Here is a 230,686-nt window from a genome sequence, read left to right on the forward strand (position 1 = left end):
CTTTCTTGGTCATACCGATCATCCCCCCAGTTAGTTAAAATAATTTTAACAAGAAAAAAACTAAACTGCGAAGTAAAAGTCGTACGCTCTTTTACTTACACAGTTTAGTTTACAAGACCCCGAACCAAATTTCCGAACCAAAAATTTAGATATTTCTCTTAAAAAAACAGCATTTTTTCTTCCTTATGTCCTCAAAGACCTGGATAAGCCCGAATCTCCTAAAAACAACAAAAACCATCCCTGAATCGGAATGGTTCACTTAACAACTTAATCCTACATTTATTTTTTCTTAACTTGTTTCTTTAAACCGGGCTTTTTCGGCTTAGCCTTTCCTCCACCTTTGGAAGAACCACTAGCAACTTCAGCTTTAGCACCGGTCTTTTGTTGCCCGAAAGATCCCTTCGAACTACCAGCCTTTTTCTTCCCAACAAATGAACCTTTCGTTCCACGTCCGCCACCAGAACCAGGCTTTCCAGACTTCAGCTCATCTTCACTAACAAGCTTCCCGCCGAACACAACTCGCTTCTCCAGTTTCAAGCCAAGTTCACGCGCAAATTGCTTCAGTTTACGTTCTTCCCGTTCACTTACAATGGAAATGACAGTACCTTCCGCTCCTTGGCGGCCTGTTCTGCCAGAACGATGCACATAGCTTTCCACTTCTTCAGGTAAGTCGTAATGGATAACATGACTCAACTCTTTAATGTCGAGACCACGTGCTGCCACATCTGTAGCAAGAAGGACCGGATATTCATCTTTTCTAAAGTTTTTCATGGCATTCTCGCGTTCCTGTTTGGAGGATTCGGAATGCAAAAATCCAACATTTAATTGTTTATATAGTAGTTTTTCCGTCAGTACGGCAAGGTTTCCAATATCACGGACAAATGCCAGTGCTTTGATTCCAGGCTCACGGAGCAAATTAGCCAGGACATTCGCTTTGTCTCGCTGATCGACCACTGCGTACAAATGCTCTACACGTGCTGGTGGCAAGTCTTCTTTGGTGACCTTAATAACTAAAGGCTCCTTCAGCAAGTTAACTGCCTGTTTCTCCGTTTCTTCCTTCAAGGTAGCAGAGAACAATAGTAGTTGTCTTTCCTGCATAGAAGATTTAATGATGTTTTCAATGGTCTTTTTATGTTCTGGGACAAAAAGCTGATCTGCTTCATCCATAACAATGGTCTGTACTTCATGCATTTTTATTTTTTTCATCTGAATTAACTCTTGCAGGCGGCCAGGTGTCCCAACTAAAATATGCGGTTTCTTTTTCAGTTTTTCAAGTTGGCGTTTCACATTCGCTCCACCAATGAAAGACGCACCAGAGATATCGCTGCCTTCTGTCCACTTCTGGATCTGTTCAAAGATCTGCATGGCTAATTCTTTTGAGGGCGCTACAATTAACGCTTGTGGATGTTGTTTAGACAAGTCAATGCGTTCAATGATTGGCAACAAATAAGCCAACGTTTTCCCTGTTCCTGTTGGTGACTCGACAAGTACATCTTTCCCATCTAAAATAACCGGGATTGCCTTTTCTTGAACTGGAGTTGCAGCGGCAAATTCACTATTTTCCCAAAGCTTTTGTATAAAAGGTTGTAATGTATTTATAAAAGTTGTAGACATCGTTTTCTCCTTTATGACCCTCATACGGGGTTTTACGCTATTCTCCATTCTACCCTTTTTCCCTAGAGGTTCCAATAGAAATATCGTTGTCATTTTCGCTAAAAAGATACATGTTTTCCTCGCTTTTGGAAAAATTATGTATATATTTGTGCAACAGAGGAGGAAAAACTAATGGATCAATCAAATTTTAACGATCTTCCAAAAGGACCGGAAGCTTATTGGAGGGACTCTGCACCTCTTCCCTCTTTTCCTACATTAAATGAAAACAAAAAAACGGATGTATGTGTAGTCGGTGGCGGTATTACCGGAATAACGACTGCGTATCAACTTGCTAATGAAGGACTTAAGGTCATCCTTATTGATGCAGATCAAATTCTTAATGGCACTACAGGACATACAACAGCCAAAGTGACCGCTCAACACGGCCTAATTTACGATGAGTTCATTCAACATATAGGGCAGGAAAAGGCTAAACTCTATTACCAAGCAAACCAAGAAGGGCTTCATTTCATCAGAGACCTTGTGGACCTTAAGCGGATTCAATGTGATTTTAGTGAACAGAATGCCTATATTTACTCTCAAACAGAGCAGGATGACCAAAAGGTAATGAAAGAATTCGAGGCCTATCAAAAACTAGGAATCGATGGGGACTTAACGTATGACATACCTTTTACGCTGGAGACGAAATCTGTTGTCGTCATGAAAAACCAGGCTCAATTTCATCCGCTGCTATATTTGAAGGTATTAGTAGATGGTATTGTTGAAAAAGGCGGTGAAATTTATGAGCACACCGTTGCGACTGATGTGGAGGAGTCACGTGGATTATCGGTAGTGACGAAGAACGGAGCAAAGATTGAGTGCGAGTATATTGTTGCAGGCTCTCATTTTCCTTTTTACGATGGCAAGGGTTTCTTTTTTACAAGAATGCATGCGGAGCGATCTTATGTGCTTGCGGTAAAAACAGAAAAAGAACCGCCAGAGGGTATGTATTATAGTGCAGGCCAGCCTTCAAGGTCCTTGCGTTATGTGACGATTGACGGGGAAAAAGTTGCCTTGATTGGAGGAGACGGGCACCGGACAGGTCAAGGGAAAGATACCTTGAAACACTACGAAGCGTTGAAAAGTTTTGGCGAAGAAGTGCTTGGGATCAAGGAAATTCTGTATCGTTGGTCCGCTCAAGACTTATATACGCTAGACAATGTCCCTTATATAGGACGCATCACATCTGGGCATCCTAATATTTTCGTTGCGACAGGCTATCGGAAGTGGGGAATGACGAACGGCACAGCTGCAGCACTGCTCTTACAGGATTTAATTCTTGGCAGGAAGAACACATATGAAGACCTGTTTTCACCTTCCCGCTTTGTTGCGGACCCTAGTCTGAAAAAATTCATCAGCTCTAATATGAATGTAGCGGGACATCTCATTGAAGGCAAACTTGATCGACCTTCGAAAAAACCTGAAGACCTTGGTCTGGATGAAGGCGGAGTCGTGATGATTAACGGTCGACGTGCAGGAGCCTACAAGAATGACAAGGGAGAAGTCTACTGCGTGGACACGACCTGTACGCATCTTGGTTGTGAAGTCGAATGGAACCACGGTGATCGAAGCTGGGATTGTCCTTGCCACGGCTCACGCTTCTCCATCCATGGCGATGTGTTGGAAGGGCCAGCAGATAAACCGTTAGAGAAATTGTAAAAGAAATAACATAAGAAAGAGACTGCCAAAATTTATTGACAGTCTCTTTTCTTTTATTACCCCACAACCGATTCCTTCCTCACTTGTTCCTCCTGCCTCACTGGCGGAAATGAAATCTTCACTTCAGTTCCTTTTCCAAGTTCACTCGAGTAAACTACCTTTCCATTCATTGAATCGATAATCCTCATTGAAACCGTCGTGCCAAGACCTGTCCCCTTATCCTTAGTCGTATAGAATAAAGTACCAATGCGAGACACCTGCTCCTTGGTCATTCCTTTTCCGGTATCTTTAATGAGAATCTGAATGCCAGATGCGTTGGAAAACAATTTTATGTAGACTCTGCCATCTTGAGGAGTCGCTTCAATGGCATTTTTTAAAATGTTGATAAGTGCTTGTTTGAATTGATTTTTATCGGTTTCCATAAACACGTTTTTCTCAAGATAACTTTCAAGATGAATGCCTTCTTTGACTGCTAATGGATTTAACAGCATTTTTACATCACTCAATAGTTCTCCAAGATCCACTTTTTCAATTTTTTTGAACTCTGGTTTTGCAAAATTGAGATAATCATTGATGATGGACTCTGCTCTTGCCAGTTCACTTAGAACGAGCCCGAAATACTGAAAATTTTTCCCTTTGTCTTCTCTGTGCATGAGTTGAAGAAATCCCTTTACAACAGTTAGCGGGTTTCTGACTTCATGAGCAATGGACGCCGCAAGTTCACCTAATGTGTTTAGCTTTTCTGCACGCCTGATTTCCTGCTTCATGAGCTCCCTTTCAAGGACCGCTTCATGTAAGGTAGAGGCGAAACCGACACCTACTACTTGAATTAATCCAAACAGCAAAATGTATAATAGTAGATTTGGTCCTTCATTCGCAGCGGGCGAACTGATAAGATAAGCAATTAAGATTGCGAGCATGACAAAGTTCGGCCATAACCCTACAAGCACTGCAAAACCAATCCTTTTCTTCTTCGTTTGAATTTTACTAAACCGTCTTAACATTAAGAACGGAATGGCTGCTGCTACAAGTCCGCTAACATAGCCAAATGCCAAAGCATCGCCACCAAGATAGGTTCTTGTTCCAAGAATGGCAGCGAGCACAATTAACCCGGCCTTTGGTCCGCCATAAAGGATGGCAAGAACTAATGGTATGTATCGCAAGTCCCAATAAAGACCATAATCATAGAATGCAAACAGTAAACACAGGCTTGCAGAAAGCCCTTGCAGGATTCCAATAAAATATGGTGATTGACCAAACCTCTTATTTTCGGAAACAACATAATAAATCAGCACCGGTGCTAAAATAATCAATACATGTAAAAGTAGTTTTTCCGCCAACATTCAAGCCCCGCCCCTAACCATAACTTCTAATTTCTATCGTATAGTTATGTTTCGACAACATTAGAGAAAACCCTTGTACAATCCGTCAAAAAATGTATCTATTCTACTATTTCCCTTCTGTTCGAACCTATTTTTCAACATTTCACGCTAAAAACTTCTTCCGACAATAAATTAATAGTAAAATTATCCTATCTATTAAATGAGGTGATTTCATTGCACTGTACGGATTGTGGAATACCGGACCATATTGGACGTTTTGGTAAACTTTTTATTAAAAGAGAACAAATGCATGAGGAATTTGAATATCAATCGTTTGAAGAATTAGAGCAGTTACTGATCAACATTGATAGCTCTGATATTTTGGTGAAAACATCTTCTCAACGAGGCTTTTATTCACCAAATCAATTGTTGAACCTGATGAAAAATCATGATTTGTTAGAATTGATTACATCCAACTCCTTTTCAACTCACTTTCAGCCAATTATAGACTTACAGAAAAATGATGAAATTTTTGCCTACGAGTGCTTGTTACGCCCTCATTTCAATGGTCAATCTGTTCCACCTTTTAAACTATTCGAATTCGCCCGTGAAACAAATCTACATAACTATTTAGATCAAAAGGCTCGCGAAAGCTCTATCGTTTCCGGAAGTAACCAACAGATTCCTTCCCACATAAAATTATTTATCAATTTCTTACCATCTTCCATTTACAATCCGGAATATTGTTTGCAACATACATTCAAGATAGTGCGTGAAAATAACATCTCACCCGATCAGCTCGTATTTGAAGTGGTGGAATCAGAAAAAATTCACGATATCGATCATCTTGAATCCATTTTCAAAACATACAAGAAATCTGGGATGCAAGTGGCACTCGATGATGTCGGAGCAGGATATTCAACCTTGGCAGTCCTCGAAAAGCTACAACCCGATTTTGTTAAAATAGACCGGGACTATATATCTCACTGTGATACGGTACTAGAAAAACAACTTTTCTTAAAAAGTGTCCTAAATGTCGCCACCAAATTAAACATTAAAGTGCTTGCAGAAGGAATTGAAAGAATAGAAGAACTTCAATTTTGCCGAGACATCGGAATACATTATGGCCAAGGTTATTATATTGGAAAACCAAGTCCGAAAGTTTTGACACCAATCATGTCAGTCTAGGAGTGACAAAAAGCCCTCACCATAAAAATATTGGTGAGGGCTTTTTGATTTCTGTTATCAGGATGCTTTTTCATCATCCTTCTTATATTCTTTTGTCCAGAACTCCGCATTTTTAATACCCAATTTCTCAGGATTAAAGGTCGGATCTAATCCTTGCTTTCTTTGCTCATCATAGTCTTTTAATACTGCCAGTGCAGGTTTCGCCAACAATAACAGCGCAATCAAATTGAGCCATACCATTAAACCAAGTCCAATATCTCCTAAATTCCATGCTACTTGTGTTGTTCTGACAACCCCAAAGTAAGTTGCACCTAAAAGAACGACCTTCAAGATGAACATTGGAATCTTATTGCTTCTTCCACGAACCAAATATGCAACATTCGTTTCCGCAATATAGTAATAAGCCATTATAGTTGTAAAAGCGAAGAATAATAAAGCAATTCCTACAAAACCTGCACCAAACCCAGGCAAGACTGACTCAACGGCAGCCTGTGTATATTCCGCTCCTGCCTCTACTCCTGCACCAAGGTTGTTGACAAGGAATTGTCCCTCGTTTGCTGGATCTACCACATTAAACGATCCTGTGAATAGAATCATGAATGCAGTTGCAGAGCAAACAAGAAGGGTATCAATATAGATGGAGAATGCTTGAACTAACCCTTGCTTTGCAGGATGCGAAACCTCAGCAGCCGCTGCTGCGTGTGGCCCAGTACCTTGACCTGCTTCATTGGAAAAGATACCACGTTTAACACCCCATGCGATAGCTGCCCCAATGATTCCACCAAATGCGGAATCAAAACCAAAAGCACTGGAGAAAATCAAACTGAATACTGCCGGTAACTCTGTAATATTCATAGCAATGATTCCTAAAGCTACTAACATATATGCTACTGCCATGAAAGGAACGACAAGTTGAGCAACAGAGGCAATACGTTTAACTCCACCAAAAATGATTAATCCGATAACAATAACCAATCCAATAGCAATTACTTGCTTATTAATTCCAAAAGCATTATTCAATCCTGTCCCAATCGCATTAGCCTGCAAGCCTGGCATTAATAAGCTCATCGCTAACAGTGCTGCAGATGCGAATACAATTCCATACCATTTCCAGCCAATACCTTTTTCTATGTAATAAGCCGGACCGCCTCGGTATTCTCCATCTTGTTTTGATTTGTATACCTGAGCCAGCGCTGATTCAACAAATGCACTCGCCGCTCCAATAAATGCGATCGTCCACATCCAAAAAACCGCTCCTGGGCCTCCCATCGCAATAGCAGTTGCTGTACCAGCGATATTACCGGTTCCTACACGTCCAGATAATGAAATGGATAATGCCTGAAAAGAAGAAACCCCTGCCTTCGACGATTTTCCGGAGAATATTTGCTTTACCATATCCCCAAATAATCTTACTTGTACAAACTTTGTCAAAATGGTAAATAACAATCCGACTCCCAAACAGAAAACAATCATAGGTGTGCTCCAAAGAAGACTTACTAAACCACCAATCGGATCTTGCATAAATGCATCCAAATTGTAATCCCCCTTTAACTTATTTGTAATATTTAGAATTTTCATTCTGTACTGCATTATAAATCATATTCGGGAAATAGACAATACATGTCTCCATCATCATGTGCTCTAATTTGACAAGAACCTTTATATAGCGACGTATTTCCTGGGAAAAAATAAATGATTTTTTCAATATAGTGCAGAAATATTGCAAAAAAGCACCTGACCATTCATGGTAGCTTGCCATGAATGGCCAGGTGCTTAGCTCATTTCCTTATCACACTACTTCTTTTTTCAACTGACTCGTAAACAATTCATAATAGAAGCCTTGTTCTGTCAGCAGTTCATCGTGAGACCCTTTTTCGATAATTTCTCCTTCTTTCAGGACAAGAATCTGATCGGCATTTTGAATGGTATTTAATCGGTGGGCAATGACAAAGCTAGTTCTGCCCTCCATTAATCGTTGAAGCGCTTCTTGAATTTTCATCTCCGTGATGGTATCAATACTACTAGTTGCTTCATCAAGAACCAAGATGGTTGGGTTTGCTAAGACCGCACGTGCAATGGACAGTAACTGCTTCTGCCCCTGACTGATCCCGCTTCCGTCCTGCTTCAAATAAAAATCATAGCCTCCCGGTAATTTTCTAATAAAAGAATGTGCATTGGCCATCTTTGCCGCTTCCTCCACTTCCGTGTCCGTAGCGTTCAGCCTTCCATAGCGGATATTCTCGCGAACCGTACCTTCAAAAAGAAACGAGTCCTGTAAAACAAATGCCATATGTTTTCGTAAATTCGAACGTTTAATCCTATTTATAGGGTGGCCATCTAATAGAATACTGCCACAATCTAGGTCATAAAAACGCGAAATCAGATTAATGACTGTTGTCTTACCTGCACCCGTTGGACCAACGAACGCAACTGTTTCCCCGGCATCAACATGGAAGCTAATATTCCGAATGGTCGTGTCATCGTCTTCATAAGAGAAGGAAGCATCCCTAAATTCCACTTCTCCTCTTACCGTTTCCAGTTCTATTGCTTCTGTTTCATCACTTTCTTCCTCTTCTTCATCCAACACATCAAACACACGTTCGGCACCTGCTACAGCAGATAATAAAGTATTAAACTGGTTGGCAAGATCGTTTAACGGGCGCGTGAATTGTCTGGAGTATTCAGCAAAAATGACTATTACTCCAATTGTAATTCCAGATTGCGTGTTCAATGCCAATATCCCTCCAACACCTGCGATGATGGCAAAACTTAAGTTATTCAACATATTCATAAGCTTTGGAATAAACCCTGAATATGTCTGAGCCCAGTATGCGGACTTCTTCAGTTTTAAACTCTTTTCGGTAAACTCCTCCATCACCTTGTCTTCTTGGGAGAATGTTTTCACTATTCTTTGACCAGAAATGGTCTCTTCAATATAGCCATTTAACTCACCCAAGTTCTTTTGGGTTTGCTTGAACAAGGGACCTGTCCGGTTGGTGATCCACCTTAAACCAAAGAACATGACCGGTACGATGATTAGCGTAATGCCTGTCAGCAAAGGACTTAGATAAAGCATGACAGATACAGTCCCAACTAAGGTCAAGATACTGGAGAAAATCTGAATGACGGAACTGTTTAATGTGGAACTGACATTTTCCATATCATTGGTCACACGGCTCATCAACTCCCCGTGCTGCCTTTTATCAAAATAAGGGATCGGCAACTTGTGTAAATGCTCAAACAGCTGTGTCCTCATCTTCAAGACGGTATTTTGAGCTATCCCCACCATCCAGTAGTTTTGCAGCCACATGGAAAGCGAGTAGAAAATATAGATGAAAACCAACCCTATTAAAACGTTTAAAAGTCCAGATGTATTTTGCTCCACGACATAGTTATCAATTGCCATTCCGACAATAAAAGGTCCCAATAGTCCTAAGGCGGAGCTGACAACGACCATTAGCATGACGAGCATTAACAAACCTTTATTTTCACCTAAGTATCGCCAAACTCGTTTAATCGTCCCTTTCCAGTCCTTGGCTTTCGGCTTGGGGCTGGCTTTACTTGCGACGGCGGCACTGCTACTTATACGCTTGGACATGTTCTGCCACCTCCGTTCCAAATTGCGACTGATAGATTTTCTGGTAAAGTTCCGAGGTTGCCAGCAGCTTCTCATGGCTTCCCTCTTCTAGTAGCCTTCCGTCTTCAATCAATAAGATTTTATCTGCTTCCATCGCCGTACTTACCTTCTGCGTCACAATGAACATGGTACATTGGTATTTTTTAATGCCCGAAAGCAACTTCGCTTCTGTCTTTAGATCAAGTGCGCTTGTACTGTCATCCAGCATGAGAATCTTCGGTTTCCTTACGAGCGCGCGAGCAATGGATAGACGTTGTTTTTGCCCTCCGGAGAGATTGACACCTTTTTGCCCGAGAACTGTTTCGTATTTTTTCGGCAAGCGATCGATGGTGTCGTGAATTTGTGCATCCTTCGCTACCTGAATGATTTCTTCTAAAGTTGCATCTTCTTTCCCCCAGGCGATATTCTCTTTTACCGTTCCAGAAAAGAGAAGCGCTTCCTGTGGCACATAGCCAATTTGTTTTCTTAGCTTTTTTAGAGACAAATCGGTCAGATCTTTCCCGTCTACACGGATGACTCCCTTATCCACATCGTAAAGTCTAGGTATCAATTGAAACAAGGATGATTTCCCAGCACCTGTAGCTCCCATAATGGCAACAGTCGTTCCTGCTTCGGCACGAAAGCTGATGTCCTCCAGAACCGGAATGTCTGTATTCGGATAACGGAAAGATACACTGTCAAATTCGATTCCTCCTTGAAGGAATGTTGCTTCTTTATCCACATCTACCTTATCCACCAAATCAATTTCCTCATCGAGCACATCCGTTATCCTGTGAGCTGAAGCTTTCGCACGGGCAAATGCCATGATGATAAAGGAAAAGATAGAAAGTGCTCCGGTGATTCTTGTTGCATAGTTCACGATTGCGACAACTTCCCCAACCTGCGCTCCCCCATTTGAGACACCTATCGTACCAAACCAAAGGACTGCAAGGATACTTCCGTTCATGATTAATAGAAGGATCGGCATGGTGATTTCCATTAGGCGAAGTGCAGAAACCGTTTGGTCCTTCAACTCCTCGCTTGCATGACCGAACCGTTCTATTTCATGTTTTTTGCGCAGAAAAGCTTTAATTAAGCGAATGCCACCAAGGTTTTCCCTCATGACATTGTTTACACCATCAAGCTTTTCCTGAACAGTTTTGAAAAGCGCTCCACCCTTTTTCATTACCCATACAAGAAATAGAAAAAGGACCGGCACGCCAATAACAAGAAATAGAGCAAGCTGCCAATTTACAATCAACGCCATGATTACCCCTCCTACCACCAGAAGCGGTGCGCGGAGCATAATGCGTAAACTCATAAAGACAGTATTTTGAATTTGTGTGACATCATTGGTCATTCTAGTGATGAGAGAGGAAGTTGGAAACAGACTGAAGTTCGCAAAGGAAAACGACTGTATTTTTCCGAATAACCCTCTTCTAATGTCGAATCCAAAACTTTGACTGACATGAGCAGCAAAAAAGGAGTTGGTAACCCCTGCAGCAAATGCGATAAAGGAGAACAGCACCATGATGCCTCCCCATTTTATGACCGCATCCAAGTCTCCTGTCAGGATTCCCTCATCAATTACTTTAGCCATCAGCAACGGATGCAAAAGCTCCACAACGAGCTCTGTCAGCATAAGGAGTAAGGCAATTGTGACGGCCAGCTTATACGGTTTTAAGTATGAAAAAATTCTCCCCATTATACGTGATCCTCCAAACCTTTCACTATGTTTAGTCTGCGTTGAAACGAGAAAATCTATTTTGAACGCATATGATATTTCGTTTGGCGAAACGAATATCTTGAAATTTATATATTATCTTATTATCATACCTTTATTACTATGTTTTTTAAATAGTTTGAATTATTATTATTGGTAGGATGTTGAAAAAGTTTGTTTTAACTTCCTGCAGATTTGCGCTCCAGGTGTTCGCTTATCCAGAGGGACGATGCTTGAGCATCCTCGGCTTTGCCATGGCCAATGAAAAAGTCTTTGACTTTAGATTTTGATAAGATACCGCTGTTGATTTCCGCAAACGGCTCCGCTTTCCACGGGGCGACCTTGAGCCTCCTCGGGCTATGCCCTGCGGGGTCTCAACATTGTCGCTACTCCCCCGTAGGAGTCTCCGCCTATTGCTCCAATCAACAGCTATAAATTATCCAAAAGATAGGTTATTGGGTTTTTCAGTGGCCTCGGCTTTGCCTGTGGGGTCTCAACCTATCGTTGCTCCCCCTCTGGAGTCTCACACCTTGCACTTCAATCTACAGGAGATACTACTTTATCATAAAATTATATAGGAGGTTTTTTGGATGAACCACCCGAAACTCTCTGGGCTTGTGGATGATTGGTTGCCGAATGCGACGATTGAGGAGCTGCAAGCGGCGATGGAAAATGGCGAAGTTACTTCAAAAGAATTAGTTCTCATGTATCTTCACCGCATAAGTAAGTATGATAAAAACGGTCCAAAATTAAATGCAGTTCTTGAGGTTAATCCTGATGCCGTATTTATTGCCGAAGCCCTTGATCTAGAAAGAGACCAGTCCGGTGCACGCGGGCCTCTTCATGGCATTCCCATCCTTTTAAAAGATAATATCGATACAGGCGATATGATGCATACAAGCGCAGGATCTCTTGCTTTGGAACATCATGTGGCAGCAGAAGATTCCGCCGTGGCAAGTCAGCTTAGGAAAGCTGGTGCGGTCATCCTCGGCAAAACCAATATGACGGAATGGGCTAATTTCATGACGGAAAAGATGCCAAATGGTTACAGCTCCAGAGGTGGACAAGTTCTTAACCCATATGGTCCAGGACAATTTGATGTTGGTGGGTCAAGCAGTGGTTCCGGCACTGCGGTTGCAGCTGGCCTCGCAGCTGCGGCTATCGGTACGGAGACTTCCGGGTCCATTTTAAGTCCTGCAAGTTCCAATTCCATTGTGGGGATCAAGCCAACTGTTGGCCTCATCAGTCGCAGGGGCATCATCCCAATCTCATTCAGTCAAGATACAGCCGGACCTATGACAAAATCAGTCACAGATGCCGCTATCCTTCTAAGCGCAATGACCGAGACAGATGAAAAGGATATTGCCACCAAAACAAATCCAACCCCAGGTATATCCTACACTTCCTTCCTATTAAAAGAAGGACTTAACGGGATGAGGATTGGAGTGGCCCGTGATCCTTATTTCACATATTTTTCTGATGAGGAAGCCCTTCTGATGGAAGAAGCAATTGCCAGCCTCAGAGAACAAGGAGCAGAAGTAATCGGATCCATTGACATTCCTTTTGCAAAAGAAGAATGGGATTATCACACGTTGTTTTATGAATTTAAACCAAGTCTGAACACCTACTTAAGGAATACCTCTTCAACTGTACCGATTAAGAGCTTGCAAGATTTAATTGCTTTTAACAAGAAAGACTCATCCACTATGCTCAAGCATAATCAGACTGTCCTTGAAGAAAGTGACAAACACAGTGGAACATTAACGGAAGAAGAATATCTATCAAGTCGTGAAAAAGATCTCTACCGTTCTCGGGAAGGGGGATTGGATGCCGTAATGGAAGAACACACCCTTGATGCAATTCTGACACCTAACAACTTTGGTGCCGGCATTCCAGCCAAAGCAGGTTATCCTTCCATCACTGTTCCTGCCGGCTATACGGAACAGGGCAAACCAGTTGGGGTGACATTTACTGCCAGAGCGTTTGAAGAAAGCACCCTCATCCAGATCGCTTATGGATATGAACAAGCAACAAAACTTCGGAAAGCACCAACACTTCAAAAGACGGAGGTAAAATCATGACAACTGCAACCATTACTTCTTATCTAACAGAGCATCGAGAAAAACATCTAGAGGAATTAAAAGATCTTTTGGCGATTCCAAGTGTGAGCGCCTTACCAGCACACAATGCAGATACGTTACAGGCTGCGGAATGGATGTCAGAGTCTTTGCGAAAGCTTGGCATGGAAAATGTGGCCCTACACCCGACAAAAGGGCACCCCATTGTATATGGTGATTGGCTTCACGCCGGTGAGGACAAGCCCACCGTTTTAATTTATGGACATTATGATGTTCAACCAGTTGATCCCCTTCATTTATGGGATACCCCGCCTTTTGAACCGGCAATCCGTGATGAGCGCATTTATGCACGCGGTGCTAGTGATGACAAGGGGCAGACGTTTATGCACATTAAAGCGTTGGAGGCGGTTCTTGCAACAACTGGCACATTGCCCTTTAACTTTAAATTCTGTATTGAAGGCGAGGAAGAAGTCGGCAGTCCCAATTTGCCGGCATTTATTGAGAAAAATAAAGAATTGCTTGCTGCGGATGTGGTTGTTGTGTCAGACACATCTATGATTGAAGAAGACAAACCGACCATTTGCTATGGGCTACGCGGAATGTGTGGTTTCCAGCTGGATATTAAAGGACCAAAACGTGATCTTCACTCCGGGCTTTACGGTGGTGCTGTTGCAAATCCGATTCACGCGGTCGTAGAGTTGCTGGCTTCTTTTCACGATGGGGATGGTGTGGTGACAGTCGATGGGTTTTACGACAAGGTTGTCCCTTTAACTGCGGAAGAGAAAGCAGCTTTTGAAGCGATTGGTTTTGATGAAGCTGTAGTAAAAGAAGAAGTCGGGGTTCAAGAGTTTTATGGAGAAAAAGGATATAGCTTTTATGAGCGCACATGGGTCCGTCCGACACTTGAAATAAACGGCGTGTACGGCGGGTTCCAAGGAGATGGAATCAAAACAGTTCTTCCATCTGAAGTACATGCAAAAATTACATGCCGCCTCGTACCAGATCAGGACCCTGATGAAATTCTGGCCTTATTGCAGGAGCATGTTACGATGCATAAACCTACTGGAGTTGAAGTTACTGTTTCCCTTTTCGACAAAGGAGCTCCATTTGTGACTCCATTCAATCACCCTGCTATCCAAGCAGCAAGTCGTGCCTTTGAAAAAGTATGGGAAGTTCCGACCACATTTACACGTGGAGGTGGTTCCTTGCCAATCGTTTCAACATTGGATGAAGTCCTGCAAGCTCCTATCGTTTTAATGGGCTTTGGGTTGCCTTCTGACAATGTGCATGCACCGAATGAAAACTTCAAGTTGAAGAATTTTGATAAAGGGCTGTTGACGCTTTGTGCGTATTGGGAGGAGTTAGCAGCGGCGTTGGATGTGGAGTGACGGTCAAGGCCACAATAGATTAGGTGTACCATGTTGAATTTTGAGTCTCTTTGTTGGCTTTAGCTAAATGTCCGAAGTTTTCGGGAAATTGACCGAAGTTTTTTCAAAGTTGACCAAAGATTTTGCGAAGTTGACCGAAGTTTTCCTAAAGTTGACCAAACGAAAATTTAAAATGACCGAACAGCTCTCCTTTCTTGTCCGAAGGGAGAGCTTTTTTGACCGAACCTATTAAAAAGAAGCAGTTTAAATGTCCGAAGTACACCCAAAAGTGTCCGAAACATTTTAAACCGCAACCCCAAAAACATCTATTTTCCTTAAAAACTAGCATATTTTAGACCTAAATACCGTCCACACCAAACATCCTACGATCATAAACCGCCACCTATTTCCGCATCCCCCGCGCATCCACCTTCCATCTATCCACAACCTGCTCGCCTTCTACAACCACATACTCATCAAACATATTAGCCACTGTACAAGCATGATTGGGAATAATGCGCACTTTATCATTCAAGCTCAAACCACAATCACTTTCAAAGACCGCCACTCCGTGCTCCTCCGACAGCCTCTCTATTGTCAATTCTGGATGATCTACCACAAAGCCAAACCCTTTCACTGAGTCCAAGCCATGTGCACCTTTATCCAAACACAACGTTTTACTCCCTGTATCCAAAACAACTCTCCCATCATACACCCCCACGACAGATGCCAAAACAGTTAATGCACACTCTGTCTTGTCTGCAACGCCCAGACCAACTTGAATGCTGTCAAAGAAGACCGCGTTTCCGGGACGAACTTCTGTAATTCCATCCACTTGACCTGAAATCTGATAAGTCGGGGTAGACCCAACGCTTCTTACCAGGATCGGAATGCCCGCTTTTTCACACGCTTCTGCACTTTTAATTACCGCATCTGCTTCAGCAAAAGCGCTGCGCTCAAGCTCTTCTTGCCCCTTTGCACCATAGGAGTGGCCTGCATGGGTGAAGATACCCCCAACGCGAAGCCGGGATAACAAAAGGATGGCTTGTGCTAGCTTAACAGCATCCTCGCCAGGCTCCACCCCACAACGGTTCAGACCAGAATTCACTTTAATCCAGACTTCCAACGTGTGCCTTGTTTTTTCTAGTGCCTTTTGAAGCAGCTTCACTTGTTCCAAGTTGTCCACCGTTACTTTCAAATCCACCCCTTGATCTAAAAGACCAATGATTCGCTCTATTTTTGCAGGATTTGAAACCGGATATGCCACTAGAATATCTTTGATACCTGCGGCGGCCATCACTTCTGCCTCTTCCAGCTTTGCAGTCGTAATGCCAAGTGCGCCATGCTCTAACTGAAGTTTGGCAATCTCGACGGATTTATGGGTTTTAATATGCGGCCGCAAATTCACATTATTTCTTTTAGCGAATTCGCTCATCTGAAGGATATTTTTCAGTAAAATCCCTTTGTCCAAAAGTAATGTAGGCGTATCAAGTTCCTTCCAGTCCTGCTTCATTTTTTCTCCCTCCAGACCATCTTTTCCTCACTATACCACGCCATGAGTGCCGTTCAAAATTTGATGAAGCCTGATAGTAAATCAGACAATCCTATATGCATACATTGAAAGAAGTAATCTGGGCAAAGGGTGAGAAGCATGGGAATAATAAACGGCAAACAGTATCTCGACCGGATCAACTCGCTTCATGCAAATGTTTGGCATAACGGACAGCAGGTCACAGGGAATATTTCGGAGCACCCAGCTTTCTCTGGTGTAATGAGAAGTCAAGCTGCGCTGTTTGATATGCAAAACGAAGAAAAACACAAAGACATAATGACATTCAAATCCGATACAACAGGAAGCTTGATCGGGACCTCTTATCTTCGGCCGACAACTAAAGAAGATTTAGAGAAAAGAAGAAAGATGGTTCAGGTTTGGGCAAAATCGACTTTTGGAATGATGGGGCGTTCCCCTGACTATAAAAATTCTACCTTGATGGCACTTGCCTCCTCTGCAGATCTATTGGAGGAACAAGGTCCACAGTTTCCACAGAACCTTAAAAATTTTTACGAGTATGCCAGGGAAAATGATCTTTCTTTTACTCATACATTCATTTCTCCACAAGTAAATCGCTCTTCTTTTCATTATGAAGACGATGAGAACATTGTGGCAGCACGGATGGTAGATAAGACATCAGAAGGAATTATCATAAAAGGTGCACGGCTATTAGCTACCCAAGGGGGGATTACCGATGAGATCATCATCTCATCTTCTGGACTAAAAATGTTTGAAGAGCCATTCGCCTATGCTTTCAGTATCCCAAGTAATACAGATGGATTGAAATTTATCTGCCGGGAATCGTTTTCCTATGACTCTTCCTCTTTTAACCATCCTCTTGGGTCAAGGTTTGAAGAGATGGACGCGATTGTAGTGCTCGATAACGTTTTGGTGCCGTGGGAGAGAGTATTTGTTTCGGAGAATATTGATGTCGCCAATAAACTGTATTCGATCAGTAACTTCAAACCACTTGTCACCCATCAGGTGGTGTCGAGGCAAGTAATGAAAGCTGAATTCATTTTAGGAATTGCACAACTTTTGGTCAACACCATTTCGATAGGTGAGTATGGGCATGTAAAAGAAAAAATCAGCGAGATCATCATTGCTGTTGAAAATCACAAAGCCTTACTCCTCGCTTCTGAATTGAACGCCAAACTGGATAAGCACGGTACCATGGTTCCAGATGTTACACCTCTTTCTGTTGCTATCGTACAATTTCCTAAAGTGTATCCAAGATTCATCGAGATTCTGCAGTTGCTCGGCGCTAGCGGCCTGGTCTCTATCCCAACGGAGGCTGACCTCGAGTCACCAATAAGAGCTGACATTGACCAATACCTACAGTCAGCAACGACTGATGCAAAAAGCCGCATCCAGCTGTTCCGTTTAGCATGGGATATAAGCATGAGCGCCTTCGGATCCCGCCAAACGCTTTACGAACGCTTCTTCTTTGGCTGTCCAACGCGCTTGGCCATGGGACTCTACCAAGAGTACAACAGAAAAGAATTAGTAGATGACGTTGCGCGGGAATTAGGGTTCTTAAAATAGAAAGGTAGCCGAAAAATTATGGCTACCCTCTTTTTTTATTTTCTAACTATTCTATAATTTAATTATGAGTAGATGACAAGAGAAAGAGGGTACGTTCACAAATGGCGGAGATTATCATCCCTTCAAAAAAGAAAACCCGGAAGAAAAGGAAAGTTTGGATAGCCCTTGGCACTATTGCCGGTACGCTTGGCACGTTAGGCCTCATCTTCACTTTTTCCCCCATTAACAAACAAGCAACAAAACCTTTTTTCGAAAATGAAGGCGTTCCGCTAGTCATTGCCCACCAAGGCGGAGAGCATCTCGCACCTTCCAATACGATGATAGCTTTTGAGCAAGCAGCGGAAATGGGGGTTGATGTACTGGAAACAGATATACATATTACAAAAGACGGGCACATCGTTGCCATCCATGACCCCACTGTCGATCGCACAACAAACGGACAAGGTGCCGTTGCAGAGCTGACCTTAGAGGAAATAAAAGAATTAGATGCAGGCTATCATTTCATTGATCTTGAAGGCAAAAACAGTTTTCGCGGAAAGGGAGTCATCATCCCTACGGTAGAAGAAATGTTTCAAGCCTTCCCAAATACGAGAATTGAAATAGAGATTAAAGACACCAATCCTCCTGAAAGGTACGAGGAGATTGCAAGAAAGCTTTGGGAGTTAACGGTGGAGTATAACAGAGAAGACACCCTGCTTGTCGCTTCTTTCGACCAGGAAATTCTCGAGACATTTAATAGCTTTACAGATGGCAAGGTAGCGCTTGTTGGTGGCAGACAGGAGATTACTAGATTTGTCCTTCTTCACAAGTTATTTGTCCGCAACCTCTATAAGCCTGAAGTAGATGCATTTCAAGTACCATTACAAGAAAGTATTTTTGATTTGACGAATCAGAGGCTGATCCTGGATGCGCAAAGAAGCGGCGTACAGATGCACTACTGGACCATTGATGATAAGGAGACCATGCGATATTTGCTAGAAAGAGGGGCAGATGGAATTCTGACAAACCGCCCGGATCTATTGCTTGAAGTGAGAAAGGATATGGGGTACTAGGAATGAGGGAGCTTGGTTATGTTATAATAAAATACTAGTATAAATAGAAACGTGAGGCTTTAAAAAATGAACGGACAAAAACGATCCGATATCACTATCGGTCAAGCTGTAAAGATTGTACTCAAACAAGATCAACGCACAGGCAAACTAACAAGCGGGATCGTCAAAGACATCCTAACCAAATCCCCCAACCACCCCCACGGCATCAAAGTCCGCCTCCAAGACGGACAAGTCGGCAGGGTCAAAGAAATAGAAAAAGCGTAACCTTCCATTGACGGACGGTTACGCTTTTTCTTTATCCATTTAAAGGAGTGAGGGTCAGACCCCTCTTCACCTCTCTACCACTTTAACGCACAGCGGGTCAGACCCCTTATTTATGCCCCTTCCCTCATTTCTTCAAGCACTGTTCGTTTTCTGCGTTTGCCTTCGGTCCAGGCGAAGAGCATGGCGAGGAGCATAAAGGTGCTGGAGATTTGGAAGAGGGCGGCGGTTTGCACGAATTGTGCTAGGAGTCCAAAGATGATTCCACTTAGTCCAATCCCTAGGTCGATGGAAGAGAAGAACATGCCGTTTGCCACTCCACGACGGTTTTCAGGCGTCATAGATAAGGTCCATGACTGTAAGGTCGGAATTAAGGAACCGAAACCTACCCCAAACAGCGCACCAGCTATCACGATAAACAAGTTGGAGTGTGCAAAGGAAAGGACCCACATACCGACAAAGGACAAGAACATGCACATTAAAACCAAGCCCCTCGGGCCATGGTTATCAAACCATTTCCCTGCAACCGGACGAGATAATGACGCCATGATCGCATTGACAAGATAGAAAAGAAAGATCTGGTCTATCCCGCGTTCTTCGCCAAATATCACGATAAACGTCACAATCGATCCGTAGCCAAACGTCGCAATCAATGTGATAAATGCAGGATACCAGCTGCTCTTTTCTACTAGCGAACCGAAATAGGAAAACTTGAGGTCCTCTTTCTTCGTCTTTTCCACGATAGCAGGCGTCTGATAATGAACCATACCTAATAGCACAAGCGCTATAACTCCAAGTACCGCACTTACCATAATCAAGTTAGAGAACTCTGTTACTTGATAAAGATAGATCCCTAAGCTTGGTGCGATAATCATTCCGATTGTAATGGATAATCCGTAATATCCCATCCCTTCACCAAGACGGGAACGGGGAATAACATCTACCGCTGCGGTTCCATTCACCGTAGTCGACCAGCCCCATGCAAGACCATGGACAAGGCGGAACAACAGAAATACCAGCACGATCTGCGACAATGGGTAGATGATCGTCACAGCAAGCAACGCAACCGCACCGATCAACACAAGCGGTTTACGTGCCCGGTACTCTAACATAAAACCGATAAATGGCCTACTCAACACAGCACCAATGGAGAACAAGGCAGTTACCAATCCAATTTCGAACCCCGTTGCTCCCAGCGACTTAACGTATGGAGGCAATGTTGGGATCAGCATCTGAAACGACATGAACACAAACAAGTTTCCTACCATCAACATGATGAACGATTTCGTCCATAGCACTTCTTTTTTTTGAATCGGTACCATTCTTACACTCTCCCACTATAAAAAGACGCCCTTTAAGATATAAGTCCACATAAATAAGAAAATGAATCTCCACGACCGAAGATTCATTTCCCTAAAAAGGCTGCGTCTGCTATATATATTTCGTCTATCTAAATATTAACACAGACGACGTATAAAAGAAATGTAAAGAACTTCCTCACCATCAAAAATTCAAGCTCTTATTTCATAAATTTTTTCAGCATCTTAATGCTTTTATCGGAATACGGCGGGTAAAGAAAACTTAAGTTGAACTTAGTACTCTTTTTCATCACACTTTTTTTATGGGAAAAAGTATCAAAGCTGTCTTTCCCATGATAAGAACCGATTCCTGATGTTCCTACTCCACCAAATGGCAGGTATGGATTGGTCAAATGCGTGACCGTATCATTCACACATCCCCCGCCAAAAGAAGTGCTTCCGATAACCTCTTCTGCCACCTCATCATCCTCTGTAAACACATACAATGCGAGCGGCTTTGGATAGTTATTAACCTGCTTTACGGCATCCTTTATGTCTTTAAAAGAAAGAACGGGTAAAATTGGACCAAATATCTCATCTTGCATCACGTTATCTTCCCAAGTTACCCCATCCATCACTGTCGGTTCCATATATAACGATTCCCGATCGTAGCGTCCTCCAGCGACCACTTTTTCCTGCTCTAATAAAGAAACAAGGCGATCAAATTGACGTTCATTCACCACACGCCCGTAATCCTTGCTTTCTTGTGGATTGTCTCCATAAAAATCATGAATCGTTTTTTTCAATGCTTTTACCAGCTTCTCTCGAACATCTTCATGCACAAGAATATAATCAGGTGCCACACACGTTTGGCCGGCATTCATGAATTTCCCCCAAGCGATTCGTTGTGCCGCCACCTCAATATTGGCATCTTTATGGACGATACAAGGACTTTTGCCTCCAAGCTCGAGTGTTACCGGAACAAGCCGCTTAGCCGCAGCCTGCATCACGATTTTGCCGACCTGTACGCTTCCCGTAAAAAAGATATAATCAAATGGCGCATGGATAAGGGCGGATGTTTCCTCTTTCGCTCCCTCCACCACACTGATGTATTCTTCGTTGAAAAATTCCCGTATCATTTTTGTAAGCACACCAGAGACTGTCGGCGTGAATTCCGAAGGCTTGATCACAGCGCAGTTTCCTGCAGAAATAGCACCGATTAGAGGCTCTAATACTAACTGAGCAGGGTAATTGAAAGGCCCGACAATCAATACAGTCCCGTAAGGCTGTGAATAGATTAGACTTTTGGAACCAGTATGAACGAGCGGTGTTTTCACCTTTTTCACTTTAGCCCAGTTCTTTAAATTTTTCATGAAAAATCCGATGCTATCAAGAATATACCCAACCTCTGAACCGTATGCCTCGAAGATGGATTTCCCAAGGTCTTTTTTCAAAGCATCTGTAAGTTCCTCTTCATATTTTTGAACTGCCTTCTTTAAGGTCGCCAGCTGTTCCAAACGAAAATCAATGTTCTTTGTTTCTCCTTTTTCGAAATAACTTCTATGATTCGCAAGTAGTTTTTCTACCTTTTCGTTTATATCAGTCGTTGTGAATGTCATACAAGATCCCTCCTGTTTTCCCATTTTCAAATTATGTTATTTCTATTGTCTTACAAATAGAATGAATTAGACAAGTTTTTAACTGCTATTACGTTTAAAAGTTTAAACACTTAATAATAAACAGTCAAGTAATATAGAAAAAGCACCCTTACCAGGTGCTTTCTCCTCCATTAATCCTCATCTTTAATATCAATATCCTCAGGAATCGGTTCACTTCTTACTTCTTCTATCAACTCTTTATATTTCTCCATCTGTTTCATGTGCGTCGTAAATTGTTCTTTGTTGATCATATAGTCGGTTCCATCATATAATGCTCTAATTTTCTTTTCTTGAATAAGTTGTTTTATATAAGACTCTGAACAGGATAAATATTCGGCTGTCTCTTTTACGGATAAGTACATCTTGACACTTCCTTTTAATATATCTGTTTTTAATTGTATGTGAATTTCTCGTGTAAAACAACAAAGCTCTATATTCCGACATGAAAACGGTCTATTTTACAAAAAAATTATTTTTTTCAGAATAATCTGTTGTTTTTCCGCTTAAACGTGATAAAATGTTTGAAATTGTAATTTTCACACAACAGGAGGAGAGCAACATGATCACTTTTTTCGGTGCACTTATTTTTCTAGTTCTAGGTTATGTTTTTTATTCTAAATTCGTTGAACGGGTTTTCGTTATTAATGATCAGACCCCAACTCCTGCCTATACGAAAAGGGATGATTTCGACTTTGTTCCGATGCCTTGGTGGAAGGGGAATTTAATTCAACTATTAAATATTGCTGGATTGGGTCCAATCTACGGTGCCATCCTTGGGGCACTATATGGGCCTGTTGCTTTTATTTGGATTGTGGTAGGAAGTATTTTTGCCGGAGCAGTCCATGATTATTTTTCCGGTATGTTATCCCTACGTCATAACGGTGCGCAATATCCGACCATCGTTGGAAAATATCTTGGCAATGTAGTGAAGTCTTGTATTTATGTGGTATCTCTAGTATTAATGGTCTTAGTCGCTGCAGCCTTTACCGCGGGACCTGCCCAATTAATCGCCCAATTAACACCACTTAGCTTCATGATGGCCTTACTCTTAATTTTCGGGTATTTTTTATTGGCTACTCTATTACCAGTCAATCGAGTAATCGGTAAAATATATCCATTACTTGGGGCAATCCTGCTTTTCATGGCAGTTGCCATTGCCGTTGCACTTTTATTTACGGACAAACAAATTCCGAACCTGACATTTGCAAACTTACACCCTCAGGAACTGCCAATCTGGCCATTATTGATGGTTACGATCTCTTGCGGAGCCATTTCCGGCTTTCATTGTACACAAAGTCCTATTGTTGCTTGCACGATGAAAAAGGAATCTCATGGTCGCAAAATTTTCTATGGTGCCATGATTACAGAGGGAATGATCGCACTCGTTTGGGCAGCTGCCGGGATGACCTTCTTCAATGGTACTGGGGGACTGCAAGAAGCACTTGCCCTAGGCGGCCCATCTTATGTTGTGAATGAAATCTCCATTTCTTTACTAGGTACACTAGGTGGAATTCTTGCTATCTTAGGCGTTATCATTCTTCCGATTACAACAGGAGATACCGCACTTCGCTCTTCCAGAATGATTTTAACGGAAGTATTCTCGAAGTTTTTCAATATGGAAGGAAAGGTAAAAGTTCTACTAGTAACCTTGTTGCTGGCTGCACCTGCCCTTTACCTTGCTACCATCGACTATACATTCCTTTGGAGATATGTCGGATGGACAAATCAACTTGTTGCCACTGTAATGCTATGGACAGCGGCTATGTATCTTCTAAAAGAAAATAAATTTCACTGGATTGCAAGCGTTCCGGCGTTATTCATGTCAGGAGTTGTCTGTACGTATATCTTCTACGCACCAGAAGGTTTTGGATTGGAGTATAACACTTCTTTACTTATAGGTTCCGTCTTAACCTTCGTGGTACTTGGATGGTTTGTCAGTCAAATGTGGAAACATCGTAACATCAAGTCTAGCAGTGAAGAAAAGCGTGTAGCTTAATACTGGAACAGGCAGCCTATGAGTGGGCTGCCTGTTTTTTATCTTCTATTCTACTCCAACCGAACTTTTTTCCCAGTTTACGATTAAGTCAAAGTAATGAAGCTTCTTATTTTTTGTATCATACCACGTGTCCGATTCCTTCCAGGTCGTTTGCATGAATAGTTCGGCCTTCGCCTTTTCACGGTCATCACCTGAATTAGCCCCGTCCAATGCAACGACACTTTCAAATATCTTAACCATCAGGCTAGCAATCTTTTTGGAATAGACGGTCTGTATCTCTGGTGTACAACTGCTCGTATAATGGCATAACTCCTGAAGTTTCACTAGCGCGTCCTCTACCGGTTCTTTCATAGAACTGTCGACTTGAAGTGACGCCACTCTCTCTCTCATGGACTCTATAAAAATACGTTCTACTTTAAAACGGCCCATCAGCCTGAGCACTTCCATCCCAAGAATATTTGCGGTTCCTTCCCAGACCGTTAACACCTGGGCATCCCGGAGCAATCTTGGCGTAACAAAGTCCTCAATAAAACCATTTCCCCCATGCATTTCAATTGCTTCATGGGAAAAGTGTACGGCCTGTTCTGCCGTTTCTTTTTTTAACAATGCAATAAGCAATCGATTCAATGCAATATCTTCTTCCGATACCTGTTCTCCTTCGTTTCGCATCACTCGATCAAACAGTGACACAAGCTCAAAACTAGCACTCAATTCCACCTCAAGTTTTACAGCCATATTTACCAAAGATTCGCGGATCATAGGAAAATTAATCAGCCTGTCGCCAAATGTCACTCTGCTTTTCGCATAATCACGCGCTTCGGTATATGCCCTTTGCATGATTCCAAGAGACGCAATCGCATTACAAACACGCGACAAGTTCAATGCCTCCATCATATAGTGGATGCCCTTGCTAGGTTCCCCTACAAGGTATCCTTCTGCATCGTTGAACAGAACCTCTGCGGAAGGAACCGCCCTGACACCAAGTTTGTCCTTCAACCGTCGGATTTCAATACCATTCAAATTACCACTGCCATCTTCCTTTTTCCAAGGAACAGCAAAAAGACTGAGCCCCTTCGTTCCTTTAGGTGCACCCGTCATCCTCGCCAACACCATCGCAACACCACACTGTCCCGCATTGGAGGCAAAGTATTTTTCACCGGTCAAAAGATACGTATCCTTATTGGGATGTGGCACCGCCTGCGTCTCGTTCGCCCCGACATCAGACCCACCTTGTCTTTCCGTCAAAAATGTCGCTCCCTCGAAAAGTTTCATCTCGCCAGTCGAAATGACATGCGGAAGAAATTTTTTCTTAACGTGTTCATTGGCGTAATGCTCAAGTAAATAAGCAGTTGCCATGGTCAGCGTAACCGGACAGTAAAATCCCGGCTCTGACTGGGACAGCAAATAGCCTTGCGCATATGAATACAGGTAGTTGCCCTTTTGACCGAGCTCTGGAATTTCCTTATGCACATATCCAACAATTCCTCTATTATAGGTTTCCTGCACCGTTTTCTTATACCCTTCATTTACCCAAACTTGCGAAATGTCCTCGCCCATCTTATTATATTTGATGAGTCTCGGCTGCCCTTCCCGATCGGTATGCACCGCACGCTCCTCTATTTCATTTGCACAACTCTCTCCGAACTCCGTGAGCTCTTTTTCCGCCCATTCGTACAATTTTGGCTCCATGTGTTGCTTTAGAACATGTTGCAGATGCTGATCCTCTGTGAAAAAATTACGTTTCATCGTCATCCGTTTCTCCTCCTAACCTTTTTTGAAAATCTGTGAGAAGTTCATTCATTTCATTTTTTAGTTCGGTGAGCTCCCGTATCCTCTCTTCGACTTCTGCTACTTTTTTGGTCCCATATTCAATGGTTTTTTGAAGTTGCTTTGTACCAGTGCGGTCTTTATCAAACAAGGTGACCATCTCTTTAATTTCATCAAGCTGAAAGCCATACCGCTTGCCCCTTGTTATTAGCTTTAAGCGAGCATACTCCCTTTTAGAAAAGACTCGCTGGTTTCCATCAGAACGGGAAGGTTCCAGTAGCCCCAACTCCTCATAATAGCGGACAGTCCTCGTGGAAATATGAAATTCATTGGCCAGTTGCGAGATCGTGTACATACAGAACCCCTCCCTTTTTCTGAAAATATAGATAGTTATAGTTTACCATTGACGTTAACGTGAAGTTCAATGGAATTTTGCATAAAAAAAAGACCTACCTCTAAAGGTAAGTCCATTCAAACTCAATCCGTTTCCCGTCTATTCTTCCCGCGCACACGTACAAATCGGTAGGCAAGAAATGCGATATACAATGGAATTGCTATATAGATCAAATAAGGATATTGTGCATATGTTCCTTTATAAACAATAAATAAAGACGCTCCTAAAAACAACGTAACAATAGTTCCATATTTTGGTAGCGGGACATCCTTAAAGCTTGGAATCTTTATTTTGCTAACCATAAGAAAACAAAACGCTGTGAAAATGACCGTTGTTACAATTTGTGGGATTAAATCCCCGAATAAAGTCAACAGTGCCAAGATTCCGCCTGCAGCTGTGATAGGAACTCCCGTGAAGTATTTTCCGGAAGCTTTGCTTGTACTTATATTGAAACGCGCCAATCTGTATGCACCAAACAGTGGAAATAATCCTGCAATGGCCATGCCAAGTATGCCAAACTGATAAAAGTATGTGTAATAAACTAAAAAAGAAGGTGCTACACCGAATGTAACGACGTCGGCTAAAGAATCGAGTTCTTTGCCAAGCTCCCCATCCGCATTCAACATCCTCGCCAGGCGACCGTCCATACTGTCGAGCATCATACCGATTAAAATTAATATTGCTGCGTTACTGTATTCTCCACTTGCGGCAAAACCAATTGATAAGAATCCGCAAAATAAATTCCCCAGTGTGAACATATTGGGGATGCTCTTAATAAGACGCGTCCGCATTCGCATAAATAATCATCACTCCGTCTGTTGATAAGTCATTAGTCATATGTAAAGGGTCATACCCCTATAGAAAATAAAAAAACCTAAACAAAGGAACATGCTTAGGCTCACCTTTCTTTAATTATACCATTCTGGAAGTGGACGAGTAAAAATTATTTTGAGGAAGTGTTCGCTTGTTGCTGGTATGTTCGTTTTGATGAGCTTAAAGCGCTTCTATTTGACCGAACTACACGTTTCAGACAAGCTTCGGGCGTATAGAACGCTGCTTTATTTTTCTATCGGACATATGATATCTCCTACCGAGAAGATCTTAATATCATTTATTATAATCCGTTACTGTTGGATCTTTTAAATTCCCGCACTACTTTTCATTTGAACTCCAAAGTAATCTATGTTTTAATAAATCGTAACGATTACTATTTTCAACAAAAGGAGAGAAGTTTATTATGGCTAAGAAATCTAAAGTAGCAAAAGAAAGAAAGCGTCAGCAACTTGTTGAACAATATGCAGAGATCCGCAGAGAGCTAAAAGCAAAAGGTGATATCGAAGGTCTCCGCAAATTGCCGCGCGACTCTTCCCCTACCCGCCTGAAGAATCGTTGTGAGGTAACCGGCAGACCACGAGGCTATATCCGCAAATTCAAAATGTCCCGTATTGCATTCCGTGAGTTTGCTCATAAAGGACAGGTTCCTGGTGTGAAGAAAGCTAGTTGGTAAAATAGCATCTTCCAGTGCATATTATGCATATACTACTAGAAACTCTTAACAGGGAATGAGGTGTTTTAGATGAAGGAAAGCTTATATAGATACCTTATTAAATGCAGTGTGGCGGAGCTCCCTCCTGAAAAGCAGCTCTTCTACAATTTTGTTCAAGACGTGGAATATGCTTATGAAGTACAAGCAGAAACCCCTGAGCAATACTATGATTTGCTTGTGAAACACCATCCATATGTAGAGGCTGCAAATCATTTTAATATGCCTGTTAGAACAGCCCGAAACCTCATGATTGAGATTGAGCAGAAGATAAGAAATGCCGCAAACAACAGAATGCAACAGGTATTCTGCGTTGATTACACCAAACAAGTTTCTGCTATCGAACATTCAAATAAGCAATACTTTTTTATTGGAATGTAACAAAAGCTTTCTCACAATGACGTTGTGAGAGAGCTTTTTTCAATTGTTTAAACTAACCAGTTGCAATCCTTCTCAGAAAGTGGCACCCTTAATAGGTCAGGAAATTTTTCGGAAACGTGTAGGTGATGACCATGATTGAAGTAAAAAGTTCTCCAGTAAGTGACGGGGAATTCAATAGAGGCGTATTTGCAACAGAGGATATCAAAGAAGGGACACTGTTCCATTCCGCACCGGTAATATCCTATCCCAATGAACAGCACGAACATATTGAAAAGACGTTATTAGCAGATTATGCATTTGAATACGGCATTAATCATTCTGCCATCTTGCTCGGTTACGGCATGCTTTTCAACCATTCTTATGAGCCAAATGCAAGATATGAAATCAACTTTGATGAACATGTCTTTGACTTTTTTGCCTATAAGGATATTAAAGCCGGTGAAGAGATTCTCATCAACTATAATGGCGATGTGGATGAAATGGATCCGCTTTGGTTCAATATGGACGAAAGTGAGAAAGAAGAATAGAAAAATGGTGTCCTAATTTTAGGGACACCATTTTTTTGTTTAATTCGTTATTCATAGACTCGTTTCAACTCTACTCTATGGCCTTCTTCATTGGAACGACGGGCTGCATCATTTATCAAGGTGAGCAAGTATGCGTCTTGGTGGCTGATGTCGGGTTTTTTACCTGATGAGATTTCTGTGACCCATTGCATCATAGCAGATGGTGCGTTCTCAGGTAGTTCATATTCAGATGGTATATGCCAGCCTTCTTCAAGCTTTACACTTTTAATTCGGATGGTATCGTCTTCTATCATTAAGGTACCATCTGTTCCATAAACCTCTAATTGGAATGGACTACCAGAAGAAACAAACCCTGTTTCTAAGATCCCTAGTGCACCAGATTCATACTCCACAATGGCGACAGCATTATCATCTACCTCATAATTAAACGTTTCTTTAAACCTTGCTGTTACTGCTTTTGCTTGTCCGCCTAGTCGGTTTGTCAAATATATTGGATGTGCGCCAAGATCGATGAATGCACCGCCACCGCAAAGTTCCTTATCGTAAAAATGCTGTGGCAGCCAACCATTAGGATGCTCTTCTGTTGGAACGGATCCATTGTGTGCAACACGGCAGCGGATGGTTGTAAGCCTCCCCAATAATCCTTTGTCCACAACTTGTTGTGTGTATAAATAATAGTCCGCTGTTAAACGAGGCAGAGAAACCATCAGTTTAACCCCGTGCCTCTCTACCTCTTCGAGAATAGCCGCTGCATCTGCTTCCGTTTCTGCAAGCACTTTTTCCGTGAAAACATGCTTGCCGTGCTTCGCAGCTTTGGTGATGATTTCTGTATGCATGCTTGTTGGCGAAGCGACAATGACCGCATCAATCTCTGAGTTCCTAAAAATGTTGTCTAACTCTTCTTCAAAGGTGAGACCGAGCTCATCTGCCCAATCTTGGCCTCTTTCTTTTTGCTCATCCCAGACGTGTGTAAGGGTTATGTGCTCATTTTGAATCGCTTCTTCTGCATATTCTTGTGCATGCACATGCCATTTGCTAAGTAGTGCCGTCCTAATCATAAGTGATGCCTCCATTTATATAATAGTTAATAAAGTAAAAGAACAATATCTCTAACGCGACCTAAGACCTTAATCTATTGGGACGTTTTCTCGCTTTTTGTATAGCTTTGAAGTATTAGGCTTGGCCGGATCAATTCTATACTACTTTACTCTCATCTATTACTTTTTCAACGAAATCCCTTGTCACCAAGGTCTTCATAACAGCGATGAGGACCTCTCTCCTCCTGGTTTCTCCTCACCGAGGTCTTCATAACGGCCATGAGGACCTCTCTCCTCCTGATTTCTCCTCACCGAGGTCTTCATAACGGCCATGAGGACCTCTCTCCTCCTGGTTTCTCCTCGCTGAGGTCTTCATAACGGCCATGAGGACCTCTCTCCTCCTGGTTTCTCCTCACCGAGGTCTTCATAATGGCCATGAGGACCTCTCTCTTCCTGATTTCTTCTCGCTGAGGTCTTCATAACAGCGATGAGGATCTCTCTCTTCCTGATTTCTTCTCGCTGAGGTCTTCATAACAGCGATGAGGACCTCTCTCCTCCTGATTTCTCCTCACCGAGGTCTTCATAACGGCCATGAGGACCTCTCTCCTCCTGATTTCTCCTCGCTGAGGTCTTCATAACGGCCATGAGGACCTCTCTCCTCCTGGTTTCTCCTCACCGAGGTCTTCATAACGGCCATGAGGACCTCTCTCTTCCTGATTTCTTCTCGCTGAGGTCTTCATAACGGCCATGAGGACCTCTCTCCTCCTGATTTCTCCTCACTGAGGTCTTCATAATGGCCATGAGGACCTCTCTCCTCCTGATTTCTCCTCACTGAGGTCTTCATAATGGCGATCAATAATTATTCTGAAGACTATCCACAATTCGATTATTTTATTATTTACTAAACAAAAAAGACAGAGTCGCCCCTGCCTTTCAGTCTAACGACAAAATTATAGCTTTACTTTAATCTTGATATCTTCCCCAACTTTTTTGTTATTCTCATCTACAGGTGCTTTCATATTAATCTGCACCCATTCCACATCTTCGGCTTTTGTTTCTTCTAATAAGAAGAAAATAGCCCCTTGCTTCTTTTCTCCGCCAGTGAACTTTTCATTAAGTTCACCAGTGTCTTCACTCTTTGTCGTCAAACGAGAATCAGGTGCAGCGACCTCTTCCCCTGTATTTGTCACGATACTTGCTTGGTACGCTTCAAAATTTAATGAGTTTGAAGTTTTATTTTCCACTTCCAAATCAAACTGAATATATTTGATTTCATCCTGGCCCATGTATTCTTTGAATCCGCCAGCAAGCTTACCACTCATTACGGATACTTTGTCCACATTAATGTTGAACGAGTCTGTTTCAATTGGTTTTAAGCGGTTGTTTCGAGCGTGATACGTAAAGCTACCACCCTCTGTCTCTGCCGTTTCACCAACTGGAATCAAACTTTCTTCATCTTGTCTTTCTTCTGTTTCTTCTGCAAATCCTTCTTCATTTGCTTTCTTATCATCTGATGTGCATGCCGCAAGCACCACAACTAGTAGCCCTATTAAAAATAAAGATAGAACTTTCTTCATCTTATGTTTCCCCCTTGTGTGACTGAATCTCTTTTTTGTATATATGGATGATTATACTGCATGTTTTCGCAGAATTGCTAGTATTCCGACAATATTCCCCACAAAAATATACTTCCATTTTCAGGAACTACTCAAAAAAAAGAGAGCCTATCCTAGTGATAAGCCCTCCCCATACTATCAACCTTCCAACAATAAGTCTTCCGGATCTTCAAGCAATTGCTTTACTCTTACCAAGAACTGTACCGCATCTTTTCCGTCGACAATACGGTGGTCATAAGATAATGCGATGTACATCATTGGTCTTACTTCTACTGTATCGTTATCATCTACAACGACTGGTCGGCGTTGGATTGTGTGCATTCCAAGGATACCAACTTGTGGTGTGTTCAAAATTGGAGTGGAATACAGAGAACCAAAGATTCCACCGTTTGTAATCGTAAACGTTCCACCTTGAAGATCTTTTAGTCCTAAAGAGTTGTCACGAGCCTTTTTGCCAAGGTCACCGATTTCTTTTTCAATACCGGCAAAGCTTAGTTTGTCTGCGTCACGTACAACTGGCACGACTAAACCTTCTTCTGTTGATACAGCAACTCCGATGTCATAAAACTTCTTCAACAGGATTTCGTCGCCTTGGATTTCCGCATTTAATAATGGGAAAGATTTAAGCGCGCCGATTACCGCTTTTGTGAAGAAGGACATGAACCCAAGTTTAACGCCATTCTTTTTGAAGAAAGCATCTTTGCGACGGTTACGAACATCCATTACTGCCGTCATATCCACTTCGTTAAACGTTGTTAACATTGCTGCTGTATGCTGTGCTTCTACTAAACGTTTTGCGATGGTTTGACGTCTTCTGCTCATTTTGATGCGTTCTACGCGAGCATCATCCTGAGTTGGTGCTGCTACAGCTGGTTTAGATGGTGCAGCTGCCGGTTTGGATGTGGCTTCAGCCTTTGGTGCATTTTTAGCTTGGCTGTGTGCTTCCACATCTTCTACACGAACGCGTCCCATTGGATCACGGAAGGAAACTTCATCAAGATCGATGCCAAGCTCTCTTGCTTTTTTACGTGCTGCGGGAGAAGCAACTGTTCTTGACTTGCTTACTTTTTTCTCTTCCGCAACTGGAGCTGGTGTAGCTTCTTTAGCAGGCTCAGCTTTAGGAGCCTCTTCTGCTTTCGGTGCTTCCTCTTTTGGAGCCGCTTCCGTAGCTGCGCTAGTGCCTTCTTCTCCAAGCTTCGCAATGACTTGTCCAACAACAACATTGTCCCCTGGTTCAGCTAAAAGCTCTTGGATTACCCCACTGAAGTCACTTTTAATTTCTACGTTTACCTTATCTGTTTCAAGCTCTGCAATTGTTTCTCCCTTTTCAATCGCGTCACCTGTTTTTACTGTCCATTCTGCAATCGTACCTTCTGTAATTGATTCTGCTAGTTCTGGCACTTTAATTTCGATCATTTGTTTTCCCCTCCAAGCCCTTTGTGTACGTTCACTGTATCTTCCACGATCCATGCTTGTTCTTGTTTATGAATATGCGGCTCACCTGTTGCAGGACTTGAGCGTTTCGGACGCCCGATGTAGTCCACTGCAATGCCGTCTGTTGCAATTTCATGAAGATTTGCTTTCACAACCGGCCATGCTCCCATGTTCTTCGGTTCTTCCTGAACCCAAACAATTTCTTCTAGGTTAGGGAATTGTGCAGCAAGCTCTTCCACTTCCTTATGAGGGAATGGGTATAACTGCTCCACGCGTGCAATGTGAAGGGATTCTACTTCTTCGCTGCCCATCTCATCTACTTTGGAAGCCAGATCAATCGCCACTTTACCTGTACATAATGCCAAACGTTTTACTTTATCTTTGTTATGTCCCGTACGCTTTTCTTCTACCAACAGCTTGAAGCTTCCTTCTGTCAACTCAGACACATCGGAAACAGTCATGGCGTTACGCAATAAGCTCTTCGGCGTCATAACGATAAGCGGTCTTGCATCTTCTTTTGTTGTCAGCTTCGCCTGTCTTCTTAAAAGATGGAAGTACTGTGCAGCACTCGTCACGTTCGCCACAATCCAGTTGTTCTCTGCAGCAGAGTTCAAGAAACGCTCTACGCGGCCGCTGGAATGCTCAGGTCCTTGTCCTTCATAACCATGGGGCAGTAGCATAACTAGGCTTGATTTTTGGCCCCACTTCGCTCTTCCGGATGCGATGAACTGGTCAATGATTACTTGTGCTACGTTTACGAAATCCCCAAACTGTGCTTCCCAAATAACAAGGGATTCTGGCGATTGTACGCTGTATCCATAATCAAAACCAAGAACTGCCGTCTCCGATAAAGGACTGTTGTAAAGGGAAAGAGACGCTTTTGCTTCCGGTAATTCATGCAACGGAATGAAGCGCTCGCCCGTTTTGTTGTCATGCAACACAAGATGACGATGTGAGAACGTTCCGCGCTCACTATCTTGACCTGTAAGGCGAATTGGCGTGCCATCAGCAAGAATTGATGCAAACGCAAGTGTCTCCCCTAAGGACCAGTCCACTTTGTTGTCATTAGCAAGCAGGCTTTCACGCTTTTTCAAAATACGGCCAAGTTTCGGGTAAACAGTAAAAGTTTCCGGGAACTTCACCAGGTTACTGTTGATGGATTTCAATAAGTCTTCCGGCACTGCCGTTTCCAGCTCAGGAACCTGATCACTAATAGGTTTTGGCACCTGCTTAATTTTCACATTGCCTTCGTCCTCTTTACGAAGCTCATCGAAAATACCTTGCAGCTTCTGCATGAATTCCGTTTTCTTGCCAGTAAATTCTTCTTCTGAAAGGATGCCTCTGTTCACAAGCTCTTTTCCGTACTTTTCAGCAATAACCGGATGATTGTTAATTTTTTCATATAAAAGTGGTTGTGTCACATTGGCATCATCCATTTCGTTATGACCGAAACGACGGTAACCAATTAGATCAATCACGAAATCTTTCTTAAACTTCTTGCGGTATTCGTATGCAAATACCATAACAGCCAAACAGCTTTCCGGATCGTCAGCATTCACATGGATGACCGGGATTTCATATCCTTTTGCAAGGTCACTTGCATACTTCGTTGAACGGGAATCACCATAGTTTGTTGTGAATCCAAGCAGGTTGTTTGCGATGATATGAATCGTACCACCTGTTGCGTACCCTTTTAATTTTGTCAGGTTCAACGTTTCAGCAACCACCCCTTCACCAGGGAATGCTGCATCTCCGTGTACAAGGACACTGAAGGATGACTGCTTGTTCTGTTTTGGATAGCCTTTTTCTGATCGGTCTTCCTGGGAAGCACGCGCCACCCCTTGGACGACAGGATTAACAAATTCTAAGTGACTCGGGTTGTGAGCAAGATTGATGCGCACTACTTGTTCCTTTTCACCAGTTACTTGACGGTCAGCACCCATATGATACTTTACATCCCCAGACCAGCCAAAGTTGATTCCGCGGGAACCTTCAGAAGGAACAAGTTCCTTGTTCGGAGAGTGGTGGAATTCAGAGAAAATCAGCTCATATGGCTTGCCAAGAACATGCGCAAGTACATTTAGACGACCGCGGTGCGCCATCCCGATGCTGATATTCTTTGTTCCATCTTCACAGCCGGACTGAATCAGCTTGTCGAACATCGGTACAAGCATGTCCAACCCTTCGATGGAGAAACGCTTCTGGCCAACGAATGTTTTATGTAAAAACTTTTCGAAGCCATCAACTGAAATTAATCTTTCAAGTAATTCAACTCGTTGTTCTTTAGTGAACGGTCGCTCAATTCTTGTATTCTCAATATACGAGTTTAGCCACGTTTGCTCTTCCTCATCATGGATATGACCAAACTCATACGCAATTGTTCCTGTATAAATACGCTTAAGGTGCTCGTAAGCCTCCCAAGCATTCGAAATCGCCTCAGGTGCAGCTTCCCACACAAGGTCAATTGGTATTTGCACAAGATCCTGTTTGCTTAATCCGTATGTTTCTACATCAAGAAATCCAACATCATCTTGTGGCTCCTTGTGGAGGGGATTAATATTAGCCGCAAGATGTCCAAGCTCACGAATATTACGCAGAAGCTTGTTTGCGGAGATTACTTTTTTGATCGCCATTTGTGGTGCAGTTTGAAGGCTGGTTGCCCCGCTAGCTGCATCATTGTTAGAAATGGAAATGGAATCCATTCCAGGCGGTGGACCTAGTTCCTCAAAAAGCGCACGAATAGATCCGTCTACTGATTCCGGATCTTGTTGGTACTTTTCATACATGTCATACACATAACCCATATTCGGGCCATAAAAGCGCTCCCAAATTTGTTCAACTTCTACCTTACTCATTATTACATGCCCCCATCTTAGGCTGTGACGTTTTTAAAATGCCTCTGAAATAGTTACTATATAAAGGTTTCAGGTACTTAATTGACTCATTTACAAATCCTATACCCTCACCTATTACTTTCACACCTAAATTATACAGAAAAAACTTTCTATTTACCATAAAAACGTTTTCATATTTTGGACAAATTTTCTTTTCTATTGGAAATAAAGGTTTTTTCAGAATATTATAAATAAACAAAGGAGTATTTGGGGTTCGGGTGAGGTTGAAAATATTATAGTGGGTGAGAGCTATTCCTATTTGGATGCAGGGCTAGAATAAGCAAACGGCCTGCCTAAAACCTAGGCAGACCTAACTACTAACTTGCTTTTTTAACTGCTTTATCTTTACCTTTTTCAAGCTTCCATTCTTTGTCCAGCTCTTTTAACAAACCATAGCACATAACCAAAATGATGAAAGTTAACGGCAAGGCACTAACTATAATTGCGGTCTGTAAACCAGCCAACCCACCTGATGCCATCAGCACTAATGTTGCTGCGACTAAAATGATTCCCCAAACAATTTTCACGTTGTTTGGAGGATTTAATTTCCCTCCAGTTGTCTGCATTCCTAAGACAAAGGTAGCTGAATCAGCAGAAGTAACAAAGAATGTAGTGATTAACATAACAGTCAATAAGGATAAAAACGCACCTAAAGGCAATTGTTCATACACATAAAAGAGTGCGGTCTCAAGGCTTTGATCTGACACGTTCAGACCTTGTACAAATTCTAGATGTATCCCTGTTCCTCCGAAGACTGTAAACCAAAGCGCACAAACCAAGCTTGGAACAAGTAGAACGGCGATTGTAAACTCCCTGATTGTTCTCCCCTTGGATACACGTGCAATGAACATACCAACAAAAGGTGTCCAAGATATCCACCAAGCCCAGTAGAATACGGTCCATCCCTGTGTCCATGCAGCTTCTGTGGCATCAAAAGGTGACAGGCGCAAGCCCATCAATGCTACATTCTGTACATAGCTTCCTAGTGTAGTAGTAAACATATTTAATAGGAAAAGTGTTGGCCCAAGAATAAGTAACGCAAAGAACAAAATAACAGCAAGTGACATATTAATGTTACTTAAGTATTTGATACCCTTTGAAATTCCTGTAGTTGCTGAAACGATGAAAAGTACGGTAATCACAGCCATAATAATGAACTGTACAGTGAAATTATTCGGAATACCTACTAAATACTCCAGCCCAGCATTGATTTGTTGCGATCCTAATCCCAATGATGCCGCTACACCGAACAATGTAGCAAATACCGCAACAACATCAACCGTTGTTCCAATAGGTCCTTTCACCTTTTCACCAAGTACAGGACGAAGTGTAGCACTCATCAACCCTGGTGCGTTGTTTTTGAATTTCTGATAAGCAAGTGCCATCGCTACTATTGCGTAAATGGCCCATGCATGAAGACCCCAATGCAACCACGTATATCTCATACCTAGTATGGCAGACTGCTCTGTGCTTCCTTCACCAAGTGGTGGAGAAGCAAAGTGAGAGATTGGCTCTGATACGCCATAGAAAAGTAATCCTATTCCCATTCCCGCTGAAAAAAGCATCGCAAACCATGTTGCTCGATTGTATTCAGGCTTATCATCTTTTTTTCCGAGTTTAATTTTTCCGTATTTACTGAAGATCATGAAGGCGGCAAATAAGAGGAAGAACGTGGCAACTAATTGATAGAACCAACCAAACGTTTCCAAAACAAAATCTTGCGCAATTCCCATCGCATTTCCAAGCTGATCTGGAATCAAAACCCCTACTAATACAAATAATGCGGCAATCCCTACCGAAATTTTAAAAACTGACCTGTCCATAAGCATCAACATCCCTTTTTCACAATTTTTTATTCTATTCCCTGCAATGCCTATTAATTAAACCATATTACTAATAAATTAGAAAAAGGGAGGAGGAATGATATTCCAGTAAATTCACCAATATATTCCTCCATGGCTCATTCACCTTTCGTAGAGGGAGAATTGCGACCGAATAGTTAAAGATGCTTCTGTTTGCGAACTTTACTATAGTAGAGAAAGGGTGTCATCCTCACACTCGCTTCTCCAAATCTTTCGCCGTCTTGCTTGTTTCCACGTCCTTTTCATTTTTCAGCGTTCCAAATAGTACATCTACAAAAGGTGTGGATACTCCATACCAAAAATTTTCGTTCTTAAAATGATGAAGAATATGCGTCTTTTTCACCCATTTACCAAATTTCGTCCGAGGTTTGATTGGTCGGTGCGCAACGTAGTGTTTCCACTCGTAAAGAAAGAGCATCATCATCAACCCGCTTGCAAATCCGAGCGTTAACCCCGAGCTTCCTGCGATTAAGTAGAATATTATTGCGAGCACAGACAGATTCGGCAAGCTATACCAAAGCGGTAAAAACAGCAAATGCAAATCATTTGGATTCGTATGGTGGTCATAATGAAGACGTTTTAACATTTTTAGAAAAAATGAATTTTTCGGAGGCTTCAGGTGAAACACAAATCGGTGTGTCAGGTACTCGCTGAACATAAATGTCAGCATTCCGAATGCAAACACCGCCAACAAACCCCACGTCAATCCACTCCAAACTTGGAAACCGATACTTCCCACAATCAGCATTAGTAAAATAGTGATGTCCGGAAACAAAAAGAACTCCCTGTAATACCCCTTCATCTCTCTTCCCCCTTGTTTTATTTATTTTACAGCGGTTTGATCCTGCCACATTCTGATACTTTGTTCCATCATGTTGTGCACAAGCTGTTCCGCTTTGTCACCGTCTTTTTTCAAAGCTGCTTCCATCAACTTCATGTAGTAACTCTTGGAGGCATTCCGGTAGGAGGCTTCTGTGAAATAGTAGGTTGCCATTTTAAGATAAAGATTTCCAAAACTATTGAGAATGAGCAGATAAATAGGATTCGGTGCAGCTGCTGCAAGTCTCCGTTGTAGATGCCAGTCATATTCTGCAAAAGAGACAGGGTCGTCTGCGACACTTTCACTTTCTCTCAACAAAGAAATAACCTCCAACGGTTTATGTAAGACCGCTCCTTTTACATAGGAAGGGGAAAGGTTTTTCCTAAGCTCGAGGAGGTGGATGATAAATTCGTTTGGAATACTCTCCTCTTCATTTAGAATGTGAGCGATTGTCATGAGATTGCCCTCTTTCCAATAGTCATTCACTGTAGCACGTTGATTATGGCGAATTGTGAGCCAGCCATCCCGTTCAAGACGTTGCAACACTTCACGAATAACTGGCCGGCCAACTTCAAATACCGTTGCAAGTTCACGTTCCGAGGGAATTTGTGTACCTGACGCAAACTCAGCATTGAGGATTTTTTGAATAAATAGCTTTTCTATCTTATCGCTAGCTCGCATGATAGTTTTAGTCCTCCTTTTTCCCAATAAAAATAAAACTGGTAATACCAAATCTATGTGTGGTATTACCAGTTTATATTCTACTCTAATTAATTTCAATAATTTTCTGTTAATTATGCATACCACTTATGCCACATTTTCTTGTTGTTACCTCTTACAAAGGTATCAATTCTGCCCATGCCCCATGAAACGGCCGCTGGATGGGATTGCACTCCACCACGAGGTGCACCAAGATTGCCCCACTCACTCCAACGTTGGCCATTCCAATATTTTTGCCACATGCGGTTGTCATCGCCTTTTACAAAAACATCAATCCGATTCGGTGCCCAAGACGCTGCGGCTGGTGCTCCTTCAAACCCGCCTCGTGGGGTGCCTAGATTCTCCCAACGACTCCAACTTCTTCCGTCCCACCATTTGTGCCACATGCGCTCATTCAATCCTCTGACAAAACAATCGATCCGGTTTGGCCCCCATGACACGGCACCCGGGGAACCGGTCAAGCCGCCACGTGGGGAACCAAGATTTTCCCACTGACTCCAGCTGGATCCGTCCCACCACTTGTGCCACATGTTATTGTCCATGCCTTGAACGAAGCAGTCCAAGCGATTAGCTGACCAAGAAGATACAGATGGCGTACCTTTAAAGCCGCCACGCGGGGAACCTAAATCCTCCCACTGACTCCAACGCTGTCCATCCCACCACTTGTGCCACATCGCTTCATTGGCACCGCGAGCGAATGTATCGATACGATTTTGTCCCCATGATACAGCTGCCGGAGAACTTCTCAAGCCGCCTCGTGGTGCACCAAGATCATTCCAGCGACTCCAGCGTCTGCCGTTCCAGAACTTTTGCCATAATCGATTGTCTTCCCCACGAACAAACGTGTCGAGACGATTATTAGACCAAGAAGCAACAGCCGGTGCCCCTTTCATACCAAGTAACGGCGATCCAAGGTCCTCCCACTCTCGCCAGCTTGCACGCATTTCGTTTTCATTGTCGTCCGTTCTGTAATACGGATACGGGAACGGGCGTGGACGAGGATAGTAGTAAGGATAATAATATGGCGCCGGATAATATGGATAATAATAAGGATAAAATGGCCTTGGACGAGGATAGACATAAATCAAGCGCTCATCATTCGGCGTTTGCCGATATGCATAAGGATTCTGCCCATAATGTTGATAGGAATACATAAAAAAACCTCCCCTAACTAGACTTCTGCCTAATAGCTTATGCAGAAAGCGTGTGGGGAGGTGCATGTTCTATCTGGTTAATGGTTGGAGGGGATTATAAGATTTGCTCAGCAATTAAACGATCCAGCTTGCGGATATCCACTTTCTTGTTAATATTCAGCTTGAATGTACCAGCCTTTGTCCAAAGCTCAAGCTCTGCGTTGGTATCAAATGTACCTCCGTTTTCCGAAGAATACATCACAATGGATTTGAAAGGAATGGTATACATCTCTACTTTTTTGCCAGTGAGGCCTTGACGATCCGCAATAATAATTCGTTTATTGGTGACAACGGCTATATCGCGGATAGTTTTATACGCAATTTCCGCTCTTTCCCCTTCTATTAATATATCCTCAATGTCTCGGGTTACAGCTGTTTCTGACATAAAAGTCCAGGTCATTAATGTGTTAACTGCCATGTCTTTCATCCTCCTTTATTTCACTTATATTGATAGTATTATATAAAAATCGGATGAATCCTGCATGGAAGAGGGTATTTTTGGAGAATTGGTAGGCAGCGATCTAGCAGAAACCACCAACATATGGTCTTATCCATTGTAAAAATGATTTATCCATTGTAAGTGGGGACATATCCATTGTAAAAATGATTTATCCATTGTAAAAATCATATATCCATTGTAAATCCAATATATCCATTTTAACTTTCCAGCTCCCCTTTCCGCACTCTCAAACAAAAAACAAAGCTCCCATAAAAACGGGAGCTTTGCCACCAAATCCACTTTCCGTGCCAGCATCGAGGGTCAGACCCCTCTTTACCTCTTTACCTCTTTACTACTTCACCGTACAGCGGGTCAGACCCCTTTTTAAGACCCCTTTTTAAGCCCCCTTCTCCTTAGTTCATCACCCATTTATCCTTCAAAAACATGATTCTAGCAATCACAAAAGCGATAATAATGCAGATTAGGTTGCTTCCTACCATGATGGCAAGGTGTTCGTAGTTGATGATGCCGAAGCTTAGTTCCTTCAAGATTGTGAAGATGTTCATGATTGGAATGGCAAAGTGTTGGAAGGAAAGCTCATTAACCCCAATGCCAGATATAATCATGATTGGGAACATCCCCATCATCATGATAGGTGAACTGTAGCTTTGTGATTCCTTTAATGTTTTTCCCATGATGCTTGTAACCATTAGCAAAGTAGCCGTGAACATCGCATAAACAAACGACACCAAGATGGAAACGATGATTACCATGTAGGCGTCCTCCCCAAACGCTATTGCTTTTTTAAGATTCTCTGTTAAAAAATTTATCTCAAGTGCCACGACAATTAACGTTATAACACCTGTAATAGAACCTATTGAGGTGATGGTTAACCATTTCGCCATAAGCAGTGTCATCCTGTTTACTGGCGTCATCAATAATGCTTCCATCGTCTTCTTTTCTTTTTCACCTGCGAACATGTCAGACGCAGCTGGTCCTGCACCAATACCTATAGCCATCCCTAAAATCAACGGCACCAACAAAGCCACAAGGTTGACACCCATGTTATCTTCCGTCAGCTCTTTTTGTTCTAAAGTAAATGGCGCAATCAAATCTTGGGAGGTCCCTTGCGCTTCCAAACGTTCCGCAATGACCCCCTTTTCAAAGTTTACAAGCGCCGCTCTCACCTGATCCATTAATACGGAAGAGTTCTGGCTGAACGAATCTCCGATAAGAGTTGCATTTGCAGCCGCTCCACTCTCCACATTTTCTAAAAAATCAGCTCCCAACACCAAGGCAGCCTGTGCGTCTCCCGCATCCAATGCTGCTTCCGGATCAGCAGATTTTACAAATTCAATTCTCTCAATAGTTGAAAACAATGCTTCCTCCTGTTCACCAAATGTCTCATTCACTGCCAGGGTAAACGTTTCCCCTTCTCCATCTGACATCATGTTTTCATAAAACAACACAAGTCCTGTCATCATCACTATCGGTAAAAAAACAGTCAATAAAAGCGTACGTCTGTCTCGGAAAGAGTCTTTCATTTCTTTAAAATAGATTTTACGAAGCATAATGTTCGTTCCCCCTTACAAGTTTGCTCATGAAAATATAGTTAAGGTCACGTGACCCTTCAGTTTTATATAACGCTTCCAAAGAGCCATGATGGACGAGCTCCCCTTTGTGCATCATCGCCACCGAATCACATAGCATACTCACTTCTTCCATGATGTGACTAGAAAAAATGATCGTTTTCCCCTCACGCTTCAACTGATGGACGAGCTGCCTGAACACATTCGAAGACGTTATATCCAACCCAGTGGTCGGCTCGTCAAACAGGATGATATCCGGATTGTGGATCAACGTTCGGGAAATTGCCACTTTTTGACGCATCCCCTTTGAAAACCCTCCAACCTTACGATTCAAGTAATCTCTCATTCCGAACATTTTTGCCAGTTCCTCGATACGCACCTTTGTCTCATGCTTACTCAATCCATAAAGTGCAGCAAAATACTCCAAATTTTCCCGAGCAGTCAGGCGGTCATACAAACCAGTTTCCCCTCCAAACAACACGCCTATATTCCTTTTGATGGCATCTGGATTCTTCACGGTATCAAATCCAGCAACACTGATAGTCCCCTCTGTAGGCGTTAAAAGGGTTGCAACTGCCCGTAACAACGTGGTTTTCCCCGCACCGTTCTCCCCAAGCAGTCCCACTACCTGCCCTTTGTTTACCGTAAATGTTACATGCTTAAGCGCCGTCACATAAGCCTTTTTATCTTGAAACTTCTTTGTTACTTGATTAATTTCGATCATGTTTCTTTCACCTCGTCTGTTTGATTTCTTGTTTTCATCATACAAACTAATTGCCGATGAATCTCTAGTTATGTCGCGAATATTCCATTTGATGTCGCGAAAATGACCATTCCATCCATTTTGATGGTAAAATAAAGATAATTACCATGAATATGGAATGCAATAATAACATCAAGGTGAGGGTTAAACCATGCGAGTTGGTCTTGTAGATGACAGATACATAGATTTGGACAAACTAAATGGAATTGTGGCAGCCGTACCGAATGTAGAGATCGTCTTCTCTACTCAATCAGCGGAAGAAGCCTATGAATATATAAAAAAAGAAGCAGTGGACCTTTTGATTGCAGACATTGAAATGCCGAACCTTTCCGGCTATGAACTAGCAGACATCATCCACTCACACGCATTGAATATCGCAGTCATATTTGTGACCGGCAGCAGTGGATATGCCGTCCACGCCTTCGAGTTAAACGTGCACGACTACATCATGAAGCCCTATCCAAAAGACCGTCTGTTGAAAAGCATAGAAAGATTATTGGAAAAATCCAAGTCTGCTGAAATTGCCGGCAGACTCTATCTTAAACAAAAAAACGACATCCACATCGTTCAAAAAAAGGACATCGTTTTTATTGAACGATCTGGCCGTTCCACCACCATCTACACAAAAAGCGGCCCAATCAAAACCTACCAGACATTAAATGAACTGGAAGGAGAACTGCGTGAGCGTGACTTTCTCCGCTCCCACCGTTCCTTCATCATCAACATTCATCATGTGAAAAACTTCTCCCTCTACGCGAAGAACTCGTACATCGTAACGTTTGAAGGTATGGAGGAACAGGCGATGATCACAAAAGATAAGGTGGACTTTCTGCAAGAGAACTATTTCTAAAAAAGGATTGATTAGCGTTGAGGACTTCCTTTATTTACTGGGGGGCGCTTGGGGCGCTCTTATTTTTACATATGCATGCACTTTTAGGCGAATGGATTATGTTCTATATCAGTCTATTGGTTGCCGCAGCACTCACGTTTTATTTTTATAGAAAAATAAATGTACAGATTGCAAGTTTAGATTGGAAAGTCAATAGTGTGCTCGGAATTGCACAGCTGCTGGTCGTGTCTATTGCCTTATTTGCTCCTCTACCACCTTGGTTGACTTTTGCACCCATATTAGTATTTGCAGCTGGAGAATATGTGAGGATAACGACCTCTCTCCATTTCACTAGATTACACCGGGACCTAGATCAACACGAGGAACAACGAGCTCACATCAATGAAACGTTCCGGATTGTCCGCAGCGAGCGACATGATTTCCTCAAACATGTTTCAGCCGTCCACTTTATGCTAGAGGACAGAGAGGCAGAAGAAGCCAAACGATATCTCGATGAGCTTGTGGAAAACTATGAAGAAACCAACTACTCTATTAGAGGAGAGCGCGGGGTGGTCGCTGGGGTGTTACATCAAATGTACCGACGCGGAAAAGCTGCCGGAGTCAGTGTGGTTTATGATTTAGACTTACCTTTGTCTACATTACCTATTGGCGACCAGAAAATCGTTGCTCTACTTGGGAATATGTTAAGCAATGGTTTAGACGCATGCGAGGAGTGGCAAACGGAACGCGGTCAGCAAGCCATATTGACTTTACAGTTTTATAAACGCAGCGGTCTGTATATGCTGATCTGCAAAAATAACACCTTGCCTGTACCGGTTAATGTACTTGACTCCCTGTTCGCTACATATGGACATACAACTAAGGGCGGCGAGCACGAGGGGTTAGGGACGAAAATAATCAAGGATATCGTGGAGGAGCACCAAGGATTTTTGGATTTTGTGTGTAAAAACGAGGAGTTTACCGTGAAAATTAAAGTTCCGGCGATACGGTAGGTGATGCGGGTGGATAGGTGACGGTGTAATTGTGGATATCCATTTTAAAAATGATATATCCATTGTAAGTGGGAACATATCCATTGTAAAACTGATATATCCATTGTAAATTCCAAATATCCATTTTAGCCCTCTCAAACAAAAAACAAAGCTCCCATAAAACGGGAGCTTTGCCAATATATCTGTCAGCCTATCTTATCCCTTCCTCCTCCGCCTCCAACAACATTTCCGCCACAAGCCATCGCAATGTCTCTTGGAAAACGGTCTGATCCTCAGCAGGCGTCAATGGCACAAGACTGATACTTTTCCCTGCCAGCTCCTCCACTTCAATCCCGCCATGCTTTTCCGGATAGAGCACAAGTACCTGATGAACAGGACGATACTTCTGCCAACGCTTTTTTCCATAGATATAGGGAGATCTCACGTTATCGGCATAGCTAGTCAGCTGCCTCATCGAATCTGTCAGCGCATGACGTTTGCGATACTTCATGTCAATCATAATGGTGCCAATATAGACTTCCCGCAAGAATAGATCCATCCGTACATCCGGGTTATTATTGGTCCCAGTCGTATACACTGGCACCGTCCATTTATCCGTTGCTTCCGGATGGCTCGGGATGGTTCCGTCATAGGTAATATGCAAAGAGATATCCCCAAACCTATATTGAATCATATTATCCTTTGCAACAGGCATACTAGTTATCTCAAAACTGCCACGCCCCCCATGCTCTCCACTGCCCCGCTTACCAAACACATCCACCACCTGCAGCCAACCCCAAATCTCGTATAACTGATCTGTCCGTTTCCACTGCTGACCAAGCCCTGTGTGCACGGGAAGCTCATCTCCTTGAAGTGCCTGGTCAATTTGATAGAGCTTTCGGTACCTTACATCCACAAACATCACTGTCGGAACAGCAAGCGCCTTCCTGTAAGAAACTTCCTGATACCAGTGACTGGATTTGACCAGACTTAACGCACCACTCATGCGCATTGCTTTCCCGCGATATTCCTTTAATTCCTCCACAAGGCGCCGTTTTCTCTCCAATGGAAGGGAAATGGAGAACGAATAATCCTTACGGCTCGATAACCCTTTGATGGTCGTATCCATACAAGCCACAAACTCATGCAACAATCGATTCCATTTTTCCAAAATTGCCTTTAACATCTGATTTTCCGGCAGGTCATAATTGATCCGCTTTTGCACGGATTTCACCAGATTCATCGTATCAGGACGTTTCAGCCGATGCTGAATGGACACAACGTCCACATGCGCAGGCATTTCAGCGGGTTGCATCTGGTATTCCTTCGCAACCGATGACCGCACCTTTTGGGCAAGGTCTGAAACAATGGCGTAAATATCGGTAAAATAATGCTGCAACACCTGGTACTGGCGAAACAATACCGGATCAATCCGCAAAGCTGCTAAACTCTTTGGGCTATGCTGTTTGCGGATGACGTCAAGCGCCACACCCTTTAATTTCCCATCCACATCAGAACGCATCGTTGCAAGCTGATCGTCAAATAACCTATTCGAAATAACTTTCACGAGCGTGTAAAACGTCCTCCCATCCGACGCTTCCACCCTCAAGCTATACAACCCGGGAATATAAGGATAATAATTATCGGATGTTGAATGCCTGAAAAGCGTTACATGACCATTGCAACCAAGATAATTTTCCTCTGAATCAGAATCCACCAGCAATCTGTCATCCCCAAGCCCATCAAATCCGTCCATATAACATCTAGCACCCTGATCCTCGCATCGAAACCGCAGCTCAAGATTCACGTTTTCGCGAATCTCCGTATACACATGAACAGATTCATCCCAGTCTGAAAGGTGCTCGACAAAGCTTTGAACCTCTGTATCCTCCCGAGATCCGTTTTGAAAAACATGTGTGAAAATAACCGAAAAGGGCTGTGTGCTACATGGTGTATCCATTATATTTCAGCTCTTTCGCTTTTTGTTTAATGACATTTCTGCTTTCCTTAAAAATCGATACATTTGTATACCGATCAAATAACCGGATAATCAAACTGCCTTCCACGGTATCTTTTTCACGGTTGTAGCGACCAAGCAGTTCCCTTAGCTGATCTTCAGACCCTCTCACCTTCGTCAGGATACGCTGGACAACTTGAAGATCAAAGGCATCCTCCCGTAAAATGTAGTCCTGCACCGGAAGATTCCCCAAATACTGATCAATCTGCTTCACAATTCGCGGACCTACCCCAACCTGCTTGTTCACATTTTGCATCATTTGGTGAACCTCCCACAATAATGCAAGTTCATCATCATGAAGACTTAAACTTCTATTTTTATATTGAAAAGATTCAAACGTGTCATAATCGACTTCATCTGCCCGAGCGACCATCCCTTTTTTCTTTTCCGGAAGCTGTTTCATCTCCGTGAACGGCATCACATCTAGTGACAATACATTTGCCCGGTCCAACACTTTATCTGAAAAATGATACGTCGACTCATCCATATTGACGGTTCCGACAAACAAAACGTTTTCACGGATTACGATAGTCGGCGGGTATTGAGCAGAATTGTATAACCTGCTCTCTAAATCATCGTTATACAGTCTCAACACACGCTTCCCATGATCCATTTCCAAAATCGATAAGAATTGAGAAAAATAATGCTCCACTCTTGCCAAGTTCATCTCATCAAAACAGATAATGTACAGTCTGTCCTTGTCATCTTCTGCCTTTCGAAGAGCATTGATCAGCCCCGAATCGCCTGGACGGTACACCATGTTCAGCGTATCCGCATAACCAATCAGATCTGAATCCGATGTCCAGGACGGACTTACCGGAATGACCGTCAGCTGCTCTCCTTTTAACCCAAGAGACTGACTATACAACTCCACCAATTTCGTTTTCCCCGTTCCGCTCATCCCAGACAAAATGACAAGAGAGGACGACTTCATGGAGGTGTGAAAATTGATCAGATTCTCTTTCCGATAAATGAGTCCGGCATCCTGCGTATGGCTGTATAGAAGCTCCAAAAACTCTTGTTCCTTTTCATTTCCTTTTGGGGCAGAAACGTTGATTTCACTTGAAGGCTTTTCCATAACCGATACGGCAACCTCTTGCCTGCTGCTTTGAATTTCCGGGGAGGTTTGCGGTTCTATGGAAGGTGGCCCACTCCCCGTATCTTGAAGATAGTTTTCTCGAGCAGACTCGCTAGCTGGGACCTTTACCGCCTCTTGTTCTTCTATACGATGCAATAATTCTTCATAAATCCCAATCGGCACAAATGCAACATTTGGACTCTCATCCGTAAGGTAGCACTCATCCAGCCACTCTTCTTCCAAGTCAGCCTTCTTCAACTCATCCCTCAATTCAAAGTTGAAACCACCATGTGCGTACTGATGTTTTTCAAACACGCCGTACACAGAGAAATGTTCGTCCTCGTCCGTTTCTTCTTTCCAAAGCACAATAGGTGGCGTGTCATTTGTCTCATGTGACACTTCAGCTATGCGCCCGACAAATTTCTTATCCACAAGCCTTGAAGTAAATTCCCTTTGATCCAGCCCACTTAATTTTTTGCTGAATATAGGAACAGGAATCAGCTTTAAGTCCTTTTCATAGCTTGGTAGCTTTGGCATCACCCTCACTCCGAACATGTTATACACTTCTTCATGATTGTAACGAATGCGTTTTTCCACTTTGAAAATTAACAGCCGATCATCCAGCCATTCGCGTAACTTTTCTTTACGGATAAATTCTGGCTGCGTATAATCATCCTCAAATCCCCATTTTTCCAAATCGGAATAAAACCCGGTCACCGCTTTGACATTCGGAAAACTTTCGGCAGGTTGCGAAATGATTCGGACAAAAAACTGGAGACTGTCCTGCTTATTTATTAAAATCGAGTCCCGGTACAGTAGCTCACTCTGATCAACATCTGCCAGCACACCAACTAAGTCATTCTCCCAAACCTTATTCATCTCTCTCAACCTTTCTCTATATAACGTTTCATTGTCGGGAAATCGCTAAATTCTTTAATATTTTTCTGTACCGTCCGTTTTATTTTCCTTCTCATCTGCGGCGGCACAAGATACGTCATCATCCAAACCTCATCGCATGTTTCAAGTAAATCCGACTCTAACGCTTTTGGAACGTCCTTTAGTTCCAACACATGAAAACTGTGTTTTGCTGAATTTTCTGTTAATTTATTTTTAGGGTCTCCCACCAAAACGATTTCCTTTTGGTCCGTTGCAGTAGATTGTTTTTCTTCCACCTTAGCTGTTGTTGCGGCCACTTCTTGTTGTTGATGAAGCAACATCGCGTTTAAGCGGGAAATTTCCCCCTTCAACTTTGCCACTTCCTCTTTCAACGCTTCATTTTCCTCTGCGGTTTTCTTGTTATTTTCAACCGTCTCCCTGTGTTGCGCCCGTTCTGTTCCAAGTTCCTGCTGCAGCTTTAACTTCTCGCTCAATGCTGATTGTTTCTCTTCCTTAGATTGCTGCTTTAACTGTGAGTACTTTTTTTCCCACTCCGCTATTTTCGCACGCAGATCCTTGTTCTTGTCTTCGGATTTATTCCACTTTTTCTCCCACTCCGATTGGGAGACGAATTCTGCTTTTTCAGGTGAAGTTTCTTCTTTCTCTTTTTCCTGCCTGTCTACAAGACTACTTAAATCATCCACATTATATTTTTCTAGCAACGTCTCTTCCAGCTCCAGCGCAAGCTTTTCAAACTTCTCCTCTTCGCTCGCATATAAGCCACCAAGAATTAAATGCAGCTCTTTACCTTCTTCATATATTTCAATCAATGCATCCAGCGTAATCTCTTCTCCTTTGTCCGCCGGTTCATCTGCTTCGTCATCGTTTATGGTGTAATAAGCTTTTATCATTTTTAGATTTCGCGGTTTCAAGGCCTCTGCGATAACCATCGCCCTTGCGTGTTTTATATTTTCTTGATTTATTTGGCGAAAGCCTTTTACCTGTATCGACCAAAAGTCCACTAACTCCACCAATTCCACATCCGGAATCGTACTAAATACCTTTTTCCATGTTTCCCTGCTCAATTGAATGACCCCCTCTTATTTCTTGTGAATCTCCTGTTTTCTTTGGTACTCTATTAAGTAATGACACTTCTAATTCTACATGAATACACGCGTTTTTGTAAGGTTTCGAAAATTTAAACATAGAACTATCTTCCTAGAGAGCTCTTTTCAAGTCGGCAATTGGACTTTTTACTTCTTACCTACTTTAGAAATCGCAAGTAGTATGCTTCATATGACAGAGAAAAGAGCACGACAGTAAGTTATATTACGGCTAATTTAACTATGCGAAACAACAACAAATTTTACGAAAACAGTCCGCTAGAGAGGTGATTGGTTATGAGTCTTTTAGAAAAAATCAAAGAAATCCCTGCAACACCAGGCGTTTATCTAATGAAAGACTCTCTAGGCCAAGTCATCTATGTTGGAAAATCAAAACGCCTTCGTCAACGGGTTCAGTCTTACTTTAGGGAGTCTTCCGCTCACTCAAACAAAGTCCGAAAACTTGTCAAACATATAAGAGATATAGAAATCATCGAAACAGACACGGAATTTGAAGCCCTTCTGCTCGAATGGCAGCTCATCCAAGAAATACGCCCACAATACAACCGGCAAATGAAAACACCAGAGGCTTTCCTCTATCTAACCATCCGAAAAGTCGGCAAGCTCTATCGCCTCCGCCCATCCACCCAACCCTTGCGTGGAGGCGATGGCTGGAGCTTTGGACCATATACAAGCAGAAAAACAGTCAGTTTTGCAATACAAGGATTGAAAGATGTGTACCGACTAAACTGCTCTAACCCCGCCATTAATGGTTCCCCCTGTCTAAACTACTCCCTTGGCCTATGCCGTGGCATCTGTCTTGGCGGCAAAGCGGTAGGTGAATACAATGCAATAGTGGAACAGCTCATCGCCTTGCTTAACGGGGAAAGTCCCGAGTTGCTGGAAGACATGCAGCGAGAGATGCAGCAGCTTGCTGCCAACTTGGATTTTGAGCGTGCAGCCAGATACCGCAACTGCATTCAATCCTTGCAGGCACTCCTGCAAAAAGAAGATGTGATGGACTTTACGGAAGGCAATCATTTAATGTTGGTGGCGGAAAAGCTGGATGAACAAAGGGTGAAGTGCTTTTTGATTAGGAGGACGGATGTATTGTTTAGTGAGGTTTATGGCGGTGAAAACGGAGTGGATGAGGAAGTCCTTCAGGATATTATCGCGAGGCTCTCGGATGAACTTTCTGACGCTCCCTCAGCTGCAGCGCGTGAAGTTAGCCGCTTTGAAATCGATAAAGCGCAAATTATCTATAGTTATTTGCGGAGTGGGAAATGTAAGTATAAAATGATCGGTCACGAGGATTTTGGTGCGTTGGAATCGATGATTTCTGAGATTTTTTCAAAGGAATAGTAGAGAAATCATCTCTGGCCAACCAATTTTCGCATGAAATGGTTGGCTTTCATTGTGTTTTTTCAGGTATACTCTCGAGTTGGTGCCGAAATTGGACAAGTTCGTGCGGAAATCACTCGAGTTCGTGCCAAATCGGGGCAAGTTCGTGCGGAAATCACTCGAGTTCGTGCCAAATCGGGGCAAGTTCGTGCGGAAATCACTCGAGTTCGTGCCAAATCGGGGCAAGTTCGTGCCAAAATGCCCCTAGTTCGTGCCAAACAAGCAAACACATCAAAAATAAAGAAGCATGGAAAGGGGCACTCGCCCTTCACATGCTTCCAACCTTCATCAACCTCACACACTCACTAACCTACTTCTCAAACTAATATTCACAAACGAATAGGCACTGGAAAACTCCTCAAAACCTACCGCAGAATCCAGCGTGTGTTTATCATGATTCCACACAAAGTTACTCAAGCCCTTAATCCGGTTATAGAACCCTTCCACCTGCTCTTCTGTCAACAGTTCAAACCCATGAACAAGACGGCTTTTATTCCGCAAGGTAATCATGTTATTCATATCTGCAAGTCCAATATCGCGAATCATTGGCTCTTGCAGTGCCCTTAGCAAAATCATCCCGCTCATCAGGGTTATTTTGTTTGGAAAATAATGCAGCGGCCGGTAATTCGGAAATACCTGCTCCCCTAGCACATTGTAATCCTTCAACAACTGTTTCTGATCCAAATGACTGAAGCTTGCATTGGTCGTATAAATACCATGCTTCAACAACAACCTCTGAACCGTCATCTCCAAACATCTATACGTCAAAAGGGCGGTAATATCATGTTTGTTATTGGATTTATAGTGCTTTGTCATCTCAAACAAATAAGCATAAAGATGCCAGTATAACTGATCATTGCTCAGTTTTTCACGGTCGGAGCGGTCATGTAATGTCATCAGCGGTTCGATCGCTTTCAACTGCTTACGCAATTCATCGGTAGGCACCTCTGATAACTCCATTCGTTCGGCCCATTCCACCGCTTTCCTTATGTAGTCATGTGCCTGATCAAACCGCATCGATTCCAGATGAGCATAACCAACAGCCAGATTTTCAAGCACCTCATACTTACGAGGATTGATCACCCGCTCCTTAATAGCCTTAAAAATCTCTGCCGCCGCTTCAAAATCCTCACTGTTGAACTTGGCAATGCCACGCTTATATTCATTCTGTCCAAACACCACAAGCGGGTCCTGCAGAATCATCGGCTCCTCTTTTCCAAGATAGCCGCTACCGGATTCCTCCTTATGAATATAAAGCAGGTCCATCCCAAGATGATTTGCCGTCAGCGTGCACCCGGTCACCATACTTTTCGTACCATCCGTAATGTCAATGGCCACCCTATTAAGCTTGTTCTCTTGCATAATTCTATTCTTTTCAATGAACTTGTTAATCATTTCATAAACATCTGTGCCATTCGTTTTCCGGATGACTTCATGATCGCACTGCGTATGAATTAACTCAGCCCTTTTACAAATCTCATCCACATACTGCTCCGTATCCTCTGAACATAGGAAGAAGACTCGCTTAGGTCTCAACGCCTTAATCCACATCACCAGTGGCTCGATGTTGTAGCCGACAGTCATGATCAGATAGTCGTACTCCTGTATTTCTCGGTTTGCCTGTTTTTCAGCTACCTTTTTCTGAAAATTAAAACAGACACTATCAAACAAGTGCTGAAAATAATATTCCCTGGCTACTTCTCTATTTTCGTGGAGTTTTTCGTAATAATTTGAAAGGTGTTGTCTCATCATAATCTCAAGCCTCCTTAATATGTTATTAGTATCCCATAGTGATAATAGTAAAAATATCCTATTAATATTATAAAAGAAACTATATCTTTAAACCATATAGTACCACCTAAAAACCCCTTTTCAATGAAAAGAGGCTTTCAAATTTAGAACTATCCGACTAAGATGAACTTTCTATCACATAAATCCCAAACGGCGACTCCAATCTCCCATCCTTCTCCATCATTTCCATCAAGTCACGGTATCCTTGCCCGTAGACGTCATTTCTTCTCATCAACGATCCATGAATTTTGTCTGCGTATTCTTTCTCGCCGATGGAGCGGGCGTAGTGAACTTCGATCCAGCTGGCGAAGCCTTCGATTTCTTGGATGGTCATGTATTGCATGTTCAGGTTGTCGAACTGCCAAACATGGGTGAGTTCGTGGGCCAGGGTGATGGCGGTTTGGACGCGCGGGGCGCCCATTTCGATATAGACGGAAATGTTTTTTTCCTTATCCATAACGGCACGGCCGACCATTCTTGGATTGTATTTGATTGTCGGGACGAACGGGATCCCGCTTAGTTCGTGCAGTTTTTTGGCGCTGTGCAGCTTCATGTGGATGTCGCGTCGCAGCTCAATTCCAAATGAGTTGACGAAGTATTGGCGGATTTCCGGGTAAATCGCTTCCACCTGTGACACTTCGGTGATGGCGGTTTGTGTGCAATAGGAGCACCGATGGATCCCTTCGTCCACTTCTTCAAAATCAGTAGAATAGTATTCTTTGGCACAAAAATCGCATTCTATTTTTTCCATGTCCTCGTCGTTCAGTTGCACAGGTTTATGATTGCCCTGGCGGAGCTCACGCAGACAACCAGCTGGCAGCAATGTTCGGATCAGGGACGATGTTTCTTCCAAAGCAAAGACTTGCGGAACATCAGCAGCACCCATTTTTAAGAAAGTCGCATGGTTAGCGCGGTCCTCCAGAAGCCATGCGAGATAGTCATCCACAATTTCAAGGATGTGTTCCCAGTTTTCCTGAATGGAGGCGAGCAGTCCGAGCTGAAGTGGAGAGTCTTCAATAAAATAGAGCTCCACGGCTTCTTCGCTCGTATGTTCCACCTTTAGTGTTGGAAACAGACCTTCAATGAGCTCCTCGTTCTCTTTGTAGGTTTCCTTGAACCCTTCAGACAGCTTTGTAGTCGCCGTTACATACATATGAGATGACGGGAACAGGCTGAAGAACGTTTCATTTAAAAGGAAGGTCAAAGTGAAGGCGATTTTCTCTTTATTTTCTAAGTCATATAAACCTTGGCGGTGACGAAGGGACACTTTGAGCACCTTTCCATTTGGGTAGATTCGTCTTGCCTGCTGTTTTTGCTTTTCCGTCAGAGTTTGATAGGATCGAAAAGCATCATCAAAATTAATATCATTTTGGAATTTGAAATAGCCATCCGTCACAACATCAACCACTGTTTCGCCTGTTTGAAACGCCTGCTCATAAGGACCGACCTGCTTGATGTCTGTTACACCAACCAGATCACCTATGGTGTAGGTCTGGTTCTGACGGTACATCGTTTTGCCAGTGAGAGACTGAAAGCTAACATCCACTTGCTTCATCTCTTCATTGAATTCATTCATTCTAAACAGCTGCCCATCTAGAGTTAATAGTTGTCCTGGCAAGTATTGCTGAAAAAGATGGCCGCCGAACACACTGCCGATAATTTTACCGGTATGGGTTTTGAATTCAAAAAAGTCATAGCTGTTTTTGGTTAGCATTTCTCTAACCCTTACTGCGAATTTGTAAGAGACGGTTTCTTCAAAACTCTTACTTTTCGGGTGAAAGCTCCGGTCCTTTTTTACTTCAATTGCATGGCGATAGTCCTCTTCCGCTCCAAAGTGTTGTTGAAAGAAACGGTTTATTCCTTCCATTACAATTGGCTCTTGAATATCCGCGTTTCGTAGAAAGCTTTTCACTTCCTGCTCCGGGATATAGGTATGGGACATTCTTTCTAGTAAAAATAAGGCAGCGCCCCAATTTCGTTTTAATAGTCGCGGTGCCAGTGGTGACACCTTTCTGTTGTTGTTGAGGTAAAATTCCGCAGTGCCAGCCAAGTAGTCACGGAGCAAATAAGGCGGGCTGGTGATGTGCACAAATAGCTCATCTTTGGCATTGGACCAACACTGTGAAAGCGTGTCAATCAGGTTGTAGTTCAAATCACGCACAAGAAACAAGCCCTGCTCCTCCCTCGGAACCTCCCAATAATTTTTGTAATAACGGGAGCGTTTCTGGAAAGAATCGATATAGTCATCGGAGATATACAATTCCCTCAGATGGTTACGGTTGTCGATTAGTTCGTCGACACTTTCTGAGACAGGGTTTTTGTCTTGATACAGATAGCTGATTTTTTCAATGTTATATTTCAATGCAATCGTTGCAAGCACCGCTTCAGGTTCAATCACACGATGAGTAAGCTTTGGAAACAACCGCTTCTGAAAATGCTCCTTCCCCTCCTGACGCCACACTATGTAATAGAAGTTTCTGCTTTTCGGAACGGTGGCGAGCGTGTCATGGATATTGGCCTTCGTGATTTTTCGCAAGGATGCCTCAAGCCCCTCTCCCCACTGGGAAAGAACAATAAATTGCGGCTCCTTCTTTAAATAATCCTCGAGTCTTAATGTAAACGTATGAACAAGCATGCCGTATTCCATAATGATACGTTCTGCCTCTATCATCAGCACCGCTTCAAATTCGGCCGTTCCATTGGCATGCTCGAAATAGTCGTACACGCCTCTTTCCATAAGGTTTTCCGGAGCAAGTACGAGAATATTCGTTTCCAGATTTTCTTCGATTGTCTGATTCAAAGTAGCTACCTTCCACAGAAAGTCGATCCCACTTGAACGTTTAATGCCCTCTTCTATCCAATCCACTGCAAGTTCGGCACTCTGTTTATCTTTTGTCAGCACAACGATTTTTTTATTTTTTACAAGCATGGACGTGATGGCAGGAAACAGAAACGGACTAATTTCCTCATAGACCGGGTCTTCCAAAAGAACGTCCTTTTCCTGAAGGATATTTTTCAACAATTCCATATGGCTTGCCCGCAAAGGAATGTTACGCTTTTGCAGGCGCTGTAGTATCTCCGTGAACTGCTTTTCCACTTCTCCGAGGGCTGGATCTGTGCCCATTAGAGCTAAACTTGGAGTGGAAACCGTCTGTGTTTCAATATGTCCTTGGGTAAGAACCCGCTCCGGCCACATATCTTGGTAGACATTGAACAGATCCTTGTATTTGGAATTGAGCTTCGATTTGCTGTTCTCCCCTTCGAATGTCTCTTGGCGCAGCTTTGGCTTCTTACCGCCAAGGAACCAGGCACATTCTAAAATGACGATTAGAGAAAGTGCCGGATAAGTTGGAAGGAACGGCTGGATCCCTTCTATTCTCCCAAAGACTACGCCTGCCATATACAAGAAGATGATGAGAGCTGGAAGAAAACCAATAAACACAAACACATTCCGTGGAAAGAACCATTCAGGCTTTAAAGTGATACTCCGTTTATCATCATAGTAGGCGATGGCTACAGTACGGGAATCGCCATTTTTTACAATCAAGCGATTTCGAATATTTACAGGCAACCGCTGAATCAGCTTAACAAATAAGGAGTTGCGAGAACCTCTGGAAAATCGGTTGATCCCTGATAACTTTGCTAGTATCCAAGAGCCTGTTACTTCTAATGTTTTTGCAGTCATTTTCAATCCTAAAAACAACAACAGGATAACCAGATTTAAAAAGAGCAGCACGGCCCCTTCTAAAAATGGAAATCTTTCATAGGCCATAGTGATATATGGGTTGGACAGCACATAATCAATTCGGAGGACCGCCAAGCTGAACAAGACGCCAATAAACGGAAACCATAGCTGTTTATGTCTTTTTTCTTCTTTATAATTGGTCACCCAAAGCAATCCGAGAATTCCAAGGAACACGACGATAGAAGTAAATAATAATAGCCATTGATTCATAGTTTATACACCTGATCTTTTACTAATCTTAGCTCCTGAATGACATGAAGATAGCCCGCATGTACGGAGCTTTTTTGTTTGCCAACCGAGATGGACAGTTTTTCAAGTTCCGTCTCCTTTTCGATCTGACAGTCAAATGGCGAATAGATGGGGCTTTGTGAAACATCCACATCTGATTTAAACTTTGTTTCAAAAAAATCATGGTATTCCTTGTTTAGTTTCGGTGAGAGTCCGAGGTTTTTAATCAGCCTTCCACACGTATCAAGAAACTCATCGACCCTGCTTTGATGATAGCGGAGCTGATGATTCTCCCGCTTAATCCGTTCATAATGAGCTTTGACGGTTTCATAATATTGTCTCGTCCGATAAAGCTCATACATTTTATTCAAGTAGTTGTTGTATTTCCGATGACTTTCCTGCTGGCTTTGCAAAAGCTCCTTGCGCTTGTCTTCTGATTTCTTGCTCAACCGTTCCACCGGCCTTAGCATATAAGACTTTACTAGAAAGCCAATCGCAAACACCCCAAACAGCAATCCTCCAGGTACGATAGAATAAGATAGCCAGTTGTTGCGAAAATCGATAGTACTCCAGTCAAGGGAAAACAACTGAGGGGCCAAAAGCATAAGTCCCGATACTCCCATTGCAATGGCTACCTGTTTTTTGGTTGGACAGGCTCTCGAGTAAATCTCCATATAGAAGTTAGCAACCTTTTCATGCTTTTCCCACTCTTTCGCCTCGACACTCTGACCTGGCTCATTTTCATCCAACTCCGCATATAACGTATCGACTTTATCTTTTAACTCTTCCAAGTACTCGGTGATTTCGACTTTTTCCTCATCAAGCACGGACTTCCTTCTTTTCAACTGTTGAATTTTTTTTGCACCTGCTCGCGCACCAGAAATCATATCCTTTTCCCTATTCTTCAGTTCTGCGCTTACCCCATTCATGTACCTTTCCCATTCAAGCATGTAAGTCTCTTGGTTACTAATTTTAAAGATGGGAGCGGAGAGATCCTCATTGTCCTTTAGTGGTTCTGTGGAATATGGCTGCACTTGCACCTCTTCAAAGCGATTATGCGTCAACTCTTGTCGGTCTAAGAGCTTGCTCTCAATCTTGGTCCTCGCGGCATGAAGAGAAGAATCATAACCAGATAGCATCTCCTCTAGTTTTCCGCTTCGCAATACCACTTCCAATTCAAAAATACCACCGGGGGAGATTTGTGAAAGGATGTGTTCCTTGAACGCGACGGCATTCAAGAATAAGGCGATATTGATAAGGGCTGTTGTTCTTTTTTCCACTGAGTAAATCGCCGAAGTCTGACGGATAATCCGGTAATCTCCAATCGCTGACTGAATAGATAGCCTTTCCTTTAACAGTTCCTTCAAGATAGCAGATGGGGCGAAATTGGCGAGTTCTTCCACAAGAGGCGGGATTTTTTTTCGTTGCAGCAATTGCAAAAAGGAAGCTTCCAAGCTTTCCAATTCTGCTAGCATCAGTTTTTCCCCATGGATGTTCTCCCGATATAACATCTCTTTCTTTTCTCTGATAATCTCAATGAATTTCCCCGAAACCCGGTTTATTTTTTCCACAAGAACAGAAATGAATGCTGGATCGGGGCGGTCAATCCGACCCGCTTCCGTCAGATTCAACTGATTGCCCCATGTGGCATCAAGTTCTTCTAGTTCCCTTTGTACAAACATATTCGCCGGATGAGACACTGGTATTTCATCAAAATAATACCCCTCATTGTCCAGCTGCCAATATGGATTGCTTTCTCCATCATCAGGAGCAAAATTTGCTGTCCTTTTAATAGGATCAAGCATCAAAAAGGCCACCGTGCGTGGCGGCAGTTCATGTTCAATGAACTGCCGGAAAAACTTCTCCCTCATTTCTTGTAAAAGACAGGTAAGACGCTTCGTGTTCAGCTTCGCACAGGGAACGGTTGTCAGCACGACCGCCTGCCATTTGGTCACCCTAAATTGGGACATATGGTGGGTGATTTCGTGATACAGCTTGTCGTAGGAATTCCCATCCTCCACCTGGTAGATAGAAAGCTGACCTGCGCTCTGAACCTTGTAAAAGAACGGTTCGATCAGATGCCAATCCTGCGGGACATCTTGTAATTGGATGACAATTGTATGCATGGTAAAACCGCCTTTACGAGTGCTGCTTTAAGGAATTCAGTGTTTTCTCGATCAAGTTCTTCCATTTTAAATACTCGGTGCTATTTTTTTCAGCCACATGGCGGAATTCTGAATCCTCCCACATACTTTCAATGAATTTGGCAGCATCGATTCGCGCTTGATTGGCACGATGGTTGCCATAGGCTCTTGAAAAGTAGCCTGTAATTTCTTCAAGTAATGTCATACGAAGGCGTTGCCCGATCTCCGGTAACGTCTCATCTCCCATCCCTTCTGTTTCATAGGCCAACACCGCATCTAAAATAGATGTGATACCATCTTTCGGAACGGTGGCAAGACGCTTGGAACCAGTAAGGAAAGTGTGTTCTTCGATATCTTTTACTCTACGAATATCATCAAGTTCCTTCGTAGCCGCTCTGTCCAAAATCTCTTCATAAATTGCCGGGTTATGGCTCAGTGCGTTATGAAGACTATAGAATTCCTCCGGTACGACTGTTCCACCTTTTAAAATGAGAGACGTTCCCGTCAATCCGTTATAAAGATACACATTGCGACCAGCCTCCGTTCCTAGGTATACATAGCCATGGATAAGGCCAAGCAGGAAAGCTCGATCATTCTTTTCTGTATCCAATTTTACCTGCTCTGGATTCAAGTCTGGCATAAAAGCTGGAAGGTGCCAGCGTTTATCTAAGTGTGGCGTAACCGTCGAAGCACCTTTGTTCAGGCGATCCACTCTGCGACGGTAAGACTCGTAATAAACACCAGGCTCTTGTGTATGGCTGGCCGATTTTTTCCCTGATGAGAACTTGCCAAAATCACTCACACTTAATCCATAGTGCGCTTTATAGGATACAATTTCGTACTTGGAGAAAGCATCATTCTTAATATCCTTGCCACCGAACACTTGAAGTGCAATTTGCTCCTTCAGATGTTGGGACGCTTCCGTATGAATTCCCCAGAACTTCAATTCGCGCGCGTTATCAATCCGTGGAATAAACGGACTGGACAATTGGTTGATGCTGCTGATGCGCTCTGTCAAATACTCATCCGCATCCACCTGCTTGAACTGCGCCTCTTTTCGTAACGCTTGAACAATACTAAGATCCAGGCGGTCATTGAACCGTGAACGAAGCTCCTCTCGGCAGTAGGCCAATACATTATCACGGAACAGTTCTTCGACTTTCAGCTCCTCCACATAATTACTGTAGGATGCTTCATTGCGGCTGCAATATTGGCGGTAGTGACTGAGATAGATCTGTCCGGAGATATCATCAGGAAGCATGCCCTGGTCAACAGATGGACGAATGCTTTGCCACATGTTTTCCTGTAATTCTTTTGTCGCAAGAACATACTCCTTAGTCGGATCTACTTCTTCTTCATATTGGACTGCCCTTTGGTTCGTCTCGACCAACAAGCTGTCACGCGTGTCCTTCAAGTTGTCAAAGAAACGCTCCCAGTCACGAATCATGCTTTGAATTGCCTGGTTGACGGAAGTGAGCACAAGCTCTAACAACATTCCTTCCTTGTAGGCATTAAGATTGCTCAGTTGACGATTGGACTTCGTTTTATAATCGCTGATAAATGATTTGAACTCATTGGAAATCAGGGAGCGCAGGAACTTTTGGTTCAGCGCTAAATCCACACGTTCAATGGCCGTTTCCTTACGATCGGTCTGACGGATATCAAAAACATCTTTATAATTATCGATGTTTTCCTTTAACTCCATGTTTTGATTTCTGATTTCTAAAATTTTGTCGTTGATTCGCTCACTGATTTGATACAGCATAAACCTTGTGGCAACAGGATGAAGTGGGGACGGTTTTTGAATAAACCATGTATTCAGGCGGTAATCTTGCCCTTCTGATCCATTTGGTGCATCACAATCCTGATCCAAAATTTGATGGGCGATAAAAGAACGATATTCATAGACTTTATTTTTGATTTGTTCGTAATAGAGTGTAAGATTTGCCTCCGTATCAGAAATCTCTTTGCGGGCATGATCACGCACATTTAGGCGAACATTACTTGGTTGGCAGTTGCTTTCAAATGTTTTCAGAACACTGTCGTTATGCAACACTTCCATAACTTTTCCTTCTACGGCCTTGAGGAAAAGAGAGGATTTATACTCCCCGTATTCACCCTTATCCAATTCAACCCGAACTTGATTGTGGGCGAGCTTGAAGAATGGGTTCGGTTTCTCCCCATTTGCCATCTGCTCTAAATGCCAAATATAGCGCTTCCCTTTTTCCGGACGCTCCCGGTTAATCCCGCTCCGAAGGTCCTTTTCATAACGGGTACGCTCTTCCTCAAACCGGCGATCCAAAGACAACCAAGACTCATCCAAACCGGAAGTTGCCCATTTCAGCGCACAATACTCCACCACATCCTCATACGGAAAGTTGATAGTAGAAGCTGCCGCCCCGCAATAGCGCCCCATGCCTTCTGAATCAATGATTTGGAGAATTTGGTTATCTTCCTGCGAGAAATGCTTATTAGACAATGGACTAAAAAGTTGCAGGTAAATAGTTTGTGACACCTGGTCCACGTACTGACTGATAGAATGCAAGTGCTTACCTTGCAGATTTTCATAGTCATAGAGGAAACAGAAATCATATGGACGCTGGCCCGCCTGGATCGCATGGGTGTTTCGCCCCTCAATATCTACCTGATTCGGGCGGTACTCGAGGTCTATCGTCACATCAGGCCGATTCGTCAGCTGGTTGGTCGCACTCATCATGATGGCATTTAACTCTTTTAAACTTGCATAGCCGTTAGCACGAACCGACTCATACTCTCGTTCATTAATCGTGCGTGTATTCACGAGAATATCAGGTAACAGGAATGCACCTCTTATCAATATGCTAGAATGGCCAAATTTCCTTTTTAACATTTCCCTGATGTTCATTGCCACCTGTAGAAAAATTCCAGAACCGGTCCCACCGGCAAGGGAACTGATGATAATTACACGGATACCATGCACCATTTTATCTGTGGTCACAGGGAAAATTTTATCAATATCATCCCAAAGTCCATTCATCTTCCCTTCTGCCATTGCAGCCCGAAACGCAAGTCTGGAAACGGAACGGACTTGCCCCGCTCCTGCCGTCATCGATTTGTCTTGAAGATGCGGACTATCCGGGAACCATGTCAATAAGGAAGGGTTTCCATGAAGATACTGCCCGACAGTTTTCAGCGTACTTGTCTGCGTGATGCTTCCTTCAAGATGCTCCATTCCGACAATCGTGTTCACATCTGTATCAAACGCATGAACAGCCACACTGTCTCGACGTTCCACCGGTATATTTCCATATATCGTATTTACGACTGTACAGCCTACTCCACCTAATCCCACTAATATTGTTGGTGCATTATTCGCCATTTTACTTCCTCCCTTATCACCTGTTTTTTATCTCGTAAAATGATAAACTTCTTTGCTCACTTGCGACTCTGTTGTAATCTTATCTCCTTCATAAATAATGATGTCCTCTACTCCGGCACCTTCTCCAAGGCGGGTATAGCCGATTCTCATATCTTTACTTTGACAATCTTTTACAAGCAAGATTTTATCTTTATCCCTTGTCGCTTTAAAAGTTAGGTTGCCAATCAATTTTTTTTCAGCTCTATAGGGGTAAAAGTACTTTAAAAAAAGATTTGTCTTAAAATCGTATTCTGTATCTCTGCCGGGAAGTTCCATCCCATTCACTTTCTGAATAGATTGCAGATTGATGATCGCGCCATGACGGTCGAACCGCGGCTTCCTTATGACTCCAATCAACCAATACAGAAATAAGAAAACAAGGGCGGAGATACCTAATAGTTTTCCGTACTTATCGAGAAAAGGGATGTCCTGGATGTTGGCTCCCACCTCAATTTGTGCACCCTCTCCCTCATACCGTCCCTTCAGCTCCACCAAGAAATGAATATCTCCTATGGAAGTGAATGCAGGTACGATATAGGCTTTAGGATAGAGTTCAATTTGGTTGCCATTTTGCTTTATTTCATATTGAACATTCTCTTCAGTCGTGACCTTGATGTTATCAAACAACTCGGTTAGTTCCGCTTCCGTCATTTCACGTTCATCCACATACGGCTGAATCGTAATTGGTGTAGTGTTTTGGAGTTGATCAAGCGGATGGCTCCAATCCGATGTCAGTGTTTGGAGGCTGAGTTGCCTGTCTTCTACTCCTTCGAGTGGGAGAGTTTTGGTGTCCTGGTAGAACCCTTTTACAATTGTCGTAACGGTCGCTTCCGTTGGTTCGGTTGGCATGGTGAACGGTCCCGTAAAGCTCTGCCGTTCTTCATTCCATGAGAGTGTGAAAGTTTCATCTTGAATTTTTGCTGTAACCTCGATTTCTTGGTCAGGATTCATCTGGTTGAAAGAGACCTTCCCTTGTGATCTATCACTTGGAAAAAGTTCCACTTCCATCATCATTTCCGCTTCGTAAAAAAAGGTTTCCGGCTCGTTATTCCAAGTTCCGTCGCTCTCAAGTTTATGTATCGTGATATCAAAATCTAGTGATGGTTCAGCAATAAACTGAAAGCTTTCTTGCTCTTGAGGGGTCAGAGGTTTGTTGAAGCTGATGGTATATTCCCCTGCTTGCAGACTTCCTTCTGGATTTTCTGGTGCAATATGGGATACGCCGCCGTAAATATCGCCTCTTAATTTGTTAGGATCATTGGGTGTCTTCATGTAGAAAGGTCCGTCAGTGGTAAGTTGGCTCGCTTCGCCGTTGTAGTTAACTTTATTAATCTCCCATTCCAACTGGCTGCCTGTAGTCTGATGTAGGACGGTGAGTCTTCTTAAGGGAAAAGGGGTCTGTATCGTTACTTCCTGCCCTTCATTGGAAAATGTCGGGTTCAGGTCAAATGTGCTATCTGTTTCAGTGGTATTTGGGTCACGGTTGGTAATCAGTGCCGCCACCTCGTTGATTCGTTCAATAATTTCCGATTCGTTATCAGCTGTCAATTGGATGCCGCCTGTTGCTTCTTGGAACATCCCTTTGAACTCTTCCATCTGTGAAATCTCATCCTCTGTAAGGAATGATTCAATGGTAACGAGGATACTATTAAACTTCACTTCTTTTTGTTTCATATAGTCTGCCAGGTCCTCAAGCGATTTTCTGGCAATCTCATAATTTTGGGAGAGTTTGGCGCTGTCCTCTTCAAAGGATGTGTCCAAGTCATTAAAAACTCCATCCATGATGATAATGAACCAAAAATCACTGGGCGGATTTTGTTCGACCGCTTTTTTCATGTTGTCAATAGAGGTCAGAACGGTTTGGAATGGTGTTCCCTTCTGTTCGTCCCAGCCTGGAATACGGTTGATTTCACGTTGTCTGCTAGAATAGCTAATGCCAATTTCATCAATATTTTGGGAGTTGCTCATCCGCACAACGGACAGCTCATCTTCTGGCCCAAGCAGTGAAATCAAACTTTGCAAAGAGTAGTTGGCAAACTTCCAGTTATCACTTGGTAACTCTTTACTCGTATCACCATCTTCATAAGTGAACCACATACTTCCAGAGTCATCATAAATCAATGTCACATTTCGATTTTTATGTATGGGGTCTTCTTCTGCAAATACAATTGAATTCACTGGAAAAAAACCACTCCAAAACAACAGTACACACAATAAAAGTATCGGTAGTCTAGTTCGCATCTCTCTCTCCTATGGTCGTAGTCATTAATACCTATAGTTAATTTCGACACAAATGGCTAAGAACCTTTAAAAATGGTGACATTTTTCCAATCATTCCATTTAAATGAAATTAGGAAAACACACAAGTAATACATACTCGCTTACAGTAGTAATTTAGAACCCAAAAATACACATGCTTGGTGAGCATGTGTATTTTTAAGTGGACTTCTTTTTTATTATTGAATAAATCCCTGCTATACCAATCCCCATCAACAAGCCGAATGCAAGATATAGATTTACCTTTACATTTATATGAACCCCAGAAAATATTATTTTCGTTGTTGGGAATATCGGCAAAATAAAGCCAGAGAAACAGCCTAGAATCATAAATAAAGTTACTTGAGAAGCCAGTTTTTTTAGTTTCAGGAAACGAATTAAATGAATACTAACAAAATAAACCATCCCACCAACCACTATGACAAACACCAGAATAAAAAAATAAAAGATGAAAAACGTTGCACCAGAGAACTCATTTAAGCTTTGATAACTAGAGGTGCTCATCTTTGGAAGGAAGGGATAAATTAGATGCAGCAATAGATTTAAGATAAATGCTATTGCCAAAAACCCGTATATGTATAAATGATAGTGTTCTTCCTTATGTGGATCCTCCGTCATTTTGTCCCCCTTTTGCTTTAACCAGTTTCATTACTTCCTTATTAAACTCCTCATCGGTAAGTTCACCAGATAGGTTGCGCCGAACCAAGTCGGTGTGCTGCTCATTAATATGAAAACCAGAAGCCTCCATGCTTGCTTTGGCTGACTTTAATGCTTTTTCTAATTGTTTTCTTGGCATTTCCTTTTCCCCTTGTTTTAAATTGTGCTTAATTCAAATTACTTAATTAGCTGAAAATGTTCCATATATATATCAGGTTTAAAATAATGGTCCATTTTCTTAACCCATTCTTTAAATAAGTCAGAGCCCACAAAACCTTTCATATGATCCTCAAGAGTTTCCCATTCCACTTGCACCATATACTTCCCTTCTGTCTCGACGCATTTATGTAAAGTGTGGGCGATATAGCCTTTTGATTGAGCGATTGTTTCTTTAGCTACTACTTCAAAATCTTTTTTAAAATCGGCTTCCATTCCTTCATTAATATTAAAAAATGCTACTTCGGTTATCATAGTTGTATCTTCCTCCCACTAGTAAAATTTCTCTTATATCCATTATGCGTGAAAACCGCTAAAAATAAAAACCAGACACGTAGAAAATGCCATTCGACACATTCCGCCATTAATCGATACATATCACCTCGACCCAACAACAAAAAATCCGCCCCCACCCAAAAGGCAGAAGCGGACGTCCCTCACACAAAATTTAATTATTCCCCACCAATTTTGTCTCTACCTTTCGCTTACCACCAGCACCGGCTAGCTCACCAATCGGCTCTGGCTCCACTTCTGCGTGTGGATCCTCCGCCTGTGTCGCCCGCTTAATAAAGAAAGACAACACAAGCGCAACCACCGCGATAAACGTCGACACGAAAAAGGCAAAGTTGATTCCTTCTAACATTCCTTGCATCATGACTTGCTGCTGGACACCTGCAATGGCCTCGGTGGATGGATTCGCACCCAACGCTGCCATGGCATCTCCTGAAAGTTCGCGACCAACACTCTCCGCCCGTGTAGACATCAATGTCACAAGCAACGCCGTTCCAATCGCTCCAGACACCTGTTGCAGCGTGTTGTTCATCGCGGTACCGTGCGGATAGAAACGAGTAGGAAGCTGATTCAACCCGTTTGTGGAAACAGGCATGAACACCATGGACATTCCGAACATCCTAACAGTATATAAAATCAACAGTTGCGTGTAAGTTGTTTCGAATGTCAACTGACTGAAGAAATACGTCGTTACAACGGTAATAGACAAACCGGTAATGGCAAGCGCGCGGCCACCGTACTTATCAAACAACTTCCCTGTGATCGGTGACATCAACGCCATCACAATTGCTCCCGGTAACATCAACAATCCTGCATCTAATGGTGAAATCCCTCGGATCGTCTGCACATAAATCGGCAGCAAGATCATCCCGGAAAACATCGCCATCGTGATAACCATCGATATGGCAGATGATAAAGCAAACATCGGATAACGATAGATTCGGAAGTTCAGCATCGGTTTTTCTTTTCCAAGCTGACGTAAAATGAACCAAACTAACGATATCGTCCCAATTGCAATCGTTCCGTAAACGAGCGGACTATCCCATCCCTTAGATCCAGCAGAACTGAATCCATACAATAATCCACCAAAACCTACACTCGATAAGACAACAGAAATTTGATCCAAACGAATATCCTGTTTTTCTTTTCTATCTTTTAATAGGACTACGCCTAAAAGCAAGACGGCAATCGCAATCGGAGAAACAAAGTGGAAAAGCATTCTCCAATCATAATGTTCAATTAACCAACCGGAAAGCGTCGGCCCGATGGCAGGTGCCCCCATCATGATCAGACCGAAAACCCCCATTGCAGTTCCGCGTTTTTCAATCGGGAAGCTGACCAACATGACATTCATCAATAGCGGCATTAAGATCGCCGACCCGGACGCCTGCATCATTCGCCCTGCTAAAAGAACCCCGAAAACCGGTGCAAAACCGGCCATCAGTGTCCCAACGGCAAAAAGACCCATGGCGACAATGAACAAGTTCCGAACAGAATACTTCTGAATAAGGAAGGCTGTGGTCGGGATTAATACCCCGTTGACCAACATGAAGCCGGTTGTTAGCCACTGAACCGTCGAAGGACCCACTTGAAGTTCCGTCATGATGGACGGCAGGGCAATATTCAATAATGTATTATTTAAAAAAGCAATAAACGCGCCGATCATCAAAATGGCCAAAATACCGTATGGTGGACGACTTATAGTGGTGTTTGGTACTGCTTGCTGCATTCTTTCTCCTCCATTTATACTAACAGTTCATTTTTTATACTACTATTACATCTACCCCAATTTTATACCATCAGTTCATATTTATCAATCTTGAAAACTTTGTTAATTTGCTATTTGTGTAAAGGGATATTTTCGTGTACTATTATTTTTGTACCACCAGTCTATTTTAGTTAGGTGATAAAATGAAGGATCGCAAACTGCATGTTCTCATGTGTGCTCATAAACTATTTATTGAAAAAGGCTTTCAGACGACTTCAATCCAGGACATTCTGGACGAAAGCGGAATTGCCAAGGGTACCTTATATAACTATTTTTCTTCCAAAAACGAACTTTTAATAGAGTTGTTTAAAACTTTATATAATAAAATGGAAAAAGAACGGAATGACCTCCTAATTGGTCAAGACCCGTCTGACATAAACATTTTCATCAAACAGTTTGAACTTCAAATGGAGACGAATAGGGCAAACAAATTGATTTCCCTTTTTGAAGAAGTCATCTTCATTAATGATTCAGAGTTAAAAGATTTCATTCAAAAGAGTCAGCTAAGGATGCTGAGATGGGTCCATCAACGATTCTTAGAGATTTTCGGCGAGGAAAAACGGGAATATCTGTGGGACTGTGCCATTATGTATCTTGGGATCCTGAACCACGGCATTCGATACTACACCATGACACACGACAAGAAGCTGGATATTCATAGAGTTGTGCAATACAGTGTCAATCGCTTGGTGAAAATTGTGGAAGATGTAGCGGAGTCGGGTGAGGTTCTAGTAGAAGCGGAGTCGATGGCGCGATGGGTGCCACAAGAAGGGGACAAAGAATTGCCGCTTCCACATGCTATTACTCATGCGGTGAGTGACTTAAAGAAAACTCTTTCTGGTGTGGCTGATTATGAACGTTTAGCCGAACTGTTGGATTTTATTCAACAGGAGTTAAACGGAAAAAATGGTATTGCGCCGAGGCGTTTCCTGGTGGAGAGTGCAATGGATAGCCTAAGAGGGAACGAGGATTTTGTTTCTAAAGGTGGGCCGGATTGGAGAAATCTTCAAGAACTTGTGGAGAGCTACTTGAAGTCGCATGACTAGTGAATTGCCGTAGAATTGGTTTGGAGATTGAAGTTAAATGGAGACAGGCGCGAGTGCATATTTTCACTCACGCCTGTCTTCTTTTTTGTCATGAAGACCATTTCAACTAACTTTCAGCCACGAAAGTGTCTTCATCACCACTATGAAGACACTTCCCTCCATTTTTTCTGACTAAAAATGTCTTCATACACTGCATGAAGACACTTCCAACCCAAATTCAGGCCCCAAAACGTCTTCATCTCCCTCCTTTGCCGAGATCCGAACGCACAGCGGGTCAGACCCCTTGTAAGACCCCTTTTTAACCTCTTTCTTCCCAAAACCCCAATTCCCCGCCTCTTATTCAGTACTTAGGAAACATTCCAGAGTAAATTCCGGTCCGTTTTTCCGCTTTTTTCGGCTTTTTACTGGTTCTCCAGACCTACTGAAAACACCATTTGTCAGCACACTCATACAGCATTTACAATTCAATTAACTTCGCATCATGAATCACCAACTACACTATAACTCTCCAAAGAATTTCAACTAGAGGCTTGTAACATTTAACCACACAAAACATCCCAGGAGGTGAATTCCCGCTCTATTCCACTCTACCAATCAATCAACTTCTTAGAATTACATACTCTTCAATAACAACTATCAGAACAGGAGAATGCACATGCGAAAGCCAACAATTAAAACTTTTTTTATAGCAATTATCGCCGTTTTCATGCTTGCCACTTCCCTTTTTCAAGGTCAGGCACTAGGAGCAAACACCCAATCAACGACAAACAATGAACCAACCATCATCAACGATCAACTGGGAACCGAGGACTCTAAAATCACCCTAATAACCGGTGATATCGTTCATGTAACTGCTCTGCCAACTGGAAAGAGTGTCATAAATGTAGAACCTGCCGAAAACAATGGTGATGGCATTCGTGTCATCACAGTCGGTGACGATACATATGTGTATCCGAATGCCGTGATGCCTTACTTGGCAGAAGGAAAGCTTGATCACAACCTTTTCAACATTACAAAACTAATAGAATACCAATTTGATGATAAAAACAGTTCTACTGTCCCTGTCATTGTCGAATACGAAGAAACGAAGGCAAGAGCCGCTTCCACAAAAACTGCTCCAAAAGGCGCAAAGAAACAACGTGATCTTAAGAGTATCAACGCTGCTGCTTTAGCAACCAACAAAGAGGAAGCCAAAACTTTCTGGAAAGATGTACAGTCAAAAAAGACGGACCCATCAAAACCAGAATCCATACAACTTAACTATGCAATTGAAAAGATTTGGTTAGATGCTCGTGTAGAAGCTACCCTTCACCAAAGTGTTCCACAGATTGGAACACACACTGCTTGGGAGTCAGGTTTAACTGGGGAAGGCATCAAGGTGGCCGTCCTTGATAGTGGAATTGATCCTACACATCCTGACATCGCTCCTCAACTGGATGAAGCAATAAGCTTTGTACCTGGAGAAGAAGTTTTAGATAAAAACGGACACGGCACACATGTTGCTTCTACTATCCTTGGAACAGGCGCTGCTTCTGGCGGCCAACATAAAGGTGTTGCACCAGATGCTAGATTGCTAGTAGGAAAAGTGCTTGCTGATTCCGGATCTGGTCTTGCATCATGGATCATCGAAGGAATGGAATGGGCAGCTCAAAATGCCGATGTAGTAAACATGAGTCTTGGTAGCCAATCCGGTAGTGACGGCACGGACCCTATGGCACAAGCAGTTAATACCCTAACAGAAGAGCATGGAACATTATTTGTTATTGCAGCAGGTAACAGCTACGGTGAAGGAACAGTTGGATCCCCTGGTGCAGCAGATGCCGCACTTACAATCGGTGCAGTGGACAAGTCAGACAGACTGGCCAGTTTCTCCTCCAAAGGTCCAAGACTTGGTGACATGGCATTAAAGCCTGATGTTTCCGCACCTGGAGTAGGAATCATGGCCGCGCGTTCTCAATACGCATCCAGCACAGGTTCTTACACTAGTAAAAACGGTACATCCATGGCTACACCTCACGTAGCAGGAGCAGTGGCTATTCTTTTACAACAAAATCCTGAAGCCACTCCTCAAGAACTAAAAGAAACAATTATGAACACAGCGAAAAAACTGCCTAACTACCAGCCATACCATATCGGGACTGGGCGCATTGATATCGTAAAAGCATTAAATACAGACATTAGAGCAACAGGTTCCATTTCATTCGGCTTCTTCCAATGGCCACATGATGAGGCCACTCCTGTAGAGAAAACAGTAACGTACACTAATGAAAGCGACCAAGACATCACCCTTGACCTTGAAGCTACTTTTGCAGATGCAAATGGCAATGCAGCTCCTGAGGGCATGCTGACACTGGCACAAACAACCGTTACTGTGCCAGCTAATGGGACGGCTGACGTCAAAGTAACAGTAGACCCTGCACATGGAGAAAGCGGTCAACGATACCAAGGTCACTTAACAGCCAGTGCCAACGGGCAAGAACTGGTGCACACGACAATGGCCACAGTCAAAGAAGATGAGCGATACACATTAACCTTGAATGCGACCGACCGTGACGGTTCACCTGCCCTTGCATATGTAGTCCTATTCACAGAAAACATGCGACCAGAATCGATTGCAGTCCCAGGAACAAGAGAACTTCGTTTGAAAAAGGGTACTTATTCTGTCATGTCCATGATGGACGTGGATGTAAATACAGACCATCAGGGCGTTGCTCTTGTAGGGGAGCCGGAAGTGGTACTTGATGGACCGAAGACAGTGGAATTGGATGCTAGAAAAGCCAATAAAATCACAGTGAAGGTCCCTAAGGAGACAGAACCGGTTCATCAGCGTATGGAATATTACCAGACAATCGGCCAAGGAACTGTCCATAGCGTCTATCTGATGCCTGTATGGGTTGATCACCTATATGCTGCACCAACCGAAAAAACAATGTTTGGTGAGTTTGAATTCTTAACGCGCTGGCGCTTGATAAAGCCTTACCTGACCATGGCATATAATGGTGTAGAGCTTGATGATATTGTGATGCCTGGAAGTACTCTTCTGGAAGGTAAGCATAACCTAGATACAATCTACGCAAAAGAAGGAACACAGGCTGATTATGAAGGCTTAGATGCACAAGGAAAAGCGGTGGTGGTTAATCGCAGCAAGACAATCAGCACTTCCGAACAGGCTGCTGCAGCTGTTGCTGCCGGTGCGAAGCTATTGATTATCGCCAACTACGAAGATGTGGAATATAACACTGTGGTTCGTATACCTGGATATACAGAGGTACCTATTACTGTAGCTGCGATTAGTATGTCAGAAGGTGAAAGGCTAATTAACACGATTAGTTCTGACAATGTACAACTTCATACAGAAGGCACTAAAGACACTCCTTATGTCTATGACCTAGATTATGTTCATCCAGATTTCGTTCCGACTTCATTAGCTTACGAGCCGAAAAACAATGAACTTGCTAAAGTCGAAACAAATTACAACTCTCATATTGAAACAGATGGTGGAGAATTCCGATTCGACATGAGACCATACACAGTTCGTGCTATTGGTTTCCTAAACAAGATTTCCTTCCCTACCACTAGAACCGAATATGTTTCTGCTACAAAAGATACGTATTGGTATCACCAGGCAAATATCCTAGATGCATCATGGGAAATCCGTCAACCTCTAGCAGAATATGAAAAGGGGCAAAAACTTGTAGAAAACTGGTTTTCACCTGTGGTTCGTCCTGCATTAGGAGTTGGGTACTGGACTCCAAATCGACAAAATAATTATTTGCAATTTAACATACCGGCATGGGGAGATGCAGGTATAGGGAACACTGGAGGAAAAGGTTATAGTCACTCTGTACAAAACCAAACAAATAAATTGTACCTAGGTGATACATTGGTAAAAGAAGGGAAAGGTCAATCTATCCCTGGCAGCATAATAGCTCCGGAAGAACCTACCCAGTACCGCCTAGTAACAGAAGCAAAACGAGATGCAGAACGCTGGAACACATCTGTTCGTACGCACACGGAATGGACTTTTTGGACAGAGAGCCAAGGAACATCGAACTCATTCCTTCCATTACGAACATTACTTCCATTCCTTACATTGAACTACCAAGTTGAGACAGATGTAAATGGAAATGCACAATTGAACCCACCTACGGAACTTGTCATCTCTGTAGCAAAGGTACAAGATGCCATTGGTTACGGAGAAGTAGACGGTGCAACACTTGAAGTGTCATTTGATGAAGGATCAACTTGGAAAGAAGTGAAATTGAACCGTAATGGCGACACTTTTACCGCTTCCATTACTAATCCAAAATCAGCTACAAGCGTCTCCCTTAAAGCTTCCGCATGGGATGACAAAGGCAACAAGATTACACAAGAAATTATAAAAGCATACGGACTACAATAACAAAATAGTGGAGCATGGAATCTTACTTAGATTCCATGCTCCACTAACTTTTATTAATAATAGCTTTCTCACACAAACTGATTATTTCGCCTAAACTTATTGATCACCGGCCCAGCAAAGCGGTTTGCTTTTTCCATATCATCCTTCTCCATATAATAATCAAAAAGAACGACCGTATAGTGCTCCACAAGCAGCATATAGCCTTTTTCCTTAAAGTATGGAAATGCTTCAACTTCCAAATATTCGTAATATTTCTCTGACTGGTTCGAAAGATAATAATAATGCATCTTGAATATGTGGATAAATATAGAAGCATTTGAAGACTGGGATAAATTCAACCCTTGATCCACGAGCAATAAAAGTTTTTCCTTAGACGTCTTTCCTTCTTTTGTCAAAGCATTCACGTAGCCTTCTAAAGAACTTAGGTAGTTAGGATGACTCATTTCTCTCGCATCCATTGATTTTTTATAAAATTCACTGGCTTTTAGGTAATCAGCATTTCTTAAATAGAGATAGGCAACATTATGATAGAGCATCGCTTTTTGATGTTCGAGCCCATAGTCTTCCGTCATATCTATCAATCTATGATATTCTTTACTCAAGGTAGGATGGTCTTCCGATTGTTCTAATTGAATGACCATGAGCATTTCTGCTTCAATGATACGGGAGAAACTGCGTATTTTTGTGAAATACTGAAGTGCTTTATTTGCATGAAAAAATGCCAAGACTCTAGAATTTAACGAATGGTAAGCAAGGGCCAAATCATAATAGTACTCTTGATTAGGATAGCCTTCAAGATTAATCTCCTTCAAGCATGCAAGTGCCTCCACGTAGTTGTTCTTCACGGATAAGTGGTAAACTCCCCTAACATGTAGCAACAAATTCTTTTCATAAGGTGTTAAATCTGTCCAAATCGACATTTCTTCTATTAAACCGTCCAAGGTTCCTCCTTCACCAACATATAAATAGTATCTTGCAAGGATTAATGTATACAGGCGATAAAAATCCTGCATGTGTAGAAGGTTGAAACCTTGGAGTTGTAGTTTGATAGATTCCACCCTCGGTTTTAGCTTTTTTACAATAGCATTATCCCACTCTTTCAACAGCTGTTCGATCTCCCTATAATTCTTTATTTCCGCTTCCATCTCGATTCCCAAACGCTTACATAAAAAATCAATGGTTTCATCGGAAACCTCCGTCAATCCCCGCTCTATCTTGCTTATATGGGTACTGGAACAAATTCCATCTCCTAACTCCTTTTGCTTTAACCCCTGAAATTCCCGATAAAATTTAATAATCTTACCTTCCAGCATGCTGTCATCCCCTGTGAAAATCATATAATTTTTTTATTATCCTACCACAGTTCGTTTACAGGGGACAGACAGCTTCTCCCAATTGAAACAAGTCAGACATATGACTTTGACAAAATGAAAAAGCCCGCATACCTCAGAATGCAGGCGATCTTATTTCTATAGATATAAAGATACTTCCGTCGCCTTTTCGTGTTTATTGCTTCCCACATAATGAAGAAACAATAGCTTCCCGTACCGTTTCATCAATGGGACATGTTTCCCGGAATAGAATTGCGGGAGCGCAACTTCTTCCATGAATGTATAATACGTTTCATAATCTTCTTCCACCCGATATCTCAATAATTTAAATAAAGTAATATGTAAAGTATTCCTACTTTCTTTTGCTTTGTTCGCACCATCCTTGATGAGTCGCTGAAGAACCCGTTTTTTAGCAAGTTTCCCTTCCATACAACTATCAATGAAGTTATACAGTCTAACCAAATAGCTGTTTGAGTTTTCGTCCGCAAGTGCCAGTGCTTCTTCAAAGTAAGACTTGGCCTCCTCAAATAATCCTCTGTTATAATATTCATACCCAAGATTATTCATTAAAAGGCCCTTATTTTCCTCCAACCCGTATTGCTCACAATTACTGATCAAATCCTTATATCTGCATACAATATAATGAAAATCACTATACAAATCCCCACTCAACTGTAATAACATTAACGCTTCGGCCCTATTCGCTTGCATATAATTGTTCGTTTCCTGAAAGTGCTGCAGTGCCTTGTCAACATAAAAGAAAGACATCACTTTGGAATCAATTAAAAAGTAGGCAGTTCCTAGGTGAAAATAATACTCCTTATTTCCATACTCTTTAATATCGATTTGATTTAACACACTAATAGCTTTCTGGTGGTCTTCGATATTAAATGAGGCTAAATAGTAGATCCCCTTCACATGAAGGTATAAATTATAATCAAATGCCAGCATATTAGGGTAATCTTTTTCTACTTTCCTAATAATCTCGTATGCTGGCTCCAATTCATTTCGAAATAGATGGTACCTTGCAATCAAAAGTTGATGGCGGGCAGCGTATTTAGAGGCTTGGACAATAGTTGACTCTTCAAGCCTTTCTTTCAACTTCTCAATCTCTTTTTTCTTCCGAAGAATAATCGCATTATGCCAATCTCTCAGAAATTTTTTAACCTGTTGCAGATAGGCCAACTCTTCGTGTATATCTATATTCAACCTTTCAGAAAATAAAGCAATAATCTCTTCAGAGAAAGCTGTCTTTCCACGTTCAATTTTACTCACGTGCGTCGTCGTACATATTCCTTCTCCTAACTGAGACTGTGTTAGTCCAGCTTTTTCTCGATAAAACCTGATAATTTCTCCCACGACCATGTTTATGTCCCCTTTTGGCTTCAATTAGCTAAAATTGTTGTATTTATAGAATTAAAGAAAACTTGCCAAATCCCTCTTGGGGTTATTTTTCGGGAAATAAGTCATGAAAATGACGAAAACCAACCTTTTTTGCCATTACTCTATGTCGAATTAATCCAAGCAATAGGAGAAAAGTCGGAAGTTAAGGGGTGAAAGTTGGGGGAATTTGCGAATACATCAAAAAAAAGAACCCAAAAACCTTGATTAAGGTTCCAGGATTCTATTAAACTTCCTGTGCAACGAATTCGATACTCATCCACATTCCCAATCAAAGGCAACACAGCAACCGTAGCACTAACAGGAATTATAGGTAAGTTAAATGCTCTACCCGTTTCCTTTGCGAACTGATTAGCTCGTCCTTAAAATGAGAATAGCTCAAAAAGAAGTTATTTAAGAAGTAATCGATATAAGGAAGTGTAGCTATCTTTGCCCACTCCCTTTTATCAATTTTATAATTAATTTGTTTAAATCTTAACTTCTTGCTTTTTTTATACCTTGATAAATATCGGCTATTGATGAAATCAAGAATATTAATACTGCCAACCTGAAAATCATATTTAGTTGGTACGTTAAACCAAACATTTCTTCAAAATAGTGAAAAAATGCTGGATTAAACACTGCAAGATTGTGAAACACGAGAATAAATACAGCAAGCGATACAGCATGAACAATGGCATTTGCTATAACAAGTTTCATGGTCCAATGACCAAGTCTCCATTTATACGCCACCAGTCCAACCTCCACCATCATCACTACAATCACCAGTGCCCAAAAGGAAATCAATTGGGATTGATTGAAAAGTGGCGTCACAAGTGTCAATCCTTCTTCCCCTTTTTCATAAATACCAAGAAGCTTATTGGCATTAAAATAACCAGCTACCCAAATAACCGTCCAAATTAAGCTGCCCAACAACTCTATTTTTCCAATAGCTTTCCTTTTTGGAATATAAGGAACATCTTTTAAATCATCAGGGGTCCATTCCTTCCACTTTGATGTGATTGGATTGGTATTATTGGAACTATCATATCTTTCCACCATTGCAAACGTCACCGTTATCCAGAAAAACGTCTGAACTCCTGCACTAAGACTGTTCCATACTCCCTCTCCAATCATCCCAAAAATAACAGGGAAAATTTCTCCTTCACCACTATAAGAAAGAATGCCAACGAAGGTCACCACGCAAAAAGAAATAATCATTGCGAGTGGAATAATGAGCTTCAACAAACTTACATACACATCAAAAAACCGCGGACCTATCAAATGCATAGGCTTATCTAAATAACCGCTGGCAAGCTTTGCTGGATGGCCAAGCTCTGATAGCACTGTTTTTACATCTTCTTCCTCATACCCCTCTGGAAGCATATCTTCAATGGTCGATCTCAGTTCAAGACCGATATCTTCCTGTTGACTCTCTGGCAGCCTGCGAATCACCTCCTGAACATACAACTCAATCAGATTCATTCTCCTCATTCCCCTCTTTTAGTAAAATTGCTAGTTCCTGAGACGTTTTCTCCCATTCTTTTCTTAACTTCTCGAGGATCTCGATTCCATAATCACTTAAAACATAATACCTCCGGGGCCTGCTTTCCGTTTTGTCCCAGCTGCTGGTCACAAGCTCCTGCTTCTCCAATCGCCTGAGTAACGGATATAGCGTACTCTGCTCAATAGTAATTCCACTTTTCTCAAGCAATTGCACAAGTGAATAACCATATTGCGGAGTTCTCAACTGACTTAACACCGCCAACGTCAACGTTCCCCTTCTTAATTCCGTTGTCATCGACTGCAACAATCCATCGCTCATTTGCTCACCTCTTTTAATACTATATGTCGTACAGTATCATTTATACTATGTATCATACAGTATGAAGGTGAGGATAGTAAAGCCACTCTTTAAAAATGTACGTTTACACCACTTTTTCTTAGGCGCATATACTGTGTAATTAATACATTTAGGAGGTTACACCATGTTTTATCCTTATTTTCACCGCCAAACCCCTGATACTTATGGAGCAAAAGGGGCCCTTAATGCTACTTCATTAACGCTACCTGACATACTTACCTATGCACTGCAAGACGAATATTTAGCTCAAGCACGCTACAACCGGATCCTTGGCACCTACGGTTATATCCGTACTTTTGCAAGAATCCAAGAGGCCGAGCTGCGCCACATTAGTGCCCTGCTGCCTTTATTCCAACAATATCAGGTCCCTGTTCCGCCAGACATCTCTCCACAGTTCGTCACCACACCGCCAACGATTAAAGATGCTTATGCAGCTGGCGTGGAAGGCGAAATCGAGAATATTGGTATGTATGAAAAATTCCTAGCTTTAGACATTCCAAATGATATGAGAATTGTATTTACCAGGTTACGCGACGCTTCTGTCAATCATTTGGCTGCTTTCGAGAGAGGGCTTGCGAGGTAACAGGAAAAGGGAATCAGCCATGACAACTGATTCCCTTTTTCCTAACCTATACTTTTTTCAACATATATCCTATTGTTTCTTCTATTCCTTTTTCGTATGAAGTACTTTTCCATTCTCCTAAAAACTTTGTTACCTTCTCCCCTGATAGAATGGTCGGCTCAGCGTTGATATACTGCATTTCCAAAGCTTCACGCATTCCCTTTCCGGCAACAATGGCATATAAAGCAAACATTGGCTTAGTGATGTAGTAAAGTTGCTTATCTTTTCCTAATTGTTTTCTTACCATCTTTTCAAAGTCCCGCCCGGTAATGGTCGACACTGCAGGGATATTCCAACTGTGCCCATAGGCATCATCCCTTAATGCTAACTCCACCATCCCCCTTGCTCCATCTTTTGTAAAAATAAATTCTCTTTCAATATCTTTGGGTCCAACATACCCTCCCTTTTTCTTTTTCAGGAGTTGTTCCAGTGTAAAATGAATATAGGTATTCGTAGCATTAGGACCGTAGAAATCTGGAAAATGGCAAATCAAAGACCGGATTGGAGCCTGTTGAATCATTTCCCCCATTTCTTTTCGAACCTTTCCTTTTTTAGTGTGAGGGGTTTTCTCTTTATCTTCCTTCAAGCGTTCACCACCACTTTTACCATATGCATAAATATTATCCACCACCGCAAGCTTTGCACCATTCTCTTCCGCTGCTTCTATGATGTTTTTAGTGATTGGCAAGAGATTCTCTTTCCACTCTTCATAGGGAAGGTTCAAGGCATGGAAAATGACATCAACTCCATTGGCAGCTTCGGATACTTGTTTCTTTTCACCTGCATCTCCAGGTCGGATAATCACATTTTCTATTTTCCCAAAAAGCACTTCGAGTCGCTCTTTCCCTCTCGCAAACGCCACCACTTCCACTCCACGACTAATAAGTTCCAGTACCAGTGCGTATCCCATCCCGCCTGAAGCCCCTATCACCATAGCTTTTTTCATAGTAAATACCCCCTGTTTAATATTATTTAACCACTGGTCAATTTCTGATAAAAAATTTTACCCTAAAGTAGTTAGGATAAAATTTACATGTGATTCTGCCAAGCCTTTTACTTCTTCATAGTCTGCATCACACCGGCAGTAGTGACTTACGAAACCGTGTAACGAAAGGAAAATAGACCATGCTTGCTGGATGCTGATAGATTGATTGCTCAGCTCCATTATTGCTTTAGCAAAGTTTTCATAAGATTCATTCGGCCCTTTGTTTACATAGCTTTTTACTTCCTCATCTGACAGCAAAAACATCATTTCATATTGACTCTTATGTGTAAGGCCAAAGCGGATGAATTCGAGCAGAACTTGCTTCAACTTTTCCTTATTATCTAGGTGCTTAATCATGACATTGTCCAGCCATTGATCTAGCTCTTTAAAATCCTTTTCGATCATGGCATAAAAAAGCTCTGCTTTATTTTTGAAATGATAATAAATAGCGCCATGACTGTAACCTAACTCTGTTGCAATCTGTCGCATCGAAACCTGTTGATACCCCTTCTTTCGGAACAACTCCCGTGCCGCGTTCATAACCATACTCTGTGTTAATTCATTTGCTACCGCTTTTCTAGGTGACATTTCCTTACTCATCCTTTTATTGACCACTGTTTAATTAAAATATAATCCTTTGGAGATACTGTTGTCAACTCAAAAATTGGCAACAAGTTCCTCAATCTGTCACAATGATAGAGGAACTTACTTGTCTTAAAAACGTACAATTATCAAACAAGCCTTTTAAAGGAGATCACAATAAATGGAACCAGTCAAAAATAAAAATTTGAAGAAATTCACCTCCCTCATCCTGTCGACCAATATTCCTAAAGTTGCTCTGACACTAGGGTTAGTCGGCAGTCTAATCACGACACTAGTTGGATTGACGATCCCATTGCTCACTCAACAACTAGTCGACGGCTTTTCGATGGAATCGCTCAGTGTGTGGCTGATTGTTGCCATTGCTGCCGTCTTTATTATCCAAGCGGTGATTGACGGACTATCCACCTACTCCCTCGCCTATGTCGGCCAAAGCATCGTGGCCGGCCTACGTGAGAGAATGTGGTTTAAATTAATTCGCCTGCCTGTCAGTTATTTTGATAAAAAAACAAGTGGGGAATCAGTTAGTCGGGTGGTTAATGACACCGGGATTGTGAAGGACCTGATTTCTCAGCACTTCCCGCAATTTATCACAGGTATCATCACTATTATCGGGGCCGTCACCATCCTTTTCATCATGGATTGGAAAATGACCTTGCTTATGCTGATTTCTGTTCCAGTAACGACGCTGGTCATGATTCCACTTGGTACGAAAATGGCGAAAATTTCTCGTGGCATGCAAGATGAGACGGCCAACTTTACCGGCAGCGTCCAGCAGACATTAAGTGAGATCCGGTTGATGAAAGCATCCAATGCGGAAACGGCTGAGGAAGCAAAGGGGCAGTCAGGCATCCGTACACTTTTGACGTTTGGTCTACGAGAAGCGCGCATCTTTGCCATCATCGGACCGCTTATGTATATGGTCGTCATGCTTGTAATTGTAGTAATAATCGGGTACGGCGGAATTCGTGTAGCAGAAGGAACCATGACAACCGGAGCACTTGTTGCATTCCTGCTTTACCTGTTCCAAATCATTTTTCCAATCACATCCTTTACGATGTTTTTCACCCAATTACAAAAAGCAAAGGGTGCGACGGAACGGATTATTGATATTTTGGAGATTGAGGATGAGCCCGGTCAAGAGGGCTTAGAGGCGGACATCACCAATCAGCCTGTCTTCGTTAAAGGTGTGTCCTTTGGATATAACGAAGACGAGCCTATCCTGCATAATGTTTCCTTTGATGTAGAGCCTGGTATGATGGTGGCTTTTGCAGGACCGAGCGGTGGCGGAAAAAGTACGCTTTTCGGTTTGCTTGAGCGTTTTTATGAGCCAACAGACGGGGAGATTTTCGTTGGGGCTTTGCCTATCCGTTCGTTATCCATGAAAGCTTGGCGCCAGCAGATCGGATATGTCTCCCAGGACAGCCCGATGATGGCCGGAACCATCCGGGATAACTTGACGTACGGCTTGGAAAATAAGGATTCATTAACCGATGATCGCTTATGGGAAGTGGCAAAGATGGCTTATGCCAATCAGTTCATTCAAGAGTTTCCAAAAGGACTTGATACCGAGGTTGGCGAACGCGGTGTCATGCTTTCAGGCGGACAGCGTCAGCGTATCGCGATTGCCCGTGCCTTTTTGCGAGATCCAAAAATCTTAATGATGGACGAAGCAACCGCGAGCCTTGACAGCCAATCAGAAGGAATTGTCCAGCAAGCCTTGACCAGACTGATGGAAGGCCGGACGACATTTGTGATCGCCCATCGACTGTCTACGATTGTAAATGCAGATAAGATTATTTTCATTGAAAAAGGTGAAATCACCGGGATGGGAACTCATCAGGAGTTAGTGGCGTCGCATAAGCTTTATCGCGAGTTTGCAGCACAGCAGCTTACTTAGGTGGTAATTAAGAGGGTCAAGGATGCGGAGTCCTTGACCTTTTGTCATTGGAAGATATGTTCTAGATCAAGATGAAACCCAATTAATAGCTTTGAGGTAATTATGCCCTCTCTACTACCGTTTCCCCTGTTTTCATTGCATTTTGGGCGGAGAGACCGCCTCTCTACTACCGTTTTCCCTGTTCACATTGCATTTCGGACAGAGAGATCACTTCTCTACTACCGTTTTCCCTGTTCACATTGCATTTCGGGCGGAGAAACCGCTTTTCTACTACCGTTTTTCCGGTCCCCATTGCATTTCGGGTGAAGAGACTGCTTCTCTACTACCGTTTTCCTTGTTTCCATTGCATTTCGGGTGAAGAGACTGCTTCTCTACTACCGTTTTCCCTGTTTCAATTGAATTTCGGGTGAAGAGACTGCTTCTCTACTACCGTTTTCCCTGTTTCAATTGAATTTCGGGCACTGAGATGGGTATTTTTAACACACCAAGTTAATTTACGATTGAGTTCGTGCGGAAATCAAGCAAGTTCGTGCCAAAACCACCCGAGTTCGTGCCGAAATCGGCCAAGTTCGTGCCAAAACCACCCAAGTTCGTGCCAAATCAAAAATCCACATCAAGTTCCACAATAAGTCCGGTACCCAGCCGTCACACTCGCACCCGGTGCCACACAATAATCTTCCTGCTCATCCGAATACGCATAAGGATCACGCAACACCCTCACCAAATTCTCCATCACACCATAATTCCCATGCTCCACCGCAGCCAACAAAGCTGCTTCGACCCGATGATTACGCGCAATTACCGCAGGATTACTCTTCTGCATCAACTCCCGCACACTTTCCGCACTCGCAGACTGTCTTCCCAATCGCTCCTGCCACACCGAATGCCACTCCAAAAATGCAGGCCTCAATTCCAAATCCAGCTCTCCCAATGTCAACTCACGAAACGTATTCGTAAAATCCGCCTTACTTTCCTTCATCACATCAAGCAGCCCCTGCACCAACGCTTCATCACCAGATTCTTCACCAAATAAACCTAGCTTCGCACGCATACCAGACAACCAAAACTCCTTATACAAGTCCGAAAACTTATACAGCTCCTCTTGCGCCAACTCAATCGCACGCTTTTGGTCCTCATCAAACAATGGCAGCAGAGCTTCCGCAAAACGAGCCAGATTCCAGCCACCAATCCGTGGTTGGTTTTCATATGAATACCGCCCTTGCGCATCGATGGAACTGAACACCGTCGCCGGGTCATACACATCCATGAACGCACACGGTCCATAATCAATTGTTTCCCCGCTGATTGTCATATTATCTGTGTTCATCACACCATGGATAAAGCCGACGAGCTGCCATTTTGCAATCAACTCAGCCTGCCGCTCCATCACTTTTCTAAAAAATCCTAGATAATCACCAGCTTCCAACTCAGGGTAGTGACGTTTCATTGCATAATTTGCCAAGGCATGTAACTTTTCCATGTCTCCCCACTGAGCAGCAAACTGAAATGTACCAAAACGAAGGTGACTGGATGCAACTCGTGTCATCACTGCTCCAGCCAGCAGGCCCTCACGCAACACCTCTTCTCCTGTCGTCACGACTGCCAAACTACGAGTCGTTGGTATTCCCAACCCGTGCATTGCTTCACTTATAATGTACTCGCGCAGCATTGGTCCTAACGTAGCGCGACCATCCCCACCTCGGGAATATGGAGTACGTCCTGATCCCTTCAACTGAATATCAAAGTGGCTACCCTCAGGCGTAATTTGCTCGCCAACCAGCAACGCCCGTCCGTCTCCTAGCATCGTAAAATTGCCAAACTGATGGCCAGCATAAGCCTGTGCAATTCCAGAACCACCTTCTGGAACCTTGTTGCCTGCTAAAATCCTTATACCATCCGCCCCCCTTAATGCATCTGCACTAAGCCCAAGCTCTTCTGCCACTGATTCATTAAGCACAATCAACTTAGGCGTTTCCACAGGATTTGGCTCTATTTTAGAAAAAAACAATTCAGGCAATGATTCATAGCTGTTATCAAACTTCCAACCCATTTCACTTACTTTGCTCATCATATCCCCTTCTTCTTATCTGTCTTGTCGTTGCATTTATTATACCCTTTAGGACCCAGAACTTAATAAAGAAAGCTCACCAAAAAAACAGTTCACATTTTCGCACAAAGGAAAAAAATGCTAAAATAACTTCAAGCCCAACAAATTGAAGGAGAATCCCAATGAACAAAACCTGCAAAGATACCCGTGTTATCCGAACCAGCCGAGTGTTTCCAAACGACATTAACAACCATAACACCCTTTTCGGAGGAAAACTGTTATCGGATGTGGACATGCTTGCCTCTATTTCTGCTGCCCGCATGTGCCGTTGCGAATGTGTAACAGCCTCCATGGACTCGGTGGATTTTCTATCTCCGATTAGACCGACAGATGCTGTTATTTTTGAATCGTTTGTGACTTGGACTGGCAAATCATCAATGGAGGTTTTTGTGAAAGTGACGGCAGAGGATTTAACAAAAGGCACCAAAAACATTGCAGCGACAGCTTTCTTAACATTTGTTGCACTAGATGATCAAGGAAAGCCTGCATCTGTTCCTTCCATTACACCAGAAACCGAAGAAGAAATATACCTGAATAAAACAGGGGAAGAACGAGCAAAAACTCGCCGCAATAGAAGGTCTGAAAGTAAAGCGCTGGCCTCCAAGCTTGCAAGTGGGTTTTTTGCAGAAAAATAAAGAAGAGAGTGCTCATCCTTTCAGCGCTCTCTTCTACTCGACCACATTTGCTGCAAGCTTCATTTCCGCTGCCCGAGCGTTTTGCTTTTCCAGTGTAATCCTTGCAACCGTTCCTTTATTCAATTCACTCTCATAAACAAGCGAGCCATGATGATTTTTAATGATTTTATTTGTAACAAGCAGGCCTAAGCCTGTTCCTTTTTCTTTCGTAGTAAAAAATGGTTTGCCGAGCTCCTGGATTTTTTCCGGAGAGATGCCAACACCTTGATCTTCAAATTCTACACAAACCGAATCGGCTGTTTCCCTTAGACGGATGGTTACCTTTCCGCCACGTGGCATCGCTTCAAAGGCATTTTTTAAAAGATTGATGAACACTTGCTTCATTTCACTTTCCACACAGACATGCATCAGTGATTCCACTATTTCCAGCTTGACTTCTATATTGAGAAACAGTGCCTGTGTGTCCAGCAAAAATACTACATTCTTCAAAATCTTAACCATGTCCACACTTTCCAAGAACTTCGCCTGCGGCTTTGCAAGTACCAACATTTCATTAGAAATAAGTTCAATCCGCTCCAACTCACTCGCCATAATTTCGTAGTATTGCGGGTTCACACCATTTTGAATGTTGATTAACTGTAAAAATCCCTTTAACGAAGTAAGCGGGTTTCGTATTTCATGAGCAACCCCGGCAGCCAACTGCCCTACTGCTGTTAATTTTTCAGAATTAACAAGCGCCTCCTCTGATTCCCGGCGCTCTGAAATGTCCCTCGTGGTACTAATTATCTGTGTCAAGTTCCCAGAGTCATCAAAGACGGGCTTAGCCACCGTTTCAAGCCAAACAACTCTGCCATCCTTTGACAATACACGAAATTCTTTACTTAATGATGATGGAGCCTTGTTGAGGTCTTCATTAAAACTTCGCACAGTGTCAAGATCATCGACTGGAATGAACTGAGAAAAATCTGCTCCAATCACATCTTCTTGACTATAACCAAGAATATCAGTAACCGCAGGATTGATGTATTGAACCGTCCCGTCCGGTGAAGCTAGCGTAATGATGTCTTTCGCATGTTCTGAAATGAGCTGATACATATTTTCAAATTCCTGTTTTCGCAAAAAAGTAAAGGCGGTCACCGCATGCTTACTCATCAAAATGGACAGACGAATATCCATTTCCGTCGGAGTATATGGATAACGATGATAGATCGCGAAAGTTCCATAAATTTTCTCTCGATAATAAATAGGGATGGACCAGACAGCACGGACTCCAGATAAGTCAGTAAGTTCCAAGAACGGCTCCCACACAGCATCGGTATGCATATCTTCACATATGACGATACGCTTCTCATTTGCTGCTATCCCGCATCCACCCACACCAAGTGGCAGATTTTTGGCCTTTTCGACATAAATTATCGGAAACCCATCGTAACCCGGTCCTGGATTAAGTGTTTGCGTCACATCATCAAAAATCATCGTCGTGACAATGGAATCTTCTGAAAGCATCTCTTGCAACTCTACCACCAAACGAGATAGTATCTTCTCCACCGTATCATCATGTTCAAAAGGATTTTTATGTAAAAGTTCATTCAGCATAGTATGCCCCTCAACGTTCCTCTAGTATTTTCCTACTATTCTAATAATAACTTTATCATATTAAAGTGTTTTTGGCTTTTTATTTCCACATAGCAGACTCCTAGATTGTGCAGAAATGACTGAATATTGGTGTGAACTGTCAGAAAATACGTATGAAATATTATCATTTGCTCTGGCACTTGTCCCTGTCAAAATCAAATCCTGCTTCGTAGTTGAATTTGAATTGATTCCAGACTTACCAGAATTCCGGTTTGGGCCACTTTGTGAACTTTGAACTTACAATGGATGTCGTGCAGACTGTAAATCAAGTAATCTAATATACTTGCCTACAGGAAAGTTACCAAGAGCGTTGCCTTGATACAGTTGGTTCATTAGCATTCGCACCAACTGTCACGACGGATAACTGTGGACGACAAGTGATAAGTTTGCGAGGGTTGTTTCTGAGATTTGTGGGCTGCGGGGAATGAGTAGGTAGATAAATAGACAGTTTGGAGAAAAGTAATGGGCAGTAGATCTTCATAAAATGTTATGAAGACCTTTTCCACGTGGAATCAGCCTCAAGATTGTCTTCATAAACGGTATGAAGACAATCTCAACAAGAAATCATCTTCAAAAGTGTCTTCATAAGCAACATGAAGACACTTTCGACAAGAAATCCCGTTCGAAACTGTCTTCATACCCACCTTCATAACCATGAAAACCCTACCTTAAATCTCCTTGCCCATTACTCCTCTATCTGCTTCAACGACTTCTCCACAAAAGTATACGCATAGCCCTCTGATACTCTTTCCGCATTAAAATAAAATGCATACACATCCTCATCCACGCGGAAACTTATTCTGAAAGTATCTGAAAAAGAATTTTTTCTATGCCTATAGTAGACTGTTTTTCCAGCAATAGTTTTTTCCTCACCAATAAGGTTGCTATTAATTAAATCAATATGACTCGTTTCTCCATTTAAAATGTTAAGCCCAACAATGTGTTTATCATTTAACAGAAACTCCCCATAAATCAAATCCGTAGATTTCGATAATTTTCTAAGCTCCTCTGACTCCCCTTCCTCATCACCCGCTTCTAGGGTACTATACACAAAAGCCGCCATTACCGGATCGCCTAAATACTCTTCCTCACCTTTAAGAAGGTACCCATCATGCATGATAAAAGCAGTCTGTAAAGGAACATCCGCATGAAACGGAATATGAACCTCCGTCCCAAGCTTAGCAGATACCGCTTTTTCTATACTGGTATACGGAGTCACCCCACCAGCCACAGCTTCAGTGTCATTCTCCTCCTCCACCGACAAACTTGTATTCTTATCATCTAAAAAAATCAACTCATTCGCAAGAAAATACCCACCGACCACCAACAAAAATCCAGCCAACATAAATGAAACGACCGGCCTCATATCCCATCTCCTTTGTTGTCTTTTATCTGGTTGCCTAACTGACCCCATCACTCTACTATGGAGTTCTTTCTTCCCTTCTTCATCCAGCCTGATTTCTTGGTACCCCTTCAATGTCCGATCCAAGCGACTTTCATCTTTTTCATGCGTCATGGTTATACCCCTCCTTCAGCATTTGTTTCTTCAAGGCTTCCAACGCTCTGTGCAAAGTGGTCTTCACCTTACCTTCATTCCATCCCAGGATTTCTGCGGACTCCCGCACCGTCAAATCCTTTATTTTTCGTAAAATAATAACCTCTCGATAAGACCTTTTCAATTGTTGCAAGGCATGATACAAATACGCCTCAAATTCCCCTTGCTGCGCTACCTGTTCTGGTAAATGATCTGTTGTCGACAGCATGGCAGTAACTCCCAAAGAATCAGCCACAAAACGAAAAGGCTTCCTCTTCCGAAACTCATCAATTGTCGCATTCCGAGCAATCCTATACAGCCAATTCCTTTCACTTGTCTCCCCTTTATAACGATCTAATGCTTGATATGCCTTGATATACGTATCATGCGTTAAGTCCTTCGCCATCTCTGGATCGCCGGTCATCATCAGAACATAACGAAAAACCTCGTCACTATAACGCTCATACCAATCATTCAGCTTTCGAATTGACCATTCTCCCTCCATGTATTTCACCTATCTCTCTATAGCTATCGCAAATTTGCTTACTTTAAGGACGTGAGGATTGTTCATTGGTTACAGTTTTTGAAAAAAAAGTTCCATCTGCTACTCTAGTTTACACTAGAAAGTAGATGGAACCTTTTTCGTTTAAAGTTAATTAGCTTGTTATAAAGACATCTTTTCTCTTATTTCCGCCTCACTCACGTCTTCATACATCGAATGAAGACATCTCTCCTCTTATTTCCACCTCACTCACGTCTTCATACCAGCCATTCAAACAACAAAAAACCGGAGACCCTCCCAAAAAGCAAGGTCTCCAGTTTCTATATATTTTCCACTTAAACCCTCAAATCCCATCGCTCTTGCTCCGTCTCTTTCAACTGCTTCTCCGTTTCTTCAGGATAAACGGTACGGAACTTATGGTCATCAACTGGAATGATTTCCACCATCTTTTGAATCATATCTTCAGGATGGAACTCCTTTAGCTGCTCTTCCTGCTCGATCATGTCTGCTTTTCTTGTAAAATGCTTTTCTTCATCAAACCACTTCCACTTTTCCTCAGCAGCACGTTTATTGAAGCCAGTTGCATATGGTCCTGGATTGATGGTCGCCACTTTCACTCCGAACTCTTCCAGCTCTGATTTCATTGTCTGCGCGATACCTTCCAAAGCATGCTTGGTGGCTGTATAAGGACCCACATAAGGTGTCGCGGAAATACCCGCCATGGAACTCATGAAGACTATCTTTCCGCTTCCCCTTTTCACCAGTTTCCTTGCAGCAATCTGCGCAGTTTCAAGAGTCGAGAAAACATTTACTTCAAAAAGTGCGCGGAATCTTTCCATCGGCACTTCCCCAAGCGGCCCTCCCTCGTTGATTGCAGCATTTGCCACAAACACGTCAAAATCGTATTTCTCTATTTGTTCCAAATCAATAGGGTTTGTAATATCAAGTTTAAAAACTTCCATCTCTAGCCCTCGGTCCTCGACTTCCCGCAAAAGGTCCGTTTTCTGGGATGTCAGTTCCGTTGTGGCGATCACTCTATGCCCCTTCTCGGCAAGTCCTAACGCAGCACCTCTTCCAAGCCCAGTACCCGCTCCTGTAATGAATATAGTTTTAGCCATTTGAAATCCTCCTGTAAAATAGGTTATCGTTTTGTGTTCCCTGTAGGAGTAATGGCAAAACAAGGAGTTGCTATCACGGGCCAGTTAAGTCAAGCCAAATTTTTTATTATCCCTTTTCCATCACCGCAAAATAATTCTCTTCTCCATCGGCAAAATTAAACACCTTACCAGAAGGCATATGGACCATCTCGCCAACTGTTACATTTCCTTCAGTCAATTTTCCATATAACCCTTCCAGATCCTCCGTGAAAAACATCAAAGAAGGTGTACCCAAGTTCAGCTCCGGTGACATTTTGGCAACAAACTCTTTATTGTGGAGGATGATGCTTGTTTCCGATTGTTTTGTGGGTGCTATTTCAATCCATCTCATCCCTTCTCCATTGTCCTCTTCTGAAATTACATGGAACCCTACTTTATCCGTCCAAAACTTTACCGCTTCATCCTGGTTATTAACGTAAAGCATGATTTGACCGAGTTTATTGATCATCGTTTCCTACCTCCTTCAAGGTTTATGTAGTAACAATTTCTAGTTACTTAGTAAAAATCCTTTAAGCTAATGGAACAAAAAGTCTTTTCATAATTCAAAAACTTATGTAAACTAAATTTATTATTAAGTTGACTAAAATGGAGGATTAACAGATGACGGCAAAAAACGAAAGATTAAGATGGCTAATAATATGCGCTATGTTCGCCGCGATCACAGCGGTTCTCGCACAAATGGAAATCCCTTTACCGCTTGTGCCAATCAGCGGACAAACACTCGCGGTGGGACTTGCTGCAACAATTCTTGGAAGTAGATACGGAGCAATGTCAATGGTGTGTTACGTCCTGCTGGGAGCTATTGGGTTACCCGTTTTTGCAGAAATGAAGGGCGGAGCTTCCGTACTCGTTGGCCATACAGGCGGTTACATATTCGGCTTTATTCTTGCCGCCTTTTTTACAGGCTACATTCTAGAGAAAACAGCATTCACATTAAAAATGGCCATGATTGCAAACACCGTTGGGATGATTATCACGCTTGTGGCAGGAATGATTCAGCTTAAGATTGTGTTGGACATGACTTGGGCAACTGCATTTAAAATTGGTGTGTTCCCTTTCATCATTGTCGGTCTCATCAAAGCATTCTTAGCAAGCTGGATAGGAATCACAGTGAGAAGACGTTTAAAGCAAGCTAACTTACTGCAAGTCAAAGGGGATGTAGCTGCGTAATACTCTGGTGTATAATAAAAAAGAGAGTAGTGCGCCAACACCACTCTCAACGATTTATCTTAGTATGAAAGCCACCTTTTTCTTTTACCGAAGCAGAAGGTGGTTTTCTTTTGCCCACATTCCTTGCGATATCACTATCACGCCACCATCTTTCTTCGATCGGTTCCTGTAAATAAAAGTCCTAACCATAAACCAATTCCCACTAAGAAAAAAATCATGAAAGAACTGATCGCAATATACACCTCACCAGTCGCAAACCCTGTTGTAAAAGCAACAAATAGACTAAATGCGACCAACCCGATCGCCACTGCATATAAAATGGCCCGAACCCTATTCATCGCATACTTCCTACTCGTCTCTCTCGTTAACCCGCTAAACGTAATAATAGCAACTCCAAACACGACGAAAATTGCAGTCCCTGTCACAGCTTCCATTTCCATATCCATAAAATACAACATGGTTGATGTTAATACACCGAACAGAATAAGCAATATGCCAGTAATCAAGCCAGCCGCAGAAATTCGCGCTGTCATGGAAGAGTACACCGCTTGCTTCGCTTTGTTCTGCCCAACTTCCCGCATATCATCTACCAGCCCGCTAAGATCTCCCATGGAACTCACTGCTTCTTTGAATGCAGCAGTCTCATCCATCCCGTCCTTCTTGTAGTCCGCGATTTTCTCTTTTAGATTAGTAGTTAGCTCTTCTTTAAGATCAAATAATTGCTGACTTTCCCCAACGCCTGAGAAAAGGCCATCCACATACGCCTGAACTTTTTTGTCCACATCACTTCTCTTCATTCTCGATTCCTCCCTCTATCAAGTAATTAAGTATCTCTTTAGCAAACTTCCATTCTTTCTTATATTGCTCGTAGCGTGCCGTACCGTCTTCTGTTATCCGGTAGTATTTGCGGCGACCACCCTGGGTTTCGTCTCCCCAATAAGAAGCAATATACCCTTCCTTCTCTAAACGCCGAAAAGCAGTATAAAGCGTGGCCTCTTTCAGCTCATACTGATTTTTACTTAGCTCAATAATGGTCTTGTAAATCTGATACCCATAACTGTCCCCTTGCCGAAGCACATTCAGAATAATCGTATCCGTGTGACCTCGTATTATATCAGTCGATATTTTGGTTTCCACATTTTCTCACCTCCTGGTTATAATTTACAACATATTACTGTGTGTGTCAAAGTAATTTTTACACCGAAGTACTTTGAGATTAAAATACCATAAATTACTAATTCTATAAAGAAACTTTTCCCACTCCTTTTCGTACTAATTAGTAGACGATTAAAGGAGGAAAAGCAATGTCCCTATTTTCAAAGCTAATAACAAGTGTCGGGATTGGTTCGGCAAAAGTGGATACGAAGCTAAAAAAGAACTATTTTATGCAAGGAGAAGTGTTGGATGGAGTTGTGGATATTTTGGGTGGAAACTCCAATCAAAAAATTGATGCCATTCATTTAAAACTGATGACGCTTTACGGTCATGAAGGAAGCAGCCGCCTCACTAACACCGTCATACATACCCACAAACTAAATGATTCGTTTACCATTCATGCAGGCGAACGAAAGGAAATCCCGTTCTCGTTCCGAATTCCTTTAGATACACCTATAACCATGCAGGATCCTGAAACCGGCAAGAACATCCCGCCCGTTTGGATCGCAACAGAAGCGGATGTCAAGAATGCTGTGGATCCAAGAGATAAGGACTACATCACCATTGAACCTACCAAGGTGCACGATCAAATCCTCGACGCCTTGAGAGTCCTAGGATTAAAGTTCCGTCAGATGGAAAGCCAGAAGCTTCCCTTCAATTTTAAATCTGAAAAAGTATTCGGCCAACAATACGAATTCGTACCTACATTCGGAAAATATTTTAAGAGATTAGAAGAAATTGAAGTCTATATTTTTCAAGGAGATGTGGAAACAACGGTCCTTTTTGATGTGGATAAACTGCGGAGAAACCCACTCTCCTCGGTTGTGGATAAGTTGAATCTAGATAAAAACAGAGGCAGCGTGACATTTAAGAATGAGCAAATCTTAAATGATAGAAGATCTGTGAGTGATGAGTTTGAGAAGATAATTGATAGAGTGTTGTAGGGTAGAAGAAGAGCCAATCCTTAAATCGGGTTGGCTCTTTTAATTTGGTTCGCGATGAAACTTTTTATTTTTTTCCAAACCCAAACAGTGTATGCATCGTCTAAAATGGTGAAAGGAGGGATGTCTACATGAACGAACTAGAACATGTAGTTGTTTCTAAGGAAAATGTGATAGAAAAGGAACAACTTATCCAAGAGCTAATGAATGAGAACGGGGATGCGGTTCTCCATCTTGTTTTTACATATGTAAAGAACCAGACGATAGCGGAGGATTTAACACAAGAGATTTTTATTAAGTGCTATGAGAAGCTAGAGCAGTTCAATCACCAGTCCTCCATAAAGACTTGGCTCTATCGGATCGCCAGCAACCATTGCAAGGATTATCTAAAGAGCTGGCATTATCGAAAGCTACTACTCAATGAAAAAATATTGAACTATTTACCGTCCAAAACAAAAGATGTCGACCTTGAAGTAATAGCTAAAAGTGAAGAAGCCAGCCTTACCAATGCAGTAATGGAATTGCCTATACAATACCGTGAAGTGGTAATCCTGCATTACTATGAGGAACTCCATTTATCTGAAATCAGCGATATTACTTCCGTAAACATCAATACCTTAAAAACCAGACTTAAACGGGCAAGGGAAATGTTAAAAGAACACTTGATAGAGGAGGTTTAAAGAATGAATGACCCATTTCTAAATTTTAAAAAGTCTATGAAAAAGAATGTTTTCAAGGATCTCTCTTTTACGGAAGAAAGAAAAGCTAGAGTGAACGAAGTGATACAGTCAAGGCATTCATCCTCTACTCTTCAATCATTTAAGGAAGAAACCGTCCTTTCCATTTTGCAATCTCTACAACTAGAGGCAAAACATGGCTTTGAAATCTCCACACGACTTTTTCAAAAAAAAGAACATAGCTTTTTGCACAATGAAGGACAGCTTTATACACTTTTACATTTGCTGGAAAAAAAAGAGATTCTGAGTCATAAGTGGGATGAGGAAAAGAAATATTATTCATTAACCGCAAAAGGTAAAAAGTACTTAAAAGCTGCCCAAAAAGGTTATTCCAAACAACCGCTTTTATTAAAAGAACTTCTAGAGGAGGCCTCCTTATGAGCTCCCCCATGTTTAATGAATTTTTAGCAAAAGTAATTTCTAAAGTAAAGTCCAAAGAAGCTCACAAAATGATTGAGAAAGAGCTCCATCATCACCTTCTAGAATTAAGTCAATCATTCCAGAATCGTGAGGATTCCAAAGAAAAAGCAGAGGAAAAGGCCGTTCAAGAAATGGGGAATCCTTATTCAATCGGGGAGAGATTAAATAAGCTTCATAAACCTAGAATGGACTGGACGCTCATCACCATATTTATTATGATAGGTGCGATCAGCTTTCTCCCCTTAATCGGGAATGCACCTGGCTCGTTATTTTTGGAACAGCAGGCAATTTGGTACAGCCTGGGAACAATCATCCTGATCTCTTTTCTATTCTTTGATTATAGAAAACTGAAAAATTGGTGGTTCCTTTTTTATAGCAGTGGCTTGCTTGTGCTACTATACCTTCCTGTATTCGGCCTTTCAGCAGGCGGAGTCAAGAGATGGATCTCATTTGGCGGGTTTACGGTAGATGCTGCCTCCATTTCTATGCTTTTGTTTTTCCTTGCTTGGTCTGGTATTCTCACTAAACCTGACATGTTTAACGGTTGGAAACAAATAATGATGTTTGGTCTTTTCTGGATACCTTTCATTCTTTATATGATGCTTCCTTCCTTTACTTCTAGTATTTTTTATTTTTTATGTGTATTAATGATGTTCACTTTTTCTCATTTACCGAAAAAGAGCAAGGTCATCATAATCACAGCAAAACTGACCACGTGTCTACTGTTTATTGTGCCAATCTTAATCAGCTCTCGTGGCAGTCTTTTAAGTGAAAGATTGTTTTCTTTTCTTTCCCCTGAAGAATATTATGATGGATCGGGTTATATGTACATGTTAATCAAGGGACTCCTTGCTGAAGCAGGCTGGTTCGGAAATGGTCTAAATGGGGATAATGCCATCCAATCCCTACCAGACGCTCATACAGAATTCGCTTTCCCCTATCTTGTATACTCACTCGGCTGGGCATTCGGCATATTTCTTTGTATATTGTTAATAGTATTTATATGGAAAATTTCACAAAATGCAAGCAAGACGAAGGACTCTTATGGAAGGATTTTAGTAGTTGGAGGAGCTACCTTAATCGCGGTTCCTGCTATATGGAATATTCTTATGGGATTAGGTTTTGCACCAATAATAGGTGTATCTTTACCATTCATCAGTTATGGGGGAACCACACTGATTATTTATTCCGCGGTTTTAGGGATTATTTTAAGTGTTTACAGGCGGAAAGATATCATCGAGCCAAGTGAAATTTAACTTTATAAGGAAAGGGAGATTTCTTCTGTATGCCAGTAGAAACCTCCCTCTTTTTTACTTAAATAACTCTTTCAACAAAGTCCAGAACCCCTTCTTTTCCTCAGGCTCCGCTTCCTTCGTTTTCTTCTCATCCATCTTAATTGCTTCCGTTTTAATGACAAATTGAACGGAAGTGACTTTTTCATTTTCTTCCGATACAAACGACACTGGTTTGAAATCTGATTTATCGTATTCCTGAATCATCTTGTCGATCTCGGCTTGCATTTTGGCAGGAAGGTCTTTGGTTTCAGCGTATAATTCCTCTGTTCCCTCCGATAACTCATTCACTCCTGTTGAAAGTTCATTCGTACCGTCCGTCAAGCCAATTAAGCCTGTGTGAAGTTGTGAATAGGATGTGGATAGCTCTCCAACACCATTTGTATAACTCACAAGCCCCGAGTGGAACTGATTAAAGTTGGCCGCCAACGTTTCCATGCCTTTTGTCAGCTCAGCCAACCCGCTCAAATCGGTTTCCTCTAGTGAAGCCGATAGCTCATCCGCAATTGTCGTCAACGTGCCACTTATCCCTCTTACTGCTCCATCGACTTGTTTCAATGATGGCTCCACCGCTGCAAATGCTTCCTGGACCTGTGCATAAGTTCCTTTCACCTTTTGGGCAGCCGCATAGTTGGCTGCCAACTTATCCACAACGGCAGGATCTGCTCCGCTTTTATATAAAGCAGCAATCTCTTCTTCGGATAGGTCTCCTGCGGGTATTTCAGTGATTGCACCGTCTAGTGCAGCATAAGCCGTCCCATAGTTTTCCAGTAATTTTCCGAGTCCGTCTGCCGTATCATTCAAGCCTTTCGCAAGTTCACGCAACCCGGCTGGCAATTCGGTCAAACTGCTCAAATCAACGTCTGCTGCACCAGCGGATAGTTCCCGATTAATCGTTCCTAACGCTTCCTTTATAGATGCAGAAGCCCCAGCCAACTCAGATGACGACCCATTCAGCTGATTGATGCCACTTTTATATTGTGCAGATCCATCACGAAGTTTCGCCGCACCGGTGTTCAACTCAGAAATCCCGTCCTGCAGTTGGCCTACACCATCATTCAATTGCCCGATGGCATCTGACAGTTCTGCCATATCATCGGTCATCCCTTCCGTTCCGGTCGTATCAATCGGAAGGCTGGATGGGACTGCGGCAATCTCTACACCATTGAATTCAAAGTTTTCCACGTCTGCCTCAACTCGAAGCTGCTCTTCTTTTCCAGGCATCACCGTAAACGTGATTTGTTTATTTTTCCCGACATTCGCCTGCATGCCACCAGAGGATGCTTCGATATTCTGATAGGTATTCGGCATCGTCAGGGATACTTGCAACAAATAATTTTCATAAAAGACAGATGCAACGTTGTTGTTAGACGCTGTCTCGACTTGTATCTCTACATGACCGCTTTCCCCCGCAAGCTCTGCAGGCTCCACTTCACGCCCATCCAAAAGATACGTAACCGTCACATCCCATGGCAGTTCCGTTCCTTCTTCCAAGTCGCCTTGGTAGTAGAACTTCCCTTCCTGTTCCACTTCGGCCACCACACGCTCGCCTTCTTGCTCTAGTTCCGTCATATCCGTCAAATTTTTCACTGTTTTATACTCACCGAAATCGAGGATTTCCCCCGCCTTCACAACATCGAGGGTATTCACAACATAGATAGGGCCAAGATCTCCGTTTGCTTTCAACGTGGCGTAGACCACTTCTTCCTTGCTTCTGACATTCCGTTGATCTTCCGCGTAAACGCCACTCGCTTTCCCAAGAAATGAAGGCAAGAAAATCATTCCGGCAAGTGTAACATATAGTAGTTTTTTCTTTCTCATCATCACTTCTCCTCTTTGAAATTGGACTTATAGGTTGTTTTCTTGATGAATCTATCACACACAAGCAGCATCGCCGGTAGGAAGAACAACACCATGATAAAAGCCAGCAGTGCACCTCTTCCAAGCAACAGTCCGATTGAACCGACAATTGGGTTAGAAGACGTAATCCATAAAATAAACCCGACACTGGACAGAATGGCTGCTGAAATTGAAATCGAGAACGTCTTCTCATCCAACGTTTTGATAATTGCCTTCCTGCCCGACATTTCCTTACGATGGTGGGTGTAAGCCTCTGTAAATAATATTCCATAATCCACAGTAGCCGCTAATTGCACCGTACTGATGATGAGGTACCCCACGAACACCAGCGAGGTCTGCGAGAAATACGGAATGGATAAGTTTATCCACACAGAGGACTGAATCGCCAATAACAAGACAACCGGTATTGAAATTGACCGGAAGCCAATCAATAACACAATGGCAATGGTCACAACCGTCAACACATTGACCAAAATATTATCCTTTGTCACCGTATTTTTTATATCATACAGCGTCACGCTCTCCCCAAGGCTGAGCGCGGAATCTCCGTAATACGCCGATGCGGCTTGATCCACATTTTCCACAATCGCAAAAGGAATGTCCCCTTCTGTCGCCTGGTTGGTGTTGATCACGATCCGGCTGTAATTTTCCGAATAAAATTCATTTCGGACCTCTTCATCCAAGTACTCTGGCGGGATCACCGGGTCCACCATGTTTACGTAGGACACGACACTTGTGACATAATCCATGGACTCAAGCTCTTCCACAAGCTCCTCTTCTTTTGCCACCTCGCCCTTTGGCACTAAAAGCACAATCGGTGTGATTTCCCCGAAGGATTCGTTGATTTTATTATAATCCGCACCAGCTCTTGTATGATCTGGCAGTTCACCAAAACCATATGTAAAAGAGGTATTGGTCTGCGCAAGGAATGCGGGTACAAGTAGAGCGAGCACAATTAGTAAACTTGGAACCCTTAATTTGACCACAAAGTTCCCAATCCCCTCAAAGCTTGGGATGAAGCTTCTGTGTTGCGTCTTATCCATCCATTTATAAAAGAAGAGCGTTAATGCAGGTAAAAATACCATTACACTGATAAAACTAAGCACGATTCCTTTTACCAGATTCAACCCAAGGTCAGAACCGATTTCGAAATCCATAAACGTTAGCGCAATAAATCCAAAGAATGTCGTCGCCGCACTCGCAGTAATGGCCGGGAACGACTTCTTCATCGCAAGCTCCATGGCCTCTTCAGGATTTTTTGTTTTTTTACGATAATCGGAAAAGCTGTGTAGGAGAAATACCGCATAATCAAGCGACACGGCGAGCTGCAGAATCGGCGCCACCGACTGCGTCACAAAGGAAACCTCCCCGATAAAGATGTTGGTTCCTAAGTTGATCAGGACAGAAACTCCAATCGCTGTCAGGAAGAAAATTGGCTCCACCCAAGATGTTGTGGAGATGATCAGAATGAAAATGATGATCGGCACAAGCAGCATGGCCGCATACATCGATTCGTTTCCGGCCATTTTTTGTGAGGTCGCGGTATTGATTGCTTCCCCAGCAATGGCACCATTTTCACCAATCAATTCATAGACGGCATCCGTAATAGCCACCTCATCTCCACTACGTACGCTAATGGAAAACAAGGCATTGCCGTCCATATAGTAACTTTCGACCATCTCTTGATCCGCTATTTCGAGTGGTTTTTTTAAGTCGACCACATCATCGAGCCAGATCACTTCTGCCACTCCATCAATGGCTTCTAATTTCTCTTTATACGTAACGGCTTCCTGTATCGTCACATCCGATATCATGACCCGCGTATCCGGTACAGAACCCGTAAATTCTTTTTCCATAATCTCCATGGCCTTGGTCGACTGGGCATCATCTGGCAGATAATCTACCATATTATAATTGACCGAAACAAAAAACTGCGCCACGGTCGAGATGATGGTCACCAACGCAAACACAATCAAAACAGCCTTTTTATGCTTTATAATACGTGATGCAATATTTATCGTTGTTCATCCTCTCTTGTGTCGTACCACTTTTCATCTTATTATTATATTAGACACCGTGTTGGGTATTCAACAGACAGTTGCGTTCCGGATGTTAGATAGACAACATATGATTCTATTGTGTTGTTTTTTATGAAAGGCTGTGATGAAGATGAGCGAAAAAATGGATAGAAGAAAGCAGTACACACGCATGGTACTGAAGGAAAGTTTACTGGATTTACTTAAGGATAAATCCATTGCTAGCATTACAATAAAAGAAATATGTACAAAAGCCGATATTAACCGCTCCACCTTTTACGCCCACTATTCCAGTCAATACGACCTGCTCGATTCCATTGACGACGAATTCACCGAGGACATGGTCAAGACGCTTAACCAATATAATTTCTCAAAAGAAGACGAGGCATACCAAATGACCGAGAAAATCTTTGAATACATCGCCTCTAAGAGTGATATTTGTAAGATCTTATTAAGCGAAAACACCGAAGTGCAATTCCAGAAAAAAGGCATGATGATCGCGAAGGAATACATACTGAAAAACTTCATTCCTAGCAAACAAATCGACGCGGAGACCTTTGAATACTTAAGTATATTCTTTGTCAGTGGGAGTATTTATATGATTAAGAACTGGTTGGAAAGTGGGATGAACAAAACGCCTAAAGAGATGGCGGGACTGTTGAATGAGTTTTTGAACCGTGGGTTGAGGGGACAGGCTCGGTGACGCGTTTTTGGGTTGGCTATGGGGACAGGCACGCAGCCCCTAGAAAAAACAAGACCCTAAAATAAGGTCTTGTCTCCAACTCTATCTATTTCGCATTCTGATCTGGCTGGTGGATACCAAACACATTTCCTTCGGTGTCCACATAATACCCTTGCCATGCCATTCCCGGCAATGCATGTTTTGGCACGGCCACTTCCCCACCATTCTCAAGAATCAACTTTTCCGTAGCATCGTACTCCTCAACACCCATTGTGCAGGCAAACCCATTTAGAGGTTGATTGGCCTCAGGCGCAGCACCTTTTCGTTGCATCAACGCACCATTAATACCAAGCTCACTCTCGTCCCCTGTCACCGCTCCGAAATACGGCATTCCTGCATACTCGCTCCAATCTTGAAATGTCCAACCGAACACCTCTCCATAAAACCCCTTTGCACGCTCCATGTTATCCACATGAATTTCGAAATGAATTAATCTTCCCATAGTACCCCTCCTACTAGATTAATATTTCTAATATGTACCAACTTACTTCTCTATCATAAATCACCCATAGACAAGGATTCAATAACTAGTTATGAAGATACAGCAGTTTCTTTCATCGCCTCCTCCAAAAACTCCAACACTTCCTGCCTAACTGGATAGAACCCCAACTCAGCAGAAGCCCCTTCTGATTTCCTCACAACCCAAAACTTTTCCGCCAGTTCCGCATCGCCTTTAAACGTTTCCTCAGACAAAATCATCACATCTTCCGCGATCAGTTGTCCGGCTTCCGAACCCGGCTTTTTCCCCTCGGCAAGACAAAGCTCAATTCGCTTAATAATGTTAATCCACTTCGCCACTTCCACAGGGTTGTCCTCTAACTTAGGCAAGTTTTGCTGCATAACTACTTGCTCCTCCTCGCTGAACACCAATTCCATTTCAGCCGCTCGTTGCTGCCGCTTTCCTTCTAAGTCCTCTCCCAGCAAAGGAATAAGGTGCTCCCATTGAATGTCCTTTTCAAGCTTCAACATATTTAAAAGAGAATGTGTGTGATCGAGCGACAATTTTACCTTCACCAGATTTTCCTCTAATTGCCCCTTATGTAAAAGAAGAACCCTCTCCATCGTTATCTGATTTAAAACTTTTTGAATATCCTTCAGAGGCATAGCAGTTTCCTTCAATAGCAATACTTTTTGGAGCTGGAGTATATCCTCCTCCGTATACAGCCGCCTTCCACTGTCATCCTTTTTTGTCGGCTCCACCAACTCAATGTCGTCATAATATCGTACTGTCCGCAAAGACACCCCTAATTTCTTTGCAACCTCTCCCGATGAAAAATAATTCATACATTCCCTCCTAAACTACTTGCAGGTTACGTAACGTCACCATTTATCCTACATTTATCATACAAAATATCTGGAGGAAATCACATTGAAAATTAACACAAAATGGAATGTTAAAGAATTGATCCTACTACTATTTATGGCTCTCGTTTTCGTGCCAATATTTTTTGAGGTGTGGCTGCACCGGTATTTATTGCAAGCATTTAATAACGCACTCTATGCCGGCACCATGACTGGCTTCATCATGTCCATCATTTTTACACTAAGCGTGTACTTGATTGCCCTTAAACCACATGGAATAGGTTGGGAGGAAGTCGGCCTTCGTTCCTTCCGGAGAAGCTATTGGAAATGGATTCCCGTATGGACGGTCGTATTAATTGTTTCTAGTATTCTATTGGTCGTTATCATGGATATGTTAGGAGTCGGAGTCGACAACAGCAAAACAGAATCACTGAAAGATGAGGTAACCTGGTTCACTTTCATGATCGCCTTTCTTTCAGCCGCTGTTATTTCACCCATCTATGAGGAAATCTTTTACCGAGGATTTTTATATAAGTGGATTCGGGGGAAATGGGGTGTGGGGGCTGGTCTTTTGGTCAGCTCGTTAATTTTTACGGTTGTGCATATCCCAACCTACAACACGTTACCCGTCAACTTCCTTTCAGGGATAGTTTTTGCTTGGACCTACGAGAGGTCGGGGTCGATAGTTCCGGGAATCATTATTCATGGAGTGTTTAACGGGATTGCGGTGTTGTTGACGGTGGTGGGCTGAGGGGCCAGGCACGCCGACCCAGGTTTTTCAAAATTTACGGGGAGCACCTGTCGGTATTTGTCGAATGGCATTTATATTGCCCAAAGTCGTTGATATATTTGAAAGTTGGTTGATAAACCTGAAAAAGTGGTTGATTAATTCAAGAGTTGGTTGATAAATCACCACGCCACCCCATTCAAAACCAAAGGAGCCACGCATTTCGGCTCCTTTTACACTTTAACGACTTCCCGCTCAGCAGCTCCAACACTTTTCCGCGAAAAAACGACCACAAAACTCGAAGCAATCACAAGAATCCCTGCCAAAATCGTAAAACACATCAAAATTTGCCCCATGGAAACAAGTCCCGTGAACACTGCCAATAACACGATCCGCAGCAACAGGCCAACTGCTCTCAACATCCCATCGACCCTTCCAATAATCTCATTCGGGATCCGCTCCATCATGAAGGCATTCCGCGCCACCCTTGCACCAGCGTTACCAAGCGCGATCAACAACATCATGAACAGATAGCCGCCAACAGGTAAATAAACCATAACCGAAATTGCCAACGTAAAAAGCACCATTGTCCCTGCAACTAGCTTCTTGTCCTCAAATTTCCGTGCGGCAATCGGAACAAAAACCCCAGCCAGTACAGCCCCTAGACCATACACCATCCCCTGGATGCCATAAATATCCCCCTCCACTTTCAACACATCTGCCAAGTAAACAGGAAAAAGATAGTTTGTGAGCATAACCCCAATGAACGGCAAGGTCGAAGCCAGCAAAAACAGGAACATCGCCGGCTCCCTTTTTATAAAATCAACGGCCACAAATGCGCTCACTTTAGCACCATCGGAAACTGCTCCCACTGGACGATTCTTCCGATAAGGAATTTTTACAAAAAAGTAGATTGCAAGCGCGTACGTACATACATCCAATAACAAAATGTAATGGAGATCCCACTTTAAAAGAAGCACACTCGCAATCGCTCCAGCCAGCATACTTGATAACTGCCCCTGCACCTCCATTGTGCCGTTCAATACCTTAAACTGATTTTTATGAAACAATTCCTGATTTAAAGCAAACATCGTTGGATAAAAAATCGTGTAATACAGACTGCCAATCATGTAGATGACAATGTAATGCCAAAGTTCATATTCCAATCCAACAAAACCAACTCCCGAAAATAAAGCCAAAGCAACGAGGCTGACCATCTTACTGCTTACAAGTAATCTCTTCCTAGAAATCTTGTCAATCAAATATCCTAAGTACGGAGTAAGCATAAAGTTAATGATCGTCATACAAATTGCCACGTAACCAAACACTTCATTCCCGTTCTCACTCGTCACCAACAGCCACGGAATCGCGATCATGGTAATTCCGCTCCCAATAGCTGACGCCACATTTGCCAAAATAATATACTGAAACCTGCTGTCTTTATATAAACTGTTCATTGCTGTTCTCCCTCTTCACTTTTGATACTTTTATCATAAAGGAAGAAGAATTTGGTAACATTCAGCAAAGGAAGGAAGTTTGAATACAGCTTTGTGATGGGGGAGGTGCGACTTTAGATGTAGATTAGATGCTTCTAGCAATTTTTCACTTCAGCTTTTCCCTTCATATCCCACTTACTGTCCAAACACACCCATTTACTGTCGGAAATGCCCCCAATACTGTCGCAAAAATAAAAATACAGTCCGTCGCCCCCACTTTACTGTCCAAACTACCCCAAATACAAGCGAAGCGACAAATCCCAACAAAAAACGACTCCGCCCAAAAATCTACGGAGTCGCACTTAGTAACGGAAACAGGCACGCCGGCACCAACCGAATCTGCGTGCCTGTCCCTAAAACCCATTATTCAAATAAATCCCCAAACGAAAACGGTGCAATAATCAAATTATCCTCATTGTTTTCGATAATCCATGTTTGTTCACCATTACTAATATACAATAGTGCACCAATAGCTACCTGCTCCCCAAGACGATAATCATACAACGAATTCAACTTTCCTTTTTTCGCCACAAGAACATTTAAAAATTGCGGGTTAAACAGATTGGTCTCATCCTTTGTAAGCTCCCTGCCCGCCAACAATTTGTCTACCACCTTTTCAAATTGCGGCTCCTTCACAGTAAATGCTTCGCCATCCATCCGATTCATACTCAGATCCATCAACCGGCTCAGCTTCTGTTCATCCGACTCACCAAACAACTTAAAAATACGGTTATCATACAACGATTGTTGAACCGTAAAATCTTCACCACAGAATAATGACACCGTACTGGCACCTTCGTCTGTTGCTACCTGACAACGAACCACACGCTTCACATTGGTCAGTCCCATTACAAACTCCCGAAACTGCTCATCCACTTTCTCCTGATTACCATCTACCGAAAATAACCCTTTAGAAATCAGGCCGCTTGTTGCACTATCCAGCCGACACTCCAATAGTTGATCTGAAATATCACCGAACACCTCATCCTTGATCGAAGCGGCCACTTCCGCCCCATCAAGCAATAGAAGCGATAATATGTATTCTTCCGCAGTAAGAGTATATGACATATGAGTAACCCCTTTCTTTTTCAGGTTCGTTTAATAGTATTCATTTAACGAATCCACACTCAGTTATCTAATATCCTCTATATAACCAAACACTATAAAGCTAACGATTGCTAATATAAATATTAATATTGTATATAAGATTAATAGCACCCTGGCAACAAACCAATTATGCCGCTCATATAAACTGCTTGCTGCCCACTGAGTCAGACCCATTATAGGAAAAGATAAGATATCCAGAAGGCCGTCATGCGTAATCCATCGATAAAAGCCAATTCCTGCAGATTTGCTAAGTATATATAAGAGGGCAAACAGGACATTAAATAATAAAAATACAGCGAGGGCAATTAAGATAGTTCCAATTAGTTCCACTGAATTTTAAACACCCCACAACGCTACCTTTATGAATTTTTACTATCAACTATTAGCCTTTTCAAAATATCTAAACTTTAATTACATCCGATCTGTAAAATACCCAAACATGCTAAAGCAAAGTATTGAAAAAATTAATATAAATATGGCATAAAAAAGCAGGAACACTCTTGCCACAAACCAATTATATCGCTCATATAAACTATTAGCCGCCCATTGAGTTAACACAAATAACGGGGCAAAGATAATGGCCAAAAAAACTAGATCATGAGTAACCCAACGATATAATCCATTTCCTGCTGATCTACTAAGTATATATATAAGGGCAAAGAAGAAATTAAATAATATAAATGCCCCAAGAGAACCAAAAGAAACCGCAAGAATTTGCATTATCTCCTAACACCCTTAAAGACTAACTTTGTATACTCAGTCACTGCATATCCGCAAAATGCCCGAATGCAACAAAGCAAACAATCGCTAAAACAAATACTAAAATGGCATATAAAAATAACAGCACCCTTGCTACAAACCAATTAAATCGCCCATATATGCTGCTGGCAATTAACTGAGTCAACCCAAATAGAGGAGCAGACAGGATCATCAGAAACTCAAGGTCATGAGTAATCCACCGATAAAAACCGTTTCCTGCTTTTTTGCTAAGTGTATATAAGAGGGCAAAAAGGAAATTAAATAATAAAAATGTTCCTAGTATCCCAAAAATAGTTGCAATAACTCCCATTACGTATCTAGCATCCCTTAACACTACCTTTATATATTTTTTTGAATTAGTTTACCCCATCCAACCGAACAATGAATCTTTTGCATCGCTTAGTGCATCTTTAGCTCCATCCAGTGCATCTTTGGCTTTTTCCTTCACATCATGGATTTTCTCACCAACGGCAGCTCCAGCGTCACTTGCCCATTTATTCGTATACTTTGAGGCCCATTCGCCGACTGTGGCCCCTATAGCACTACCAATTACAGCTCCAGCTGCAGCCCCAAACGGTGCAAACGGACCAGAGAGTAATCCTCCTATTGCTGCACCAGCATAAGCTCCGACAGCTGCCCCAGTTACATTACCTGCTACTTTATTAACTTCCTCTGCAACCACTCGTCCCCTTACATTATATTTTTCTTTACCTTGCAAACCGTCTCCTTCGCTCCACCTGTCGCTTATACTAGTAACCGCAGAGTAGGTGCCAACTATTGCTGCTCCGACACCTGAGGCTTTTGCTGCCACTTTCTTAAAGGCTTCCTTTGGGATGACCATTTCTCGTGAAGAGTGTTTAACTATCTTATTTTTAACATTTTCATGAAGAGGTCGGTTTTGCGTTGCTAACTTCCAAACACCGCCCTTTACTTTCTGACTCGCAGTTCTAGGATCCTTAAATTCCTTGCCCTTTAAGACACTTGCCTTTTGAGCTTTTAATGTTTTCTCTATATTTCTATAGCTTTTTGATGTTTTATTAAACTTTTGAATGAGCTTCTTTGTCCAATCAGGCCCAATTTTCCCTTTAAGGAAATGCATGAGCTTCCTATTATATTTAAACGTATAATGATTCTTCTTCTTCGTGTATTCAATGCGAAGAAGCTTTGACTTATGTGCTGCCACTAACACCGCAAGTGGCGCGAGTGATTCAAAGGCGCCGTCCTTAATAGCATGGAAAAGGCTTTTCGATTCATCCTGCCCCTCCGTGTCCGGTACATCCGCATTCAAATTACTTTCATGCGATAACAATAAATTAAGTGCACGTTCACTAATGGAATTCCTGTTAAGAGCTGTACCCGAAGAACCACCGGAGCCATCAATCCCAGACATAATCGCTTCATCTGCCAATTTCTCAAGCAACGTACCTGATTCATACCCGCTGATGCTAATCTTTTTCGCAGTGAACATGGAATTAATTTGCTCAATATATCCCGTTGCAACCTGGCTGCTCTCTGAAACGGCATCTAATTTTCTGGTTTGCTCCTGATCAAATACATGCAATTTTTCAAGCGTTTGGTCAATATCCTTCTCGGACATCCGGACCTGATCGACAAAGCCATCTTCCCTTAAGTTGGGCAAGGAAACAATGTCGCTTACAGAATAGAGGACCTGATTTGTTTCGTTTGCTAAGTCTGTTGTCATTCGCCTTGCATTATCCAGTGCCCGCGGTAGATCATTTTGCAAAAAGCTTTCATTAATATAGCCTGAACTTGAAGGTTCAACCGATTGAAGAGCACTTTTCATTCCGTTCAACGTATTCTTGAATTCATCAAGCATGGATTGATAGTAAGTCAAAAATGGAATATGGCAGTCCTGATAAAATGCCCGAATCGCCTGTCCACCTTGTCCCTTCAAGGAATCTTCCAGATTAACAATCCCCATGACATCATTATGTATCTTTTCCACTTCTTCCTTCTGCAGCTCCAATTTCTCAAGCATGGATTGAAGTTCCATTTGGAGCGATTCTACTTCTAAAATTTTCATTTCACGATCACCACCCACGTTCATTTAAAAACAGTTAGTTTAATTTTACCAATTTGCCAACTTGTTTAGAATAGGTGTTATGGTTTATGTTTTGTCTAGATAGCAAGCTCCCACTCCAAAATTTGTAACTTTCTTCCCATTCCTATACACAGAATTTCACGCTTCCATAAAACATTCGCTCTAGTATACTTCCTTTTTTTCACATTCCCAAATTATGAAAAGGTAAAACTCCAAATTTCACAATTACATTTTGTCGAATGGCATTTATATCCCCCTAAATGGACTATATAATGAAAAAGTGGCTTATAAAACGAAAACTTGGACTATAAAACAAAAAGTTGGCTTATAAATTAAAAACTTGGACTATAAAAAAGCAAAGACCTAAAGGAGACGTCACATTGACTACAAAAGATAAATTCGACAATCAATTAGAGACAGATAGATTATTAGTAAGACCACTAAAAAAAGAAGACTATAAAAACTGGTTAAATGAATATGAAAACCGGCTACCTTCCCAACACCGACATGATGAAGGAAAAATGGATATGAGCATCTGTACACTGGAATGGTTTCACAATCTAGTGGATAAACATCAAGAATTGGCACTGGAAGACAAAGCTCATATATTTGGAGTGTTTAGAAAAAATGATGGAACACACATCGGCATGATCGATTTTTCCACCCTTGGCAGGGATGATTTCCAATGGGGGAGGATTGGATATACCATTCATAATCAGTATTGGAGAGTAGGTTACGGGAAAGAAGCAGTAAATGCAGCACTAGACATCGCTTTTCAACAGTTGAATTTCCACCGCATTGAAGCCCATATTAACTTGGATAATACTCCTTCTGTAAAATTAGCGGAAAGTGTTGGCATGGAATTTGAATGTATACGGAAGGGCTTTATTTTCGAAAATGGAGAGTGGACCGACAACACGGTTTATTTTAAAAACGCTAATTAAGACTTATAAGGACAGGCATGGCGCCATTATTTAATCGCCATGCCTGCAAATCTCTACCACTAATTCATTCCGTTCCATTCCCCTTGATTCTTAGAGGACTTTTCTTTTTTAGCCTTCTCTTTATGAGCTTGGTTAGCTGCCGCACTTCCTAATTCATTAGAAAATTCAGCGTCTGTTTGGCTAGCATCAAAGCCTTTTTTATTCTTTTGTTCTGCAGCTGTTTTGCCGTTTCTTTTCGCCATGGCCAGTATCCCTCCTTTTTCCTTTTTCATCTCTTAGTATGAAAAGGATAGAAAAAATTATACTGACGTAAGAGGGACAGGCACGCCAACCCGAATGGGTCACCGTGCCTGTCTCCTCAAACCACTTACCTAACCTTAAAGCTCTTCACTTCAGAAGGAGAACTCAACTCCTTCTTCGCACTATAGCTATCCCACAGATATACCTGAACTGTGTATTCGCCTTTCTTCGCGTTCTTCGGCAAACTAAATCCTGCTCTGGCTTCTGCCGTGGTGTTGTGTTCACCGGAATAACTCATCGTTCCGATATTGATCACATCACCTTTTTTATCTTTCACTTGAAACACGACTTCTCCTTGTTGCTTTTCTTTAGAAAAATTACCAATTTCCGCTTTGATGAGTACCATGTCTCCTTTTTTATAGGAAGCTTTCTCCTCTCCATTCATATCGGTCAATTGTACATTCTTGATTTCTAGGGGAGAATTGTACACCTTAAAGTTGTGCGTGAAAGTCTCGAGCTTTCGCCCATCTTCACTTTCCCCCTCAAGTAACAAGCGGTAGTTTCCGTCTGCAAGATCCTTTTTAGGCAGCCATTGGCCTTTGATCTGCAACTTATCAGCAAAAGTCCAAGAGTCGACGGCTTTTCCATCTTCCTTCACTACTTTCACTTTCCAATTCATCGTCTCACTACCAGTCGCTTCATACACCAACGGAGTTTGATGGCTGACCGTATCCTTGCTTATTTTCAAGCTTCGTAAAGAAAGTTCCGGAAGCTCTCCTTCTCCCCTCACGACAACAAACTGCTTCACATAAGCATTCCCAGCAATATCAATCAATTCCACCGACACCATGTTTTTACCCATCTCAAGCGGAATTTTATGTTCAAATGCTTTGGACTCACCAGATTGCGCTTCCTCTAAACTAATCTTTCCTACGTTATTAGAGTTCACATATAACGCTACTCTGGACGTTTCATCGTAAAAACTTCCTTTTAACAGATAGGTTTCCTTACTTTCTGGAACTACCGTAGACATCAACTTGTCACTATCATCATCGATGGATAACTCTGGTGCGGTTGTATCAACCGTAACCGGTAGCTGGAATTCTACTTTGTTCCCAACAATATCCTCAGCCACTACTGGCAGTTTCAACACGCCATCATCCTCCACGCGGATAACAGAATCAAAACGCTTCAGTTCATTTAGTGGTATATCCTGGCCTCCTACCGTAAACGTTTTGATAGGCGATGCATTCAGGATAGCCCCTTGCAGACGAATGTCTTTTGTAAAATAAGTGGAACCTGAGCGCGGCTGGTTAATCGCTACAGTCGGAAGATCCTGGTCCACCATCACCCTAAACTCCTGAGCCTGATTCGGATATTCATACCCAAATTTGTTCAATGGCGCTACCCGCACCGTGTTATATCCTTTCTTCAATCCTTCTATTTTATAAGAGGTATTCTTGCCATTGTTCACATCTAAAAGAGTGATACCTGTCTCAGCGAACACTTGGATGTTAACTCCTTGAACATTTTCCGATAAAGAATAAGAAAACTCGTATTCTCTTTCTGCTGTATAGTTCACATCCTCAATTGCTCCACCTAAAATCAGATTTTCTTGCTGAGGTACATCCCCAATCGTTACGACAGGTTGTTTCTCCACTGGAAGGTAAGAACCATTCCCCGCCTTATCAAATGCGATGACATTGAATCGATATTCTCCCTCTTTACTAAATTCCTTCTTATTTAAAATGTACTTGCCATCCTTAAACGCACTTGGTCGAACTTGGACACTGTCGTCCATATTGTTATTCAGAACAATATGATAACCTGCAATCCCTGACCCATTTTCATTATCTTGAGCATTCCAGCTCAGCTCTACATTTCCATCCTCTAGAACTTCTGCTGTAACACCATTAATTTCAGGTTGTACAGAATCAACTTTGATCACAAACTCATCTACTTGCCAGCCCGCATCCGCAATATCGAGCTTTGTTTTCACTTCATATAAATAGTGGCCATCTTCCACATAATTGTAGCTTCCCGTTTTCGGGTTATATTTTGCCCCTTCCCACATCCAAGTACCATAGTAGCTGTATTTAGTCAGCTGCCCTCTGCTGTAGTTCTTACTTAGAAACTTGGGAAAGCGTGCGCACTAGATCCCCTTTAACAAAATCTTCTCCCTGCTTTTCTCCAGCATATACATTCACTTCTACTTCCTTTGCATTCCTTAAGAAAGTAAGTACCGGACCTGCTGTGGTGCTGTATTCTGGATGATTAGACATCGCCACTTCGTCTTGATTATAGACTTTATTGTCATAGTCATAACCAAGCTTCGCGATGGTATTCCCACTTGTTATGGAATAAAGTCCAGTCATTTTATGATAAGAATCTTCCTCTGAGAAGTGAGCATCCACCGTTTTAGGCAAAGACCAATCTCCGTAAAAGCCCATATAAGGGACAGACAGATTTGGATGCGTATCATCAGTAGGAACTAATGAAATAAACCCTTCCACAAAAATACCAGGATTCTGTGCTGTTAACTCTCCCAAGTCAGGAAGGTTGGCAAGCTTAAACGTTAGTTCCACCGTGCTCTTCGGACCAACTCCCACCTCAGAATCCGAAACGGCTGCACCGTTCACACTTACAAGCTGCAAATCTGCTCCATCTAAAACTCCTGCCCTTGTTGTGCTATACGTTCGCCCATCCTTTTCATATGTTTCATCTGTAAGCACCGCGGAAGCTTGGTATTCATAGCTAACCGTGGAGTCGGAGAGATTCTTCAAAGTAACAGAAAACTCTTTCTCTCTTTCCACAAAATCTTTTAACGCTACTTTTCTTGTTGCAACTGCCGGCGTTTTCACCGCATTGTCGGCTTTCGTCAACCCTGCCCCTTGCTTTCTCGTTAAGTAAGGCAGCTCGTTTTTAGCGTCCATTACCGGTTCTGCCGTATTCATGATCGCCATTTTTACGGCATCTGCCAACTCAACTGGAGAAAGATCATACTTCTCCTTAAACGCTTCATATACAAGAGCAGAAACCCCTGTAATATGCGGGGCAGCCATACTTGTCCCACTCATGCTTTGATATTGATCACCATTTTTTAACGACCAGATGCTTCCTCCTGGAGCTGTAATATCCGGATAAAAACCGAGATCACTTGTTGCGCCCCACGTACTGGAATCTGCCATTGTATTCGCTTCTGTATTTGGACCAGTCATGAACTGTTCGCCAAATGCAACAGACAGACCTTCTACCATACCAAGTTCCCCTGGCTCTTGATCTTCTCCAATCGCCAATCCACCTAGTTCTAACATGTTTTTCCCTGCCTCATGCCCGACTAATACTGCTGGAATTTGAGGGCGGAATGAAGAGAACCCCATTTTTGTTAAACGTTCGCCTGTCGCTGTATCATTTAGTACCAATACAGCCGCTGCCCCTTCTTCCTGAGCATTTCCGACTTTTGTGTAAAAATAACGGCTATCAATGTCATCTGGTTCGTGTCCTCTTTTTATAAGCAGGATTTTCCCTTTAAGATCAATACCTAAATCATGCTTAAGCTTACTCAGATCCTGCTTACTTCCAAAGCCTGCATAGACTAGTTCAAAATTATTTTCCAAACCAATAAATTCTTTTATATCAGGAGTGTCTGCAGGAAAATATGCCGCCATCTGTTTTTGCTCGCCATGCTTATACTCAAACGCAATATCAGTGACGGTTGTATTGTTTAAAGATGCCGCAATTACTGTCACTCCATATGTCGGATCAGATACCCCGTTATCAGGATTTTGCGCCAATGGATGATTTGTATCATTGGCTGTATTGGTGTTGGCATAGTTGGAGCTGTTACCTGCAGACTTTATCACGATTACTCCTGAATCCGCTGCATTTTTCATTGCCGTGTACTCAGGTCCGCCTTCTGCAATATTAAATGCTGCGGAAGATCCAAGACTCATGTTGATGACATCTGCTCCGATTGCGACCGAGTGATTGATGGCAGCTAAAATATCATCACTATAGATACCGCCTGCCAGCGGGTTATTGGTTAACACTTTTTGAGAAATCAACTGCGCTTCAGGTGCTACACCTTTAATGCCACCTTCTTCAACATTTCCATTTGCTCCTATGATTCCCGCTACATGTGTACCGTGGTTGCTTCCAAGATTACTATTCTCCCAAATCGTGTGGTTTTGGTCGGCCCAGTTATACCCTGTTGGAACTTTATCAGTAAACCACTGTAAGGTTAAATCCTTGAATTCCGAATCTTCAGGTAATTCTTGAACCACTTTCGCCAAATCTGCTTCGTTTGACAGTTTCTTTTCCATTCCTTCAGAAAGAACCAAATCCCTATGTGTAGGATCAATTCCTGAGTCAATAACGGCAATTAACATACCCTCTCCGCGAAAATCACTGCCGAGACCGTTCTCTTCGCCATCCCATACGTGAGGTACGTTAGTAAGCTTCGTCGCATTATTCATATCTAATTCGTACTCTTTCACCAAGTGTACTTCTTTTACTTGAGGAAGCTCCTTGATTGCTTTGATATCTTGGCGCTTCACTTCTGCACTGGCACCATTAAAGGCTGTTTTATATTTGTGCTTGTACTTAATGGCAAGACCTTTCGCCTTTGCTTGATTTGCGAATTCCTTATGTGATTTACTGGCACTTGTATAAGCACTTTCTAGCTCTTTCTTTGCCGCTTTTCCCATGTTCTTTTTGTTTTTATTAAACGTTTCAAGAACAGAGTCTTCCTCATACTCAATTATGACTCTCACATTCTCTTTTTCTTCTGATTGCGTTTCCGCAGCTTGTTCGTTTTCTGTTGCATCTTCACTTTCTAGTTGTATCGAGTTCTCTGCCATCACATTGTCATGCAACTGCTTAACCGCTTCACTTAACGCGACCTTATTAGTAGCTTCCGTACCATTATTGTTCTCCGTTGCAACAATCATGTTCGGCAGTATGCTCATCGTAATTAACAAAACGGTCAACAACATCATCCATAGCTTTCTAGCATTCATCCTTAAATACTCCCCCTAGATATCCTCTTTATTTGTTTTTGGAAATAACAGCATCCCTAATGAATAAGCATCTTTTTGTTCTGCCTGCTCTTCGTTGTTGCCCTTCGTTCGGTACCACTCCATAAATTCTTCATAGAGCTTCGCCTTGATCTCTTTAACCTCTTTTTCTGTTAAAAAAACCGTATTGTACATGAGTTGAATTTCTTTTGTGTTTTTCACACTTAACGATTCCTCCACCCACTCTAGGTAATCATTGTAGACCTTTGTGATTACCTTGCGATGCATCGCCTTTAATTCACTGTCCGGATCATTCCCATCACTAAATTCCAGTAGAGACTTATCTACATTGAAAATCTTTGCCACAGGCTCATAATACTTCTCAATCACTCCCCCTTTTTCTTCTTTATGTACTAATTCAATAAAACCGTTCGCCTTTAATGCTTGCACATGGTAATTGACCTTGGAATGAATTCGGTCCAATGTCTGCGCAAGGTTCTTCACACTCAATGGTTTCTTCGCAGCAATCATGATGTTCAAAATCTCCGTCTTGTTTTTATCCGAAAAGACCTTCAACTGTTCCTGAGTCTGAATCACAAAAATCTCTTTCACTCTAAAAAACCCCTTTACTATCCCATAAAAAAAATTTTGTTACATAAAAAATTAATAATATAAAACTAGATTATTTTCAGAACATTGTAAATACTTTGTCGAACAATACACAAAAAAAGTAGTATAGACCCAGTGAAAAAGAACCGAGGGGACAGGCATCATGACCCATTTAACAACAAAAAAAGATGGTATCCCCCCTCCATCTTACCTAAGGAGCAAAGTACCATCTTTCTTAATCACCTATATCTGTGCACTACCTGTCTGCCTCAAAACATCAAATACATATAAAAAAAACGCCCTCATTAACGAAGGCATTTTTATCATAATCTTTATTCTCCAAAATTTAATTGCCAGTGCACGCCAAACTTATCGGTTACTTGCCCGTAAAGCTTGCTCCAGAAGGTTTCTTGCAGTTCCATATCAACTTTTCCGCCTTCTTTTAACTGCTCAAACCAAGATGTCAAGTCATCTGTGCTATGGCTAACCAGTGCCAGTGTAACATTGTTGCCTTGAATATATTCTTGCCCCGGGAAGGTGTCGGAGAACATCACGTTGCTTCCATCTATAGAGAGGCGGGTATGCATGATGCGTTCTTTCGCCTCCTCAGGAAGTGGATAATCCGGATGTTGCGGACTTTCCCCAAAAGTCATAATCTGCGGAGATTCTGTTTGAAACACCTTTGCATAAAATTCAACCGCTTCTCTACAATTCCCATCAAATACAAGATAAACATCTACAGACATCATCTTCACCCCTAGTATAAAATGCGTACAACCCTATTTTATCCGATTGTTCTAGCAATAGACACTAATAAATGGCACTTTCTTCAACTAAAAAATCTATCTTCTCTTCCAAACACCCAAACCTTAGACGCCTTCTATTTTACCCTTTGCCCGTTTTAAATTAAGCTTCGGGCGTATAGATTCCTAATGTTCCTACATCCGCCTTCCAGCACTTTGTCTTCGTCCCTGTCCCCCCGACCCAAACTTTCCCCTGTTCAACATATTTGCAACCCTCTCATTCATATACCACAGGGCAAAAAGGTTGCTCTAGACCCACTCGATTCTTGCTTGCTATTATATGTAAGTGCAAATCAGGGAGGCAAAATAATGGAACAAGAAAAATATAATAATCTTAAACTCGGGGAGCGAGGAGCAATCATTAGCATCGTTGCATACATATGTTTGTCCATTCTGAAGCTGGTGGTTGGCTTTATGACCGATTCCGCTGCTCTAAAGGCGGATGGACTCAACAATACAACCGATATCATCGCATCTCTCGCAGTTCTCATAGGACTAAAACTATCACAACGGCCTCCAGATGAAGATCATGGGTACGGTCATTGGAAAAGTGAGACCATCGCTGCTTTGATTGCCTCTTTTATTATGGTGGCGGTCGGGGTTCAAGTGGTATTGGATGCTTTCTTGACCATGTTTGATGGTGGTAAGGAAGCTCCAGATGTCATGGCGGCTTATGTTGCTTTCTTTTCTGCTGTGGTCATGCATTTGGTATATCGCTATAACAAGAAGCTTGCTATGAAAATTCAGAGCAAATCGGTGATGGCCGCGGCAAAAGATAATGTCTCAGATGCCTGGGTGAGCATTGGAGCTGCTATTGGAATAGTCGGCTCGCAACTTGGCATGCCTTGGCTTGACACAGTAACAGCAATTCTTGTTGGTTTGCTAATTTGCCATACAGCCTGGGGAATTTTCCGTGAAGCTTCTCATGAGCTATCTGATGGGTTTGATGAGGAGAAAATTCAACACTACCGAACTATCATCCTACAACTTGAGGGGGTAAAAGGTGTTAAAGAAATCCGTGGACGTAACTATGGAAACAACGAAGTAATCGATGTCGTTATCCTTGTGAAATCTACACTCGACATCGTAGAAGCTCATGATATTTCAACTCGTGTGGAAGCAATATTAATGAAGGAATATGGCGTTCATGACGTGCATGTCCACGTGGAGCCAAACTGATAAGCCCATTACCCGTTCTCCAATTTGTCACAAAACACTTCGACTATCTAACTATTTTTCTGATAGAATTTAACCCGAAATCGGTTTATCAAAAAAGCAAAAATTGGAGAGGATTACATGGCAAAGAAAAACAATAATTCTTTTAAATTAATCATGATCTTGACGCTTGTTATTGTCGGATTATTAGCTGCAATCATCATCCTTACCCAAGCAACAAAAGAGGATGCTAAATCCTTTGAAAATATGCCGGATATCTCTGGACAACCTGTTCTTGGAGAGAAAGACGCTCCAGTAACCATCGTGGAGTTTGGAGACTTCAAATGCCCTGCTTGTAAGGCATGGGGGGAAAGTGCTTATCCTCAGTTAGTGAAAGATTATGTGGATAGCGGCAAGGTGAAATTTGTCTATATTAATGTTCTTTTCCACGGGCAAGAGTCTGCTTTAGGCGCGGCAGCTGCAGAAGCAGTATGGAAGCAAAATCCGGATGTATATTGGGACTTCCACAAGCAACTTTTCGATGAGCAACCTACCGCAAACCATGACAGCCAGTGGATTACAACAGAAAAGTTGATCGAAATTGCAAGCAACACAGAAGGCGTTGACTTAGAACAATTCAAAGCAGACCTTACGAGCCAAGACATCGTGGATGCAGTCCGCCTTGACTCTGAACTGACGGATGAATTTAAAGTAGAGATGACTCCAACCATCATGGTCAACGACAAAGCGTTAACAGATCCATTCGATTACGAAAAAATGGTTGAAATTATTGAACAAGAGCTTGATGGTGAGTAACATGAAGCAAGAAAACAGTAATTCCCATCAAATATATCTGTATGTTGCCTGGGTGGTGGCCCTTGTCGCCACGTTAGGCAGTCTTTATTTTAGCGAAATCAAAGGGTTTATCCCTTGTGACTTATGCTGGTATCAAAGAATTCTTATGTATCCATTGGTATTAATTCTTGGGATAGGCACTTTTCAAAATGACCTGTCAGCAAAGAAGTTCGCCTTTCCCTTGGCAGTCATCGGATGGTTCATCTCCACTTACCACTATCTTGTCCAAAAGGTACCAGGCTTCGCTGAAATCAAACCATGCGTAAACGGCGTTCCATGCAATGCCCAATATATAAATTGGCTTGGTTTTATTACCATACCATTTTTGGCCTGGACAGCCTTTTCATTGATTATTTTATCGTTAACGATTCTTACCATTAAACAACGCAAAAAGTAAGGACAGGCATCTCGCCCCACTTTAATGGGGCCTGAGAACCTGTCCTTTTCTACTCTTCTTTTCTATAAGCTTTCCATTGTGTCTTTAACGAAGCATACATCCCGACTGCTGCGTTTCCATAAAAGATGCCCATAAAAATTCCAGCAAAAAGATTTGTTCTATGTGCAAAAAAGATGGAAATGAGAAGTCCAAATATATTAGCTACCATTGGCACTACGGGCTTTCGTATGTTCCCGAACTTTTTCAAGATTTGAGTAAAGATTACGACCAAGGGAACGGCAATCACAGCATCCCAAAGATTTGTATGAATAATAGGAAAGGACTCCATAGCTAACCCACCTTAGCAACTTTATGATACTATCTTTCCTTCTACTCCATATTTTATGTAAAACACTTATTAAGCTTGAAACTCTTCATTTATCATATGGATGATTTGCTGATCCTTTAAGTGAAGGCTGTGTTCCTTTGTTTTACCCACTAACTGTTTAATGGATGAGCTCGCTTGTTGAGCCCCGATGACCAGAAGAGGAGAGCCAATGAAATCAAGTCCCAACCCCCTAGCGATAAATCCCCCGACCATTATCGCAAATGGAACATTCGGCGATGTATTGGAGAAAATGATCCGTTCGGATAAACCAGCACTTTCCCCAAGAAGCTTACTGAAATTTAGTAAGGCTGGGATTACCAGCTTCGATGAGCGCTTCCCGATGGTATAAACACTGTGTCCCCTTTTATCTACTCCATAAAAATAAAATGACCCGCGTCTTTCTTTTTTAGTTTATTAAAATACGGGACCGCCTTAGGCTCCTTGAACCACCATAAATGGCCCAGAGAGCCTGTCCCTTTAAATCACCTTGTTTCATATTCTCGAGATAATTAACATATATTGGTCTATGTGAATTTCTTTCCATTCTCCCTCGGCCCTTAAAGCAAGCTAATAATACTCGCTAATCCATCTCCCTCTTTCTAACTATCCATCTAGTAAAATATAACCAAATGTTAAAATGGTGTTGCAGTAATATTACAGTAACGTTACACTAGTTGAGGATTTTGAAATGTAGGAGGAATTATTTTGAATAAATTATGGATTACGATTCTTTTAGCTGGGATGTTGATACTTACAGCATGTTCTTCTAATAGTGATAGTGAGGCTGTTTCAGAGGGGAATTCCTCGACAGAAGCGACGAACCCAGATACTTCAGATAGCGAAGCAGCAAGTGTGGACAAGGGATTATTTAATGTGGAGGTTACCATTCCGGCTTCCATGTTTGAAGGTGAAGATTTAGACGCTGTAATCGTTGAGGCGGAAAAAGAAGGAATGAAGGCTGCAAAGAACGAGGACGGATCTGTTACATATAAGATGAGCAAATCGAAACATAAAGAGATGTTGGCCGAAATCAAACAGTCCATCGTAGATTCTATTGAAGAAATGAAAACTAGCGGTGAATTTGTTTCCATTAAGGATATCACTCACAATAATTCGTTTACAGAATTCACGATGGTGGTGGATAAAACAACTTATGAAAATAGCATGGACGGATTTGCCTCTTTTGCTCTTGGCATAGGTGGAATGATGTATCAAATGTACGATGGAGTTGACCCTGATAAGTATAAGGTCAACATTCTTATTCAAGACGAGGAAACAAACGAAGTGTTCGATGAGATCTTGTTCCCTGATGACATGAATGAGTAAGAAGAAATAAAATCTAGGAGGAAAACTGATGGATAGTTTATTTTTAATATTATTTTTCATTTCATTTTTAGCATTTTTTATAGGCATGATTAAACCTAGTATTGTATTATCATGGTCTCCTGAGGCCAAGAGAAAAAGAAAAAATGTGGCGAAGTATTTTGGAATTGGAACAGTAGTATTTTTTATTTTATTTGCAATAACTACACCTCCCACAAGCGAGAGCGCCGTTAAAAGTGAGCAAACAGAGGAGGAAGCTGAAGCTAAGAAAGATGATAAAGATGCTGTGAAGGAAGAGGAAGAAGAAAACGCTAAAAAAGAAGCGGAAGAACAGGCTAAGAAAGAGGCTGAAGAGCAAGCCAAGAAAGAGGCTGAAGAGCAAGCCAAGAAAGAGGCCGAAGAGCAAGCCAAGAAAGAGGCCGAAGAGCAGGCTAAGAAAGAGGCCGAAGAGCAGGCTAAGAAAGAGGCTGAAGAGCAGGCTAAGAAAGAAGCGGAAGAGCAGGCTAAGAAAGAGGCCGAAGAAGCAGCAAGAAATGCAGAAACTATGGCACAAACTCAAGCAGTTCAAATGGCTCAAGATTACCTAAACTACACTGCCTTCTCAAGAACTGGATTGATTCAACAGCTAGAATATGAGGGCTTCAGTAATGCGGATGCTACTTATGCTGTAGATAAAATAAGTGTAGATTGGCAAGCGCAAGCAGTTCAAATGGCTCAAGACTATCTGGACTACACTGCATTCTCAAGAAGCGGCTTAATCCAACAGCTAGAATTCGAAGGTTTCAGCAATGAGGATGCTACTTATGCTGTGGACGAAGTAGGGCTGTAGGGACAGGTTCCTTGACGATATCCACTAACCTTCCACTATACCAAAGAGACATGCCAATGCAGCATGTCTCTTTCACATTTGATTAACGGAGGATAAATGGGTCGCCATGCCTCTCCCCTCAAACCACTAAAAACCAACAGTAAACTCCTCTCCCCCTCTAATCTTCTCTTCCTTATCATTAACCACTTCACTTGTCTTAATCGTCAGGTTCTTCAGTTCTTCAGGGTTGCTTTCGTCTATGATTAGGCCGAGACTTCCTACTTTTTCTTCGCCTGGTTTTAGTTCGCCGTTTAGTTTTTCAATATAGAAGTCTTCTTCCCATGTCACGTTTTCTCCCTGGTCGGTGGCAAGCTCAGCGACCGGCGCAAAATGAAGGGGTTCGTCGCTGTTATTTTTCACTTTTACATTCACTCGAACATACGGGAATTCCACTTCTTCATGGGTTAAGCCGTGAAAATAGTCGACCAAATCAGGAGAAGGGCGATAGTTCATCACCTTCACCTCTTCAATCATCATGGTGATATCTCCTATTTGCTTTGTTTCATTTAGATTGGCATATTGCTTGAGCGTGACTACTCCATCCTGATCTTCCAGTGTTTCGCCCACCTTTTTTAATTGTCTGTCGTCAGGGGCTTGTGGACTGTCTTGGAATGTTTTTGGAGTAGATTTAGTTGACTCCGCCTCATTCGTGCTTTGTGAAACAGAATTCTGTTCTTTCTCCGGACCTTCTATGGAACACCCACCTAAAAGCAAAGCCGAAATTCCTATGATGAAATAACGTTTAAATGACATGAAAAGTACCTCCTAAAAATGAAGCATCCCGAGAAGAACTCGGAATGCTTTTAAAATTAGTCGTCAATTCTTCTAATTAACGCCTTTATTCATCATCTTTATGCTTGTCTTTATCTTTTCGAGCTTCTTTCAAGATCTTGAAAATCTCTTTTGCTGTATCTGTATTATCTATTTTACCTGTAAAATTATTCATGCCAGGACCGTATGCATATACGGACACATCTTCACCAGTGTGACCGTCCGTTGTCCAGCCAGTTCCTGTACGAAGATCAAAGATTTTCTCAATGGCATTGTCAATTTCTAACACCTCGCTGCCACTTGTCTCTTTTGCATCCTTAACAGACTGAATTTCTTCTTCTGTCAACTCAAGGTCGATATATTCTTTTAATGTTTCTTCAACAGGTGCTCCTTCTGCAATTTTCTTAGCGATGAAGTCAGGTGTCTTCTTCGCTGCTTTGATGGCAGTTGGATCCCACTTGTACTCGCCGTCACGGCCCATCGCCATTCCGCCGGTAGAGTGATCGGCAGTCGCAATAACTAGTGTGTGCTTGTCCTTTTTCGCATAGTCAATCGCTGCTTGGAACGCTTCCTCGAAGTCTTGCATGTCACTCATTGCACCAACGATATCATTATCATGGCCAGCCCAGTCAATCTGGCTCCCTTCTACCATTAGGAAGAAGCCTTTTTCATTGTTATCCAGACGGTCTAAGGCAGAGTCCGTCATTTCTTTAAGGGAAGGCTGTTCCTCAGGACGGTCAATCATTTTATCTAACCCTTTTGGTGCAAAAAGACCTAGAATCTGCTCGTTATCATCCTTTGCCATTTCCTCAGCAGTTGTTACATAAGAATAGCCATCTTTTTCGAATTCTTTTGTAAGATCGCGATCTTCACGTTCAAAATAGCTTGTCCCACCGCCTAGTAGAACGTCGACTTTATGTTTGCCGTTGATCAGGTCATCGTAGTAATCATCAGCAATTTGATTATAATTGTTACGAGATTCATCATGCGCTCCGAATGCTGCAGGAGTCGCATGGTTAATTTGAGAAGTAGCTACTAGTCCAGTAGATTTCCCGTTTTCTTTTGCTTGCTCCAGGATAGTTTTCACGTCTTTTTTCTCCATATCAACAGCAATCGCACCGTTGTACGTCTTGATACCAGCAGACATGGAAGTTGCAGCTGCTGCGGAGTCCGTTACGCTCTCCTCTTCATCCGAAGAATGAGTCGACTGCATTCCAACAAGATACGGATCGTACGCCGTTTCTTCCATCTCTGGAGTGTTCGGATCATCTTTAAGAGAACGGTATGCGCTCGTATAAGAATTCCCCATTCCATCTCCAATCAGGAAAATAACATTGCGAATTTCTTCTTTATTATTATCTTCTTTCTTAGCGGATACATGGTTCATTGCAACCCCACTTACCGCAAGAGAAGCAACCATGGATACTGTTAAAAGTTTTTTAGAAAACATAATAACCTCCTAGAAAATGAATTTATCAATCTCACTTACAAGAGTTAGTATACTAATATATTATTAAGCCACCCTTGAGCCAACGTAAAGATTGGTTTACAAGCGTGTTACAGCGGGCTGAGGGGACAGGCACGACGACCCATTTACGGTTATTAACAGGACAATGATGAGTCACGGTGCCTGTCCCCTCTACTCCAAAAGCCTCATTTATCGCGTTTTACACAATTTTTACACAATTCCCAAACCTTCTGATGTACGCTAATTATGTAACAAAGCAACCATGAGGAGGAGAAACGGTTTGAATCGATTAAACAAAAAAGTTAGAGGCTTATTTATTTTCTTATTTGCTTTCACCCTTGCATGCTCCCATGCCGTACCTGATAAAATGAGCGCTGCAGGTTCCGGCACTTGGAGCTCTCCGTTTACTGTCAGTCAAGCAAACTCCAATCAAAACGGTTCTACTCAGACTGTTGAAGGCTATGTAGTGGGACAACCGACCGCAACAAATACCGTGGTTACGAGCAATTTCCCTAACGACTACGCATTAGCGTTAGCCGACAGTCCGTCTGAAACAAGCACATCTAATATGATTTATGTTCAGATCCCATCTTCCTTCCGTTCAGGTTATGGATTGCAGAGCAACCCTAATCTAATGGGAAAAAAATTAAAGGTTACTGGTTCTTTAACAGCTTACTTCTCTCATTCAGGTGTTAAAAACGCATCTGCATTTGAGGCTGTGGATGGAGGGACAACGGATCCTACTGACCCTACGGACCCACCACCAAGCTACGACGAGTATTACAGTTCTGCAGAAGGTAAAACAGGATCCGCATTGAAAACAGCGTTGCATAACATCATCGACGATCACCAGACGCTGTCCTATTCTGCCGTGTGGGATGCGCTGCGTAATACAGATGAAGACCCAGCTAACGCCAACAATGTTCTTTTACTTTATTCCGGCCGTTCTCAATCCAAGACCACAAACGGTGGCGGTGTAGACGACTGGAACCGCGAGCACGTTTGGGCAAAATCCCACGGTGACTTCGGTACCACACAAGGCCCTGGAACAGACCTTCACCACCTGCGACCAACAGATGTAACGGTTAACTCCTCCAGGGGAAATCTCGACTTTGATAACGGTGGAAGTCAGCATTCGGAAGCACCAGGAAACTATTATGACAATGATTCTTGGGAGCCGCGTGATGAAGTAAAAGGCGACGTAGCACGCATGATTTTCTATATGGCGGTTCGCTATGAAGGAGACAGCGGGGAGCTAGATTTAGAGATTAATAACTTAGTAAACAACGGCAGCGCCCCTTATCATGGAAAACTGTCCGTCCTATTGCAATGGCACGCAGAAGACCCAGTGGATGCGAGAGAAATCCGCCGCAACAATATCATATTCGAAAACTACCAAGGAAACCGCAACCCATTCATCGACCACCCGGAATTTGCGGAGATGATTTGGTAGAATGTTATATTAGGACAGAACTCGGTAGGGGTTCTGTTCTTTTTTTATTGTAGCCAAAAGGTTTGAATGTTCAAGTTGAACTGTTTTTAATGATATTTGTTAGTAAAATACAATTTTTTTATAGAAAATGACTCTGTTTTTGTGAATATAATTTGATTCGGACATTTATCTTCTTGCTTCGGACAAATCCAAGCAACATTTGGGCAACTTTCGACCCTCAGCTTCCTTTACCAATAAAAAAAGAGAAAGGAATGTTAAAACATCCCTTCCTCCTCAATGGTCAGAAACGTAGGCTTCTTATTCCGCGGTTTTTAATCCCATCTCATTTAAATAAAATTCTAGATCCTTTTTACCGACAGTTTCTTTCGGTGATTTTCCTTTAGGAGCATCAGGTCCTGTTGACAAGAAGTTCTTTTCAATGAAACGGACATCTGTCTCGTCCACTGTACCATCTTGATTGACATCAAATGTCGGAACTTCAGGGTTTTGTTTACCGTAATATTCCACGATATCACGAACATCTTTTATGTCGATTAAACTGTCGTTGTTTACATCTCCTGCAAGGTTCACCTTGTAGCCGGAATTAATATATCTTCCCAGAGTTTCACCGTTCAATTCGAAGCCGGTGATAACAGGTGTGTAGGTCTTCAAATGCCCAGGCACTTCCACTACGACATTGTATGTTTCCCTTGAAGCAGGAACGCCTGTTATTTGATACTTTCCATTTGGTGCGATCGTGCCTTCATATTTTTCACCATCTGGTGATAACGCATAAACCTTTGCTCCAATAGTTTGAGCTACACCATATGGTAAATTAGGTTTTAGGAATGCTTCCGGTCTGATATTTCCTTGAATATCTGCATGTTCACTAATGAAATCAAATTCCGATGTACTGTAATACGGGAGGTTCACTGCTTGTTCTTCACCGGATTTCATATAGGTGGACTTTGTGACTTCCAATTTATCAAATCCGTAATACCAGTTATCGGCAGTTACCTTAAAGGTCACATCCACTAATGGCATGTCCCCACTAAAACCGTCATACCCCTCACCGTCCAGCATTGCGCCAACTGTAACAGTATCAAAATAGCTGCTATCTTTCACAACTGGCTCTTGAAGCGTAACTTGAAGCCCATTTTCTTCTGCATAGTTTTTGAACTCTTCATTTAACTCCGCTGATTCAAAAGAGTACATATCCCCTTTATACTGAATGGTGTACTCACCGGAAATAAGATCTTTAACATTATTCAAGCTAAGGGTCATTGTGAAGGTATCACCCAGCTTCACTTCTTCCTTGCTGTAATCCGAAGTTAAGTACTCCGTTCCTTCTTGTAAGAAGATATATCTTTGGTAATTGACATTCAATGCAACGTCAGTGCCTGCAAGGCTTAATCGTAATGGTCCGTTTGCAATGTCGGAAGGCTCAATGCCAAAATAAGTATCTCCATTAGCGTCCGCCGGCGGGAAACAACAATTATAGTACTCACGACTTCCGGTTGCAATTAAAAATTTATTGGATGATTGATCATAGTCCATCCCTTTTGATTGTAAGACATCCACTGTTTCATCCTGTATATTTCCGTGGATAAAGAACGCTTTCTGTCCGTTCTCTTCTGTATACATATCTTCACTAATTTCATATACATCAGGAGTTTTATCGAATGTCACTTGTGGTTTTGTATTGTCGATGATGACAGGTGTGTCGATGGAATAGGTTTTCCCCTCTTCATCATAACCTATGAACTCAAGTTCATAATCCCCTTCAGGCAAGTCCATACTTTGTTGAGAAATAGGATTTTCATTATCACCTGTAAATGGATACACATTTCCTGTGAAGACACCTGGAATGTAATACCTAACGTCAGCTTTTGCTGATGGATCTGAAACAGAACCTATTAAACCAATCGCGTTACCTGATTGATCATCTTTCACCAGAATATCAATCCTGTTTAAGGGGCTTTTCATTTGAAATGCTGCACTCATCAACGGATTATAATACTGCCATTTTGCCGTATTGTTCGCAAGTGCCGGTCTATCAGTTTCAAGGTATTCAAATCCCTTTTCTGTCAATCTGACAGCGAATGGCACCTGGTACGTTTCGCTGCTATCATTTGCATTCGTCAAATGGATGTACCCTTCATAACGTCCTTCTTCTGCATTTTCAGGAACTGTGATAGTTGGTGAAACAACTTCCTCTGTGCCGCTGGAAACATTAAGACTAGCTGGAACATCCAAGCGGATTCCATTTTCATCTGCATCCTTTATACCTGTTCGTTCGCTATGATATTCCACTTCAATATTGAATGACTTGTTTTCTTCTCCGCTATTCTTAATGACCATTTTGCTACTGGCTTCAACAGTAACTCCTGTTTTGTAATGGCTTCCGAAGTTGATCGATGCCGTCTCATCATCAATCTCGACTACTTCACCATTTTCATTTAGATTTTTTGTTTTACCTAACACTTTGACAGATACCTCGGCATGAACCGCCTCATAAGCATTTATACGTCCAGCTCCCTGTTCAAATACAGATACGTCACCATTTAAATCTTCGGCTGTATTCATCAATGCAGCTTTTATATCAAATGGGGTAGCATCTGGATCTTCTTGAAGCATGAGAGCTGCCACACCTGCAACGTGAGGGGTTGCCATGGATGTTCCTTGTAAACGTGCGTAAGACGCTGTGTAGTCCACTCCTTCTTCCGGACTATTGATAAATTCAGGAATGGTTGAGAAGATCGCTACCCCAGGTGCCACAACATCCGGTTTAATATCATAGCTGCCAGCAACTGGTCCTCTGGAACTGAAGCCTGCAAGGTTGTCTCCCTCAGTTTGAACGCTTGCTAAATCCCCAAATGTAATGTCCGAGCTATCTCCTATCTCTTTCAAACGCTCTCCATCCGCTTTTGTCATACGGAAGGTTGGGATATATTCTATTCCTTCTCCTAAATAAGCCGGAATGTTTCCGTCTGTATTATTGTAGATAATGACAGCTTCTGCCCCTGCTTCTTTGGCATGTTTGATTTTATCCACAAAAGTAATTTCCCCGCGTTGAATCAGAGCGATTTTACCTGATAAGTCTTTCCCTTCAAAATCAGCTGCATATCCAAGACCCGCAAAAACCAACTGCTTGGACTGGCCTTCAAGAGATGCTAAGTCATCTGAAAAATTCTTCCCCATTAATAAAACATTTTCAAATGTTTCTCCATTGGCACTCAAGGACTTAAAGGTAGGGATATCCATGGCAAAGTCACTTGCCCCAACTGTAATCCCTAACGTAGCTGTACCGGGAGATCCGAGTGTTCCTTCATTCGGACCGCTATTGCCTGCCGCGACAACTGTCACAACTCCTGAGATTATAGCGTTATTAACTGCTACAGAAGTTGGATATAAAGGATTATTTGTGGAAGCACCAAGTGAAAGGTTGATGACATCCATTTCATCGACAATTGATTTTTCAATAGCTGCAAGGATACCTGATGTTGCCCCGGAACCATAAGGTCCAAGGACACGATAGCTATACAATTCCACATCAGGAGCAACACCTTTTACAGCGTAATCGACTCCGTTCTTCTGGCCCCCAGCGATCGTTCCTGATACGTGTGTTCCGTGCTCAGTATAGTAAGCGGATCCTGAGGCAGGATGTCTTTCAGGCAGACCGGAATTTTTCCAGTCTTCGTAAGTTGCTTCCATTGGATCATTATCGTTATCGACGAAATCATATCCACCTTTGTATACATCTTTCAAATCAGGGTGATTGTAATCAATCCCTGTGTCCAGTACCCCCACCTTGATGCCTTTACCTGTCACGTTTTCAGCATGAAGCTTGTCCACATTGATTTGAGGAATACTATCCATCATTTTGGATTCAGTAGCTGCTTCTTTCATATCCGGAAGTTCAAGCTGAACGGTCTCATCCTTCCAAACCCGCTTAACTACTCCGGAATCCAGTAACCTCTCAATCTCGTTACCTGGAATGGACATCGCTACACCATTGATGGCCGAACGGTATTCTTTCGTAATTTTTGCTTCTTGCAATTGCGGACTTGCATCTTTTTTATTTTTCATAGAATGAAAGCTCTCTTTAAACTTTTTGTGAGCTTTCTCTACCTTAATAGCCGCTTCATTTGCAGTAGTACGGATTCCTTTTGCCGCTTGCTTCATCACTTCAACTTTAGCTGGTGCTTGATGAAACTCAACGATTACATCGACAAGCCCAACACTTTGTGTATTGATATTCGGTGAGATGTCAAAGTTTGGAGTTGCTTCGATTTCTTTAATTGCATTTCTTTGTTCGTCTGAAAGATTCATTAATATGTTCTCAACATCTTTGATCTGCGTAAAACCGGGTACATCTGGCGTACCTTCCGCCATAACATTCACAGGGATACCTGATGTGCCAAAAAGACTCATCGCCAGCGCAATAGTCAAAACTTTCCCAGAACTTTTCTTCTTCATATTTTCGCCCCTCTTTCGATTATCAAAGTTGCAATCTGTCTTCTACTTAAAATTGTACGGGGGAAATTAATTTCTGTTAATTGGGAAAATTCCTTACAATAATCGACAGTACATTTATAAAATATTCGCTAATTGTTGCACTTCCAGATGGTCAAGACAGAAAGACAAGATTAAAGTTGGGAAAGTTTTTCATAGAACAGTCATTATACCTAGCAAATCTCCACTGGTTCATGGATATCAGGTATAAATACCCAATAGTCAGACATCATCTGAAACCTTGCTTAAATAAAAAAACAAGCAGCTGTTAACGGCTGCTTGTTTACTTATTTTGTGCTTGCGTGGTTAAAAAGTAATTTCTTTAACAGTTCATTCGCTAATTGTAAATACTTATTGGAGGAGTTCATATCTCCCTTATTTTTGAAAATGTCCGCTAACCGCTCGGAGTAAGTTACAGCTTTATAGACGTTATACTGCTTCATCATGGGCAAACCACACTCGATTAAATAATCAGTAAGCCTTTTGTCATCTTTTATGGTCTCCAAATAAAGAACCATTAACTCTACATACTTACTGGACTGTTCATTTTTGAAATTCTTCAGGACATCCTTCAACATATGGAGGGCCTTCTCATTTTCATTTAAATCCAGCAATATTTCTACAATCTCAATTAAGGTGCTGAGATAAGTGGTAGTGTTTCTGGTTTTCAAGTTAAGAGATTGAGTGAAATAGTCCAGCGCCTCGCGGGGGTTTCCCCTTTTTTTATTCAACAAACCAAAGTTATGAAGGGCACTTATCTTCGTGGTTATATCCTTCATCATTTCTGCATCATTTAAGGCAGTTTCGAGCATGGTTTCTGCACGTTCAAGGTCATTAATATAAATTAAATTTGCGGATAAGCCAATCTTCACATGCAGGATTCGAGAAATATTCCCTGTATTTTGAAAGATCCGCAATGCCTTATGAGAGTAGTGGAGGGATAAAGTAAAATGCTTCAATAGTCCATGGACAGCTGCTTTGTAATAGTAGAAATCCGTTACTTTATCGCTGAAAAGCTCCGCATTATTCTCTATTTTATCCATGATGGTAATCGCATCTAAATATTGAAGTTTTTGTGCGTAATATATTCCCTGAAAGAAATCCCAAAGGTGTTTTTCAAACGCAGAGTATTTGTTTATATTTTTTTTCAGCTTATGAGAAGCTCTTTCAAATTCGGAAGGATTATTTGTAAAAAGTAAATATCGAAGCATGTATAAATCATACAAGTAAATCATTTCCGTACATTGTATAAAGTCTCTATGCTCTTCCAAGTCCTTTTTCAATCTTTCGGCATGATCTCTATGAAGTCTCTCCATCGCTTCATAGAATTGTGACAGCTTTCTCATTAACATTTGTGTTTTCTTATTTTCTTCCTCGATCGAAATGCCAAGTCGTTTGCAAAGCAATTCCAGGGTTTCCAGATTCACCTCTTTGGAATTATTTTCGATCTTACTTAAATGGGTCGTTGAACATATGCCCTGGCAAAGTTGTTCTTGCGTCTTATTTTGCTTTCTGCGATGGTAGTAAATAACTCTTCCAATAGACATCTCAGCACTTCCCTATACTTATATCTATCTATCATTATATCAGTCTAAAGTAATAGATAGAATAGACTTAAAATCTTCCAACACAAACTCCAGTTAGGCTTATATTAAAAACACTTGATTCCCGAGTGGAAAATCAAGTGCAATATGTTTACTCTTTTTCTTCAAACCTCTTCATGCTTTTCATTAATTCCAAATCTTAATTTTCTCCAGTTTCCCCTAAGTATTTATACTCAAAATATTTAATTCTTGCTGAAGGGTCAAACTCGCTATCATGCCAATCTGAATAATCAAAGTACACATTCAATTTTCCTGAACTATTAACTAGAAATGTTACTGAAAACCAAGGTTCTTGATCATTTTCAATAAATACTTTTTGAAGCTCAATTGTTAACTCAAATAACTTTATGAAGCTCTTTATTGTATGTCCTCTTATCTATGTTATATATTCTAGGAATATAATGGGAGTAAATGTGTTGTTCTTGACCTTTAGGTTTAAAAAAGAAGAAAACTCCCCCTTCTTGATTTTTCACCTCTCCGTTAAAAATAAACTTCATCCCAATCAATTGGAATCATATCACTAATCTGTTGAGCAATATTATGATACAACTTGTTTAAGTCTGATTCAAAACCCATTTATATCAAACTCCTGGTTTATTAGCAATCTCATAAGTTAAAAAGTTAATCTGGTCGCGTTGAATTAAAGTAGAAGAGTTAAATGTTGTTGAAAATAGTTCATGTGGCAGCAGAGAATCTCCTAAACATCCCTACTGATTCTCTTAACCTAACATCCCTCTAGTAAAAAAAGAGACACGTAGCATGTCTCTTTTTTTAATACATAACCTGTGAAGGGATTTCAAGCTGTTAACAGCTTACCTAAGTTTGATGAGTAAAATTCGTTCACTCACTTTATTCACTTAGAAGAAAGAAATTTATCTAAATATTTTTTTCCGGTATTGCTTTTAGGTAACAGTCCTAAATTCTTGTACTTCCAAATAGTTTTTCTTTCATTTAAGTCTACGGATGAAAGGTCATCATAATTATATTCTATGTGGAATTTCCCGGACTTATCAAAAACCAGAGTAAAATTGGTCCAAGGTTCTTCCCCACTATCTTTAAATTCTTTCTGAAGTTCTTGAATTAAATCCACTAACTTATTCCAGTTATTTGTGTACTCAAGCTCACTTATGGCGAATTGTTCTGTTATATCATGGCTATAGATAGGTTTATCGCTAACTTTAGGATAATAATAAAAGAAAGCAGTCTGTGACCCATTTACAACTTCACCATACAGGTAAACCTTCGACCATTCTTCTGGAATAGTATCTATAACTACCTCTGCTACTTGTTGGTATAACTTGTCTAAATGTGCTTCATTCATTTAATTTTCCTCCAGGTACATTATCGAATCGTCTAATTTCCCATTCATCTTCACCAATTTTATACTTTATATTAAAACTTACTGGACGTTGCGAATCTCCCATATAATTAGGTAATATCTTTACTCTTACTTCATCACCTTGTCTAAGTGCATTTGCCCAAGTGTTCTCTAGTTTCTTCCATTCACCTTTATTTAAATTTCCATTCATAGGTACAAGGTTATCAAGGTTTCCTGATCCTTGAAAAATACTTGCAATTAAATGACCACCTTCATCGTCAGGTAATCGACTATCTCTTCCTACAGTTCTTTGAGCATAGTTATTTCTTTTACCGTCACCTAATTTAAGTGTTCCTTCAGCACTAAAGATACGACCGTGACCATCTGTCTTATAATTGTATCCTTCTTTACTTTTGTACTCAATATTTGGCTTTAAGACTTTTTTGCGACCACTTCGTGTAAAAGGAGTAGAACCATTCCATGCTACCGACTCAATTCTACTTAGAATTTCACTATACCTTTCCTTTAGTGAATCCTTAATACGCTTACTATTTAAAACATTGAACGGGACGTCACCAGCCATTACTGGTACAAATCCCATGTCTCTTCGTGGCGCCAAATTATTCATCAGCTCACGAACTCGATCCATCCCCACTTTTCCAGCAGCTTTAGCTGCAGATAGCGCACTAGTATGAATCTCGCTTAAGCTCATTTTCAAGTCTATCTCTGTTCTTCGGCCTATTTGAATGGCCTTTCCAGCGCCTTTAACAGCTCCTGAACCTCCAACAAGTATGCTTCCCACTGCAGGAACGGCGTAACCAAACCATTCTCCTCGACTATCTGCATCTCCATGTATAACTTCAGAATTAAATGAATGGTACAGTTCGTTTACAATGGCCATTATTATTACCGGGTTTTCTGCTACTTCATTTACAAACTCCCAAGTCTCCTTGATTACTACATGTGGCTCGGTCACTAGTCTTACTGCACCTTCCACAGTTTCCTTACCAAAATTGATAAATCCTTCGCCAAAACCAACATTAAATTCCCATAGAGCTTCCCATACCGATTTCTGCTTAGGCTCCGGCCTCGCACAACTAGAATTCACCCACTGATCAAACGACGTAGCATGCCCCACCGGATAAAACACCCCAAGCTCCGGAAAGTGCTCACTATTCCACCGCTCCATAACCGTCTGATTATACAACCTCGTCTGCAACTGCCCGTATGCCTCCAAATCCTGGAGCATCACCGGCGAGAAGCTCTTTACATTTATCTTACCCGATTCAAACTGCTGGTTCATTTCCTCTATGTAACGCTTGATTAGGGATAAGTCCTCGACCAGAGCACTGAACGACTGGGTTTGTTGGTGATCGAACTGGTGCAGCTTGTCCACTGTTTGCCGTGCTGACTGTTTGGCTTGCTGCATGCCTTCGTGGAACTGGTGATCCTGCAACCGCGGCAGATGCATGATGTCACTGACACTCCTGAGTTGGGCGTTCGTCTCCCCTGTCAGCTCGGCCACCATTCGGTTGATTTGATACAAGCCGTCCTCTAGTTCACTCGACAGAAAGGATTCATCGATAAATCCGCGGGAATCACCCTCCAGCCCGTCCATCTCAAATTGAAGCTGTTGAAGCTTCGATTGAAAGTTTGTGAGAAACGATTGGAAGAACTGCAAAAATGGAAGATGCGCGTATTCATAAAATCGTCTAATCGCGCTGGCACCCTTACCGCGATAGGAATCCTTTGAGGCGACAAAAGTTCGTATACTATTTTCCACGCCATTTAATTGTTTTTCTAATTGCGACAGTTGCTGGGTCATCCCTCGTATTCCCTCATGCAGAGATGACACATCAAAAACCTTCATCATTCCCCTCCTCTCGCTATCATTTTACAAATACTGTATATGCATAACTATCACGTTTCGACCTGTTCAGAGAAATTCCTGCATAGAATGGCAAAATGAGAGAATTGACCTATAAAAAGAAGGAATGTTTTTGAAGGACCGGTGACTTCCCCAGAAAAGGTTTTCCCACCTCCTTATAGAATATATCATTTACAGCTATAACTATTTGGATAGATACGGAGTTGGTCTTATGGGGAATTTAGTTCAAGTTCGAGGTACGAATCTCTTTGTGGAGGAGTTTGGGGTAAATAACGAGGAGGTCTTGTTGTATTTGCACGGTGGGCCTGGCGCGAGCTGCCTTGATTTTTGTTATGAACAGGCAAAGTTGTTAGGGGAAAAGCTTAGAGTCATTGCACTCGATCAGCGAGGCGTGCTTCGATCTGACCCAATCAAGGATGATTCGGATTTTGGTTTGAATGATATTATTGCAGACTGCGAGGCTTTAAGGGAGCAGTTAGGCATTCAATCATGGACCGTGCTAGGACATTCCTTTGGCGGTTTTATTGCACTAAAGTATGCACATGAACATCCCAATTCTGTTAAAAAGGTAATCTATGAGGCGCCAACTTTTGATTTAGGGTTATCTAGTAAATCGATGATTAAACGAGCCCTCCTATTATTGGATTCTGAACACGAGTATAACCGCTACATCCAACAGGATTCCTATACTACCAAAGAGCTTTGGCATGCGATAAGTAAGGTTTATCAGGAATTAGGAGAAGAGAAAAAGGATTCTATTTATCTAAAATCGATTAAGCCACATGAGTTAAACAGCATCTATGAAAAGGCGCAACTTCCGTCTGAATTATGGGGACGCTCACAAACATACACCCGAAAGCTTGAGGAAGAAGACATGATCTTCGAAAGCCTGCTTCCCATCATTCCATTAGTAAAACAACCTTCCCTGCTTTTACATGGAAAATTTGATCCGGTCTTTTGTGAACAGCAGAAAGATTACTTCAAGGAGAACGCTCCCGCAAGTAAAACGGTTGTCTTTGAACACAGTGCTCACTTTCCCCGATTAGAGGAGCCGCAAAAGTATCGGGACGAAGTGGTGAGCTTTGTATTAGAAGCAGTTCCCAGTAAGTAAGGAACGCTACATATAAAAAGGAGGCAAAAAAATGAACCGCCTAAATATCATTACACTTGGTACAAAGGACATCTTGAAGGCACACCAATTTTACAAGGAGTTAGGCTTTGACACGTCCATCAGAGGACCGGAATCCGCACCAGCCATTATCTTTTTTAAAAATGAAGGCACACGGATCGCGCTTTATCCGCTTGAAGAATTAGCGAGAGACGTGAACGAACAGCAACCTCCAGCAACTGAAAAAGGTTTCCCTGGAATCACCTTGGCATATAATACAAAATCAATAGATGAAGTAGACGAAGTCATAAGGAAAGCGGAGTTAGCAGGAGCAACCATTCAGAAAAAGCCGCAGAAAACAGATTGGGGTGGCTATAGCGGTTACTTCACCGATCTTGACGGCTACTATTGGGAAGTTGCTTACGGGGAGTTTTGGGAGTTTGATGAATCGAATATGTTGGTGATTGAGGATGTGTAACTAACTAATAAACAAGCATCAGGCATTTACCGCCTCATGCTTGTTTGTGTTTTTAAGATGACTTTTTCTCTTTCTTCAATGTTCTAAGTAGTTGATCTACAGCCGCTTGGCCTGGTATCGCTGCTTGAGTATTTTCAAGAATGCTTTTGGTAAGTTTAGGTTCTTCTGGTTGCTCATTAGTCGAGGTCCATTCAGAAGTGTTTCCATTATAAGATAAATTGTTGGTTAGGTCGCCGTCGGGAGCTGTCCTTACGTGCTCTTTTACTACCACTAACTCCTGTGATGGAGCCTTCTTATCAGGACCGTCATAAGACAGATTATTTGTTGGGTCTCCATCCGGCGCCGTCCTCACATGCTCTTTCACCAGCACAAGGGACTCTCCCGAAGCTGCAGTGGTTCTAGTCCCAACCGGGTCTCCTGCTCCTACCTTCGTTTCCGCATAGGCTTCTCCCGTAACAGGCTTCGTCTCCACTACAGCCTTTTCCATAAAGAAATCCCCACCGACATGCAGCTTAAGAAACGGCAGTATAAACGCGATAATTATCACAGGAACACTCCCCATGATCCCTAAAGCTCCATAACTGGAGTAATTATATTGATAGAGCCAGCTCAGTAACCGTTGTAAGCAAACAAATGCAATAACACTTACAATAGCCCCTTCCATCACTGTACCAAAAGAAAGAAATTGATAGGAGTTTAAATAGATAGAACGGCCGATCAAACTACCAGCGATCCCATATAAAAAGATGCCAGAAACAAATGGACGCCAGTTTTCAATTACATAACCAATCCGCATGAAAAATAAGACTATCATGACAATAAAAATAATGGGTGCCAAAAACGGTAAAACAACGGATATTACACCTAGAATAATCATCCAAAATAACATGGATTTTAATAGTTTAAAAGAAGTGACAAGAAAGAATACCACCATCCCTATCCCAAAAATGAAAGGATGTAAATAACCTAAAAAAATGACAAGCGGAAACAAATAGACCGCCACCCTATGATGAGTGGTATTCTGTTGTTCCTGTACCCAACCCTGATTCATCGACTGTCCTCCCAGATGTCCTAAACCATATAGAAAAACGCCCTAAAAAAGGACGTAAAAAATCCAGAAGCAATGACTACAGGCTGACCATTCCATGAGCACTCTTCCAGCTTTGCGTTCTACTTTTTTACAGTAGTTTAGCTATAAATATATTAGGAATTTTTCACTATACCTTAATATAATTCAATTGGGCTATTTTGTAAAAACTTTTTTTATATGGTTTATGAGTAAGTTTGTGGGAAGGGTGGTTGCTGATGATCGTGTAACTTAATAAAACAAAAAGAAAGAAACAAAGCATCCCAGAAGTATAGAACATGATGCAACGAAAAAGGGGTTTATGTAACTTACCTTTTCTTCATTAGAGGATGGAGCATATTTCCCTAGATACTAAACCGCGACAGTAGCTGCTCCAAATGTAGAAGCACCACCACTATACTTGATAAAGGCGGCTACAATACTTGTAATGAATGCAACGTTACTAAATCGAAAATTAAAGAAGTGGGAGATCATAAAGATAATACCGAGTAAGACAGCTAAGGTTAAGAAGAAATAGAGAAAGAGTTTTTTCAATTGTATGGACCCCTTTCTAAATGAAGTCATTTAATAATTTACAGTTTAGAAGTTGGAAAATTCCATTAAAAAAGACCATAGCTCATCATACATTCAGCTATGGCAATTCAAATGATTTTCATGTAGGAGCCAAAATTACTTTTACCCAAACATCCCTTTAATAGACCTGATAACCTTTAATGCCTCTTTGTTCTTTTTCTCCATCTTGGTTGCTCCTTGTAGCCGGGTTAGTTTCTTGGGTGTCGCCTTCTGTTTTTTAGGTTTTTCCATTCACTATCCCTTCTTTCTTCTATTACTATTTTATCTACCAAGATTCACGATTTAAATTACAATCAAACTCGTTTTCATTTGTAGTTTCGTAGTGCTTAACCGCCTTCTTGTAGTATTCCACATAGTCTTTGGGACTGAGGGTTGTTTCATCACATTGCAAACATTTAAAAACCGGGAAGTTACGGATAACCAACTCTTTATCTTCGAACTCTTCTTGAATGGTGATTTTTGCAGGTACAGCAAATTCACCGCACATGCACTCTCTATGCGTCACCGGATTTGTATCTCCCATACTTAATCACCCTTTCAAAGTTAATTTAGTCCAAAGGGATTCTTATTTTATTTATTCCCATAATGGACATCAACGACACTATATATGGTTTTATCTAATCATACTTCTAGCAGCATTATGAGCACTTCGGTGGAATGGGTTGAACTTTCTTTTATCTGGAGGTAGGTAAAGAACTTGGAGGTTGTCACCAAATACAGATTTCTGTATTTGATACAACTGTTTCATTTCTTTCCGCACTTCTTTGAGATGTACATTCTTTTTGAAAAATGGATCATCCCCCAGTAGTTTTTCAATATCAATCAAATCTGTATATATGATTATTTTTGCAGCTCCGCCTCTATGCTTTTCAAAAAAGGTCAAAGCAAATATTATCGCCTTGATCTCGGCATACCAAGAGGATAGTTCCTCATTATACGATGACTGAGTATATTGTTGTTTTACTATAATTGTTCCATTTACCACATAAGAACAAGCTATTCCCATTCCCGTGTAATCTTCCTTAAGAGAGGCATGGCATCGCAATAAACACATAGTGTTTCTTTATCATAGTACTGATCTAGAATCCAAACCTTCAATTCCTCAGGAACCTTTAAATGCGCTCGATAATTCTTCCAAAAGTCTACAGGTGCGCCTGCTCTCTTCGAATTGCTTTTATATCTCACAAAACAAGCCCCTTTCTGTAGGGAAAATGCAAAATATCATCTTTGTAATCTCATCTCATATGCCTTATCAATAAAAGGAATTATCTGCTCTAACTTATCTACCCACTCCAATCTTATGTAGACTTCTCCATCAGTTAACTTAGATCTATCAAAATCCTCGTAATTTCTACCAAGTAATTCGTCTATCTCTTTTTGCATGTTCTTTGCGGTTTCTGAATGAAGCCTTTTCCCTAAATGAAGTACGAAGACTACTTTCCTTGCAGAAGTTAATGTGGCAAATTTATAGTTTCCTTTTTTACTAACATAACCGATACAATCAGTTCGAATCCCATTGTTAAATCGATCATGGGAATCTTCTACTTCTCGGAAGTAAGGGCTTTTCTTATAGAGGTATTCATCAACCTCTCTCGCCAAATCCTTAGCACGTTCTGTTGGAAAAAGACTAAAGAAATATTCTTTAGATTTAACTAATACCTCAGTCACCCAACAGAAATATAAGTTTATTCCATATACATCCGCTGGACCAACGACATTATTCCTCTTAGCTAACAAACCAAACAACTTAACAAAATTAGAATAGTCCTCAAACCATTTGGATTGCTGACTAAACGAATGAACGAGAAAGAGGGCATTCTTCGCATTCACTTTTTCAGCTTCAATAAGTGCAGATGCAGCCCTATGTATGAGTTGATACCTAATATTAAGTACTTCTTCCTCACGCAAGTCCAAAGTAGTAAGTAAATGCTTTAACCTCTCCCTTTTACCCATGCTAGGATTTCCTCCCAACCATGACGTAACCGTTTCGCCAAATGGCTCTGACACCTTACCTTCTACCATAATCGGTAAAAGCTCGCTTCCAGCTTTTGCAAGCACATACAGGTCATTCTGGGAACTTGCACTTCCCCCTGGTAAAGATACCTTATACTCAGGAAATCCGTACAATAGCGTTACCTCTTTAAATAAATCCATACCACTCTGATCAAAAACTTTCCTTATGTTCTCGGGTAACCCGTCAGTTCCATCCCAACTGTTAGCTAGCTCGTAAGCAGAATACCCCACTTTCCACTGCTTTTCGGGATCTGCAAGATGCTCTTTCCATGAAATAGCTCCTTTAGAAGGTACAAAGAATTTCCCCATTTTCTACACTCCCTTAATTACAGAAGTCCATCCTCTGTTTTTTGACTTCAATTTAGTTGTTACACTTACAGCAGTTTGTATCTCCCTCGTCCCACTCTTTCTAGGACTCTATACTTTGAAGTTATCAAGGATGAGTTGTTTCCACCCTTATCTTTTGCTACCATATCAGCCATAGGAGTCCCAAAGTCTTTCCACTTTTCGCAGTATTCTTGTACAACCCATTGTTCTATTTCTTGAATGGATCTTACTCCACCCAAGGCCTTAAAAGCTTCTATAATGACTTCAGCCTGTGTTTTCATCTTGGCCTCCTAGTAAACTATTTATATTTTGTAACCACAATGCACGTTTTTCCATTAAGGCTGGTCTTGGGTGTAAGTAAAATGGACAACGATCATGCTTAACACCAACAATTGTTTTTAATAAAGAATGGTCTAGTGCAGTCTTAGCAAGCTGTTTTATCCTAGTGTTTGTCCCCCAAGCAACAATTACTGGACCTCTATTGTTGTCCATAATACATTCCATTTCCCTAATACGTGTATCTGATAATATTGAATGGTCAAACTCTTTCGCTTTTCTTAAATAGCTAAAAAACACATCAATATTACCCGAACAAATATCAGATAGATTGATAATGACTAAATGATTCCATCCTCTCTTATCCATTAATCTCATCAGTTGCTCCTGTGTTTGATCAGAGTTAGCTTCTACAAAGGGGACCCTTTCAGTGACTGGATTCAAGATGGGGATATTATAGTTCTTATCACTAACATTACACGAACCAGGATTGACCATCATAACTACAGCATCAGAAGTAATAGTGTCAGAATAGCCTCTCCGTTTTATCCTAGCTTGATTACGAAGAATAATATACTCATCTCCTATTTTCCTCTTATAAAAGCTAGCCTCCACCCTGAATACCTTTAACAGTTCCTGTCTACTAGTTAGTTCCACAAATGCAACCCCCTATATTGAAGAATTTGGAATATCTTATAGGATTCCATTCTGCATTACGGGACTATTTTCCTGCAAAATAAAAAAGTAAGCGACAAAAACCTGAAGAGTTTATGCCACTTACTTATATATCCGAATCATAGACTGTTCAATATTTTGTCGATGACAAGTAATGATCAATCGTCTTTAAATATGTTTTCCAATCCTGATATCGATTTTGAACTTTCTGTTCCAGTACGGAATCGATTTGTTGCTCTTCATTATATATTCCTTCTTGCCTCATGTTTTCAAGTCTATTCATATACTGAATTACAGAGATATCTTTTAATTTTCTTTCGTTTTTATTCAACAAGTGCTTTTGCTTCAGATATTCTTCAAACTCCATGATATGCCCCCTAGTGATTTACATCCTTACAGCTATTCCTGCTATCACCTCCACCATCCTCCCCCTAACCCGCTCCAACTCCCAAACATCCACTTCCCCCACATCTTCCTCCCGATAAAACTCCCCAAACCATTGCCCCTCATATCTCGGCACCACATGCATATGGTAATGAGTCAACTCATTAAACACCCCACCATTTTGGTTAATGGTGATACCATCTGGATCATACAGGCGCTTCAAAGCCTTGGAAATAAGAATAGAAGCCCTCATAATGGCATCGGCGGTCTCTTCATCCAGTTCATCTACATCTAGGAAATGTTGTTTCGGTAGGATTAAGGTGTGTCCCTCGCTAAACGGGTCATGGTCTAGGAAGCAGGTGACATAGTCATCTTCGTAGACCATATAGATGGTTTCGTTTTTGTTGACTAATCGGCATCCTAGGCAGTCTTTATGTGCCACTTTTCTCACCCCTTTACCACATGCCATTACTTACTTTTTAAAAGCATATATCCCAATTTGGATATCATAATAAATATCAGAAACAGTAAAAGATTTTTAGATAGTACATATCCATCAATAGCTAGGTCATAGCCACTTGGTATTAAAATATCATCAAGAAACGTATAGATAACGATTAAGCAGAGGATGGATCCTACTACTAAAGTGGTACCTATCGTTCTTTTTACATTGTTGTCCATAACACACTTCACCTGCCAATCTAAGAAGTTTTATTTCATACAATCCTCTTCAAAACTGAATCCCCCAACACCTTCCTATAATACTCCCCCGCCAAAATCCCATAAATCGCACAATCCTTATACTGACCTTTGGAATTCCGGATCATATCTCTCACAATCCCCTCTTGCACCATCCCCGCCTTGCTCATAATGCGGCCGGATGCTGGGTTGTCGGTGTTGTGTGCAGCAGCAATCTTATGAAGATTCATGTGCCGAAAGCCAAATTCGATCACGGCTCGCAACGCTTCCGTGCCATACCCCTGATTCCACCACCGGTAACCGAGTGAATAACTCACCTCGCAATTTCCGGTTGTCTCATCAAAGTCATACAAATCAATCTCGCCAACCAACTCTCCACTACCCTTCAACTTCACTGCCCAATAACAAAAATCTTCCTTCTCATATTGCGAAACAATACCCGCCACTCTCTCCACCGTCTGCGAAACATCTGTATGCGCCGCACTCACTCGATTGTCCGTCACCCGCTCATCTGAAATCCAGTGATCAAAGACTTTCTGGGCATCACCGAGCACAAACTTTTCCAAGAGTAGTCGTTCTGTTTCTAGTTTTGGTGTTCCGATATATGTAATCACTTTGCACCTCTTTGGAAGGATGAAGACTGCTAATCCCCTTTTTCTATAAAAACTTTCAAATATCATTTATTGTATCCATGAAAAACGATAAGTCTGTCTATTTCTATTATTAATTCTTCTAAAATAGCTTTTGCTGGGATAGACGAGTTTTTAATAATTCTATCTATAGTCTTATCAATATTCTTTCCTAATTTATCAATAACTTTATCTTCTTTTTTAAATATCCTTTCTATAAAATTACCTACGGAAAGCATTAATATTGGTAAATCTAACTTCATATAATTACTTACAGAGTTAGAGTAGATACCGGAAGATATTAAAACACTTGTTTCAATATTGTCTTGAATTCGTGCTAACTCTAAAACTAGTTCAATTAACTTTTCATGGTCATTTACATTAAATAATGGATTTTCAATAACTAAATTTAATGATAGATATTTTCTAGATCTAAAACTTTGATTTTCATTCTGATACTTAAGGAAAATTTCCGTTTCTTTTCTCAATAACTTCAATAATTTTTCCCTTTGAATATGGTCATTCTTTATTGCCAATTTTTCTGCCTGTCTCATTGTTATATAAGCCCCAAGCCAAACAGAAAATAACGGAATAGAAATTGGTAAAATCCATTCTTTTGTAATATTCATAATTTCTTGCATACCTTGTAATACCCCCATACTTTATGCAATCTCTGCTATCTATTCAGAATCACTTTCCACCCTCCCCCCTATAAACACTGCAACGTAAATCTCACCCGATCAAACCGCTTCTCCATCAAGTCCTCTTTCTCCATACAGAAGTACAACATGCCACTATCTCCCCACATGACATCTGCAAGTTCTTCATCTGAATCAATCTGGAACAAGAGCACAGGGTCCTTTCCATCCTCAAAAAGCTCCTCAAACACATCATTTTGAATACTCATCGGCGCGCCTAACATATAATGCGCCGGCACCACTTTGCCATCCCTGTCCTCTGGCTGCACTAGCTCCTGACGGAAATCAAAGTAATTCGCTTCTTCATCATCATCTGCAAAATCCAGTTTCTCGGGACTCTCTGGCAGCGTCACTATTGTCTCAAAGGAAAGCTGGAACGCCGGAAACTCAACAAACTCCGTCCTACTACTCGGGCTTTTCTTCCGCTCCAACTCTTCCATGTCTCCATCAAAATAAAGCACCTTAAAGCATCCCTCATCTCCATCAAATCCCCAAGGCTGCTCCAATGCTTCGTAAAATAAATACAATATTCCGCTCTCAGGCAACAGATTATCTTTGTCATAGGGTTTTGCTTCTGACAGATTAACCTGCAGCATAAAGGTGAGATGGTCATCTTCATACTGGGGAAATTCACAACCAGAAGGTAAGTCTGGGGAACCTCCTATTTTGGAAGAGCCTAATGGGATGTCTATCTCGTCTGTTTTAATTTTATTTAGTTTGATAGAGTTTTTGAAGGCCGCGTAAATGGCAAATTTTTGCTGTGTTAATTCAAATTCACTTATTAATTGGTCGATTTTTTGCATAGTCGTGTTCCTCCTAAGAATATAGTGCTTTATATTAGTCGAACTCCGCTATAACTGGCATATGATCACTTAGCTTTATCCAATCCTCATACCTTCCCACTTCAAAATGCTTCATTCTTTCAAAGAAGGAGCGAGAGGCGAATAGATAGTCCAAATGAAAAGGCCTCTCTTTCTTCCGCCAAAAATAGTGAGTTGGCTTTGTTTCCATTCCATGCTCTTCATTAAAAAAATGATGATACCCACTTTCTATCTCATCAGTCTGTAGCATGTTCACAACTGTGGTGTGATTTCCTACTCTTTTAATGTAATCAAACTTTTGGTTGCTGTTCCAATCCCCCACAATGATGCATGGTTGTTTGAACAAATCTTTATAATATTTTATTGCATGAAAAATCTGCCCTATATAGCTATCATACCTTGTTGTTGCTCGCTGTGCCCAAACTGCAAGGAGTATAAAATTTTCTTTCCCGGTTACTTCAAAAGGAACAATATACTTAAAATCTTTTTTAAAATGACAATGTCGTTTAATTTGGTAAGAACTATTCATACTGAAAACGCCAAGACCTTTGTTAAGATTATACTTTTTATCCACCCAAATAAATTGATGAATTCCCTTCACCTTATCTTTCCCTTTCCACTTTGATGGCGCCTCACACTCAGGAATGACTAGAATATCAGCATTCAAAGGAAGTACATGGTCTATCTTCTCTCTAAAGCACATTGCACAGTTCCAGGTAAGAATTTTCATCGAAACGCCTCCTTTATAAAAAACTCAATAGCTATTTTATGTAACTTATCTCTACTCCACGTTCTGTAAACTCTTCCTCAAAAACCATACTAAAATAACCAAATTCATCTTCCCTACAAATCGCTTTCCTTTCTTCCACCATTCCATCTGCTGAAAAGTGATACGCCCATACTCTCTGTGCCTGTAAGCATTCATCAAAATACCTATACACCATTAGTGCATTAGATTGCTGTTGCTTATTTTTATGTAAAACTAGATTGTTTAAATAGGATATGCGTTCTTCCGAATCCACATATAGAATTCCCACTACGTCATTAGGAATAAAGTTTTCTTCCGTTTCAGAAAAAAGCTTCTCAACCGTTTCTTCATCCTTCCGTGAGAGACTTTCTCTTTCTAGATGAAGCGCCATATAGGCATAATTCTCTGGATCTACCCGCTTGTCCCACTTCCACCAGGCTAGATCCATAGGACGCAAACGGTTCTTTGACTTATCAAACTTTGAATCTGCTATAAAGCTTTCAAACCCCAGCATCTCTCCTAAGTCTGCAAAATAATTTATTTCTTTCTGCGTAAACATGGATCTATTATGTAACGTAGTTAAATTTAATTTTCGATAGTTTTTTACAAACCCTTCAAAGAACTGCATGAGGTTGAGGTGTGGTTTATTCATAGCATTCAAGCCCTTCTTGTTTATTCTCTCTAAGTTAAAATTCTACAAAAACCTACACTATCCTTTATTTTCCACAACAAAAAGACATGCATAACATGTCTTTTTGGGAATCTCTTAAACTAATACCCCTTCTCCACTCTCTAACAACGGAGTCTCCACCCCAACACCTAACTCCCTCAACATCTTCGCAATAGTCATCATCGCTCTCTTTGGACTTATCTTTGCCTCTATATAATAGGTTTCACCTTTATGGATAGACTCATAAGTACGTAAGGAAGTAAATTTTCTTCTATCCTTATGTATTGGTTGAAATGCTATAGCAAATCGTTTACCACTGTTCCCACCACCCAAGATGATGCCTTCTTCTACTTGCTGTCGAAGAGGAAGGTCTTGTTCTTCCATCCAGCGTAAAGTTCTTTTGAAAAGATCAGTAACATTGCCCGCAACTATAACAAACTCATCATTGTTATGTTTCACGATGACTCTAAGTTCATCCCATCTCTTATAAATGTTTCGCTGAAATGGATTGGTAAAATTCCAAGTCTCTTCTATATCATTCTCTTCATCTAGGGTCCACTTGATGGTTCTAAAAACTTCCCCATAAGTATCGTTTACAACGTTCTTCACATAGTTTCTTTCTTCACTTTCATCTTCTGCTGCTATTTTCGTTACAGCTTTAAATACATCTTCAAAGCGATCATAAAGGGAGCGAACCAACACACGCTCTTCTTCAATGGTAGCAAGCTTCTCACGTTTCCCTTTATAAGGCATACGTAAAGCGTCCAAGTACTGTTGGATAATCGGCTTTGCGAAGGCATTTAAATCGGGATTTTCCAGGCAAGGCATTAAAACGATGTCCACCAATTGTTGATAATCGATTCCAATCCACTCGGAGCTTCCAAACGTTTCTTCATTGCTTTCCTTGATTTGACTCTTCGGAACCAAACCTACCAACAAATACTGCTCTTCTTTAAAGGTCTCTTCAAACTTTCGCAAGTACTTGTTACATTGTTTTACGTCCACTCGTGCATACACTTTTTGCTCCACTGCAAGAATTAACTTTTTAACTTGAGTAGGATCTGTGTCATCCACAATATTCACTTTAAAAAAGACATCCAGCCTTCCCTTATCATCACTACCAGCTGTTTCCTCTAGTGCATCCGACTCTATGATATTCAACTTGTTAATATCTTTTTCCGCTACTACCTCTGGGTCTCTGAACTGCTTCATATTCAGCATGGCAATATCGGTAATTTCATCGATATTTGCATCCGCTGAGTCAGCTACAGCCATCAGAAACCGCTGAAAGGGATAATAGCCAAGATTATGGCGTTCAGTAGGGTCTAATAACCAGGACAGAAATCTTGAATGCCAAGTTTCCAAATGGGTTGCCCCGGCTACATGAAAAACATTCGGTCGATCAATGAGGAATTTTAATGCTACAAAATCTTTATCCATTGTTAATTCATAGAGCATTCTTTTTAGTGATTTCATAATTGCACCCTCTATACAAGTATTTATAAAGACTTTCTCCAGAATATAAAAGCAAGCAACAGGAAACCTATTTGGTTTTTAGTTGCTTACTTTCAATTTATCTATGAACTCTGCAATAACTCACTCGTATCATAATAATAATTCAAATACTGCAGAAAAATTGGCTTTAACTCTTCTTTTTCTAACACGGGAGACATAACGACTGGGTAGCTTTTATTGAATTCAAAGATTACACGTCGTCCAACACGTTCATCTTTGCCTAGGTCCTCACGATCAGTGATTTTCGCCTTCAGGACTTTGGACAACTGCAGTTCGTCAATAATATCTAGGATGTTTAGTAGAAATTGATCATTTCGGAAGATCTCATACTTAATAATGTAATTGTACAAGTCTAGGTTATCGACAAGCAAAGAGTAATAACGTTCTCTTTGTGCAGGGTCCGTTACGCGATCATTGATATACTGTGCACCAAGTACACATTTGTAAATATAGTTCTCCCAGTCAAATTTCTTCAGGACTATGTTGTTAAAATGACTAAGGCCCTCAGTAATCTTAGGGTATGTCTCTATAAGATAGTCTCTTTTGGTTATAAGTAAAGAATGCCAAAAGACTTCATTTAGATGGATATCCCGATCGGTTTCAAGATAGTCCTCTGTTAGCACCTTAAATGCTTCTAGAAACAATTCTTTCCGTTCTGCTTCACTGCCTTGTGCCATATAGATAGGAAAATCCGGTGCCTTATCTAGATGTATTATTTCTGAAGTATAGTACTCTTCCTTCAGTTGCAATTGATCTTCAAGGAAGTCTTTATAGAATTGCTCATTGTCTTTATATCCTTTTTCTAGTAATCTAACTTCCACTTGAAATTAACCCCTTTACTACAGTTGTGTACTTTTCAATCATGCGGTCAGAAATTGCATAAATTACTTCATCAATCGTATCTATACTTAGTTCCTCGACCATCTTTTTCCTCATTAAATGATAAAGTTTTAAGTCTAAAGGATTGGCCGGAGGATCTATTTCTAACAAATCTACATATTCATTGTCTTCTCCGTTATTAACAATGAACCTTTGTAAGGCCATATGCATGCCTGTGTATACATATGGATTGTTTAACGTATTGCTCTTTGGCAAATTATTAAACTGGAACTCTTCATTCCTATACTGAATTACAATGGTTTCGTGGCTCAGTTCAATCTTAATGGCTGATTTTAATGCTGGGTTCAACTTCTTTTCAAACAGTTCCAATGGCTTTGTAGTGCTACCTTCAAACATAACAACATTGGAGAATCCTAATATAGAATGTTTAGGTACAACTAGTTCGTCTTTGAACTTATCATAGAAGGTGCTTAAATCTTCGTTGTTTCTAAAAGAAACATCTTCCGTTGATTGAATGTGCATTTGAATGGAAGTACGACTACTAATGGAGATTCGTGATTTTAATATTTTTATAGATGACTGTGCCATACTCACTTTAAAGAACTTATTATCTTTAGACTGAATAATTAATATGAGTTGCGCTTGGCCTTCTCTTAATAGTTTATTGATAAATGCTGAGTCAATTTCGTATTTATAGTTGAATTGGTAGTGGTGCACATTTTCATGCAATTCTACATCTAATATAAACTGACTAGAAGCATAACTATTAGACTTATTCGTTAATACAGGATACGGGAAATTTGCGTCTTTTTTGTAGATCATGTTACACCTCGATGTAATAAACAAATTTTAGTGATTTGTTAAAGTTGTCATTTAGCTCCAATTGTAGTTCGGAAACACCTTGGCGAATTTTCACATCTTTAATAACGTTATTGTTCACCTTGTACTGATTGCTGGAGTATGGGTCTGCGATAGAACTATAGTTTCCTAGTAAGTTAAATTCGTCAGGATACTCTACACCCATCCCGTCAATAATAGATAGGGAGATATCACAAGCCGTTTCGTCTTTTATAAGCTCACTTTTAGTAAAATCGAATTTTACCAACTCTCTTTTACCTAAAATAAGTCGCTCTACCATTTCAGGGTTAGCGCTATACTTTGTGCTTTTCTGTTCTTCCGACTCTGTACCTTTTTCTTCTCTTTTCTTACGCTTCAAAGGATCACGTTTCTTTTCAGGATTTTCCTTCTCAGTGTTTTCCCCGCGTTTCTTCTTCGCTTTTTTAGGAACTTCTGTTGATGCCTTTACCACTGATTTACCTTTGTTGATCATAACAGTACCAAGACTATCAGATAGGTCATTCTTAAATTGAGTTTCCACTACATAAAGAATATCTTCTGTATTCATGACCCCGTCAGTTGGATTATTCTCTTTGATTGCTTCTTCTATTATTTTAGCCATCTCTTTAGACAGATTATTTATAAAACGCTTAGCACGTTTTTGTAGTTTCGGATCTTTAATGTGTTCCCATGATAGTTCTGTATGAGATTCGTTTTCAAGCGACTTTATATACGCATCCTCATCTGCACCACCAATTAGAACAGCATTGAATGGTTTATTAGCATTGGAAGTGACTTTAAAGTCTTCTATCTTCATTCCTATCGTTCTAACTATTGCGACACGACCTTTAGGAATTTGTTCATCGTAATGGAAGTAAAGATTAAAGTTATAGTCTCTGACACTATCGGAGACCTTCAAACTTCTCGGCTTTTGATTTTGATAAGTTTCTACGTATAACGGGGTAAATATTTTTTTCGCTTCCGTTATATCCTGTTCATAATATTTAGGATCTTTTACATAATCCAATATCGTTTCGCGAGTAATAATTTCTTTGTTAACCAACACTTCTAGCTTCCCTTCTAAAATAGAAACAAAGAAGCTATCACAAATACTTTTGACAATTTCTGTTTCATCATCATACTCTTCTCTTAGAAAAGGAATAATGATTTTTAGCCCGCGCGTATTTTTTTCAAATACAGGATGGAAATTGTTTTCATACGGATAAAACTTGGACTTATTGTCTTCTAATCTTTCGATATCTGTAAAATACCCAGTGGATCGATAGCATTGATCGTCATATACATGCTCAATTAGTTGAACAGTCCCTCCCAAATGCTTATCACCATATTCATCACAGTTGGCAAAATACATCAGATGTAAATCGGAGGCTGCATTGGAGGCTATCTTACCAACCCCATGTGATCCTCCACGAGATGTTTCTACTTGAGAATCTGCTTCCTCAAAATGTACTCCCTTGTTGTATGCATAAATCCCCCAAGTATCCCGGGCAGAATTGCTTTGACCATTTTTCGCACCAGTTAATCCTCTAGTATTCGAGTCTTCAAAGGATATGTATCTCACTTCATCTTGATTGATTTTATTAATCATATGTTGAATTGTTTCTTTCGTATAACTATTTCTGCCTTGCAAACACTTTATTCTATCAATTACATCATTAACCCCAGGTATATCTTCTTTCTTGATACTTCCGGTTTCTATTTTCAAACGAACTGGTCCATCGTTTCCAAGTAAACGACCGTCCATCGAATTTTGCGTGTTTTCACGAGTTAGACCGGTCACACGCATATTATAAAATCTCTCTAATATTTTATTAAAATTTGATTCTTCTATATTAGGAATCGGGGAAAATTTCCACAATGGTTCCTTAGACTGCTGTTTAAACATGATAAGCTCCTCTTCTACTAATATCTGTATTTTCACCTGTTAACATTTTACATCATCTTGCTATTTTTGTGAATTTGCTGATAATAACGATTTACTTATTAGCTAGAAACTTCTACTTTAAAATTATTTTTTATATTCTAAGGGATGTAAAAATATGTAGTAATTTGCTTTATTTTGAAAGATCCCATTGATCCTATTAATGTTGTCTTCTACAATATAACTATAGAATAAATATGTAATTAGGGGATGTCATTATTGAGTATCAACAAGCAGTTTCACTCTGATGGATTAGTAAAAATCGCATCATTATTAAATGGCCAAGATCGCTATAAGATTCCTATTATGCAAAGGAACTATGTATGGGGTAAAGAAAATTTAAAAGATTTTATTAATGACATAAAGGATAGTATGGAAGAGGATTACGAACAAGATTATTTTATTGGGAGTATGGTTTTTTCTGAAGATGAGCCTAATATGAAATTAGTAATAGATGGGCAACAACGTATTACTACCATAACTCTGTTAATATCAGCAGCAATTTTCCATTTTCAAAAAGAAGAACCTATGGAATATATTAATTATTACCGAAACTTTTTAAAAACTAGTTATATTAATAGCAATGGTGAATTTACTAATAGTTATAGACTTACCCATCATACTAGAGATAACGAATTATATAAAAAGCTGGTTGAGTATAACCCTAACCAACGCTATGCAGTGAATAGTACTTCTCAGAAAAATCTTCTATCGGCAATTGAGACTTTAATTGAAGAAATTGATCCAACTGCAGGTTTTCCATTGAAACAGTTTATGAACTATTTAACGAGTAAAGTTTATATTGTTTCAATGGTTTCTGGAAGTATCAATATGGCTTTTAGAATATTTGAAACATTAAACGATCGTGGTTCTAAACTTCAACCAGAAGATTTATTAAAAAACATGTTATTACGCGATTTGAATGACGATCAGTATGATTTAATAGTTTCTGTATGGGATAAGTTTATAAACCATTTAACTGACAATAATGGTAAACCAATTGTAAATACATCAACATTTCTAAAACATTTTCTTATGTCTAAAGGTTATTTAGTTCAGAAGAAAAACATATACAATTGGTTTGAAAAGCAAATTGAGGAGTCAAAGAAAAATGCAAGTCCAGTTTACGATTTAAAATCCTACTCAGGAGTCTTGGCGCTTGTTACAGAATTAGAACAAGCTGCATCAATATATTTAAAAGCCTATGAAGGTCAAGTCAGTGATAGTATCACCTCTTGTCTTAATTTAGGAGTTAAACAAACTTATATTATTGCACTAGCTACCTGTAATTTAAATAATGAGCTTTCTCATGAAATCTTCAAAAAGTTAGAAACCCTAATATTCAGTTATGTTATTTCTTCTTCTCGATTCAATGAGTTAGAAAAAGAACTTCCGAGTATCGCAAAAGAAATAAGAAAAGCTTCTGGTAGAGATATTCATTTCAATAATGCTCTAAAAAGTATCCAAAAATTAATTAACAATAAAAAAGACGTTGCTTTAACAGCTTTTGAGCAATATAAATTGAAAGGCTCGGATAAGAAAAAAGTTATTTACATTTTATCTAAACTAGCATCATCATTTGACGGCGGGAATTATTCTAATTTCACTATTGAGCACATAATGCCCGAAGAAAAAAAGAATTACTGGGGTTCAATTCAGGAGGATGGCGAGGAATACAAAGCTTTAGTCTCCAGTATTGGAAACCTGACGTTATTACCTAAGTCAGATAATAGTTCGCTTAAAAATAAGGCTTTTAATGAGAAGAAACTAGTGTATGAAAATCAACCGACTTTTACCCGATCTATAGTTAAAAAGATAGAAACAGGGACTAAAAATACAAAGCATGATAAAGCAATAAAAAAGTATAATTATCAACCAGTTACCGACAATTGGGATAATAAAGAAATTTCACAAAGAGCTAAAGCATTACGCAGACTCGCTGAATATGTTTGGTACGAGGATAAATAAAAAAGATAAGACTTCAAGTTAAGAACTTGAAGTCTTGTCTTTTTTCAGTATTAAATAATGTATTGTAATCTAACTAATAACATACCTCTCCGGCCCCTTGAAAACTTCCTTCACATGCCAGTAAATAAAGTCATCTTTAGGGTAGTAGCTTTCCTCAATCGGCTTTAAAATCTCATTCCCGTGGTATCGCATCAGCCATTCATTAAATCCATTGGTTCCATGAGCATCCTGTGAAACAATCATCCTACGGTCATTATTAATGGTAAAGACCCCTCTATCAAAAAGCTTATGATGTAGGGAGCACAAGGCAATGCCATTCTCCTCTACATCTGGACCTCCAGCCTGGTGCCACTTGATGTGAGCTGCCTCTACTCCTACCAGCGTATGCGCCAACCGGACATTAAACCCACAAACAGCGCAGCTATACCCGTAAGCTCTAAGAATCTTATCCCTAAACTTCGAATCTCGTTTTCTCTTTTTTGTATAGGTAAAAGAGAAGTCCAATCCAACTGCACTCAAAATATCATCATGAATGGAAGCAGGGAAATGCTGTTCTAGAATTATCTGAGCAAGCTCTGGGATAAGATTCATATTATCTTTTAACGTCTTATATACCTCGGGAATAAAACCACCTGCAACAGCTTCCTCAATCAACTTTCTATTATTCGGACTTGAGAGGTTAACAGGCTTATCCAATTCCCAAATACCATCTCTCGAAAGCCTCACAAACGGTTCCTCAGGATGATAAGACTTCCTGATAGGTCCGAAATCTACTAACAACTGCTTCAGATCCTGACCCGTTTGTTCATATGGTAAGAATCTAGGATTACCCTTCTGTAACTGTCCCAACGCATACAATAACAGTAAAGGCTTATGTGGAGCCCTTTGGTTCCCCTTTTTCCAAATGGTTAGGTTACTTATTGAGTTTTTTATTTCATCAAGATTCATCCCGATTACCATCCTCAACTTCTACTAAGAATATCTGCCCTTGGAATCCCCCACGTTTTTCCGATTTTTCTTTACGAAATTTCTCTACTTCTTCCATAGTAAAACCATGATAGTTTGCAAGTGCATGGAGAACTTCTAGTATGTCTGCTAGTTCCTCCACTGCTTCCTCGTTTAATTGAGCTGCACAATACTCGTCCAGTTCCTCATAGCTTTTTATTTTAAGGTATTTAATATAATCAGTATCATCTAATATCTCTGATGTGTACTTCTTTCCTGACTCTTCAATAATTTGTGGTATCTTATCTCGGACTAGCTTGTTGTAGATTGGCATATTAGTACCCCATTAGTGTATTTTTTAATACAATTTATTTTATATGAATTTTACCATATTACACTTGATTTTAGGTTTAAATGTAAAGCTAGTATCTATTTGACCCATTATTCAAAAGTGGTATCATAACAATAGCTAATTAATACGAGGTGTCCAAATGAAAAAAACAGTTAAAGTAGTCGCAGCTATTATAGAAAATGATCAGAATGAAATACTTTGTGCTCTACGTTCACCATCAATGGCTATTCCAAATATGTGGGAGTTCCCGGGTGGGAAAGTAGAAAAAGATGAAGATTTATATTCTGCTTTAAAGCGTGAAATTGAAGAAGAAATGAATTGTAAAATCGAAACTAATGATCTATTCCATGATAACATCCATGAGTATGAAACTTTTATCATCAATCTTATTGCTATTAAGGGTAAGATAACCGAAGGAGAACCAGTTCCAAATGAGCACTCTAAGCTTGTATGGCTTAAGAGAGAAAATTTGAATTCCTTAGTATGGGCTCCAGCAGATATACCTGCGGTTGAGCAATTAATAGTAGAAAAAGTGTAGTCGCAATGGACTACACTTTTTCTGTTAACTCAGTATATAAAACTGGTGGGATCTTGTTCTCCAGTTCTAAGATAACTGTAATAGGTTTATTCCCTTCATACTTGATGGAATTACCCTTTCCGATATAAATATATGGTTCAGTCTTTCCCTTATCTATCTCTTTATATTTTCTAACAAACAGATGAAGATTGACACCTCTTTGCTTATTTCGAACTAAGTCCTGGCCTCTTTCGGTGTGCTGAGAGGTATTATTGACAGATTGCCACTGAAGGTGACCTGGATCAATGAATTTATCTTTATAGTTAATACTATCCTTGATGTTTTCTTCTTTATGGAGATCTATATACAAGAAAAATTCTTTTCCATTCACCACTAATCCTGAACCTCTGAATGAACTGTGCGTTTTACGATAGTTTGATAGTAATGCTGCGTCTACCATTTGATATTGCTCATAGAGTTTAAAGTGTGGAACCCCATAATATTCTTCCCTATATTCTCTTTCATACCGGAAAATCCCGTAGCTTATAATATCTTCAATATAATGTCTATAGACATCAATTTTCAAGATATCATCCAAAAGCTTTGTCTTACGAACTACACCAGTTTGATAAGAAAACATCTTAGGAATGTTCTTTACCTGCAGCCGATCATAGTAATCTTGATTTAAATATTCAAATGCATGAAAGATACTGTCCTCATCCACGTTCTTAACTAATTTTAAAATTTCATTCTTTGCTTGGTGAAGGGTAACTTCAGGATGGTCTAATAGATAGCGTATGATGACAAAATCATAAATTCTCTTTAACGGAAGCTTGCTGGAAAGTTCTTTAATGATAGCCTCAAAAGGTTCATAGGCTAATAGCTTCTTTAACTCTTCTTCTTTTTCAACCTTTGCTAAGAAATGAAGATATGATTTCTCTTTAGAAATAAACTTAGTTGGATCCGGGGCACCATCATATTTCAAATAATCTATCAATAAGTACGGAATCCTACCTTGGTTCATCTGCTTAAACTCAAAATACTCTTCTTTTAAGTATTTTATGGAGTTGAAATTTTCTTGATCTATTTGAGCAAGGATTCTTTCCTGAGATATTTTATCCATTTGGATATGGGTGCATCCTGGGATATTAGCGAAACCTGTTGCAATTGCTACCTTCAAGCTTTCTTTATCATAATATCTACTCCCATTTAAAGCTAATGCAATAAGAAAGGTTTTATTATGATTACCAATGAAGTCGAGAACAGTTAAGAAATTCTTGTTCGCATGTTTCCGCAAGCCACGCCCCAGCTGTTGGATGAAAATAATAGGAGAATTAGTTGGCCGTAGCATAAGAACCGTATTAACCGAAGGAATGTCGACTCCCTCATTAAAAATGTCCACTGTAAAGATAAATTCCAACTCATCTTGGTCATTTTCTAACCTATTAATATAATGTGTTCGTTTCTCAGGCGAGTCATCTCCATACAAGAAGACACTATTAAAGCCTCTCTTATTAAACTCGTCACTCATATACCTTGCATGTTCGATACTTGCACAAAAGCCTAAGCATTTACGTTTCTCCCCATCAAAGTCATAAAAGTTCATTTTCTCTATGATGAAATCCACTCTTTCATTGACCTTTAGACGTTTGGTTACTTCTGCAATATCATCTATGGATACATCACTAAGATCTACGGCGTCTATATCTGTTATGCCAAAGTAGTGAAACGGAATAACTAATTCGTCCTCTAATGCGTCATGTAATCTAACTTCAAGTGCAACGTTGTTATCAAATAGATCAAACACATTATGACTATCACTTCTCTCCGGGGTAGCCGTCATTCCAAGAGTGAACTTCGGAGTAAAGTACTCAAGTATCCTTTGATAGGTGGAACTCGTAGCATGGTGTGCTTCATCAATGATTATGTAGTCAAACTCTTCCCTATCAAATTCATGCAAGCAGTTAGTAATAGAAAGGTTTGTAGCAAACACAAAGTCCACGTGTTTCTGCTTTTGATTTCCTGTTAATAATCCGAATGTATAGCCCTCATTTGGTAACAGTTTTTCAAAGGTTTCCTTTGCCTTCCTTAATATCTCTTCACGATGAACGACAAAAAGAAGCTTTTTAGGCTTGAATTTCTTTACGTCAAATGCAGACATATATGTTTTCCCTGTCCCAGTAGCTGCTATTACTAGAGCCTTCTTTTCTCCATAGTATCTAAGCCGCTCAAGGTTTTCAGTTGCTTTTCTTTGCATTCTATTTGGAACAATGTATTCACTATTCTCGTAGATGAGTTGCTTCTTCCATCCACTTCCTTGTATGTTTTTTAAGAAATCCTCATATCTTTTAATGAATTCTGCATCAGCATCCACACTTGTGTTCCATAGAAACTCATATTCTTTAAGTACATCTTTAATAAAATAAGCATTCCGTTTAGAGATAATTTCAACATTCCACTCCACGTTACTTTTGAGGGCACTCTGTGTAATATTGGATGACCCAATAATCACTTTATAACTTTCAGGATACTCAAAGATATACGCTTTCGTATGAAACCCTAGTTCTTTATCCGTAACAAACACCTTAAGGTCTACATTACTAAACTCTTTAAGTTTCTCTAATGCCTTTGCATCAGTGAAATTCAAATAAGTAGAGGTGATTATCTTCCCCTTTACGCCTTTATCTGCTGCTTCCTTAATAGAATCCAACAAAAGTTGTAGACCACTAAAATTAATAAACGCAACACTAAAGTAGAAACTAACGCATTCGTTCATTGATCTGGTTAGTTCAGTTAACAGGTTTCCTCTTTCTGAGTTAACTATGAGTTTCTCCCCTATCATACTTATCCCCTACTATTCATTTATCTTTTTGACTCTCTTTTGTGTCTCGATCTTATTCTGTTGCTGCCATCCCTCAAAATAAGAAGTAAACTCAGACTCCCCCGAATACGAAATACACAAATACTCCTTCGCCCTCGTCATCCCAATATACATTAACGAAACTTCCCGTTCCTTATCCTTTTCAAGCGGGAATGGCATCGTATCCGCTTTCACAATAAACACTGCTTGGAAGTCCAGCCCTTTGCTGCTGTCTATGGTGCTGATCTTTACGGTCTCCTCTTCTCTATTAAAAGCTCTTTTGCTAGTTTCGTTTTCTGTTATCCATGTTGCGGGGATGCCTTCTTTTTGGAGCGCTCTTTGGATGGTACCGATAATGTCTGCTTTATGTGTTCGTTTTACACGATATAGAATGAGCATTTCAGAGTAAGGAACTTTCCGCACTTGATGGAGCTGTTGTATTTGTCTTGCGATAATCTGCATTTCTTTTGCAAAGCTTTCTGCTTTTAAGATGGCAGGTTCTGGCCCTTTGCGTTTTGTGCTTTTTGGAGAGATAATCTCTACTCCTTCTGTTTCGCCCACTACCACCTTGTTTTGTAGCGAGGAATTCTTTTGGAAGAAGTCCCAGGCACAGTTGACGATTTGTGATGTGTTCCGGTAGTTGATATTCAATATTTTTGATCTACCACGGAAATCCAGACCTGTGTCCTTGAGATAACTTCTTTTTCTTGGATAAATCGTTTGTGCGCGATCTTCAACAAGCAGTAGTGCTTTGGTTTCAGGGTTAAGGCATAAGCTAACGAGATGCAGCCAGCTTGCTTCAAAATCCTGTCCTTCGTCAATAAGAATTGCATCATATTTAGGAGCAATGGCTTCTCCCTTCTCTAACTTCTCAATGTATGTATCGATGATTCCCTCACTCATCTTTAGGTCATTTTTCAACCATTGATGAAAGTTTCTCACTTCAATATTCCTAGGAGTTGGCTGGATCTGTATTTCTCCATCACCAAAATGAAAGTCAAATAGATTATCAGGCTCCAACGCCATCGCTCTTACTATTTGCGCGATATTTTGGGAGAGTGATATGTTATAGCACAGTATCAAGATTCTCCAATTGGGATTCTCTTTTGCCAGCATCTTTGCTCTACTCGCCAGAATAATGGTCTTCCCGCTGCCTGCTACTCCACGAATAAGCCTGTTTTTATCTCCAATTTGTTTGGCCATGTTCTCCTGGTGGAAATCCATTGTTTTGATATCTCTTAAAGATAGAAGCAGCTGATCCTGGTATGGGACAGGCTCTTTGAACTCAGCCCCAATCCGAACCTCTGGAAACAGATAGTACCTAATCGTATTAATTTCCTCATATGTAAGCGGCTTTCTTAACCTGAAAGGTACTTGGAACATATTAATTAATTTCTCAGCAAACACTTCTTCCGAGAACTCCCCGTAATCTGGGTCTATCTCTTCCCTTGTAAGCATGCTATCAGGATCAATGATAGAATAAATCCCGTCCTCTAGAACCTGCTTTTGGTTTAACCGTGTAAAAACAACCCCATAGCCGTAAGGAAATTTTAGTTTAAACTGATGCTTCCCTTCCGTTTGAATCAGGTTCTTATCCTTCTTCAACACATCATTTATCTTAAACACGTAATCTCTTGCCTGTTTAAGTGGACTCTTCACGCTATGTAGGTTTCCACCCGTATCTCTAATCGTCCACTCATCCTTATTCAATTGATACAACGTGTTTCTAGTCTAATCTTTCACTTCGAGCACAATCAGTCCAAGATCAGGACCAATAATCACAAAGTCCGGCCTGGTCCCCTGGATCTCCGGTTCAAAATACACTATATAATCATCCGGCAAATACTCCTTCAAAGTGCGGAACAAAATCCTCTCCCCAGAAGTAGCACTGCTCCTAATCGTTTCCGGAACCGTAACAGCCATCCTTTTCACCTACCGACAAAATATTACTTTTATTATAGCAAAAGTACTATGGTTTTTACATAAAGTTACAAAAAAGCGATATATTCATACATTATTATAGTCACTCCCAAACTCTTATTAAAAAAGAATCGTGAGTACTTTCATTTTAAAAATTCTTTTATAATTCATCAGTAAAAAAGACATAGACTTACTAGGCCATGCAGAAGTAGAAAAGAATAAAGCAGAATAGAGGTTGTATCAGGAGAAGAAAAGAGAAAATTACATGCTCATATATACGCCTTTCCAACCGTCCCAACAATGTCTGACCTATATAAATTTTCCCGTTAACTGTATTTACAACTTTTGTAGATATGACCGTATACGTTCATTCCTGCATCGCCCCTTTTCCCAATGCTCAAAAATATCTTTGAGAACCACCTCTCAAATGTCTTGATTAGCCCTATCCTTTATCTGCATTAACAAACCAATTATCTCTTCGTTTTGTTTATTTGCTCGCCTTAACTGCACTTCTATGGATAAAAGTGTAATGACAATAATAATTAACACTATAATTAGCAATACCTTCACCTCATCCTTCCTGCTGAACTCAATTCAATAGATTAGACTTACTAAATAGATGATAAATATTGCTATTACACTTTTTTAAGAGTATTTTCATAGTCCCCACCTTATCATCAGCCTTTATTTCACAACCTGCTCCTCTTTCACCACATTTATAGCCTTTGCAATCCCCTCACATTTCTTTATCCCCCAAATGTAATGATCGGAAGTGTTCGCTGCAAAATAGCTATATAAATTACTTGTCTTCGTCCATTTATAGTATTTCTTTGTCATGATTTCTTCATTGGTATGGGACCTAATCAGTTCCATCACTCGCTCATGGCTTAACTTTAATTTCTTTATCGCTTGATTTAATGTTACGTCTTGGTAGTTTTCCCAAGTACGCATATTGAGTTGCCCGATCTTACTCCATTTATATCCCGGTGCCGGCATAAACGGGGTATCCCCATTCATTCCTTCCCGATACCATCTCTCCAGCATGGCATGCCATTCATACAGGTGCATGACTACATCACGGAAATTCTTATCTCTTTCTACAGTTTCAATGGAAATGCCTCTTTTTCTACTTGGTACGGATTCAATAATTTCTAGTAATCTATTAAAGTACTTGTCACTGTTCATCAGTAGAATGTCTTTTTCACTTGTAGTCACCTTGGCACTCCTCTCCTCCCGATATACTCCCTGTGTTTCGCACAAACCCTAAATACCGAGTCCCTTGAAAGCTTAATATTCCATTGTCATCTTCGGAGAGTAAACCATACTCTTTACCAGCAACATGAAACTCCGAACGGTCACCACTTTCAAACTCGAACGTCACAAAGTATTTTGTATGCGTGCTGGAAGAATGGTGATGATGGGTGTCGTTGTGATGATGCATATTGGACCTTTTGGTGACATCTATCCGTTTTGATGTAACAACAGCTGGCACACTTAGCCTCGGAGACTGCTCATTCTTCTGCCACTGCCCAATGCCTTTGAAAACCGAGATTAAGATACTACCGATAACAATCACAAAAATAATGCCAATAAAAATAGGCACAATCTGAAACATAGTATCGCCAGCCCCATAGCATATGGATCTACCATGTAAACACTCCCCCTTTGGTTACATCTTCTGGAAATATATACGCGTGCTAATGGGAAAAGTTTCAAAAAATCTGTTACAACATCTTCATCCCTATCATAAAAAAATAAGCGCTGATCCTTTATACAAAGGTAGCGCCTGGTTATGGAGTATGGAACTCTCATTTCATTTCTCAATCGTACACGCATGCAAGCTGCCGCTCTACGAAAAATTCCTCTCTTCCTATTTCTTGAAAAAACCTATTATAGTGGTAATGACTCCTATCGCAAAGATGATTTGCACTACGTTTGAAATGGTTTCTGTACCTTCTGTAGGGATATTCTGAACGAATATACTTATGATCAATATTGCGATGCCTAATAACATTATTCTGATTGGTTCTTTCATATGTACCCACCTCGTAATCTGCGCATGTAAATTCCTACTATAAAAAATCCTTGTTCTACTCTCCTGCCCAAAAGAACAATATCACTAAGTTTATTTATCTTCCTTCTCCCCTTAACTGTGTTCCATTCGGAGACGAAATTACGTCTAAATAGTATCTCTCTTTACCTTCTTCACTTATTGATGAAATGGAAAACATATAGCTTTGGTCTTTTTCAATTAGGTTATAAACATTTGCATCTTTAAAATAGACTTTATAATTTTCTCTGTTCTCCTCTTTTTCTGCCCCATTATAACCAACAACCCACATTTCCATATATTCACCCGGTTCAATATGATGTTCTTTTTCCACCACATAAAAATCTCCAAATGTATGATGAGAATTAATTAGTTGATTATTACCTTGGCGATTCCCGGAATAAATAAAAATGCTTGTAATAATAATTAAACCGACTAAGGCAAAAATCACTTTTCGTTTGTTACTCATTTTATAATCCCCTTCCTAAACAAGGAGCCCTATTATTTACTGATAAACCCTTTTCCAAGAACTGTTTTTTTATCTAATCCAACATAAACTACAAGATCTCCAGTTGTATCCGTCACAGTGTTATTAAATGTAACAGCATACACTTGGTCTTTATCATAATTATTATCTATTAATTGTTGTATATCATCATTAACAGGAACTTGTTGTATGCTTGAATCTTTCGGGCTAACTGGTATTAAATCTCTTTCTTGATCAGTTAAACTATTAAAAGCTACCATTTCTATTGGCATTTGGTCTTCGGCCTTGGATACAGAATAGAAAGAAATTATTCCTATAATCATAAACATTAGGAGTACCCCTGATAGCACTAAAATGAAAAGATTCATTAATTTCTTCATGATTCTCCCCCTTGGTACAGATGATTTCGTTATCAAAATTCACAGCCCTTGTATTTAACTCCTTTTTCTTAATAACAAGTAGAGAACCGTTCCACCTAGAGTGAAAATAACCGTACCTATAATAAACTTTGCAATTGATACACCTACATCAATGCTATCTTCTGTTTGATTTTTTATTGTATTTACTGTCCACCAGTCATTTATGGAAGATTCATATATTGCAAGATATAGCCATATTAAATAACAAAAGAAAACCAATAAAAGAAGACCAACTTTCCTATTCATAACTTCTCCTTTTCCCTATGAGCTTTTATGCAAAAGCTAACTTTCCTTAACTTCTTTGCATATGTTCATAAAAGTGGTAGAATCAACAAGTTTTAATACACCTGGACTTACATCTTCTATTACTATTTGAGCACCAACAATATTATTGTCTTGATTACTATAAATTAGGGCAGTTAATTTACCCTCACATCGCTCTTTTAATACTACTGTTTGGATGTATAAGGTCTCTTGCTTTCCTAATTCTTCCGGATTAAGACCCTTATCACGTAGTTCATTTAACGATTCTTCATTATCTGGAAGTGAAAAAGGTTCTTTTTCCAACACACGACTTACTGTCCAACCATTGTCATTCAAATACCTTAAGTGCTCTTCACTTATTTCTGCAGATGAGCAGCTTGCTAGGAGTATTAAAACAAGTGAGCAAACTATTATTAACCTGGGCAGGTCCAAGGGGACAGGCACCGTGACCCATTTTTTGTTATACATTACCCTCACCTTTTCTGCTTTTTTGTTTGTTGAAACTATCCCACATCCAATGAATGGTGCTTATAATAATAGACAAGATGAACACATGGATACCTTTTGTGAACGTTTCCCCGACTCCAAAAACAACTAACACAATGTACGCTGCAGCGAAGAATGTAACAAAGAACAAACCGTACCTTTTCATAGACACCTCCATGGGGACAGACACCGCGAACCATTTTTGCGGTGCATCCCTTCTACCCTTGAGCTTTGGCTTCTTTCTCTTTCAAATAGTTCTCATAAGCTTCTTTGACCGGGTCAGGTTTGGGTAAATCTTTGGTGATCCTTTTGTGAATGTCATTTAGGAGATACAAGCCTCTAAATAAGGTGCCGGTGATTATTGCGAATGCCAGTAATCCTCCTGCTACTGGACCCATCATAAGTAATACACAACCTAAAATGATGGTTAGAATAATGGATAGTAATAAGTACATTGCGTAACCCCCTTTTATTCTATGTATCTGTAAATATTATGTATTAATCGTATATCAAAAAGGAAATTTATGCTAATGTATTTTTATAAATGGGCTGAGGGGACAGGCACGCTGACCCATATTTTCGTATGAAGAGGGGGAGTTTTTATTAGACATTTGTGGATAGTTGTTTCTCTGATTCCTATACCGTTTTTGTTTCATTTCTATGAAACTACGCAGTATCCTGAAAGTGCAAATTTCTTGTTTATAGGTACCTTGTTATTTGCTGGAGTGGTTGGTTTCTTGACTATGAAGGTGAAGGTCGGTCTTATAATCCTATTAAACTTGATTACTATCATTGTTTCTGTTTGGTTTGGGGCAGCGTTCATCACTCCCCCAAATGGGTCATGGTTTAGCCCTATCGGAATGGCACCTGCCATTCTATTTACGGGAGTTGCCTTTTTAGTTGTTGTGTTAGTGCTTCGGTCTGTCTTTAAGGTTATGTTATCGAGGGAGTAAAGGGGTCAGGCACGGTGACCCCTAGATCAGAGGTACACAGGAGCGTTAGTGAATTCCTCCGCTCCCGTTTTTGTTTAGTCCCTCCTTCTATTCCTCCACCCACTGAATATTATGAGCATCCACATACTCCGCACTCTCCAACGTCGACAAGTCCATTACATATGTGTTCCCAACCGAATCCTCCACCATCCCCTTCAAGATCGTGCCGAGTGGGGTTGCATGTTCCATGGAGTGATAGACCAGGTATTGTCCGTCTGGGGAGAACCCAGTTGGGCGGTATCCGGTGAATTTCTCGTCATATAGGCCATGAAATTTCTTGATTATTTTTTCGTTTCCTTCGCTTAATAGATACAGAGATCCTTTTTTCGAAGAAGCCGTCCCATTTTCCGTTTTGTTCTGTATATAGTCTGTCTCTATTTCCATCACTTCTTTTTGCATTACAGTCGGTGTCTCTTCCCCATCCCTTAAGGAAAACAAACTCCAAGAGCCATTATCCATCGCGATGAAGTATACCGTTTCCTCGGCCTGATTATAATAAAATTCTATTATATTATCATTATAATCCCCTAACCCGTCGTTTCCCTTGCCATTATGGCTATACACTAACGTTTTATTTTGCAGGTTAGCATCTGATTTGAACAAGGTAAGAACCCCATCCACTCTTTCTGTAAAATAGATCGTTCCCTCTAAATCTGTTAATACTTCTGGATTGATGTTACTTGTAGAATTCTGAAATAGTTTAAAAGATACGACGGAGATTACTGATACTAATAAAAGTCCTATGATAATTTTTTTCTTCATATTGCCCCCCAATTTATATCCAATAATAACCATAATTATATAGGAGTCTCTTTGTTCGTCAATCACCTATTTTGTAAAGCACCCTTGACATTTAGCGAAATGTAAAGTACGCTTTACTTACAACCGATTGTAAAGCTAACTTTACAAAAATAATCGGAGGTGTGGAAAAGTTGAAAAATCGGATTAAAGATCTGCGCAAGGATGCGAAGATGACACAAGAGGACCTAGCCGTAAAGGTAGGTGTCTCAAGGCAATCCATTATTGCGATTGAATCAGGAAAGTACAATCCATCACTTGAACTAGCATACAACATTTCAAAGGTATTCAATTGCATCATTGAAGAGGTCTTTATTTTAGAAGAAGGGGGAGAGAAATAATGGAGGTACAAATTGGTGGGTTAGTCGGATTATATGGAGGAGCTGTAATTGGTATAATAGCTTGGTGGTTTGGCCGCCGTATGGCCAAAAAGCAAGGTGGGTTGGATGAACTGCATGACCATATTTGGCAAAAGGCACGGGCAATTTCTTGGTTTTTCAGCCTTGCAGCCATGTACATTCTATTTACTTTGATTATGTTCGGAATGGAATTAAAGGCCGCCATGGTACTGGGCGTCATCATGCTTGTTCATTTTGCTAGCTGGGGGATTACAGGTGTGATTTTGTCCATCAATATGAATATGGAGGAGCCGTTGAAACCTTCTAAAGTTAAATTCGGGATAGCGATTGTGGCCGTGTCCCTTCTATTATTTACAGTTCTTTCTGTGGTTACCGGCAACTGGTGGTTCCAGTTGGCTAGCGTCCCCCCAACCTTGATCGGGTTGATATGGGCATTGACTCCGGGAAAAGGCAGTGAAGAGACCTTTTAATTGTAATTAGTAGTAAAAGACCATTAAAATCTTGAGCGTTTTAATGGTCTTTTTTCAATTTCATTTAAGCTCTTTGCAGCCTGAAATAATACATCCAAGTTTTTGTGATGAATGTTCCAAACACTAGTATTAATAGGAAAAACATCGCTGTATTTGTATTCATTAAGGTCCAGGACTCCCCTTGTTTGAGCAAATAGCTTAAGTTTATGCTGGCAATATAAATGTACATAAGTACTATTGGCAGAAACAGCATGGTATAAGAAAGGGCTACTTTCTTTGCTTGTTTGAGCTTATGCGTTTTGTCGCTGTAAAAGGTTGGTGGCGTCTCGCCATCTTCGTATTCCTTGCTCCAAATCGTCCATTTTTGAAGGGCACCCTTGGAGCTGAACACATCCTTCCAACCTGCTTGTCTATGAATCTCGAAATAGCTGTCGTTCGATATATTTTGGTAGTCTGCGCTGTATTTGATATGGTGTGGTTCGCCTTTTCGGAAGTAGAAGGTGGTGCCCAGTTTGTTGACACGGTGGAGGCGGTTTCCTTCTGAAGCCATTTGCTCTAGCCAGTTTTCCATTTTATCCGGGGAGTACATCCAGCCGAACTTGCGGCATTTGATGATGATGCCATCGCGCTTCAGTTGTTTCTCTTCTGCTTTGGTTACGTTTGTCGTTTCTCGCGTGTTCGTTGCCAAGTGAGTTGATTGACCCTCGGTGGAGAGCTCTTTATTTGTCTTTTTTATTTTCCAAACAGAGTAGATCATGAACATGTAAAAGCCGGCTACTAACGCTGCGCCAGTGTAGGTGATAATCCAGAGCGGGCTTTCCACTACTTCCACGTTGCCGTCGCTTGCAATGGTGGCGGTGGTGATAAGGGCCACGTTTGCAAGAGTTGCGCCTGTTATGTAAATGAGGATGGCCATGAAGGCGTAAAAGATATAGTTGTTTCGCTTGATAATAGCGTCTCGACTGGTGGAAGTGGTCACTTCTGCCTGCGGTCTATCGTTTGCGATCACATACCACTTGCCGCTTTGGGTAATCTTTTCCCAGCCGTCATTGCGCATGGTGTTGGAAAGCGTGGCTGGTTTTATTTTGTCGTAGCTGATTCGGTAGGTGACGTCCTTTGGTTCTGCCTTTTCGAAAGTGAAGCGACGTTTGAAACGGTGGAGCTGTTTTAGGTGATAACCTTCCTTTGCTTGATCGGTGAGCCATTGCTCTGTTTTCTGCACATCATAGCTCCATAATGGTTTGGTCTCCGTTTTCATTTAAATTCCCCCTCGTACTTCAGTGCGTTTCCGTGAAGCTCCTTTAGTCGCTCTATCTCTGCAGTGATTAGCTCTTTGCCGCTATCGGTAATTTCGTACACCGTCTTTCGTTCGGCATCGGCAAACACCGTAATGACCCCATCCTTTTGCATTTTTGTCAGTGTTCCATAAATGGTTCCGGATCCCAGGCGAATTCGGCCGTTGGAGATTTCTTCGACGTGCTTGATGATGCCATAGCCATGGCGCGGCTCTGTTAAAGACAGTAAGATGTAAAACGCCGTCTCTGTCATGGGAATGTATTTTTTTATAATCTTGGTTAGATCCATTGTGGTCACCTCTGATTATCGAGTATGTGTCGCGTTGTGACATATGTCGTAGTTTGACTATATCACGGTGCGACATATTTGTGCAAGGGATTTTGTGTTGAGGGTACAGGCACGGTGGCCCAGTTTTGGGTGAGGATTGGTTTTCTATGAAGGGTATATATTATTTTAGTATAGAATGCGAAAATGGTTGAGCTTTGACGAATTGATTTAAAACCACTCATCACAATGATGATTTTCCGTTTAAACCAACGTTTGTTTAAAATTTGTTATTCTAGCAAGAGAAGAGAGAAAACAAATTGCAGGTATTCTATGTTGTCACCTACATGCCTTTTTGGTAAATGGCCGAAGATTTTACAAAGTTGGCCGAAGATTTCGCGTTTTTGACCAAAGTTTTTCTTAACTTGACCGAAGTTTCCAAGAAGTTGACCGAACCATTAATTCAACCTGTTAAAAGTTGGCCGAACCCCCTTGGCACCTTGTCCGAACCTGACGTTTTTACCATCATTTATTGTCCGAAGTGAACAAAAAATTGACCAAACCCAATTCACCTAACCAAAAACAGGCATTCTTCTATCAAGAACAACTCATTTTAGCTTTGAACTGGAAATGTACTTTCCCACCTCTACAAAAAACCACTAAATCCCCAAAAAACGACAACACTGTCATTTTATATTGACTCTTAACCTATTTTGCCATACAATAAAAACGACAACAGTGTCGCTAAAATACTTTTACATCTCACAGGAGGTTGTTTATACATGTTGGTTACGATGTTAGCAAGTGGTACCCGCGGAGATACCCAGCCATATATTGCACTTGGATTAGAACTAAAGAAACTTGGAATGGATGTTCGAATTGCCGCTTCTGAGTCCTATCAAGGGCTTGTGGAAAGCTACGGATTTGAATATGCAAAGATTCGAGGAGATGTCGCCAAGATCATTGAGAGTGGTGTGGTAAAGGAAGCGGACAATCCCTTTAAGTTTTTTTCAAGCTTGAAGAATAATGATCTGATTGATTTAATGGTGGGTGCCCAGGCGGATCAGCATAAAGCGTGTGAGGGTGCGGATGCTATTGTTTATCATCCAGGTTCGCCACTTGGTTATTTTGTGGCTAAAGAGATGGGCATTCCAAGCATTCTGGCCTCTCCCTTCCCTATGGTTCCGACCAATGAATATCCTGCAATTATTTTTTATGACAAGTTGCGGCTTGGGAAGCTTTCCAATAAGCTGACACACCTTATCTTTGAAAAGGGTTTTTGGAAGATGGCCAATACAGGGTTTAAACGATATTGGACAGAGAAGTATGGCAAGCTTCCTGAGGGATTCACTAACCCTTATCCGAAGCAGCGCACAAAGAATAACCCTACTATTGTTTCCTTAAGTCCGAGCGTTTTTCCTGTTCCTAAAGATTGGCCGGAGCATGTGCATTCTTTTGGAAATTGGTTTATAGAAGATCAAAAGGACTACCAGCCTTCAGAAGCGTTGCAGAAATTTATAGAAGATGGTAACGCGCCGATTTATGTCGGGTTTGGAAGTGTTGGCGATAAGAAGCGCGCGAAAGAATCTACGGACATGGTGCTTGAAGCATTGCGTGCAACAGGCAAGCGAGCCATCATCAATGCGGGTGGCGGAATGGAAGAAAGAGCAAACACAAAGGATGTCTTCTTTGTGAAAAGCGTTCCACATGAATGGCTCTTTCCATATATGTCTGCCGTCGTCCATCATGGTGGTGCCGGGACGACAGCTGCTGCTTTGCGTTCGGGAGTGCCACAAGTCATTATTCCATTCGGAAATGACCAGTTTGCTTGGGGCAGAAGAATGAATGAGTTGGGGGTTGGAGCGAAGGCCATCCCTAGAAAAGAACTAACGGGAGAGAAACTTACCGAAGCCATCCGATACACTCAGACAGATTCTGTTCAAGAAAATGCAAGCCAATTAGGAAAAAAGGTGCTAGCAGAAAATGGTGCTCAAAAAGCGGCACAACTAATCGTTGAAACCATCAATAATTATCAACCATAAAAAGAAAGAGGTGGCTTCCATGCCAAAAGTTAAGCCAGAACATGCAGAACGGAAAAAAGCAGAAATAGTTGAAGCAGCAAAGCGTGTATGCAACAGAAAGCCCGTCTATGAGGTGGCAATGAGGGATATTGTCTTGGAATCTGGAATGAGCCAGGGTGGCGTTTATAAGTATTTCGCTAATATAGATGAAGTTTTTGTCTTTATTTTAAATGAGGAAACCTTGACTTCTTCCATGAAGGAAAAAGCAGATGCCATTTTTCAAAGTAAGGAGACACCTGTTAAGAAGCTGGACAATTTTCTTCACGTCATCGGGCAGCATATAACATCTTCTATTACAACAGATGGTTCCATTTATTATGAGCTTATTTCCCTTTATTCAAAAGATCCACAACGATTAGAAACGGTGAAGGGGCAACTAAATGAAGTGTCCAATCTTCAATATCTCCAAACATCCTTTGCGATATTTTTAGCCGAACAGATAGAGAATGGCATGTTCAAGACTACCATGCAAAAGGAAGAAGTATTGTCCCTGATTGAGGTGTATATGACTGGACTCTTGCATCAGCCAGACCTTTCTCTTAAGGCATCAGATGAAATCAATGTACAAATCAGCAAGCAAATAAACGTATTATCGACTGCACTCCAAAAACTTTTAGCGGGGGAGTAAAATGAGAGAGTTTAATCGTCATTTCAAGTTAATGGTAGTGGGGCAGGTTATCTCCATGTTCGGAGCATCTGTCCTCCGATTTGCCCTGTCTCTTTATATCCTTGATTTGACAGGTTCAGCTTCCATCTTCGGTACGATATTGGCTCTATCTATCATCCCGACTATCTTTATTTCACCAATCGGGGGAGCCATCGCGGACCGCTTTCATAAGAAAAAGATGATGGTGACGCTTGATGTGATCAGCGGTACACTCATCGCCATCTTTGCCATCATTCTTTTTAGCAGCAATGTGACCGTTGTATCCATCGCACTTCTGATGACAGCCCTAACTTTAATCAGTGCGATGTATCAGCCTGCCGTGCAATCGAGTATCCCTTTACTCGTCCCGAAAGAATTACTTTTGAAAAGCAATGGTGTCATTTCTGGCGTCATGTCCATTTCTAACTTTATCGGTCCAATTGTCGGTGGTGTCCTGTATAGCTTCGTGAGTATCGAAGCTATTGTCATTGTCAGTGCGATTTGTTTCTTTTTTGCAGCTATCATGGAAGTTTTCATAAAAATACCTTTTGAAAAAAGCCCTCCCCAACCACTAGTAAAGATGGTTGTATCCGATATTAAACAAGGACTTATGTATATTATTCATGACAATCGATTTATTTTAAAAAGCATTATCGTCACTTTTATCGTCAGCTTATTTATTGCCCCTATGTTTTTTGTAGGCCTGCCTTATATGGTTAAGATATTGTTCGGCATGCCAGACACCTACTTTGGTTTTACGCAGTCCGGCATTTCCTTGAGCATCATTTTTTCTGCGATGACCATCGGTATGTTAAAAGGCAAGATCAAGGTAAACAATTTATATCTTTGGATTATAGGTTGTGCCGGCATTTACTTCGCCATGGCTGCCGGAACCAGCGGACTCATTTCCAGTCCATTTGTCAAATACTTGATTGTAACGTTTAGTTCCATGCTCGTTATGTTTGCCTTGACGGTAGTCAACATCTTTATAAATACCAAGATCCAAGAAGAGACACCTAGCAACCTGATTGGAAAAGTCATGGCCATCCAAATCACTGCAGGAACAACCGCTGTCCCTATTGGACAAATGCTATTCGGCTTCCTAGTCGACGGATTCTCTTCTCAAATCTATCTTCTTATATTTGGTGTGGGAATCTTGACCCTTTTCATTAGTTTAGGAGTGAAGCAGCTTTATAGAAAGAGATTATCAGAAGAACTAACTGTTTAAAAGAAAGGAAGAAGGATACTTTGTTCAAAAATATATTACTACTCATCATCTCCGCCATAGCCATTCCGATTGGTATAGCACTTATCGGAGGCGGAGGATTTATCCTGTTAAACCTAGCCGGAGGCATACCCATTGATGATTCCATTCAAATGATAGGAAGCTTCCAAGAAAAAGCACAACCATATATGAAGTATATGCTTATCCTTTTTGCACTTCCCCTTCTGTTGAAGAGCATGAAGAAAAAGCATTAGTAAATCGAGGGGACAGGCACGGCGACCCACTTTTCTTTAACTATTGAAACTTTAATAAGCTCTAATCGTAAAAGAGATAAACCGTTTTAAAGTTTCATAGGAGGTGGGGGAATGCATTATTACTATAGTGTAGCTTTTACGATTATCCTGTTAATCCTTTTTACGCTAGCAGCTTTTTCAATCGATTATATCAGCAAAGTTTTACAAAAATATATTAACCCTAAATACCTTAATACCACAGTCATTGTTATCTTGCTCTCATTAATGATAAGCGGCACTTATATCATCAGTTTACTCGGAAACTGGAAGTTCATTGATACTATTTTCATCTCCAGCCTGTGTCTCTTTGGACTAGGCTGGATTACCAACATCACAAAGAAGGCAAACATAAATTCTCAAGGCACCGTCGCAAAATTCCTTACCAACAACGATTATGAACATCAATATGAAGCCGCGAGCTCACCTGATTTTAGTTTATATTTCATTTCAAGTTTGATCTTTTTTGTTGGGAGTTGGGGTATTGCTTTTCTATTGGCATTTTCATAGGCTTTGATATGATCCATTAGTGGAATATAATTAAGTCGGGGCACTTTGCTTGTCCCCTTAATTAAAGAAAGTTAGGTGATACTATGTATTGGAAATTAAGAATTCCTCTTCTCTTGTGTAGTTTTGGAATTATCTCTGGATTTGTTCAAATGTTTCATCACCTCTTTTTTGTGAATATTCCATATCTCATAAATAGTGTTATTTTTATAGGCGCAATTGTTATCATCTTTACACTATTAGAAAAGACAAGAGTAAACGAAAGAAAGGTTCATTTTAGTTTGGGTGCTGCAATCATTCTATTTGGTATTACCTTTGACTATTTAATGGTTTAGAGGGGCTAGGGGGACAGGCACGGCGACCCACTTTTTCACTAGACTCGTGCCTACTATCCCTCAACTAAAACATGGTATTCGATTAACTCCCCGTCTATTTCTACTAAAATTACAATTGGTAAATCTTCCTCTATGTATCCCTTCTCTGTTGAAAAAATTTCTGTTCCTTTTGGCAGTTTACTTGCGTAAAGGTCCCGAAACCACCAAGTATTTGTTGTTTGTTCCAGGATTTCCCCTATCTTATCCCCTTTGACATAATCACTCTCACTGTTTTCATCCATGTATCTGGAGTAAATTAAGCCCTCCAGTTGGATAATGTCTGCATCACTATTTTCAGATAGGATCTCGTTTGCAGTGGGATTATCAACAGAGGTTGCCTTACATGCTGTTAATAACAAAGCTAATCCTACTATCCTCAACCACTTATGAATGGAAATAAAATCACTCCTTGGTAATGCCTTGATCGAATCAAAAGTGGGTCCCGGTACCTGTCCCTACGACTCTTAAGCACTTCTCATTCTAAGGACATATTCACCGCTTCAAAAGCATGGATGTATGCTGTGTCAAATAGAGGAACATCTGAATCCTCCGGTTTTACCAATAAACCAATTTCTGTACAGCCTAAGATAATCCCTTTGGCACCAGAATCAATTAAGCCCTGAATAACTCGTTTATAGTAATCCCTTGATTTTTGTTGAATGTTACCTAAACATAACTCTTCATAAATAACTTTGTTTATAGTCTCTCTTTCCTTTTCATTTGGTACAATAACCTTTATTCCGTTCATCTCCAAGCGAGATTTATAAAAATCTTGCTCCATTGTGTACCTTGTACCTAGTAATCCAATCGAATTTATACCTTTCTCCTTGATTTGGGCTGCGGTTGCATCAGCGATATGCAATAGGGGAATCGTTATTTTTGACGCGATTTCCTCTACAACTTTATGCATCGTATTGGTACAAATGACAATAAAGTCCGCTCCCCCCATTTCTAATGAACGCGCAGCATTACCTAACACTTCACCGGCTTTTTCCCATGCACCTTCTGATTGGTAACGTTCTATTTCATGAAAATCGACACTATACAATAAACATCTCGCTGAATGTAATCCCCCCAACCTCCTTTTAACCTCTTGATTGATAATCCGATAATATTCAACAGAAGATTCCCAACTCATTCCGCCAATAAGACCAATAACCTTCATTTTATTCACTCCATTATCCTTATTCATTGATTAAAATAAGCCAATGCAAAAAACCGGCGTAGGCCGGCTTTCTGTATCATGACGATATCAGCTCTTTTGGGCATTCATTGCTTCCCATTCTTCTTTACTAGGACCATATACTCCAGGAACTTTCAAGTCTGCCTGTCTCATAAGGACAGTCAATTGACCGCGATGATGTGCCTGATGTTGAATCAGCAGACGTAAAACAGCTTGAAATGGCATGTCTCCGCCAAATAAATTCACCATTTTGTTCATCGTTTCATCTGTAACTTGTTCAGAAAAAGCTTGTGTAAAGCGCTGACTAATTGTTTTGTAGGTCTCGCTGATTTCAACAGCTGATTTTGGGGTCTCTTTTTGAATATCAGGAACCTCAAATTTTATACCCACCTGAGCAGGAAAGTAGTAAGCGGATCCTGTAATATGCCAAGCCAGGCTTCCAACACTGTATAATCCTGGGGAAACTTCGTGGTTCAACGATTCATCTGTCATCGCATCCAATACTTTTTGAGTAACAGCTGCTTCTTGTTTCCATTCATTTAGAAAATCATTAACTGAAGTAAACATTCCATTCCCTCCTCATATTAGGAAAACTCTTCCTTTTAAACACCCTTCAATTAATTCTACCACGTTCTGCCAACCATCCGCTTCTCTCAAAGCCTACAAAGAAAAAAATAATCTAGTTTAGGAGGACAGGCACGCCGACCCACCTATTTAGATTTTTGCTCATAAACTTCCAACTCGCTGTCAGTAAAACAACCTTCTCTCTTGTGAAGTATATCATTGTGTTCACGGTATTCATGGCTTTAGACCAAGGATTCGCGAAACCCATTGTGAACATCGGCTTCTTGCTGATTTTTAATGCGTTATAAATAGCTTTTGCCATCTCATTTGGTATCGGCTGCAGAGATTTTGTCAAACGAAACCTGGAGCGTTTTGAGAAAAAAATGGAGAAAGACCAACACACGCCAAATACCCAAATGCCGAACACACCAAACACACCGAAAAAGTTTGATAACAATGACTTTAACGGACCTAAAATCTAATAACAAAAAAGAGACGCCGGGTGATGACCTGCCGTCTTTCTTTTCCTCTGACTGTGAAGGCATCTACTCCCACTACCCTTTTTGATTAATCTATTCCTTCCACAATACTCTTCATCGTCGCCTCATCCATTGGGCCGATAATCTTCTTTTGGATGATTCCGTTTTTGTCGATGGCGTAGCTTGTTGGGATGGTGAAGGCTTGGTATTGCATGCCGATGTCGCCGGCTTCATCCAGTGGGATGGCGAAGGTAAGTCCGTAATCTTCTACAAAGGTATTGATTGCCTTCTCCCCTTTATCCATATTGGTGAGATTGACCGCGATGACCTCGACTTCTTCGTGGTTTTCTTCGTAGAAACTTTGCATATGTGGCATTTCTGCTTTACATGGCGGACACCAGGTTGCCCAGAAATTCAAAATGACCTTTTTGCCTCTGTAATCAGATAGCTTTAATTCGGATCCATCGAGTGTCGTCAACGTAAAATCAGGAGCTTCGTTCCCTTCTTGCACTTCTCCTAAATCTACTCCTGGGATGCTTTCGTCTTTTGTGATATCCACACTATCCGCATTACTAATTCCCTCTGAAGCTGGTTTCTCCCACACATTCACGAAAATGATGGCGACCGCTAACAAAATGATGGCAATCGATAAAAGGTTCTTATTCATGGTCCATACTCCTCCTTTGCTCCAATAAATTCCTACTCATTAAGATGTTTAAAAAAACAAAAATCAAACCTAATATTTTCCCCGTATCTCCACCGTGAAAATAAAGAATAGACATGGGCATTTCCAAGAATAGCTTTGGATGAATTACTATGTAGCTAAGCTTCCAAATGACAAAATAGAGGAAGATATTGTCCCAAAAGAAAGAAGGAATCGCCCGTCTTGTCGCAAGTTTATAAACAACCGGCAGCACCATTAAAGCGATAACCATAACTACCAAACTTGTAGAGATCGTCATGCTTCCGAAGGTCATATAACTCATTCCAGTTCTCCATCGTCATGAATCAAATTAATCAAAACATCCACATTAATTGCAGGCAAAACGGATTGGATCATCCCACAATTTTTCAATACCAAGGAGGAGATCTTTTCACGTTGGGCAAGAGTCAGCTCATGCTTAGAAAAGATATTCGCTTTAATTGTGATCCTTTCAATGCGGTTAGACTGACTCGGATTTCGAATCGAATCTGCTTCCATCTCTAACTTTTCATAACTTACTCTTTTCTTTTCCAAAATTGTCTTAAGCAAAGTTCCACCGCAGCCTATCAGGGAAGATATGAAGAGTTCATAGGGTCTGACCCCAACACCTGGTGTGGGTGATATGACCATATGACCTGAAGGCAATTCTGCGATTACCCGGTCCGATTCTATTAAAAAATTCATCTACTGATTCCCCCTTTCCAACTAGTATGGAATCAGTTTGTTAAGGGTTGATTAAGAAACTCCAGCTAATTTATTGACCAACAAATTTATAGCCCATTCCCCTCACCGTTTGAATATAGTCCTTTGGCGTATACATCTTTATTTTCTCGCGTAAATGCTTGATATGGACATCAATGGTCCGGTCCGACACCATTTTTTCATGATGCTCATAGATTGAGTTCAAGATTTGCTCCCTGGTCAGGACTTGGTCCGAATGTTGCATAAAAAAATGCAAAAGCTTAAATTCAAATTTAGTGAGATTCAGCGGACTGCCATTTATTAAAGCTTCCCCTTTAGCCGGCTTTAGGATAAAACCAGTAAAGCTGAGCTTCCCGCAGCGAGCTGCCGTCCTTCTAAGAACCGCTTCAATTCGCACCATTAATTCTGCCGGACGAAACGGCTTGACCACATAATCATCTGCACCAAGTTTGAAGCCTTTGATGATGTCACTTTCTTCTGCTTTTGCCGAGATAATGATGATGGGCATCAAGCTTTTCAACTCATCCCGGACCCACCTGCAAATTTCTTCGCCGCTTATTTTTGGGAGAGAAAGGTCTAATAGGAGGATACACGGATCCAATTGTGGAATCATTCTCTTCGCCCGTTTCCCATCTGGAGCTTCGAGCACCTCATACCCCTCCTTCTCCAGATTGGTTCTAAGAAGCTTGCGTATCTCGTGATCACTCTCCACAATCAACACCGTTTTACCAATCAATTTTTCTTGTATCAACGCATTCACTCATTTCGTTATGTCATTGCGGAAATAAATTATAAATAGAAAGCCATGCACTTATTTTTTGCATTTGGCCTGTTAAAACAAGAAATCCAAGGGCAATCATGACCACTCCATTAATGAATGACAGCTTGGATAGGTACTTGTTGATCTTCCTGACTACTTTTAAAGAATAAACAAGAACAAGGGAAATCACCAGAAAAGGAATCGCCATTCCAATCGAGTAGAATCCTAATAACAGGATACCTTGGTTCAGAGTCTCGGTTGAACTAGCCAACAGTAAAATGGAGGATAGCGCGAGACTCACACACGGAGACCAACCACTGGCAAACGCCATTCCCAAGAGGATTGAACCAAACATGCTCTTTGATTTATTCCTGTACTCAAACTTCTTTTCTTTCATAAGGAATTTGAATTTCAAAAACCCTGCCATCTGTAATCCAAAAATGATAATCAACAACCCGGCTATTTGCATCAAGGCAATCCTATATTCCATTAACAGCTTGCCTACAAAACTTGCAGAAGCCCCTAAAGAAATGAAAATAATACTAAAACCGACAATAAAGCCCACCGAGCGCAAAAACACCTTTTTCCTATCCACCAACATTTTATTATCCTCCATTTTACCACCTGTCAAATGCGTTATGTACGCAGGCAACAACGGAAAAACACACGGCGAAAAAAAAGACAACGTCCCCGCAAACAACGAAAAAATAACCCCTACATCACTCATTCCATTCACTCCTTTACCCTCATTATGAAGTGCGAATATTAATGTTTGGTTAAGAAATGAAGAAAAAAAGTGGGTTGAGGGGACAGGCATGGTGACCCAGTTTCCTCACCAATCCTCCACTAGTGGGTCGCGGTACATATCCCTTTGAACCAAAATTTTCTTGCACCACTACTATGTAATACTATATACTAGTAATAAGTAATACGGAGTACTGAATCGAGGGATATATTTGGATAATATTACAGAAATGCTGAAGGGCGTACTGGAGGGTTGTGTGCTGGAGATTATCAGCCACGGCGAAACGTACGGTTATGAAATTACACAGCAACTGCGGGCACTTGGTTTCACAGATGTGGTGGAAGGCACTGTTTACACAATTACGATGCGCCTTGAAAAAAACAATCTGGTGAACATCGAGAAAAAGCCATCTACCATGGGGCCACCAAGAAAATTTTACACACTTAACGAAGCTGGCCAAGAGCATCTTAAAACGTTTTGGGGAAAATGGGAATTCGTTTCAAGTAGAATCAACGAACTCAAAACAAAAGACTTATCAAAAGGAGAGATACTATGAGCTTTTTAGAGAGAATCATCGGAAGTTTAAACGACAAACGGGAATGGAGAGAGATGGAGGCGCGCGCGAAAGCCCTTCCTGCTGAGTACCGAAACGCTTACTATGCAATACAGAAATATATGTGGACCGCTGGCGGGCCGACTGACTGGAAGGAATGCAGTCGTATATTCGGGGGCATTCTAGAACTTTTCGAGCAAGGCGCAGCAGAAGGCAAAAAAGTAACAGACCTCACCGGAGAAGACGTCGCAGCTTTTTGCGATGAGCTAGTGAAAGATACGGAAACTTATAAAGATAAATATCGCAAGAAGTTGAATGATACGGTTAACCTGGGGTAACAGTGGGTTGAGGAGACAGACAGGCACGGTGACCCACTTTCTTATAGGTCACCGGTTTACCTTATACTTTCCAAAACTAAAATTTCGTCTTTAATGAACTTTTCCAACTGCCTTATGAAGTCGTCCACCTGGTTTATCTCCGTCAGAATATAAAAGGTTGATTGCATAGCATTTGGAACCTCTAATCTATTATCTACATTAATCTCGATACCTATTATTCCTCTTCTATCATGCAGGAAGAATCTCATGGATAAGAATGGCATATTATTGTCACTCTCAGCCCCAGTTACCCACTTGAATTCATTTTTACTAAGTTGATTCGCAAAAATATAAACTCCATTTCGCAATTCTTCTAATTGAACATTATCTAAATAAAGGTCCATATCAACCATGCAGTTAGTTCCGGTGAGCGATACATTCACTTCAAAAAAATCAGTATCTCTCCAAATCTTCTTCATTCTAAATCTCGGCTCTGGCAACCTCATCACCTCCTAAAAGTTTCAGACCGTGTACGGCATGCTGCCCTTCTTTACTCTCTTTAATTCATCAATCTTTTGGTAATCTTTCGCATTTTCAAAACTATTAATTTGTAATATAGTAATTAGGTTATCGCTTAAATGAAAAGGAGCTAGATTATGGATATTATCATCCTATTAAAAGCAGTCATCTTAGGAATCGTCGAGGGGTTGACGGAGTTTGCTCCTGTTTCATCCACGGGACATATGATCATTGTTGACGATATGCTTCTTCAATCTGAGGAGTTTCTTGGTAAATATGTCGCTAACACATTTAAAATTGTCATACAGCTGGGCTCCATCCTTGCAGTAATCGTGATTTTCAAGGACCGGTTTATTGAATTGCTTGGGTTTAAAAAACTCCGTGGAGAATCTGTATCGCAAGGTTCCAAGCACCTTAAACTTACCCACGTTATTGTCGGTTTGATTCCCGCAGGTGTCTTGGGAGTGTTATTCGAGGATTATATTGATGAACACTTATTTTCACTGGAGACTGTTCTGATCGGGCTCGTCATTGGCGCTGTATTGATGATCATCGCAGACATATTCGGGCCAAAAGAGCCGAATATGCAGAGTGTTGACCAAATGACCTACAAGCAGGCCTTTTCAATCGGGTTGATACAGTGTTTATCTTTATGGCCTGGATTCTCAAGATCAGGTTCCACCATCTCAGGAGGAGTTCTGCTTGGAATGAGCCATCGTGCTGCCGCAGACTTCACTTTCATTATGGCGGTGCCAATCATGGTTGGAGCAAGTGGATTATCCTTAATGAAAAATTGGCAGTATTTCAGTATGGAAGCACTACCGTTTTTCGCAGCAGGTTTTATAACCTCATTTATTTTCGCACTAATATCCATTAAGTTCTTTTTACAATTAATCAATAAAATTAAACTCATGCCATTTGCCATTTACCGCATTGCACTGGCATTAGTAATCTATCTCGTATATTTTTGAGTCGAGGGTGAGTCGAGGGGACAGGCACGGTGATCCAGTTTTTTTCACAAGGCACTGCGCCTCCCTCAACCCTCACCAAATACTTAAAACTCAAACACCTGACGCAATTCGATCTGCCCTTCCCCATATCCTTGTGGGTCTGGCATCCTCATTGCCCACTTTACGGCTTCTTCCTTAGATTCTACATCAATCAAAATGAAACCAGCAACCACATTGTTAGGTTCAGAAAATGGACCTTCTGTCACCACCCGTTCCCCTCCTGGCTCTGGAAACGAAATGCGCATTCCATTTGAACTTGGATGCAGTCCCTTAGCCATCACCCGCACGCCTGCCTCTACTAATTCTTCGTTGTATTTTGACATGGCTTCATTCAGCTCGGGGTTAGGACGGTTTCCTGTTTCGGAATTTGTTGAGGCTTTAACGATTAGCATGAATAACATTTTAGTTTCCTCCTTATTAGTAACAAGTCTTAAAATTCTAACTTAAAGATATGATATAACGTCCATTGTCTGTTGGTACAGGCCTTTCATTGCAATTGTCCGAAGTTTTCGCAAAGTTGACCAAAGATTTTGCATTCTTGACCAAAGTTTCGGTGAAGTTGACCGAAGATTTTCGAAATTTGACCGAACAAATTTTTTAAATTGACCGAACACCTGTTATAAGTTGTCCAAACCCCTTATGTACTTTGACCAAACCTCTCGTTATTTCAACATATTTTGACCGAAGATCTACGAAAAGTGTCCGAAGCTAATTTTCAACCTTATAAACTGGCATTTTTTCATTAAAGAAGGGCCTTTACTCTACATTTTCAACAAATATAATGACCTGCATAGAAGGGATTGGCACGCCGATCGATTGGCACGGTTCAAAAAAAAACTCCCTAACATGTACTACTCAGTTAGGGAGTGAAATGTTTCATTTTGATAGATTAATAATATGGATACGGTGGATACGGGTAAGGCGGGTATCCGTAGTACGGATATGGTCGTGGTGTTAAAAGCGCTCCGGCTGCTAATCCCGTTACAAACGGAAGACCGAAACCAATACCACCGAAGCCAAAGCCTGGACGGCCGAAACCTAGACCCGGACGGACACCAAAGCCAGAACCAAATCCACCTAAACCAAAGCCCGGGCGACCAATGATTCTTCTTTGATCATTATAATTAAAGTTCACTAGACTACACTCCCTAAAGTTAATCCATACATCCTATTCACGGGACATGAGTCTATAAACTTGTACCCAGAAAGATGTGCGTATGCCTAAGGGAGGTGGGTTGAGGGGACAGGCACGGTGACCCTGTTTACAATAAGCCACTGTGTCTTACCGCTCAATTATCACCAGTTGCTTTACTCAAACATTTTTGTTACCCTACCCCAATGATTAACTTCATACGTTCTTGCTCTTCGGACTTATTTAAGTATTCGTAGAATCCCAGACGATTCCCCCAAGGATCTGGAAATGTCCCCCATTTCACTGGAACTCCTTCTCTTGAGTGGATGTCAAAACTATCAATCTTCAATTCTTCTACTAGCCTATCTCTTTCCAGCTCAATATCAGTCACCCCTAAACGCACCGGCCCGTTCCCCTCGGTTAGAGGTCCTTCCGCAACCTGTAGCCAGCATCCTGGAATAAGCTCCCATTCTACGAATCCTTCATGCGCAATAAAATCTGGTTTCTTTTTTAGCAACGTTTCATACCACTCTTGCCCCTCAACAATACTGGAAACACGAACCTGTGTAGTCACTTCAAAAACCATCCATTTCTCCCCTTTAAAAGTAAAAATATACCTTTAACTATACCATAATTTCCCTGGGTTGAGGGGACAGGCACGGCGACCCGTCCAGTTTTTATATTACCTTCTTCCATCGCCAAACCGTCGCACTGAAGATGATCAGAGACATGACCAACACAATCATTGATGAAACAAAATAACCTTCTACCAGATAATTTAATCCAAACCATTGCGGCAATAGTAACATTGCTATAGGAATGGCCCAAGCAAAATCAACGGTAGTTTCCACAGAGTCAATGTAAGCAGTCAAAGCAGCGATTCCTGAAGTTAACGCCCAAAAAAACGCGTAAAACACCAGGACACCCTTGCTTTCTGCTTTATAAGCGAATCCAAAGCAAATTATCCAGACACCTAAATGAATGACGGTTACGAGGAGATGATCTAAAGTTGCGGGATTACCTACAAAAGAATCGAGTAAATTCAATGCTACTCCAAAGGCAATATTAAGTAGCGGCAGAACTAAACAAACAAAGATTTTGTAATTCATTGATAGCTTCCAGTTTTTCAAAAAGGCATAGCCGACAAATAACATTAAAACACCCATTATAAGTACCGCAACAATCGTTAGAAATGACATAAATATCCCCCTTTTACCTTTTTGTGTAATTTTACACTATAAGTGCAGTATTTACCATCTGTTTTTAGAGAGAAAACAGCACTCCGCCATTGTTTCCTATATTGATATACCGTGCGAAAATGGTTGAAATGTCCCGAATGCTTATCATCACTTATCCCGCAATACGAAATTTACTTTTGAACAAACGATTGTTTAAATTTTGCTATTTCAACATATTGTATAAAAACAAAAAAATACCCAGAGATCTAATCTCTGAGCATTTTTTACTTCTTCATCCCCCTAACTGCCACTGTATGATATCCTCTTGAATCAGGACCCCTCATAAGTGAAACGTCTTTAAATCCTGCCTTCCTCATATGCGGAATGACTTGATTTTCAGTGATATCTCTTATACTTTTCCAAGTATCATCTTCTTTTCCGTCAGAAAAAGTAAGAACGAAAACACCATCTGGCTTTAAAACCCTGAAGATTTCTGAGATTGTCTTATCTATATCCACCCAAAAATAAATGGTTTGGATACTGAAAATCTTGTTGAAGTTTTCATTCTGAAAGGGCAACTCATTAAGATTTGCTTGCACTAGTTTTACTCTCTTCTCCCTTATTGCCCGTTTGTTTCGGATACTTGCTGATCGAATGATTGTTGGAGAAATATCCACGCCGACTATTTCTTCTGCCAAATCTTTTTCTGAGATTAATTTGATCGCATAGCCAGCCCCGCACCCTAATTCTAGAATTCTGTCCCCTTCTTGGACATCCATTTGCTCTAATGACCAATCCGTTTCCGTCTTGTGCTGTTTTACCATTTTTTCACCGATAAATGTACCCAATAATCCTTTTGGTGTTTTGTAATTACCATCTATAAATTCTCTCGCTTTTTTCAAGAATCTCAATACATTTCTCCTCACTTTTCCCTGTTACCGACTATCAAACATCCCTTTCCCCGTCTCCATATTTATTGGCAAGGAGGAATGTTCATGGGTTATCACCCAAGATTCACTTATTTTCTTCAAGCCAAATGTAAACCGATTTGTGATTTGACGAAGCTTCTCTTCCGATCTTCCACTATACGCAGCGAAAGTAACCGCACAATGAACAAATGCAAGATTCATATCTTCCTCAATCGTTACATCATTAATATCCACTCTCAGTATTTCACCTTCCTTCCTCATACTCTCAAACCAATTCACTACATTTTCTCTCCATAAAGAAATACCCTTACTCTCCCATTTACCCCAGCAATCATAAATATGTACATTCTCATCATAGATAGCTAGGAATTTCTCTACATCTTTTTCATAAATGGCCTGTTTATAGATTTCCAGAACGCCATCCACATTACTAGCACCCAACATAGCGTCAGCTCCTTATAAATTTTATGAAAAATTTAAAATTATCCGTATAATTATTATATCTTGTAACGTCTTTATACTGTAAGCACTTTAGGAGGGAACGAATATGGAACAGGCAAGTACCATTAGCAAAGGTTTTGTAGAAAACGCGCGGAAATTAAGAAATGAGTTTGAAGAAATAGTTTCTGTTTATTCAACGGATTTGTGGAATTACTGTAAATATGTCACCGGTTCTCCCTGGGATGGAGAAGATCTTTTTCAAGAGACGATGATCAAGGCTTTCGGGTTACTTCCACAGCGTTGGAGTGATATTACAGACAAGAAATACTATCTTTTTAGAGTGGCGACGAATACGTGGCTTGATCAGTGCAGAAGGCAAAAACGTGAAATAGGAACGTTAGATGAAACACCAGAAGCTAATCTTGATTTCTCTGACGCTCTAAGACTAGAAGAAATCTTGACATCGTTGAATTCGAATTTGACCCCAAAACAAACAGCTGCGTTTCTCCTTTTGGACATTTTTCAATTTAATGCAGAAGAAATAGCCGGAATTGTCCATAGCACGCCCGGTGGGGTCTATTCAGCTGTACAACGTGCGAGAAGGAAAATAGCCTCTTTGGACTTTTCTAAATTCAAGATGGAATGGGATTCATCAGAACAAAATCCAACCATTCAGGCATACTTACAAGCCTTTAATAATGGAGATTTAGATAGTATGCTGAGACTGTTTAGTGATCAAGCACAAAACGAAGCGTTCTTCGGGTTCCAAGAGTTTTCTAAATCCGAAATGCTAAAAGGCTCGCTAAAATTTGGGTTACCCGGCCATACCGCTCAAGAATTCATTCTTTGGGATAAACCTGTCATCATCGTGCTAGCCAATGGAGAAATTCACGACATACAAATACAAGAGATTGAAAATGGAAAAATAGTAAGCCACCAAAGTTACTTTTTCAGAAAAGAGTTTATCTTAGCAGCTGCAGAAGAGCTTGGAATGAAGGCGCAATTGGATAAGCCACCTGTAAATTGGGAGTGAGTTTTGAGAGGGGAGAGTCGAGGGGACAGGACGCCGCCCCATTTTCCCCTCTCCCTCTCCAGCTTTAATTCCCACTCTATAATCTTAGAACACTCACTAACTTCTTTTCGGCAAAATCCATCTTATAGATATCCGGTTTCGAGGTGCTATGCAAAAATTCCAAGTCATACCTGCTATCAAAATAGCTCATCATCAAGGTCATCACCACACCGTGAGTACCTATCACCACTTTTCTACCCCTATAAGTATCTAGTATCTCTTCTAGTACTCGGCCGGCTCTTCTTTGGCATTCCGCATTTGATTCCGCTCCCTCTAAAGAGAAATCCGGATCCGAGAACGACTTCTCTAACAGTGGCAGCAATTCTGCATCAGGCACCCGACCTTCTCCAGAAGAGAAAACTCTCTCTTTTAAATCCTCGAATACCCTTACTTCTTGTCCTCGTTGTTCAGCTAGCTGTTGGACCGTTAACACCGAACGTAAATAAGGGCTTGAAACAACTACATCAATTTTTTCTTCTATTTACAAGCCTGTTATTCGTTCTGCGTCCAAATATCCTCTTTCCGTTAATCCTCTGCTTCTTTCGTTTCCATCCTTTGGCGAGTCACCATGCCTGACCATATAAACGACTGTACTCATGTGATAAGTCCTTCTCTTACCTGGATACAAATAATCCGGTTGCCTTTGTAATTCTAATCCCTTCATCATTTTCTTCTTTTACAGAAGATAAATAGTGAAGAAATTCCGCTAATTTTTCATCTACTATAATGCCAGAAAGGTCTGGATTCGTTGAAATCAGATAATCTACTATCGCATTTATATCTGTAATAATTAGGTTCCCTGGAAAATCATGATAAGTTGTCGTGTTAAAATGAGTGGCTAGTTGCGCTTCTCCATTTTCTATCCCGAAAGCATCAGCAAGGTTGTTAGCTGAAGCATACTGTATATCCGAATCAAAAGCCTCCACGAGCTCTCCAAACTCCCTCATGTGATTCTTTCCTATCGTTGAACAATAAAATACGCCCCTTGGCTTCAACACACGACGAACTTCGCTTATGGCACGCTCTCTATCTGGAACGTGGTACAACATATGGTTCGCAATAATCACATCAAAACTATTATCTTCATATAGTATTTCTTCAATATTTAAAGGACGAAACATTATATTAGGAATGCCTTCTAATCTATTTTTTGCCGCCTCCATCATCCCCAACGATAAATCAGACAAAGTTATGTCCCAATTAGCAGGAATCCTGTCTTTATTTTTATACCAAAAAGTCCCGTCCCCACAACCAACCTCTAATATCCTACTATTTGGAGGAATATCATACTGTTCAAAAAGCCAGAGATGCCAATCCTCCTTATTTGTACTATACAACTCATGAATATTAATTCGAGTATGTAAATTAGATGAATTCTTGTATTGCACTTTCAAATTTTCCATTTTACATTTCTCCTTAACGCTTTATCGCATCCACTATTAGTGAAGGAAACGCGAGTTTATCCCCTTGATTCCTAGGATCGAATTTCTTAGAACGAAAAATAACTCCATTCTTGCCGTCCCAATCATGAGCATGAAAGTTACCATCCTCATCGCAATATTCTATTAAGTTGACTTCAAATCCCGCAGTCTCAAACATTGACGTCAGGGTTCTATAATTGTGCACTATTCTATGACTTGCAGCAGGATGATCAAATGATCCAGGTCCCCCTACTTTCACAATGTTTTGGTATTCTTCATCTGGAAAGAACCCATCTGGAACAGCGCAACGGATATACCCCGAAGGTTTAAGATACTGATAACAAAGCTTTGCAGCCTTTACGCCTTCTTCATAGGTTAAATGCTCCCATACATGTTCTGCTAAAATAGCTCTAAGAGAACCTTTATCGAACTTGTCACTCCAAGTGCTCCCATCTATTAAATTCAGTTCGTCTTCTTATGTATGAATCCAGCCAGGATTATTGTTATATTCCCCTGCTCCGATTACCACTTTTAATTCTTTATATGTTGTTTTCAATGAATTCACCTCTCGATAGTCGTAGGGTAGGAGCAGTGATCTATCTTACAATCCCCCCTGCCCCATTAAGCTCGACTTTCTATACTTCTATATTTTATAAACCACTCAATAATCAAAAATATCAAAAGCAAAATAATGATCCCAACCAAATTAACTAAAGGTAACACTAAATTCATAAAAGAGATGGATGTAACTTGATTAAATATAAAACTGAAAACCACTATTCCTACCACTAAAACAACATTCACTAATAGAAACTTCTTAAATATGTTGCGCTCTGTTTTCCTCTTAAAAAAACAGTAAATCATCATTCCCACAAACAGAAGAACGAACATTACTTCAAGACTTTCCGACCATCTACCTAATTGTCCAATCATTGCACTATCATCTGCAGTTAGGATACTCTTTGACAGCCAAACCTCCGACAAACTCATTCTGTAAATAGTTAACCAAACATACCCTCCGTAAGTTAAGCCCATTAGAGCAAGATAGACATAGACCATGATTCACACTCCTTCTTTGAGTAGAGGGGACAGGAACGCTTACCCACTTTCAATCAATCTTCTTTCACTTCTACCTTTTTCGCATGACCTTGGGCGGGATAGGAGTGATCCAATCCTCCGTCAATCCAAATTCTCACTTCATCTCCGGCTTTTACATCAGCTAACTTCTCATAGTTCAAATAAATTAGTGAAATTCCTTCCTCATCTAGTTCTTGTATGGTTTTGGTACTAATCTCAGCATACTCGCTACTAGTTACATCTTCTGCAACTAACATCCTTCCGTCTTTAATCTCCAGTATTACAGCATCGATGAGCAAGCTGGATTCTAAAGCTTTTTCTTCTATATTTGCACAACCTACCATGAGTATAAAAAATAAAGTTGCACTAAACTTGAACCATTTTAAATTGTCCATTTAACTTCCCTCACAAAAGGTTTTAGTTTAGCTATTGAAATAAGTAATACCTTGAAAAACAGCAAACAAAATCACACTTTGAATAAATGTTATGAAAATATCTTTTTTCCAAGTATTATTTTGGGGATATCTGCTCGGAAACCGACTAAAAGCAAGCAATATGGCCCACCAAATAAAAAATCCCAATATTAAAGCACCAACGTTTTCATACAACAAACTGACTCCCCCTCTTCCCTGTCCTTTACTTATAATTTAACATAAACTACCAAAATATAGAGATGTTTTCAGAAACAAATTATTTTTCCGACTACTCGTTACATGTTTATGTTAAAATTACCCTAATTATTTTATAGGGGTGAGGGGACAGGCATCGCGACCCATCTAAATGGTGGGTCACGGTTCCTGTCCCTTTAGATCAAAAGGAGTGAATTCACATGAAATTTGTACACATATTCGGCCCCCAAGCAGTTGGGAAAATGACGGTTGGCCAGGAGTTAGCGAAAATAACAGATTTGAAGCTTTTCCACAATCACATGACGATTGATTTGGTTGGGAATTTTTTTGATTACAGCACAAAGGAAGCCAAGCGGTTAGTAAATTTGTTTCGCCAGGAGATATTTGAAGAGGTTTCTAAAAGCGACCTGTATGGGATGATGTTTACGTATGTGTGGATGTTTGATATGGAGTCGGATTGGGAGTATGTGAGAAATCTCACCAACCTGTTTGAATCCAGAGGTGCGACTGTTTATTACGTAGAATTAGAAGCAGATCTAGAAGAACGACTGGAGCGAAACAAAACGCCAAACCGGCTGGAGCACAAGCCGAAAAAGCGAGACTTGGAGTGGTCTGAAAAGGATTTAATGCAAACATTGGAGAAACATCGATTGAATTCAATGGATGGAGAGATTACTTTCCCTAACTATATCAAGATTAATAATACTGACATGAGTGCAAAGGAAGTGGCCCAGGTCATCAAGGATCAGTTTGGTTTTTGAGGAGAAGGGCGTGCGCCACTTTCCATCATTGGTACAAGGGGGGGAATTTCAAGAACACTTTCCCCACCTCTTTTCTCACCAATCACATTCACTTTATTTTTGCCACACCGAATGCAAAATGGTCAAACAAAATGTTTTCTACAAGTTCTCCCTGCTCGTCTTTACAATCAACAATCATAATCAATTCCGAGTGTACGCCTTTTAACAACCGTTGTTTCTTTTTTAAGACCTTTTCCGTAAAGAGACGTATGGCAAAACCTAAAACAAACCCGGCAGATGCACCTATTAAACCCCAATAGATTGGCCCCCATGCTAATTTAAAACCTATACTGGCACCAATTACTGCAAAAGCGGTCCCTAGTGCTGCTCCAATATCAATAAGAGATGTCCCATCTGAATGATGAAGGGTATCAAATAGTTTATGTTCCTCTTTTCTGTTATCGAGAGGGACGACAAATATATTTTCTCTTTCTATTCCTTTCTTCTCAAGAGTGGAAATTGCCAATTCAATATGGATGGAATGTTTGAATGTAGAATATAATTGCATGGTCTAGTCCACCTTTTGCCCTTTTATTACCCGAAAGGATGAAGATTGGTACTTTTTCATAAAAAATCCACGTTGTTCTTTATCGTATAATTTATTATTTTCAACCGTGTTAATATATGAATCAAAAATCGCAAACCCATAAAGTGATGGGAAGAAGAGGAGCCACTCTGGATCAATAACCGACGTAGCCTTTTCAATTTCCCCTAAAAACAATAGAGATATAGCTTCCAGGCCGTGAGAGTAATAAAAAAAGACGATCACCCAAACGATAACGAAAAATGCTGTTACTATTCTATGTAAGTAAAGTTGCCCTAATCCTGGTATAAAAAGAGACCAAAGGACTGCCATAACAGGGTTTCTTTTATCTAAATAATTTATTTCAAGGGCCCCTATACTAAAAGAATTGAACTTATGCTCTTCCCGCTCTGCCAACACAAAGACCCTATTCATATCAACCGTTGTACGATAGCTATCCCAGATTGCAAATATATAGACTGGAATATAAATTAATAACCATTGGGTATCTAGAATATCTTTCGCTTTATCGATGTCTCCTTGAAAAGAATAGATCATGGCTAAATTAACATGTGATTTAATATTAATTAAAACTTCCCAGATAAACAGAACAAATCCCCGAAGATATTTGGACAAAAGCAGATGACCAAAACCAGGAAAAGCAGCACTCCACCAAGCCATGATATATGGGTTTCTAAGATGAAGTTGAGTCGTACCCAATATACTGACATGCGCTCTATACCTTCTTGCTGTGTTGTCATTACTATAATTCTCCAAGATGTTCTCCTTTAAGAAAAGCCTATTATCCGTATGTTTCCTCAATCTTCTTCTTTTATGTAGCACGGATAAAGAACCGGGTTAAGTGCGGGTTAAGGAGACAGGCACGCCAAACAAGTAACAGCAAAACAAAGGATTTTTCATAAAAAATACCCAAAGACCATAATCTTTGGGTATTTTTATTTAGATATAGCTTTCACCATAAGAAAATGTGGATTCGTCATGAGATAGTTGTAAGCTTCCTCTTTTACTTCTCGCATCTTCTCGTGCGGTTTAGGTTCGATAAGTTTATCAAGCATAAAAATTTGAACAGTTTCATTTACGATATCCTCCATCGGTCTCCTGTAAAAACTGACTTCAATGGTGATGGTCGGCTTTTGCCACGTTTCTGTTAGTAGTTGCGTTTTAAAGTAATCTTCACAATGGAACCTTGTATAGTCCATGAATGGATGATGAACCGAAAACAAAAATGTTCCCCCTGGTTTTAACACCCGATTGAATTCTTGGAACGTTGGTGACCAATCCTTTAGATAGTGAAGTGTAAGAGAGCTAATAATTACATCAAAGGAATTGTCCTGAAATGGCAGAGGCTCTTGAAGATCGTGACAAAGGAACGTGGCCTCGTCCCCCACTCTCTCTTTTGCTGCTTTGATCATTTCGGGACTAAGGTCTATACCCGTAACCTCGGCACCACGTTGCAACAATTGAGCACTGTACCAACCAGCGGAGCAACCGGCGTCCAGCACTTTTTCACCTTTTAAGTTAGACGGCAAAGCAGCCATCATAGCCGGTCGTTCGTAGTAAGCGTTATAAGGACTTCCTGCATCTGTATCCTTTTGATAGGTTTGAGCCAGTTTGTTGTAGGTTTCTTTTGTGGGGTTGGTCATGTTTATCGTCTCCTAAATCTTTATTTTGGAGCCTCCAATAAAATTAATGCTTCATACAAATCTTTTTGCAGTTTTTCATTTTCACTCACATAAAATACCAAAAAGTTATTTATTCCATAAGATTGGTGTTCTATCAATTCCATTGTGGCAGTTTTTTCATCAAAGTCCACAATCCCATTTGCTCTTTCGGTTGATGAGGGGAAAATATAAATGGACAACATGTTCTGTTCTAGACTATACACTTCAGGTGTTACACCGTTTAATTCTAGTGTAAAGACACTCTCTGTTGATGAGTTTTCATTTTCTTCTAAAGTAAACCCTTGCTCAGTTAATACCTCAAACACTTCATCTAGGCTAATTGGATCTTTGATTGGATCTTGCTCTTGCTTTGTGCAACCTCCTAAGATAGCTAGGAGACCTGCGAAAATTAATAGTTTCTTAAACAACTTTACTCTCCCCTCCTTCTCCCTCTTCATGATATTTATCATAATGCTCCCTGAAAACATCTTTAAGAATGCTAATATTGGACTCACTAGAGACAATATCAAGTACATCCGAACTTGTGTATAAAAGATACGTTTCATTGTAAAAGCATATATGCAGTTGTCTCTCATGACCTTTCATTAGCCCAATCATGTATCGATATAACCTTTCCGCGTTTAAGTTCGTGATTGTCGTATACACACAGGTGCATTCTAAGTCGTCACTCCAAATTTTGGTTTCTTTCCAGTTGGTGATAACGAACTTTCTACCTAAATGGAGCTTTTCTTTTTGCTTAAACCCCTCAGACTCATAGGCTGAAAGAAAAGTACAATCTACTTTTGATTGTTTTTCAAGCTTCAAGCTTTTAAAAATCTCCTTAAGCAACCCTGGGTTCTCTTCTAACACCGTCCATCCAAACCTTATTCTTTGACGATCCCCCACTTGAAAATATGGGGCCAATGGATTGGTTATATTTATATCATTAAACGTTTTTAGTTTCATACTTTTCACCGATCTCTATGTTTTAGTAGTATTTTACCAATATTTGATACCTTTTGTGAAACTAATTCATCTAGAAAACGTAGACGGTAGTAGAACAATTTTTGAAATGACGAAAGGGGTTAAGTTAAGGAGAGATGGAAAACCAAACATGTAAAAAATGCGGAGGCAAGGAATTTGCAGAAGGAACAGACTATATGCCTATTAAAACCAGTAAAATGGCGCTAACCGGTGCTAATAAAATTTTCACATTCTGTTTAGATTGCGGAGAAGTAGATTCTATAAGGATTGAAAATACAGAGATTTTCAGAAAGTGATCGTCTCGGCAGGCACGCGGCACCTAAAACACTGTGGAAGAATGGCTACACAACTAGTATTAAGGAGAAAAAATGAACAACTTACAGTTTACTTATCAATTTTCAAATGAACCCCATGCAATTTCAAATAAACACTCTAGAGATGTGCCTACCATCCTCTCCATTGATGCTATTTTCATTGTGAAAATTAAGGGTGAAGTTTATTTAGAGGCGGAAATCGCTATTCTAGAATTCTATAAGGCACTCTTAAAATGGAAACAAGAATTTACCTGTTCCCACATTCCCGCGTTCCATTACTATACAATTGAGTATGACGATTACGAGGACGGAGCAATTCTTCCCATGCTACCTTTTGCAGACAAGGCAAGGATTACAACCATTTGGGCAGAAGTTGATATTTATAATGTCTTTGATCAGTCTTATGCCGTTTCAAAGCTTGTGGAGCTAGAGGCTAAACTTAAAAGGGATATCGAGAACTATTTCCTAATAGATTGGGAGAAGTTCGTGCGACACATTCCTTATGTAAGCGATAATATATTTTAGAGGTGACACCATGCCAATAAAAGGACTCAACCATTTTTTATTTTCTGTTTCAGATTTAGAAGTTTCTATTAAATTTTATAAAGATGTATTTGGTGCTAAATTGATGGTAAAAGGCAGAAACACTGCATACTTTGATTTAAATGGAATGTGGCTAGCTCTCAATGTAGAGGAAGATATACCTCGTAATGAGATACACCAATCCTATACACACATTGCTTTTTCCATTGAAGAAGAAGAGTTTGATGAAATCTACGAGAAACTAAGGAAATTGAACGTGAACATTTTATCAGGTCGCCCTAGAGATGAACGAGATAAGAAATCCATTTATTTTACGGACCCAGATGGTCATAAATTTGAGTTTCATACAGGTACACTGCAAGATAGATTGGAGTACTACGCAAAAGCGAAAACACACATGGATTTTTTTAACTAAAATGACGGAGGAAAGCAAATGGGTCAGAATGCTATAAAAATCAGAAAAGCAAATCTATCAGATACAAAAGGGATAGCTAAAGTACACGTTGAAAGTTGGAAAACTACATACGCCAATATTGTTCCAGACGAATACTTGAACAAGTTAACTTATGAAAGTCGGGAACAAATATGGATAAACAGCATTCCAAATGGCGGTGTATATGTAGCAGAAAATAATGAAGGCGAAATCGTTGGTTTTTCTTCTGGCGGGAAAGAACGAAGTGGTGATTATGATGGCTTTGACGGGGAGTTATATGCGATCTATATTTTAAAAGAGTATCAGGGACAAGGGATTGGAAGAGCACTTGTTCAACCAATAATGGAAGAACTTATAGGAATGGGATTAAACTCCATGCTTGTTCTTGTTTTAAGAGACAATGCTTCGTGTTTGTTTTATGAAGCGCTGGGTGGCAAAAAAATAGATGAAATTGAAGTGCAGATTGCTGGGAAGAAGCTTACGGAAGTTGTTTATGGTTGGGAGAATGTTAAAGGGGTATTTTGAGCCGGGGGACAGGCACCGCTGCCCTTTCTTTATTAAGTATAGGTCACGGCGCCTTCTAATCTACCTTAGGTCTCCATTAAGATAGTTATAGTTACCAATCACTTCAAAAGCCTTTTCTTCCGGGTTAAATTCAAGTAAAAAATGGGGCTTTCAAATGGTAAAGGAAAATGACGGAAGTTGGGCTGTGGCGTTTGTACCACTTCAGTAGCTAGGTGAGCCGTGGGGACAGACACGCCAACCCATAAATTAAATGAAGACAATCTCAAACAGATTTTGAAAACGAAATTGTCTTCATTACGTGGATGAAGACAATTATGTGGAGTTTACAGAGTTGAAATTGTCTTCATAACACCCATGAAGACAATCATGTCCTTTTTTCTACGTTGAGATTGTCTTCATGGGTGAGATCCCCCTTGCAACTAAAACTCTAAACTAAAATTTCGAAGTTTCAAAACGGGGTGCTGAAGTAGGAAGAGAAAAAGAGATAAAAATGTTAGTATAAAAATAAAGAGGAAAATTACCATTATTTTTACAAATATTTTAGTGATTAAAAAAGTGAGGTGAACCTAGTGGATATATTACTCTGGATAACAATCGCTTTCATAGTAATCGGCTTTGTTGTTCTCGCTTCTTTGAAAAAAGGGATGGAAAGTAAGCTCGCTTTTATTAAAGCAAATGAGGAAAGCGAGGAAAGTTCAATAAAAGCTAAATCTATAATTTGGTGGATATATAGCGCCACAGCTTGGGGAATAGTTAGTATGGGTCTTATAGTTTGGAGTTTTCATAGTTATTTTTGGGTAACTGGTGCTGGATGAAGACCTCTCTCTTCTTGTTTCTATGTAACTGACGTCTTCATTAGGGCGATGAGGACCCCTCTCTCCTTGTTTCTATGTAACTAAGGTCCTCATTAGGGCGATGAAGACCATTACTCTCCCATTCTTAACCAATTGAGGTCTTCATACTTGAAGACCTCAAAACACTTTCTCACATTACCGCAAACCCGGGTCTAGGAACCTGTCCCCACAACCCTTCCCTACACTACATACCTCCAAATAATGCATTGCTCTAGTACACGCAGTATAGAAAACCCTTCTCAAGCTCTCATCACCATACACTTTATCGGATGCATTATAAATAATGACAGCATCAAACTCGATACCCTTGGACAAGTAGGACGGCACAACAACCACGCCTTGTTCGTACTCCATGGAGTTCATTTTCAGCAGCTTCAAATCATTAATCCTAGGTGAAAGTGATTCAAACGCACGACCACTCTCTTCACTTGACTTGCAGATAATCGCAATACTGTGATAACCGTGGCCTCTTAGCTCCTTAACCCGAGCAGTAATCCCAGCATGCAAACTATCAAAATCAGCAACTTCCGTCATCACAGGTTCCTCTCCGTCCCGATCAAACGGAATGATCTGATCCCCGTTTGGAACAAGCCTTCTTGTAAACTCAATGATCGGACGTGTAGACCGATAACTCCGCGTAATATTAATGATTTCCGTCTTTTCCTCTCCATAAAGACCCTTCAAAACATCAAAGTTGACCGCTTCACTCGCATGCGCGAAGATCGCCTGGTTAAAATCCCCCAGGACAGTCATTCTAGCAGCAGGGAAAAGGCGCTTCATGAACTCAAATTGAAACGGCGAGTAATCCTGCGCCTCGTCCACGACAAAATGCTTGATGGAGCTGTTAATCTGAAAGCCAAGAATCAATTCTTTTAAAAGTAAAAATGGCGTCGCGTCCTCATACATCAGTTTATCTTCCGCAAGTGCCTTCACTGGTCCCTGGCAAATCGCCGGCCAATCTTCAGGCGACGTTCCTTCCAGCCACTTGCCAACACGCTCCGGCTCTGCAAAAATCTGCTCATACAACGTTTTAAAGTTGATAAATTGATAAGCACATACCCGCTGACGCAATGGCTTCATCTTTTTATGCACCAGCAACCTCCCAAGCGACCTCGGATCCACCTCATAATCCGCGACCTCTTCCCTTTCCAAGCCTTTCTTTTTCGCCAAAAAGGCACGGGCTTCATTGTATTCCTCATTACTGAGAAGTTCCATCTCCTCCTGCACCCAAGGCTTATCGCTTTCGGTTTTCTGGATTGATTTTACCTCTTTAATCAGCCAATCCTTCAACTTTTCCAAACGGTTGGACAGACGAAGCCCCGTTTCATACTGATAAAAACGGTCTGCAATTTGCTGTGCCGAAACAATTGTTTCCCCTCTAAAGGTGATGTCTTTAAACGTCATTCCTTCCAACGCTAACGACTCTATATAAGATTGAATGGCATCATAAAAGCGAAGCGAAGCCTTAAATTTAATGCCCGCAAGTCTAGCTTTATACCCAGGCGTTCCACTCTCCGTCAACACATACTCCAACTGCTCATAAGGATTTTCCACTTGAAACGATTTGGAGAGACGGTGATCAAGATACTCCTGAAAGGTAACCTGCTGCATGCTCTCTTCGCCAAGCTCCGGCAGAACATTGGATACATAGCTTTTAAACATCGAGTTCGGTGAGAACAAAAGGATCTGGTCTGCGTCCAGGTTGTCTTTATATTTGTATAGTAAATACGCAATCCGTTGCAGCGCAGCTGAAGTCTTGCCACTACCAGCCGCACCATGAACAATCAGAAGCCTCCCGCTATCATGCCTTATAATTCGGTTCTGTTCTTGCTGGATCGTAGCAACGATATTATGCATGTAGTTGTCTGCAGTCGCCTTGCCAAGCACCTTTTGTAAAATTTCATCCCCAATGGTGAGACTTGTGTCAAACATGGATTCGAGCTCACCATCTCGGATTAGGTACTGCCACTTCTTTTCCAAGGTGCCCACGATTTCGCCCCCAGGAGTCGTGTACCTGGCACGGCCCGGTTGGTAATCATAGTAGACGCTTGAGATAGGAGCCCGCCAATCATATATAAGGAAGTCCTCCCCACTTTGATCCATAAGGGCGGAGATTCCAATATAAATTTGCTCCTCCTCTGAAGTTCCATCTTCTTTAAAATCGATGCGGCCGAAATAAGGAATCTCCTCCATTTTACGTAAGGTGATCAAACGCTTGGCAGCATGCCTGTGGGAGCTCTGACTCACTGACAACGCTTGCGCCTCCTGCCTCAAGCCAATGATTGTTTCGAGATAATCATCAAAAGAATCCGTACTAACCTTAACCTCATCCCAAAAGTGTTTGCGAATCGTAATGACTTCATCCTTACGCTTGGAAGTCTCGTTTTCCAACTTCCCGATCTCCTCTGTAATGGTCTCCATCACATTGTCCACACGTTTTTGCTCCAACTGAAATTCCGTACTCATGCAAACACTCCTTTTTTTCGAAAATGGATAATTAGGGGGTTGACTCCGGGGTGGATTGTATTGTATGATTATAATAGGGATAATTATACAATAAAACTATACGTTACAATACAGTCCATTTGAATTTACCATGTATTTGGTGAGTATTCAAGTGTTTTTTTGTGTCGAGGGGACAGATACCTCGACATTTTTTTGTTTAAAACCAGGAATAAGCGATATTCTTGGCTTTTTATTTTCTAAGCTTCTTTCCCCACCTCGATAAGATCAGCTCCATCTACATGAAAACAACTCTCTTAAGTAATACAATCCTGTTTGGAGGAAAAACTATATAAAATAATTGACAGAAGTAAGTGTTACTTTGTATTATATGTTTAAACACTTAAACATATAAAATATTAACAAAAAGGAAGGTAATATATATGACGAAAACAGCTGTTATCACAGGAGCGTCTAGCGGACTTGGCTTAGAATTTGTTAAATTATTTGCGAATGATGGCTATAATTTAGTAGTAATAGCACGCAATGAAGAAAAACTTCTAGAAATAAAAAGAGACTTTCCTGATATTAACGTTACAGTAATTGCTAAGGACTTGAGCATGCCCAATGCAAGTAAAGAGATTTTGGACGAAATTCAAACAAAGAAAATCTCCGTGGATGTATTAGTAAACAATGCCGGCTTTGGATTATTAGGATCCTTTGAAAGCCTCAATATTGAGCAGCAATTAAATATGATTCACCTCAATGTTTCATCTTTAACCGAACTAACCTATCATTTGCTTCCGGACCTGAAGAAAAGTAAGTCCGGAAAAATATTAAACGTGGCAAGTACAGCAGCATTCCAACCAGGACCAAATATGGCTGTCTACTATGCCACAAAAGCATATGTTCTATCCTTCTCAGAAGCTTTGGCTGAGGAGTTGAAAGAAGATAATATTACAGTGACCACTCTATGTCCTGGTGCAACCAAAACAAACTTTAGTTCTGTCGCAAAAGTGGAGAATACGAAAATGTTCAGCAATGCCATGTCTTCTGATGTTGTAGCACAACAAGGGTATCATGCTTTAATGCAAGGAAAAGGTGTGGTGATAACCGGCGGATTTAACAAAGTTGGTGCATTGGCCGCTAAATTTTTACCAAGACGAACGGCAGCTAAGGTTGCAAAGCTTGTCATGAAAGAAAACTAAAGGGAACAGGCACACCGACCCATTTTCCATAACACATACACATGAAAGCCGAGAATCGCATGGATTCTCGGCTCTTTTTCATGCTAGAAAATTTCTTAAAAGTTCATTCAATATGTTATGATATTTAGGTTATTTATCTACCATACTACACATGCCCATTCAGCTTAGAAAAGAGGTATTTATGCAATCTGAGAAATTAACGAGGCAACATTGGTTGCTCATTTTAACCCTTTCTTTATTAACATTTGTCCTTGGAACAAGTGAGTTTGTTATAGTAGGAATTTTGACAGAGATTTCTTCAAGCCTTGATATGTCTAACGCGAAGGCTGGCACACTTGTTTCTGCGTTTGCCATTACGTTTGCCATTGCCACACCAATCGTGATGTCCGCAACAAGTCATTTTCCTAAGCGAAAATGGATGTTGGTGTTGATTGGAGCGTTCATTATTTTTAATGCTTTATGCGCCGTTTCTACATCTTACACGATGCTGCTTTCTTTTCGAATTCTAACGGCTATTGTTACAGGTGTCCTGATCTCCCTAGCCATGATTGTGGCGAGTGAAACGATGCCTGCAGCCAAGCGTGGCCTTGCCATATCCTTCGTGTTCGGTGGTTTTACCCTTGCGAACGTTATTGGAGTGCCTATTGGGACGCTTGTGGCATCCTGGTTCGGGTGGAATTCCACGTTCATGCTGACTACCATACTGGGAGTATTGGCGTTTTTGGCTTCCTATTTTGTGCTGCCGAGCAAGCTCAGTCAGGTTCGTAGCTCCATTCGTGATCAGTTCTCGTTGCTGACCAACCCAAGAATCTTAATTGCTTTTTTCATTCCCGCTCTTGGATTTGGGGCAACCTACGTCGTCTTTACGTACCTTGTTCCGATCTTGAAGGGAATGGGCGCACCAAGCTATTCCATCAGTTTGATTCTTTTCGCGTACGGATTCATCTCAATTTTTAGTAACATTCTAGCAGGGAAAATAGCCAGTCATAACGCAATCGGTCGTCTTCGATTTGTGTTTCTCATTCAGGCAGCTGTATTGATCAGCTTATTTTGGACCATCAACCATTTCGGGTTGGGACTTATAAACATTGGATTGATGTCGTTGATGGCCATTCTTTTAACTACATCCACCCAGCTTTACCTCATAGACCTAGCCAAGATCTATCAGCCAAGTGCAACAGGGCTCGCTGCTTCCCTCATGCCAGTGGCAAGTAACGTCGGCATCGCACTCGGGTCAGCCTTGGGTGGAGTCGTATACCATCAAGTAGGCCTCATCCATGTTACATGGGTTGGGGGAATTGTTGCAGTTTGTGCGAGTCTTCTTACGTTTTTGAGTTATTATTTGGATCAAAAAGAGGCGTCGAGGGGATTTGCACGCTGACCCATTTTGTTATTGACACACATAGAGCCGAGAATAGTTAATATTCTCAGCTCTTTTTTGTAGGAAATAGCGGGACAATGGGCTATTATAACCTATAGTCCTTAGCTGTACCCCAGTACTCAAATTGGTTGTAGGTAGGGTCCGTTGAATCAAACTGAATCCAGATGGGAGCATTAATTAATAGTGGATTGGATGTAGTGAACTTTTTATCCCCATAGACGATCGCTTCAAGCGCCAAGGGCAATTCTCGTCTAAAGATAGTATTACGGATAGCGTTCATTGCAGGACCATAATCTCCTACATAAACGTAAACATACAAGAATAAACCACAGTTAGAATTTCTCCATTCTGCTAAAACCTCATCCCTCATACTAGTGATCTTATTATAAGCAAATTGTAAGCCTATAGTCAGAAAAAGTTCAACTGTGATATCCGAGTGGGTCAAAGTATATTTTCGTCCCAGTATTGGTTCTGTCGTTGTCACACCTGGTCTGAATTCCACATAAAGCTTTTCAGGATCTAACCTTCTCATCATTCAGCTCCATTTCTTGGGTCATTGGGTCACCTCAACCCATTTTTATGATAAGACTGGTTGCATCAATCAGCATTTCGAACAATAAGGTAGGCGATTAATCCTAAAGGTCCAGTTGCGAATACAATCAGCGCCCACAAACAACCAATGTTGGTACCATGCTTCTCTTTTGCGTCCACGAAAACCCAAAATAAAATCACATAACTCAGTAAATATAATAGTGGGATGGCAAAAAAAAGTAAGGATATATCCATATGATTGGTTCCTCCTCCCTCTATACCTTCTATATTTATATTACGGATAAGAGGTGGAATATGTATTATGGGAAGTCATGAGCCCAGGCACGCCGACCTGTACACAGACACAAGAAAGCCGAGAATAGCAAGTAATTCTCGGCTTTTCACTTTATCTATTTATTGTATAGTCGGTCACAGTAGCTGTGCCTACAACTCATTTTCTTTCTCAAAAGCATCCAGCAATGCCCGCACTTCGTCAGTTGATTTCGTGTTCATGAGTTGGTTTCTCAGTTCTCCAGCTCCACGGAAGCCTTTGACATAGATTTTGAAAAAGCGGTGAAGCTTAGACATGTTGCGCGGTACGATTTCCGCATAATGATCTTGAAGATCCAGTTGCAACCTTAGGAGATCTAGATACTCCTTGCTGGTGTGCTCTTTCGGTTCTTTTTCGAAAGCAAATGGATTTTTGAAGATACCTCGTCCAATCATCACGCCGTCTATGCCATATTTCTCGGCAAGCTCCTGCCCAACTTGACGGTTAGGGATATCTCCATTAATGGTTAGCAACGTATCCGGCGCAATGCGGTCACGCATTTCCTTAATTTCCGGAATCAGCTCCCAATGCGCATCGACTTCGCTCATTTCTTTTCGCGTACGCAAGTGAATGGATAGGTTGGCAATATCCTGCTCTAAAATATGCTTCAACCATTCCTTCCACTCGTCTACTTCTGTAAAACCAAGTCGAGTTTTCACGCTGACTGGCAAGCCACCCGCTTTTGCAGCCTGGATCAGTTCTGCCGCAACATCTGGACGCTGGATAAGGCCGCTCCCTTTTCCTCTTGTCGCCACATTCGGTACAGGACAACCCATGTTTATGTCGATCCCCTTAAATCCAAGCTCCGCCATCCCGATACTCATTTGACGGAAATACTCAGGATTATCGCCCCAAATATGCGCCACCATAGGCTGTTCCTCTTCTGTAAAAAGTAAACGCCCGCGCACGCTGTCTTTTCCTTCTGGATGACAATAGCTGTCAGAATTTGTAAACTCTGTAAAAAACACATCTGGGCGCCCCGCTTTCCTTACCACCGTGCGGAAAACTACATCCGTTACATCTTCCATCGGCGCCAACACAAAAAACGGCTTCGGTAAATCACGCCAAAAATTTTCTATCATATCAAGCTCAAATCCTCTCGTTAGTAATGCAACTTCTCCTACCCGTTCAAAAATTTTACACTTATAACTTTATAACATGCTTCCTAACTAATTTTCAAACACTAGAAATTGGATATATAAGAAAATACCATTATAACTTCTTTTATTAAAAACAAAAACGACTCAACACATAAGATGTAGAGTCGTTTTGTCTGCCTGATGAATCTGATGAGGCAATTCTGGATCAAGGTTCCTGTCCCTAAAACCCACTCAGTATAAAAATGAGATATCTTCTAGTATTTGAGTTGTATCCAGTGGATCATTGGCATTGGCCATGTCATATAGTGCGCGTATCTGGTTTTTATCATCGAGAAGGTACATGGTGGTGGAGTGGGAGAAGAAATCACCTTCAAGCTTTTGGTATTGCATGTTAAAACGGTTTGCAATTTCTTTTGTCTCAACTATGGTCCCTCTCAACCACTTCCACCCTTTAGGATCAGTGTTAAATGCCTGCGAGTACCTAAGAATAGATTCTTGTGTATCCTGCTCCGGATCAAGGGAGATGGCTACAATCTCCACCTTTTCACCAAATACTCCCTCGTTTTGAAGCTCGACTTGAAGCTTTGTTAAATCAACGATTGTCATGGGGCAAATATCAGGACAGCGGGTATAAAAAAAAGTGATAACCTTTACTTTTTTGTTGTTTAATTGATACGTACTCCCTTGGACATCTTGTAATTGAAAGTCGGATACACTCCCCAAAACCGGGAGCTTTTCGTATTTTGGCCAAAAAAAGTATATCACTAAGAATCCAATAATACTAAAAGGAAGAAACAACAACCATGCTTTTTTTGTCATTTAAATCCACACCTTAATAATCTTTACCGGTGACCTTTTTGATAGGCCGTAAGTTTTTTTGTCTATTTTTATGGACACGAAGGATTCCCCACATTCCTTGCTCGATATCCCAGCGAATGTTTCCAGAACGGTACATATAGTCTCCTGGTAAGTTATAGAAACTTCCTGCGCCATAATTCACTTTAAAGTCACCAGTAAAACCAGCTACAATTCTCCCCTCCAAGGAACGAATTTCTGACGAGAGGTCTTTATCATCAGTGTTCCAATAGTGTCCATGCAAGTGAAACCCATGGCTGCGCCTACGCTCGGAAGGATTGACTAGCCGAATTGTAATCGGTTCTCCGGTATATGCTTCAAATACGGGAGTAGATGGATCTCCATGCACTTTTGAGCTGAACAAGTCCTTCAAGACAGGATGTTTTTTGAACCGATTTAATAATCGTTCTGTACGATAATTAAATCCTCTTGACCCATTATCATACGTATCCACTAAGTCTTCTGCCTCTTCTGGGTCAACTCCTCCAATAATTCCATCTACAGGATCTACGATAAGTGTCCCTTTTCTATCAACTAATCGAGCTCCATCATACATGACTAAGACAAATTCTCTCGTTTCTGGTAAAAAGGGATTCACTAGTACGACGTTATCTGCTGTTAGGACTGGCTTTAATGTTTTGGGGTGGAGGAATTGCGTTCCTCGGGGTTCGGCAATGAATGCCCCAAATGTCCCTAATGAACGGTGATTGCGGATATCCGCCATATCCCACATACCACAGGAGCCTACTTCTACATCCACATACCACTTGTATGTTATGGTTTCGCCGGGTCCTACCGTTTGATCTGGATTGAAGCCTACTGTTTCCCCTGATGATGTTTTCACATCATATTGAATCAATTGGGGGTGTAACGATATCCTGATGGAAGGGGGATAAAAAGCCTGCTCCTTTACAGGTGGATATGGCCATATACCATCTGGAAACGGAAATTGATCAAACTTTAGGAAACTAGTTAATGTCACTTCCACAATATCGCCTTGATTTGCCCTTAGTATCAAAGGTTTTGGATTTTTTCTTCCACATAATATATCATCCATATCTTCTTTTAGGGAAAAGACAATTCCAAATGGATCTTTCTCTCCCCATTTGCTATATATAATCGGTGTATGAAACGCCACCACATCAAACCGTTTTACCGGGGCATCTTTCGGTCCAATTGGCTCCACTTTTTTAGCTGGAGCTGGTGGTTTTCCATTGCATTCAGGGAGTGGTTGTTTTCGTTTGGGTGGCCTCTCTCGATCTGGGAGCGGGATTAAGAAATCTACCTCTTCATCAAATGCTCGTATTAGTCCCCACAATCCATTCCACAAGTCCTCCTCCGTTTCAAACGTCCATAGATAGTCTCCTGATCTTGGTACATCCATTTCAAATGTGAACGATTCTGAAATCCCAATATGTTGTTGAGCATTAAAGCTAGTTTCCACATCCGGGCGATCTGACTTCCAACGAAGTCCGTGTATATTAAAGCTGTGTGATTCTTCATGTGCACCTTGTAATAATCTTACTCTTATAGGGTCTCCTTCATAACAATGTAGGATAGGTGTCACCGGGTCCCCTTTTACAAAAGAGCTGAACGAATAAGCAGGATCATCATCCTTCCCTAAACGAAATTGCAATGGTTCGTTCTTATAGTTCACTCCATATAAACCTGGATCATCTTCAGACCCTGGGAATTTTGGAGGATTTAATGGGCATCCATCTTTATCATATAAAAAGGTGAAGTCTTGAACCATTAAGGCAATATCCCGGTAATCAGGTATTAATGGATGCGTAACGGTTACTTGAGTACCGCTGTTAACCTCTTTTCCTGTTTGGGAATCTAAAATTTCAGAAAATCTGGCATGAATGACTCCTGAACCAAATACCCCATGCTGCTGATGATAGTTGGCAAATAAATGATCATGGAAGAACCAAGCCTTTAATTCAACATCTGCAAAATATTCATAACGTATCGTCTCTCCAGACAGGACACTGGAATCATAATTCCACCCTACATTTCCTCCATCACAGACAAGCACGTCAAATTTTACGAAGTGAACATGAATGCCAGTTTCATAGGTTCTTGTTACTAACTGGAAGGCATCTCCACCAGCAACTTCAGGAAGACGGTTTGTAAAATTCACACGAATACACGTTCCGGCATTCATATGAATGATTAGCGGTTCTGGTTCTTTCTTGCCTGATAATACATCGTCTACATCTTCATCAAGCACGTATATTCTCCCTTTAGGGTCGTTCCAGCCCTGTCGATTATAAACTAATGGACATTCAATCAAAGAAATATTAAACTCTTGAACTACTGGATTTTCTACAATGGCACAAGGGTCAGCAAACACAGCTCCAGGCCTAGCAAAAGGGACTGCCGCATTCCGTTCTAGCTCCGTCATATCTCTACCACCTATAATGCCTAGTGGGGGCCTTGGTGCCTTACAACCAACTTTTCCAGGAATGAAATTTGGAAAGCCAGGACGTTCCTTTGTTGGCCTTGGTGGACAGGGCCTGTCAGGTAAAGGCTGCAATGCTTTAATCGGGAGTCCATTCGGATAGCATTGACTTCCGTCCTGAAGAGTGTCAAAGATTCGATTCATCCCCCACATTCCTACTGCAAAATGAGGATAGAGATGACAATGTATGATGACATCCCCCATTGCCTCCTGCAACGAACCTAGTCCATAAAGAGGTTCTATTGTATACCAAGTTTGAGGGCTTACCGCTATAGAATCAATGACATCTGAATCTGTATTGTGAGTGTCTTTAAACCACTGATGTACATGATAATGGAAAACATGCGTTTCCTTCACTCCACCGTGAACCAATCTTATCTTTACAGGATCTCCCTTATAGCCTCTCAGGATAGGAGTGGCTGGGTCACCAAATACCCATGAGTCATGATGAACTTCTTCTCCATCACAATCAGGGCAAACAACCCCTTCCTCTAGCAGTTTCCTTCGATTTTGTATAGGCTCATATCGATAGTTGATTGCATGTGTTGACTCTCTTTCTTGATTTGTAACAGGATCGAGCGGCTTGTTCCCTGTCATATCTAAAGTGGACATTTCATCATGAAATATCCAGGCATATTCCCGGAAGGATGGAGCAAAAGGGTGATGGACATCCGCATATAATCCGCTATTTATCTTTCCTCCAGTAACAGGGTCGGTCCACCATGATCCTCGGCGTTGCACAAATAAGCACCCGAATAATCCATTAATATTTGTCCCCTCATCACTACTCTCAGGGTTACCTAAATCATGGAAGTAGTACACCCCCTCATGATTTACCGTAATACGATATAGTATTTTCTCCCCTGGCTCGGCAAGTGTACTTGGATTAAAACCAACGTTTGCTCCATCTGAGTTTAGTACATTGTAGTCCGCTTCCAAAAAGTGCATCCCTGCAGCATAACGAATTTGATTTTCAAATAATATTTCCACCGTGTCCCCATTATTGGCTCGAATACATAACGGCTCTACTAAATCTACCGGGGTGAAGGGATTTTTTTTGACTAATTCTTTTACTTTTTTTTCATTTTCTTTTAATACGTACATCATTCCATCGGGAGCATAATCACCAAAGTTATTCAGAACAATTCTGATTGGGATGGCAACGACATGATAGCGCCTTTTCATCCGTTTCCCCCTTTGTTAAAAGTCTTCCATCAGTTTCGGGATCCTTGGTAATCCTTTTGTTTCTATATAGTAAGTTTCAATACTATGGACGTGAATAAACCAATTACGATTCTCTAACTCACCTATTGTTGTAACTTGTGTATCTAGTAACACATAATCTTCAATCACCTCTGCAACCTTACCAATAAATACAAATGGAAAAGAAGGTGTCAGTATAAATGCTTTTTTACCAATCCCATCTCTGAAATTCTGAATTACCCCTTCATCATGAAGATCATTTATGGAAGGAGATTGAATCCAATTTTCATCCTCTGCATGTGTCATAAGAATCCCCCTTATGAAAGAATTTACGTTAATGGAAAGCGTTGTCTTGGGTCAAAGTTTGGAGTAAAGTGTGCTATTTTTTCTAGTGGAAAGCTTAGTGGTGTTGGAAACTCAAAGAATGGAGCATTCACTATTTTGATGATAACTGGATAAAGTGTTATGTGTCCTTGTTGAACGTCAAATATGGTTCCAGTAAAGACAGGCCTGAATGTTTGACCAAAAAGGTTTAGTTGGTCAGACTCTGTCACGAGGAGAATATCCTCTCCCTTTAAATCCTGTAACTCCTTTAATAATCGATCTACCCTTACTTTTTTTTGTTCACTTGCTTCTGTGTGTTTGCTATCTTTTATTTCATGATTTTCATGAGACATTTATAGAACCTCCTTTATGTCCTTCTAGTACTAGATAGTGATTTCCATATTTCAGAAATGACAGTTAGAGCCCTTATCGTCTCTATGTATTGAATCTCCTTTACAGGAATGACCATTGACTTACCCAAAAATTCCATCTTAAGAAGCTGATCTTTTATTTCTTTTATTTTTCCGACCCTTCTGGAACCTTCGTCTAAAAAGATAACTACCCATGTTTCTTTCCATGTTTCTAAATTTGTGATTAGTGATTCTTCAAAAAACTGTTGCTTCAATAAATCACGCCTGGAGACAGTTTCTCCAAATTGAAATAACAGTTTTTGTCTTAAATTGTTATCAAAAATGAAATGCTGGTGGGTATTGGAGTAATTAGGTATCCCATATGGAATATTTGCGGACTTTATTACCCTGTATGGAATCCAATTTCTATCTCTTAAATTTGTAAGCATTACAAAATCACGCCCAATGGCACTAACCTTACCCTCTTTATAGATGGACTTGGAACCGCATTTAAAATACACCTCTACCTGTTGGTTCCTTCTAGACTTAAAAAATTTTCGATATGTTAATAATTTGCCACTGGCTTCATTATGTTTAGAAATAGTAAACATGTTCGCACGATCTATATACTCCATTAAGAGCCGAGTTGCTTCCGTTGTTGCTCCTGAAGTTGGAGATGTGCTGCCAAGCCCCTTCTTCACGTTAAACTCATTAATAATATCTTCTTTCATCATTTCTTGTTGGCGTTTCTCCATCAGATTTTTTCTATAATCATCTAAGAATATCTTCCTCTTGTTTTCTTGGTTTATTTTTTCCACAATCACATCTCCTGTATGGAAATATTTCCTTACACTCGTAGCGAGTAGAAAACTAAACTTATGGTTAGTACTACTAGACTTGTTACGAACAGGCTAAAGGTAACGATACTTTGCTCGAGACTCATCGTATCGGAGAGTGGTAGACTACATAACGAAGGATTTTGAATAACAGCACCCAACATTGTCCCCATAATGCTCCCTATTACTCCATGTGTAAAACCCGATAAAAGAGATTGAAAGTTAACGAGTGCACCTAGTAATACACCAATAGTCCCTCCTACTATGGAAGTGAGAAAAAGGATGAAGGAAAGCTGAATTGGGAGAAGAAAATGAAACAACATGGCCAACACTAAACTTAAGATACCACTGCAACTCATGGCCATAACCATGCCAAAACGATCGCTAAATAGTTTTCTTTTGCTATACAGAATCTTATAGATGGTTAACCCAATCAAGACATGTAATACAATTATGCCAACAAGAAAAAAAGTCATCTGACTCCCTCTTTACTAAAAGATTGCTTTTCAAAGAAAGCAGGCTTACATTATGTTTGTCTAGTGGATAAGACGAACAAAAGGAGAGAAAAAACAAAGATACCCTCTAAAAATAGAAGAAATAAAGGATCTCCCTTTGCTGCAGCCCCCACCATTGGTGCCATGATCCCCATCATCATGCCATTCACATAACCAGTTAAAAGTGTCTGATAATCAAATAACCCGCCAATTAATGCTCCAAAAATCATGCCAATAAAAGTCGTAATAATGGTAATCCACACATACATCAATGGAAATTGATAGATTAATACAACACCCGAAATGATGGCTAAAAATCCGCCTAGCATTGTGGATAAGTTCATGCCAAGTTGAAAACCAATAAGCTTTCGAATCCTTAATACGTAAATATAGGCTAATATTGAAATCATGATATTTATATAGAATAATAATCCTAGATGTTCTATCACCAACCATTCACCTCATATTTCGCCCCATATATTTTACAAATATGTAGAATTTTCTTCTTGTATGCACACCTCAATAAATTTTACATTTTCTGGTGTGGAAATCCCAATAGGTTTCATGGTTCCTGGTTCTAATTTCAAATTTTCAGTTATAAACGCCCATTCCAAATTTTATCGCTCCCATATACTAGGTCTATATACTAGAAAAGGAGTGTGGCTACAATTAAGCGTGCAAAACCACAAAAGTGCTGGCATCATTCTGACTGGAAAAGGAAGGAATCTAGTCGGTTTACATGTCCTGATTGTGTTCCAGCCGATCACGATGACAGTCTTTTTTGTACACCATATAAATGTCCCGACAGGATTCCCCAACCTAAATTCCCTTCCCCAAACAGTTCCCTGCAACCTGAGGAATTAGAAGAATTGCAGGAGTGTATTCAAGAGGCTAATCAACTCCTGTTAGCTCTTGGTTTGGAAAGAGATGAAGAAAACTTAAGAGCTTTTCAGGCATACCTTCGAGGACTTCGAATGAGTTATGTCAGTGTGACTGTTTCATGCGAAGAAGAAGAAACTACACCATTAAAAGGTGCAATAGTGGATGCAGGAGTTAACTTCCTGATTTTACAAACCAACGTCGGCAATTTGTTGCTAATCCCTTTCGAAAGAATTGTATGGATTAATCAGTTAGAAAATGATGAAAACTTTATGAAAGACCAAGAATTACTTGATATCTCCTTATGCCTGCGAAGATGTATCACGCTTCATTTTAGTGAAGTTGTTTCAAAAAGCCCTTTTTTACTCAACCTTTTCTACGGCATTGAACTATGGCTATTCCTTGAAAGTTACGTTGGATGCTTAGTATATGTAAAGCAGATGGATGAGCAAAAGGAAGTGGAGGGGATTTTAATATCTACTGATAAACGAAAGATAGAAATAAGTATGGATGGGAAAAAACAAGGAATTAATTTTGATAAAATTCAAACCATCGAAATTGAACAGGAAGCACTGACGAACAAACTATTTGAATGTCACTTTATCCGTCCACACTAGAAAAGGAATCCCCCAACAAAGGGGAATTCCTTTTTTTACATTATTCTTCAGCTTTAATCTCAAGCTTGACTCTACAGCCTATATGACGGAATAACTCCCAGTTTACTCCATGAGTTAACCCAGCAAGTCTTAATTTAAACTTGTCATCACAGAATGGTATAGCAAAGTCACAATAACATGTGCATTTAGGGAAACAATCGTCCGGATTATTTCCACAATCCTCACAATGTTCATCCAGTTCAAAATTTTCGTCATACCCTCTGTTTAATTTTACACAGCGACACTTATGATGGTGGCACTTCCTGCAGATACCAGTATAATTGGGATCTAGCCAGACAATCTTTGAAATACGATCCGTCAGTATGGTAACAAGGTCATTATTGTCCAAAAGTATATTCACATAATCAATACCAACTTGATGGATTTTCCCTTCCATAAGGCAAGTGGGAGTTAAATCATATTTTTCAGAAACAAATTTAAACTTTGCTGTATTCATACTATTTGTAGAATAATCCATCTTCACTACTTGTTTAAAATACATTTCCACCCTCCTTTCCAGTTACAGTAACATATGAAGTTAACTGGAGCGTGGTTCTCTAAAAAATAAGTAGGATAAGGTGCTTCCAGACAGTAATATCTGGGACATTTTGTGAGACAACAAAAAAGCACACTACAGCGGCTCAAAAAAGTGCTGTAATGTACCGTTATTTCTACCTAATATTGCCTTATGACAAAACTTTGATAGACTTCTTCTAAATATAAGTCTCTATCGGTTCCTACAGAGAGTTCCACAACCTTAGATAGAAGATTTTCCTCCATCATAGAGTGTATATATAAATATCTCCTGGTACCTTCATTCGTTTCTTCAACTTCTTCATAAGAATTTAGTTTATAAAAGTTAATGGCTTCTCTTACTACATTTTTGATGCAGTCTATATTGTTCTGATCAAAGTGCTCTATAGCTTTCACTGTACTTTGTACAAAGTCTTTTAAACTTGTGCTCATACACATGCTCCTTATGGTGAATTCACACACGTCTTGTATAGGGCACTCAACATGCATGGTATGACAGAAAATATCCGTTTCCTCACCCTTTATATATTATGATATAAAGCCAGTAAAGCCAAGACCGATTATACGATGGTAGGGATTCGTTCCCCCTCTCCTTTCTCACAAATGATGATTAACCCTAGGGTGATTCCCCTCTCTATCTCTAAAAATCTGCACAAACTCCAACAATCCCTCTACCGCTGCGCTCATTAATTTCTCTCCTTTTTCCCTCGTCGCCTGTGTTGGGTCACCCAGCGTTCCCGTTTCCGAAATAGAGCTCCAGTGAGGGACCATGACAACGGGTCTTCCTTCGCCTTTTCCCACGAGATCTAGCCAGAAGTATTTGGACATTTGGTATTTGTCGATGTCGCGGACTGCTTTCTCCATTTGGACAAGGTCTTCTTTGATGGCGAGGTACATCGAGGTTTCAAGCTCACAGGCATGGTTGATGCCTCCAGGGCTTTCTGAGTCGCGGATTTGTTCGGTTAGCTGGACGACGGGCTCGAAGTCCCAATGGGAGATGGAGGTACATTGAACATCTGGATAATGAAGCATTGTCTGTCTTGCAGCTACTTTTAGGAGTGACACATTACTGCCATGGCCATTCATAAGTAAGATTTTTTTAAAGCCTTGATGTGCAAGGCTATTGCAGACATCCACTACATAATTGATGAACGTTTCGCTGCTGATGGAAATAACGCCTGGAAAGTCCATTTGGTGAGGGGCATAGCCATGGTTAATTGGTGGAATGATCACCATATTTTCCGGTGATTTCGCACCAGCGCGGTAGCAGATTTCCGATGCTAGGACGAGGTCGGTATCAATAGGTAGGTGGTGGCCGTGCTCTTCAATCATCGCAACGGGGACAACCGCTACGCGTTCTTGTTTTACCGCTTCCTTTACCTCTGGCCACGTCATTTCCCCAAAAAGATGTTTTTTTGTCATGTAGATAAACCCCTTCTTTCCTTATTTTTTTCGCTTTTGTATCGCTTGTATTCTTTTATTATTTGGGACGTTAATTAATTTGGAATACGTGTTCCGTCTCCCATCACTGACTTTCTGAACTCTTCTTTTATTTTTTGTTGCAGCTCCTTGCTTTGAATGACCTTCCAACAGGTGTGGGCCATTGTTTTTCCGGCCAGCAACATCGTGTCATAGGCGAGAGGAGTATTGCACATATCAGCAAATTCCTTTGTGTGGCCTGGGACAAGTTGGTCCGTTAAGGATAAAACTGGATGGATCGATGGCACCTTCAGACTCACATTGCCCATATCGATCGAGCCCATTCCTTCATGATGTTTGGATAGATCGACATAGTCAAATTCATCGAGACTTTCCTGGTACAGCCCAACTAGTGTTTGATTGCTCACCATCGCGGCATAAGGGTGACCAATTTCGTTGATTTCCACCTCTGTCCCACTCATAAGGGCGGCACCTTTTGCAATGTCCATGACCTGCGCACAGACTTCTTCTAAATAGTCATTATCAATGGAACGAACACAGAATTCTGCCACCGCGCGATGGGGGATGATGTTCGTTGCTTTTCCGCCTTCCTTAATAATGCCGTGGATACGTACATCTGGTTTTATGTGTTGGCGTAAGGCGCTCACCCCGTTAAACAGCTGAATCACACCATCCAGTGCGTTCTTCCCTTCCCATGGTTCAGAAGCTGCGTGCGCATTTTTTCCGTGGAAGATAAAGTCATAGCTGTGAAACGCCAATGATTTTACATCGATAATTGTGGAGTAGCCTGGGTGGAACATCATCGCGACATCCACACCTTCAAAGGCACCTTCGTTGATGAGATCGATTTTCCCACCGACACCTTCTTCATCGTGTGTGCCTATTACGGATACTTCGAACGCCTCATCAATCTCCATCTGTGCAAGAGCTAATCCCGCTGCGACACTGGCGACACCGATAAGATGGTGCCCACACGCATGGCCCACATCTGGAAGGGCATCATATTCTGCGCAGAATGCGATATGGGGACCGCCTTCTCCCTTTTTCTTGTTGGCAATAAACGCTGTTTCGAAAGGTCCCACTCCTCGTTGAACCGTGAAGCCTTTTTCCTCTAAATAATCACATAGGACTTTAGAGGATTTATACTCCTCTCCTCCTAGCTCCGGGTTTTGCTGGATATAGGTACTTAATGCGGCTAAGCCTTCTTTTTCCCGTTCTAGGATGGCATCGATTTGTTCTTTTGACACAAACATTCACTCCTTAGTTAAGCTCTTCTGCAAAATGACAGGCTGCAAAATGGTTCTCGCTGTATTCCACTAGTGGTGGTTCCTCTGCTTTGCATTTTTCCTCGGCAAAGGGACATCTAGTATGGAACCGGCATCCACTTGGGACATTGCTTGGATTGGGTGTTTCTCCTTTTAGAATCATTCGCTTCCGTTTTTCCCCGGCCACGGTTGGTTTTGGCATGACATTGATCAATGCCTTCGTGTACGGATGGAGGCTTGCGGAAATCACTTTATCAACATCACCAATCTCGACGATTTTTCCTAAATACATGATGGCGATCCGGTCAGAAATCAACCAAGCAAGCGAGATATCATGGGTGATAAACAAGTAAGAGATGCCTTTTTTATCACGGAGATCCACCATTAGTCGTAAAATATCTGCTCGGACCGAAACATCCAGCATTGACACCGGCTCATCCGCCACGATAAATTCAGGATTCAAAATCAGGGCCGCTGCAATGACGACCCGTTGGCGCTGGCCGCCGCTTAGTTCATGAGGATAACGATACAAATATTGCTCCGCTGGTCTTAATCCGGCCCACTCTAACGCTTCTTTGACCTTTTCCTTCTTTTGTTGTTCACTTTTGATAAGACCATTGATTTCTAACGGTTCTGCCACAATGTCAATGATCAGAAACTTGGAGTTCAGTGACTCATATGGATCCTGGAAAATCATCTGGGCTTTTTGCCGGAATGCTTGGATCTGCTTCTTATCCTTTTGCAAGATCGGCTTACCGTCGTAGGTGATGTCCCCTTCCACATTCTCAAGCAATTGCAGGATTGCTTTTCCTGTTGTCGTTTTCCCGCTGCCACTTTCACCAACGAGCGACAGGATCTCTCCTTTATTGATATCAATATCAATGCCGTCCACCGCTTTGACGCGTTTTTTTTCCTTTGAGAAAAGCCCTTTTAAAAAGCCAGTCTGTAAGTCGAAGTGGACGCGCAAATCTTTTGTTTTAATGAGACTTTTCATCTTACTCCCCCCTTAAGTGACAGGCGACATAATGATCTTCGGCTATTTTTCTGAGTTCTGGCGCTGTCCGCCTACACTCCTCCGTTGCATGCTCGCATCGCGGATGAAAATAGCAGCCTGTCGGCGGGTTGATTAAATTGGGTGGAGACCCGGGAATCGATTCGGTCATTTCCCGTTTTCCGTGAATATCCGGGAACGCTTTGACAAGCTTTTGTGTGTAAGGGTGAGAGCTGTGATTGATCACGTTTTCCACCGTTCCCGACTCCACGATTTTCCCGGCATACATCACCACGGCTTTGTCACAAGTTTCCGCCATCACCGACAAATCATGAGTAATGAGAATGAGTGACATCCCAAGCTCTGCCCGCAGCTTTTCCAGTAATTCTAATATCTGTGCTTGCACCATGACATCGAGCGCTGTTGTCGGCTCGTCGCCTATTAATATTTTCGGATCGCAGGCAAGAGCCATCGCAATCATAACCCGTTGCTTCATTCCGCCACTAAATTCATGAGGATATTGGTCGATTCTATCTGGATCGATTTCGACTAATTCCAAAAGCCCCTTGGCTTTTTTTCTGGCTGCCTTGTAATCCAATTTATTGTGGTACATCATCACATCAGTGAGCTGTTCGCCGATTTTTTTGACGGGATTTAAGGCATTCATAGCCCCCTGGAAGGCAATCGCAATTTCATTCCAGCGATAGCGCCTGATTTGGTTGTCATTTAACGCTGCTAAATTTTTTCCATTATAATTGATCTCCCCGCCAGCAATCTCCCCTTCCTGTGGAAGGAGGCTGGTGATGGATAGGGCAGTGGTCGTTTTCCCACAGCCGGATTCGCCAACGAGGCCAATCGCTTCTCCCTTTTCAAGTGTGAAGCTGACATCGTCCACTGCTTTGACGATTCCGTCTTTTGTATGAAAATAGGTTTTTAGGTTTTTAACTTCTAGAAGACTCATCATCTATCTCCTTTTTAACTTTGGGTTCAAAATTTCATCAAAGGCATACCCGATAAAGGTAAAGCCAAGTACCACCAGCACGACACATAATCCCGGCGCCATCAAGTACCAGTACGCCCCAAGACTTGCTGCCCCTGATTCAAAGGCATAATGCAGCATCATGCCCCAGCTTGGTTGGGTTGTATCTCCCATTCCTAAGAAACTCAAGGTTGTTTCGGATAAAATTGCAACTGCCGAAACGAGTACGGTGTTAGCGAAAATCAAAGGAAATACGTTCGGTAAAATATGTTTTCTCATTATATAGAAGTGATTGGCCCCGATGGAGCGGGCACGCTCGATAAACTGCCTTTCTTTGATTGAAAGGGTTTGGGAGCGAACAATGCGGGCCGTTCCTGGCCAACTCGTTAAGCCAATGACCAATATGATGTTCCAAAGGCTTGCTCCGAGAATAGCTGTTAAGACGAGGGCCAGTGGCAGCCATGGTAGCACCAAAAACACGTCGGTTATTCTCATTAACAATGTATCTACTTTTCTTCCATAATAGCCGGAAGCGATCCCGACCACCGTTCCGACAAACATGGAAATTAAGGTGGAGATGAATCCGACCATGATCGAGATTCTGGCACCTAAGATGACGCCTCCTAACACATCTCTGCCAAGGTCATCGGTTCCGAGCAAGTTGTCCCAGGTTGGGGGACTTAGCACGTCCGCTACCCCGTATTCCTTTGGATCATAGTCGGTTATCAGTGGGCCAAAAATCGCAATCAGCACGAAGAATCCGAGAATGATTGCTCCTGAGTACCCCATTTTGTTCCGGATAAATGTTGTGAGAAATTCTTTTGTTTTCTTTGCAGCAATGATATGTTTTTGTTCCATCTTCCTTCACCCTAGGCTTTATTATTTATTCGTGGATCCAAGTAACCATATATGATGTCCGCACAAAGATTGGCAAGCACGACACAGACACTGACAATCAGGAAAATCCCTTGCAGTAACGGATAATCTCTATTGTTTAATGCTTCATACATCAAGCGTCCCAAGCCTGGCCACGAAAATACCGTTTCAATTTGAATCGCGCCTGCTATCATAAAACCGATGTTGATCGCGATGATGGTCACCATGGGGAGCATCGCATTTGGCAGCGCATGTCTTCTAATAATTAACTTTTCCGAGAAGCCTTTGGCTTTCGCGGTGGTGATATAGTCCTCTGTCAAAACCTCAAGTAAGGAATTACGCATGATCAAGACAAATTGCCCAATTAAGACTAGGGCCAATGTTAAAGTTGGTAAAAATAAATGCTTGGACACATCCAGTGCCTTCTCAAAGGAATTGGCAAATACCGCACCTGCTGTACTCATCCCGCTGGTTGGAAATAGGTTCAGTGTGACGCTAAAAAAGACAACCAGCATGATTCCAAGCCAAAATGTAGGCATCGCGTAGGTAATGAGAGAAAAAGTTAAAGAGATAATATCAATTTTCTTGCCTCGTTTAGACGCTGCCACAATCCCAATGAACATCCCAGCAATGATTGCGACAATTGTGGATAACCCCACGAGTAAAAGGGTCGGGACCAGCTTTTCACCAATGACTTGAATGACTGGCTCTTTGGTCATAAAGGACATTCCGAGATCTCCCTGAGCCAGCTGCTTAAAATAGAGCCAGAGCTGGACATACATGGGCTGGTCGACTCCAAATAATACTTTGATTTTTTCAATCGCTTCCTCAGAAGCATTCGGGTTCCGCACAATCATGGCTAATGGGTTTCCTGGCATGACGCGAAAAAGAAAGAAGTTAATAATTAACACGAGGAAAATTGTCACCATAGATTGAAAGAGTTTCTTCATTAGATAGTATTTATTCATCGTTTTCACCTTCGCCTTTGTAATAAAGGGCAAAGTAGCTTCGCACTTTGCCCTTTATTTTTCTTACATATCGTCGTCGATTGACACATCTTTTTTCTTTCGTTTTACAAGGAAAATCCCCGTCATAATCGCGGCTGCCACGATGACAACCGCAATGATTGCTCCTGCGTTGCCGGCTGCTTCTTCATTTTCCGTTGTGTCCGATGCAGTAGCTACGGTGCCATCCTCAGTGTCAGCAATTTCTTCCCCAGCTGATGCTAGTTTTACATTTAAATAGTTTTCATGATTGAAAGAATAGAAGTATACCCCTGCTACTTTTGTCCAGCCTTCCCATTTGTCACTATTTACAGCTTGAAGAGCGTTATCATACATAAGGATGATATATGGGGCATCCTCGTATAACATCTCCTGCATTTCATGAACAACCTTTTGTCTTTCCTCTTTATCTATGATCGTTTCTTGTTTGGCCAGTAGCTTGTCGTATGCTTCGTTGGCATAATAAGAGTCGCTTAAGTTCCCTATTTCTTCCGAGGACATTACATTTAGAATTGTAGTTGGATCGGCGTCTGTTCCCCAGCCCCAAATGAACATATCAAAGTCCGCATTATCATAGATTCTGTCGCCCAGAAGTCCATCATCAACTGTTTCAAGCTTCACACCAATTCCTACATCTTCTAGCATGCTGCTAATCATTTCCCCAGCACGGACTTCCTCGGAGGTTTTGGAACGAACCATTAATTCAAACTCTAGGGGCTCCCCATCTGCTTCTCGGATTCCATCACCATCTTCGTCCTTAAATCCGGCATTATCCAAGATTTCCTTTGCTTTTGCCGGATCAAAGGAACGCAGGTTTTCCGGTTTGTAGTGCCAGAAATCTAAGCTTGGTGGGATTAATGTCGATCCAGGTGCTGCTTGACCGGCATATGCCACATCAATGATTTTCTGTTTATCAATTGCATAGCTCATCGCATGACGAATATCTTTTTCACGAAGGAGTGGATTTCCTTTTGAATTGTCATCTGGCCAAGTGTTGATGGAAAGCTCCGTAAAACCGTGGGTGGTCGCGGAAATCACTTCAATGCTTTCCTCTGCGTCCAGCACTTTCACTTGGTTTGCTCCAATATTAATGGCTGCATCAATCTCGCCTATTTTTAAGGATTGCGTCAAGGTGTCTGTGTTAGCATAAAGTACGAATACAAGGCTATTGACGTTGGCTGGTTTGTAGAAGTAGTCCGGGTTCTTTTCCAGCTTGATGAACTCATCTTTCTTGAATTCGCTAAACTTAAATGCACCTGTTCCAATTGGGTTTTGATTAGGCCATGTTTCTAGGTCTGCCATGGAGATGTCTTCCCAGATATGCTTTGGTAAAATCGGCGTCGTGCTTTGCAGCATGTTCGCTTTCGGTTCCTCTGTTTTTATGACGACCGTCAGCTCATCCGGCGTTTCAATGGAGGTGATTCCATCCAAGTATCCAGCGTATAAGCCTAAGCCGCTCTCTTGTAAAGTTTCATAGGTGAACTTTACGTCTGCAGAAGTGAATGGAGTCCCATCATGCCATTTGACTCCCTCTTGCAGATTGAACGTCCAAGTTAAATTATCATCACTTACCTGCCAATCCTTTGCCAATCTACCAACAGGCTCGACATTATTATCAAAGGCAACTAATGGATCATAGATTAACTTAAAGATTTCAGTCGCGGAAATCGTCCACGCCAGAAACGGACTCAGACTATCTGCCTCTGCTGTCCAACCGATTTTCAAGGTTGCTGTCTCCTCCGCATTCGCCTTGCTCATTGGTAGTACCATGTAGCTGAACACCAAAATGACAGTTAATAATATACTTCCTAGCTTTTTCATCCTTTTTCCCCCTCTTTTTTTATGGAAAAGCTGCTTTCGCATAACATCCCCCCCTTTATACGATAAGAGCCTTACTTCACACCAGATTCTGTTACAAATAGCTTTTTATTAGTTGCATCAAGATACGCATTCACGCCCATCGGCAATGTTGCGAGATCTTCTGTGTGGCCAATCGGTAATCCATGGATTGCTGGAATTCCTAATGGTTCAATAAAGTCATATAAGATATCTTCCAAGCTAAAGGTAACGTGGAAGCCCGGATCCATTTTCTTCGGCTCACACAGGGTACATTCGCCAATGACAATACCCGCGGCCTCCTGTAGCTTGCCGGCATGTAGTAGGTGTGTAAACATGTGGTCGATATTCCATGGTTCTGACCATACCTCTTCCAGGAAAAGAATCTTTCCTTTCGTGTCAATCTCATAAGGGGTACCAAGTGAAGCACAGACGAGCGTCAGGTTTCCTCCTACTAGCTCTCCCTCTGCTTCCCCCTTGTTAATCTGATTGATCCACTTCTTCTCATTTGATTTGCGTATTTCTCCAATTGGTTCCGTTTCCATCAAAGCTTTAAAGAGGTACTCTTTTCGATAGTCGGTCAGATCCTCCGAGTTAAAACCCGCCATCCCAGGCCCATGGAAGGACACCAAGCCTGTATACTTTTGAAGCGCAAGGTGGATGGAGGTGATATCGCTGTAGCCAATAAAAATCTTCGGATTGTTCCTCACAAGCTCGAAATCTATGTACCTTAGCATTCGTGCTGAGCCATATCCACCCTGTGTGACAAAGACAGCATCGACCTGATCATTCCGGAACATCTCATTGAAATCATGGGCCCGCTCCTTATCCGTTCCCGCTAAGTACTCATGCTTGTTATGGACATTTTCCCCCACGACGACCCGGAAGCCCCACTCCTCGAGCGTCTCGATACCGCGAATGATATCGCTCCTGTTATAGTGTGGACTTGCAGGGGCCACGATTCCAATCGTATCTCCTTTCTGGAGCCGTTTTGGTTTGATTTTTTCCATCTGGTATTCTCCTTTCTAGTAAACTTTCTTATAGCCCAAATCCCGTGAGATTTCTTCTGCGGCAAGGAGCAACGTTTTAAGATATGTTTGTCGTTTTTCTTCGCTGAAAAAGTGCTCCGGACCAGTTATGGCAATCCCCGCTTCTAGCTTGCCTTCGTAATTAAAGACCGGTGCCGCATAAGCAACGGCGCCTAATTGCAGCTCTCCTTCTGACTTGGCATAGCCGTGCTGACGAATGGACTCGATGTCATTTTTCAGCTCTTGCCTCTGCGAAATGGTGATCGGCGTAAAGGTTTTGAACGTGTCTGATAATCGATCAAACTCTCTTTCTGGTAAATAAGCCAAGATCAATTTAGACAAGGCACCTGCATAAATAGGTAGCTTTTGCCCGACCTTAATTTCAAATCCAAAGTTATGGAATGATTCAATATTGACTAAACACAGCGCCTCCCCATCATCATAAATACTTAAATTGACGTTCATCTCTGTCTTTTTCGCCAATCTATGCAAATAAGGAGACGCCTTTTGCACCAAGTCAAGCCCTTGGATAAGGATTCCCGCAACCCGAACAAATTGCATACCCGGGCGAAACTTCCCGGAAATTTCATCCTGCTCCAGATATCCTCGCTGCAAAAGCGATTGGACATTTCTGTGAACGGTTGTTAGGGGCAATCCAGTTTTTTTAGAGATATCTACTAGTGTAAGCTCGCGTTCTCTTAAGGAAAACGTCTCAATAATATCAAGTGCACGGTCCACCGCACGCACGCCTGTTTTACTTTTATCTAATGATGGTGTCATGTTTTCGATCCCTCCTTTCAGCAAAATATTAGTGTTTTTGTTTCCGCTTGGTGGAAACACGTTTCCGTTTCTTTGTTATAAAAAATTTATTCTGTTACCAGAATAGGTAGTACCACATTCTAAACATTTTATATGTTCTGAACATATTAAAGTGTAGAAAAATTCCTTGATTCAATATAACAACACATACTCATCCGTAAGTTTGAATCCCAATGCTTGATAAAACAGATGCAGATGTGGCAGTGTGGCATCGTAGAATAAAAAAGGTGTTCTCTGTTTATTATGTAAATGATCCGTTAATGCTCTTGTGCATGCCAATCCATAGCCTTTTCCACGAGAATCCTCATCGGTGTAGATCCCACCGATTAAAGCATATTGGGAGGTTTCGGAATGTGCCATTGCAATGGAAACAACTTTACTTCCTTCTTTTACGATAAAAGCCGAACCATTTCTAATAATGTTAGGCAGCCGCTCCTGAACTTCAATCATAATGTCCTTGTCTGCATAAAATTCCTCAATGGCAGGTATATTGTCAAATGTTGCCTGGTTGACCGGCGAGTTGATCGGTAATGGTGATTGATTGGTTTTACTTAGATATCCGTAACAATAGGGATACTTTTGTCGATTCGGCATGTCGCCCAGAAGTGAAAGTATATCCGCTTTGCCAAATAAATAAGTGGATGAAGTTTTAATCAGGTGTTGCTTGAGGAGTGATAGATAGTGTTTGTCCATTAAGGAAATTCCAGTATTCAATGGACTAAAATACTGTACGGCTACAAGCTTGTGGTGGTCATAATACCCATAAAATCCAAATCGTTTGTCTTTGTTATGTAAGTACTCCAGATACTCGTAGAACTGTAAATTATTCCTTTGATCATTGTCGAGCAGTTCTACAAGTTCTCGTTGATTATGCGTGTTCAATACCCTTTTTTCAAAGATATCCCATCACTCCTGATTAACATTCACTAGTTTCCATTAGGTGGAAATGCGTTTCCGTTTTTGTTATTGTAATCCATTATACATACATTAACTATCTATTTCAAATTTTCTAATAATTTTAATGGTTTTTTAGTCCAGTTTTAGGGACTTTTTTTAGGGGTTAATCCATTGTGGGAGAAGGGGTTTGAGAGGGTAGTAAAATTGTCGGAGAATTTTTTTAGGACAGGTCCCTTTTCCCCATTTGAAGGGTATGGAAACAAGGCTTCCTAAATAAAATCCCTTGAACTATTAGTCCAAGGGTCGTAAAGAACGTATTAACTTCACCTACAGCATGCTGTTATAGGTTTTTGATGACAAATTATTTTAACTCTATTAACGCGACTGCCTCTACGTGTACGGTGTGAGGAAACATATCCACCGGTTGCACTTCAACCGTCTTATATCCCCCATCCTCCAACACTTTTAGATCTCTAGCAAGCGTTGCTGGATTACAGGATACATACACAACCTTCTTCGGCCTCATTTCCAGTATAGTATTCAGCAGCGCTTCATCACAGCCTTTACGCGGTGGATCTACCACTAACACGTCCGCGGTGTTGCCTTCCTTATACCATTTAGGGATCACGACTTCCGCTTCGCCTACTGCAAACTCCGCATTGGTAATTGCATTCAGTTCTGCGTTGCGTTTGGCATCTTCAATTGCTTCTGGCACAATTTCTACGCCGAACACTTTTTTCGCCTTTTGAGCTAAAAACAAGGAGATAGTTCCGATCCCACAGTAAGCATCAATGACACTCTCTTCGCCTGTCAGGTCAGCATACTCGAGCGCTTTATCATACAGGACTTTTGTTTGTTCCGGGTTGACCTGGTAGAAGGATCTGGCGGAAATCGCAAACTTGATATAACCGATGAAATCATAGATGTATTCGTTCCCCCAAAGTACACGTGTTTCATCTCCGAAAATCACATTTGTTTTCTTCGTATTTACGTTCTGCATAACGGATTTTACTTCCGGCAGGGCCGTTGTTATTTCTTCCACAATTGCCTTGCGGTTCTGGATATCCGGCGTACGTGTGATGAGCACAATCATTACTTCCCCAGTAACCAGGCCATAGCGGGCCATCACATGACGGAGCACACCTTTATGCGTTTTTTCGTTATAAGCACGCACACCATGCTTATCGCAGATCTCGCGGACCGTTTGAACGACACGGTCGTTGATTTCCTGCTGGATCAAGCATTCCTTCATATCAATAATTTCGTGGCTGCGTTGCTGGTAAAAGCCTGCAATCAGGCCGCCTTCTCGTTCCCCAATTGGAACCTGCGCTTTATTGCGGTAGCGCCATGGGTTGTGGTCCATGCCGAGAACCGGATGAACCGGCACGTCTTTTAGGTGTCCAATGCGTTCGAGAACATCCTTGACCTGCTTTTGCTTCGCCACAAGCTGACCTTCATAACTCAAATGCTGAAGCTGGCAACCTCCGCATTGCTTGTAGATTGGGCAAGGTGCATCGACACGAAAAGGACTTGTCTTGTGGATCTCCTCCAGTCGACCGAATGCATAGCCTTTTTTTACTTTTATTATTTTGACTTTGATTTCCTCGTCAGGTAAGGCATTTTGGACGAAAATTGGAAAGCCATCTATTTTTGCTACGCCGGCGCCGTCATGCGTTAAGTCCTGAACGGTGACATCGTAGTATTCATTTTTTTGAACAGGTACTGTCATGTATTTTCTCTTCCTTCACGTTTAAAATCGCTGTTCCGATTGTACCACATGGAGGTTGGGGTTGCCAGTTGGGGTAGTGAGTTAGTTGTTGGTTGAATATGTTAATATTAGAGTAGTTTAATGGAGGAGATGTTGCCAAATGACCATTGTCGCTTTTTTAATTATCGCATGGGTACTAAGCTGGTTCGGTTTTAATCGACTGTTTGTGCAAGCATTTAATGAACTATTTAATAAGGAAGTTTCCAGCGCCAGCTACTACTTTATATTCTTTTGCATTGGTGTTATTGGGGATTTAATTTTATTTTTCAGAGGACAATATCCGTTTGACTTGTAAAGGGGAAGTGGGAAAGAGTGAAGTTCTCTAATTTTTATGTTCTACATTTTTGGGCTCAGCTTCTACCCTTTTCCGGTGAGCTTCTACATTTCCCAAACGAACTTATACCATTTTAAGCCGACCTTCTTCAACCTCACAAAAAAAGAGGTTTCTACCGCTGCGCTCAAGCGATAAAAACCTCCATTAGCACCTCACATTCAGTATTAAGGCATCGAACTAGTAATAAACTCGATCATCAACGCAAAAACTCCCAATAATATGGTCATAAAAGTTGTCGCAGCGACTATTTTTTTGCTTAGATATTGATCAGATGTCTTTGATTTTCGATTTATAATAAAAACAACAATCCCTAAAAGAATGGATCCAATCCAGCTGATCAGACCAATATCTGTCGTTAACTTCTCCCAATCGAAAATCCAAAAGTATGCTATTAAAAGGTGTACAACAACCAACGGCATCGTAATAACTCTCACCATGCGAGCCACTTTAACTACTCCTCGTCAGGCCTATACTCCAAAATGTCTCCCGGTTGGCAGTCGAGAGCTTTGCAGACGGCCTCTAGGGTGGAGAAGCGAATGGCTTTGGCTTTGCCGTTCTTGAGGATAGAGAGGTTTGCCATGGTTATTCCGACTCTTTCAGAGAGTTCGGTGACGCTCATTTTTCTTTTTGCCAACATGACATCGATATTTATGATAATAGCCATAATTTCCACCTCACACTGTTAAGTCATTTTCCGATTTTATGTCAATGGCTACTTGTAATAGCCTTTGAAGGACCGCAGCGAAAACGGCAATTACGATAGAGGCGAAGATCGGAACCGCACCCATGATAATCGCCCCTGGTGCATCATCTTTATCTGCTAATAGAAATATAAACGGCATGATGACAACATACACGCTACTGATAGTAATCGCACAAAATTTGATTTTCTTCAACGCTTCCACCGAAAAGTGCGAGAAAGCCTCGTTCTTATCAATATATCCTAAAAGTTTCAACGCCTGATACAATGCAAAATAAAAAGGAATAGTTGTCAGAAACATCCCGGTGACAATTGGATACAGGATATACGCGTATTCAGGATTTGCCGGGTCTTTCACCAAAGAAACCAAACCAATAATACTTAAAATAAATACAGGAGTTCCAATTAAAAAAACCGCTATTTTCAAAAAAAGAGTAGAACCATGCTTCATCAAAAGCACCTCGCTTCATCGTTATAAATAGAATTTACCATTTTATTTATTGTTTTTCAATAAATATATATTGAATAAGGCGGTCTGAGGGGACAGGCACTGTGACCCATTTTCGCGCAAAAAAGACAAGCAACTCACTCGCTTGTCCCTTAAATTCTATCTATTCATTTCACCTTCGCAAAAACACACGTATCACGCAACTCCCCAGTTACATCTCGCTCACTGTTTTTAAGAATGCCCTCTAACGTGTAGCCCGCTCTATCTGCAACCGCGCGGCTCTTCACATTTTTCGAATCACAGCGAATCTCCACGCGATTTGCCCCCAACTGTTCAAATGCAAACTGGCTGATCCCTTCCACCGCTTCTGTTATATAGCCCTTGCCACTGTGCCTGGAATCAATCCAATAGCCGATTTCAAATTTTGGAATGGACCAATCAATTCGATGCAACCCTGACGAAGCTATAAATTCCCCGGTTTCTTTTAGAAAAACTAAGAGCCTTAAATCTTTTCGTTGCAGAAACTCTGTATGACTCTCCCTTATATTCGCTTCCACATCTTCCACTGTCTGATTGTGTTGCGCGAAGATCATCCAAGGTTTGAGTTCAGGAAGAGAATGAATGATCGCGTCATGTACCGCTGGGCCGTCTCCTGGCAGTGGCATTCTTATTAAAAGCCTGTCTGTTGAGAATTCTGATGGGAAGTCTTTTAAGATTGGTTTTATGTTGGACATCCTTTTCTCCCCCTTTATTGTTTATGTACATAATTAAACAGAATAAAGCCCATTGCCAATACCTTTTCTATATCTCTGTATTGGTCGTCCACCAACTCAAAGCTGTATTTTGACCGTAATACTTCAGAGCGCTTTCCTTTAGCAACCACTTGATTATCTATCAGCACTTCTGTGGCCGATCCAATTCCAAAAGATTGATAGCTTATTAATTTATCATCTATCTCTACTGTTAATGCTTCTTTAAGCTTTGCGGCATTTTTCATGGAGTATTCAGTCTTTACAGTTCCAATGGGCTTTCCATCCTGCATAATTTTCCAATTAGTGTTATTTTTAAATAAACTGCTTTGTTGCTCCACAAAGCTGATTTTCTGCCCTTCAGACAAATTGAAGGTAAGATTCATATACCAGTTCCCGTCCCCTTCCACCACTTCGTTGACCCAATGCTGCCAACGACTTTGATAGAAACGGTGGTACTCTGCAACCTTCTCCTTTCCTTTATAAAGTTGCTTCACACCAGTTGAATACCGTTCACCCAAGTGAGTATTCCAACTTTCATCCGTATCCGCAGGTGTATAATTTACATCTCTTTGTTTCATCCATCTATGTATATACCAAACACCAACTGCCCCAACCGGAAACAGGAATAACATGAAGGCCTGACTCCATTCAAATTCTCCAATAATGAAGAAACGTAAAGTAATGCCAATCGTTCCGACGACGAAGAATAAAAGTAATTTTCCCATAGGTTGGTTGGCCCCCTTCCTTTTACATATATACGGAGCTTTTTGGGGAAAGGTTTCATAAACCGTCTTTATGGAAAAATAGCATTTTTTTAAAACTAATGGCCTGCGAAAGTTTTTTCCCAAGATTTGAGTAAATATTTTCCCTATTTTTGAACCTTTAAACCCTTAATTCTTTTTTAAAGTCAGTTCTAATTTCCATACTTATAATAGTCCTGCGAATGGTAACTTCTAAACCCACAAGATTCATAGAGTCTCAATGCATGAACATTTCTTGCTTCTACTTCCAAAAAGACTGGCAACCCTTTATCCGCCTGCATTTTCACCACTTTAGATAGAGCTTTCCGTCCAATCCCTTTTCCTTGTAGCTCTGGAGAAACTGCAAATCCATATATCCACGCTTCTCCGTTAGTTTCCGAGACACGAATTTTCCCAGCAGTTCGGCCCTCTGCTTCAATAATGAACATGTCTTCGCTATTTAGTTCCTTCATTCGCTCGTTGAAGCTGCGCGCTTCTTGCTCTGTAAAACCAAAGCATGCCACTTCTAGTTGAATTTCAGATTCAAAATCCTCTTGGGACGTGGATGGTCGAATCTGTACAGAATGATCATCGTACAACTCGCCTGCTTCCCATTTCATTTGATACTCCGCTACTTCAAATGTACACGGGATGTTTTTAAGAAACTCCTTTGCGCTTTGAGAGTGGCTAGGTGCATTTAACAAAATGGTAGAAATCTCCCGCTTTTTCACCTCAACCATCGCTTCAGCAAACAATTTTGCGAAAATCCCTTTTCTACGGTAGTCCGGGTGAACCATTCCCGTCATTTCAATTTTACTACCAAACCCGTAACAACCCAAGAATCCGACAAGTCGTCCATCTTCATAATGGAAAAAGTCCTCTTTGCTTTTACCATCCCTGGTTTCTAGCATATCTTCATTAAGCTTTAGCTCGAACCCGCCTTCTTTTTCGCAAACGGATTTGAGTTCTGTGATTTGTTGTAGCTGTTCGTTTGTTAGCATGGGTTACACCTCTTTAGTCTGAAGTTGATTATAGCGCTTGCCTTTAATATCATCGCTTATAATTTCCATTGGTATCATCAAGATCTTTCAATAATATGTCCAAATGTGTTTTCGCCAGTTCCAACAACTGAAAGTCATTGTTCTCAATCTGTTGATTGATTTTATCTGCTTCTGCCCAGGCAAGTTCGTATTGGGACTTATTTATTGTCCCTTTGTTTAGTGCTTCATCCAGTTCATCCGCATCTTTCTGAATGACTTCTCCTGTCGAAAGCACGATGATGTCTAAAAAAAGATCGTCGGTATACGGAAGGTCGTTTTCCACTCCGTTCTCATGGGTGATATCGATGTACCACTGAACCACCACGCCATTAGCATCAAACATAGTGGTTAAAGAGTAATGTTCATTGCTTGGAAAATGCTGAAGCCACATGTACCCATCGTCCACAATGCATACATTCTTTTCTTCATAGTTTACGAATAATGGATCCGTTACTTTATGTATATGAAGCAAGGTGACATAGCCTTTGAAGCAATTTGTGTCAATAAACTTCTGAGTGTATTGACGTTTTAAGACCCGCTTCCATTCAGAGCGGTCTCCGTGTCTCCGTTTTAGCATTGGCATCCTCCTTGTGGGCTTTGGATTGTGGGGACAGGCACGACGACCCACCTTTAGGCGGATTCCCCTGAAAAACACCCCTCCCATACTTACAATATATGGATTATTGATCATTTCAACCGGTTTTTTGTATACTTTCCGTTGTTTTTCGATCATTTCAGGCTGTTTTTTGACTAATTGGTACCTTTTTTTGTCTAATTGGTAGTTTTGGTATTAGGAAGGTGCGACAAAACTAACAATTTGTCCCCTCGGCTCTCCTCCTCAACTCTCTGCAAAAGAAACACATCGGGATTTCTAAGCTTCTTCCACTCTTCAAATCCAAAGCTTTCTTGGTAGTTTCTTAGCAAAAGAGACATGATATTTCCATGTGTGACCACAACGATGTTTTCTGCGTCAGATTCTAAAACCTCTTCTACCACGCTGACGATTCTGTCCATCGCTTCTCTACTTGACTCCCCGCCTTCAAATTTCAGATCCAACTCTTCATAAGTCGCTTCCAATTTTTCCAGCCAGTCCGGTAAATCCACCGTGCTTAGTATGCGCTCAGCTAAGCGTTCATCCACCTCTATTTTTACGCCAGTATCCCTGCTCAATGGTTCTATAGTTTGAACAGCTCGTGAAAAAGGGCTCGAGACGATGCGGTCAATTTGAGTATTTGAGAAAATCCCCACGAGCTCTTGGGCTTGTTCAAACCCCTTCCCTGTAAGCTGCGACTCTGCCGGTTGCCCCTCAGCTTCGCAATGCCTGACTATATATACGTTTTTTGACATGTGTTGGTCCTTACCTCTCTTCAATCATTGAATCTTTTGCAACTTAATTAATTTGATAATCTCTTCTTCTTGACCTGGATCAACGTATACAAGCTCTGTATTTTCAATCATACTCTCTGTGAGTTTACGCATATAATTTTTATCAAGATCTTTCGGTACATTCTGTTCAAAACGCAAAGGCACATTGTATACGTTTATGGTGCCGTCTCCATTGCCGCTATAGGTTACGGAGCCATCTACCAGACGGGAACCTGCTAACTGAATAACCTCTTCTGGGTATGTCGCACTTGTTTCGTCAAGTGGATTTACAGGCTGACCTGTTGGAATAATTCGAACATTCAACTCATCAATTTCTTGATTTGGACCAAGGAGAAGCCAAACGCGAGCGTATTCGATTTGTTGACTGGAAAAATGAGATAATGTTTCGCTTCCCTTCTCATCTTCTACTTTTAAGCTACTATTCTCAAAATCTTGCAATAACATAACGGTGAACTCCCCATCAAATGAAACCCAATTAACAGAATCAATGCGAAGCTTAGAATTCAACTTAGGCATCTCTTCCATCATCTTTCTAGCTGTTTCTGTCATCGTCTCTATTTCCTCATAGACTTCCATATGAGCATTCTGAAACTTTTCTTTCATTTCGTAACTATGTACTTTCAAACTGGGAACGATATTAACGGTATAATCTGTTTTTCCTGTCTCCTCGTTTTCCCAGCTAACTGTTTCTATATGTGAATTGGCCAGCGAATAATGCTCATTTAAGTAGTCTTCTACGTTAAATTCTGTTGGCCTATTTGAGTCTACCTTATCTATATTTTCGTCTGATCCAACATCTGACTTTGGTACTTCTTTGCTAGCAGTACTTGATGTTTCATCAGCACTATCATTTACATTCTTCTGAATTTCCCCCATCACCAGCTCTTCATTTGGCTCAACTGACTTGGCACAACCTACAAACACAATCAACAAACCAACTACCCAAACAAACATAAAACCTTTCTTCAATTACTACACATCCCCTTCCTTATATTCCAATTATTTCAAAACACAACCTTCATTTCAAGGGTATATTATTGTGCAAGGAAAAAAGACGATTCTTTGACTTCTACATTCAAGAAGTAAAGAAATCGCCTCTAAAAATTTCGTTTCAATTATTGTTGGATCAATGGGTCGAGGTGCCTGTCCCTTCGATGCCAACTCTTTTTCCATACACCCAACCACATAAGAAAATGCTGGCTTCATATAGAAGGGTTAAAGGTATGAGTACAAAAACTTGAGATAATAGGTCTGGCGGGGTGATCATGGCGGAGATGATGACCATTGCCAGGTAGACATATTTGCGGTTTTTTGTCATCATGGTTGGCGTGAGAACGCCTATTTTGGTTAAAAACCAGACAACTGCCGGCAACTCAAATATAAGTGCTAAGGGAATCGTAATCTGGAATAAAAAACGAAAGTATTTTTCCGCAGTGAACATCGTCTGAAACATACCCTCTGATAACGCTACAACGAAACTGAAGACCTTTGGGAATACAACAAAATAACCAAAAGATAAGCCAGTCGCAAACAGAATAAACAATACTGGTATAAAAAGAACTGTTGATTTTCGCTCCTCAGGTTTCAAGGCCGGTTTAATAAACGCCCATAACTGGTAGGCGGCAAATGGTATGACAGCTGCTAATGCACAAGTACTGGCAAGCATAAAATAAACCCATACTATCTCTGAGGGCCCAAGAACCGTCAGCTCCACTTTTGCCGCCTTCATAATCCATGCGTATACTTTACCAACTTGAAAAAAACTAACTAAAAAGATAGAAACGTATATAAACAGAATCATTAGCAGCCTTTTTCTTAGTTCGGCCATATGTGCAAGAAAAAAAGTCTGTTCCACGGAGCACCCTCCTTTTTTAAAAAAAGATGGGCTATCTACTAAGAAAGATAGCCCACTCATTAAGATTACAACATCTTCTCTTCAACCTTTTTGTCTGCCTCCACATCGTCCTCATCCTTCATTAAATCCTTTGTCCCCTTTTTAAACTCACGCAGGGTAACGCCAAATGAACGCCCAATCTCTGGCAGCTTGGTTGGTCCGAAAATAAGCAGAGTAATAACTAGTATGATAATAAGTCCTGGAATACCAATGTTTTGTAGCATGTTCTCGTCCTCCTTAGGATTAACTAAATATGCCTTGCCCTTGTGTCACATTAAGTTTCACTTCGCCATTTGGCACTTCACATTGCCACAATAGTGATTTAGTAGCCTCTGGTTTTTCAATATTGTCTACCGAATAAGCAGTCCAAGTCGCTTTTGCTTCTGTCAATTCAAGCAGTGCATAGCCGTGTGCTGTACTGTCAAACAGTTCGATCCATGGATTTTCGAGCTTTACAATCCTTTGAATTTCTTTAAATAAAAGTTCCGCTGTAATCGTTGCGACTCCGCTCAATCGACCTTTTACAATATCAATAAGTTCTGACGCAGCCTCAATCGGAATTGGACCTGATGTGTCAGGAGCCTGATTCAAGGCATTTCGCAATGTCTCTCTTAGATTACTTGACGTAACAGACCCTACCATTAACTCAACACCATACTTTTCGCTACTTCTCTCGTATTTATACTGAAGGTAAGAGGCTTCAAAAGTATGAAAATCTCCAGTGAGCGCTATAAAGTTATCAATCTTATTGTTCATGACGGTTTGTGCGATAAGATCTCTTTCATAGGCAAAACCGTCCCAGGCATCCAGATTCATGTAGCGATTTAGCAGCTTCAACTCGGTGATTTGCACTTCATTCCCCCATATCTTCCAGGTGCTTCCTGCATTTTTCAACTCATTCAGAAACCAGTCACGCTGGGTTGTTCCAAGCATAGATCGATCAGACCGATTAATGCCTTCACATCCTCCTGAAATGTAGCGGTCCAACGTCCCTTGTCCACACGGGTGGGCATCACGATATAGCCTCTCATCTGTTAATAGGATGGTTGCAAGATTCCCTATTGTTACAGTGCGATATATTTTTATACATTCTTCAAAAGACTTCGTCCCATCATAAGGAACACGCGCTGGCATGTATTCAAACCAAACCTGATTGGCAACAAGCCTTCTCGCAGGATCTGACTCCGGGTTGTCGTCTGGTGCAACCGCCGGATAATACGTGTCATTAGCAAATTCGTGATCATCCCACGTCGCCACCATCCCATGGCGTTCATGCAGCTTTTGAAGGTCCTTATCTGTTCGGTATGTCTGATACAATTTGCGGTAATCTTCCTTTGTAAATGCTTTTGCTTGTCCGCTTGGAAGTTTAATTTGTCTATCTTTCAAGTTGCCTTGGTATGCGGCATCCCCAACAGATTCATAAATGTAATCTCCAAGATGCAAGAAGAACAACATGTCCTCTTCCGCCATATGACCAAGTGCATTAAAATATCCATTCGTATAATCTTGGCAAGAAACATAGCCAATCTTGGCAGAGGCCACTTGACTGTTTTCAACAGGAAGTGTTTTGCAAGTCCCCGTCTTACTCACATAGCCTTTTTTTGTAATAAAACGGTAGTAATATGTTTGATTCGGTTTTAGCTGTCCATCCAAGTCAATTCGAACCACATTGTCGTGATCCTTCCAGATAGGTGAGAACCCTGTAAGAGCTATATTTGAAAAATCCTTGGAGGTACTTACCTCAAACATCACGAATTTTCCTTGTTCGATTGCCTCCGCCAGAGACTCATCATTGTTGGCAGTTTTATTTTCTAAATAGTAGATAACATTGCTAGTAATGTCTTCTGTTGAAAGTCCTTCTTCAAGAGTTGGATCCACCCTTGTCCACAGCATCATTCCACTAGATGTTGGGTCACCTGAAGCAACCGATTGAGGGAATCCTCCCCCTACTGGGTGTACCACTTTATATGGTGCTACCGCTTCTGCAGCATGCGCTTTATTGGATAAAAAGGAAGTCAGTTTCCCAATTCCCGTTGTTTCCATAGCCACCACTGCTGAACCTGCTAAAAAATACTTCAAAAAAGTTCTTTTAGACGAATCGTAT

The 230,686-nt window shown here is 41.1% G+C and carries 225 protein-coding genes and 5 pseudogenes (1 of these 230 cut by a window edge); 59 read left to right on the forward strand and 171 right to left on the reverse strand.

Annotated elements, in window-relative coordinates; genetic code table 11:
- Window positions 1–498: 498 nt before the first annotated feature.
- Window positions 499–1,614, reverse strand: a pseudogene (locus tag LC091_RS14565) (DEAD/DEAH box helicase); the annotation flags it as partial.
- A gap of 171 nt (window positions 1,615–1,785) precedes the next feature.
- Between LC091_RS14565 and LC091_RS14570 the strand changes: the two are divergent.
- Window positions 1,786–3,312 (forward strand): FAD-dependent oxidoreductase, encoded by a 1,527-nt coding sequence (locus LC091_RS14570; protein WP_226682764.1) that lies wholly within the window; start codon window positions 1,786–1,788, stop codon window positions 3,310–3,312.
- A gap of 56 nt (window positions 3,313–3,368) precedes the next feature.
- Here LC091_RS14570 and LC091_RS14575 read toward each other — a convergent pair whose 3' ends face one another.
- On the reverse strand, window positions 3,369–4,655 hold the full coding sequence (locus LC091_RS14575; RefSeq protein WP_226682765.1) for an ATP-binding protein: 1,287 nt from the start codon (window positions 4,653–4,655) through the stop codon (window positions 3,369–3,371).
- Window positions 4,656–4,940: 285 nt separating this feature from the next.
- On the opposite strand from LC091_RS14575, the gene LC091_RS14580 reads away from it, so the two are divergent.
- Entirely contained in the window at window positions 4,941–5,822 is an 882-nt protein-coding gene (locus LC091_RS14580; RefSeq protein WP_226682766.1) for an EAL domain-containing protein, read from the forward strand.
- A 57-nt stretch (window positions 5,823–5,879) separates the two neighbouring features.
- Here LC091_RS14580 and LC091_RS14585 read toward each other — a convergent pair whose 3' ends face one another.
- From LC091_RS14585 to LC091_RS14595, 3 genes are all read right to left on the reverse strand, one after another.
- Window positions 5,880–7,343 carry an alanine/glycine:cation symporter family protein gene (locus LC091_RS14585; protein WP_226683083.1) on the reverse strand — a complete coding sequence of 488 codons (1,464 nt, stop codon included), beginning with the start codon at window positions 7,341–7,343 and terminating at the stop codon, window positions 5,880–5,882.
- Between the two features lie 268 nt (window positions 7,344–7,611).
- Entirely contained in the window at window positions 7,612–9,420 is a 1,809-nt protein-coding gene (locus LC091_RS14590) for an ABC transporter ATP-binding protein (RefSeq protein WP_226682767.1), read from the reverse strand.
- Window positions 9,401–11,143, reverse strand: coding sequence for an ABC transporter ATP-binding protein (locus tag LC091_RS14595; protein WP_226682768.1), 1,743 nt, complete (start codon window positions 11,141–11,143; stop codon window positions 9,401–9,403). The genes LC091_RS14590 and LC091_RS14595 overlap by 20 nt, the downstream gene beginning before the upstream one ends.
- Window positions 11,144–11,751: 608 nt before the next feature.
- Between LC091_RS14595 and LC091_RS14600 the strand changes: the two genes are divergently transcribed.
- On the forward strand, window positions 11,752–13,242 hold the full coding sequence (locus LC091_RS14600; protein WP_226682769.1) for an amidase family protein: 1,491 nt from the start codon (window positions 11,752–11,754) through the stop codon (window positions 13,240–13,242).
- Entirely contained in the window at window positions 13,239–14,627 is a 1,389-nt protein-coding gene (locus tag LC091_RS14605; RefSeq protein ID WP_226682770.1) for a dipeptidase, read from the forward strand. The genes LC091_RS14600 and LC091_RS14605 overlap by 4 nt, the downstream gene beginning before the upstream one ends.
- A 382-nt stretch (window positions 14,628–15,009) precedes the next feature.
- On the opposite strand, the gene LC091_RS14610 is transcribed toward LC091_RS14605, so the two are convergent.
- Window positions 15,010–16,119, reverse strand: a complete 1,110-nt coding sequence (locus LC091_RS14610; protein ID WP_226682771.1) for a D-TA family PLP-dependent enzyme — start codon at window positions 16,117–16,119, stop codon at window positions 15,010–15,012.
- Between the two features lie 138 nt (window positions 16,120–16,257).
- Between LC091_RS14610 and hpaB the strand changes: the two genes are divergently transcribed.
- The 3 genes from hpaB (at window position 16,258) to LC091_RS14625 (ending at window position 19,019) form a co-directional block, all read left to right on the forward strand.
- The gene (gene hpaB, locus LC091_RS14615) at window positions 16,258–17,703 is read left to right on the forward strand and encodes a 4-hydroxyphenylacetate 3-monooxygenase, oxygenase component (protein ID WP_226682772.1); all 1,446 of its coding nucleotides are present in this window, start codon (window positions 16,258–16,260) and stop codon (window positions 17,701–17,703) included.
- 101 nt (window positions 17,704–17,804) lie between these two features.
- Entirely contained in the window at window positions 17,805–18,755 is a 951-nt protein-coding gene (locus LC091_RS14620) for a glycerophosphodiester phosphodiesterase (RefSeq protein WP_226682773.1), read from the forward strand.
- A 66-nt stretch (window positions 18,756–18,821) separates the two neighbouring features.
- The gene (locus LC091_RS14625) at window positions 18,822–19,019 is read left to right on the forward strand and encodes a YwbE family protein (protein WP_226682774.1); all 198 of its coding nucleotides are present in this window, start codon (window positions 18,822–18,824) and stop codon (window positions 19,017–19,019) included.
- A gap of 110 nt (window positions 19,020–19,129) precedes the next feature.
- Here the strand turns inward: LC091_RS14625 and LC091_RS14630 are convergent, their stop codons facing one another.
- From LC091_RS14630 to LC091_RS14640, 3 genes are all read right to left on the reverse strand, one after another.
- Window positions 19,130–20,338, reverse strand: coding sequence for an MFS transporter (locus LC091_RS14630; RefSeq protein ID WP_226682775.1), 1,209 nt, complete (start codon window positions 20,336–20,338; stop codon window positions 19,130–19,132).
- A gap of 197 nt (window positions 20,339–20,535) precedes the next feature.
- Entirely contained in the window at window positions 20,536–21,912 is a 1,377-nt protein-coding gene (locus LC091_RS14635; RefSeq protein ID WP_226683084.1) for an aldehyde dehydrogenase, read from the reverse strand.
- A 191-nt stretch (window positions 21,913–22,103) separates the two neighbouring features.
- Complete coding sequence (locus tag LC091_RS14640) at window positions 22,104–22,334, reverse strand: excisionase family DNA-binding protein (RefSeq protein WP_226682776.1); 231 nt, start codon at window positions 22,332–22,334, stop codon at window positions 22,104–22,106.
- A 197-nt stretch (window positions 22,335–22,531) separates the two neighbouring features.
- On the opposite strand from LC091_RS14640, the gene LC091_RS14645 reads away from it, so the two are divergent.
- A complete protein-coding gene (locus tag LC091_RS14645; RefSeq protein ID WP_226682777.1) occupies window positions 22,532–23,968 on the forward strand; it encodes a carbon starvation CstA family protein in 1,437 nt (478 codons plus the stop codon).
- Window positions 23,969–24,013: 45 nt separating this feature from the next.
- Here LC091_RS14645 and LC091_RS14650 read toward each other — a convergent pair whose 3' ends face one another.
- The 3 genes from LC091_RS14650 to pssA form a co-directional block, all read right to left on the reverse strand.
- A complete protein-coding gene (locus LC091_RS14650; RefSeq protein WP_226682778.1) occupies window positions 24,014–25,720 on the reverse strand; it encodes an acyl-CoA dehydrogenase family protein in 1,707 nt (568 codons plus the stop codon).
- Window positions 25,704–26,090, reverse strand: coding sequence for a MerR family transcriptional regulator (locus tag LC091_RS14655; RefSeq protein WP_226682779.1), 387 nt, complete (start codon window positions 26,088–26,090; stop codon window positions 25,704–25,706). Before LC091_RS14655 ends, LC091_RS14650 begins: the two co-directional genes overlap by 17 nt.
- 122 nt (window positions 26,091–26,212) lie before the next feature.
- Window positions 26,213–26,926, reverse strand: coding sequence for a CDP-diacylglycerol--serine O-phosphatidyltransferase (pssA, locus tag LC091_RS14660; RefSeq protein WP_226682780.1), 714 nt, complete (start codon window positions 26,924–26,926; stop codon window positions 26,213–26,215).
- A 440-nt stretch (window positions 26,927–27,366) separates the two neighbouring features.
- On the opposite strand from pssA, the gene rpsN reads away from it, so the two are divergent.
- The 3 genes from rpsN (at window position 27,367) to LC091_RS14675 (ending at window position 28,580) form a co-directional block, all read left to right on the forward strand.
- Entirely contained in the window at window positions 27,367–27,636 is a 270-nt protein-coding gene (gene rpsN / locus LC091_RS14665) for a 30S ribosomal protein S14 (protein WP_010199153.1), read from the forward strand.
- Between the two features lie 69 nt (window positions 27,637–27,705).
- The gene (locus LC091_RS14670) at window positions 27,706–28,053 is read left to right on the forward strand and encodes a hypothetical protein (RefSeq protein WP_226682781.1); all 348 of its coding nucleotides are present in this window, start codon (window positions 27,706–27,708) and stop codon (window positions 28,051–28,053) included.
- Between the two features lie 131 nt (window positions 28,054–28,184).
- Window positions 28,185–28,580 (forward strand): SET domain-containing protein, encoded by a 396-nt coding sequence (locus tag LC091_RS14675; protein ID WP_226682782.1) that lies wholly within the window; start codon window positions 28,185–28,187, stop codon window positions 28,578–28,580.
- Between the two features lie 47 nt (window positions 28,581–28,627).
- Here the strand turns inward: LC091_RS14675 and LC091_RS14680 are convergent, their stop codons facing one another.
- The 11 genes from LC091_RS14680 to LC091_RS14730 form a co-directional block, all read right to left on the reverse strand.
- Window positions 28,628–29,638, reverse strand: coding sequence for a Gfo/Idh/MocA family protein (locus LC091_RS14680; RefSeq protein WP_226682783.1), 1,011 nt, complete (start codon window positions 29,636–29,638; stop codon window positions 28,628–28,630).
- A gap of 929 nt (window positions 29,639–30,567) precedes the next feature.
- Entirely contained in the window at window positions 30,568–31,194 is a 627-nt protein-coding gene (locus LC091_RS14685) for a hypothetical protein (RefSeq protein ID WP_226682784.1), read from the reverse strand.
- Window positions 31,195–31,371: 177 nt separating this feature from the next.
- Window positions 31,372–32,649, reverse strand: coding sequence for a 2-oxoglutarate dehydrogenase complex dihydrolipoyllysine-residue succinyltransferase (gene odhB, locus LC091_RS14690; protein WP_226682785.1), 1,278 nt, complete (start codon window positions 32,647–32,649; stop codon window positions 31,372–31,374).
- Window positions 32,646–35,522, reverse strand: a complete 2,877-nt coding sequence (locus LC091_RS14695; protein WP_226682786.1) for a 2-oxoglutarate dehydrogenase E1 component — start codon at window positions 35,520–35,522, stop codon at window positions 32,646–32,648. The genes odhB and LC091_RS14695 overlap by 4 nt, the downstream gene beginning before the upstream one ends.
- A 356-nt stretch (window positions 35,523–35,878) precedes the next feature.
- Window positions 35,879–37,384 (reverse strand): glycine betaine uptake BCCT transporter, encoded by a 1,506-nt coding sequence (locus LC091_RS14700; RefSeq protein ID WP_226682787.1) that lies wholly within the window; start codon window positions 37,382–37,384, stop codon window positions 35,879–35,881.
- A gap of 229 nt (window positions 37,385–37,613) precedes the next feature.
- The gene (locus LC091_RS14705; protein WP_226682788.1) at window positions 37,614–38,225 is read right to left on the reverse strand and encodes a sterol desaturase family protein; all 612 of its coding nucleotides are present in this window, start codon (window positions 38,223–38,225) and stop codon (window positions 37,614–37,616) included.
- Window positions 38,226–38,246: 21 nt separating this feature from the next.
- Entirely contained in the window at window positions 38,247–38,924 is a 678-nt protein-coding gene (locus tag LC091_RS14710) for a GntR family transcriptional regulator (RefSeq protein WP_226682789.1), read from the reverse strand.
- A gap of 113 nt (window positions 38,925–39,037) precedes the next feature.
- Window positions 39,038–40,117, reverse strand: coding sequence for a carbohydrate-binding protein (locus tag LC091_RS14715; protein WP_226682790.1), 1,080 nt, complete (start codon window positions 40,115–40,117; stop codon window positions 39,038–39,040).
- Window positions 40,118–40,211: 94 nt separating this feature from the next.
- Entirely contained in the window at window positions 40,212–40,574 is a 363-nt protein-coding gene (locus LC091_RS14720; protein WP_226682791.1) for a PH domain-containing protein, read from the reverse strand.
- 434 nt (window positions 40,575–41,008) lie between these two features.
- The gene (locus LC091_RS14725) at window positions 41,009–42,166 is read right to left on the reverse strand and encodes an ABC transporter permease (protein WP_226682792.1); all 1,158 of its coding nucleotides are present in this window, start codon (window positions 42,164–42,166) and stop codon (window positions 41,009–41,011) included.
- Window positions 42,156–42,908: an ABC transporter ATP-binding protein gene (locus tag LC091_RS14730; protein WP_226682793.1), complete on the reverse strand. Its 753-nt coding sequence runs from the start codon at window positions 42,906–42,908 to the stop codon at window positions 42,156–42,158. Before LC091_RS14730 ends, LC091_RS14725 begins: the two co-directional genes overlap by 11 nt.
- Window positions 42,909–43,098: 190 nt before the next feature.
- On the opposite strand from LC091_RS14730, the gene LC091_RS14735 reads away from it, so the two are divergent.
- Window positions 43,099–43,797 carry a LytR/AlgR family response regulator transcription factor gene (locus LC091_RS14735; protein ID WP_226682794.1) on the forward strand — a complete coding sequence of 233 codons (699 nt, stop codon included), beginning with the start codon at window positions 43,099–43,101 and terminating at the stop codon, window positions 43,795–43,797.
- Window positions 43,798–43,895: 98 nt separating this feature from the next.
- Complete coding sequence (locus LC091_RS14740; RefSeq protein WP_226682795.1) at window positions 43,896–44,789, forward strand: sensor histidine kinase; 894 nt, start codon at window positions 43,896–43,898, stop codon at window positions 44,787–44,789.
- A 190-nt stretch (window positions 44,790–44,979) separates the two neighbouring features.
- Here the strand turns inward: LC091_RS14740 and LC091_RS14745 are convergent, their stop codons facing one another.
- The 3 genes from LC091_RS14745 to LC091_RS14755 are packed head-to-tail and all read right to left on the reverse strand — an operon-like array spanning window position 44,980 to window position 49,824.
- Window positions 44,980–46,728 (reverse strand): DUF2357 domain-containing protein, encoded by a 1,749-nt coding sequence (locus LC091_RS14745; RefSeq protein WP_226682796.1) that lies wholly within the window; start codon window positions 46,726–46,728, stop codon window positions 44,980–44,982.
- Window positions 46,712–48,742 (reverse strand): McrB family protein, encoded by a 2,031-nt coding sequence (locus LC091_RS14750; protein ID WP_226682797.1) that lies wholly within the window; start codon window positions 48,740–48,742, stop codon window positions 46,712–46,714. The genes LC091_RS14745 and LC091_RS14750 overlap by 17 nt, the downstream gene beginning before the upstream one ends.
- Window positions 48,743–48,747: 5 nt before the next feature.
- The gene (locus LC091_RS14755) at window positions 48,748–49,824 is read right to left on the reverse strand and encodes a hypothetical protein (protein WP_226682798.1); all 1,077 of its coding nucleotides are present in this window, start codon (window positions 49,822–49,824) and stop codon (window positions 48,748–48,750) included.
- A 315-nt stretch (window positions 49,825–50,139) separates the two neighbouring features.
- Between LC091_RS14755 and LC091_RS14760 the strand changes: the two genes are divergently transcribed.
- Window positions 50,140–51,204: a GIY-YIG nuclease family protein gene (locus LC091_RS14760; protein WP_226682799.1), complete on the forward strand. Its 1,065-nt coding sequence runs from the start codon at window positions 50,140–50,142 to the stop codon at window positions 51,202–51,204.
- Between the two features lie 333 nt (window positions 51,205–51,537).
- On the opposite strand, the gene LC091_RS14765 is transcribed toward LC091_RS14760, so the two are convergent.
- The 9 genes from LC091_RS14765 to LC091_RS14805 all read right to left on the reverse strand — a co-directional run bounded on the left by LC091_RS14765 (window position 51,538) and on the right by LC091_RS14805 (window position 67,718).
- On the reverse strand, window positions 51,538–52,995 hold the full coding sequence (locus LC091_RS14765) for a TIGR02710 family CRISPR-associated CARF protein (protein ID WP_226682800.1): 1,458 nt from the start codon (window positions 52,993–52,995) through the stop codon (window positions 51,538–51,540).
- Between the two features lie 157 nt (window positions 52,996–53,152).
- On the reverse strand, window positions 53,153–56,989 hold the full coding sequence (locus tag LC091_RS14770) for a hypothetical protein (RefSeq protein WP_226682801.1): 3,837 nt from the start codon (window positions 56,987–56,989) through the stop codon (window positions 53,153–53,155).
- The gene (locus tag LC091_RS14775) at window positions 56,986–59,133 is read right to left on the reverse strand and encodes a hypothetical protein (protein ID WP_226682802.1); all 2,148 of its coding nucleotides are present in this window, start codon (window positions 59,131–59,133) and stop codon (window positions 56,986–56,988) included. Before LC091_RS14775 ends, LC091_RS14770 begins: the two co-directional genes overlap by 4 nt.
- A 13-nt stretch (window positions 59,134–59,146) precedes the next feature.
- Window positions 59,147–62,509 carry a tubulin-like doman-containing protein gene (locus tag LC091_RS14780; protein ID WP_226682803.1) on the reverse strand — a complete coding sequence of 1,121 codons (3,363 nt, stop codon included), beginning with the start codon at window positions 62,507–62,509 and terminating at the stop codon, window positions 59,147–59,149.
- Window positions 62,510–62,536: 27 nt separating this feature from the next.
- Window positions 62,537–64,726 (reverse strand): hypothetical protein, encoded by a 2,190-nt coding sequence (locus LC091_RS14785; RefSeq protein ID WP_226682804.1) that lies wholly within the window; start codon window positions 64,724–64,726, stop codon window positions 62,537–62,539.
- Between the two features lie 258 nt (window positions 64,727–64,984).
- Window positions 64,985–65,443 carry a hypothetical protein gene (locus LC091_RS14790; RefSeq protein ID WP_226682805.1) on the reverse strand — a complete coding sequence of 153 codons (459 nt, stop codon included), beginning with the start codon at window positions 65,441–65,443 and terminating at the stop codon, window positions 64,985–64,987.
- Entirely contained in the window at window positions 65,424–65,621 is a 198-nt protein-coding gene (locus tag LC091_RS14795; RefSeq protein ID WP_226682806.1) for an antitoxin VbhA family protein, read from the reverse strand. The genes LC091_RS14790 and LC091_RS14795 overlap by 20 nt, the downstream gene beginning before the upstream one ends.
- Before the next feature lie 38 nt (window positions 65,622–65,659).
- Window positions 65,660–65,953, reverse strand: coding sequence for an antibiotic biosynthesis monooxygenase family protein (locus LC091_RS14800; protein ID WP_226682807.1), 294 nt, complete (start codon window positions 65,951–65,953; stop codon window positions 65,660–65,662).
- Window positions 65,954–66,146: 193 nt separating this feature from the next.
- Window positions 66,147–67,718 (reverse strand): DHA2 family efflux MFS transporter permease subunit, encoded by a 1,572-nt coding sequence (locus LC091_RS14805; RefSeq protein WP_226682808.1) that lies wholly within the window; start codon window positions 67,716–67,718, stop codon window positions 66,147–66,149.
- A gap of 182 nt (window positions 67,719–67,900) precedes the next feature.
- Between LC091_RS14805 and LC091_RS14810 the strand changes: the two genes are divergently transcribed.
- The gene (locus LC091_RS14810) at window positions 67,901–68,803 is read left to right on the forward strand and encodes a TetR/AcrR family transcriptional regulator (RefSeq protein WP_226682809.1); all 903 of its coding nucleotides are present in this window, start codon (window positions 67,901–67,903) and stop codon (window positions 68,801–68,803) included.
- Window positions 68,804–69,458: 655 nt separating this feature from the next.
- Complete coding sequence (locus LC091_RS14815) at window positions 69,459–73,205, forward strand: S8 family peptidase (RefSeq protein WP_226682810.1); 3,747 nt, start codon at window positions 69,459–69,461, stop codon at window positions 73,203–73,205.
- 68 nt (window positions 73,206–73,273) lie between these two features.
- Here LC091_RS14815 and LC091_RS14820 read toward each other — a convergent pair whose 3' ends face one another.
- The 4 genes from LC091_RS14820 to LC091_RS14840 form a co-directional block, all read right to left on the reverse strand.
- A complete protein-coding gene (locus tag LC091_RS14820) occupies window positions 73,274–74,518 on the reverse strand; it encodes a helix-turn-helix domain-containing protein (RefSeq protein WP_226682811.1) in 1,245 nt (414 codons plus the stop codon).
- Window positions 74,519–74,674: 156 nt separating this feature from the next.
- Window positions 74,675–75,901 carry a helix-turn-helix domain-containing protein gene (locus LC091_RS14825; protein WP_226682812.1) on the reverse strand — a complete coding sequence of 409 codons (1,227 nt, stop codon included), beginning with the start codon at window positions 75,899–75,901 and terminating at the stop codon, window positions 74,675–74,677.
- A 510-nt stretch (window positions 75,902–76,411) separates the two neighbouring features.
- Window positions 76,412–77,401 (reverse strand): HAAS signaling domain-containing protein, encoded by a 990-nt coding sequence (locus LC091_RS14835; RefSeq protein WP_226682813.1) that lies wholly within the window; start codon window positions 77,399–77,401, stop codon window positions 76,412–76,414.
- Window positions 77,388–77,741 carry a PadR family transcriptional regulator gene (locus LC091_RS14840; protein WP_226682814.1) on the reverse strand — a complete coding sequence of 118 codons (354 nt, stop codon included), beginning with the start codon at window positions 77,739–77,741 and terminating at the stop codon, window positions 77,388–77,390. Before LC091_RS14840 ends, LC091_RS14835 begins: the two co-directional genes overlap by 14 nt.
- 184 nt (window positions 77,742–77,925) lie before the next feature.
- Between LC091_RS14840 and LC091_RS14845 the strand changes: the two are divergent.
- Window positions 77,926–78,363 (forward strand): annotated as a pseudogene (locus LC091_RS14845) (ferritin-like domain-containing protein); the annotation flags it as partial.
- Between the two features lie 46 nt (window positions 78,364–78,409).
- Here the strand turns inward: LC091_RS14845 and LC091_RS14850 are convergent.
- Both LC091_RS14850 and LC091_RS14855 read right to left on the reverse strand, forming a co-directional pair.
- Window positions 78,410–79,348, reverse strand: a complete 939-nt coding sequence (locus LC091_RS14850) for an SDR family NAD(P)-dependent oxidoreductase (protein ID WP_226682815.1) — start codon at window positions 79,346–79,348, stop codon at window positions 78,410–78,412.
- Window positions 79,349–79,405: 57 nt separating this feature from the next.
- Window positions 79,406–79,975 (reverse strand): TetR/AcrR family transcriptional regulator, encoded by a 570-nt coding sequence (locus LC091_RS14855; RefSeq protein WP_226683085.1) that lies wholly within the window; start codon window positions 79,973–79,975, stop codon window positions 79,406–79,408.
- Window positions 79,976–80,150: 175 nt separating this feature from the next.
- Between LC091_RS14855 and LC091_RS14860 the strand changes: the two genes are divergently transcribed.
- Window positions 80,151–81,887, forward strand: coding sequence for an ABC transporter ATP-binding protein (locus LC091_RS14860; protein WP_226682816.1), 1,737 nt, complete (start codon window positions 80,151–80,153; stop codon window positions 81,885–81,887).
- A 613-nt stretch (window positions 81,888–82,500) separates the two neighbouring features.
- Here the strand turns inward: LC091_RS14860 and LC091_RS14865 are convergent.
- Window positions 82,501–83,958 (reverse strand): protein adenylyltransferase SelO, encoded by a 1,458-nt coding sequence (locus tag LC091_RS14865; protein WP_404819693.1) that lies wholly within the window; start codon window positions 83,956–83,958, stop codon window positions 82,501–82,503.
- A 158-nt stretch (window positions 83,959–84,116) separates the two neighbouring features.
- Here LC091_RS14865 and LC091_RS14870 point away from each other — a divergent pair, with 158 nt between their 5' ends.
- Window positions 84,117–84,629, forward strand: a complete 513-nt coding sequence (locus LC091_RS14870) for an acyl-CoA thioesterase (protein WP_226682817.1) — start codon at window positions 84,117–84,119, stop codon at window positions 84,627–84,629.
- Between the two features lie 33 nt (window positions 84,630–84,662).
- On the opposite strand, the gene LC091_RS14875 is transcribed toward LC091_RS14870, so the two are convergent.
- The 5 genes from LC091_RS14875 to LC091_RS14895 form a co-directional block, all read right to left on the reverse strand.
- Complete coding sequence (locus tag LC091_RS14875; protein ID WP_226682818.1) at window positions 84,663–86,225, reverse strand: PAS domain S-box protein; 1,563 nt, start codon at window positions 86,223–86,225, stop codon at window positions 84,663–84,665.
- Between the two features lie 724 nt (window positions 86,226–86,949).
- Complete coding sequence (locus tag LC091_RS14880) at window positions 86,950–87,780, reverse strand: hypothetical protein (protein ID WP_226682819.1); 831 nt, start codon at window positions 87,778–87,780, stop codon at window positions 86,950–86,952.
- Window positions 87,770–88,303 carry an RNA polymerase sigma factor gene (locus LC091_RS14885; RefSeq protein WP_226682820.1) on the reverse strand — a complete coding sequence of 178 codons (534 nt, stop codon included), beginning with the start codon at window positions 88,301–88,303 and terminating at the stop codon, window positions 87,770–87,772. The genes LC091_RS14880 and LC091_RS14885 overlap by 11 nt, the downstream gene beginning before the upstream one ends.
- A gap of 332 nt (window positions 88,304–88,635) precedes the next feature.
- Window positions 88,636–89,418: an SDR family oxidoreductase gene (locus tag LC091_RS14890; RefSeq protein ID WP_226682821.1), complete on the reverse strand. Its 783-nt coding sequence runs from the start codon at window positions 89,416–89,418 to the stop codon at window positions 88,636–88,638.
- A 106-nt stretch (window positions 89,419–89,524) separates the two neighbouring features.
- The gene (locus tag LC091_RS14895; protein WP_226682822.1) at window positions 89,525–89,905 is read right to left on the reverse strand and encodes a VOC family protein; all 381 of its coding nucleotides are present in this window, start codon (window positions 89,903–89,905) and stop codon (window positions 89,525–89,527) included.
- Between the two features lie 152 nt (window positions 89,906–90,057).
- On the opposite strand from LC091_RS14895, the gene LC091_RS14900 reads away from it, so the two are divergent.
- Window positions 90,058–90,627: a biotin transporter BioY gene (locus tag LC091_RS14900; RefSeq protein ID WP_226682823.1), complete on the forward strand. Its 570-nt coding sequence runs from the start codon at window positions 90,058–90,060 to the stop codon at window positions 90,625–90,627.
- A 137-nt stretch (window positions 90,628–90,764) separates the two neighbouring features.
- Here the strand turns inward: LC091_RS14900 and LC091_RS14905 are convergent, their stop codons facing one another.
- Window positions 90,765–91,424 (reverse strand): permease prefix domain 1-containing protein, encoded by a 660-nt coding sequence (locus LC091_RS14905; protein ID WP_226682824.1) that lies wholly within the window; start codon window positions 91,422–91,424, stop codon window positions 90,765–90,767.
- Window positions 91,411–91,764 (reverse strand): PadR family transcriptional regulator, encoded by a 354-nt coding sequence (locus LC091_RS14910; RefSeq protein ID WP_226682825.1) that lies wholly within the window; start codon window positions 91,762–91,764, stop codon window positions 91,411–91,413. Before LC091_RS14910 ends, LC091_RS14905 begins: the two co-directional genes overlap by 14 nt.
- A gap of 167 nt (window positions 91,765–91,931) precedes the next feature.
- Here LC091_RS14910 and LC091_RS14915 point away from each other — a divergent pair, with 167 nt between their 5' ends.
- The 4 genes from LC091_RS14915 to LC091_RS14930 all read left to right on the forward strand — a co-directional run bounded on the left by LC091_RS14915 (window position 91,932) and on the right by LC091_RS14930 (window position 95,136).
- Window positions 91,932–92,726, forward strand: coding sequence for a sporulation protein (locus LC091_RS14915; protein WP_226682826.1), 795 nt, complete (start codon window positions 91,932–91,934; stop codon window positions 92,724–92,726).
- Between the two features lie 128 nt (window positions 92,727–92,854).
- A complete protein-coding gene (locus LC091_RS14920; RefSeq protein WP_226682827.1) occupies window positions 92,855–93,403 on the forward strand; it encodes a sigma-70 family RNA polymerase sigma factor in 549 nt (182 codons plus the stop codon).
- Between the two features lie 3 nt (window positions 93,404–93,406).
- Window positions 93,407–93,841 (forward strand): PadR family transcriptional regulator, encoded by a 435-nt coding sequence (locus tag LC091_RS14925; RefSeq protein ID WP_226682828.1) that lies wholly within the window; start codon window positions 93,407–93,409, stop codon window positions 93,839–93,841.
- A complete protein-coding gene (locus tag LC091_RS14930; protein ID WP_226682829.1) occupies window positions 93,838–95,136 on the forward strand; it encodes an FtsW/RodA/SpoVE family cell cycle protein in 1,299 nt (432 codons plus the stop codon). Before LC091_RS14925 ends, LC091_RS14930 begins: the two co-directional genes overlap by 4 nt.
- Before the next feature lie 54 nt (window positions 95,137–95,190).
- Here the strand turns inward: LC091_RS14930 and LC091_RS14935 are convergent, their stop codons facing one another.
- A complete protein-coding gene (locus LC091_RS14935) occupies window positions 95,191–96,996 on the reverse strand; it encodes a YhgE/Pip domain-containing protein (protein WP_226682830.1) in 1,806 nt (601 codons plus the stop codon).
- On the reverse strand, window positions 96,996–98,939 hold the full coding sequence (locus LC091_RS14940) for an efflux RND transporter permease subunit (RefSeq protein ID WP_226683087.1): 1,944 nt from the start codon (window positions 98,937–98,939) through the stop codon (window positions 96,996–96,998). The genes LC091_RS14935 and LC091_RS14940 overlap by 1 nt, the downstream gene beginning before the upstream one ends.
- A gap of 262 nt (window positions 98,940–99,201) precedes the next feature.
- Between LC091_RS14940 and LC091_RS14945 the strand changes: the two genes are divergently transcribed.
- Window positions 99,202–99,771, forward strand: coding sequence for a TetR/AcrR family transcriptional regulator (locus tag LC091_RS14945; RefSeq protein WP_226682831.1), 570 nt, complete (start codon window positions 99,202–99,204; stop codon window positions 99,769–99,771).
- A gap of 85 nt (window positions 99,772–99,856) precedes the next feature.
- Here the strand turns inward: LC091_RS14945 and LC091_RS14950 are convergent, their stop codons facing one another.
- Window positions 99,857–100,252, reverse strand: coding sequence for a VOC family protein (locus LC091_RS14950; protein WP_226682832.1), 396 nt, complete (start codon window positions 100,250–100,252; stop codon window positions 99,857–99,859).
- Between the two features lie 89 nt (window positions 100,253–100,341).
- Window positions 100,342–101,094: a MerR family transcriptional regulator gene (locus tag LC091_RS14955; RefSeq protein ID WP_226682833.1), complete on the reverse strand. Its 753-nt coding sequence runs from the start codon at window positions 101,092–101,094 to the stop codon at window positions 100,342–100,344.
- Window positions 101,095–101,179: 85 nt separating this feature from the next.
- On the opposite strand from LC091_RS14955, the gene LC091_RS14960 reads away from it, so the two are divergent.
- The gene (locus LC091_RS14960; protein ID WP_226682834.1) at window positions 101,180–101,863 is read left to right on the forward strand and encodes a CPBP family intramembrane glutamic endopeptidase; all 684 of its coding nucleotides are present in this window, start codon (window positions 101,180–101,182) and stop codon (window positions 101,861–101,863) included.
- A 209-nt stretch (window positions 101,864–102,072) separates the two neighbouring features.
- Here LC091_RS14960 and LC091_RS14965 read toward each other — a convergent pair whose 3' ends face one another.
- The 5 genes from LC091_RS14965 to LC091_RS14985 all read right to left on the reverse strand — a co-directional run bounded on the left by LC091_RS14965 (window position 102,073) and on the right by LC091_RS14985 (window position 107,245).
- A complete protein-coding gene (locus LC091_RS14965) occupies window positions 102,073–103,296 on the reverse strand; it encodes an MFS transporter (RefSeq protein ID WP_226682835.1) in 1,224 nt (407 codons plus the stop codon).
- Window positions 103,297–103,698: 402 nt separating this feature from the next.
- Window positions 103,699–104,403: a hypothetical protein gene (locus LC091_RS14970; protein ID WP_226682836.1), complete on the reverse strand. Its 705-nt coding sequence runs from the start codon at window positions 104,401–104,403 to the stop codon at window positions 103,699–103,701.
- Between the two features lie 63 nt (window positions 104,404–104,466).
- Entirely contained in the window at window positions 104,467–104,772 is a 306-nt protein-coding gene (locus LC091_RS14975) for a hypothetical protein (RefSeq protein ID WP_226682837.1), read from the reverse strand.
- Between the two features lie 430 nt (window positions 104,773–105,202).
- Window positions 105,203–105,511 (reverse strand): hypothetical protein, encoded by a 309-nt coding sequence (locus tag LC091_RS14980; protein WP_226682838.1) that lies wholly within the window; start codon window positions 105,509–105,511, stop codon window positions 105,203–105,205.
- Window positions 105,512–105,562: 51 nt separating this feature from the next.
- Window positions 105,563–107,245: a ribonuclease YeeF family protein gene (locus LC091_RS14985; protein WP_226682839.1), complete on the reverse strand. Its 1,683-nt coding sequence runs from the start codon at window positions 107,243–107,245 to the stop codon at window positions 105,563–105,565.
- A 398-nt stretch (window positions 107,246–107,643) separates the two neighbouring features.
- Here LC091_RS14985 and LC091_RS14990 point away from each other — a divergent pair, with 398 nt between their 5' ends.
- On the forward strand, window positions 107,644–108,207 hold the full coding sequence (locus tag LC091_RS14990; protein WP_226682840.1) for a GNAT family N-acetyltransferase: 564 nt from the start codon (window positions 107,644–107,646) through the stop codon (window positions 108,205–108,207).
- 59 nt (window positions 108,208–108,266) lie between these two features.
- On the opposite strand, the gene LC091_RS14995 is transcribed toward LC091_RS14990, so the two are convergent.
- The 5 genes from LC091_RS14995 to LC091_RS15015 form a co-directional block, all read right to left on the reverse strand.
- Window positions 108,267–108,449: a hypothetical protein gene (locus tag LC091_RS14995; protein WP_226682841.1), complete on the reverse strand. Its 183-nt coding sequence runs from the start codon at window positions 108,447–108,449 to the stop codon at window positions 108,267–108,269.
- 125 nt (window positions 108,450–108,574) lie between these two features.
- Complete coding sequence (locus LC091_RS15000) at window positions 108,575–110,521, reverse strand: Ig-like domain repeat protein (protein ID WP_226682842.1); 1,947 nt, start codon at window positions 110,519–110,521, stop codon at window positions 108,575–108,577.
- A 49-nt stretch (window positions 110,522–110,570) separates the two neighbouring features.
- Window positions 110,571–113,465, reverse strand: coding sequence for a S8 family serine peptidase (locus LC091_RS15005; RefSeq protein WP_226682843.1), 2,895 nt, complete (start codon window positions 113,463–113,465; stop codon window positions 110,571–110,573).
- A gap of 15 nt (window positions 113,466–113,480) precedes the next feature.
- The gene (locus LC091_RS15010) at window positions 113,481–114,074 is read right to left on the reverse strand and encodes a winged helix-turn-helix domain-containing protein (protein ID WP_226682844.1); all 594 of its coding nucleotides are present in this window, start codon (window positions 114,072–114,074) and stop codon (window positions 113,481–113,483) included.
- Between the two features lie 329 nt (window positions 114,075–114,403).
- Window positions 114,404–114,817 (reverse strand): VOC family protein, encoded by a 414-nt coding sequence (locus tag LC091_RS15015; protein WP_226683088.1) that lies wholly within the window; start codon window positions 114,815–114,817, stop codon window positions 114,404–114,406.
- A 366-nt stretch (window positions 114,818–115,183) separates the two neighbouring features.
- On the opposite strand from LC091_RS15015, the gene LC091_RS15020 reads away from it, so the two are divergent.
- From LC091_RS15020 to LC091_RS15030, 3 genes are all read left to right on the forward strand, one after another.
- The gene (locus LC091_RS15020) at window positions 115,184–116,053 is read left to right on the forward strand and encodes a cation diffusion facilitator family transporter (RefSeq protein ID WP_226682845.1); all 870 of its coding nucleotides are present in this window, start codon (window positions 115,184–115,186) and stop codon (window positions 116,051–116,053) included.
- Between the two features lie 117 nt (window positions 116,054–116,170).
- A complete protein-coding gene (locus LC091_RS15025) occupies window positions 116,171–116,845 on the forward strand; it encodes a DsbA family protein (RefSeq protein ID WP_226682846.1) in 675 nt (224 codons plus the stop codon).
- 1 nt (window position 116,846) lies between these two features.
- Entirely contained in the window at window positions 116,847–117,281 is a 435-nt protein-coding gene (locus tag LC091_RS15030; RefSeq protein WP_226682847.1) for a disulfide oxidoreductase, read from the forward strand.
- A gap of 49 nt (window positions 117,282–117,330) precedes the next feature.
- Here the strand turns inward: LC091_RS15030 and LC091_RS15035 are convergent, their stop codons facing one another.
- Both LC091_RS15035 and LC091_RS20575 read right to left on the reverse strand, forming a co-directional pair.
- On the reverse strand, window positions 117,331–117,609 hold the full coding sequence (locus LC091_RS15035) for a hypothetical protein (RefSeq protein WP_226682848.1): 279 nt from the start codon (window positions 117,607–117,609) through the stop codon (window positions 117,331–117,333).
- Window positions 117,610–117,678: 69 nt separating this feature from the next.
- A pseudogene (locus tag LC091_RS20575) lies at window positions 117,679–117,996 on the reverse strand (DUF3189 family protein); the annotation flags it as partial.
- A 357-nt stretch (window positions 117,997–118,353) separates the two neighbouring features.
- Between LC091_RS20575 and LC091_RS15045 the strand changes: the two are divergent.
- Window positions 118,354–118,974, forward strand: a complete 621-nt coding sequence (locus LC091_RS15045; RefSeq protein ID WP_226682849.1) for a hypothetical protein — start codon at window positions 118,354–118,356, stop codon at window positions 118,972–118,974.
- A 28-nt stretch (window positions 118,975–119,002) separates the two neighbouring features.
- The gene (locus LC091_RS15050) at window positions 119,003–119,800 is read left to right on the forward strand and encodes an Ltp family lipoprotein (RefSeq protein ID WP_226682850.1); all 798 of its coding nucleotides are present in this window, start codon (window positions 119,003–119,005) and stop codon (window positions 119,798–119,800) included.
- A 126-nt stretch (window positions 119,801–119,926) separates the two neighbouring features.
- Here LC091_RS15050 and LC091_RS15055 read toward each other — a convergent pair whose 3' ends face one another.
- Both LC091_RS15055 and LC091_RS15060 read right to left on the reverse strand, forming a co-directional pair.
- Complete coding sequence (locus tag LC091_RS15055; RefSeq protein WP_226682851.1) at window positions 119,927–120,592, reverse strand: DUF4352 domain-containing protein; 666 nt, start codon at window positions 120,590–120,592, stop codon at window positions 119,927–119,929.
- An 85-nt stretch (window positions 120,593–120,677) separates the two neighbouring features.
- On the reverse strand, window positions 120,678–122,060 hold the full coding sequence (locus tag LC091_RS15060; RefSeq protein WP_319003676.1) for an alkaline phosphatase: 1,383 nt from the start codon (window positions 122,058–122,060) through the stop codon (window positions 120,678–120,680).
- A gap of 385 nt (window positions 122,061–122,445) precedes the next feature.
- Here LC091_RS15060 and LC091_RS15065 point away from each other — a divergent pair, with 385 nt between their 5' ends.
- Window positions 122,446–123,531 (forward strand): endonuclease, encoded by a 1,086-nt coding sequence (locus LC091_RS15065; protein ID WP_226683090.1) that lies wholly within the window; start codon window positions 122,446–122,448, stop codon window positions 123,529–123,531.
- Between the two features lie 297 nt (window positions 123,532–123,828).
- On the opposite strand, the gene LC091_RS15070 is transcribed toward LC091_RS15065, so the two are convergent.
- The 7 genes from LC091_RS15070 to LC091_RS15090 all read right to left on the reverse strand — a co-directional run bounded on the left by LC091_RS15070 (window position 123,829) and on the right by LC091_RS15090 (window position 132,820).
- Window positions 123,829–127,989: a S8 family serine peptidase gene (locus tag LC091_RS15070; protein WP_226682852.1), complete on the reverse strand. Its 4,161-nt coding sequence runs from the start codon at window positions 127,987–127,989 to the stop codon at window positions 123,829–123,831.
- 323 nt (window positions 127,990–128,312) lie between these two features.
- Window positions 128,313–129,572: a helix-turn-helix domain-containing protein gene (locus tag LC091_RS15075; protein ID WP_226682853.1), complete on the reverse strand. Its 1,260-nt coding sequence runs from the start codon at window positions 129,570–129,572 to the stop codon at window positions 128,313–128,315.
- 196 nt (window positions 129,573–129,768) lie between these two features.
- Window positions 129,769–130,005: an immunity protein YezG family protein gene (locus LC091_RS20415; protein WP_319003679.1), complete on the reverse strand. Its 237-nt coding sequence runs from the start codon at window positions 130,003–130,005 to the stop codon at window positions 129,769–129,771.
- On the reverse strand, window positions 129,965–130,126 hold the full coding sequence (locus tag LC091_RS20420) for an antitoxin YezG family protein (protein ID WP_264179342.1): 162 nt from the start codon (window positions 130,124–130,126) through the stop codon (window positions 129,965–129,967). Before LC091_RS20420 ends, LC091_RS20415 begins: the two co-directional genes overlap by 41 nt.
- Complete coding sequence (locus LC091_RS20425; protein WP_264179343.1) at window positions 130,110–130,205, reverse strand: antitoxin YezG family protein; 96 nt, start codon at window positions 130,203–130,205, stop codon at window positions 130,110–130,112. The genes LC091_RS20420 and LC091_RS20425 overlap by 17 nt, the downstream gene beginning before the upstream one ends.
- Window positions 130,206–130,482: 277 nt before the next feature.
- Window positions 130,483–130,950, reverse strand: a complete 468-nt coding sequence (locus LC091_RS15085) for an antitoxin YezG family protein (RefSeq protein ID WP_226682854.1) — start codon at window positions 130,948–130,950, stop codon at window positions 130,483–130,485.
- The gene (locus LC091_RS15090) at window positions 130,943–132,820 is read right to left on the reverse strand and encodes a T7SS effector LXG polymorphic toxin (RefSeq protein WP_226682855.1); all 1,878 of its coding nucleotides are present in this window, start codon (window positions 132,818–132,820) and stop codon (window positions 130,943–130,945) included. The genes LC091_RS15085 and LC091_RS15090 overlap by 8 nt, the downstream gene beginning before the upstream one ends.
- A gap of 226 nt (window positions 132,821–133,046) precedes the next feature.
- Between LC091_RS15090 and LC091_RS15095 the strand changes: the two genes are divergently transcribed.
- Window positions 133,047–133,946 (forward strand): alpha/beta fold hydrolase, encoded by a 900-nt coding sequence (locus LC091_RS15095; protein ID WP_226682856.1) that lies wholly within the window; start codon window positions 133,047–133,049, stop codon window positions 133,944–133,946.
- Window positions 133,947–133,977: 31 nt separating this feature from the next.
- Entirely contained in the window at window positions 133,978–134,421 is a 444-nt protein-coding gene (locus LC091_RS15100; protein WP_226682857.1) for a VOC family protein, read from the forward strand.
- A gap of 52 nt (window positions 134,422–134,473) precedes the next feature.
- On the opposite strand, the gene LC091_RS15105 is transcribed toward LC091_RS15100, so the two are convergent.
- From LC091_RS15105 to LC091_RS15195, 20 genes are all read right to left on the reverse strand, one after another.
- Window positions 134,474–135,472 carry a hypothetical protein gene (locus LC091_RS15105; RefSeq protein ID WP_226682858.1) on the reverse strand — a complete coding sequence of 333 codons (999 nt, stop codon included), beginning with the start codon at window positions 135,470–135,472 and terminating at the stop codon, window positions 134,474–134,476.
- A 387-nt stretch (window positions 135,473–135,859) separates the two neighbouring features.
- A complete protein-coding gene (locus LC091_RS15110; RefSeq protein ID WP_226682859.1) occupies window positions 135,860–136,042 on the reverse strand; it encodes a hypothetical protein in 183 nt (60 codons plus the stop codon).
- 141 nt (window positions 136,043–136,183) lie between these two features.
- Window positions 136,184–136,312, reverse strand: coding sequence for a hypothetical protein (locus tag LC091_RS20430; RefSeq protein ID WP_264179344.1), 129 nt, complete (start codon window positions 136,310–136,312; stop codon window positions 136,184–136,186).
- 34 nt (window positions 136,313–136,346) lie between these two features.
- Window positions 136,347–136,586 carry a YgiT-type zinc finger protein gene (locus LC091_RS15115; protein ID WP_226682860.1) on the reverse strand — a complete coding sequence of 80 codons (240 nt, stop codon included), beginning with the start codon at window positions 136,584–136,586 and terminating at the stop codon, window positions 136,347–136,349.
- 108 nt (window positions 136,587–136,694) lie between these two features.
- Entirely contained in the window at window positions 136,695–137,087 is a 393-nt protein-coding gene (locus tag LC091_RS15120; RefSeq protein ID WP_226682861.1) for a hypothetical protein, read from the reverse strand.
- 215 nt (window positions 137,088–137,302) lie between these two features.
- Window positions 137,303–138,403, reverse strand: a complete 1,101-nt coding sequence (locus tag LC091_RS15125; RefSeq protein WP_226682862.1) for a DUF6946 family protein — start codon at window positions 138,401–138,403, stop codon at window positions 137,303–137,305.
- Window positions 138,404–138,468: 65 nt separating this feature from the next.
- Window positions 138,469–138,702: a hypothetical protein gene (locus LC091_RS15130; RefSeq protein ID WP_226682863.1), complete on the reverse strand. Its 234-nt coding sequence runs from the start codon at window positions 138,700–138,702 to the stop codon at window positions 138,469–138,471.
- Window positions 138,686–139,354, reverse strand: a complete 669-nt coding sequence (locus tag LC091_RS15135; protein WP_226682864.1) for a hypothetical protein — start codon at window positions 139,352–139,354, stop codon at window positions 138,686–138,688. Before LC091_RS15135 ends, LC091_RS15130 begins: the two co-directional genes overlap by 17 nt.
- A gap of 148 nt (window positions 139,355–139,502) precedes the next feature.
- Window positions 139,503–139,739 carry a hypothetical protein gene (locus tag LC091_RS15140; protein WP_226682865.1) on the reverse strand — a complete coding sequence of 79 codons (237 nt, stop codon included), beginning with the start codon at window positions 139,737–139,739 and terminating at the stop codon, window positions 139,503–139,505.
- A gap of 18 nt (window positions 139,740–139,757) precedes the next feature.
- Window positions 139,758–140,225 (reverse strand): HIT family protein, encoded by a 468-nt coding sequence (locus LC091_RS15145; protein WP_226682866.1) that lies wholly within the window; start codon window positions 140,223–140,225, stop codon window positions 139,758–139,760.
- Window positions 140,225–140,437 carry a hypothetical protein gene (locus LC091_RS15150; protein ID WP_226682867.1) on the reverse strand — a complete coding sequence of 71 codons (213 nt, stop codon included), beginning with the start codon at window positions 140,435–140,437 and terminating at the stop codon, window positions 140,225–140,227. Before LC091_RS15150 ends, LC091_RS15145 begins: the two co-directional genes overlap by 1 nt.
- A gap of 35 nt (window positions 140,438–140,472) precedes the next feature.
- Window positions 140,473–141,135: a GNAT family N-acetyltransferase gene (locus LC091_RS15155; protein WP_226682868.1), complete on the reverse strand. Its 663-nt coding sequence runs from the start codon at window positions 141,133–141,135 to the stop codon at window positions 140,473–140,475.
- Window positions 141,132–141,743, reverse strand: a complete 612-nt coding sequence (locus tag LC091_RS15160) for a hypothetical protein (RefSeq protein ID WP_226682869.1) — start codon at window positions 141,741–141,743, stop codon at window positions 141,132–141,134. Before LC091_RS15160 ends, LC091_RS15155 begins: the two co-directional genes overlap by 4 nt.
- A 50-nt stretch (window positions 141,744–141,793) precedes the next feature.
- Complete coding sequence (locus LC091_RS15165) at window positions 141,794–142,585, reverse strand: YwqG family protein (RefSeq protein ID WP_226682870.1); 792 nt, start codon at window positions 142,583–142,585, stop codon at window positions 141,794–141,796.
- Between the two features lie 34 nt (window positions 142,586–142,619).
- Window positions 142,620–143,333 carry an endonuclease/exonuclease/phosphatase family protein gene (locus LC091_RS15170; RefSeq protein ID WP_226682871.1) on the reverse strand — a complete coding sequence of 238 codons (714 nt, stop codon included), beginning with the start codon at window positions 143,331–143,333 and terminating at the stop codon, window positions 142,620–142,622.
- Window positions 143,334–143,364: 31 nt separating this feature from the next.
- Complete coding sequence (locus LC091_RS15175; protein ID WP_226682872.1) at window positions 143,365–144,003, reverse strand: hypothetical protein; 639 nt, start codon at window positions 144,001–144,003, stop codon at window positions 143,365–143,367.
- Between the two features lie 114 nt (window positions 144,004–144,117).
- Window positions 144,118–145,497 carry a PD-(D/E)XK nuclease family protein gene (locus tag LC091_RS15180; protein WP_226682873.1) on the reverse strand — a complete coding sequence of 460 codons (1,380 nt, stop codon included), beginning with the start codon at window positions 145,495–145,497 and terminating at the stop codon, window positions 144,118–144,120.
- 101 nt (window positions 145,498–145,598) lie between these two features.
- Window positions 145,599–146,357, reverse strand: coding sequence for a hypothetical protein (locus LC091_RS15185; RefSeq protein ID WP_226682874.1), 759 nt, complete (start codon window positions 146,355–146,357; stop codon window positions 145,599–145,601).
- Window positions 146,347–147,198, reverse strand: coding sequence for a hypothetical protein (locus LC091_RS15190; RefSeq protein WP_226682875.1), 852 nt, complete (start codon window positions 147,196–147,198; stop codon window positions 146,347–146,349). Before LC091_RS15190 ends, LC091_RS15185 begins: the two co-directional genes overlap by 11 nt.
- Window position 147,199: 1 nt before the next feature.
- Window positions 147,200–149,155, reverse strand: coding sequence for a hypothetical protein (locus tag LC091_RS15195; RefSeq protein WP_226682876.1), 1,956 nt, complete (start codon window positions 149,153–149,155; stop codon window positions 147,200–147,202).
- A 219-nt stretch (window positions 149,156–149,374) separates the two neighbouring features.
- Between LC091_RS15195 and LC091_RS15200 the strand changes: the two genes are divergently transcribed.
- The gene (locus LC091_RS15200; RefSeq protein ID WP_226682877.1) at window positions 149,375–151,123 is read left to right on the forward strand and encodes a DUF262 domain-containing protein; all 1,749 of its coding nucleotides are present in this window, start codon (window positions 149,375–149,377) and stop codon (window positions 151,121–151,123) included.
- A 69-nt stretch (window positions 151,124–151,192) separates the two neighbouring features.
- Here the strand turns inward: LC091_RS15200 and LC091_RS15205 are convergent, their stop codons facing one another.
- Together LC091_RS15205 and LC091_RS15210 are read right to left on the reverse strand one after the other, a co-directional pair.
- Window positions 151,193–152,071, reverse strand: a complete 879-nt coding sequence (locus LC091_RS15205; RefSeq protein WP_226682878.1) for a phosphorothioated DNA-binding restriction endonuclease — start codon at window positions 152,069–152,071, stop codon at window positions 151,193–151,195.
- The gene (locus LC091_RS15210) at window positions 152,061–152,402 is read right to left on the reverse strand and encodes a nucleoside triphosphate pyrophosphohydrolase (protein ID WP_226682879.1); all 342 of its coding nucleotides are present in this window, start codon (window positions 152,400–152,402) and stop codon (window positions 152,061–152,063) included. Before LC091_RS15210 ends, LC091_RS15205 begins: the two co-directional genes overlap by 11 nt.
- A 157-nt stretch (window positions 152,403–152,559) precedes the next feature.
- On the opposite strand from LC091_RS15210, the gene LC091_RS15215 reads away from it, so the two are divergent.
- Entirely contained in the window at window positions 152,560–152,958 is a 399-nt protein-coding gene (locus LC091_RS15215) for a (deoxy)nucleoside triphosphate pyrophosphohydrolase (protein ID WP_226682880.1), read from the forward strand.
- Window positions 152,959–152,968: 10 nt separating this feature from the next.
- Here LC091_RS15215 and LC091_RS15220 read toward each other — a convergent pair whose 3' ends face one another.
- From LC091_RS15220 to LC091_RS15270, 11 genes and pseudogenes are all read right to left on the reverse strand, one after another.
- Window positions 152,969–155,713 (reverse strand): DEAD/DEAH box helicase, encoded by a 2,745-nt coding sequence (locus LC091_RS15220; protein ID WP_226682881.1) that lies wholly within the window; start codon window positions 155,711–155,713, stop codon window positions 152,969–152,971.
- Window positions 155,714–155,791: 78 nt separating this feature from the next.
- Window positions 155,792–157,720, reverse strand: a pseudogene (locus LC091_RS15225) (3'-5' exonuclease).
- 681 nt (window positions 157,721–158,401) lie between these two features.
- The gene (locus LC091_RS15230) at window positions 158,402–158,932 is read right to left on the reverse strand and encodes a ClbS/DfsB family four-helix bundle protein (protein ID WP_226682882.1); all 531 of its coding nucleotides are present in this window, start codon (window positions 158,930–158,932) and stop codon (window positions 158,402–158,404) included.
- On the reverse strand, window positions 158,919–159,332 hold the full coding sequence (locus LC091_RS15235) for a DUF2500 domain-containing protein (protein WP_226682883.1): 414 nt from the start codon (window positions 159,330–159,332) through the stop codon (window positions 158,919–158,921). Before LC091_RS15235 ends, LC091_RS15230 begins: the two co-directional genes overlap by 14 nt.
- Window positions 159,333–159,587: 255 nt before the next feature.
- Window positions 159,588–159,752: a hypothetical protein gene (locus LC091_RS15240; protein ID WP_226682884.1), complete on the reverse strand. Its 165-nt coding sequence runs from the start codon at window positions 159,750–159,752 to the stop codon at window positions 159,588–159,590.
- A 94-nt stretch (window positions 159,753–159,846) separates the two neighbouring features.
- Complete coding sequence (locus LC091_RS15245; protein ID WP_226682885.1) at window positions 159,847–160,236, reverse strand: hypothetical protein; 390 nt, start codon at window positions 160,234–160,236, stop codon at window positions 159,847–159,849.
- Between the two features lie 32 nt (window positions 160,237–160,268).
- Window positions 160,269–160,634, reverse strand: coding sequence for a hypothetical protein (locus LC091_RS15250; protein WP_226682886.1), 366 nt, complete (start codon window positions 160,632–160,634; stop codon window positions 160,269–160,271).
- 54 nt (window positions 160,635–160,688) lie between these two features.
- Complete coding sequence (locus LC091_RS15255; RefSeq protein WP_226682887.1) at window positions 160,689–160,919, reverse strand: hypothetical protein; 231 nt, start codon at window positions 160,917–160,919, stop codon at window positions 160,689–160,691.
- Between the two features lie 36 nt (window positions 160,920–160,955).
- Window positions 160,956–161,381 (reverse strand): hypothetical protein, encoded by a 426-nt coding sequence (locus tag LC091_RS15260; protein ID WP_226682888.1) that lies wholly within the window; start codon window positions 161,379–161,381, stop codon window positions 160,956–160,958.
- A gap of 16 nt (window positions 161,382–161,397) precedes the next feature.
- Complete coding sequence (locus tag LC091_RS15265) at window positions 161,398–161,589, reverse strand: hypothetical protein (RefSeq protein ID WP_226682889.1); 192 nt, start codon at window positions 161,587–161,589, stop codon at window positions 161,398–161,400.
- A gap of 52 nt (window positions 161,590–161,641) precedes the next feature.
- Window positions 161,642–161,878 (reverse strand): hypothetical protein, encoded by a 237-nt coding sequence (locus tag LC091_RS15270; protein ID WP_226682890.1) that lies wholly within the window; start codon window positions 161,876–161,878, stop codon window positions 161,642–161,644.
- Window positions 161,879–162,034: 156 nt separating this feature from the next.
- Here LC091_RS15270 and LC091_RS15275 point away from each other — a divergent pair, with 156 nt between their 5' ends.
- Window positions 162,035–162,376, forward strand: coding sequence for a hypothetical protein (locus LC091_RS15275; RefSeq protein WP_226682891.1), 342 nt, complete (start codon window positions 162,035–162,037; stop codon window positions 162,374–162,376).
- An 87-nt stretch (window positions 162,377–162,463) separates the two neighbouring features.
- On the opposite strand, the gene LC091_RS15280 is transcribed toward LC091_RS15275, so the two are convergent.
- Window positions 162,464–163,177, reverse strand: a complete 714-nt coding sequence (locus LC091_RS15280) for a hypothetical protein (protein WP_226682892.1) — start codon at window positions 163,175–163,177, stop codon at window positions 162,464–162,466.
- Between the two features lie 170 nt (window positions 163,178–163,347).
- Between LC091_RS15280 and LC091_RS15285 the strand changes: the two genes are divergently transcribed.
- On the forward strand, window positions 163,348–163,554 hold the full coding sequence (locus tag LC091_RS15285; protein ID WP_226682893.1) for a helix-turn-helix transcriptional regulator: 207 nt from the start codon (window positions 163,348–163,350) through the stop codon (window positions 163,552–163,554).
- A complete protein-coding gene (locus LC091_RS15290; protein WP_226682894.1) occupies window positions 163,554–164,042 on the forward strand; it encodes a hypothetical protein in 489 nt (162 codons plus the stop codon). The genes LC091_RS15285 and LC091_RS15290 overlap by 1 nt, the downstream gene beginning before the upstream one ends.
- A gap of 64 nt (window positions 164,043–164,106) precedes the next feature.
- Here the strand turns inward: LC091_RS15290 and LC091_RS15295 are convergent, their stop codons facing one another.
- On the reverse strand, window positions 164,107–165,300 hold the full coding sequence (locus LC091_RS15295; protein WP_226682895.1) for a DUF2812 domain-containing protein: 1,194 nt from the start codon (window positions 165,298–165,300) through the stop codon (window positions 164,107–164,109).
- Complete coding sequence (locus LC091_RS15300) at window positions 165,297–165,626, reverse strand: PadR family transcriptional regulator (RefSeq protein ID WP_226682896.1); 330 nt, start codon at window positions 165,624–165,626, stop codon at window positions 165,297–165,299. The genes LC091_RS15295 and LC091_RS15300 overlap by 4 nt, the downstream gene beginning before the upstream one ends.
- A gap of 758 nt (window positions 165,627–166,384) precedes the next feature.
- Between LC091_RS15300 and LC091_RS15305 the strand changes: the two genes are divergently transcribed.
- The 5 genes from LC091_RS15305 (at window position 166,385) to LC091_RS15325 (ending at window position 170,354) form a co-directional block, all read left to right on the forward strand.
- The gene (locus LC091_RS15305; RefSeq protein ID WP_226682897.1) at window positions 166,385–167,644 is read left to right on the forward strand and encodes a glycosyltransferase; all 1,260 of its coding nucleotides are present in this window, start codon (window positions 166,385–166,387) and stop codon (window positions 167,642–167,644) included.
- 19 nt (window positions 167,645–167,663) lie between these two features.
- Complete coding sequence (locus LC091_RS15310) at window positions 167,664–168,311, forward strand: TetR/AcrR family transcriptional regulator (RefSeq protein ID WP_226682898.1); 648 nt, start codon at window positions 167,664–167,666, stop codon at window positions 168,309–168,311.
- A 1-nt stretch (window position 168,312) separates the two neighbouring features.
- On the forward strand, window positions 168,313–169,557 hold the full coding sequence (locus LC091_RS15315) for an MFS transporter (RefSeq protein ID WP_226682899.1): 1,245 nt from the start codon (window positions 168,313–168,315) through the stop codon (window positions 169,555–169,557).
- 20 nt (window positions 169,558–169,577) lie between these two features.
- On the forward strand, window positions 169,578–169,808 hold the full coding sequence (locus LC091_RS15320; RefSeq protein ID WP_226682900.1) for a hypothetical protein: 231 nt from the start codon (window positions 169,578–169,580) through the stop codon (window positions 169,806–169,808).
- 111 nt (window positions 169,809–169,919) lie between these two features.
- Entirely contained in the window at window positions 169,920–170,354 is a 435-nt protein-coding gene (locus LC091_RS15325) for a hypothetical protein (protein WP_226682901.1), read from the forward strand.
- A gap of 385 nt (window positions 170,355–170,739) precedes the next feature.
- On the opposite strand, the gene LC091_RS15330 is transcribed toward LC091_RS15325, so the two are convergent.
- The 8 genes from LC091_RS15330 to LC091_RS15365 all read right to left on the reverse strand — a co-directional run bounded on the left by LC091_RS15330 (window position 170,740) and on the right by LC091_RS15365 (window position 175,843).
- A complete protein-coding gene (locus LC091_RS15330) occupies window positions 170,740–171,084 on the reverse strand; it encodes a hypothetical protein (RefSeq protein WP_226682902.1) in 345 nt (114 codons plus the stop codon).
- 116 nt (window positions 171,085–171,200) lie between these two features.
- Entirely contained in the window at window positions 171,201–171,890 is a 690-nt protein-coding gene (locus LC091_RS15335; RefSeq protein WP_226682903.1) for an aspartate/glutamate racemase family protein, read from the reverse strand.
- An 87-nt stretch (window positions 171,891–171,977) separates the two neighbouring features.
- On the reverse strand, window positions 171,978–172,475 hold the full coding sequence (locus LC091_RS15340; protein ID WP_226682904.1) for a DinB family protein: 498 nt from the start codon (window positions 172,473–172,475) through the stop codon (window positions 171,978–171,980).
- Window positions 172,476–173,039: 564 nt separating this feature from the next.
- Window positions 173,040–173,618, reverse strand: a complete 579-nt coding sequence (locus LC091_RS15345) for a redoxin domain-containing protein (protein ID WP_226682905.1) — start codon at window positions 173,616–173,618, stop codon at window positions 173,040–173,042.
- Window positions 173,611–173,937, reverse strand: coding sequence for a hypothetical protein (locus LC091_RS15350; RefSeq protein WP_226682906.1), 327 nt, complete (start codon window positions 173,935–173,937; stop codon window positions 173,611–173,613). Before LC091_RS15350 ends, LC091_RS15345 begins: the two co-directional genes overlap by 8 nt.
- A complete protein-coding gene (locus tag LC091_RS15355) occupies window positions 173,934–174,338 on the reverse strand; it encodes an OsmC family protein (RefSeq protein WP_226682907.1) in 405 nt (134 codons plus the stop codon). The genes LC091_RS15350 and LC091_RS15355 overlap by 4 nt, the downstream gene beginning before the upstream one ends.
- Before the next feature lie 70 nt (window positions 174,339–174,408).
- The gene (locus LC091_RS15360; protein ID WP_226682908.1) at window positions 174,409–175,107 is read right to left on the reverse strand and encodes a response regulator transcription factor; all 699 of its coding nucleotides are present in this window, start codon (window positions 175,105–175,107) and stop codon (window positions 174,409–174,411) included.
- Between the two features lie 22 nt (window positions 175,108–175,129).
- Window positions 175,130–175,843, reverse strand: a complete 714-nt coding sequence (locus LC091_RS15365; protein WP_226682909.1) for a cytochrome c biogenesis CcdA family protein — start codon at window positions 175,841–175,843, stop codon at window positions 175,130–175,132.
- A 229-nt stretch (window positions 175,844–176,072) separates the two neighbouring features.
- Here LC091_RS15365 and LC091_RS15370 point away from each other — a divergent pair, with 229 nt between their 5' ends.
- Both LC091_RS15370 and LC091_RS15375 read left to right on the forward strand, forming a co-directional pair.
- Window positions 176,073–176,417, forward strand: a complete 345-nt coding sequence (locus tag LC091_RS15370; protein WP_226682910.1) for a PadR family transcriptional regulator — start codon at window positions 176,073–176,075, stop codon at window positions 176,415–176,417.
- Window positions 176,414–176,752 carry a DUF1048 domain-containing protein gene (locus LC091_RS15375; protein WP_226682911.1) on the forward strand — a complete coding sequence of 113 codons (339 nt, stop codon included), beginning with the start codon at window positions 176,414–176,416 and terminating at the stop codon, window positions 176,750–176,752. The genes LC091_RS15370 and LC091_RS15375 overlap by 4 nt, the downstream gene beginning before the upstream one ends.
- A 56-nt stretch (window positions 176,753–176,808) precedes the next feature.
- On the opposite strand, the gene LC091_RS15380 is transcribed toward LC091_RS15375, so the two are convergent.
- Window positions 176,809–177,231, reverse strand: coding sequence for a hypothetical protein (locus LC091_RS15380; protein WP_226682912.1), 423 nt, complete (start codon window positions 177,229–177,231; stop codon window positions 176,809–176,811).
- Window positions 177,232–177,387: 156 nt separating this feature from the next.
- Between LC091_RS15380 and LC091_RS15385 the strand changes: the two genes are divergently transcribed.
- The gene (locus tag LC091_RS15385; protein WP_226682913.1) at window positions 177,388–178,221 is read left to right on the forward strand and encodes an undecaprenyl-diphosphate phosphatase; all 834 of its coding nucleotides are present in this window, start codon (window positions 177,388–177,390) and stop codon (window positions 178,219–178,221) included.
- Between the two features lie 83 nt (window positions 178,222–178,304).
- Here the strand turns inward: LC091_RS15385 and LC091_RS15390 are convergent, their stop codons facing one another.
- The 6 genes from LC091_RS15390 to LC091_RS15415 form a co-directional block, all read right to left on the reverse strand.
- Entirely contained in the window at window positions 178,305–178,661 is a 357-nt protein-coding gene (locus tag LC091_RS15390; protein WP_226682914.1) for a YciI family protein, read from the reverse strand.
- 488 nt (window positions 178,662–179,149) lie between these two features.
- A complete protein-coding gene (locus LC091_RS15395) occupies window positions 179,150–179,395 on the reverse strand; it encodes a spore coat protein (protein ID WP_226682915.1) in 246 nt (81 codons plus the stop codon).
- 190 nt (window positions 179,396–179,585) lie between these two features.
- Entirely contained in the window at window positions 179,586–179,978 is a 393-nt protein-coding gene (locus LC091_RS15400) for a VOC family protein (protein WP_226682916.1), read from the reverse strand.
- Between the two features lie 91 nt (window positions 179,979–180,069).
- A complete protein-coding gene (locus LC091_RS15405; protein WP_226682917.1) occupies window positions 180,070–180,591 on the reverse strand; it encodes a hypothetical protein in 522 nt (173 codons plus the stop codon).
- A 263-nt stretch (window positions 180,592–180,854) separates the two neighbouring features.
- Window positions 180,855–181,472 carry a class I SAM-dependent methyltransferase gene (locus LC091_RS15410; protein WP_226682918.1) on the reverse strand — a complete coding sequence of 206 codons (618 nt, stop codon included), beginning with the start codon at window positions 181,470–181,472 and terminating at the stop codon, window positions 180,855–180,857.
- 33 nt (window positions 181,473–181,505) lie between these two features.
- A complete protein-coding gene (locus LC091_RS15415; RefSeq protein WP_226682919.1) occupies window positions 181,506–181,943 on the reverse strand; it encodes a YybH family protein in 438 nt (145 codons plus the stop codon).
- 103 nt (window positions 181,944–182,046) lie between these two features.
- Between LC091_RS15415 and LC091_RS15420 the strand changes: the two genes are divergently transcribed.
- The gene (locus tag LC091_RS15420; protein WP_226682920.1) at window positions 182,047–182,973 is read left to right on the forward strand and encodes an RNA polymerase sigma factor; all 927 of its coding nucleotides are present in this window, start codon (window positions 182,047–182,049) and stop codon (window positions 182,971–182,973) included.
- Window positions 182,974–183,049: 76 nt separating this feature from the next.
- Here the strand turns inward: LC091_RS15420 and LC091_RS15425 are convergent.
- The 5 genes and pseudogenes from LC091_RS15425 to LC091_RS15445 all read right to left on the reverse strand — a co-directional run bounded on the left by LC091_RS15425 (window position 183,050) and on the right by LC091_RS15445 (window position 185,905).
- A pseudogene (locus LC091_RS15425) lies at window positions 183,050–183,610 on the reverse strand (histidine phosphatase family protein).
- A 16-nt stretch (window positions 183,611–183,626) separates the two neighbouring features.
- Window positions 183,627–184,415 carry a class I SAM-dependent methyltransferase gene (locus LC091_RS15430; protein WP_226682921.1) on the reverse strand — a complete coding sequence of 263 codons (789 nt, stop codon included), beginning with the start codon at window positions 184,413–184,415 and terminating at the stop codon, window positions 183,627–183,629.
- A 13-nt stretch (window positions 184,416–184,428) separates the two neighbouring features.
- Entirely contained in the window at window positions 184,429–184,899 is a 471-nt protein-coding gene (locus LC091_RS15435; protein ID WP_226683091.1) for a class I SAM-dependent methyltransferase, read from the reverse strand.
- 155 nt (window positions 184,900–185,054) lie between these two features.
- A complete protein-coding gene (locus tag LC091_RS15440; protein ID WP_226682922.1) occupies window positions 185,055–185,492 on the reverse strand; it encodes a hypothetical protein in 438 nt (145 codons plus the stop codon).
- Between the two features lie 53 nt (window positions 185,493–185,545).
- On the reverse strand, window positions 185,546–185,905 hold the full coding sequence (locus LC091_RS15445; RefSeq protein WP_226682923.1) for a DUF3221 domain-containing protein: 360 nt from the start codon (window positions 185,903–185,905) through the stop codon (window positions 185,546–185,548).
- A gap of 434 nt (window positions 185,906–186,339) precedes the next feature.
- Here LC091_RS15445 and LC091_RS15450 point away from each other — a divergent pair, with 434 nt between their 5' ends.
- The gene (locus LC091_RS15450) at window positions 186,340–186,900 is read left to right on the forward strand and encodes an AAA family ATPase (RefSeq protein ID WP_226682924.1); all 561 of its coding nucleotides are present in this window, start codon (window positions 186,340–186,342) and stop codon (window positions 186,898–186,900) included.
- 88 nt (window positions 186,901–186,988) lie between these two features.
- Here the strand turns inward: LC091_RS15450 and LC091_RS15455 are convergent, their stop codons facing one another.
- From LC091_RS15455 to LC091_RS15475, 5 genes are all read right to left on the reverse strand, one after another.
- Window positions 186,989–187,447, reverse strand: coding sequence for a hypothetical protein (locus LC091_RS15455; RefSeq protein ID WP_226682925.1), 459 nt, complete (start codon window positions 187,445–187,447; stop codon window positions 186,989–186,991).
- Window positions 187,448–187,450: 3 nt separating this feature from the next.
- Window positions 187,451–188,239 carry a hypothetical protein gene (locus LC091_RS15460; protein ID WP_226682926.1) on the reverse strand — a complete coding sequence of 263 codons (789 nt, stop codon included), beginning with the start codon at window positions 188,237–188,239 and terminating at the stop codon, window positions 187,451–187,453.
- A 179-nt stretch (window positions 188,240–188,418) separates the two neighbouring features.
- Window positions 188,419–189,126: a class I SAM-dependent methyltransferase gene (locus LC091_RS15465; RefSeq protein ID WP_226682927.1), complete on the reverse strand. Its 708-nt coding sequence runs from the start codon at window positions 189,124–189,126 to the stop codon at window positions 188,419–188,421.
- Between the two features lie 20 nt (window positions 189,127–189,146).
- A complete protein-coding gene (locus LC091_RS15470; RefSeq protein WP_226682928.1) occupies window positions 189,147–189,572 on the reverse strand; it encodes a hypothetical protein in 426 nt (141 codons plus the stop codon).
- Entirely contained in the window at window positions 189,565–190,110 is a 546-nt protein-coding gene (locus LC091_RS15475; RefSeq protein ID WP_226682929.1) for a phosphatase, read from the reverse strand. The genes LC091_RS15470 and LC091_RS15475 overlap by 8 nt, the downstream gene beginning before the upstream one ends.
- 134 nt (window positions 190,111–190,244) lie before the next feature.
- Between LC091_RS15475 and LC091_RS15480 the strand changes: the two genes are divergently transcribed.
- The 5 genes from LC091_RS15480 to LC091_RS15500 all read left to right on the forward strand — a co-directional run bounded on the left by LC091_RS15480 (window position 190,245) and on the right by LC091_RS15500 (window position 192,758).
- Window positions 190,245–190,424 carry a hypothetical protein gene (locus LC091_RS15480; RefSeq protein ID WP_226682930.1) on the forward strand — a complete coding sequence of 60 codons (180 nt, stop codon included), beginning with the start codon at window positions 190,245–190,247 and terminating at the stop codon, window positions 190,422–190,424.
- A 72-nt stretch (window positions 190,425–190,496) separates the two neighbouring features.
- On the forward strand, window positions 190,497–190,967 hold the full coding sequence (locus LC091_RS15485) for a DUF7878 domain-containing protein (RefSeq protein ID WP_226682931.1): 471 nt from the start codon (window positions 190,497–190,499) through the stop codon (window positions 190,965–190,967).
- A gap of 10 nt (window positions 190,968–190,977) precedes the next feature.
- Complete coding sequence (gene fosM / locus LC091_RS15490; RefSeq protein ID WP_226682932.1) at window positions 190,978–191,400, forward strand: FosM family fosfomycin resistance protein; 423 nt, start codon at window positions 190,978–190,980, stop codon at window positions 191,398–191,400.
- Between the two features lie 18 nt (window positions 191,401–191,418).
- On the forward strand, window positions 191,419–191,943 hold the full coding sequence (locus LC091_RS15495; protein WP_226682933.1) for a GNAT family N-acetyltransferase: 525 nt from the start codon (window positions 191,419–191,421) through the stop codon (window positions 191,941–191,943).
- A 569-nt stretch (window positions 191,944–192,512) separates the two neighbouring features.
- Window positions 192,513–192,758 (forward strand): hypothetical protein, encoded by a 246-nt coding sequence (locus LC091_RS15500; protein WP_226682934.1) that lies wholly within the window; start codon window positions 192,513–192,515, stop codon window positions 192,756–192,758.
- A gap of 174 nt (window positions 192,759–192,932) precedes the next feature.
- Here the strand turns inward: LC091_RS15500 and helD are convergent, their stop codons facing one another.
- Entirely contained in the window at window positions 192,933–195,263 is a 2,331-nt protein-coding gene (helD, locus tag LC091_RS15505; protein WP_226682935.1) for an RNA polymerase recycling motor HelD, read from the reverse strand.
- 419 nt (window positions 195,264–195,682) lie between these two features.
- On the opposite strand from helD, the gene LC091_RS15510 reads away from it, so the two are divergent.
- Window positions 195,683–196,447, forward strand: a complete 765-nt coding sequence (locus LC091_RS15510; RefSeq protein WP_226682936.1) for an SDR family NAD(P)-dependent oxidoreductase — start codon at window positions 195,683–195,685, stop codon at window positions 196,445–196,447.
- A 181-nt stretch (window positions 196,448–196,628) separates the two neighbouring features.
- Window positions 196,629–197,828 carry an MFS transporter gene (locus LC091_RS15515; RefSeq protein WP_264179345.1) on the forward strand — a complete coding sequence of 400 codons (1,200 nt, stop codon included), beginning with the start codon at window positions 196,629–196,631 and terminating at the stop codon, window positions 197,826–197,828.
- Between the two features lie 85 nt (window positions 197,829–197,913).
- Here the strand turns inward: LC091_RS15515 and LC091_RS15520 are convergent, their stop codons facing one another.
- The 10 genes from LC091_RS15520 to LC091_RS15565 form a co-directional block, all read right to left on the reverse strand.
- Complete coding sequence (locus tag LC091_RS15520) at window positions 197,914–198,363, reverse strand: staygreen family protein (protein WP_226682937.1); 450 nt, start codon at window positions 198,361–198,363, stop codon at window positions 197,914–197,916.
- Between the two features lie 62 nt (window positions 198,364–198,425).
- On the reverse strand, window positions 198,426–198,614 hold the full coding sequence (locus LC091_RS15525; protein ID WP_226682938.1) for a hypothetical protein: 189 nt from the start codon (window positions 198,612–198,614) through the stop codon (window positions 198,426–198,428).
- Window positions 198,615–198,803: 189 nt separating this feature from the next.
- Complete coding sequence (locus tag LC091_RS15530) at window positions 198,804–199,772, reverse strand: tRNA dihydrouridine synthase (RefSeq protein WP_226682939.1); 969 nt, start codon at window positions 199,770–199,772, stop codon at window positions 198,804–198,806.
- 249 nt (window positions 199,773–200,021) lie between these two features.
- On the reverse strand, window positions 200,022–200,609 hold the full coding sequence (locus LC091_RS15535; RefSeq protein ID WP_226682940.1) for an SCO family protein: 588 nt from the start codon (window positions 200,607–200,609) through the stop codon (window positions 200,022–200,024).
- Window positions 200,610–200,622: 13 nt separating this feature from the next.
- Window positions 200,623–204,294: a multicopper oxidase domain-containing protein gene (locus LC091_RS15540; protein ID WP_226682941.1), complete on the reverse strand. Its 3,672-nt coding sequence runs from the start codon at window positions 204,292–204,294 to the stop codon at window positions 200,623–200,625.
- Window positions 204,295–204,309: 15 nt separating this feature from the next.
- Entirely contained in the window at window positions 204,310–204,618 is a 309-nt protein-coding gene (locus tag LC091_RS15545; RefSeq protein WP_226682942.1) for a hypothetical protein, read from the reverse strand.
- Window positions 204,619–204,641: 23 nt separating this feature from the next.
- Window positions 204,642–204,989 carry a hypothetical protein gene (locus tag LC091_RS15550; RefSeq protein WP_226682943.1) on the reverse strand — a complete coding sequence of 116 codons (348 nt, stop codon included), beginning with the start codon at window positions 204,987–204,989 and terminating at the stop codon, window positions 204,642–204,644.
- A gap of 14 nt (window positions 204,990–205,003) precedes the next feature.
- Window positions 205,004–205,804 carry a hypothetical protein gene (locus LC091_RS15555; RefSeq protein ID WP_226682944.1) on the reverse strand — a complete coding sequence of 267 codons (801 nt, stop codon included), beginning with the start codon at window positions 205,802–205,804 and terminating at the stop codon, window positions 205,004–205,006.
- A gap of 29 nt (window positions 205,805–205,833) precedes the next feature.
- Complete coding sequence (locus LC091_RS15560; RefSeq protein WP_226682945.1) at window positions 205,834–206,298, reverse strand: hypothetical protein; 465 nt, start codon at window positions 206,296–206,298, stop codon at window positions 205,834–205,836.
- Between the two features lie 50 nt (window positions 206,299–206,348).
- On the reverse strand, window positions 206,349–206,765 hold the full coding sequence (locus LC091_RS15565; protein WP_226682946.1) for a hypothetical protein: 417 nt from the start codon (window positions 206,763–206,765) through the stop codon (window positions 206,349–206,351).
- Between the two features lie 210 nt (window positions 206,766–206,975).
- Between LC091_RS15565 and LC091_RS15570 the strand changes: the two genes are divergently transcribed.
- Window positions 206,976–207,812 (forward strand): LSm family protein, encoded by an 837-nt coding sequence (locus tag LC091_RS15570; protein ID WP_226682947.1) that lies wholly within the window; start codon window positions 206,976–206,978, stop codon window positions 207,810–207,812.
- Window positions 207,813–207,852: 40 nt separating this feature from the next.
- On the opposite strand, the gene LC091_RS15575 is transcribed toward LC091_RS15570, so the two are convergent.
- The 13 genes from LC091_RS15575 to rlmD all read right to left on the reverse strand — a co-directional run bounded on the left by LC091_RS15575 (window position 207,853) and on the right by rlmD (window position 221,249).
- Window positions 207,853–208,353, reverse strand: coding sequence for a hypothetical protein (locus LC091_RS15575; RefSeq protein ID WP_226682948.1), 501 nt, complete (start codon window positions 208,351–208,353; stop codon window positions 207,853–207,855).
- 173 nt (window positions 208,354–208,526) lie between these two features.
- Window positions 208,527–208,817 carry a DUF6407 family protein gene (locus tag LC091_RS15580; protein ID WP_226682949.1) on the reverse strand — a complete coding sequence of 97 codons (291 nt, stop codon included), beginning with the start codon at window positions 208,815–208,817 and terminating at the stop codon, window positions 208,527–208,529.
- A gap of 165 nt (window positions 208,818–208,982) precedes the next feature.
- Window positions 208,983–209,807, reverse strand: coding sequence for a creatininase family protein (locus LC091_RS15585; RefSeq protein WP_226682950.1), 825 nt, complete (start codon window positions 209,805–209,807; stop codon window positions 208,983–208,985).
- 74 nt (window positions 209,808–209,881) lie between these two features.
- A complete protein-coding gene (locus LC091_RS15590; protein WP_226682951.1) occupies window positions 209,882–211,072 on the reverse strand; it encodes a M20 family metallopeptidase in 1,191 nt (396 codons plus the stop codon).
- A 13-nt stretch (window positions 211,073–211,085) separates the two neighbouring features.
- Complete coding sequence (locus tag LC091_RS15595) at window positions 211,086–212,084, reverse strand: ABC transporter ATP-binding protein (protein ID WP_226682952.1); 999 nt, start codon at window positions 212,082–212,084, stop codon at window positions 211,086–211,088.
- Window position 212,085: 1 nt separating this feature from the next.
- Window positions 212,086–213,045 (reverse strand): ABC transporter ATP-binding protein, encoded by a 960-nt coding sequence (locus LC091_RS15600; protein ID WP_226682953.1) that lies wholly within the window; start codon window positions 213,043–213,045, stop codon window positions 212,086–212,088.
- On the reverse strand, window positions 213,046–213,918 hold the full coding sequence (locus LC091_RS15605; protein WP_226682954.1) for an ABC transporter permease: 873 nt from the start codon (window positions 213,916–213,918) through the stop codon (window positions 213,046–213,048). It lies immediately after the preceding gene.
- A gap of 11 nt (window positions 213,919–213,929) precedes the next feature.
- A complete protein-coding gene (locus tag LC091_RS15610; RefSeq protein WP_264179347.1) occupies window positions 213,930–214,886 on the reverse strand; it encodes an ABC transporter permease in 957 nt (318 codons plus the stop codon).
- A gap of 81 nt (window positions 214,887–214,967) precedes the next feature.
- Window positions 214,968–216,761 (reverse strand): ABC transporter substrate-binding protein, encoded by a 1,794-nt coding sequence (locus LC091_RS15615; protein ID WP_226682955.1) that lies wholly within the window; start codon window positions 216,759–216,761, stop codon window positions 214,968–214,970.
- Window positions 216,762–216,832: 71 nt separating this feature from the next.
- Window positions 216,833–217,786 (reverse strand): S66 peptidase family protein, encoded by a 954-nt coding sequence (locus LC091_RS15620; protein ID WP_226682956.1) that lies wholly within the window; start codon window positions 217,784–217,786, stop codon window positions 216,833–216,835.
- Window positions 217,787–217,801: 15 nt separating this feature from the next.
- On the reverse strand, window positions 217,802–218,584 hold the full coding sequence (locus LC091_RS15625; RefSeq protein ID WP_226682957.1) for an IclR family transcriptional regulator: 783 nt from the start codon (window positions 218,582–218,584) through the stop codon (window positions 217,802–217,804).
- Between the two features lie 171 nt (window positions 218,585–218,755).
- Window positions 218,756–219,505, reverse strand: coding sequence for a GNAT family N-acetyltransferase (locus tag LC091_RS15630; protein WP_226682958.1), 750 nt, complete (start codon window positions 219,503–219,505; stop codon window positions 218,756–218,758).
- Window positions 219,506–219,881: 376 nt separating this feature from the next.
- Window positions 219,882–221,249: a 23S rRNA (uracil(1939)-C(5))-methyltransferase RlmD gene (gene rlmD / locus LC091_RS15635; protein ID WP_226682959.1), complete on the reverse strand. Its 1,368-nt coding sequence runs from the start codon at window positions 221,247–221,249 to the stop codon at window positions 219,882–219,884.
- Window positions 221,250–221,388: 139 nt separating this feature from the next.
- On the opposite strand from rlmD, the gene LC091_RS15640 reads away from it, so the two are divergent.
- The gene (locus LC091_RS15640) at window positions 221,389–221,583 is read left to right on the forward strand and encodes a hypothetical protein (protein ID WP_226682960.1); all 195 of its coding nucleotides are present in this window, start codon (window positions 221,389–221,391) and stop codon (window positions 221,581–221,583) included.
- Window positions 221,584–221,786: 203 nt separating this feature from the next.
- Here the strand turns inward: LC091_RS15640 and LC091_RS15645 are convergent, their stop codons facing one another.
- The 12 genes from LC091_RS15645 to LC091_RS15700 all read right to left on the reverse strand — a co-directional run.
- Window positions 221,787–222,059: a hypothetical protein gene (locus LC091_RS15645; RefSeq protein ID WP_226683094.1), complete on the reverse strand. Its 273-nt coding sequence runs from the start codon at window positions 222,057–222,059 to the stop codon at window positions 221,787–221,789.
- 14 nt (window positions 222,060–222,073) lie between these two features.
- Window positions 222,074–222,286 carry a helix-turn-helix domain-containing protein gene (locus LC091_RS15650; RefSeq protein ID WP_010199743.1) on the reverse strand — a complete coding sequence of 71 codons (213 nt, stop codon included), beginning with the start codon at window positions 222,284–222,286 and terminating at the stop codon, window positions 222,074–222,076.
- 10 nt (window positions 222,287–222,296) lie between these two features.
- The gene (locus tag LC091_RS15655; protein WP_226683095.1) at window positions 222,297–222,773 is read right to left on the reverse strand and encodes a DUF2975 domain-containing protein; all 477 of its coding nucleotides are present in this window, start codon (window positions 222,771–222,773) and stop codon (window positions 222,297–222,299) included.
- Window positions 222,774–222,937: 164 nt separating this feature from the next.
- Entirely contained in the window at window positions 222,938–223,495 is a 558-nt protein-coding gene (locus LC091_RS15660; protein ID WP_226683096.1) for a GNAT family N-acetyltransferase, read from the reverse strand.
- Between the two features lie 23 nt (window positions 223,496–223,518).
- Window positions 223,519–224,247, reverse strand: coding sequence for a tubby C-terminal domain-like protein (locus LC091_RS15665; protein ID WP_226682961.1), 729 nt, complete (start codon window positions 224,245–224,247; stop codon window positions 223,519–223,521).
- A 188-nt stretch (window positions 224,248–224,435) separates the two neighbouring features.
- Window positions 224,436–225,263, reverse strand: coding sequence for a GNAT family N-acetyltransferase (locus LC091_RS15670; RefSeq protein ID WP_226682962.1), 828 nt, complete (start codon window positions 225,261–225,263; stop codon window positions 224,436–224,438).
- Between the two features lie 49 nt (window positions 225,264–225,312).
- The gene (locus LC091_RS15675; RefSeq protein WP_226682963.1) at window positions 225,313–225,879 is read right to left on the reverse strand and encodes a DUF402 domain-containing protein; all 567 of its coding nucleotides are present in this window, start codon (window positions 225,877–225,879) and stop codon (window positions 225,313–225,315) included.
- Window positions 225,880–226,073: 194 nt separating this feature from the next.
- The gene (locus LC091_RS15680) at window positions 226,074–226,649 is read right to left on the reverse strand and encodes a histidine phosphatase family protein (RefSeq protein WP_226682964.1); all 576 of its coding nucleotides are present in this window, start codon (window positions 226,647–226,649) and stop codon (window positions 226,074–226,076) included.
- A 24-nt stretch (window positions 226,650–226,673) separates the two neighbouring features.
- Window positions 226,674–227,657 (reverse strand): hypothetical protein, encoded by a 984-nt coding sequence (locus LC091_RS20580; protein WP_404819695.1) that lies wholly within the window; start codon window positions 227,655–227,657, stop codon window positions 226,674–226,676.
- 157 nt (window positions 227,658–227,814) lie between these two features.
- Entirely contained in the window at window positions 227,815–228,543 is a 729-nt protein-coding gene (tatC, locus tag LC091_RS15690; protein ID WP_226682965.1) for a twin-arginine translocase subunit TatC, read from the reverse strand.
- A gap of 65 nt (window positions 228,544–228,608) precedes the next feature.
- Complete coding sequence (tatA, locus tag LC091_RS15695; protein WP_226682966.1) at window positions 228,609–228,806, reverse strand: twin-arginine translocase TatA/TatE family subunit; 198 nt, start codon at window positions 228,804–228,806, stop codon at window positions 228,609–228,611.
- 19 nt (window positions 228,807–228,825) lie between these two features.
- On the reverse strand, window positions 228,826–230,686 hold the 3' portion of the coding sequence (locus LC091_RS15700; protein ID WP_226682967.1) for an alkaline phosphatase D family protein. The gene runs 29 nt beyond the window's last position; 1,861 of the gene's 1,890 nt are visible here — the last part of the coding sequence; its start codon lies off the right edge, out of view; it ends in the stop codon at window positions 228,826–228,828.

It is taken from the genome of Sutcliffiella horikoshii (genome assembly GCF_020524325.1).
Taxonomy (GTDB): domain Bacteria; phylum Bacillota; class Bacilli; order Bacillales; family Bacillaceae_I; genus Sutcliffiella_A; species Sutcliffiella_A horikoshii_D.

Bases quoted from the DNA above. Each gene is read 5' to 3' on its own strand.
- LC091_RS14570 (WP_226682764.1), top strand. From the start codon at position 1,786: ATGGATCAATCAAATTTTAACGATCTTCCAAAAGGACCGGAAGCTTAT.
- LC091_RS14575 (WP_226682765.1), bottom strand. From the start codon at position 4,655: ATGTTGGCGGAAAAACTACTTTTACATGTATTGATTATTTTAGCACCG.
- LC091_RS14580 (WP_226682766.1), top strand. From the start codon at position 4,941: ATGCATGAGGAATTTGAATATCAATCGTTTGAAGAATTAGAGCAGTTA.
- LC091_RS14585 (WP_226683083.1), bottom strand. From the start codon at position 7,343: ATGCAAGATCCGATTGGTGGTTTAGTAAGTCTTCTTTGGAGCACACCT.
- LC091_RS14590 (WP_226682767.1), bottom strand. From the start codon at position 9,420: ATGTCCAAGCGTATAAGTAGCAGTGCCGCCGTCGCAAGTAAAGCCAGC.
- LC091_RS14595 (WP_226682768.1), bottom strand. From the start codon at position 11,143: ATGGGGAGAATTTTTTCATACTTAAAACCGTATAAGCTGGCCGTCACA.
- LC091_RS14600 (WP_226682769.1), top strand. From the start codon at position 11,752: ATGAACCACCCGAAACTCTCTGGGCTTGTGGATGATTGGTTGCCGAAT.
- LC091_RS14605 (WP_226682770.1), top strand. From the start codon at position 13,239: ATGACAACTGCAACCATTACTTCTTATCTAACAGAGCATCGAGAAAAA.
- LC091_RS14610 (WP_226682771.1), bottom strand. From the start codon at position 16,119: ATGAAGCAGGACTGGAAGGAACTTGATACGCCTACATTACTTTTGGAC.
- hpaB (WP_226682772.1), top strand. From the start codon at position 16,258: ATGGGAATAATAAACGGCAAACAGTATCTCGACCGGATCAACTCGCTT.
- LC091_RS14620 (WP_226682773.1), top strand. From the start codon at position 17,805: ATGGCGGAGATTATCATCCCTTCAAAAAAGAAAACCCGGAAGAAAAGG.
- LC091_RS14625 (WP_226682774.1), top strand. From the start codon at position 18,822: ATGAACGGACAAAAACGATCCGATATCACTATCGGTCAAGCTGTAAAG.
- LC091_RS14630 (WP_226682775.1), bottom strand. From the start codon at position 20,338: ATGGTACCGATTCAAAAAAAAGAAGTGCTATGGACGAAATCGTTCATC.
- LC091_RS14640 (WP_226682776.1), bottom strand. From the start codon at position 22,334: ATGTACTTATCCGTAAAAGAGACAGCCGAATATTTATCCTGTTCAGAG.
- LC091_RS14645 (WP_226682777.1), top strand. From the start codon at position 22,532: ATGATCACTTTTTTCGGTGCACTTATTTTTCTAGTTCTAGGTTATGTT.
- LC091_RS14650 (WP_226682778.1), bottom strand. From the start codon at position 25,720: ATGACGATGAAACGTAATTTTTTCACAGAGGATCAGCATCTGCAACAT.
- LC091_RS14655 (WP_226682779.1), bottom strand. From the start codon at position 26,090: ATGTACACGATCTCGCAACTGGCCAATGAATTTCATATTTCCACGAGG.
- pssA (WP_226682780.1), bottom strand. From the start codon at position 26,926: ATGCGAATGCGGACGCGTCTTATTAAGAGCATCCCCAATATGTTCACA.
- rpsN (WP_010199153.1), top strand. From the start codon at position 27,367: ATGGCTAAGAAATCTAAAGTAGCAAAAGAAAGAAAGCGTCAGCAACTT.
- LC091_RS14670 (WP_226682781.1), top strand. From the start codon at position 27,706: ATGAAGGAAAGCTTATATAGATACCTTATTAAATGCAGTGTGGCGGAG.
- LC091_RS14675 (WP_226682782.1), top strand. From the start codon at position 28,185: ATGATTGAAGTAAAAAGTTCTCCAGTAAGTGACGGGGAATTCAATAGA.
- LC091_RS14680 (WP_226682783.1), bottom strand. From the start codon at position 29,638: ATGATTAGGACGGCACTACTTAGCAAATGGCATGTGCATGCACAAGAA.
- LC091_RS14685 (WP_226682784.1), bottom strand. From the start codon at position 31,194: ATGAAGAAAGTTCTATCTTTATTTTTAATAGGGCTACTAGTTGTGGTG.
- odhB (WP_226682785.1), bottom strand. From the start codon at position 32,649: ATGATCGAAATTAAAGTGCCAGAACTAGCAGAATCAATTACAGAAGGT.
- LC091_RS14695 (WP_226682786.1), bottom strand. From the start codon at position 35,522: ATGAGTAAGGTAGAAGTTGAACAAATTTGGGAGCGCTTTTATGGCCCG.
- LC091_RS14700 (WP_226682787.1), bottom strand. From the start codon at position 37,384: ATGGACAGGTCAGTTTTTAAAATTTCGGTAGGGATTGCCGCATTATTT.
- LC091_RS14705 (WP_226682788.1), bottom strand. From the start codon at position 38,225: ATGAAGGGGTATTACAGGGAGTTCTTTTTGTTTCCGGACATCACTATT.
- LC091_RS14710 (WP_226682789.1), bottom strand. From the start codon at position 38,924: ATGCGAGCTAGCGATAAGATAGAAAAGCTATTTATTCAAAAAATCCTC.
- LC091_RS14715 (WP_226682790.1), bottom strand. From the start codon at position 40,117: ATGTATTCCTATCAACATTATGGGCAGAATCCTTATGCATATCGGCAA.
- LC091_RS14720 (WP_226682791.1), bottom strand. From the start codon at position 40,574: ATGGCAGTTAACACATTAATGACCTGGACTTTTATGTCAGAAACAGCT.
- LC091_RS14725 (WP_226682792.1), bottom strand. From the start codon at position 42,166: ATGCTTCGTAAAATCTATTTTAAAGAAATGAAAGACTCTTTCCGAGAC.
- LC091_RS14730 (WP_226682793.1), bottom strand. From the start codon at position 42,908: ATGATCGAAATTAATCAAGTAACAAAGAAGTTTCAAGATAAAAAGGCT.
- LC091_RS14735 (WP_226682794.1), top strand. From the start codon at position 43,099: ATGCGAGTTGGTCTTGTAGATGACAGATACATAGATTTGGACAAACTA.
- LC091_RS14740 (WP_226682795.1), top strand. From the start codon at position 43,896: ATGTTCTATATCAGTCTATTGGTTGCCGCAGCACTCACGTTTTATTTT.
- LC091_RS14745 (WP_226682796.1), bottom strand. From the start codon at position 46,728: ATGGATACACCATGTAGCACACAGCCCTTTTCGGTTATTTTCACACAT.
- LC091_RS14750 (WP_226682797.1), bottom strand. From the start codon at position 48,742: ATGAATAAGGTTTGGGAGAATGACTTAGTTGGTGTGCTGGCAGATGTT.
- LC091_RS14760 (WP_226682799.1), top strand. From the start codon at position 50,140: ATGAGTCTTTTAGAAAAAATCAAAGAAATCCCTGCAACACCAGGCGTT.
- LC091_RS14765 (WP_226682800.1), bottom strand. From the start codon at position 52,995: ATGATGAGACAACACCTTTCAAATTATTACGAAAAACTCCACGAAAAT.
- LC091_RS14770 (WP_226682801.1), bottom strand. From the start codon at position 56,989: ATGAATCAATGGCTATTATTATTTACTTCTATCGTCGTGTTCCTTGGA.
- LC091_RS14775 (WP_226682802.1), bottom strand. From the start codon at position 59,133: ATGCATACAATTGTCATCCAATTACAAGATGTCCCGCAGGATTGGCAT.
- LC091_RS14780 (WP_226682803.1), bottom strand. From the start codon at position 62,509: ATGGCGAATAATGCACCAACAATATTAGTGGGATTAGGTGGAGTAGGC.
- LC091_RS14790 (WP_226682805.1), bottom strand. From the start codon at position 65,443: ATGACGGAGGATCCACATAAGGAAGAACACTATCATTTATACATATAC.
- LC091_RS14795 (WP_226682806.1), bottom strand. From the start codon at position 65,621: ATGCCAAGAAAACAATTAGAAAAAGCATTAAAGTCAGCCAAAGCAAGC.
- LC091_RS14800 (WP_226682807.1), bottom strand. From the start codon at position 65,953: ATGATAACCGAAGTAGCATTTTTTAATATTAATGAAGGAATGGAAGCC.
- LC091_RS14805 (WP_226682808.1), bottom strand. From the start codon at position 67,718: ATGCAGCAAGCAGTACCAAACACCACTATAAGTCGTCCACCATACGGT.
- LC091_RS14810 (WP_226682809.1), top strand. From the start codon at position 67,901: ATGAAGGATCGCAAACTGCATGTTCTCATGTGTGCTCATAAACTATTT.
- LC091_RS14815 (WP_226682810.1), top strand. From the start codon at position 69,459: ATGCGAAAGCCAACAATTAAAACTTTTTTTATAGCAATTATCGCCGTT.
- LC091_RS14820 (WP_226682811.1), bottom strand. From the start codon at position 74,518: ATGCTGGAAGGTAAGATTATTAAATTTTATCGGGAATTTCAGGGGTTA.
- LC091_RS14825 (WP_226682812.1), bottom strand. From the start codon at position 75,901: ATGGTCGTGGGAGAAATTATCAGGTTTTATCGAGAAAAAGCTGGACTA.
- LC091_RS14835 (WP_226682813.1), bottom strand. From the start codon at position 77,401: ATGAATCTGATTGAGTTGTATGTTCAGGAGGTGATTCGCAGGCTGCCA.
- LC091_RS14840 (WP_226682814.1), bottom strand. From the start codon at position 77,741: ATGAGCGATGGATTGTTGCAGTCGATGACAACGGAATTAAGAAGGGGA.
- LC091_RS14850 (WP_226682815.1), bottom strand. From the start codon at position 79,348: ATGAAAAAAGCTATGGTGATAGGGGCTTCAGGCGGGATGGGATACGCA.
- LC091_RS14855 (WP_226683085.1), bottom strand. From the start codon at position 79,975: ATGTCACCTAGAAAAGCGGTAGCAAATGAATTAACACAGAGTATGGTT.
- LC091_RS14860 (WP_226682816.1), top strand. From the start codon at position 80,151: ATGGAACCAGTCAAAAATAAAAATTTGAAGAAATTCACCTCCCTCATC.
- LC091_RS14865 (WP_404819693.1), bottom strand. From the start codon at position 83,958: ATGATGAGCAAAGTAAGTGAAATGGGTTGGAAGTTTGATAACAGCTAT.
- LC091_RS14870 (WP_226682817.1), top strand. From the start codon at position 84,117: ATGAACAAAACCTGCAAAGATACCCGTGTTATCCGAACCAGCCGAGTG.
- LC091_RS14875 (WP_226682818.1), bottom strand. From the start codon at position 86,225: ATGCTGAATGAACTTTTACATAAAAATCCTTTTGAACATGATGATACG.
- LC091_RS14880 (WP_226682819.1), bottom strand. From the start codon at position 87,780: ATGACGCATGAAAAAGATGAAAGTCGCTTGGATCGGACATTGAAGGGG.
- LC091_RS14885 (WP_226682820.1), bottom strand. From the start codon at position 88,303: ATGGAGGGAGAATGGTCAATTCGAAAGCTGAATGATTGGTATGAGCGT.
- LC091_RS14890 (WP_226682821.1), bottom strand. From the start codon at position 89,418: ATGGCTAAAACTATATTCATTACAGGAGCGGGTACTGGGCTTGGAAGA.
- LC091_RS14895 (WP_226682822.1), bottom strand. From the start codon at position 89,905: ATGATCAATAAACTCGGTCAAATCATGCTTTACGTTAATAACCAGGAT.
- LC091_RS14900 (WP_226682823.1), top strand. From the start codon at position 90,058: ATGACGGCAAAAAACGAAAGATTAAGATGGCTAATAATATGCGCTATG.
- LC091_RS14905 (WP_226682824.1), bottom strand. From the start codon at position 91,424: ATGAAGAGAAGTGATGTGGACAAAAAAGTTCAGGCGTATGTGGATGGC.
- LC091_RS14915 (WP_226682826.1), top strand. From the start codon at position 91,932: ATGTCCCTATTTTCAAAGCTAATAACAAGTGTCGGGATTGGTTCGGCA.
- LC091_RS14920 (WP_226682827.1), top strand. From the start codon at position 92,855: ATGAACGAACTAGAACATGTAGTTGTTTCTAAGGAAAATGTGATAGAA.
- LC091_RS14925 (WP_226682828.1), top strand. From the start codon at position 93,407: ATGAATGACCCATTTCTAAATTTTAAAAAGTCTATGAAAAAGAATGTT.
- LC091_RS14930 (WP_226682829.1), top strand. From the start codon at position 93,838: ATGAGCTCCCCCATGTTTAATGAATTTTTAGCAAAAGTAATTTCTAAA.
- LC091_RS14935 (WP_226682830.1), bottom strand. From the start codon at position 96,996: ATGATGAGAAAGAAAAAACTACTATATGTTACACTTGCCGGAATGATT.
- LC091_RS14940 (WP_226683087.1), bottom strand. From the start codon at position 98,939: ATGGTAGATTATCTGCCAGATGATGCCCAGTCGACCAAGGCCATGGAG.
- LC091_RS14945 (WP_226682831.1), top strand. From the start codon at position 99,202: ATGAGCGAAAAAATGGATAGAAGAAAGCAGTACACACGCATGGTACTG.
- LC091_RS14950 (WP_226682832.1), bottom strand. From the start codon at position 100,252: ATGGGAAGATTAATTCATTTCGAAATTCATGTGGATAACATGGAGCGT.
- LC091_RS14955 (WP_226682833.1), bottom strand. From the start codon at position 101,094: ATGAATTATTTTTCATCGGGAGAGGTTGCAAAGAAATTAGGGGTGTCT.
- LC091_RS14965 (WP_226682835.1), bottom strand. From the start codon at position 103,296: ATGAACAGTTTATATAAAGACAGCAGGTTTCAGTATATTATTTTGGCA.
- LC091_RS14970 (WP_226682836.1), bottom strand. From the start codon at position 104,403: ATGTCATATACTCTTACTGCGGAAGAATACATATTATCGCTTCTATTG.
- LC091_RS14980 (WP_226682838.1), bottom strand. From the start codon at position 105,511: ATGGGAGTTATTGCAACTATTTTTGGGATACTAGGAACATTTTTATTA.
- LC091_RS14985 (WP_226682839.1), bottom strand. From the start codon at position 107,245: ATGAAAATTTTAGAAGTAGAATCGCTCCAAATGGAACTTCAATCCATG.
- LC091_RS14995 (WP_226682841.1), bottom strand. From the start codon at position 108,449: ATGGCGAAAAGAAACGGCAAAACAGCTGCAGAACAAAAGAATAAAAAA.
- LC091_RS15000 (WP_226682842.1), bottom strand. From the start codon at position 110,521: ATGTGGGAAGGGGCAAAATATAACCCGAAAACGGGAAGCTACAATTAT.
- LC091_RS15005 (WP_226682843.1), bottom strand. From the start codon at position 113,465: ATGAATGCTAGAAAGCTATGGATGATGTTGTTGACCGTTTTGTTAATT.
- LC091_RS15015 (WP_226683088.1), bottom strand. From the start codon at position 114,817: ATGTCTGTAGATGTTTATCTTGTATTTGATGGGAATTGTAGAGAAGCG.
- LC091_RS15020 (WP_226682845.1), top strand. From the start codon at position 115,184: ATGGAACAAGAAAAATATAATAATCTTAAACTCGGGGAGCGAGGAGCA.
- LC091_RS15025 (WP_226682846.1), top strand. From the start codon at position 116,171: ATGGCAAAGAAAAACAATAATTCTTTTAAATTAATCATGATCTTGACG.
- LC091_RS15030 (WP_226682847.1), top strand. From the start codon at position 116,847: ATGAAGCAAGAAAACAGTAATTCCCATCAAATATATCTGTATGTTGCC.
- LC091_RS15035 (WP_226682848.1), bottom strand. From the start codon at position 117,609: ATGGAGTCCTTTCCTATTATTCATACAAATCTTTGGGATGCTGTGATT.
- LC091_RS15050 (WP_226682850.1), top strand. From the start codon at position 119,003: ATGGATAGTTTATTTTTAATATTATTTTTCATTTCATTTTTAGCATTT.
- LC091_RS15055 (WP_226682851.1), bottom strand. From the start codon at position 120,592: ATGTCATTTAAACGTTATTTCATCATAGGAATTTCGGCTTTGCTTTTA.
- LC091_RS15060 (WP_319003676.1), bottom strand. From the start codon at position 122,060: ATGTTTTCTAAAAAACTTTTAACAGTATCCATGGTTGCTTCTCTTGCG.
- LC091_RS15065 (WP_226683090.1), top strand. From the start codon at position 122,446: ATGAGCGCTGCAGGTTCCGGCACTTGGAGCTCTCCGTTTACTGTCAGT.
- LC091_RS15070 (WP_226682852.1), bottom strand. From the start codon at position 127,989: ATGAAGAAGAAAAGTTCTGGGAAAGTTTTGACTATTGCGCTGGCGATG.
- LC091_RS15075 (WP_226682853.1), bottom strand. From the start codon at position 129,572: ATGTCTATTGGAAGAGTTATTTACTACCATCGCAGAAAGCAAAATAAG.
- LC091_RS20420 (WP_264179342.1), bottom strand. From the start codon at position 130,126: ATGAAGTTTATTTTTAACGGAGAGGTGAAAAATCAAGAAGGGGGAGTT.
- LC091_RS20425 (WP_264179343.1), bottom strand. From the start codon at position 130,205: ATGGGTTTTGAATCAGACTTAAACAAGTTGTATCATAATATTGCTCAA.
- LC091_RS15085 (WP_226682854.1), bottom strand. From the start codon at position 130,950: ATGAATGAAGCACATTTAGACAAGTTATACCAACAAGTAGCAGAGGTA.
- LC091_RS15090 (WP_226682855.1), bottom strand. From the start codon at position 132,820: ATGATGAAGGTTTTTGATGTGTCATCTCTGCATGAGGGAATACGAGGG.
- LC091_RS15095 (WP_226682856.1), top strand. From the start codon at position 133,047: ATGGGGAATTTAGTTCAAGTTCGAGGTACGAATCTCTTTGTGGAGGAG.
- LC091_RS15100 (WP_226682857.1), top strand. From the start codon at position 133,978: ATGAACCGCCTAAATATCATTACACTTGGTACAAAGGACATCTTGAAG.
- LC091_RS15105 (WP_226682858.1), bottom strand. From the start codon at position 135,472: ATGAATCAGGGTTGGGTACAGGAACAACAGAATACCACTCATCATAGG.
- LC091_RS20430 (WP_264179344.1), bottom strand. From the start codon at position 136,312: ATGGAAAAACCTAAAAAACAGAAGGCGACACCCAAGAAACTAACCCGG.
- LC091_RS15120 (WP_226682861.1), bottom strand. From the start codon at position 137,087: ATGGGAATAGCTTGTTCTTATGTGGTAAATGGAACAATTATAGTAAAA.
- LC091_RS15125 (WP_226682862.1), bottom strand. From the start codon at position 138,403: ATGGGGAAATTCTTTGTACCTTCTAAAGGAGCTATTTCATGGAAAGAG.
- LC091_RS15130 (WP_226682863.1), bottom strand. From the start codon at position 138,702: ATGAAAACACAGGCTGAAGTCATTATAGAAGCTTTTAAGGCCTTGGGT.
- LC091_RS15140 (WP_226682865.1), bottom strand. From the start codon at position 139,739: ATGGAGTTTGAAGAATATCTGAAGCAAAAGCACTTGTTGAATAAAAAC.
- LC091_RS15145 (WP_226682866.1), bottom strand. From the start codon at position 140,225: ATGGCATGTGGTAAAGGGGTGAGAAAAGTGGCACATAAAGACTGCCTA.
- LC091_RS15150 (WP_226682867.1), bottom strand. From the start codon at position 140,437: ATGGACAACAATGTAAAAAGAACGATAGGTACCACTTTAGTAGTAGGA.
- LC091_RS15155 (WP_226682868.1), bottom strand. From the start codon at position 141,135: ATGATATTTGAAAGTTTTTATAGAAAAAGGGGATTAGCAGTCTTCATC.
- LC091_RS15160 (WP_226682869.1), bottom strand. From the start codon at position 141,743: ATGGGGGTATTACAAGGTATGCAAGAAATTATGAATATTACAAAAGAA.
- LC091_RS15165 (WP_226682870.1), bottom strand. From the start codon at position 142,585: ATGCAAAAAATCGACCAATTAATAAGTGAATTTGAATTAACACAGCAA.
- LC091_RS15170 (WP_226682871.1), bottom strand. From the start codon at position 143,333: ATGAAAATTCTTACCTGGAACTGTGCAATGTGCTTTAGAGAGAAGATA.
- LC091_RS15175 (WP_226682872.1), bottom strand. From the start codon at position 144,003: ATGAATAAACCACACCTCAACCTCATGCAGTTCTTTGAAGGGTTTGTA.
- LC091_RS15180 (WP_226682873.1), bottom strand. From the start codon at position 145,497: ATGAAATCACTAAAAAGAATGCTCTATGAATTAACAATGGATAAAGAT.
- LC091_RS15190 (WP_226682875.1), bottom strand. From the start codon at position 147,198: ATGATCTACAAAAAAGACGCAAATTTCCCGTATCCTGTATTAACGAAT.
- LC091_RS15205 (WP_226682878.1), bottom strand. From the start codon at position 152,071: ATGAATCTTGATGAAATAAAAAACTCAATAAGTAACCTAACCATTTGG.
- LC091_RS15210 (WP_226682879.1), bottom strand. From the start codon at position 152,402: ATGCCAATCTACAACAAGCTAGTCCGAGATAAGATACCACAAATTATT.
- LC091_RS15215 (WP_226682880.1), top strand. From the start codon at position 152,560: ATGAAAAAAACAGTTAAAGTAGTCGCAGCTATTATAGAAAATGATCAG.
- LC091_RS15220 (WP_226682881.1), bottom strand. From the start codon at position 155,713: ATGAACGAATGCGTTAGTTTCTACTTTAGTGTTGCGTTTATTAATTTT.
- LC091_RS15235 (WP_226682883.1), bottom strand. From the start codon at position 159,332: ATGTTTCAGATTGTGCCTATTTTTATTGGCATTATTTTTGTGATTGTT.
- LC091_RS15240 (WP_226682884.1), bottom strand. From the start codon at position 159,752: ATGAAAGAACCAATCAGAATAATGTTATTAGGCATCGCAATATTGATC.
- LC091_RS15245 (WP_226682885.1), bottom strand. From the start codon at position 160,236: ATGAGTAACAAACGAAAAGTGATTTTTGCCTTAGTCGGTTTAATTATT.
- LC091_RS15250 (WP_226682886.1), bottom strand. From the start codon at position 160,634: ATGAAGAAATTAATGAATCTTTTCATTTTAGTGCTATCAGGGGTACTC.
- LC091_RS15255 (WP_226682887.1), bottom strand. From the start codon at position 160,919: ATGAATAGGAAAGTTGGTCTTCTTTTATTGGTTTTCTTTTGTTATTTA.
- LC091_RS15265 (WP_226682889.1), bottom strand. From the start codon at position 161,589: ATGAAAAGGTACGGTTTGTTCTTTGTTACATTCTTCGCTGCAGCGTAC.
- LC091_RS15270 (WP_226682890.1), bottom strand. From the start codon at position 161,878: ATGTACTTATTACTATCCATTATTCTAACCATCATTTTAGGTTGTGTA.
- LC091_RS15280 (WP_226682892.1), bottom strand. From the start codon at position 163,177: ATGAAGAAAAAAATTATCATAGGACTTTTATTAGTATCAGTAATCTCC.
- LC091_RS15290 (WP_226682894.1), top strand. From the start codon at position 163,554: ATGGAGGTACAAATTGGTGGGTTAGTCGGATTATATGGAGGAGCTGTA.
- LC091_RS15295 (WP_226682895.1), bottom strand. From the start codon at position 165,300: ATGAAAACGGAGACCAAACCATTATGGAGCTATGATGTGCAGAAAACA.
- LC091_RS15300 (WP_226682896.1), bottom strand. From the start codon at position 165,626: ATGGATCTAACCAAGATTATAAAAAAATACATTCCCATGACAGAGACG.
- LC091_RS15305 (WP_226682897.1), top strand. From the start codon at position 166,385: ATGTTGGTTACGATGTTAGCAAGTGGTACCCGCGGAGATACCCAGCCA.
- LC091_RS15310 (WP_226682898.1), top strand. From the start codon at position 167,664: ATGCCAAAAGTTAAGCCAGAACATGCAGAACGGAAAAAAGCAGAAATA.
- LC091_RS15315 (WP_226682899.1), top strand. From the start codon at position 168,313: ATGAGAGAGTTTAATCGTCATTTCAAGTTAATGGTAGTGGGGCAGGTT.
- LC091_RS15325 (WP_226682901.1), top strand. From the start codon at position 169,920: ATGCATTATTACTATAGTGTAGCTTTTACGATTATCCTGTTAATCCTT.
- LC091_RS15335 (WP_226682903.1), bottom strand. From the start codon at position 171,890: ATGAAGGTTATTGGTCTTATTGGCGGAATGAGTTGGGAATCTTCTGTT.
- LC091_RS15340 (WP_226682904.1), bottom strand. From the start codon at position 172,475: ATGTTTACTTCAGTTAATGATTTTCTAAATGAATGGAAACAAGAAGCA.
- LC091_RS15345 (WP_226682905.1), bottom strand. From the start codon at position 173,618: ATGAATAAGAACCTTTTATCGATTGCCATCATTTTGTTAGCGGTCGCC.
- LC091_RS15350 (WP_226682906.1), bottom strand. From the start codon at position 173,937: ATGAGTTATATGACCTTCGGAAGCATGACGATCTCTACAAGTTTGGTA.
- LC091_RS15355 (WP_226682907.1), bottom strand. From the start codon at position 174,338: ATGAATTTTTTAATAGAATCGGACCGGGTAATCGCAGAATTGCCTTCA.
- LC091_RS15365 (WP_226682909.1), bottom strand. From the start codon at position 175,843: ATGAGTGATGTAGGGGTTATTTTTTCGTTGTTTGCGGGGACGTTGTCT.
- LC091_RS15375 (WP_226682911.1), top strand. From the start codon at position 176,414: ATGAGCTTTTTAGAGAGAATCATCGGAAGTTTAAACGACAAACGGGAA.
- LC091_RS15385 (WP_226682913.1), top strand. From the start codon at position 177,388: ATGGATATTATCATCCTATTAAAAGCAGTCATCTTAGGAATCGTCGAG.
- LC091_RS15390 (WP_226682914.1), bottom strand. From the start codon at position 178,661: ATGTTATTCATGCTAATCGTTAAAGCCTCAACAAATTCCGAAACAGGA.
- LC091_RS15400 (WP_226682916.1), bottom strand. From the start codon at position 179,978: ATGGTTTTTGAAGTGACTACACAGGTTCGTGTTTCCAGTATTGTTGAG.
- LC091_RS15405 (WP_226682917.1), bottom strand. From the start codon at position 180,591: ATGTCATTTCTAACGATTGTTGCGGTACTTATAATGGGTGTTTTAATG.
- LC091_RS15415 (WP_226682919.1), bottom strand. From the start codon at position 181,943: ATGTTGGGTGCTAGTAATGTGGATGGCGTTCTGGAAATCTATAAACAG.
- LC091_RS15420 (WP_226682920.1), top strand. From the start codon at position 182,047: ATGGAACAGGCAAGTACCATTAGCAAAGGTTTTGTAGAAAACGCGCGG.
- LC091_RS15430 (WP_226682921.1), bottom strand. From the start codon at position 184,415: ATGGAAAATTTGAAAGTGCAATACAAGAATTCATCTAATTTACATACT.
- LC091_RS15440 (WP_226682922.1), bottom strand. From the start codon at position 185,492: ATGGTCTATGTCTATCTTGCTCTAATGGGCTTAACTTACGGAGGGTAT.
- LC091_RS15445 (WP_226682923.1), bottom strand. From the start codon at position 185,905: ATGGACAATTTAAAATGGTTCAAGTTTAGTGCAACTTTATTTTTTATA.
- LC091_RS15450 (WP_226682924.1), top strand. From the start codon at position 186,340: ATGAAATTTGTACACATATTCGGCCCCCAAGCAGTTGGGAAAATGACG.
- LC091_RS15455 (WP_226682925.1), bottom strand. From the start codon at position 187,447: ATGCAATTATATTCTACATTCAAACATTCCATCCATATTGAATTGGCA.
- LC091_RS15465 (WP_226682927.1), bottom strand. From the start codon at position 189,126: ATGACCAACCCCACAAAAGAAACCTACAACAAACTGGCTCAAACCTAT.
- LC091_RS15475 (WP_226682929.1), bottom strand. From the start codon at position 190,110: ATGAAACTAAAAACGTTTAATGATATAAATATAACCAATCCATTGGCC.
- LC091_RS15480 (WP_226682930.1), top strand. From the start codon at position 190,245: ATGGAAAACCAAACATGTAAAAAATGCGGAGGCAAGGAATTTGCAGAA.
- LC091_RS15485 (WP_226682931.1), top strand. From the start codon at position 190,497: ATGAACAACTTACAGTTTACTTATCAATTTTCAAATGAACCCCATGCA.
- fosM (WP_226682932.1), top strand. From the start codon at position 190,978: ATGCCAATAAAAGGACTCAACCATTTTTTATTTTCTGTTTCAGATTTA.
- LC091_RS15495 (WP_226682933.1), top strand. From the start codon at position 191,419: ATGGGTCAGAATGCTATAAAAATCAGAAAAGCAAATCTATCAGATACA.
- helD (WP_226682935.1), bottom strand. From the start codon at position 195,263: ATGAGTACGGAATTTCAGTTGGAGCAAAAACGTGTGGACAATGTGATG.
- LC091_RS15510 (WP_226682936.1), top strand. From the start codon at position 195,683: ATGACGAAAACAGCTGTTATCACAGGAGCGTCTAGCGGACTTGGCTTA.
- LC091_RS15515 (WP_264179345.1), top strand. From the start codon at position 196,629: ATGCAATCTGAGAAATTAACGAGGCAACATTGGTTGCTCATTTTAACC.
- LC091_RS15520 (WP_226682937.1), bottom strand. From the start codon at position 198,363: ATGATGAGAAGGTTAGATCCTGAAAAGCTTTATGTGGAATTCAGACCA.
- LC091_RS15525 (WP_226682938.1), bottom strand. From the start codon at position 198,614: ATGGATATATCCTTACTTTTTTTTGCCATCCCACTATTATATTTACTG.
- LC091_RS15530 (WP_226682939.1), bottom strand. From the start codon at position 199,772: ATGATAGAAAATTTTTGGCGTGATTTACCGAAGCCGTTTTTTGTGTTG.
- LC091_RS15535 (WP_226682940.1), bottom strand. From the start codon at position 200,609: ATGACAAAAAAAGCATGGTTGTTGTTTCTTCCTTTTAGTATTATTGGA.
- LC091_RS15540 (WP_226682941.1), bottom strand. From the start codon at position 204,294: ATGAAAAGGCGCTATCATGTCGTTGCCATCCCAATCAGAATTGTTCTG.
- LC091_RS15545 (WP_226682942.1), bottom strand. From the start codon at position 204,618: ATGACACATGCAGAGGATGAAAATTGGATTCAATCTCCTTCCATAAAT.
- LC091_RS15550 (WP_226682943.1), bottom strand. From the start codon at position 204,989: ATGTCTCATGAAAATCATGAAATAAAAGATAGCAAACACACAGAAGCA.
- LC091_RS15560 (WP_226682945.1), bottom strand. From the start codon at position 206,298: ATGACTTTTTTTCTTGTTGGCATAATTGTATTACATGTCTTGATTGGG.
- LC091_RS15575 (WP_226682948.1), bottom strand. From the start codon at position 208,353: ATGTATTTTAAACAAGTAGTGAAGATGGATTATTCTACAAATAGTATG.
- LC091_RS15580 (WP_226682949.1), bottom strand. From the start codon at position 208,817: ATGAGCACAAGTTTAAAAGACTTTGTACAAAGTACAGTGAAAGCTATA.
- LC091_RS15585 (WP_226682950.1), bottom strand. From the start codon at position 209,807: ATGACAAAAAAACATCTTTTTGGGGAAATGACGTGGCCAGAGGTAAAG.
- LC091_RS15595 (WP_226682952.1), bottom strand. From the start codon at position 212,084: ATGAAAAGTCTCATTAAAACAAAAGATTTGCGCGTCCACTTCGACTTA.
- LC091_RS15600 (WP_226682953.1), bottom strand. From the start codon at position 213,045: ATGATGAGTCTTCTAGAAGTTAAAAACCTAAAAACCTATTTTCATACA.
- LC091_RS15605 (WP_226682954.1), bottom strand. From the start codon at position 213,918: ATGGAACAAAAACATATCATTGCTGCAAAGAAAACAAAAGAATTTCTC.
- LC091_RS15610 (WP_264179347.1), bottom strand. From the start codon at position 214,886: ATGAAGAAACTCTTTCAATCTATGGTGACAATTTTCCTCGTGTTAATT.
- LC091_RS15615 (WP_226682955.1), bottom strand. From the start codon at position 216,761: ATGAAAAAGCTAGGAAGTATATTATTAACTGTCATTTTGGTGTTCAGC.
- LC091_RS15620 (WP_226682956.1), bottom strand. From the start codon at position 217,786: ATGGAAAAAATCAAACCAAAACGGCTCCAGAAAGGAGATACGATTGGA.
- LC091_RS15625 (WP_226682957.1), bottom strand. From the start codon at position 218,584: ATGACACCATCATTAGATAAAAGTAAAACAGGCGTGCGTGCGGTGGAC.
- rlmD (WP_226682959.1), bottom strand. From the start codon at position 221,249: ATGACAGTACCTGTTCAAAAAAATGAATACTACGATGTCACCGTTCAG.
- LC091_RS15640 (WP_226682960.1), top strand. From the start codon at position 221,389: ATGACCATTGTCGCTTTTTTAATTATCGCATGGGTACTAAGCTGGTTC.
- LC091_RS15645 (WP_226683094.1), bottom strand. From the start codon at position 222,059: ATGGTGAGAGTTATTACGATGCCGTTGGTTGTTGTACACCTTTTAATA.
- LC091_RS15650 (WP_010199743.1), bottom strand. From the start codon at position 222,286: ATGGCTATTATCATAAATATCGATGTCATGTTGGCAAAAAGAAAAATG.
- LC091_RS15655 (WP_226683095.1), bottom strand. From the start codon at position 222,773: ATGAAGCATGGTTCTACTCTTTTTTTGAAAATAGCGGTTTTTTTAATT.
- LC091_RS15665 (WP_226682961.1), bottom strand. From the start codon at position 224,247: ATGGGAAAATTACTTTTATTCTTCGTCGTCGGAACGATTGGCATTACT.
- LC091_RS15670 (WP_226682962.1), bottom strand. From the start codon at position 225,263: ATGCTAACAAACGAACAGCTACAACAAATCACAGAACTCAAATCCGTT.
- LC091_RS15675 (WP_226682963.1), bottom strand. From the start codon at position 225,879: ATGCTAAAACGGAGACACGGAGACCGCTCTGAATGGAAGCGGGTCTTA.
- LC091_RS15680 (WP_226682964.1), bottom strand. From the start codon at position 226,649: ATGTCAAAAAACGTATATATAGTCAGGCATTGCGAAGCTGAGGGGCAA.
- tatA (WP_226682966.1), bottom strand. From the start codon at position 228,806: ATGCTACAAAACATTGGTATTCCAGGACTTATTATCATACTAGTTATT.